General features: G+C 62.7%; 152 protein-coding genes, 3 tRNA genes and 2 riboswitches (1 of these 157 running past the window's edge). Of the genes, 84 read left to right on the top strand and 71 right to left on the bottom strand.

Annotation, left to right across the window (positions count from 1 at the left end):
* From ACRCYW_RS12930 to ACRCYW_RS12910, 5 genes are all read left to right on the top strand, one after another.
* Nucleotides 1-323 (top strand): hypothetical protein (locus ACRCYW_RS12930; RefSeq protein ID WP_438550479.1); only part of this gene is annotated, 323 nt, incomplete at its 5' end.
* 239 nt (nucleotides 324-562) lie between these two features.
* Nucleotides 563-1,012 (top strand): pullulanase, encoded by a 450-nt coding sequence (locus ACRCYW_RS12925; protein WP_438550478.1) that lies wholly within the window; start codon nucleotides 563-565, stop codon nucleotides 1,010-1,012.
* 210 nt (nucleotides 1,013-1,222) lie between these two features.
* A complete protein-coding gene (locus ACRCYW_RS12920; protein WP_438550477.1) occupies nucleotides 1,223-3,370 on the top strand; it encodes an adenosylcobalamin-dependent ribonucleoside-diphosphate reductase in 2,148 nt (715 codons plus the stop codon).
* Between the two features lie 9 nt (nucleotides 3,371-3,379).
* On the top strand, nucleotides 3,380-4,063 hold the full coding sequence (locus ACRCYW_RS12915) for a TSCPD domain-containing protein (protein WP_438550476.1): 684 nt from the start codon (nucleotides 3,380-3,382) through the stop codon (nucleotides 4,061-4,063).
* Nucleotides 4,064-4,285: 222 nt separating this feature from the next.
* On the top strand, nucleotides 4,286-5,656 hold the full coding sequence (locus ACRCYW_RS12910; RefSeq protein ID WP_438550475.1) for a PhoH family protein: 1,371 nt from the start codon (nucleotides 4,286-4,288) through the stop codon (nucleotides 5,654-5,656).
* A gap of 68 nt (nucleotides 5,657-5,724) precedes the next feature.
* Here the strand turns inward: ACRCYW_RS12910 and thiQ are convergent, their stop codons facing one another.
* From thiQ to thiB, 3 genes are all read right to left on the bottom strand, one after another.
* A complete protein-coding gene (gene thiQ, locus ACRCYW_RS12905) occupies nucleotides 5,725-6,432 on the bottom strand; it encodes a thiamine ABC transporter ATP-binding protein (RefSeq protein WP_438550474.1) in 708 nt (235 codons plus the stop codon).
* A gap of 68 nt (nucleotides 6,433-6,500) precedes the next feature.
* The gene (thiP, locus tag ACRCYW_RS12900) at nucleotides 6,501-8,123 is read right to left on the bottom strand and encodes a thiamine/thiamine pyrophosphate ABC transporter permease (RefSeq protein ID WP_438550501.1); all 1,623 of its coding nucleotides are present in this window, start codon (nucleotides 8,121-8,123) and stop codon (nucleotides 6,501-6,503) included.
* Entirely contained in the window at nucleotides 8,120-9,100 is a 981-nt protein-coding gene (gene thiB, locus ACRCYW_RS12895) for a thiamine ABC transporter substrate binding subunit (protein WP_438550473.1), read from the bottom strand. Before thiB ends, thiP begins: the two co-directional genes overlap by 4 nt.
* A gap of 53 nt (nucleotides 9,101-9,153) precedes the next feature.
* A riboswitch (TPP riboswitch) is annotated at nucleotides 9,154-9,244 on the bottom strand.
* Nucleotides 9,245-9,335: 91 nt separating this feature from the next.
* Between thiB and ACRCYW_RS12890 the strand changes: the two genes are divergently transcribed.
* A complete protein-coding gene (locus ACRCYW_RS12890; protein WP_438550472.1) occupies nucleotides 9,336-9,626 on the top strand; it encodes a PilZ domain-containing protein in 291 nt (96 codons plus the stop codon).
* Nucleotides 9,627-9,803: 177 nt separating this feature from the next.
* Here the strand turns inward: ACRCYW_RS12890 and ACRCYW_RS12885 are convergent, their stop codons facing one another.
* The 5 genes from ACRCYW_RS12885 to leuA all read right to left on the bottom strand — a co-directional run bounded on the left by ACRCYW_RS12885 (nucleotide 9,804) and on the right by leuA (nucleotide 15,604).
* Nucleotides 9,804-10,733, bottom strand: coding sequence for a transglutaminase domain-containing protein (locus ACRCYW_RS12885; protein ID WP_438550471.1), 930 nt, complete (start codon nucleotides 10,731-10,733; stop codon nucleotides 9,804-9,806).
* Nucleotides 10,734-10,820: 87 nt separating this feature from the next.
* Nucleotides 10,821-11,420, bottom strand: a complete 600-nt coding sequence (leuD, locus tag ACRCYW_RS12880) for a 3-isopropylmalate dehydratase small subunit (RefSeq protein ID WP_438550470.1) — start codon at nucleotides 11,418-11,420, stop codon at nucleotides 10,821-10,823.
* Nucleotides 11,421-11,436: 16 nt separating this feature from the next.
* On the bottom strand, nucleotides 11,437-12,834 hold the full coding sequence (gene leuC / locus ACRCYW_RS12875) for a 3-isopropylmalate dehydratase large subunit (protein WP_438550469.1): 1,398 nt from the start codon (nucleotides 12,832-12,834) through the stop codon (nucleotides 11,437-11,439).
* A 28-nt stretch (nucleotides 12,835-12,862) separates the two neighbouring features.
* Entirely contained in the window at nucleotides 12,863-13,948 is a 1,086-nt protein-coding gene (leuB, locus tag ACRCYW_RS12870; RefSeq protein ID WP_438550468.1) for a 3-isopropylmalate dehydrogenase, read from the bottom strand.
* Between the two features lie 93 nt (nucleotides 13,949-14,041).
* Nucleotides 14,042-15,604, bottom strand: coding sequence for a 2-isopropylmalate synthase (gene leuA, locus ACRCYW_RS12865; protein ID WP_438550467.1), 1,563 nt, complete (start codon nucleotides 15,602-15,604; stop codon nucleotides 14,042-14,044).
* Between the two features lie 406 nt (nucleotides 15,605-16,010).
* Here leuA and ACRCYW_RS12860 point away from each other — a divergent pair, with 406 nt between their 5' ends.
* The 6 genes from ACRCYW_RS12860 to ilvN all read left to right on the top strand — a co-directional run bounded on the left by ACRCYW_RS12860 (nucleotide 16,011) and on the right by ilvN (nucleotide 21,180).
* Nucleotides 16,011-16,634, top strand: a complete 624-nt coding sequence (locus ACRCYW_RS12860) for a TetR/AcrR family transcriptional regulator (RefSeq protein ID WP_434665844.1) — start codon at nucleotides 16,011-16,013, stop codon at nucleotides 16,632-16,634.
* Nucleotides 16,635-16,779: 145 nt separating this feature from the next.
* On the top strand, nucleotides 16,780-17,283 hold the full coding sequence (locus ACRCYW_RS12855; RefSeq protein ID WP_438550500.1) for a phosphatase PAP2 family protein: 504 nt from the start codon (nucleotides 16,780-16,782) through the stop codon (nucleotides 17,281-17,283).
* A complete protein-coding gene (locus ACRCYW_RS12850) occupies nucleotides 17,280-18,389 on the top strand; it encodes an MJ1255/VC2487 family glycosyltransferase (RefSeq protein WP_438550466.1) in 1,110 nt (369 codons plus the stop codon). Before ACRCYW_RS12855 ends, ACRCYW_RS12850 begins: the two co-directional genes overlap by 4 nt.
* A gap of 35 nt (nucleotides 18,390-18,424) precedes the next feature.
* Entirely contained in the window at nucleotides 18,425-18,577 is a 153-nt protein-coding gene (locus tag ACRCYW_RS12845; protein ID WP_100858117.1) for a hypothetical protein, read from the top strand.
* A gap of 390 nt (nucleotides 18,578-18,967) precedes the next feature.
* Nucleotides 18,968-20,686 carry an acetolactate synthase 3 large subunit gene (locus ACRCYW_RS12840; RefSeq protein WP_438550465.1) on the top strand — a complete coding sequence of 573 codons (1,719 nt, stop codon included), beginning with the start codon at nucleotides 18,968-18,970 and terminating at the stop codon, nucleotides 20,684-20,686.
* The gene (ilvN, locus tag ACRCYW_RS12835) at nucleotides 20,686-21,180 is read left to right on the top strand and encodes an acetolactate synthase small subunit (RefSeq protein ID WP_349921137.1); all 495 of its coding nucleotides are present in this window, start codon (nucleotides 20,686-20,688) and stop codon (nucleotides 21,178-21,180) included. Before ACRCYW_RS12840 ends, ilvN begins: the two co-directional genes overlap by 1 nt.
* Before the next feature lie 404 nt (nucleotides 21,181-21,584).
* Here the strand turns inward: ilvN and pta are convergent, their stop codons facing one another.
* Together pta and ACRCYW_RS12825 are read right to left on the bottom strand one after the other, a co-directional pair.
* Nucleotides 21,585-23,738, bottom strand: coding sequence for a phosphate acetyltransferase (pta, locus tag ACRCYW_RS12830; protein WP_438550464.1), 2,154 nt, complete (start codon nucleotides 23,736-23,738; stop codon nucleotides 21,585-21,587).
* 69 nt (nucleotides 23,739-23,807) lie between these two features.
* The gene (locus tag ACRCYW_RS12825; RefSeq protein ID WP_438550463.1) at nucleotides 23,808-25,010 is read right to left on the bottom strand and encodes an acetate kinase; all 1,203 of its coding nucleotides are present in this window, start codon (nucleotides 25,008-25,010) and stop codon (nucleotides 23,808-23,810) included.
* Between the two features lie 304 nt (nucleotides 25,011-25,314).
* Here ACRCYW_RS12825 and yfbV point away from each other — a divergent pair, with 304 nt between their 5' ends.
* Nucleotides 25,315-25,755, top strand: a complete 441-nt coding sequence (gene yfbV, locus ACRCYW_RS12820) for a terminus macrodomain insulation protein YfbV (protein WP_438550462.1) — start codon at nucleotides 25,315-25,317, stop codon at nucleotides 25,753-25,755.
* Between the two features lie 95 nt (nucleotides 25,756-25,850).
* Here yfbV and ACRCYW_RS12815 read toward each other — a convergent pair whose 3' ends face one another.
* From ACRCYW_RS12815 to ACRCYW_RS12805, 3 genes are all read right to left on the bottom strand, one after another.
* Nucleotides 25,851-26,351, bottom strand: coding sequence for a YfbU family protein (locus tag ACRCYW_RS12815; RefSeq protein ID WP_438550461.1), 501 nt, complete (start codon nucleotides 26,349-26,351; stop codon nucleotides 25,851-25,853).
* 405 nt (nucleotides 26,352-26,756) lie between these two features.
* Nucleotides 26,757-27,236 carry a thioredoxin-dependent thiol peroxidase gene (gene bcp / locus ACRCYW_RS12810; RefSeq protein ID WP_438550460.1) on the bottom strand — a complete coding sequence of 160 codons (480 nt, stop codon included), beginning with the start codon at nucleotides 27,234-27,236 and terminating at the stop codon, nucleotides 26,757-26,759.
* Between the two features lie 23 nt (nucleotides 27,237-27,259).
* Nucleotides 27,260-27,793, bottom strand: coding sequence for a glycine cleavage system protein R (locus ACRCYW_RS12805; protein WP_438550459.1), 534 nt, complete (start codon nucleotides 27,791-27,793; stop codon nucleotides 27,260-27,262).
* A 197-nt stretch (nucleotides 27,794-27,990) separates the two neighbouring features.
* Between ACRCYW_RS12805 and dapA the strand changes: the two genes are divergently transcribed.
* The 3 genes from dapA to ACRCYW_RS12790 all read left to right on the top strand — a co-directional run bounded on the left by dapA (nucleotide 27,991) and on the right by ACRCYW_RS12790 (nucleotide 31,209).
* Complete coding sequence (gene dapA, locus ACRCYW_RS12800; protein WP_438550458.1) at nucleotides 27,991-28,878, top strand: 4-hydroxy-tetrahydrodipicolinate synthase; 888 nt, start codon at nucleotides 27,991-27,993, stop codon at nucleotides 28,876-28,878.
* Entirely contained in the window at nucleotides 28,871-30,004 is a 1,134-nt protein-coding gene (gene bamC, locus ACRCYW_RS12795) for an outer membrane protein assembly factor BamC (protein WP_438550457.1), read from the top strand. Before dapA ends, bamC begins: the two co-directional genes overlap by 8 nt.
* 101 nt (nucleotides 30,005-30,105) lie before the next feature.
* The gene (locus ACRCYW_RS12790) at nucleotides 30,106-31,209 is read left to right on the top strand and encodes a phosphoribosylaminoimidazolesuccinocarboxamide synthase (RefSeq protein WP_438550456.1); all 1,104 of its coding nucleotides are present in this window, start codon (nucleotides 30,106-30,108) and stop codon (nucleotides 31,207-31,209) included.
* Between the two features lie 126 nt (nucleotides 31,210-31,335).
* On the opposite strand, the gene ACRCYW_RS12785 is transcribed toward ACRCYW_RS12790, so the two are convergent.
* Nucleotides 31,336-31,938, bottom strand: a complete 603-nt coding sequence (locus ACRCYW_RS12785) for a short chain dehydrogenase (protein WP_438550455.1) — start codon at nucleotides 31,936-31,938, stop codon at nucleotides 31,336-31,338.
* A 99-nt stretch (nucleotides 31,939-32,037) separates the two neighbouring features.
* On the opposite strand from ACRCYW_RS12785, the gene ACRCYW_RS12780 reads away from it, so the two are divergent.
* The 4 genes from ACRCYW_RS12780 (at nucleotide 32,038) to ACRCYW_RS12765 (ending at nucleotide 34,974) form a co-directional block, all read left to right on the top strand.
* Entirely contained in the window at nucleotides 32,038-32,940 is a 903-nt protein-coding gene (locus tag ACRCYW_RS12780) for a LysR family transcriptional regulator (protein WP_438550454.1), read from the top strand.
* 78 nt (nucleotides 32,941-33,018) lie between these two features.
* The gene (locus ACRCYW_RS12775; RefSeq protein ID WP_438550453.1) at nucleotides 33,019-33,651 is read left to right on the top strand and encodes a DUF2057 domain-containing protein; all 633 of its coding nucleotides are present in this window, start codon (nucleotides 33,019-33,021) and stop codon (nucleotides 33,649-33,651) included.
* A gap of 61 nt (nucleotides 33,652-33,712) precedes the next feature.
* Complete coding sequence (locus ACRCYW_RS12770; protein WP_438550452.1) at nucleotides 33,713-34,144, top strand: HIT domain-containing protein; 432 nt, start codon at nucleotides 33,713-33,715, stop codon at nucleotides 34,142-34,144.
* Between the two features lie 134 nt (nucleotides 34,145-34,278).
* Nucleotides 34,279-34,974, top strand: coding sequence for a DUF3334 family protein (locus ACRCYW_RS12765; RefSeq protein ID WP_438550451.1), 696 nt, complete (start codon nucleotides 34,279-34,281; stop codon nucleotides 34,972-34,974).
* A 61-nt stretch (nucleotides 34,975-35,035) separates the two neighbouring features.
* On the opposite strand, the gene ACRCYW_RS12760 is transcribed toward ACRCYW_RS12765, so the two are convergent.
* On the bottom strand, nucleotides 35,036-36,034 hold the full coding sequence (locus ACRCYW_RS12760; protein WP_438550450.1) for a DUF2860 family protein: 999 nt from the start codon (nucleotides 36,032-36,034) through the stop codon (nucleotides 35,036-35,038).
* Between the two features lie 242 nt (nucleotides 36,035-36,276).
* Here ACRCYW_RS12760 and arcB point away from each other — a divergent pair, with 242 nt between their 5' ends.
* The 6 genes from arcB to ACRCYW_RS12730 all read left to right on the top strand — a co-directional run bounded on the left by arcB (nucleotide 36,277) and on the right by ACRCYW_RS12730 (nucleotide 48,116).
* Entirely contained in the window at nucleotides 36,277-38,589 is a 2,313-nt protein-coding gene (gene arcB / locus ACRCYW_RS12755) for an aerobic respiration two-component sensor histidine kinase ArcB (protein WP_438550449.1), read from the top strand.
* Between the two features lie 40 nt (nucleotides 38,590-38,629).
* Complete coding sequence (gene dgt / locus ACRCYW_RS12750) at nucleotides 38,630-39,994, top strand: dGTPase (RefSeq protein ID WP_438550448.1); 1,365 nt, start codon at nucleotides 38,630-38,632, stop codon at nucleotides 39,992-39,994.
* Between the two features lie 278 nt (nucleotides 39,995-40,272).
* The gene (locus ACRCYW_RS12745) at nucleotides 40,273-40,476 is read left to right on the top strand and encodes a hypothetical protein (RefSeq protein ID WP_438550447.1); all 204 of its coding nucleotides are present in this window, start codon (nucleotides 40,273-40,275) and stop codon (nucleotides 40,474-40,476) included.
* Between the two features lie 149 nt (nucleotides 40,477-40,625).
* Nucleotides 40,626-44,900 (top strand): ATP-binding protein, encoded by a 4,275-nt coding sequence (locus ACRCYW_RS12740; RefSeq protein ID WP_438550446.1) that lies wholly within the window; start codon nucleotides 40,626-40,628, stop codon nucleotides 44,898-44,900.
* On the top strand, nucleotides 44,893-46,104 hold the full coding sequence (locus ACRCYW_RS12735; RefSeq protein WP_438550445.1) for an EAL domain-containing response regulator: 1,212 nt from the start codon (nucleotides 44,893-44,895) through the stop codon (nucleotides 46,102-46,104). The genes ACRCYW_RS12740 and ACRCYW_RS12735 overlap by 8 nt, the downstream gene beginning before the upstream one ends.
* A gap of 38 nt (nucleotides 46,105-46,142) precedes the next feature.
* Nucleotides 46,143-48,116, top strand: coding sequence for a methyl-accepting chemotaxis protein (locus ACRCYW_RS12730; protein ID WP_438550444.1), 1,974 nt, complete (start codon nucleotides 46,143-46,145; stop codon nucleotides 48,114-48,116).
* 78 nt (nucleotides 48,117-48,194) lie between these two features.
* Here the strand turns inward: ACRCYW_RS12730 and rfaH are convergent, their stop codons facing one another.
* The 6 genes from rfaH to queG form a co-directional block, all read right to left on the bottom strand.
* Entirely contained in the window at nucleotides 48,195-48,695 is a 501-nt protein-coding gene (gene rfaH / locus ACRCYW_RS12725) for a transcription/translation regulatory transformer protein RfaH (RefSeq protein ID WP_438550443.1), read from the bottom strand.
* Nucleotides 48,696-48,793: 98 nt separating this feature from the next.
* Entirely contained in the window at nucleotides 48,794-49,594 is an 801-nt protein-coding gene (metQ, locus tag ACRCYW_RS12720) for a methionine ABC transporter substrate-binding lipoprotein MetQ (protein ID WP_438550442.1), read from the bottom strand.
* A 26-nt stretch (nucleotides 49,595-49,620) separates the two neighbouring features.
* Nucleotides 49,621-50,274: a methionine ABC transporter permease gene (locus ACRCYW_RS12715; RefSeq protein ID WP_438550441.1), complete on the bottom strand. Its 654-nt coding sequence runs from the start codon at nucleotides 50,272-50,274 to the stop codon at nucleotides 49,621-49,623.
* 58 nt (nucleotides 50,275-50,332) lie between these two features.
* Entirely contained in the window at nucleotides 50,333-51,376 is a 1,044-nt protein-coding gene (gene metN / locus ACRCYW_RS12710; protein WP_438550440.1) for a methionine ABC transporter ATP-binding protein MetN, read from the bottom strand.
* 710 nt (nucleotides 51,377-52,086) lie between these two features.
* Nucleotides 52,087-52,830, bottom strand: a complete 744-nt coding sequence (ppgK, locus tag ACRCYW_RS12705) for a polyphosphate--glucose phosphotransferase (RefSeq protein WP_438550439.1) — start codon at nucleotides 52,828-52,830, stop codon at nucleotides 52,087-52,089.
* Nucleotides 52,831-52,912: 82 nt separating this feature from the next.
* A complete protein-coding gene (queG, locus tag ACRCYW_RS12700) occupies nucleotides 52,913-54,076 on the bottom strand; it encodes a tRNA epoxyqueuosine(34) reductase QueG (protein WP_438550438.1) in 1,164 nt (387 codons plus the stop codon).
* A 123-nt stretch (nucleotides 54,077-54,199) separates the two neighbouring features.
* Between queG and ACRCYW_RS12695 the strand changes: the two genes are divergently transcribed.
* The 10 genes from ACRCYW_RS12695 (at nucleotide 54,200) to ACRCYW_RS12650 (ending at nucleotide 64,850) form a co-directional block, all read left to right on the top strand.
* On the top strand, nucleotides 54,200-55,699 hold the full coding sequence (locus ACRCYW_RS12695; RefSeq protein WP_438550437.1) for an NAD(P)H-hydrate dehydratase: 1,500 nt from the start codon (nucleotides 54,200-54,202) through the stop codon (nucleotides 55,697-55,699).
* 17 nt (nucleotides 55,700-55,716) lie between these two features.
* Nucleotides 55,717-56,190, top strand: coding sequence for a tRNA (adenosine(37)-N6)-threonylcarbamoyltransferase complex ATPase subunit type 1 TsaE (gene tsaE / locus ACRCYW_RS12690; RefSeq protein ID WP_438550436.1), 474 nt, complete (start codon nucleotides 55,717-55,719; stop codon nucleotides 56,188-56,190).
* On the top strand, nucleotides 56,181-57,707 hold the full coding sequence (locus tag ACRCYW_RS12685; protein WP_438550435.1) for an N-acetylmuramoyl-L-alanine amidase: 1,527 nt from the start codon (nucleotides 56,181-56,183) through the stop codon (nucleotides 57,705-57,707). Before tsaE ends, ACRCYW_RS12685 begins: the two co-directional genes overlap by 10 nt.
* A 176-nt stretch (nucleotides 57,708-57,883) precedes the next feature.
* The gene (mutL, locus tag ACRCYW_RS12680) at nucleotides 57,884-59,767 is read left to right on the top strand and encodes a DNA mismatch repair endonuclease MutL (RefSeq protein ID WP_438550434.1); all 1,884 of its coding nucleotides are present in this window, start codon (nucleotides 57,884-57,886) and stop codon (nucleotides 59,765-59,767) included.
* A gap of 45 nt (nucleotides 59,768-59,812) precedes the next feature.
* Nucleotides 59,813-60,748 (top strand): tRNA (adenosine(37)-N6)-dimethylallyltransferase MiaA, encoded by a 936-nt coding sequence (gene miaA, locus ACRCYW_RS12675; RefSeq protein ID WP_438550433.1) that lies wholly within the window; start codon nucleotides 59,813-59,815, stop codon nucleotides 60,746-60,748.
* Nucleotides 60,749-60,821: 73 nt separating this feature from the next.
* Nucleotides 60,822-61,085: an RNA chaperone Hfq gene (gene hfq / locus ACRCYW_RS12670; RefSeq protein ID WP_011704864.1), complete on the top strand. Its 264-nt coding sequence runs from the start codon at nucleotides 60,822-60,824 to the stop codon at nucleotides 61,083-61,085.
* Between the two features lie 63 nt (nucleotides 61,086-61,148).
* Entirely contained in the window at nucleotides 61,149-62,435 is a 1,287-nt protein-coding gene (gene hflX / locus ACRCYW_RS12665; protein ID WP_438550432.1) for a ribosome rescue GTPase HflX, read from the top strand.
* 91 nt (nucleotides 62,436-62,526) lie between these two features.
* Complete coding sequence (gene hflK / locus ACRCYW_RS12660; protein WP_438550431.1) at nucleotides 62,527-63,678, top strand: FtsH protease activity modulator HflK; 1,152 nt, start codon at nucleotides 62,527-62,529, stop codon at nucleotides 63,676-63,678.
* Between the two features lie 3 nt (nucleotides 63,679-63,681).
* A complete protein-coding gene (hflC, locus tag ACRCYW_RS12655) occupies nucleotides 63,682-64,566 on the top strand; it encodes a protease modulator HflC (RefSeq protein ID WP_438550430.1) in 885 nt (294 codons plus the stop codon).
* Between the two features lie 95 nt (nucleotides 64,567-64,661).
* The gene (locus tag ACRCYW_RS12650) at nucleotides 64,662-64,850 is read left to right on the top strand and encodes a DUF2065 domain-containing protein (protein WP_438550429.1); all 189 of its coding nucleotides are present in this window, start codon (nucleotides 64,662-64,664) and stop codon (nucleotides 64,848-64,850) included.
* Between the two features lie 89 nt (nucleotides 64,851-64,939).
* On the opposite strand, the gene ispB is transcribed toward ACRCYW_RS12650, so the two are convergent.
* Nucleotides 64,940-65,911 carry an octaprenyl diphosphate synthase gene (gene ispB, locus ACRCYW_RS12645; RefSeq protein WP_438550428.1) on the bottom strand — a complete coding sequence of 324 codons (972 nt, stop codon included), beginning with the start codon at nucleotides 65,909-65,911 and terminating at the stop codon, nucleotides 64,940-64,942.
* A 242-nt stretch (nucleotides 65,912-66,153) separates the two neighbouring features.
* On the opposite strand from ispB, the gene rplU reads away from it, so the two are divergent.
* From rplU to ACRCYW_RS12625, 4 genes are all read left to right on the top strand, one after another.
* The gene (gene rplU, locus ACRCYW_RS12640; protein WP_005304210.1) at nucleotides 66,154-66,465 is read left to right on the top strand and encodes a 50S ribosomal protein L21; all 312 of its coding nucleotides are present in this window, start codon (nucleotides 66,154-66,156) and stop codon (nucleotides 66,463-66,465) included.
* A 17-nt stretch (nucleotides 66,466-66,482) separates the two neighbouring features.
* On the top strand, nucleotides 66,483-66,740 hold the full coding sequence (gene rpmA / locus ACRCYW_RS12635; RefSeq protein WP_005911261.1) for a 50S ribosomal protein L27: 258 nt from the start codon (nucleotides 66,483-66,485) through the stop codon (nucleotides 66,738-66,740).
* A gap of 189 nt (nucleotides 66,741-66,929) precedes the next feature.
* Nucleotides 66,930-68,135 (top strand): Obg family GTPase CgtA, encoded by a 1,206-nt coding sequence (gene cgtA, locus ACRCYW_RS12630; RefSeq protein WP_434665914.1) that lies wholly within the window; start codon nucleotides 66,930-66,932, stop codon nucleotides 68,133-68,135.
* A gap of 372 nt (nucleotides 68,136-68,507) precedes the next feature.
* Nucleotides 68,508-69,878 (top strand): YjiH family protein, encoded by a 1,371-nt coding sequence (locus tag ACRCYW_RS12625; RefSeq protein WP_438550427.1) that lies wholly within the window; start codon nucleotides 68,508-68,510, stop codon nucleotides 69,876-69,878.
* Nucleotides 69,879-70,002: 124 nt separating this feature from the next.
* On the opposite strand, the gene ACRCYW_RS12620 is transcribed toward ACRCYW_RS12625, so the two are convergent.
* Both ACRCYW_RS12620 and ACRCYW_RS12615 read right to left on the bottom strand, forming a co-directional pair.
* Entirely contained in the window at nucleotides 70,003-72,927 is a 2,925-nt protein-coding gene (locus ACRCYW_RS12620) for an HD domain-containing phosphohydrolase (protein ID WP_438550426.1), read from the bottom strand.
* Nucleotides 72,928-73,057: 130 nt separating this feature from the next.
* Entirely contained in the window at nucleotides 73,058-73,498 is a 441-nt protein-coding gene (locus ACRCYW_RS12615) for a DUF1842 domain-containing protein (protein ID WP_438550425.1), read from the bottom strand.
* 307 nt (nucleotides 73,499-73,805) lie between these two features.
* On the opposite strand from ACRCYW_RS12615, the gene ACRCYW_RS12610 reads away from it, so the two are divergent.
* Both ACRCYW_RS12610 and ACRCYW_RS12605 read left to right on the top strand, forming a co-directional pair.
* Entirely contained in the window at nucleotides 73,806-74,795 is a 990-nt protein-coding gene (locus ACRCYW_RS12610) for a luciferase-like monooxygenase (protein ID WP_438550424.1), read from the top strand.
* 129 nt (nucleotides 74,796-74,924) lie between these two features.
* Nucleotides 74,925-75,410, top strand: coding sequence for a 2TM domain-containing protein (locus ACRCYW_RS12605; protein WP_438550423.1), 486 nt, complete (start codon nucleotides 74,925-74,927; stop codon nucleotides 75,408-75,410).
* 71 nt (nucleotides 75,411-75,481) lie between these two features.
* Here the strand turns inward: ACRCYW_RS12605 and ACRCYW_RS12600 are convergent, their stop codons facing one another.
* Genes ACRCYW_RS12600 through lptD form a run of 6 tightly spaced genes read right to left on the bottom strand, consistent with a single transcriptional unit; the run spans nucleotide 75,482 to nucleotide 82,283 of the window.
* On the bottom strand, nucleotides 75,482-76,303 hold the full coding sequence (locus ACRCYW_RS12600; RefSeq protein WP_438550422.1) for a symmetrical bis(5'-nucleosyl)-tetraphosphatase: 822 nt from the start codon (nucleotides 76,301-76,303) through the stop codon (nucleotides 75,482-75,484).
* A gap of 6 nt (nucleotides 76,304-76,309) precedes the next feature.
* A complete protein-coding gene (gene apaG / locus ACRCYW_RS12595; protein ID WP_438550421.1) occupies nucleotides 76,310-76,672 on the bottom strand; it encodes a Co2+/Mg2+ efflux protein ApaG in 363 nt (120 codons plus the stop codon).
* A 4-nt stretch (nucleotides 76,673-76,676) separates the two neighbouring features.
* Nucleotides 76,677-77,489 carry a 16S rRNA (adenine(1518)-N(6)/adenine(1519)-N(6))-dimethyltransferase RsmA gene (rsmA, locus tag ACRCYW_RS12590; protein ID WP_438550420.1) on the bottom strand — a complete coding sequence of 271 codons (813 nt, stop codon included), beginning with the start codon at nucleotides 77,487-77,489 and terminating at the stop codon, nucleotides 76,677-76,679.
* A gap of 1 nt (nucleotide 77,490) precedes the next feature.
* Nucleotides 77,491-78,510: a 4-hydroxythreonine-4-phosphate dehydrogenase PdxA gene (gene pdxA / locus ACRCYW_RS12585; protein ID WP_438550419.1), complete on the bottom strand. Its 1,020-nt coding sequence runs from the start codon at nucleotides 78,508-78,510 to the stop codon at nucleotides 77,491-77,493.
* Nucleotides 78,511-78,524: 14 nt separating this feature from the next.
* The gene (surA, locus tag ACRCYW_RS12580; protein ID WP_438550418.1) at nucleotides 78,525-79,817 is read right to left on the bottom strand and encodes a peptidylprolyl isomerase SurA; all 1,293 of its coding nucleotides are present in this window, start codon (nucleotides 79,815-79,817) and stop codon (nucleotides 78,525-78,527) included.
* A gap of 30 nt (nucleotides 79,818-79,847) precedes the next feature.
* The gene (gene lptD / locus ACRCYW_RS12575) at nucleotides 79,848-82,283 is read right to left on the bottom strand and encodes an LPS assembly protein LptD (RefSeq protein ID WP_438550417.1); all 2,436 of its coding nucleotides are present in this window, start codon (nucleotides 82,281-82,283) and stop codon (nucleotides 79,848-79,850) included.
* A gap of 174 nt (nucleotides 82,284-82,457) precedes the next feature.
* On the opposite strand from lptD, the gene ACRCYW_RS12570 reads away from it, so the two are divergent.
* The 3 genes from ACRCYW_RS12570 to djlA are packed head-to-tail and all read left to right on the top strand — an operon-like array spanning nucleotide 82,458 to nucleotide 84,970.
* A complete protein-coding gene (locus ACRCYW_RS12570; RefSeq protein ID WP_438550416.1) occupies nucleotides 82,458-83,465 on the top strand; it encodes an aminoglycoside phosphotransferase family protein in 1,008 nt (335 codons plus the stop codon).
* Entirely contained in the window at nucleotides 83,462-84,148 is a 687-nt protein-coding gene (gene murU / locus ACRCYW_RS12565; RefSeq protein ID WP_438550415.1) for an N-acetylmuramate alpha-1-phosphate uridylyltransferase MurU, read from the top strand. Before ACRCYW_RS12570 ends, murU begins: the two co-directional genes overlap by 4 nt.
* Nucleotides 84,149-84,151: 3 nt before the next feature.
* A complete protein-coding gene (djlA, locus tag ACRCYW_RS12560) occupies nucleotides 84,152-84,970 on the top strand; it encodes a co-chaperone DjlA (protein ID WP_438550414.1) in 819 nt (272 codons plus the stop codon).
* Between the two features lie 74 nt (nucleotides 84,971-85,044).
* Here the strand turns inward: djlA and ACRCYW_RS12555 are convergent, their stop codons facing one another.
* From ACRCYW_RS12555 to ACRCYW_RS12545, 3 genes are all read right to left on the bottom strand, one after another.
* Nucleotides 85,045-86,400: an NCS2 family permease gene (locus ACRCYW_RS12555; RefSeq protein ID WP_438550413.1), complete on the bottom strand. Its 1,356-nt coding sequence runs from the start codon at nucleotides 86,398-86,400 to the stop codon at nucleotides 85,045-85,047.
* Between the two features lie 255 nt (nucleotides 86,401-86,655).
* Complete coding sequence (locus ACRCYW_RS12550) at nucleotides 86,656-86,991, bottom strand: hypothetical protein (RefSeq protein WP_438550412.1); 336 nt, start codon at nucleotides 86,989-86,991, stop codon at nucleotides 86,656-86,658.
* A 133-nt stretch (nucleotides 86,992-87,124) separates the two neighbouring features.
* Nucleotides 87,125-87,514 carry a nuclear transport factor 2 family protein gene (locus ACRCYW_RS12545; protein ID WP_438550411.1) on the bottom strand — a complete coding sequence of 130 codons (390 nt, stop codon included), beginning with the start codon at nucleotides 87,512-87,514 and terminating at the stop codon, nucleotides 87,125-87,127.
* Nucleotides 87,515-87,614: 100 nt separating this feature from the next.
* On the opposite strand from ACRCYW_RS12545, the gene ACRCYW_RS12540 reads away from it, so the two are divergent.
* Complete coding sequence (locus ACRCYW_RS12540; RefSeq protein WP_438550410.1) at nucleotides 87,615-88,355, top strand: AraC family transcriptional regulator; 741 nt, start codon at nucleotides 87,615-87,617, stop codon at nucleotides 88,353-88,355.
* Between the two features lie 264 nt (nucleotides 88,356-88,619).
* Here ACRCYW_RS12540 and ettA read toward each other — a convergent pair whose 3' ends face one another.
* Together ettA and ACRCYW_RS12530 are read right to left on the bottom strand one after the other, a co-directional pair.
* The gene (gene ettA / locus ACRCYW_RS12535; protein ID WP_438550409.1) at nucleotides 88,620-90,287 is read right to left on the bottom strand and encodes an energy-dependent translational throttle protein EttA; all 1,668 of its coding nucleotides are present in this window, start codon (nucleotides 90,285-90,287) and stop codon (nucleotides 88,620-88,622) included.
* A 304-nt stretch (nucleotides 90,288-90,591) separates the two neighbouring features.
* Nucleotides 90,592-91,440: a lytic transglycosylase domain-containing protein gene (locus tag ACRCYW_RS12530; RefSeq protein ID WP_438550408.1), complete on the bottom strand. Its 849-nt coding sequence runs from the start codon at nucleotides 91,438-91,440 to the stop codon at nucleotides 90,592-90,594.
* A 341-nt stretch (nucleotides 91,441-91,781) separates the two neighbouring features.
* On the opposite strand from ACRCYW_RS12530, the gene ACRCYW_RS12525 reads away from it, so the two are divergent.
* Genes ACRCYW_RS12525 through ACRCYW_RS12515 form a run of 3 tightly spaced genes read left to right on the top strand, consistent with a single transcriptional unit; the run spans nucleotide 91,782 to nucleotide 94,562 of the window.
* On the top strand, nucleotides 91,782-92,522 hold the full coding sequence (locus ACRCYW_RS12525; RefSeq protein WP_438550407.1) for a glycosyltransferase family 2 protein: 741 nt from the start codon (nucleotides 91,782-91,784) through the stop codon (nucleotides 92,520-92,522).
* Nucleotides 92,519-92,884, top strand: a complete 366-nt coding sequence (locus ACRCYW_RS12520; RefSeq protein WP_438550406.1) for a lipid-A-disaccharide synthase N-terminal domain-containing protein — start codon at nucleotides 92,519-92,521, stop codon at nucleotides 92,882-92,884. Before ACRCYW_RS12525 ends, ACRCYW_RS12520 begins: the two co-directional genes overlap by 4 nt.
* Nucleotides 92,874-94,562 (top strand): ArnT family glycosyltransferase, encoded by a 1,689-nt coding sequence (locus ACRCYW_RS12515; protein ID WP_438550405.1) that lies wholly within the window; start codon nucleotides 92,874-92,876, stop codon nucleotides 94,560-94,562. The genes ACRCYW_RS12520 and ACRCYW_RS12515 overlap by 11 nt, the downstream gene beginning before the upstream one ends.
* A 68-nt stretch (nucleotides 94,563-94,630) precedes the next feature.
* On the opposite strand, the gene ACRCYW_RS12510 is transcribed toward ACRCYW_RS12515, so the two are convergent.
* Both ACRCYW_RS12510 and ACRCYW_RS12505 read right to left on the bottom strand, forming a co-directional pair.
* The gene (locus tag ACRCYW_RS12510) at nucleotides 94,631-95,629 is read right to left on the bottom strand and encodes an NAD-dependent epimerase (protein WP_438550404.1); all 999 of its coding nucleotides are present in this window, start codon (nucleotides 95,627-95,629) and stop codon (nucleotides 94,631-94,633) included.
* A complete protein-coding gene (locus ACRCYW_RS12505) occupies nucleotides 95,626-97,023 on the bottom strand; it encodes a UDP-glucose dehydrogenase family protein (protein ID WP_438550403.1) in 1,398 nt (465 codons plus the stop codon). Before ACRCYW_RS12505 ends, ACRCYW_RS12510 begins: the two co-directional genes overlap by 4 nt.
* A 292-nt stretch (nucleotides 97,024-97,315) precedes the next feature.
* Between ACRCYW_RS12505 and ACRCYW_RS12500 the strand changes: the two genes are divergently transcribed.
* Nucleotides 97,316-97,924 carry a YitT family protein gene (locus ACRCYW_RS12500; RefSeq protein WP_438550402.1) on the top strand — a complete coding sequence of 203 codons (609 nt, stop codon included), beginning with the start codon at nucleotides 97,316-97,318 and terminating at the stop codon, nucleotides 97,922-97,924.
* A 248-nt stretch (nucleotides 97,925-98,172) separates the two neighbouring features.
* On the opposite strand, the gene ACRCYW_RS12495 is transcribed toward ACRCYW_RS12500, so the two are convergent.
* The 3 genes from ACRCYW_RS12495 to ACRCYW_RS12485 are packed head-to-tail and all read right to left on the bottom strand — an operon-like array spanning nucleotide 98,173 to nucleotide 100,859.
* Complete coding sequence (locus tag ACRCYW_RS12495; protein ID WP_438550401.1) at nucleotides 98,173-98,967, bottom strand: heme ABC transporter ATP-binding protein; 795 nt, start codon at nucleotides 98,965-98,967, stop codon at nucleotides 98,173-98,175.
* 15 nt (nucleotides 98,968-98,982) lie between these two features.
* Nucleotides 98,983-100,014 (bottom strand): FecCD family ABC transporter permease, encoded by a 1,032-nt coding sequence (locus tag ACRCYW_RS12490; RefSeq protein ID WP_438550400.1) that lies wholly within the window; start codon nucleotides 100,012-100,014, stop codon nucleotides 98,983-98,985.
* Nucleotides 100,011-100,859: a heme/hemin ABC transporter substrate-binding protein gene (locus ACRCYW_RS12485; protein ID WP_438550399.1), complete on the bottom strand. Its 849-nt coding sequence runs from the start codon at nucleotides 100,857-100,859 to the stop codon at nucleotides 100,011-100,013. Before ACRCYW_RS12485 ends, ACRCYW_RS12490 begins: the two co-directional genes overlap by 4 nt.
* 164 nt (nucleotides 100,860-101,023) lie before the next feature.
* Between ACRCYW_RS12485 and hutX the strand changes: the two genes are divergently transcribed.
* Together hutX and hutZ are read left to right on the top strand one after the other, a co-directional pair.
* Nucleotides 101,024-101,536, top strand: coding sequence for a heme utilization cystosolic carrier protein HutX (hutX, locus tag ACRCYW_RS12480; RefSeq protein ID WP_438550398.1), 513 nt, complete (start codon nucleotides 101,024-101,026; stop codon nucleotides 101,534-101,536).
* On the top strand, nucleotides 101,533-102,090 hold the full coding sequence (hutZ, locus tag ACRCYW_RS12475; RefSeq protein WP_438550397.1) for a heme utilization protein HutZ: 558 nt from the start codon (nucleotides 101,533-101,535) through the stop codon (nucleotides 102,088-102,090). The genes hutX and hutZ overlap by 4 nt, the downstream gene beginning before the upstream one ends.
* A 78-nt stretch (nucleotides 102,091-102,168) precedes the next feature.
* Here hutZ and ACRCYW_RS12470 read toward each other — a convergent pair whose 3' ends face one another.
* From ACRCYW_RS12470 to ACRCYW_RS12460, 3 genes are all read right to left on the bottom strand, one after another.
* Complete coding sequence (locus ACRCYW_RS12470; protein ID WP_438550396.1) at nucleotides 102,169-102,576, bottom strand: hypothetical protein; 408 nt, start codon at nucleotides 102,574-102,576, stop codon at nucleotides 102,169-102,171.
* Nucleotides 102,577-102,616: 40 nt separating this feature from the next.
* On the bottom strand, nucleotides 102,617-103,165 hold the full coding sequence (locus tag ACRCYW_RS12465; protein WP_438550395.1) for a cysteine hydrolase family protein: 549 nt from the start codon (nucleotides 103,163-103,165) through the stop codon (nucleotides 102,617-102,619).
* A 158-nt stretch (nucleotides 103,166-103,323) separates the two neighbouring features.
* Nucleotides 103,324-104,289, bottom strand: a complete 966-nt coding sequence (locus ACRCYW_RS12460; protein ID WP_438550394.1) for a ChaN family lipoprotein — start codon at nucleotides 104,287-104,289, stop codon at nucleotides 103,324-103,326.
* Nucleotides 104,290-104,478: 189 nt separating this feature from the next.
* On the opposite strand from ACRCYW_RS12460, the gene ACRCYW_RS12455 reads away from it, so the two are divergent.
* Entirely contained in the window at nucleotides 104,479-106,572 is a 2,094-nt protein-coding gene (locus ACRCYW_RS12455) for a TonB-dependent hemoglobin/transferrin/lactoferrin family receptor (RefSeq protein ID WP_438550393.1), read from the top strand.
* Nucleotides 106,573-106,713: 141 nt separating this feature from the next.
* Here ACRCYW_RS12455 and ACRCYW_RS12450 read toward each other — a convergent pair whose 3' ends face one another.
* The 3 genes from ACRCYW_RS12450 to ACRCYW_RS12440 all read right to left on the bottom strand — a co-directional run bounded on the left by ACRCYW_RS12450 (nucleotide 106,714) and on the right by ACRCYW_RS12440 (nucleotide 110,544).
* Complete coding sequence (locus tag ACRCYW_RS12450; protein WP_438550392.1) at nucleotides 106,714-107,709, bottom strand: aldo/keto reductase; 996 nt, start codon at nucleotides 107,707-107,709, stop codon at nucleotides 106,714-106,716.
* A gap of 89 nt (nucleotides 107,710-107,798) precedes the next feature.
* Nucleotides 107,799-109,274, bottom strand: coding sequence for an MFS transporter (locus ACRCYW_RS12445; RefSeq protein ID WP_438550391.1), 1,476 nt, complete (start codon nucleotides 109,272-109,274; stop codon nucleotides 107,799-107,801).
* 121 nt (nucleotides 109,275-109,395) lie between these two features.
* Nucleotides 109,396-110,544: an iron-containing alcohol dehydrogenase gene (locus tag ACRCYW_RS12440; RefSeq protein ID WP_438550390.1), complete on the bottom strand. Its 1,149-nt coding sequence runs from the start codon at nucleotides 110,542-110,544 to the stop codon at nucleotides 109,396-109,398.
* A gap of 134 nt (nucleotides 110,545-110,678) precedes the next feature.
* On the opposite strand from ACRCYW_RS12440, the gene ACRCYW_RS12435 reads away from it, so the two are divergent.
* The 5 genes from ACRCYW_RS12435 to ACRCYW_RS12415 all read left to right on the top strand — a co-directional run bounded on the left by ACRCYW_RS12435 (nucleotide 110,679) and on the right by ACRCYW_RS12415 (nucleotide 122,229).
* A complete protein-coding gene (locus ACRCYW_RS12435) occupies nucleotides 110,679-111,641 on the top strand; it encodes a LysR family transcriptional regulator (protein ID WP_438550389.1) in 963 nt (320 codons plus the stop codon).
* Between the two features lie 172 nt (nucleotides 111,642-111,813).
* Complete coding sequence (locus tag ACRCYW_RS12430) at nucleotides 111,814-112,959, top strand: 3-phenylpropionate MFS transporter (RefSeq protein WP_438550388.1); 1,146 nt, start codon at nucleotides 111,814-111,816, stop codon at nucleotides 112,957-112,959.
* 66 nt (nucleotides 112,960-113,025) lie between these two features.
* Complete coding sequence (locus tag ACRCYW_RS12425; RefSeq protein WP_438550387.1) at nucleotides 113,026-116,505, top strand: hybrid sensor histidine kinase/response regulator; 3,480 nt, start codon at nucleotides 113,026-113,028, stop codon at nucleotides 116,503-116,505.
* Between the two features lie 203 nt (nucleotides 116,506-116,708).
* Nucleotides 116,709-116,795, top strand: a riboswitch (cyclic di-GMP riboswitch).
* 112 nt (nucleotides 116,796-116,907) lie between these two features.
* The gene (locus ACRCYW_RS12420; protein WP_438550386.1) at nucleotides 116,908-119,508 is read left to right on the top strand and encodes a glycosyl hydrolase family 18 protein; all 2,601 of its coding nucleotides are present in this window, start codon (nucleotides 116,908-116,910) and stop codon (nucleotides 119,506-119,508) included.
* 348 nt (nucleotides 119,509-119,856) lie between these two features.
* Nucleotides 119,857-122,229: a M66 family metalloprotease gene (locus ACRCYW_RS12415; protein WP_438550385.1), complete on the top strand. Its 2,373-nt coding sequence runs from the start codon at nucleotides 119,857-119,859 to the stop codon at nucleotides 122,227-122,229.
* Nucleotides 122,230-122,338: 109 nt separating this feature from the next.
* Here ACRCYW_RS12415 and ACRCYW_RS12410 read toward each other — a convergent pair whose 3' ends face one another.
* Together ACRCYW_RS12410 and crp are read right to left on the bottom strand one after the other, a co-directional pair.
* On the bottom strand, nucleotides 122,339-123,139 hold the full coding sequence (locus tag ACRCYW_RS12410) for a putative RNA methyltransferase (protein ID WP_438550384.1): 801 nt from the start codon (nucleotides 123,137-123,139) through the stop codon (nucleotides 122,339-122,341).
* A 117-nt stretch (nucleotides 123,140-123,256) separates the two neighbouring features.
* Nucleotides 123,257-123,895, bottom strand: a complete 639-nt coding sequence (gene crp / locus ACRCYW_RS12405; RefSeq protein ID WP_025328082.1) for a cAMP-activated global transcriptional regulator CRP — start codon at nucleotides 123,893-123,895, stop codon at nucleotides 123,257-123,259.
* 314 nt (nucleotides 123,896-124,209) lie between these two features.
* Here crp and ACRCYW_RS12400 point away from each other — a divergent pair, with 314 nt between their 5' ends.
* Together ACRCYW_RS12400 and ACRCYW_RS12395 are read left to right on the top strand one after the other, a co-directional pair.
* Entirely contained in the window at nucleotides 124,210-124,614 is a 405-nt protein-coding gene (locus ACRCYW_RS12400; protein ID WP_349921210.1) for an OsmC family protein, read from the top strand.
* Nucleotides 124,615-124,662: 48 nt separating this feature from the next.
* Nucleotides 124,663-124,962 carry a hypothetical protein gene (locus ACRCYW_RS12395; RefSeq protein ID WP_438550383.1) on the top strand — a complete coding sequence of 100 codons (300 nt, stop codon included), beginning with the start codon at nucleotides 124,663-124,665 and terminating at the stop codon, nucleotides 124,960-124,962.
* Nucleotides 124,963-125,023: 61 nt separating this feature from the next.
* Here ACRCYW_RS12395 and ACRCYW_RS12390 read toward each other — a convergent pair whose 3' ends face one another.
* The 3 genes from ACRCYW_RS12390 to ACRCYW_RS12380 form a co-directional block, all read right to left on the bottom strand.
* Complete coding sequence (locus tag ACRCYW_RS12390) at nucleotides 125,024-125,554, bottom strand: DUF4136 domain-containing protein (RefSeq protein WP_438550382.1); 531 nt, start codon at nucleotides 125,552-125,554, stop codon at nucleotides 125,024-125,026.
* A gap of 15 nt (nucleotides 125,555-125,569) precedes the next feature.
* On the bottom strand, nucleotides 125,570-126,439 hold the full coding sequence (locus ACRCYW_RS12385) for a phosphoribulokinase (protein WP_438550381.1): 870 nt from the start codon (nucleotides 126,437-126,439) through the stop codon (nucleotides 125,570-125,572).
* Between the two features lie 198 nt (nucleotides 126,440-126,637).
* Complete coding sequence (locus ACRCYW_RS12380; protein ID WP_438550499.1) at nucleotides 126,638-126,880, bottom strand: YheU family protein; 243 nt, start codon at nucleotides 126,878-126,880, stop codon at nucleotides 126,638-126,640.
* Between the two features lie 83 nt (nucleotides 126,881-126,963).
* On the opposite strand from ACRCYW_RS12380, the gene ACRCYW_RS12375 reads away from it, so the two are divergent.
* A complete protein-coding gene (locus ACRCYW_RS12375; RefSeq protein ID WP_438550380.1) occupies nucleotides 126,964-128,115 on the top strand; it encodes a membrane-associated sensor domain-containing protein in 1,152 nt (383 codons plus the stop codon).
* On the opposite strand, the gene ACRCYW_RS12370 is transcribed toward ACRCYW_RS12375, so the two are convergent.
* The 3 genes from ACRCYW_RS12370 to ACRCYW_RS12360 all read right to left on the bottom strand — a co-directional run bounded on the left by ACRCYW_RS12370 (nucleotide 128,100) and on the right by ACRCYW_RS12360 (nucleotide 130,840).
* Complete coding sequence (locus tag ACRCYW_RS12370) at nucleotides 128,100-129,080, bottom strand: hydrolase (RefSeq protein ID WP_438550379.1); 981 nt, start codon at nucleotides 129,078-129,080, stop codon at nucleotides 128,100-128,102. The two genes, ACRCYW_RS12375 and ACRCYW_RS12370, sit on opposite strands and share 16 nt — an antisense overlap.
* A 64-nt stretch (nucleotides 129,081-129,144) precedes the next feature.
* Complete coding sequence (locus ACRCYW_RS12365; RefSeq protein WP_438550378.1) at nucleotides 129,145-130,044, bottom strand: chemotaxis protein; 900 nt, start codon at nucleotides 130,042-130,044, stop codon at nucleotides 129,145-129,147.
* Between the two features lie 136 nt (nucleotides 130,045-130,180).
* On the bottom strand, nucleotides 130,181-130,840 hold the full coding sequence (locus ACRCYW_RS12360) for a hypothetical protein (protein WP_438550377.1): 660 nt from the start codon (nucleotides 130,838-130,840) through the stop codon (nucleotides 130,181-130,183).
* A 39-nt stretch (nucleotides 130,841-130,879) separates the two neighbouring features.
* Between ACRCYW_RS12360 and ACRCYW_RS12355 the strand changes: the two genes are divergently transcribed.
* Both ACRCYW_RS12355 and ACRCYW_RS12350 read left to right on the top strand, forming a co-directional pair.
* On the top strand, nucleotides 130,880-131,086 hold the full coding sequence (locus ACRCYW_RS12355) for a YheV family putative zinc ribbon protein (protein ID WP_033130616.1): 207 nt from the start codon (nucleotides 130,880-130,882) through the stop codon (nucleotides 131,084-131,086).
* A 230-nt stretch (nucleotides 131,087-131,316) separates the two neighbouring features.
* The gene (locus tag ACRCYW_RS12350) at nucleotides 131,317-131,967 is read left to right on the top strand and encodes an FKBP-type peptidyl-prolyl cis-trans isomerase (RefSeq protein WP_438550376.1); all 651 of its coding nucleotides are present in this window, start codon (nucleotides 131,317-131,319) and stop codon (nucleotides 131,965-131,967) included.
* Between the two features lie 68 nt (nucleotides 131,968-132,035).
* On the opposite strand, the gene ACRCYW_RS12345 is transcribed toward ACRCYW_RS12350, so the two are convergent.
* Both ACRCYW_RS12345 and ACRCYW_RS12340 read right to left on the bottom strand, forming a co-directional pair.
* Nucleotides 132,036-132,251 (bottom strand): SlyX family protein, encoded by a 216-nt coding sequence (locus ACRCYW_RS12345; RefSeq protein WP_349921220.1) that lies wholly within the window; start codon nucleotides 132,249-132,251, stop codon nucleotides 132,036-132,038.
* Nucleotides 132,252-132,265: 14 nt separating this feature from the next.
* Entirely contained in the window at nucleotides 132,266-133,234 is a 969-nt protein-coding gene (locus ACRCYW_RS12340; RefSeq protein WP_438550375.1) for a WD40 repeat domain-containing protein, read from the bottom strand.
* Nucleotides 133,235-133,353: 119 nt separating this feature from the next.
* On the opposite strand from ACRCYW_RS12340, the gene fkpA reads away from it, so the two are divergent.
* Both fkpA and ACRCYW_RS12330 read left to right on the top strand, forming a co-directional pair.
* Nucleotides 133,354-134,160, top strand: a complete 807-nt coding sequence (gene fkpA / locus ACRCYW_RS12335; RefSeq protein WP_438550374.1) for an FKBP-type peptidyl-prolyl cis-trans isomerase — start codon at nucleotides 133,354-133,356, stop codon at nucleotides 134,158-134,160.
* 149 nt (nucleotides 134,161-134,309) lie between these two features.
* Entirely contained in the window at nucleotides 134,310-135,713 is a 1,404-nt protein-coding gene (locus ACRCYW_RS12330) for a sigma-54-dependent transcriptional regulator (RefSeq protein ID WP_438550373.1), read from the top strand.
* Nucleotides 135,714-135,882: 169 nt separating this feature from the next.
* On the opposite strand, the gene ACRCYW_RS12325 is transcribed toward ACRCYW_RS12330, so the two are convergent.
* From ACRCYW_RS12325 to ACRCYW_RS12315, 3 genes are all read right to left on the bottom strand, one after another.
* Nucleotides 135,883-136,749, bottom strand: a complete 867-nt coding sequence (locus tag ACRCYW_RS12325) for a tetratricopeptide repeat protein (protein WP_438550372.1) — start codon at nucleotides 136,747-136,749, stop codon at nucleotides 135,883-135,885.
* 114 nt (nucleotides 136,750-136,863) lie between these two features.
* Nucleotides 136,864-137,199 (bottom strand): hypothetical protein, encoded by a 336-nt coding sequence (locus ACRCYW_RS12320; RefSeq protein WP_438550371.1) that lies wholly within the window; start codon nucleotides 137,197-137,199, stop codon nucleotides 136,864-136,866.
* A gap of 113 nt (nucleotides 137,200-137,312) precedes the next feature.
* Nucleotides 137,313-137,654 (bottom strand): DUF2956 domain-containing protein, encoded by a 342-nt coding sequence (locus ACRCYW_RS12315; protein ID WP_438550370.1) that lies wholly within the window; start codon nucleotides 137,652-137,654, stop codon nucleotides 137,313-137,315.
* Between the two features lie 259 nt (nucleotides 137,655-137,913).
* On the opposite strand from ACRCYW_RS12315, the gene ushA reads away from it, so the two are divergent.
* Nucleotides 137,914-139,644: a bifunctional UDP-sugar hydrolase/5'-nucleotidase UshA gene (ushA, locus tag ACRCYW_RS12310; RefSeq protein ID WP_438550369.1), complete on the top strand. Its 1,731-nt coding sequence runs from the start codon at nucleotides 137,914-137,916 to the stop codon at nucleotides 139,642-139,644.
* Nucleotides 139,645-139,928: 284 nt separating this feature from the next.
* On the opposite strand, the gene ACRCYW_RS12305 is transcribed toward ushA, so the two are convergent.
* Entirely contained in the window at nucleotides 139,929-140,780 is an 852-nt protein-coding gene (locus tag ACRCYW_RS12305; protein ID WP_438550368.1) for a Tim44 domain-containing protein, read from the bottom strand.
* Nucleotides 140,781-141,233: 453 nt separating this feature from the next.
* Between ACRCYW_RS12305 and dnaB the strand changes: the two genes are divergently transcribed.
* Together dnaB and alr are read left to right on the top strand one after the other, a co-directional pair.
* Complete coding sequence (gene dnaB, locus ACRCYW_RS12300; RefSeq protein ID WP_349921229.1) at nucleotides 141,234-142,628, top strand: replicative DNA helicase; 1,395 nt, start codon at nucleotides 141,234-141,236, stop codon at nucleotides 142,626-142,628.
* Between the two features lie 143 nt (nucleotides 142,629-142,771).
* Nucleotides 142,772-143,845, top strand: coding sequence for an alanine racemase (alr, locus tag ACRCYW_RS12295; protein ID WP_438550367.1), 1,074 nt, complete (start codon nucleotides 142,772-142,774; stop codon nucleotides 143,843-143,845).
* Between the two features lie 153 nt (nucleotides 143,846-143,998).
* Here alr and putA read toward each other — a convergent pair whose 3' ends face one another.
* Nucleotides 143,999-147,940 (bottom strand): trifunctional transcriptional regulator/proline dehydrogenase/L-glutamate gamma-semialdehyde dehydrogenase, encoded by a 3,942-nt coding sequence (gene putA / locus ACRCYW_RS12290; RefSeq protein ID WP_438550366.1) that lies wholly within the window; start codon nucleotides 147,938-147,940, stop codon nucleotides 143,999-144,001.
* A gap of 409 nt (nucleotides 147,941-148,349) precedes the next feature.
* Here putA and ACRCYW_RS12285 point away from each other — a divergent pair, with 409 nt between their 5' ends.
* Nucleotides 148,350-148,787 (top strand): VOC family protein, encoded by a 438-nt coding sequence (locus ACRCYW_RS12285; RefSeq protein ID WP_438550365.1) that lies wholly within the window; start codon nucleotides 148,350-148,352, stop codon nucleotides 148,785-148,787.
* A gap of 61 nt (nucleotides 148,788-148,848) precedes the next feature.
* Here the strand turns inward: ACRCYW_RS12285 and fumC are convergent, their stop codons facing one another.
* Complete coding sequence (gene fumC, locus ACRCYW_RS12280; protein WP_438550364.1) at nucleotides 148,849-150,240, bottom strand: class II fumarate hydratase; 1,392 nt, start codon at nucleotides 150,238-150,240, stop codon at nucleotides 148,849-148,851.
* A gap of 123 nt (nucleotides 150,241-150,363) precedes the next feature.
* Here fumC and ACRCYW_RS12275 point away from each other — a divergent pair, with 123 nt between their 5' ends.
* Genes ACRCYW_RS12275 through ACRCYW_RS12265 form a run of 3 tightly spaced genes read left to right on the top strand, consistent with a single transcriptional unit; the run spans nucleotide 150,364 to nucleotide 153,439 of the window.
* Entirely contained in the window at nucleotides 150,364-150,792 is a 429-nt protein-coding gene (locus tag ACRCYW_RS12275) for a MarR family winged helix-turn-helix transcriptional regulator (protein ID WP_438550363.1), read from the top strand.
* A gap of 36 nt (nucleotides 150,793-150,828) precedes the next feature.
* Nucleotides 150,829-151,890 carry an HlyD family secretion protein gene (locus ACRCYW_RS12270; protein WP_438550362.1) on the top strand — a complete coding sequence of 354 codons (1,062 nt, stop codon included), beginning with the start codon at nucleotides 150,829-150,831 and terminating at the stop codon, nucleotides 151,888-151,890.
* Between the two features lie 7 nt (nucleotides 151,891-151,897).
* Nucleotides 151,898-153,439: a DHA2 family efflux MFS transporter permease subunit gene (locus tag ACRCYW_RS12265; protein ID WP_438550361.1), complete on the top strand. Its 1,542-nt coding sequence runs from the start codon at nucleotides 151,898-151,900 to the stop codon at nucleotides 153,437-153,439.
* A 143-nt stretch (nucleotides 153,440-153,582) separates the two neighbouring features.
* On the opposite strand, the gene pepE is transcribed toward ACRCYW_RS12265, so the two are convergent.
* The 3 genes from pepE to ACRCYW_RS12250 all read right to left on the bottom strand — a co-directional run bounded on the left by pepE (nucleotide 153,583) and on the right by ACRCYW_RS12250 (nucleotide 156,968).
* Nucleotides 153,583-154,311 carry a dipeptidase PepE gene (gene pepE, locus ACRCYW_RS12260; RefSeq protein WP_438550360.1) on the bottom strand — a complete coding sequence of 243 codons (729 nt, stop codon included), beginning with the start codon at nucleotides 154,309-154,311 and terminating at the stop codon, nucleotides 153,583-153,585.
* 154 nt (nucleotides 154,312-154,465) lie between these two features.
* Nucleotides 154,466-155,077: a response regulator transcription factor gene (locus ACRCYW_RS12255; protein ID WP_438550359.1), complete on the bottom strand. Its 612-nt coding sequence runs from the start codon at nucleotides 155,075-155,077 to the stop codon at nucleotides 154,466-154,468.
* Between the two features lies 1 nt (nucleotide 155,078).
* On the bottom strand, nucleotides 155,079-156,968 hold the full coding sequence (locus tag ACRCYW_RS12250) for a sensor histidine kinase (protein WP_438550358.1): 1,890 nt from the start codon (nucleotides 156,966-156,968) through the stop codon (nucleotides 155,079-155,081).
* A gap of 229 nt (nucleotides 156,969-157,197) precedes the next feature.
* Between ACRCYW_RS12250 and dsrO the strand changes: the two genes are divergently transcribed.
* From dsrO to ACRCYW_RS12235, 3 genes are read left to right on the top strand one after another with little or no spacing between them, the layout of a single operon-like run.
* Nucleotides 157,198-157,974, top strand: coding sequence for a sulfate reduction electron transfer complex DsrMKJOP subunit DsrO (gene dsrO, locus ACRCYW_RS12245; RefSeq protein ID WP_438550357.1), 777 nt, complete (start codon nucleotides 157,198-157,200; stop codon nucleotides 157,972-157,974).
* A complete protein-coding gene (gene nrfD / locus ACRCYW_RS12240) occupies nucleotides 157,964-159,091 on the top strand; it encodes an NrfD/PsrC family molybdoenzyme membrane anchor subunit (RefSeq protein ID WP_438550356.1) in 1,128 nt (375 codons plus the stop codon). Before dsrO ends, nrfD begins: the two co-directional genes overlap by 11 nt.
* Entirely contained in the window at nucleotides 159,092-162,199 is a 3,108-nt protein-coding gene (locus tag ACRCYW_RS12235) for a tetrathionate reductase subunit A (RefSeq protein ID WP_438550355.1), read from the top strand.
* Nucleotides 162,200-162,258: 59 nt separating this feature from the next.
* On the opposite strand, the gene ACRCYW_RS12230 is transcribed toward ACRCYW_RS12235, so the two are convergent.
* Nucleotides 162,259-163,632, bottom strand: a complete 1,374-nt coding sequence (locus tag ACRCYW_RS12230; protein WP_438550354.1) for an endonuclease/exonuclease/phosphatase family protein — start codon at nucleotides 163,630-163,632, stop codon at nucleotides 162,259-162,261.
* A 197-nt stretch (nucleotides 163,633-163,829) separates the two neighbouring features.
* Between ACRCYW_RS12230 and ACRCYW_RS12225 the strand changes: the two genes are divergently transcribed.
* Complete coding sequence (locus ACRCYW_RS12225) at nucleotides 163,830-164,678, top strand: patatin-like phospholipase family protein (RefSeq protein WP_438550353.1); 849 nt, start codon at nucleotides 163,830-163,832, stop codon at nucleotides 164,676-164,678.
* Between the two features lie 30 nt (nucleotides 164,679-164,708).
* Here the strand turns inward: ACRCYW_RS12225 and ACRCYW_RS12220 are convergent, their stop codons facing one another.
* The 5 genes from ACRCYW_RS12220 to ACRCYW_RS12200 form a co-directional block, all read right to left on the bottom strand.
* Nucleotides 164,709-164,996 (bottom strand): hypothetical protein, encoded by a 288-nt coding sequence (locus ACRCYW_RS12220; RefSeq protein WP_438550352.1) that lies wholly within the window; start codon nucleotides 164,994-164,996, stop codon nucleotides 164,709-164,711.
* Nucleotides 164,997-165,143: 147 nt separating this feature from the next.
* Nucleotides 165,144-165,228, bottom strand: a tRNA-Tyr gene (locus ACRCYW_RS12215).
* Nucleotides 165,229-165,266: 38 nt separating this feature from the next.
* Nucleotides 165,267-165,351: transfer RNA gene (locus ACRCYW_RS12210), tRNA-Tyr, on the bottom strand.
* Nucleotides 165,352-165,383: 32 nt separating this feature from the next.
* Nucleotides 165,384-165,468: transfer RNA gene (locus tag ACRCYW_RS12205), tRNA-Tyr, on the bottom strand.
* Nucleotides 165,469-165,776: 308 nt separating this feature from the next.
* On the bottom strand, nucleotides 165,777-166,865 hold the full coding sequence (locus ACRCYW_RS12200; protein ID WP_438550351.1) for a ketoacyl-ACP synthase III: 1,089 nt from the start codon (nucleotides 166,863-166,865) through the stop codon (nucleotides 165,777-165,779).
* Nucleotides 166,866-167,082: 217 nt separating this feature from the next.
* Here ACRCYW_RS12200 and ACRCYW_RS12195 point away from each other — a divergent pair, with 217 nt between their 5' ends.
* The 8 genes from ACRCYW_RS12195 to ACRCYW_RS12160 all read left to right on the top strand — a co-directional run.
* The gene (locus ACRCYW_RS12195; RefSeq protein ID WP_438550350.1) at nucleotides 167,083-168,027 is read left to right on the top strand and encodes a LysR family transcriptional regulator; all 945 of its coding nucleotides are present in this window, start codon (nucleotides 167,083-167,085) and stop codon (nucleotides 168,025-168,027) included.
* A gap of 160 nt (nucleotides 168,028-168,187) precedes the next feature.
* Entirely contained in the window at nucleotides 168,188-168,796 is a 609-nt protein-coding gene (locus tag ACRCYW_RS12190; protein WP_438550349.1) for a LysE family translocator, read from the top strand.
* Between the two features lie 177 nt (nucleotides 168,797-168,973).
* Nucleotides 168,974-170,848: a peptidase U32 family protein gene (locus ACRCYW_RS12185; RefSeq protein ID WP_438550498.1), complete on the top strand. Its 1,875-nt coding sequence runs from the start codon at nucleotides 168,974-168,976 to the stop codon at nucleotides 170,846-170,848.
* Between the two features lie 497 nt (nucleotides 170,849-171,345).
* Nucleotides 171,346-173,583, top strand: coding sequence for a di-heme-cytochrome C peroxidase (locus ACRCYW_RS12180; protein ID WP_438550348.1), 2,238 nt, complete (start codon nucleotides 171,346-171,348; stop codon nucleotides 173,581-173,583).
* An 11-nt stretch (nucleotides 173,584-173,594) separates the two neighbouring features.
* A complete protein-coding gene (locus ACRCYW_RS12175) occupies nucleotides 173,595-174,962 on the top strand; it encodes a cytochrome P450 (RefSeq protein WP_438550347.1) in 1,368 nt (455 codons plus the stop codon).
* Nucleotides 174,963-175,109: 147 nt separating this feature from the next.
* Nucleotides 175,110-175,919 (top strand): alpha/beta fold hydrolase, encoded by an 810-nt coding sequence (locus ACRCYW_RS12170; RefSeq protein ID WP_438550346.1) that lies wholly within the window; start codon nucleotides 175,110-175,112, stop codon nucleotides 175,917-175,919.
* Nucleotides 175,920-175,999: 80 nt separating this feature from the next.
* The gene (locus tag ACRCYW_RS12165; RefSeq protein WP_438550345.1) at nucleotides 176,000-176,329 is read left to right on the top strand and encodes a DHCW motif cupin fold protein; all 330 of its coding nucleotides are present in this window, start codon (nucleotides 176,000-176,002) and stop codon (nucleotides 176,327-176,329) included.
* A gap of 37 nt (nucleotides 176,330-176,366) precedes the next feature.
* Nucleotides 176,367-176,568 carry the 5' portion of a DUF1272 domain-containing protein gene (locus ACRCYW_RS12160; RefSeq protein WP_438550344.1) on the top strand. It continues 47 nt past the right edge of the window, so the window shows 202 of its 249 coding nt (coding positions 1-202); it begins with the start codon at nucleotides 176,367-176,369; its stop codon lies off the right edge, out of view.

Raw genomic sequence — 176,568 nt, 5'->3', positions numbered from 1 at the left:
GCTCATCTGAGCGGGCTTCTTTATTGGTTGGGATTCGGCATTTGGCAGATATTTTGTCCATCTATAGACTGTTTATCAGACAACTGCATCGTAAAACCACTTTCACTCAGTCAAATAAACCGCCTTCTGCGCCTCCGATTACCTATCTCCTTGCTCTTCTCCGCTCCAAACTACCGGATCACTGGGCTATCGCATTACCACATCGACCCACTTCTACTGTCTGCATAGAGGGCGGCTATGCCCTGCATGATCATCATGATTGCTCAAAATGGGTGTGGCCAATCAGGTTATCAGCGTTATCTAAAACCGGCGTGGTCAGGTAGGTAATCACTCTTGCTCGAAGTAGGCGCGCACAGGTAGATGCTACCAAATCCCTCTGACTCGGAGTCCTTCTCTTGACCACTGTATTCCACCGCTGGTCATTTCTCCGTTCACCCTTGTTTTGAATATAAAAAGTACAGAATGTGATACCCCTACCTTTCTTGCCTGGCCCGCTCTGCTTTAATGCCTCTGCCCACATTCGATTGGGCCAAGGAATCACAATAATCTGAGGAATGGACACATGTTCAAGAGAATAGTAACGATGATGCTGGCGGCGGGAACCCTGGTATTAGGCGGTTGCGCATCTAGTGGTGGCGCTGAACAAGGGGCGGACAACAGCGATTTTGGCGGCAAGTCCATCTACCTGCGTGGGGAGATGAACGACTGGATGGCCAACGATGAGACCAAGGTGGTCAAGGTGGCCGACAAGCTCTACATGGCCAAGGGCACACTCAAAAAGGAGTGGGCACCCTACAAGTTCAAGTTCGGTGACTCCGGCTGGAGCTGCGGTACCAACTTCGGCTACAAGAGCCCGAGCGATGGCGTGGCCGTGCTGGGCGGTGAGCCGGTGCCGGTCAACCCCTGCTCCAAATACGAGGACATGAAGTTCTCGCCGGAGACGGATGGGGTGTATGAGTTCTATCTGAACCTGGCCGGTGAGACCCCGACCGTCTACGTCAAGAAGCCCTGATCCTGCTCCCTTGGGAGCCCATCCCCGGGAGATGAAACGGTGACATGCCCTGGCCCAGAGACCTTCTGGCCGGGGCATTTTTTTGGGCAGGCACTATGCTTCATCATAGGGCGGGTACTATATATAGTGTTTTTGTATTTCACATTCACCTATTGGTTGTGTTTTGATCCCTGCCATGACGCTGATGCATTCACATAAGGTGGCTTGAAAATGGCTAAATCCAATCCGGTGCTGGAGACAGATCTCGACACCGATCTCATTCCCCTGCAGGAAACCTCTCTCGAGATCTGGGACAGCAAGTATCGGCTCAAGCGCAAGGACGGCGCCCCCATCGACGGCTCGGTTGACGAGACCTATCAACGGGTGGCCCGTGCCCTGGCCGCACAGGAGCGCGAGCCTGATGCCTGGTATGAGCCCTTCCTGTGGGCGCTGCGAAACGGGGCCATCCCGGCGGGGCGCATCACCTCCAATGCGGGGGCCTTCGAGCACAAGCCCGCCACCTCCACCATCAACTGCACCGTCTCCGGCACCATCGAAGATTCCATGGACGACATCCTCGGCAAGGTGCACGAGGCGGGGCTGACCCTGAAGGCGGGTTGCGGCATCGGCTATGACTTCTCTACCCTGCGCCCCCGTGGCGCCTTCGTCTCCGGCGCTGGTGCCTACACCTCTGGGCCTCTCTCCTTCATGGATATCTACGACAAGATGTGTTTCACCGTCTCGTCCGCCGGCGGTCGCCGCGGCGCCCAGATGGGGACCATGGATATCCGCCACCCGGACGTGGTCGAGTTCATCCAGGCCAAGCGTGAAGATGGTCGCCTGCGCCAGTTCAACCTCTCCCTGCTCATCACCGAGGAGTTCGTCAACGCGGTGAAGGAGGATGTCCCCTGGACGCTCATCTTCCCCTACACGGCGAAAGAGGTGGAGCAGGACGGGATCGCGCTGGACGACCCCGAGCAGGTGATCTGGGCCGACTGGCCGAACAAGGAGGGGGTGGTCATCAATGCTCTGGGCCAGGTGGCCTGCAAGCGCTACAAGACGCTCCCTGCCCAGAAGCTCTGGAACGTCATCATGAGTTCCACCTACGACTACGCTGAGCCCGGTTTCATCCTGATCGACAAGGTCAATCAGATGAACAACAACTGGTTCTGCGAGGAGATCCGCGCCACCAACCCCTGCGGCGAGCAGCCGTTGCCCCCCTATGGCGCCTGCCTGCTGGGCTCGGTCAACCTGACCAAGTTTGTGCGCAACCCCTTCACCGAGCAGGCGAGCTTCGACTGGCCCACGTTTCGCAAGGTGGTGGCTATCTTCACCCGCATGCTGGACAACGTGGTGGAGATCAACCAGCTGCCTTTGCCCAGGCAGCGCGAAGAGATCATCAGCAAGCGTCGCCACGGCATGGGCTTCCTCGGCCTCGGCTCGACCCTCACCATGCTGCGGATCAAATATGGCTCCGCCACCTCGGTTGCCTTCACCGAGGAGGTCTCCCAGGAGCTGGCCATGACCGGTTGGCGCGAGTCTCTGGCCCTGGCGAAGGAGAAGGGCCCGGCTCCCATCATGGAGCAGGAGTTCGAGGTGACCGGCAAGATGTTGCGTCTGCGCCCGGAGATGGCGGCCGATGGCATCAAGCTCGGCGACAAGGTGAAGGGCCGGGTGCTGCACGCCCGTTACAGCCGCTACATGCAGCAGGTGGCCGAGGTGGATCCCGCTCTCGTGGCCGAGCTGGCCGAAGTGGGGGGCCGTTTCACCCACCACAGCAGCATAGCACCGACCGGTACTATCTCTCTGTCGCTCGCCAACAACGCCAGCAACGGTATAGAGCCGAGCTTTGCCCATCACTACTGCCGCAACGTCATCAAGCCCGGCAAGAAGAGCAAGGAGAGCGTGGACGTCTACTCCTTCGAGCTGCTGGCCTACCGCGCGCTGGTCAACCCGCTCGCCATGCCCTATGGGGAGGAAGACGAGACCCGGCTGCCTGACTACTTCATCACAGCCGACGACATCAGCCCGACCGAGCACGTGGACATCCAGGCCGCCGCCCAGCGCTGGATAGATTCGTCCATCTCCAAGACGGCGAACATCCCCACCGACTTCCCGTTCGATCGCTTCAAGGACATCTACCTCTATGCCTCGGATTCCGGGCTCAAGGGTTGCACCACCTTCCGCTTCAACCCCGAGGCCTTCCAGGGGGTGCTGGTGAAGGAGAAGGATCTGGAGAACACCAGCTACGAGTTCACCCTGGAGGATGGCTCCGTCATCACGGCCAGGGGCAACGAAGAGATCGAATACGATGGGGAGCTGCACACCGCCGCCAACCTATACGACGCCTTGAAAGAAGGCTATTACGGTAAATTCTGAGGACGACACATGGTCAAGAAGATCGACAGGAAAATCGTCGCTTACAAGGTGCAAACCCGGGACGAGCCACAAGAAGCGCCGGCGCCGCAGGATGACGTGGTGCAGATGCACGAGACGGTGCTGCGCCCGGAGAGGCTGATGGGCACCACCTACAAGTTGAAGACGCCGGAGCACGTCTCCGAGCACTCGCTGTTCATCACCATCAACGACATCATTCTCAACGAGGGCACGGTGCACGAGAGTCGCCGCCCGTTCGAGATCTTCATCAACTCCAAGAGCCTGGAGCACTACCAGTGGATAGTGGCGCTGACCCGCATCATCTCGGCGGTATTTCGCAAAGGCGGAGATGTCACCTTCCTAGTGGAGGAGCTGAGGTCGGTGTTTGATCCCAAGGGGGGTTACTGGAACAAGGGCAAGTACGTACCGTCGCTTATCGCCGAGATTGGCAACGTGATCGAGACCCATCTCACCGAGATCGGCATGCTCAAGGCCCCCGGGCTGGATGAGCATCAGCAGGCCTTCCTGGCGGAGAAGAAGGCCCAGTTGCAGAGCGAGCAGGAGGCGGTAGCACCTGCCGCGGATAACGGCTTCCCCGCCAATGCGGCGCTCTGCTACAAGTGCCACACCAAGGCGTTGGTGATGAAGGATGGTTGCATGACCTGCCTCAACTGCGGTGATTCCAAGTGTGGCTAACGGGTGTGGTTGAGGGGGTAAGGCAGTGAAAAAGACCGGCCAGCGTGCCGGTCTTTTTATCGGCTATTTTTTGTTCGCTCGAATGGGGGAGTCAAAGGGATGTGTTGCGCACTGGTTAAATCGGGCGTAGCGTTGGGAGGTAATAAAACTGTCACGGCCGTGTGGTTTCAATGACATCTGAGATTCACACACGTGGCACCTTCAGTGCCAAGGAGGATGCTTATGGACAATGCTGACCGAAAGCTGTTTATCCTGGATACCAACGTTCTGCTTCACGAACCCCTCGCCATCTACTCCTTCAAAGAGCACGACGTGCTCATCCCCATGACGGTGCTGGAAGAGCTCGACAACATCAAGGATCGCCAGAAAGACGTGAGCCGGGATGCGCGGGTCGCCATCCGTGCGCTGGAAGACGTGTTTCGTGAGTCTACCCCGGAGCAGATAGTGCAGGGGGTGCCCCTGGCCGGTGAGGCGAGCGGTCATATCTCCATCTTCAGCGACCACCACCTGCCCCAGGATGCCGAGGTATTCACCGACAAGGAGGCGGACAACCGCATCATCAACGCCGCCCTCTACCTGCAAAAGCATGAGATGAAGCGCCAGGTGGTGCTGGTGACCAAAGACATCAACATGCGCCTCAAGGCCAAGGGCGCCGGTCTCGCTCACGTCGAGGATTATCGCAGTGACCAGCTGATCGACGATATTCGCCTCTTGGCCAAGGGCTTCCAGGTGGTGCCCGGCAGCTTCTGGGAGCGGGTCGGCGAGTGCGACAGCGAGACCCACGGCCGGGATACCGTCCATGTGATCGACTCGAGCCTGCTGGAAGGGGTCCACGTCAACCAGTACCTGCTGGACGAGGAGAACTTCTTTGCAGCGAGGGTACTGAGCCACGATGGCAACAAGATCCGCCTGAAAGATCTGGGCCGGGAGCGACTGATGTCCCGTAAGGCCTGGGGTGTGCATCCCAAGAACATCTATCAGGGCATGGCCCTGGATGCCCTGCTGGATCCGCACATCGATCTGGTGATCCTGACCGGCCCGGCGGGTTGCGGCAAGACCCTGCTGGCCATGGCGGCGGCGCTGGAGCTGGTGATCGAGAAGGGGATCTACGAGAAGGTGATCGTCACCCGCAACACCCCGGAGATCGCCGAGAGTATCGGCTTCCTGCCCGGCACCGAAGAAGAGAAGATGATGCCCTGGCTGGCGGCGGTGACCGACACCCTGGAGGTGCTGCACAAGCAGGACGAGAACATGAGCGGGTCCCTGAGCTACATCATGGAGAAGGCCAACATCCAGTTCAAATCCGTCAACTTCATGCGCGGGCGCAGCATCCAGAACACCTTCGTGTTGCTGGACGAGTGCCAGAACCTGACCGCGTCCCAGATCAAGACCATCATCACCCGCTGCGGCGAGGGCACCAAGATCGTCTGCTCCGGCAACCTGGCGCAGATCGACTCCAACTACCTGAGTCCGGTCACCTCGGGCCTGACCTATATCGTCGAGCGCTTCAAGGACTTCGACGGCAGTGCCAACATCTTCCTGAACGGGGTGGTGCGCAGCAAGCTCGCCTCCTTCGCCGAGGAAAACCTCTGATTCAACGCAATATCTTCATATAAAAAGGGAGGCCATTGGCCTCCCTTTTTTGATCCCGATATCCTGCTTCAGGAAGTGTGGGAGTGACCCAGGTAGCGCTGCAGGCCCGGGTGATCGCTGTTTTGCAGGATGTCCGGCGTGCCCTGCAGGGCGATGCGCCCCTCATCCACGTACAGCACCCGATCGGCGATGAGCTGGGCGTCTTCCGGGTTATGAGACACCATCAGCACCGTGATGCCCTGCTCGCAGGCGAGCCGCGCGACCTCCGCCAGCATCTCCCGGCGCAGGGCGGGATCGAGCGCCGAGAAGGGCTCGTCCAGCAGCAGCAGCGGCTTGCCGCGTACCAGGGCACGGGCCAGGCCGACCCGCTGCTGCTGACCACCGGAGAGCTGCTCCGGCAGCCGATCCTGCATGTCGCCCAAGCCGACCCGGGTCGCCGCCTCCTTCACCTGGGCGCGCTGGGCCGGGTTCAGGCGCAGGCCCGGATGCAGGCCGATGGCGATGTTGTCGAACACCGACAGGTGCAGGAAGAGGTTGTGATCCTGGAACAGGGTGGTGACGGGGCGCTCGGCGGGGCCGAGCGGTAATAGATCTATGCCATCGAAGCTGAGACGGCCGGATTCCACCGGCACGAAGCCCGCTATCATGCCGAGCAGGGTCGATTTACCGGCGCCGCTCGGACCTATCAGCGCCGTGATCTCCCCCTTGGGCAGGGAGGCGTTGAAGCTGACGCTCCAATCAGGATAACTGGTTGTCAGGTCATCAATTAACAGCATCTTTGACTCCTGTGATATGGCTGGGTACGCAGACCGCATGTGAAACTGAGCCATGGCAGCAAACTCGACTATCCGGCATCCAGATTTTTTCCCCCCAGACCCCGCTCCACCAACCAGAACAGGGAGAAGCAGAGGGTGAGCAGCAGCAGGGCGGTGGCCGCCGCCTCGGTCAGCCGATAGCTGCCGAGCTGCTGATAGAGCAGCCAGGGCAGGGTGGTGAGGGCCTGACTGCCGAACATGGCGATGGCGCCGAGATCCCCTAAAGACAAGATCATGGAGAGCGCCATGGCCAGCGCCAGGGGCCGGCGCAGCAGGGGCCACTCCACCAGCCGCAGGCGTTGCAGGCCGTGTACCCCCAGGCTGTCCGCCAGCCTGTCGTACTGGCGTACCACCAACTGCATGGGGGCACTCAGGGTGCGCATCACATAGGGCAGCGCCATCAGGGCGTTGACCAGCACCACCAGCCAGGGGCCGAGGGCAAACACGTCGGTGAAGGGCATAAACAGGATGAAGAGGCCCGTGCTCAGCACCACGGCCGGGATCATCAGGATCATGGAGCCGCTGGCTTCCCACAGGGCCGCCGCTCGCCGCTTGCGATCCCGTACCCGCAAGTGGCGGCTGGTGAGCAGCAGGCCGGCGCCGAGCAGGGTGGCGAGGCTCCCCGCCGCCAGCGCGATGCCGAGGGACTGCGCCCCCGCCTGCCACAGCAGGGATGATCCCAATGCAGTCAGCAGGCCGGGATTGAAGCCCGCGACGACTATGGCCAGCAGGGGCGGCAGGAAGATGGCTAGGCCGAGGGTGAGGGCTGTCATGTCCATCAGCCGGGTGCCCGGCTGCTGCCTGTCCGGGCGCAGACAGGGGCGGCGGCTGGTGAGGCGGCTGGACGGGCTGGTCTGCAACTTGTGCTGCAGCAGCAACAGGCCTGCGGTCAGCAGCAGTTGCACCAGCGCCAGGCCGCCGGCGGTGGCGAGATCGAAGTCAAAGCGCAGGGCCTGATAGACCGCCACTTCCAAGGTGGTGGACTTGGGACCACCGCCGAGCGCCAGCACAGTGGTGAAGCTGGTGAAGCAGAGCATGAAGATGAGGCTCGCCAATCCCGGCAGCAGGCTACGTATGATGGGCCACTCCAGCAGCCGGAAGATGTGGGTGGAACGCATGCCGAGCTGGCTGGCGAGGCGCCAGGAGGACTCGGGGATGCTCTCTATGCCTTGCAGTATGAGGCGCGCCGCCAGGGGCATGTTGAAGAAGACGTGGGCCAACAGGATGCCGAACAGGCCATACAGGTAGTTGCCGGGATCCAGCCCCAGGCTGCGCAGGGCCTGGGGCAGCCAGCCTTGGGAGCCGTGCACCGCGACGATGCCGAAGATGGCGATGATGACCGGCAGCACTAGGGAGAGACCGAACAACTTGAGCAGCAGCCTTCGACCGCGAAAGCGGCGCCGCGCCAGGGCCCGCGCCACCGGGATAGCCAGCCCCAGGCTCAGCAGGGTGGAGAGCAGGGCCTGCCCCAGGCTGAAGCCCAGCACGTGGCGCAGGTAGGGGTCTGCCAGCAGGGTGCTCGGGAGCCCCCCTGCCTGCCACAAGAGGGCGGCGAGTGGCCCCAGGGAGAGCAGCAGGATAACGGCGGTGGCTGCGCTACCCGGCAGCCACCAGAGAGGACGAGACTGGGGTTTCACGAAGTGATGACTCACTGGGTGACGGCTTGCAGCCACTCCCGGATCCAGCCCTTGCGATTGGCAGCCACTTCGTCAGAGGTGAAGCTGAGCGGCTTGGCGACGGTGATCATCTGCTCGAAGCCCTTGGGCAACGGGGTGTCGATCACCGGATACATCCAGTTGCCGCCCGGGATCGCCTGCTGGAAGGCGGGGCTGACCATGAACTGCAGGAAGCGGTCGGCGAGCTTGTCTTGCGTCGCGCTCGCCAGCTTGGCGGCCACCTCCACCTGACGATAATGACCCTCCTCGAAGGCGGCGGCCTGGTACTGGGCCTTGTTCTCGGCGATCAGGTGATAGGCCGGGGAGGTGGTGTAGGAGAGCACCATGTCCGCCTCCCCATCGAGGAACATGCCATAGGCCTCGGACCAGCCCTTGGTGACGGTGACCGTTTTCTTGGCGAGCTGAGCCCAGGCGGCGGGGGCCTGGTCGCCATAGACGGACTTCATCCACAGCATCAGCCCCTGGCCCGGGGTGGAGGTACGGGGATCCTGATAGATCACCTTGAGATCCGGGCGCTCCACCAGCTCCTTCAGACTCTTGGGGGGAGTCTTGAGTTTGTCCTTGTTGTAGACGAAGGCGAAGTAGCCGTAGTCATAGGGAACGAAGGTATCGTCCTGCCAGCCACCCGGCACCTTGAGGGCGGCCAGATCCACATGATGGGGGGCGAACAGACCGCTCTGTTTGGCCTCGCTCACCAGGGCGTCGTCCAGTCCCAGCACCATGTCGGCCTTGCTGTGTTTGCCTTCCAGTCGCAGCCGGTTGAGGATGGCGACCCCGTCTTCCAGCGCCACCAGCTTGAGGGTGCAGCCGCACTCTTTCTCGAAGGCCTGCTTGATCTTGGGGCCCGGACCCCATTCGCTGGCGAAGGAGCCGTAGGTGTAGACGGTGAGGGTATCGGCGGCGAAGGCCTGGGCACTGAGCAGGCTGGTGGCGACCAGCAGTAGGGTTTTCATCGATGGCACTCCCTGTGGGTTGCGAGCTGCCAGCGGATGAGGGCGCAAAAAACGAGCGCCATGCCTCAAATTCCTCCGCCAGCATTATCTGGATCAGGTTCACGGGTATAATCTCAGCGGTAAACCGCACCCCGTTTGAGAAACGATTCGCATTGTATTGACCTTCTCCGGGGGAGGCCAGCACTATGTTCAGCGGGCCGCATCCTGCGCGCCCAACCCATGGAGGAAGCCCCGAGTGATCACCAGCACCAAGGAAAGACGCGCCTTTCAACGCATGGTCATCAATGCCCCCGTTACCCTGTATCAGCAGCATAGGGTGCTGGAAGGGGTCTGCCGGGATCTCAGCGCCAACGGCATGGGGGTCGAGATAAACCAGCATGACTTCGATGTCGCTCAACCCCTCAGGGTGAGCCTGGCCACCAGCAGCAACCTGTTGCCCCCCTTCGAGGCCCAGGCCCGCATCGTGCGGGTGCTGGAGGAGGATAAGGGCCTGCTGCTGGCGCTGGAGTTCCTGCCCCAAGCCTGATCCGGCGACATATTCCACTGATTCTTAATCGGCCGGCATTTGCTGGCCGATGTTTTTTGATGGCAGGCAGCATAGCTTGCGGCTGTAGTGTCCTCATCTTTCCATTTTCCATGTCCGGTCCATCTGATGGTGATGGATGGGCTGATCTACGCCTCATCTATGCAGCTTTGCCACAACTTATTGGCTGGCCAGCACGGGTTGCACGCTGAGCTGCCTGCTGTCGACCAGCGTCCTGCTGGTGGGGGCCAGCTGGCCCATGGGGAGCTGGGCCGGGCCGGTCGGCTCCATCAGCAGATAGGTCTGCCCTTCCCAGGTCAGCACGGCATCCCCCGATCTGGCGGGCAGGGCCACTCCCAGCAGGGCGTGCCCCGGCACGAACACCATGGCCTGGGGGAGTTCCGGAAAGAGCTGGGCCAGCATGGCCGCCATCAGGGTCACCTTGCTGTCGCAGTCCCCGGCATTCTGCTCCAGCACCTGGCGCGGGGTCAGGAACCCCTTGCCGGCCCGGCCGGACTGGCTGTCCAGCAGGCGGTAGGGGATGGCCTGCACGAAGTCGAGCATGAAGGCCACCGTCTGCTGGCGTGCCTCCACCTCTGTGGTGCCCTGCCGCTTGAGCTGATCCGCGAGCGGTGCCAGCTCGGCCCGGCTCTCCAGTGCGATACGCACGTGATCCTGCTTGATGGCGGGCACCCCGTCGTATGGGGTGAAGCGCTGGAAGTAGTGTTGCTTGAGCCACTCCTGTTCCAGTTTCGCCTGCTCGGGTTTGACCCAGGCCTGGGCCTCCCTCGCCTTGTCGGCGTTGCGGCTCTTGATATTGAGAGCTAGCTCGGGGCGGGAGAGGGAGAACTGCACCTCGGGGAAGTCGATGACGGCCTGTTGCAACAGCTGCTGCAGCATGTCCTCCTGCATCCTCTCCGGGCGATAGGCGATGAGGGGCGGCAACTGGCCCGCCTCCAGCCGGTAGCTGAGCTGCTGGGCCTTGCCGTCCTTGTCCTGCCAGCCGACGTTGAGCTGACCACCGTTGCTGTGAAAATAGCTCTGCCCGGCAGAGGCCGGCAGGGCGAACAGCAGGGCGCAGAGCAGGGGCAGGGAGCTTGCCTTGGTCATCATCCTCTCCAAGTTTGTCGACCGGGAAATAAAACAGGGAGCCTGGGCTCCCTGTGGATTCTACTCGTTTTATTGCCGTCGGGTCGTTTAGATCCAGTTGGGCTGCTTCGCCTCGAAGGCGCCTATGGCCGCCTCGTGTTGCAGGGTCAGGCCGATGGCATCCAGCCCGTTGAGCAGGCAGTAGCGGCGGAACTCGTCGATCTCGAAACCGAAGCTGAGCGTGCCTGCACGCACCTGGTTCGCCTCCAGATCCACCTCGATCTGCTGGCCCGGGTTGGCGGCGACCAGTTGGAACAGGGCCTCCACCTCTTCGTCCTTCAAACGCACCGGCACCAGGCCGTTGTTGATGGCGTTGCCGTAGAAGATGTCGGCGAAGCTCGGGGCGATTATGGTCTTGAAGCCGTAATCCGCCAGTGCCCAGGGGGCGTGCTCGCGGCTCGAGCCGCAGCCGAAGTTCTCCCGCGCCAGTAAGATGCTGGCCCCTGCGTAACGCGGCTGGTTCAGCACGAACTCCGGGTTCGGCTGCTGGCCCGCATCGTCCAGGAAGCGCCAGTCGTGGAACAGGTGCTTGCCAAAGCCGATGCGGTTCACCTTCTGCAGGAACTGCTTGGGAATGATGGCGTCGGTGTCGACGTTGACGCTGTCGAGGGGGACGGCGATCCCTTTATGTTGCTTGAAGCCTGTCATCTCGTTCTCCTCGTAATTACAGCGCACGAATATCGGCAAAGTGACCGGTGACGGCGGCGGCGGCGGCCATGGCCGGGCTCACCAGATGGGTGCGACCGGCACGGCCCTGGCGACCCTCGAAGTTGCGGTTGCTGGTGGAGGCGCAGCGCTCTCCCGGTTGCAGCCGGTCGTTGTTCATGGCCAGGCACATGGAGCAGCCGGGCAGACGCCACTCGAAGCCCGCCTCGATGAAGATCTTGTCCAGCCCCTCGGCCTCGGCCTGGGCCTTCACCTGCTCGGAACCCGGTACCACCAGGGCCTGTACCCCGGCGGCGACCTTGCGGCCACGGGCGATGGCGGCGGCGGCGCGCAGGTCCTCGATGCGGCTGTTGGTGCAGGAGCCGATGAACACCTTGTCGATGGCGACGTCGCTGAGTTTCTGGCCCGGTTGCAGATCCATGTAGGACAGGGCCTTGCGGGCAGACTGCTGCTCCATCAGATCGGCGAAGGATTCAGGCGCCGGGATGGGTTCGTTCACGGCGATCACCTGGCCCGGGTTGGTGCCCCAGGTGACCTGAGGGGCGATGTCGGCGGCGTCCAGCACCACTTCGGCATCGAACCTGGCATCGGCATCGCTCTTGAGGCTCTGCCAGTAGGCGATGGCCTGCTCCAGCGCTTCGCCCTTGGGGGCGAATACCTTGCCCTGGATGTAGTCGATTGTGGTCTGGTCCGGGGCTATCATGCCCGCCTTGGCGCCGAGCTCGATGGCCATGTTGCACACCGTCATGCGCCCTTCCATGGAGAGGCTCGCGATGGCGTCCCCCGCGAACTCCACCACGTAGCCGGTGCCGCCGGCGTGACCGACCTTGCCTATGATGGCGAGCACCACGTCTTTCGCGCTGATGCCGTCGGCCAGCTTGCCGTTGACGCTGATGCGCATGGTCTTGGCCCGGCCCTGTTTCAGGGTCTGGGTCGCCATCACGTGCTCCACCTCCGAGGTGCCGATGCCGAACGCCAGCGATCCGAAGGCGCCGTGGGTGGCGGTGTGGGAGTCGCCGCAGACTATGGTGGTGCCGGGCAAGGTGATGCCGAGTTCGGGGCCCATCACGTGGACTATGCCCTGATACTGGTGGTTCAGGTCATAGAGGCGAACCCCGAACTCCTTGCAGTTGGCGGCCAGAGTCTCCATCTGGATGCGGGCCATCTCGCCGGAGGCGGCGATGTCCTTGGTGGTGGTGGAGACGTTGTGATCCATGGTGGCCCAGGTGAGATCAGGGCGGCGCAGCTGGCGGTTCATAGCGCGCAGGCCGTCGAACGCCTGCGGGCTGGTCACTTCGTGCACCAGGTGGCGATCGATGTAGATGAGGGGGGTCTCCCCCTCCACTTCACGGACCACGTGGGCGTCGAACACTTTCTGATAGAGGGTCTTTGACATTGCTCTCTTCCTTAATTCTTGGATGTCTTCAGATGCGCGCGGCTATCTGATCGCCCATGGCGGCGGTGCTCTGCACCGGATACTGGGCACTCGCCTGATGCAGATCGGCGGTGAAGTAACCCTCGGCCAGGGTCTGGGCCACGGCCTGCTCGATGGCCTTGGCGGCGTCTTCTTGACCTAAGCTGTAGCGCAGCATCAGGGCGGCGGAGAGGATCTGGGCGATGGGGTTTGCAATGCCCTTGCCGGCGATGTCCGGCGCCGAACCACCGGCTGGTTCGAACAGGCCGAAGCCGGATTCGTTCAGACTGGCGGAGGGGAGCAGCCCCATGGAGCCGGTGATCATGGCGCACTCGTCGGAGAGGATGTCGCCGAACAGGTTGGAGCAGAGCAGCACGTCGAACTGGGACGGGTCCTTGATGAGCTGCATGGTGGCGTTGTCGATATACATGTGGTTCAGGGCAACGTCCGGGTAGGACTTGGCAACATGGGTCACCACCTCGCGCCACAGGATGGAGGAGGCGAGCACGTTGGCCTTGTCGATGGAGGTGACCTTGGCCTTGCGCACCCGGGCCGATTCGAACGCTATCTTGGCGATACGCTCGATCTCATAGCGGTGATAGACCTCGGTGTCGAACGCCTTCTCGGTCGGGCCTTCTCCCTCGCGTCCCTTGGGCTGGCCGAAGTAGATGCCGCCGGTCAGCTCCCGCACGCAGGCGATGTCGAAACCCCGATCCGAGATGTCGGCACGCAGGGGGGAGAACTGCTCGAGGCCGGTGTAGATGCGGGCCGGACGCAGGTTGCAGAACAGCTTGAAGTGGGCGCGCAGGGGCAGCAGGGCTCCACGTTCAGGCTGATCGTTCGGCGGCAGATGCTCCCACTTGGGGCCGCCCACCGAGCCGAACAGCACCGCATCGGCCGCTTCGCAGCCCGCTATGGTGCTCTGGGGCAGGGGGGTGCCGTGGTTGTCGATGGCGATGCCGCCCACGTCATGGCGGTCGTAGTCGAGGGAGAAACCAAACCTGGCCTGCACCTTTTCCAGCACCTTGACGGCCTCGGCCATCACTTCCGGGCCAATGCCGTCACCCGGCAATACTGCGATCCGATAACTGCTCATACTGTCTCCGTCCTGATGTTGTGTGTGAGCTCCAGCGGCTCAGTCTTTTTCCGTGTCGATATCGTTTTGGGGTCCATCCGCTCAGCAGTCTGCTCAGACGGTTTCCGTTTTGATGCTGTTTTTCTGCCCCATCTGCTCGGCCACCATGTCGGCGCGCCAGATGCTGTTGATCACGTGGACCAGGGCCTGGGCCGAGGATTCGATGATGTCGGTGGCGAGCCCCATGCCGTGGAACTTGCGGCCCTTGTACTCGGCGACTATGTCCACCTGGCCGAGGGCGTTCTTGCCTTCCCCCTTGCCCTTGAGTTCGTACTTGTCGATGCGGATCTCATAGCCTGTGATGCGGTTGATGCATTGGTAGACCGCATCTACGGGGCCATTGCCGGTGGCTGCCTCGCTGATGATCTCCTGCCCCACCTTCAGCTTCACCGAGGCGGTGGCCAGCACCGAGCTGCCGCTCTGCACCCCGAGGTATTCCAGCTTGAAGTGCTCGGGCTCTTCGTGGATCTGGCTGAAGAAGGCCAGCGCCTCGAGATCGTAATCGAACACCTGGCCCTTCTTGTCCGCCAGGGTGAGGAACTTGCCGTAGAGATCGTCGAGGTTGTAGCTGCTCTCGGCGTAGCCCATGGACTCCATGCGGTGCTTGATGACGTGGCGGCCGGAGCGAGAGGTCATGTTCAGGCTGTTCTGGGTGAGGCCTATGCTCTCCGGGGTGATGATCTCGTAGGTGTTCTTGGCCTTGAGCACGCCGTCCTGGTGGATGCCGGAGCTGTGGGAGAAGGCGTTGGCGCCGACGATAGCCTTGTTCGGCTGCACCGGCATGTTGCAGATCTGGCTCACCAAGGTGCTGGTGCGGTGGATCTCGTTGTGACGGATGTTGGTGTGCACCCCCAGCAGGTCGGCGCGGGTCTTCAGTATCATCGCCACCTCTTCCAGGGAGCAGTTGCCCGCCCGCTCGCCGATGCCGTTGATGGTGCACTCGATCTGGCGGGCCCCCATCTGCACGGCGCCGATGGAGTTCGCCACCGACAGGCCGAGATCGTCGTGGCAGTGCACGGATATGATGGCCTGATCGATGTTCGGCACCCGGTTGAACAGGGTCTGGATGATGCCGGAGAACTCGGTCGGTACCGTGTAGCCGACGGTGTCAGGGATGTTGATGGTGCGGGCGCCGGCCCTGATGGCGGCCTCCACCATCCGGCACAGGTTATCGATGGGGGTGCGGCCCGCGTCCTCGCAGGAGAACTCCACGTCGTCCGTGTAGCGGCGGGCATGCTTGACCGCGCTTATGCCCATCTCCAGCACGTCTTCGAAGCTCTTCTTCAGCTTGCTCTCGACGTGGATGGAGGAGGTGGAGATAAAGGTGTGAATACGGAAGGCTTCGGCGACTTTCAGCGCCTCGCCGGCTGCGTCTATGTCTTTGGGCAGGGCGCGGGCCAGGGCGCAGACCCGGCTGTTCTTGATGTGGCGGGCTATGGTCTGCACCGAGAGGAAATCACCGGGGGAGGAGACGGGGAAGCCCACTTCCATGACGTCGACGCCGAGGCGCTCCAGCGCCTGGGCAACCTGCAGCTTCTCCTTGACCGTCAAACTGGCCGACAGGGCCTGCTCACCATCACGCAAGGTGGTATCGAATATGATGACGCGATCTGACATGTGACTTCCCTCTTCCTAAGTTCGGTGCGTGCATCCCGCGTGGCATAAAAAAACCCGTGCGGGGTGCACGGGTTTTTGTAAATTCCGGCTATGCCTTAGCCCGGCTACAAGGATCCCGCGCGACGAGTCGCGATTAGGGAAAGCAGTAGTAGCTGAGCGGCAAAATGCATGATGACTCAATCCTTCCAGTCGATAACGCTTCTACCAATAACGAGATTTTTATGCTGTGTCAACTCGAACTCACAGGTTCAATTCACTGGGTTATTTAATCGGATTGTAAAGGAGTGCAAATTTCCTTGTCCCATATTCGGTCCATGCCTGATTATCTGGTCATTCCTGCTGTACTCGATCATCCACACGATTCAGATCGACTTATCAGCCTTCGCTGAATTATCTGAGGTATCCCATGGAAAAACGCAGACCTGGCCGTCCGGTTGGACGCTCCGACATTCGTGACAAGCTGCTTGCCGCCGCCCGTGAGCGTTTTCTCAACACTCCCTACAGCAAGGTGACGACCCGCGAGATCGCCGAGCTGGCCGGTTCCAATCTGGCGATGATCCACTACTACTTCGGCAGCAAAGAGGGCCTCTACAAGGCCGTGCTGGGAGATGTGGCGGAGCCGCTGGATCAGGCCTGGCACGACGAGACCAGCAGCCGCAGTCTCAACGATCTGCTCAACACCTACTATCAGGTGATGGCGCCAAACAGCGAGCTGACTTCCGCCATCTCCAGCGCCTTGTCCACCGAAAAGAGTCCTGGACGGGATTTTGTGCTGAGCCGTCTGCTGGAACGCCAGCTGCCCCAGTTCGACGCCCTGCTGGAATCCATGAAGTCCAATGGTCAGCTCGGTGACAACCTGGATCCCGAGATGCTGAAGATCTCCTTCCTCAGCATGATGTGGCAGCCCTTCGTGATGAAGGATCTCTACGAGCAGGTGTTCGGCCTGACCGTGGACGAGCGTTTCATGAGCCGACTGGCCGCCCACAACTGCCAGCTGATGGAAAACGGGCTGCGCGGTGCCCTGAACTGATCGCCGTCGGTTGCACATGAATCACAAGAAAGGGCCGCTCGGCCCTTTTTTCATCGCGTTTTTCACAAATCTGTTATCTGCCCTTCAACGAACTGTCATTGCGCCGCCCTAGCCTCTCTTGAAGACACAAGGGAAAGGGGGCGTGATGAACAAGATCCAGCAATGGGACCTGCAGGTGTGCCGTGTCTGTCTGCTCCATCCCTACAACCGTTCGCAAGCCAGGATCAGCCGGCTTATCTCCCGTACCGGTGACGGTCCGCTTTACGCCGTGCTGGCGGCCCTGCTCTGGTGGCAGGGAGAGGTCGAACGCGAGGCGGTGCTCATGGCACTGCTGGCGTTTGCCCTCGAACTGCCGCTCTATCTGCTGCTCAAGAATGCCCTGAGGCGCCAGCGCCCGGTGGGGCTGCCGGTCTTCATCACCCCGTCCGATCGCTACAGCCTGCCCTCCGGCCATACCGCCGCTGCCTTCCTGATGGCGACTGTGCTGGCCGCGAGCTTCCCGCTCTGGGCCCCCTTGCTGTTCACCTGGGCCATCTTGGTGGGGGCCTCTCGCCTGCTGCTCGGGGTGCATTATCTCAGCGATCTGGTGGCCGGCGCCCTGCTTGGCAGTGGCTGTGCCCTCTGGGCCCTTAACTGGAGTCAGGCATGAAGATACTGTTCGGGGTACAGGGGACCGGCAACGGTCACATCAGTCGCAGCCGCACCCTGGCCCGCGCCTTGGCCGCCCGCGGCATCGAGGTCGATTACCTGTTCAGCGGCCGCCCTGCCGACGGTTACTTCGAGATGGCCGAATTCGGAGACTATCGCACCTTCCCCGGTATCACCTTCGTCAGTCACGGGGGGTGCATCTCGGGCTGGCGGACGCTCAAGGGACTCTCGCCACTGCGCTTTTGGCGGGACATGCGGGCCCTGGACTGCCGGGATTACGATCTGGTGATCAGCGACTTCGAGCCCCTCAGCGCCCATGCCGCCCGCCGCTGGGGCAAACCCAGCCTCACCATCAGCCATCAGGCCAGCTTCGACTGGGCCATCCCGCGCTGGGGGGAGAGCGGCTTCAACCGCCAACTGATGAACCATTTCGCACCGGTCGGCCAGTCTCTGGGGCTCCACTGGTTTCACTTCGGTCAGCCTTTGCTGCCCCCCATCATAGATCCCATCCCGCTGGCTCAAGACAATCAGCAGATACTGGTGTATCTCCCCTTCGAGCTGACCGAGCAGATAGCCGCCTTGCTGTCGCGCTTCAACCAGCAGCGGTTCGTCTGCTTCCACCCGGCTATCCATACTCCCAGCCAGTGGCGCAACATCCAGTTCGAACCCCAGGCGCGGGAGGGTTTCAAGCAGGCGCTGGCCGGCTGTCGCGGCGTCATCACCAACGCCGGTTTCGAGCTGGCGTCCGAGGCGCTCTCCCTTGGCAAGAAGTTGCTGGTCAAACCCCTGGTGGGCCAGTTCGAACAGCTCACCAACGGCAAGACCCTGGAGCTGATGGGGCTGGCCCAGTTGATGGAGACGCTCGATGCCAACGGGGTGCGCAGCTGGCTGGAGGCGCCGTCCCCCGGGGCCATCCGCTATCCGGATGTGGCGGGGGAGCTGGCAGACTGGCTGGCGGCGGGGGCCGGGGAGGGGATCGACTCTCTCTCCCGCAGGCTCTGGGCCAGGACCCTCTTTCCGGAGGAGGTGTGCGATCGGCTGAGCGAGCTGACCGTCGGCCCGGCGCTGCCACGCCCCTGGTTATCGCAACTCAGTGCCTTTGACTAGACTGAGATGATCCCATCACGGAGAGGACGGACAACATGCGCTTTACCAATGAGAACGGCGATACCATGAATCTGGCGGACAATCTCACACTGCACGAACTGCTCGACATGGGGGTCAGTATCTCGGTGTGCGAGGAGACGGATCCGGATCAGCAGATCTGGCTGGTGGAGCCCGAGCAAGACCAGTGAATCTGCGCCAAGTTGACAGGCCCACCCGCTGCGGTGGGCCATTTATTTCTGGATACCGCTTTGTTTTCAGCATGTTCCACTGCCTTTCCCCCCACCATCATCGCTTTCTTCCCATCGCCATGGGCAAGTAACTGAATGTTAATGGCTGTTTGAAATTTATGACTGGTGCGGCCAGACAAAGCCGTGGACAAGCGTTCACAGGCGGGTTAAGTTGTTTTTTCACCCTATTTTCGGGTGGATGATGGAAAAAACCGATTTTTCTACTATCGACGACTCCGTACTCGCCTGGCCCGTATTCAGACAACCATAAACACACGGACCGGCGTTGCCGGGAAGCAGCGGACTGTCGATAGCTTTCGCTTAACGGAGCAAAGCCTGGAGGGCTTTATCATGGAGATGTTATCAGGCGCCCAGATGGTGGTTAGAGCGCTGGAAGATCAGGGGGTTGAACACGTATTCGGCTACCCCGGTGGCTCAGTGCTCGACATCTACGACGCTCTCTTCGAAAACGGCAAGATGGAGCATGTCCTGGTGCGGCACGAGCAAGCTGCCGTGCACATGGCTGACGGTTACGCCCGTTCCACCGGCAAGGTGGGAACCGTGCTGGTGACCTCGGGGCCCGGTGCCACCAACTGCATTACCGGTATCGCCACCGCCTACATGGACTCGATCCCCCTGGTGATCCTGTCCGGCCAGGTGCCGACCAGCATGATCGGGGAAGATGCCTTCCAGGAGACCGACATGATCGGCATCTCCCGTCCTGTGGTGAAGCACAGCTTCCTGTGCAAGAAGGCCAGCGAGATCCCGGAGGCCATCAAGAAGGCCTACTATATCGCCGCCAGTGGCCGCCCGGGGCCCGTGGTGGTGGATCTGCCCAAAGACGTGCAGAACCCGAAAGAGAAATTCCCCTACCAGTATCCGGAGTCCGTCTCCCTGCGCTCCTACAATCCGACCAAGGCCGGACACAAGGGCCAGATCAAGCGGGCCGCCAAGCTGCTGGTGGAGGCCAAGCGCCCCGTCATGTACGTGGGGGGCGGGGCCATCAATGCCAACGCGGATCACCTGGTGACCAAGCTGGCGGAGCTGCTGAACCTGCCGGTGACCACCACCCTGATGGGGCTGGGGGCCTTCCCCGGCACTCACCCGCAGTTCATCGGCATGCTCGGCATGCACGGCACCTTCGAAGCGAACAAGACCATGCACAATGCGGATCTCATCTTCGCCGTGGGTGCCCGCTTCGACGACCGCGTCACCAACAACGTGGCCAAGTTCTGTCCCAACGCGACCGTGGTGCACATCGACATCGATCCCACCTCCATCTCCAAGACGGTGCAGGCCCATGTGCCCATCGTCGGCTCGGTGGAAACCGTGCTGGAGCAGATGCTGGAAGTGATCCGCGAGTGTGGCTTCGACAACGACAAGCAGGAGCTGGCCGAATGGTGGGAGCAGATCGGCCAGTGGCGTTCCCGCCACTGTCTGGCCTACGAGACCTCCCCCAACCTGATCAAGCCCCAGCAGGTCATCGAGGCGCTCTACAGGGTGACCAAGGGGGAGGCCTTCGTCGCCTCCGACGTGGGTCAGCACCAGATGTTTGCGGCCCTCTACTATCCCTTTGCCAAGCCGCGCCAGTGGATCAACTCAGGGGGCCTCGGCACCATGGGCTTCGGCATACCGGCCGCCATGGGTGCCCAGTTTGCCAACCCGGACGCCGTGGTGTGCTGTGTGACCGGTGACGGCTCTGTGCAGATGAATATCCAGGAGCTCTCCACCTGCATGCAGTACGGGGTGCCCATCAAGATCATCTCCATCAACAACCGTGCCCTCGGCATGGTCAAGCAGTGGCAGAAGATGTTCTACGGCGGCCGCCACAGTCACTCCTACATGGAATCCCTGCCGGACTTCGTCAAGCTGGCGGAGGCCTATGGCCACGTCGGCATAGCGGTGAGCGATCCCGCCGAGCTGGAGAGTGCCATGGAGAAGGCGTTTGCCATGAAGGATAGGCTGGTGTTCATGGACATCTCGGTCGACCCGGACGAACACGTCTATCCCATGCAGATAAAGTTCGGTGCCATGGATGAGATGTGGCTGAGCAAAACGGAGAGAACCTGATGAGACACATCATTTCAGTACTGCTGGAGAACGAGTCCGGCGCCCTGAGCCGTGTGGTGGGTCTCTTCTCCCAGCGCGGCTACAACATCGAGACCCTGACGGTGGCCCCCACCGAGGATCCCACCCTGTCCCGCATGACCATCGTCACCATGGGTGACGAGCGGGTGCTTGAGCAGATCCAGAAGCAGCTGCACAAGCTGGTGGACGTGCTCAAGGTGTGCGACCTCAGTGAAGGGGAGCACATCGAGCGGGAGATCGCCCTGGTCAAGGCCCGCGCCGCCGGCGGAGGTCGTGACGAACTGAAACGGCTGGCGGATATCTTCCGTGGCCAGATCGTCGACGTCACCCCCGAGCTCTACACGGTGCAGCTGGTGGGCACCAGCGAGAAGCTGGACGCCTTCATCAAGACCGCGGCCCAGACCAACGAGATCGTCGAAGTGGTGCGCTCCGGTGTCTGCGGCATCTCCCGGGCGGACAAGTCATTGCGCCCCTGATGGTGCGGTGATTTAGATGACTATTGAAAAGGGCTCTTCGGAGCCCTTTTGTCATGCTCGCTCGGGAAGGGAGGGGGCTGACCGGAACTGTCATTTTCTTTCAAATGATCGGTAAACTATCCACAAAAGCTGTGGAAAACTCTGTAGATTAGCGGTGTGTCTGGCGTTAGTTAGCTGATCTTAAAGAGATATTTCAATTTGATCCTGGCTGGATCGCATTTGCACAATCCCCTGGTACGGGTGTGAGCGTTTGCTTATCGCCGGCCCCTTGTCCGCTGAGCCCTGGCGGGCTCAGGCGGGATCCCGGCGGGATCCGGATTTGATCTCGCGGATCAACATGCAGTTGCATGCCCATAAAAAACCCGCCAGCTGGCGGGTTTTTGAGGTCTCAGGGCTGAGATCGATTACTCGGCCTGGGCAGCCTGGATACCGGTCAGGGCGATGGTGTAGACGATGTCGTCCACCAGGGCACCACGGGACAGGTCGTTGACCGGCTTGCGCATGCCTTGCAGCATGGGGCCGATGGAGACCAGATCCGCGGAACGCTGGACCGCCTTGTAGGTGGTGTTGCCGGTGTTCAGGTCCGGGAACACGAACACGGTGGCCTTGCCCGCTACCGGGGAGTTCGGTGCCTTGGACTTGGCCACGTTCTCCATGATGGCCGCATCGTACTGCAGCGGGCCGTCGATGATGAGGTCGGGGCGCTTGGCCTTGGCCAGCTCGGTCGCCTCGCGCACCTTCTCTACGTCGGCACCGGCGCCAGAGGTCCCGGTGGAGTAGGAGATCATGGCCACGCGCGGCTCGATGCCGAAGGCGGCAGCGGAGTCGGCGGACTGGATGGCGATCTCGGCCAGCTGTTCGGCGCTCGGGTCCGGGTTGATGGCGCAGTCGCCATACACCAGCACCTGATCCGGCAGCAGCATAAAGAAGATCGACGAAATCAACGACGAACCCGGGGCAGTCTTGATGATCTGCATCGGCGGACGGATGGTGTTGGCGGTGGTGTGCACGGCGCCGGATACCAGACCGTCGACTTCGTTGCGTTCCAGCATCATGGTGCCCAGCACCACGTTGTCTTCCAGCTGCTCGCGGGCGACCACTTCGGTCATGCCCTTGTTTTTGCGCAGCTCGACCAGACGGGGCACGTAACGCTCGCGTACTTCAACCGGATCGATGATCTCGACGCGATCGGTCAGCACCACACCCTGCTGTTCGGCGACGCGGCGGATCTCTTCCGGGTTGCCCAGCAGTACCGGACGGGCGATGCCACGCTCGGCACAGATGGCGGCAGCCTTGATGGTACGCGGCTCTTCCCCTTCCGGCAGCACGACGCGCTTGTTGGCCTGACGGGCCAGCTCGGTCAGCTGATAACGGAAGGCGGGCGGGCTCAGACGACGGGAACGGGTGGACTTGGCAGTCAGGGACTCGATCCAGTGCTTGTCGATGTGGCCGGCCACGTAGTCCTGCACCAGCTCGATACGCTCGCGGTCATCTTCCGGGATATCGACGTTGAAGTTCTGCAGGCTGACGGCGGTCTGCCAGGTGTTGGTACCGGTGATCATGATCGGCAGGCCGGTGGCCATGGCCTGTTGGCACAGGGCGATGACTTGCGGCTCCGGGTGGTAGTTGCCGGTCAGCAGCAGGGCACCCAGCTTGACGCCGTTCATGGCGGACAGGCAGGCGGAGACGATGACGTCGGAACGGTCGCCTGAGGTCACCAGCAGGCTGCCCGGACGGAAGTGCTCGATCATGTTGTGGATGGAGCGGGCACAGAAAGTCACGGTCTGCAGGCGACGGCTGTCCAGCTCACCCTTGTGCAGGATCTTGGCGGCCAGGTGCTTGGCGAGATCCTTGGCGCGCGGGGCGATCAGCTGGGTGTTCCAGGGGATGCAGCCCAGGATGCGCAGGGGGCTCTTGCCAAATACCTGCAGCACTTCCAGGTTGTGGCCGGTGTCGGCGCCGTGGTGATGGGCTTCGAACATCTCGGTCAGGTCGGGACGGGTCACGCCGTGCTCGTCAACCGGTGCACCCACCTTGTTGATGACGCAGCCCACGATACGGGGGTTGCTGACGCCACCGAAGTTGGAGCAGGCCAGCTCGATGCGCTCTTTCAGCTTCTGGCTGGAGTCGTTGCCCGGATGGGTCACGAACACCATGTCGGCGTCCAGGGCCTTGGCCACGTCGTAGTTCAGCTTGTTGGCAAACGGCTGCTTGTCGGTCGGCACCAGGCCTTCGATCACGACCACTTCGGCGCCGCTGCTCTTCACGTGCTCTTCGAAACGCGCGACTATCTCTTCCAGCAGGATGTCGGTGTTGCTGGAGGTGATCATGTTCTCGGCGTAGGAGAGGGTGAACGGCTCGGGCGGGTTGATGTTGGCAGCGGCGCGGATCACGGCGGTGGAGCGCTCGGCACCGGTTTCACCCGGACGCGGCTGGGCCACCGGTTTGAAGAAGCTGACATTGACACCGTGACGTTCCATGGCGCGAACGACGCCGAGGCTCACGGAGGTTACGCCGACACCAGTGCCGACCGGGATGAGCATAATAGTGCGTGCCACTTATTACCCCTTGTTCATTTTTGGGATCAGGAAAAGGCCGCCCTGGGGCGGCCTTGCTCTACAGCTAAATTATGCGCCGACCAGTTCCAGCGCATCGTGGGCGATGACCCACTCTTCGTTGGTCGGGATGACCAGGGCCTTGGTGGAACCAGCCTTGGTGATCTCGCCACCCTTACCGAAGCGTGCCTTCAGGTTCGCGTCGTGGTCGACGTCGAAGCCCAGCAGGCCCAGCTTGTTCAGGGTGATCTCACGGATCGGGGCGGAGTTCTCGCCGATGCCGCCGGTGAAGACGACGGCGTCCAGGCGACCATCCATGGCTGCGGCGTAAGCGCCGATGTACTTGGCCAGGCGGTAGCAGTAAACGTCCATGGCGCGCTTGGCTTCTTCTTTGCTGTCGTAGTTGTCTTCAACGAAACGGCAGTCGGAGGTGACTTCGGTCAGACCCTGCAGGCCGGATTCCTTGGTCAGCATGGTGTTGATCTCGGCCACGCTCATGCCCAGCTTGTCGTGCAGGAAGAAGATGATGGCCGGATCGATGTCACCGGAACGGGTACCCATCACCAGGCCTTCCAGCGGGGTCAGACCCATGGAGGTGTCGACGGACTGGCCGTTCTTGATGGCGCAGACGGAACCGCCGTTGCCCAGGTGGCAGTTGATGATGTTCAGCTCGGACACCGGCTTGTTCAGCTGCTTGGCGGCTTCCAGGCTGATGTAGTAGTGGCTGGTGCCGTGGGCGCCGTAGCGACGGATGCCGTTCTCTTTGTAGAGCTTGTACGGCAGGGCGTACAGGAAGGCTTCTTCCGGCATGGTCTGGTGGAAGGCGGTGTCGAACACGGCTACGTTCTTCTCGGCCAGCTCCGGGAACACCTTCAGCGCGGCACGGATGCCGATCAGGTGAGCCGGGTTGTGCAGCGGCGCGTACGGAATGGCGGCTTCGATGCCGGCGATCACGTCGTCGGTGATGCGAACGGAAGAGGTGAACTGCTCACCGCCGTGAACCACGCGGTGGCCGATGGCGATCAGGTTCTTGGACAGCTCCGGGTTGAGCGGCAGGATCTTGTGGACGATGAAGTCCAGCGCTTCCTGGTGAGCGGCACCGGCACCCAGATCGGCATTGCCTTTCTCGCCGTTCAGCTTCCACTTGATGCGGGCGTCGTCGAGGTTGAAGCATTCGGCCAGGCCGGACAGCAGGTCATCACCGGTGGTTGCGTCAATGACAGCAAACTTCAGGGACGAGCTGCCACAGTTAAGAACAAGAACCAGCTTACTCATGAATAAATCCTATCGCAGATTGGGTTGGGTTGGAGGATGCGCCGGACGCGGTGCGTCCAAAAACTTTCAACTTATCCTTATGAGGGTTGGCAATCTGTTGCTTGCCCCTTGTATAGTGATACAAGACCCGAGATCCAGACGTCCCTGACAGGCCAGCAATGATAGTGTGCTGGCGTAAAAATTGGGCGTACAAAGGATAACCTGATTGTTGAAAAATAACAAAGTATCCTCAACCTTTGTTATTGCCCCTCAAAAAATGTCGAGGTTTTGCCGTTAATGCGTTCAAAAAGAGCTCGGAGGTAGCATGAGCATGAACATTTTTGGAACTAAATTACAGCAAGGCCGTCATTATATGACTCTTTGGCCGCGCCGTCCCGAGCTTAATTCCATGTTTCCGGAGAACAGGGTGATCAAGGCGACCGAGTTCGCCCTCAAGATCATTCCGGCCCTCGCCGTGCTCAGCGTCATGGTGCAATTCCAGTTCGGCGAGCAGCACTACTGGCCCTCCGTCATGGCGTCCGTGTTCTTCCTGCTCAGCTTGCCCCTGCAAGGCTACTACTGGCTCGGCCAGCGTGCCGGCACCCGGCTGCCACCCTCCCTCGCCAGCTGGTATCGGGAGATCAACGGCAAGATGAACGAGCAGGGGGGACGCCGTCAGCTGGTGGCGCAGCCTCGTTACGAGGAGCTGGCCGATACCCTGAGCGCCGCCTTCAAGCTGCTGGACAAATCCTTCCTCTACGAGTGAGGGCGTTAACCCGGTAAGGGGATAGACCCGGCCTCTGCGAATGAGGTTTCATCATTGCCAAAAGGCGCCCATGGGCGCCTCTGTCGTGTCTGGCCTCAGGCCGCCAGCACCTTGCCGATCTCCTGGATGGAGAGCTTGTACTGACGGGGGCACTGACGCCAGGCCGCCAGCATGCGCTGATATTTGTCGCGCATGGCGATGTCGCTGGAGAGCTCGTCGCAGGGGCAGGGCAGCTCGGGGAAGCGCTTGTCCACTTCCAGCAGGAAGCAGACATAGTCCGCCAGCTCCCGCTCCTGGCTGCGGCTGTAACCGTTGAAGGTCAGCCGGCTGGCGTTGATCTCGGCTTGGGCGGCGGTGTCCAGATTGCCCCAGGAGATGGCCAGGGCGTGATGCATCTCCAGGGTGTCGATCACCTCCTGACAGGTGGCCAGATCCAGGTGGCCGAAGCTCTTCTCCAGCTCGAGGATCTGCAGGCAGTAGCCCCGCTCGACTATGGTACTGGCCCGCTGGTAAAACGCGGCCTTTTCCGGATTGAGTTTGGCCAGGATCTCGTACTGATTGCTCAGGATCAGGCGTTCGGTATGGCTCATGTTCATGGGCTGTCTCACTGGAAAATGAATCTGGGGCCACGTTAACCCATATTCAGGATGAATTTTTTGATCTGGCAGGGGAGGTTGGCGAGAAAAGCGGGACAGAGGGCGCTGGCGTTAACCCGGGTTGGTTAATTAATTGTCGCCGGCACGGCTTGCATTTTGGGGCGGGTCGGCAAAAATGGAAGCGTCATTTGGCCCATGCCAGAGGACCCACCACCAAGGCACCTCACAGGGTGCAAACCATCGAAAATGATCCCGCCGCGGCCTCGGGCCAGCAGGTGAGACGGGGCAGCCATCCGCTCGCCCCCTGTCTGATAAAAGACGGCTTCTCGAAGACGAAGCGCACCAATCAAGAGGGCCTGCATCTGCAGGCCCTCTTTTCATCCGTCTCTACCCTGTGTGAGTGATTCAAGCCTCAGCGGATTGGCCTTTCACCAGGTTGAGCACCACCTGGTGGTGATCGCTGGTCTTGAACTTGTCGAAGCGATGGCTGACCTTGCCCTCCTCATCGATGAGGAAGCTCAGGCGGTGGATGCCGTCATACTCCTTGCCCATGAACTTCTTGGGGCCCCAGACGCCGAACGCATCGGCAACCGCGTGATCCTCGTCCGCCAGCAGGCGGAAGTTCAGGCTGTCGCGCTCCTCGAACTTCTTGAGGCGCTTGGCCGGATCCGGGCTGATGCCGAGCACCTCCACATTGAGGGCGGCCAGTTCGGCGTTGACGTCCCGCAGGCCGCCAGCCTGGGTGGTACAACCCGGGGTCATCGCCTTGGGGTAGAAATAGATGAGGACCTTCTTGCCGCGCAGGGAAGAGAGGCTGACCGGGTTGCCGTCCTGATCGGGCAGTGAAAAGTCGGGGGCCTGGGTACCGGCTTGTAAGGGTTGCATGGGATCTCCTCGGATAAGCGCCCTCAGGCGTATTTGTGGTTGACGAGAAATTCGAAGGACTCGGCCCCGAGCTCACGACAGAAGTCGGCGAAGGCCGTCTTGGAGCCTGCTTCTTCCCCCTGCTTGGCCAGATTCAGCTGAAAGCTCGCCTTGAGCAGGTTGAATGGCTGTTGTTCAAGGGTGATGGTCTGCATGGCCTGGATATCCCAGCCGTGATCGCTGAAGAACTGGGTGCACTGGCTGACGATGCCGGGCTGATCCCGGATCAGCACATCGGCGCTGGCGCTGATGTCGTATTGCAGGGAGTGGTGGCGCTCGGTGCGCTTCATCATGGTGATGAGATCCCACTCCTGGCTGCGCAGCGGCAGGCTGATCTCGAGTTGCATCAGGCTGTTCCAGTCACCGGACAGCAGCATGATGAAGGTAAATTCGTTACCAAAAATGCCAAGACGGCTGTCGACAATGTTGCAACCGCAGCCACTGACGTGGCGGGTAACCTCATTGACGATGCCAGGCCTGTCCGTGCCGATGGCCGTTACGACCAGGTAATGAGTCATAAATCGTCTCTCGTCCATTATTGCGAATGCGGTGGCAGCGAGCGTCCTGGGTGGGCATGGCCGTCGAATCCCTCGCCATGTCCTGCTCTCCTGCATCATTTTTAGGCCGGATGGTAACACGGCTTGTCCCTTGCCTCCCTTGTTTTTCAAAGGGGGCAGCTTTACCATAACGCCCCTGAAAATCGGGAGAAAAATCCATGTTACGCGGTAGTATTGTTGCGCTCGTTACCCCCATGCTGGCCTCGGGTGAAGTCGACTGGTCCAGTCTGGCGGCCCTGGTCGATTACCACGTCGGCGCCGGTACCACGGCCATCGTTGCGGTGGGCACCACGGGGGAATCGGTCACCCTGAGCGAGGCGGAACACATCGCCGTTGTGGAAAAAACCGTGGAATTCGCCGCCGGCCGCATTCCCGTCATCGCCGGTTGCGGCTCCAACAACACGGCCCACGCCATCGCGCTCTCCAAGCGCTTCGCCGACAGTGGCGTGGTGGCGGGTCTCTCGGTTACTCCCTATTACAACAAGCCCACCCAGGAAGGTCTCTATCGTCACTATTGTGCGATCGCCGAGGCTAGTGGTCTGCCCCAAATTCTCTATAATGTGCCCGGTCGCACCTGCTGCGATCTCAAACCGGAGACCGTGGCCAGGCTGGCCAGGGTGCCTGGGATCATCGGCCTGAAAGAGGCCACCGGTGATCTCGGCCGGACCCCGCTGCTGCGTGAACTGTGCGGGCCGGAGTTTGCGCTTTATAGTGGCGATGATGCCAGTGGTTGTGATTTTATGCTGCAAGGGGGCGATGGAGTCATCTCCGTCACTACCAACATTGCGGCGGCCCAGATGGCCGACATGTGTCGTGCTGCGCTGGCCGGTGATGCCGGGCGGGCTCATGACATCAACAATCGATTGATGCCGTTGCATCAGACTCTGTTCTGCGAACCGAGTCCCATCCCGGTGAAGTGGGCCTGTGTCCAGCTGGGATTGATGGCGACGGCGACCTTGCGTCTGCCGCTGACCGACCTCACCCCAGAGGGCGAACAGGCGATGGCGCGAGCACTGACGACTGCGGAGTTGATGGCGAGTGTTTAAAGCAAATGGAAAGGGAAATGCAGCACGTCTGGTGCTGAGTGTGGCGACCGTTGCCGTGTTGGCAGCCTGTAGCTCACCCCAGGATCGCAAGATGGCCAACCGTGGTTTCGAGTATGAAGAGAGCCGCCTCGAAGGGCGTGCCTTCCTCGTGCCTGCCGGTTTGAGTGCCCCCGCCTTTAACAGCAATTTCGACATCCCGGCCCTGCCCGAGAGCAGCCGTGAGGGAGCCATCGGCGCCAAGGTCGACGTGCGCCCGCCGGCCCAGCTGCTGACCGTGGTGCCCGGCAGCCAGATCGTGACTACCGCCAACCCCGGCGAGCCGACCCTGGCCTTCTATGCTCTCAGCACCAGCCAGAGCGTGGAGCGCGATACCTGGGCCTTCCTGATGAACTTCCTGGCGCAGCACAAGGTGACCACCGAGAAGCTGGATCAGCAGGCCGGCGTGCTGCAGACCGGCTGGTTTGACAACACCGCCGCCCTCGATGGCTGGGGCGAAGATGACGATGACTTCAGCATTCGCCAGCGCTACCAGTTCACCCTGCGCAACGACACCCAGCGCCATGCCGTCAACATGTCGGTACGGGTGCTTGATCACGAAGAGACCATAGACGGCGAGACCAGCAAGGAGCTGACCACCGCCGATGCCCAGCGCTACGCGACCCGGGCCCTGAACCAGTTCTCCCTCTACTACGACAAGCAGCTCAAGGCCCGCGAACAGCACAAGAGCAGCGATGGCATGGGCATGGAGCTGGGTCTGGACAACAACGATCTGAGCGCCTGGATCGTGGACGCCTCCTTCGAGCAGGTATGGCGTCGCCTGAACCAGGTGCTGCCGGGCTACGGCTTCACCATCAAGGACACCCAGCAGTCACTTGGCTGGATCGATGTCGAGTATGACGAGCCGGGCGCCGATTTCTGGAAGGCCAAGGGCGCCGAGCCGTTCAAGCTGGAGGAAGACAAGTACCGCTTCCAGCTCGGGGAAATGGCGGGGGGCAAGACCTCCATCACCCTGTTCGACAAGGACAAGAAACCGGTGGCATCCGGGGTCATCTCCCAGATGTACATCAGCCTGTCCGAGGCGTTCGCCAAGGGCCAGGCCGATCAGGCAGCCGCAAAAGCAGATTGAAAACAGGGGCCCAGTGCCCCTGTTTTGTTACATGGATCCCGCTAGTCAAGGGGCCTTGCGCCCCTGTGTTATTACGCCCACAACAGGAAGTGTTACCCATCATGAGTCTTGCAGATCAAGTATTGGCAGTGAACGACGATTTGCCGATCCGCACCGATAAACCCGTCCATTCCGGCAAAGTGCGCAGCGTCTACTGGCTGACCCAGGCCGACAGCGCCCGCCTCATCCGGGAGAAAGGCTATGATGTGCCGGCCGATGCGCCGCTCGCCATCATGGTGATCAGCGACCGCATCTCCGCCTTCGACTGCATCTGGCAAGGTGTGGACGGGCTGAACGGGGTGCCGGGCAAGGGCGCCGCCCTCAACGCCATCTCCAGCCACTGGTTCAAGCTGTTCAAGGAAAAAGGATTAGCCGACAGCCACATCCTGGACATCCCCCATCCCTTCGTCTGGATAGTGCAGAAGGCCCGTCCCGTGATGATCGAGGCCATCGCCCGTCAATACATCACAGGCTCCATGTGGCGTGCCTACCAGGATGGCGAACGCGACTTCTGCGGCATCCGCCTGCCGGAAGGGCTGAAGAAGGATCAGAAGCTGCCAGAGATCCTCATCACCCCCTCCACCAAGGGGATCCTCAAGGGGCTGGACGGGGTGCCGGAAGCCGACGACGTCAACGTCTCCCGCGCCGATCTGGAGCGTCACCATCAGGCCTTCGGTTTCCGCTCCCCGGCGGACATCGACCGCTACGAGGCGCTGCTCAAGGAAGGCTTTGCCGTGATAAGCGAAGCCTTGGCCGAGCGGGATCAGGTCTTCGTCGACACCAAGTTCGAGTTTGGCTACGTCCAGGACGCCGCCGGCAACGAGAAGCTCATCTACATGGATGAGGTGGGTACCCCCGACAGCTCCCGCATCTGGGACGGCGCCGCCCTGCGGGAGGGGCAGATCGTCGAGAAGTCCAAGGAAGGGTTCCGCCAGTGGCTGCTTAACCACTTCCCGGAGCCGGACATACTGCTCAACAAGAATCGCATGCCGGAGCGTTTCGCCCTGGCCCGGGACAACAAGCTGCCCACCGAGGTGATGATGGACATCTCCCACACCTATGTGGGGATCGCCGAGAAGGTCATCGGACACCAGCTGGCACGCAGCGCCAACCCGAAGCAGGAGATCATCGAAGTCCTGCGCGAGCAATACGGTCTGATCGACTGAGCGCTGTTTTCTTTATCGCCAAAAAACAAACGTTTGCCGGCGGCAGGCTGCGGCTCTCGTCCGTGACGCCAACACAAACGGGCCCCATCGCGGGGCCCGTTTTTATTGTCTGGCGCTGCTCTCGAGTCAGCCGTTGACCCTGAACACCTGGCCGCTCTGCACCCCCAGCACGGACTTCTTGTAGGCCTGGGCCACCCGGGCGGCGGGCACGGGCACGAAGCCCGGGAAGAAGTCGGCGTACTTGTCCATGGACTCCTCCAGCACGGTCGGGCTGACCACGTTGATGCGCAAGCCTCTTGGCAGCTCGCAGGCGGCGGCCCGCACGAAGTGCTCGATGGCGCCGTTGATGGTGCTGGCGCTGACCCCCCAGTTGATGGGCTCCTCGCTCAGTATGCCGCTGATGAGGGTGATGGAGCCGCCGTCGTTGAGGTGCGGGATGGCGGCGCGAACCAGCCGGATCTGGCCCATCAGCTTGCTCTCGAGCCCTGTCTGCCACTGTTCGTCCGTCATCTCGGGGAAGGGGGCGAAGGCGACGTTGCCGCTGGCCACCACCAGGGCATCGAACCGTCCTGTGCCCTCAAACAAGGCGGCGATGGAGGCGCCGTCCGTCATGTCGACCAGGGCGTCGCCCTGGCTGTGGCCGACCCGGATCACTTGATGATCCCGGGCGAGCAGTTCGCTGACGGCGGATCCGACGGTGCCGGAGGCACCCACAATTACGATTTTCATCTTGGAGACTCCTGTTTGGGATATTGATGATTCTAGTCGCCACAAACAGAAGAAAAAGCGCTTAATATGAACGTATTGTTTCCATATTGGAGCTAATAAATGGACATCACCCACCTGGCCAGCTTCTATGAGGTGGTCAAGCAGGGCAGCTTCTCCGCCGCTGCCGAGGCGCTCGAGGTGAGCAAGGGAATGCTGAGCCGCCATGTCAGTGCGCTGGAGGCGTCTCTCAACGCCCAACTGTTGCAGCGCACCACCCGCCGTCTCAGCCTGACGGAGGCGGGCAAGACCCTCTATCTGCAGGCGGGTCAGATCTTCGCCCTGGCCCAGCAGGCGGAGCAGGAGATCCAGGCCCTGACCGAGGAGGACAGTGGCCGGCTGCGCTTCACCTGCCCGGTCAGCACCGGCGATCGCATGGTGAGTGAGCTGCTTGCCCGCTTCGCCGCGCTCTGTCCCGGGGTGGAGGTGGAGCTCAACTTCACCAACGTTATGATCGACATGAGCCAGGGGGAGAACGACATCGCCCTGCGGGCCATGAGCCAGGTGCCGGACAACCTGGTGGCCCTGCCCCTCGGCCGCTTGAAGGATGTGGTGGTGGCCAGTCCCGCCCTGCTGGCGCGGGAGGGGGCGCCGGCCAGCCCCTATGAGCTGGTGGGTCGCACCTGCCTGCTGCAGGATCATAATCCCGCCTGGGAGCAGTGGCTGTTTCGCCGGGGCGGGGAGGAGGCGCTGATCCCGGTGCAGGGCAAGGTGCGGGCCAACCACTACAGCACATTGTTGCAGCTGGCCCGTGCCGGCATGGGCTTCGCCAAGTGCCCGCTGATGCTGGTGGAGGCCAGCCTGGCCCGGGGGGAGCTGGTGGCCGTGCTGGACGAGTGGCAGACCGGGTTGCACCCGCTGCACGTGCTGCACGCCCAGCAGCGGCGGGTGCCGCGCAAGATCCGCCTGTTCAAGCAGGTGCTGGCCCAGTGGTTTGCCGAGCGTCCCCACTATCTGCTCCGGTGAGCCGAGGCCGGGCCGTTATTTTTCTGTCATATCTGACTGCTACCCTGCGCCATCATAGCTATTCAAGAGAGGCAGGGAATGAAGCGTCATCAGGTGTGGGTTGGGATCATGCTGCTGTGCGGCGGCGCGGCGCAGGCCGAGGTCAGGGTCGAGGTACCGGAGAATTTCCAGATCCTGGCGGTGAGCGCCGGCAAGGTGCAGGACGAGCGCCGTGCGGTGCTGGCGGACGGCACACAGCAACTGCTGGTGCGTTTTGAGGGGGTGATCCCGAGCCGTACCAGCAGCGACAACGACAAGGTGATCCGCTCCGAGCCCCAGGTCATTCGCTACGAGGCCAGCGGTCAGTCCCTGCGACTGCTGGGCAGCGCCCCCGGGGATGAGGCGGGAATGGAACGCTACGCCAGGGAGCCCCAGGTACGCCTGCAAGGGGGCGATCAGGCCGTCGCCCTGGTGCAGGACCAGCTGGTGGTCAACGGGGTGCAGATCGGCATGGACTGGCCGGCCCGGCTGGCGGAGTACAACCGCGGTGGGGGCAAGGCGGTGCTGGCAAGCACGGTGGCAGCCACGGCCGCGGTGGCCCCGACCCAGACTGCGGCTCAGGCGCCGGCCGTGCCCGCCAGCGAGCTGGAGGGCCAGTTGCAGCGGCTCTTCCTGCAGGCGGACCCCGAGCTTCGCAAGCGTTTCATCGGTTGGGCCGTTCCCCGCCTTTAAGTTTGTCCCCGGTTGCAGTAACGTGGGCGGCTCATCCGATCTGCCCGCTTCGAGGTTCCGAATGTTCGAACTGCATCCCCGCCTGCTGGCGGATACCCAGTCCCTCGGGGATCTGCCCCTCTGCCGCGTCCTGCTCGCCAAAGACAGCCAGTATCCCTGGCTCATCCTGGTGCCGCGCATCGCCAACTTGCGGGAGATCCATCACCTGCCGCCGGCCCAGCAGCAACAGCTGATGCAGGAGTCCTGCGCCGTTGCCGCCTTGATGGAGCAGGCGCTCACTCCCGACAAGATCAACGTGGCGGCGCTCGGCAACCTGGTTCCCCAGTTGCACCTGCATCATGTGGCCCGTTTCGGAACGGATCCCGCCTGGCCTGGCCCCATCTGGGGAGCCCACCCCGCCGTGCCATATAGTGCGCAAGATTTGCAGCGGGAGGCCGATAACTGGCGAGCCCGCTTGGCCACCCTGAGTGGATTCGCTCCGCTTCAAGGCTGATAAACAGCTCAACTGAGAGGCGGCTCGCGATTTTGATGTCGGGATCATCTGATGTGCTAGGGCGATGCTCCGCCCTGTGCTGACATGGGTGATGAGAGCGACAACCCCATTTTTCGATTCAGCAGGAAGGTTCCATGATAGTGACAAGATCCGAGGATGACGCCGTATTGACCACAGAGGATGTGCTGCTGAGCCTGTGCAACTCGGTGACGAGCGTATTGAGTGCGGCGAGCCAGAGCCAGGTGCGCTTCTCCGGCATGGTGCAGCGGATCAGCAAGACCTGCCTCAAGCCCGACATCGGCTGCTTCGTGCTGTTCGATGGCGGCTTCTCCGGGCTGGTGGTGATCAACTTCTCCGCGGCGGCGGCCATGGAGCTGTACCAGAGCTATATGCTGAGCATGGGGCTATCGAAAGAAGATCTCGCCATCTCCCACACGGCCGACGAGGTGAGCAACGTCATGGGCGAGCTGATGAACCAGATCGTCGGTAGCTTCACCGGCAAGGTGGGCCGCGAGTTGCAGACCCACATCACCCAGAACCAGCCCAAGATGCTGGCCTTGAACAAGCAGGTGATGCTGAGTGTGGACACCAACCTCGACAACCCGGAGACCCGTCGGGTCACCTTCTTCACCGCCAGCAACAACATCTTCTATCTGGAGCTGGCCATGGACAAGACTGAGTTTATCCGGATCCATGATGGCGGGGTGCAGGAGGAGGTCGATCCGGACGAGTTGATCGCCCAGGCCAAGCAGGCGGCGGCCAAGCCGGCCCCGGCTGCCGTCCCCGCCAGCAACGATCACGATGATCTGCTGAACTCCCTCGGTCTGTAAGAGACCGGCGAAGACAACAAGGCCACCCTGGGGTGGCCTTGTTTTTAGCGTGGATACAGGCTTAGAAGTTGTAGAGCAGGCCCGTGCTGAGGGCGCTGGTTCGGGTGTCGTAGAAGTCGATGTCGGAGTCTGCCTGGTTGTAGGAGGCGGTGATGACGCCGGTGAGATCCTTGATCCCCAGCAGGCTGTGCCAGAAGAAGGTGCCAGTCAGAACCATCTCGTTGGCATCGGCGCGCTGGCCGAAGAGAGGGTTCACCTCGTCGTAGTCACGCTTGCCCAGATAGCCGTTGCTGACGAAGGACCACTGGGGACCGCGCTTGGCATAGGTCAGCTGCAGGCCGGTGTTCTTGAAGCTCTCGGCGCTGCCATCGAGCTTGGCCTGCTTGTAGAGGATGGCGGGCTCCAGCACCTGGCCATCGCCGAAATGCCACTGGTAGGAGAGCTCCATGTCGTGGATCTTGCCGTTGCGATTTAGCACGGGGGCATAGCTGGTGCCGTGGCGCTGATCGTACTGTTGACCGCTGTGCTCCTCGTCCAGTTCCACCTCGCGGGTGGTGATGCTGCCGTTGAAGTTGCTGCCCCAGATCTTGTCCCAGGCAAAACGCACCCCTTTCGACTTGGCATCGGTGGAGCTGCGATCCACCCCGGTGGCGTACGGGTCGCTCCACAGCTCGACCGGCATGACGTTGAACACCAGGGAGCCGGCCACTATGCCCTTGTCTCCCATCTCCTGACGGATCCCGAACTGCTGGGTGAAGTCGAAGCGCACGGCGTCCTGGATCAGGTTGCCGAGGAAGACCTGGGTACGGGTATCGGCGAAGGTGTAGCGGATGTCGGCATTGATCAGCGGCGCCAGCTCGCTCTCGCTCTCGGGGGAGCCCAGGTTGTCGATGCGGCTCTTGCTGTCTCCGCCGGCGTAGAAGTTGGATTCGTGGCTGCTGGCGGTGACGCCGCCGAGCAGGAAGCCGGACCAGCCGGACTCCTTGGGAATGGCGCCCAGATCGGCGTGCGCGGCATTGGCGACCAGCAGGCCCAGGCCCAGCAGGATGGGATTACGCATCGGTAGACTCCGTGGAATAGATGTAATGCGATGAGTCAGCCCCGTGTGTTAGCTGAACCAGAGCTGACTGAAATCAGGCGGCATGCTACAGCGCTTTGCTGAACTGGAGCTGACTAACTCATGGCCGGCATGCTACCCCAATGAGAGTGTGACGTTAATCAATAATTTAAACTGCGACCGACAAGAGTTCGGTGCGCCGTGCTGGTATCCTGTTTGCGCAATAGCGGGGAGCAAATAACGCGATGAAGCAAATCAAATCCTGGGCGCAATACTATGTCGACCTGATGACCAAGCTGGGGCTGGTCCGTTTCAGCATGTTGCTGGCGGCGGGCATCATAGTGCTGGCGGTCACCATCCAGATGGGGGTGACCCTGTTCCTGCGCGGGGCCGTGGATGTCGTCGACCTGGTGCGCTCCGTCTTCTTCGGCCTGCTGGTGACCCCCTGGGCCGTCTACTTCCTCTCCATCGTCGTGGATCAGCTGGAGGACTCCCGCCAGCGCCTGAGCCGCATGGTGGCGAAATTGCAGGACATGCGGGAGCGGGATCTCGAGCTCAACAGCCAGTTGCAGGAGAACATCCGCCGCCTCAACACCCAGATAGCCGAGACCAAGCGCGCCGAGACCCTGCGTCAGCAGGCGATCGAGGATCTCGAAAATGAGGTGTTCCAGCGGGAGAAGGCCCAGCTGCATCTGGGGGAGCGCACCGCCCTGCTGCGCTCCTTCATCGACTGCTCCCCGGATCTGGTCTACTACCGCAACGAGGAGGAGCAGTTCTCCGGTTGCAATCGCGCCATGGAGGAGCTGACCGGCCGGGTCGAGGCGGATCTCATCGGATTGACTCCCTTCGATGTCTACAAGCAGGACATCGCCAGCAAGGTGGTGGAGACCGACAAGCAGGTCTTCGCCCAGAACGAGCCCCTCACCTACGAGCAGTGGCTGGAGTACCCGGATGGCCGCAAGGCCTACTTCGAGCTGCGCAAGGTGCCCTTCTTCGACCGCTTCGGCAAGCGGCTCGGCCTGCTCGGCTTCGGCCGCGACATCACGGAGCGCAAGCAATATCAGGACAAGCTGGAGAAGGCGAGCCGGGACAAGACCACCTTCATCTCCACTATCAGCCACGAGCTGCGTACCCCCCTCAACGGCATAGTGGGCCTGAGCCGCATGCTGATGGACACGCCCCTGGACGCGAAACAGCACCAGCAGCTCAAGACCATTCACCTGAGCGCCGTGACCCTCGGCAATATCTTCAACGACATCATCGACCTGGACAAACTCGACCGCCGTCGGCTGGAGATAGCGCCGACCCGCATCGACCTGCCCGCCTTCCTCGACGAGCTGGAGACACTGTCACGTATCCAGGCGGAGCAGAAGGGGCTCTACCTGCACTTCGACCGGGACGGCGACATGCCCCAGTTCGTGATGGCGGACGGCACCCGGCTGCGCCAGGTGCTGTGGAATCTGGTGGGCAATGCGGTCAAGTTTACCGACGAGGGCGGGGTGACGGTGCGCTGCCTCTCCCACGCGTCCGACGTGCCGGGCAAGCTGGCGCTGCATTTCGAAGTGGAAGACACAGGCGTCGGCATCCCCCGTGGCCAGCAGGAGAAGATCTTCGCCATGTACTATCAGGTGCAGGGCAAGAAGCACGCCACCGGCACCGGCATCGGCCTCGCGGTTTCCCGCCAGCTGGTGCAGGCCATGGGTGGCCAGCTCTATGTGGACAGCGATCCCGGCGAGGGCTCCTGCTTCACCGCCGAACTGGAGGTGGAGTGCGTGGCGCCCCAGGCCATCGAGCCCGAGCTGGAGCTGCCTTCCCTCGACATCCTGCTGGTGGAGGACGTGGAGCTGAACGTCACAGTCGCCTGCGCCCTGCTCAGCAAGCTCGGCCACGAGGTCAAGGTGGCGCGGGACGGCGCCCAGGCCCTGGCCATGGCGAATCCGGACGACTTCGATCTCATCCTGCTCGACATCCAGCTGCCGGACATGACCGGCTTCGATGTGGCGGCCAAGCTGCTTGAACGCTACGGCGACAGCCTGCCCCCCATGGTGGCGCTCACCGCCAACTCCACCGGCGATCGCCAGTACTACCGGGACCGCGGCATGCAGGACGTGATCAACAAGCCGCTCGGCTCCAGGGCGGTGCGGGAGGTGATCGGCCACCTGTTCGCGGATCTGGCGGACGACGAGGCGGACGAGCTGGAAGATGCGGGTAATCAGGATGAACTGTTGGACTTGCCCTTCCTCACCGATTACGCCAGCACAGTCGGCAAGCCGATACTGCTCTCCAGCGTGGATCTGTTCGAGAAGATGATGCCCGACTACATGGCGGTGCTCGATTCCAACATGATTGCCAAGGATCAGGCCGGGGTGGTGGAGGAGGCGCACAAGATCAAGGGGGCGGCCGGCTCCATCGGCCTGCGCCGCCTGCAGCAGACGGCCCAGTTCATCCAGAGTCCGGATCACCCAGCCTGGTGGGAGAACGTGGAGGACTGGATTGAGACGCTGCGCCGGGAATACCCGGGCGACATAGCCCGCTTGCGCCGCTGGTTGCTCTCCTGAGCCGAACATCGATGCCATCAAAGCCAAGGAGGCAGACCCCATGTATCAGCGCCTGATCCCGTCCCTGCGAATTCACAGCTGGGGATACGAGCCCCTGCTGGAGGCGACCGAGCAGGATCGCGCCCGCATCGTGCAGGCCGCGCCGGTGCGCCGGTTGCAGCAGAAGACCCAGGTCTTCCCGCTGGATGTGAAGGCCTCGGTGCGCAGCCGCCTGACCCACTCCCTGGAGGTGCAGGAGACGGGCCGCCAGATCAGCCGCCGCATCCTGGCCCAGCTACCCACAGGAACCGTGTGCGAGGGGGCCTTCATCAATCTGGTGGAGATGTCCTGCCTGCTGCACGACGTCGGCAACCCGCCGTTCGGCCACTTCGGCGAGCAGGTGATGAGCCAGTGGCTGGCACAGTCGCTGGACGATCTCTTCGCCAGTGCTCACGAGCAGTTGCCAAGCCCCCAGTGGGCCGAGCTGCGCCAGGATCTGCTGGTGTTCGACGGCAATGCCCAGAGCCTGCGGTTGGTGCACAGCCTGCACGAGCTGAACCTGACCCTGGGCCAGCTGGCGGCTCTGTGCAAATACCCGCAGCAGCCAGCCCCCGGGCAGCATTTCGGCCAGCATCACGGCTGGGCCAGCAAGCGCGGCATCTTCTTCAGCGAACAACCCCTCTACCAGTCCCTGAGCCAGCAGCTCGGGCTGGCGCCGGGTTGCCGCCATCCGTTGGTGTACATCATGGAGGCGGCGGACGACATCTCCTACTGCATCGCAGATCTCGAGGACGCGGTGGACAGGCGGATCCTCGGTCTCGGGGATCTGCAGCAGGCGTTGCGCATGGCGGAAGGGGGGGACTACATGGCGACCCTGCTGGCCGAGGCCATGGCATCGGCCAGGGGCTTCTTCCCCCATTTCCGCCAGCAGTTGACCCGGGATCTGGCCACCCTGGCGGCCGAGACCTATATCAGCGAACACAGTGCCATTCTGAGCGGCGCCTATCCTCAGGCGCTGTTGCACGGTCAGGCACCGGCGGCACGGGTGCTGGATGTGCTCAAGCAAGTCGCGAGGGAGCAGGTGTTCATGCGCCCCGAGGTGGAGGCGCTCGAGCTCGAGGGTTATGCCGCCCTGCGCGGGGTACTCTCCACCTATGCCTGCCTGCTGGCGTTGCCGGCCACCCAGTTCGGGAAGCTGCTGGCGGGCAAGGGGGGGAGCGAGCTCTTCTTCGCGCGCAGGCTGTTTCACCGCCTGTCGGCGCGCCACCTCAAGGCGTACCGGCTGGCTGTGGCCACGGCGGATCCCCGCTTCCTGTCGGGGGCGGAGCAGGAGTGGTACTACAGGGTGCGGCTGCTCCTCGACTACGTCAGCGGCATGACGGATACCTATGCGCTGGAGGAGTTCCGGCTGCTGTCCGGGATCTGATGCCCGGTGCCCCCCCATATGGGTGGGTCAGATATTGCACGAAATCCGGTGTTTTTCTAGACTGTGGCACTTGTTCAACTTTCACTCGGTAAGGAGACGACCATGCAACATTCAATGCTCAACGTTGCGTTCGACCGCTGCATCGGCAGCGCGAAGACTCGTGCTCTTTATTTACCGCGTGGAGTGAACAGGTAACACCTGTCTTTTCATCACCCGCGGTTATCCCGCAGGGTGATGTCCTCTCTCCGGGAGAACCGCATGTTCAACTGGAGAATATTATGTCTATCGAACTCGTACTGCTGCGCACCGTCGAATCCCTGGTTCAGAAGCGGATCACCCGGCTGGAGCGTCGCGTCAGTCACCTACACCTCTCTCCCGCCCTGCTCAAAGACATCGGTCTGGAGGGGATGGATGTACAGGTTGCCCACGTGCGTGAGCGGGAGTTTCAAACCGGCTTCCGCCTCGGGAATCGAATAACCTGATGGCAGGGGGCCTGGCCCCCTTCTTGCAGAGAAAATGGCAGGCCCTGGGCCTGCCATTTTTCATTCCCTCCGGGAATGTTACAAATTTATTAGTCGCACATTGAGCCAAAGCCTTTATCATCTCCACCCGGTTTGTAAGGGGTCTCGTCATGCCATCTCGTTGTTACCGCCTCATTTTACTGTGCTGGCTTGCCTGCTGGAGCTGGGCGGCATCGGCCGTTTCCCCCCCGAACCCGCATGAACCAGCCCGCTCTGAGCAGAGCTGGCTGGCTACCCACGATGAGCTGGTGATCGGCATGGTCTCGGTGGATTGGCCCCCCTACATCTACACCAATGGGCGAGGGGGCTTCAGCGGCCCGCTGGATGACTTCGCCGCCCTGGTGGCCGCTCGGGTGGGGATGCCTCTCAAGTACAAGGGTTACCCCGACTATGCCCGTGCCCAGCAGGCCCTGCAGGATGGCGAGGTCGATCTGCTGCTGGGGGTGACCCCGGAGCGTGCCGCCCCCCGGCAGACGCTGGCCACCCTGGACATCATGGGGGTGCCGAGGGGGGTCTTGTTGTCGCGCACGCAGAGCAGTCCGAGCCTGGCGGTGGCCAGGGGGTGGCGTTGGGCGTGCATTCAGGGCTTCGGGGCCTGCGACGAGCTGATCAGGCTCGGGGTGAAGCAGATCGACGAGGCCGAGAGCGTCGACGAGGCCGCCTTCATGGTGAAGCGGGGGCTGGCGGACGCCTATCTGGCGGATCTGCCGACCCTGATCCGGCTGCAGCACCAGCGCCAGCATACCCAGCTGCAGGTGATCACCCCGTCCTGGGTGCCCGATACCCAGCTGGCCATGGTGGTGGCGAGCCGCAACCTGGGGCTGCATTCCCTGCTGCAGCGGGTGCTGGTGGCGATTCCGGAGGCCGAACGCTGGCGTCTGCTGGAGACAGGTGGGGGGATCGATTACGGCCAGATCCAGGGGCCGCGTCAGACCCTCTTCAATCAGGACGAGCTGAACTGGCTGGCCCAGCATCCAACCCTGAGATTCGGGGTGGCCCCCCACTGGCCAGCGGTGAGCGAGACCGACTCGCGCGGCCAGCTGACGGGCTTTGTGGCCGATCTGCTGAAACTCGTCAGCGCTCGCTCCGGCCTGCAGTTTTCCCTGATCCATACCCAGGACTGGGCCGATACCATAGCGCAGTTTGAAGCCGAGAAGCTGGACTTCATTCCCGCCATTACCCCCACCGACGAGCGTCGGGGCAGCATGCTGTTCACCCCGGATTACGCCTTCATCAACCGGGTGATCGCCGCCAGGCAGGGGGTCGACGAACTCTCCAGCCCGGCGCAGCTGAAGGGGCACAGGGTCGGTATGGTGGCCGGCTCGGTGGAGAAGGTGCTGCTGGATCAGGTGGGAGCCAAGATAGTCACCACAGGCAGCGACAGCATGTTGCTGCCGCTGCTCGACAGCGGTGAGGCCGACTATGTGCTGATGAGCATGACGACCCTGGAACTGGCCCTGAAGAAGGGGTTCAGCGATCGCTATCAGGTCGTGCTCTCCGGCAACGAGCTGCGGGTGCCGGTCGCCATGGCGGTGCACAAGCAGGATCCCATGCTGCAGCAGATCTTGACCAAGGCGCTGCTGTCGGTCCGGCCGGAAGAGCTGGCCAGGCTGGAACACAAGTGGATGTCCCTGACCATACAGACGGGCATAGATCCGGCGACCGTGCTGCTCTGGTCCTCCCTCGGTGCCGGTATCTTCCTGTTCTGCGTGCTGCTCTTCGTCGGCTGGAACCGCACCCTGCGCCGCCAGATCCGGCAGCGTCAGCAGGCCGAACGCCAGCTCAGCGAACAGCTGACCTTCGTGCAGACCCTGCTGGACTCCCTGCCCAACATGGTGGTGCTGAGGGACAAGGATCTGCGCATCACCCTGTGCAATCAGGCCTATAAAGATGCCTTCGTGCGCCAGGGGGAGGATGACAGGCTCCACCTCGGCAGCATACCCCCGTCCGAGCGGGATCGGGTGCTGCGGGAGGAGCGGGAGGTCTGGCTGCACGGCGAGATGCTGGAGGGGGCGGGCTACAGCCGCCGTCAGGATGGCTCATCCTTCCACGTGATCTATGCCAAGCAGCCGTATCGTTCGGGAAATGGCGACATGTTGGGGGTCCTGACGGTCCTGACCGATGTGAGCAGCATAAAAGAGGCCGAGGCGCGGGCGCGCAAGGCGGAGCTCCGCCTCACCCAGATCACCGACAGCATGCCGGGCATCGTCTATCAGTACCTCTGGATCGGGCCCGGCAAGGGGCGCTTCCTCTATGTCTCACAGGGGGCCGGCGAGATACTGGGTGTGAGCGACGAGCAGATGCTCATGATGGAGTCCGGTGGCGAGTTGTTCGGCTTCACCGAGGCGGCGCTGCAGGAGTTCGTCGGCAAGGTGGCCCACCATGCCGAGTCCCTGGCCCCTCTGGATCTCGAGGTCAAGGTGGATCGCCAGGAAGGGGCGCGCTATTTGCAGGTGCGCGGCAGCTTCGTGCGCCAGGAGGAGGGGCTGCTCCTCAACGGCGTCATCCACGACATCACGGCCCTCAAGCAGCAGGAGCTGGAGCTCAGGGATGCCAGGGCCGTGGCGGAGCAGGCGATGCAGGCTCGCAGCCGCTTCCTCGCCACCATGAGCCATGAGCTGCGCACCCCCATCTCGGGCATGCACGGCATGCTGGAGCTGCTGCAGATGAGCCAGCTCGACGACGATCAGCGCTATCTGCTGCGCAACATAGCGACCTCGGCCAACAGCCTGCTCTATCTGGTCAACGACATCCTGGACTTCTCCAAGATGGAGGCCGGCCAGTTGCAGCTGCACTATCACCCCTGCCGCCTCACGTCGGTCATCTGCGATGTCATCCGTGGTCATGCCACCCTGGCCCATGGCAAGGGGCTCAAGGTCACACTCGTCTGGGGACGGGAGGTGCCGGATCAGGCCAGCCTGGACGAGATCCGGGTCGGTCAGGTGCTCTCCAACCTGCTCAACAACGCGGTGAAGTTCACCGAGGCGGGGGCCATCGCCATCCGGGTGAGCTATCGGGACAACAGGTTGCAGTTCGTGGTACAGGACACCGGGATCGGTATAGCCGCAGACAAGCAGGCGCATCTGTTCACCCCCTTCAAGCAGGTGGAGTCCGACATCACCCGCCGGTTCGGCGGCACCGGGCTCGGGCTCGCCATTTGCCACCAGCTCAGCCAGAAGATGGGGGGGGATCTGCTGCTGGAGAGCGAGAGCGGGGTGGGGACCCGGGTCACCTTCAACGTGCCGCTGCGAGAGTGCCTGTGGGACACGCCCCCCCTGGCCGAGCAGGATTGGTGGTGGCTCGGGGAGGATGGCTCGCTGCAGGAGGCGATGACCCAGCTCGGCGCCAGATTGCATCCGCTGCCGCCGGACGGGTGGCAACACCTCTCCGGGGGGCGCCTCATTGCAGAGGAACGCCTGCTTGAGCAGACCCTGGGAAGTGACTGGCAGCGGCAATTGCAACAGAGCTCCCTCAAGGGATTGGTGATGTCGACCAAGGAGGCCCTGCGCAGCCGGATGGAGAGCGATGCTTGGTGGCGCCTCGGCCTCTCTCCGCTCTATCCGGATCTCTTGCTGGAAACTTGCCATCAGCTCGCGGGCAAGGAGGCCCCCCGGCCTGCACAGTTCCAACTGGATAAGTTGCAAGGACGGGTGCTGGTGGCCGATGATCACCCTGTCAACCGGGCCCTGCTCGCGCGTCAGCTCGCCGTGCTTGGCATCGAGGCCGAACTGGTTGAGGATGGGGAGAAGGCGCTGCGACTCTGGCAGGGCCAGGGGTTCTCCCTGCTGCTGACCGATTGCCACATGCCGGTGATGGATGGCTACAGCCTGACCCGGGCCCTGCGGGCGGCCGGGGAGTCGGCCCCCATCATAGGGGTCACGGCGGATGCCTCTGAGACGGCCAGCGATCAGATGCTGGCGGCGGGCATGGATGACATGCTGTTCAAGCCCTATAGCCTGGACACCCTGCGCCAGATGCTGTTGCGCTGGCTGCCGAGTGCGATGGCGACGGGGGAACCCAGGGCTGCCGAGCCGGCGTCGCCGGATGACAGGGCTCCGTTGTCGGCCTCCCACTGGATCTCGCTGTTTGGCGATGCAGAGGTCGCTCGGGAGATGGCCTTGGAATACCTAGCCTCCAACCGTCAGGACGGGGAGGAGATGGGGCGGGCACTGGGCCGTCAGGATACTCAGGGGCTGGTGGAGATTGCCCACAGGATCAAGGGGGCCGCCCGCATGGTCGGGCTGTCGACCTTGGCGACGGAGGCGGCCCAGCTGGAGGCGGCGGCCCGTCTGAAGCAGATGGACAGGCTGGCGCAATTGTGCCAGCGAGTAGACACATTGATGAACGGGATCACAGGCGACATTGGATTATGGCTCGATGAATAATACCCAGCATGAGTTGACCATCCTGGTGGTGGAAGATCACAGCTTCCAGCGCAAGGCGCTGATGCATCAGGTGAGCACGCTCTGCCGTGGCCAGGTGCTGGAGGCCGGGGATGGGGAGGCGGCGTTGGCGCTCTGTCAGCGTCATCAGGTCGATATCCTGTTCTGCGATCTGCGCATGCCCGGCATGGACGGCATGGCCCTGCTGCGTCGACTCTCCCTCGGAGGCTTTCGCGGCGGCATCATATTGTGCAGCGCCCTGGAGGACGACGTGGTCGATGCCGTGCTGCGCATGAGCGCCGCCTACGGCCTGCAGGTGCTGGGCCGCATCGGCAAACCCGCCACCCACCAGCAGATCCGGCAACTGATCGACAGCTGGCAACCGCGGGAGGAGCGCAGCCGGGAGGAGGATCACCACAGCCTGACCCTGGATGAGCTGAGCCAGGCGCTGGAGCAGGATCAACTGCTGCCCTGGTATCAGCCCAAGGTGAGTTTTGGCAGCGGTCAGTGGATCGGCATGGAGGCGCTGGCGCGCTGGCAGCACCCGGAGTACGGCCTCATCTCGCCGGCCCGCTTCATCCCGCTGGCGGAGCGGCACGGCCTCATCGATCAGCTGACCGAGGTGATCATCGGCAAGTCTCTGCGGGACGGCCACCTGTGGGAGCGCACCGGGCTCTCCCTCAACCTGTCCATGAACCTCTCCACCACCTCTCTCATCGAGGGGGATCTGTGCAACACCCTGCTCAGCCACTGCCAGCGCTGGAGCATCAACCCCGAACTCATCACCCTGGAGGTGACCGAGAGTGCCTTCGTCAAGGAGTTGGGCAAGTCCCTCGAGGTGTTGACCCGGTTGCGCATGCACGGTTTTGGCCTCTCCATCGATGACTTCGGGACCGGTTACTCCTCCATGCAGCAGTTGGCGCTGCTGCCCTTCACCGAGTTGAAACTGGATCGCTCTTTCGTCGATCGCTGCTATGAGGATCCCTCCCGGCTCGCTATCATCGAATCCAGTATCGAGCTCGCCCGCAAGCTGGGGCTCAAGTCGGTGGCGGAAGGGGTCGAGGATGAACCCACCTGGCAACTGCTGAGCCGGTTGGGGTGCGACGTCTGTCAGGGCTTCTTCTCCGCCCGCCCCATGCCAAGGGAAGAGCTGCTGGCATGGCACCGCACCTGGCTGGAGCGATTGCCGGCATTGATCAAGATGTGAAGTCCGGGCAGGATGCCCGCCGTCGAACAAGGATGTTCATGAAAATATCGAGCAAGCTGCTACTGAGCTTTTGTTTCATCAATCTGCTCATCATTCTCTCCTCCGCCCTGGTCTACCATCAGCTCGGTCGCATCGAGCAGTCGCAGTATGCCCTGCTGGCACAGACCCTGCCTGCCCTGCAGCGGGACGAGGCGAGCCAGAAGGCCCTCATCGCCACCGTCTCCTCCCTGCGCGCCTATCTCATCCTCGGCAAGGATCCGGCCCAGGGGACGCGTCTCAAGGGGGAGTGGGAGTCGGCCTGGCGGCTCATCGAGGGGCAGTCATTCAAGCCTGCACTGGCGCAGTCCCTCAAGGGGTTCAAGGCCAGCCAGGAGAAGGTGTGGGCCCTGGCCCATACGGAGGAGAACCTGCCGGCCCACAGCCTGATGCTGCTGGAGGCGGGGCCGCTCGCCGAGGCGGCGCTCGATCAGTTGCAATCCTTCGCCAATGAGGAGGTGGCGACCCCGCAAGCCGATCTGCCTGGGGATCGCCGTCTGCTGCTCAAGCAGGTGGGGGATGCCTACAACGGCCTCGCCAATGCTCTCTCCGCCCTGCGGGACTTCCTCATCTCGGGGGAGAAGGAGTATCAGGAGAAATACCAGGGTTACTACCAGTTCCACCTGCAACGGGTGGCCGAACTCAAGCAACAGGAGGCCAACTTCAGCGAGGCGCAGAAGGGGCTCTGGGCGCTGTTCGAGCAGATGTCCGCCCCCTTTGCCGAGCTGGTGGGCCAGGTGATCGCCCTGCGCCAGGCGCCGGACTGGGACAGGGCCAATCACCTGATGGCCACCGACGTCGAACCCGTGCTGACCCGCCTCGCCAGCCAGCTGGCCTCCCAGGTGACGCACACCCGGGGGGAGGTCGATGCCATGGCCGACAAGATGGCCAGCGCCAGCCAGACCATACACCGCACCCTGCTGCTGGCCACTACCAGCACCATTTTGCTCGGCACCCTGGTGGCCCTGCTGTTCAGCCGCCGTCTGACCCGGGACATAGCAAGTCTGGTGACCCGTGCCGGGCAGGTGGCGGATGGCCGCCTGCCGGCGGAGCCCTTGCCGGTGCTGCGCCAGGATGAGCTGGGAGGGTTGACCGGCTCCATCAACCGGATGTCGGGCCAGCTGCGTCAGCTGGTGGGCGAGATCCAGGGTGCGGTCGGCCAGGTACAGGGAGCCTGCGGCGAGGTGGGGCGCACCAGCAACACCATAGTGGAGGAGCTGGCGAGCCAGAATCAGCGGGTGGACACGGTCGCCGCCGCCATCGAGCAGATGTCGGTCAGCACCCGGGATGTGGCGGGCAACATCGCCGAGGCTGCCGAGGCGGCTCGTCAGACCGAGCGGCAGGCGAGGCAGGGGGGCGACGCCCTGGTGCGCATGGAGACCACCATGGCGCAGATTGCCGTCATGATTACCGAGGCCAACCAGGCGATGGGGCTGCTCAGCAGCCAGAGCGAGCAGGTGGGGCGCGTCACCGAAGTGATCGCCACCATCGCCGAACAGACCAACCTGCTGGCGCTCAATGCCGCCATCGAGGCGGCTCGTGCCGGCGAGCAGGGGCGGGGCTTTGCGGTGGTGGCCGACGAGGTGCGCCAGCTGGCCAGCCGTACCAGCCAGTCGACGGCGGAGATCAATCAGACCATAGGAAGCATACAGCACCAGACCCGCCAGACCGCCGACACCATAGGCAGCGGCACCCGGCTGGTGGCGCAGGGGCAGGAGGTGGTGACCTCGGTGACCGGGGCGCTGGAAACCATGATGCAGCTTGTGCAGGATCTCTCCAGCCAGCTCGGCACCATAGCCACCGCGACCGATCAGCAATCCAGGGTCGCGCAGGAGGTGGCGGGAACCGTGGAGGAGATCGCCACCCTCAGCCGTCACTCCAGCGAACACAGCCGGCAGGGGGAGGCGATCGTCGAGCGCCTGACCCAGGAGACGGGTCGACTGACCTCCGCCATCAGCCGTTTCGAGCTGAGATGAGTGACGTTGAGATAAGCAAGAGGCGGGCCCATGCCCGCCTCTTGTCTATGTGCCTTGCAAAGACTGCCGGAGCCGCAATCAATCCAGCCGGCGGAAGCTCTCGTTGTCGAAGCTGCTGCTGGTCTCCTGATTGAGTAAGGTGACCAGCAAGATGGCCCGCTTCTCGCCGTCCGGCTCCAGATAGATGGCCTCGAAGCCGGCGAGGGGACCCGATTCGATGAGCACCTTGTCCCCCTGGCTCGGCAGGCGGGCGTAGCAGGCCCTCGCCTCGTCGCTGTCGTCGCGGCTCATCAGGCGGTAGATGATCTGGCTGCTGACGGAGCTCCACTCCTTGCCGAAATGGATGATGCGGCTGATGCCGCGGGTCGACTTCAGGGTGATGGGCGGGATCACCTCGAGATCGACGTAGATGAACAGGTAGTTGGGGAACATGGGTTCACGAACCGGTACCCGCTTGCCGCGGCGCAGCTTCTCGATCTCCACCATGGGGTAATAGGATTCGACGCCCTGGGCTGCCAGATGAGCGCGGGCGCGGGCCTCTTCCTTGGGCTTGCAGTAGGCCAGATACCATTTCTTCATTGTTCTGATTTTTGTCGTGTTGCCGTGCTTGTGGCCTATGATAGCGGGGGTAAAAAAAAAGGCCACGCTTGGCGCGGCCTTTTTTCCAGAGTAAGTGGTTACCAACCTTTCACCAGGCCGCCCTTGAACAGCTCGGTGCCTTTCTTGTAGACCTCGTCGGTCTGGAAGGACTGGACGAACTCCTTGACCTTCTCGTCATCCTTGTTGTTCTCGCGGGCAACGATCAGGTTGACGTAGGGGGACTCCTTGTCTTCCACGAACAGGCCGTTCTCGGTCGGGGTCAGCCCAATCTGACCGGCGAAGGTGTTGTTGATGATGGAGAGATCTACATCTTCCAGGGAGCGGGGCAGCTGAGCGGCTTCCAGCTCGACAATCTTGAAGTTGCGCGGGTTGCTGGCAATGTCCAGTACGGTGGCTTCCAGGCCGGCACCCTCTTTCAGCTTCAGCAGACCTTGCTTCTCCAGCAGGATCAGGGAGCGACCCAGGTTGGTCGGATCGTTCGGCACCGCGATCTGGGCGCCGTCCTTCAGCTCGGAGAGCGCCTTGATCTTCTTGGAGTAACCGGCGATCGGGTAGACGAAGGTGTTGCCAACCGGTACCAGCTTGAAGCCGCGATCACGGATCTGGGCATCCAGATAGGGCTTGTGCTGGAAGGCGTTGACGTCGACGCTGCCGTCGTTCAGTGCCACGTTCGGGGTGACGTAGTCGGAGAAGGTCACCACTTCGACGTTCAGGCCGAACTTCTCTTTCGCGACCTTGGCGGCGGTCTCGACCAACTCGGTCTCGGGACCGGCGATGGCGCCCACCTTCAGGGTCTTGTTCTCTTCCTTCTGGCCACAGCCGACCAGAACCAGGGTTGCCAGCAGTGCAGCCGCAGCGGATTTAATGCCCAATTTCATAAAAACCTCCTGTCAGAAATCGACGATTAACGATGATCACATTGTTGAACCAGGCGCTCACCTGCGCTCTGGATGAGTTGAACCAGCACCACCAGAATGACCACGGTGACCAGCATGACGGTGGGGTCGAAGCGCTGGTAGCCGTAGCGAATACCCACATCGCCGAGACCGCCTCCCCCGATGGCACCGGCCATGGCGGAGTAGTTGACCAGGGTGACTAGGGTGATGATGACGCTGTTGAGGATGCCGGGCAGGGCCTCGGGCAGCAGCACCTTGGTGATGATTTGCAAGGGTTTGGCCCCCATGGCCTTGGCCGCTTCCAGCAAGCCGTCCGGCACCTCCATCAGGGCTCCTTCCACCAGGCGGGCGATGAAGGGCACGGCGCCTATGGTCAGCGGCACTATGGCGGCTATGGTGCCTATGCTGGTGCCGACGATGAAGCGGGTCAGCGGAATGATGGCGACCAGCAGGATGATGAAGGGCACCGAGCGGCCGACGTTGACGATGACGCCCAGGGTCCGGTTCAGCACCGGGTTGGCCAGGGTCTGGCCGGCCTTGGTCACGTGCAGCGCCACGCCGAGCGGCAGGCCGAGCAGGCAGCCGAACAGGGCGGAGGCAAACACCATGATCAGGGTGTCGCCGAGGGCCGAGATCAGCAGATTAATCATTGCTTCGGACATGAGTCATTACCTCCAGCTGGATAAGATGGCAGAGTCGCCGAGGATGGGGCGCAGCAGATTAGTCATTGCTTCGGACATAGCCCATTACCTCCAGCTGAATGTGGTTGTCGATGAAGAACTGTTGGGAGGCCTCGCACTGGGCCTCGTCCCCGAACAGCTCGGCCAGCAGGAAGCCGAACTTGACCCCGCCGGCGTATTCGATGTCCGCACTCAGTATGCTGATATCGATGTTGAAACGGCGGCTCACCTCGGAGATCAGCGGTGAGTCGACGGTCGAACCGGTGAAGCCGAGCTTGACCAGGGGGTAGCTGCCGGGCACTCGCTCCGGGCTCATCCGCTCCTGGTACTCCTGCGGCACCTCCAGATGGATGGTGGAGTGAATGAAGTCACGGGCCAGTTGGGTCTTGGCGTTGCTGAAGAACCAGGCCACTTCCCCCTGCTCGATGAGGCTGCCGTCGCTGATGATGGCGACCTCGTCGCAGATCCCCTTCACCACGTCCATCTCGTGGGTGATGAGCAGGATGGTGAGCCCCAGCTTGACGTTGATCTCTTTGAGCAGGGTCAGGATAGAGCGGGTGGTCTGGGGATCCAGGGCCGAGGTGGCCTCGTCGCACAGCAGCACCTTGGGAGCGGGCGCCAGGGCTCGGGCGATGGCGACGCGCTGCTTCTGACCGCCGGACAGCTCGGACGGATAGGCCTGGGCGCGGGCTTCCAGCCCCACCAGGGACAGCAACTCTTCGACTCTATGTTGGATCTTATCCTTGCTCCAGCCAGCCAGTTCCAGTGGGAAGGCGATGTTCGCGAACACGGTGCGGGAAGAGAGCAGGTTGAAGTGCTGGAAGATCATGCCGATCTGGCGGCGAGCCTGGGTCAGATCCCGCTCGGGCAGGGCCACCAGATCCTGGCCATCGACGATGACCTGACCCTCGGTGGGGCGCTCCAGCAGGTTGACGCAACGAATGAGGGTACTCTTGCCGGCACCGGAGGCGCCGATCACCCCGAAGATCTTGCCTTGGGGCACATGCAGGCTGACATCACGCAGGGCGTGCACGGCATCACTGCCTTTACCGTAGACTTTGTTGAGACCGATCAACTTAATCATGGATTCTTCCGTGCTAACAGCCTTAAAGCACAGGGCGCTACAGGCGGGTGAATTGGGCAGAGGTTTCACTGGGTTGCTCTGTCATTATGGAGGATGATGCTAAGATGTCTGGATGGCCATGTCAACGCGTGTTTCTACGTCTAGACGTCTAAAAAATGGATAAGGATTGCCGCCATCCGGCTATGGCGAAGAGGGTCTGGAGAGTCATGAATATATAATTCGAAATACAAACCAGAGTGCCGTTCATATGACGGTGTGTGAGTCGCAAGCCGTTGTTTCACTGGTTTTAGTCGGGAGCCTGTCTGGCTGTTCCCAATGCCTTGTTCACAAGATGACATGAATATTATTCCCTTGTCTCGATCTCTTTTTTTATCCTCCCGGTGAATTTAGAACAATAAACAGTCAGTTCACGGTGAGCCTGCTTTTTATTCAGGGACTATCCTGTGCTAGGAAGGGGCTGGATGGGGTTCAGGGACGCCGGATCGGGGTGGGCCGTTTGAGTGGTACTTTATCGAGGGACGTGATGTGTGGCAGGGTGTAGGGGATGTGCATGGTGGCCGCCGGTATTACCTTACAGGCAGAGAATCTGTCTTCTCATAAAGAGGGTGTCAGGAGAGGTTGCCCTGCGCCGGGACAACCTGGCGTCTCCCCTGTGCAACACGAGAGAGGCCCGGCATCTGCCGGGCCTCTCCAGTCTCGGGGAGCGGGGATCACTTCCCTTGCTGGGCCTCGGCGTAGAGGGCTGCGCCTATGATGCCCGCCTGGTTGAGGCTGGCCGCCGCCACCAGGGGGGCTCGGGTCTCAATCTTGTCGATGAACTTGTCGAGCTTGGCGGCGCTGCCGCCCCCCAGGATGAAGAGGTCGGGGGAGAACAGGAACTCCAGCCGGGCCAGATACTTGTTGAAGCGCTTGCCCCAGCGGCTCCAGGATAGATCCTCGCGCTTGCGCACCGCATCTGAGCAGTAGTGCTCGGCAATCATGCCTTCCAGCATCAGGTGCCCCAGCTCGGTGTTGGGGAGCAGTTGGCCGTTGACGAAGATGGCGGTGCCTATGCCGGTGCCGACCGTGATGAGGATGACGACCCCCTTGCGATCCCGGCCTGTGCCGAAGCGCATCTCGGCGATGCCCGCGGCGTCGGCGTCGTTGAGCACGTGGCAGGGCAGGCCGGTCACGTCCGAGAACAGGTGAGCGGCATCGGTCTCGACCCAGCTCTTGTCGATGTTGGCGGCGCTCTTGGCGATGCCGTTGTGGATGATGGCGGGGAAGCCGCACCCCACCGGCCCCTTCCACTGGAAGTGCTCGACCAGCGCCTTGAGGGTGTGGGCGATGGCGGCCGGCGTGGCCGGCTGTGGAGTGGCCAGGCGGTGGCGCTCGCCGATGATCTCGCCGGTCTTCGTATCGACCAGGCAGCCCTTGATCCCGGAGCCCCCTATATCTACTCCCAACATCTGCATCAGAATCTTCCTTTTTGTGTGCCGACGATCAAACTCGGCAGAGCATGAAAAAATGGCTGACATCAGGCAAGGGTTTGATCACTCAGGCGTGATCTGGCAATCCTTTTTCGATGCAGCGGATCAGCAACTTCGTCTTGCGGTTCTCATCCTGCCGGCGCCTGGTCAGGGTCGCCAGCGCCCAGTCGATGTGCTCCGCCACCATGGGGTCGGCGCTCTCCAGCGCCTGTTGCAGCGCCGCCTCCACCTCGGGGCTGGCGGGGCCGTTGCCCAGCGCCACCGCCAGGTTGCGGCGCCAGCGCCGATAGCCGATGCGGCGGATGGGACTGCCCTCGGTGTGCTTGAGAAAATCGCTCTCGGCCCAGCGCCACAGCTCGAGCAGGGGAGGGCGATGCAGGTTGGGGCGCGCCTTGAAGTCCTCCTCCGGGCTCGCATCCGCATAGCGATTCCAGGGGCAGATGAGCTGGCAGTCGTCGCAACCATAGATGCGGTTGCCCATGAGGGGCCGAAACTCCTCGGGGATGGGGCCGTCGTTCTCTATGGTGAGATAGGAGATGCAGCGCCGCCCGTCCACCACATAGGGCGCGACTATGGCCCCGGTCGGGCAGATGTTGATGCAGGCCACACACTTGCCGCACTGCTCCTTCTCCACCGGCGCGTCCAAAGGCAGCGGCAGGCTGATGAGCAGCTCCCCGAGGAAGAAGAAGGAACCCGCCGATTCGTTGAGCAGCAGCGAGTGCTTGCCCACCCAGCCGAGCCCCGCCTTGGCGGCGAGGGGCCGCTCAAGCACGGGGGCCGAGTCGACGAAGGGGCGCCAGCCCAGCGTTTCATCGAGCGGCAGGCCTGCGGCCAGGGCGAGTGCCCGGCAGCGCTGCTCGATGCGCTCCCCCAGCTGCTTGAGGCGATTGCGCAGCACCTTGTGGTAGTCGCGCCCGAGGGCGTAACGGCTGATGTAACCCAGGGTGGGATCCCGCAGGGTGCTGGCAAAGCCGGCCTCGAAGGGGAGGTAGTTCATGCGCACCGACAGCACCCGCTGAGTGCCGGGCAGCAGTTCATGGGGGCGGGCGCGCATCATGCCGTGTCGCTCCATGTAGTCCATGCTGCCGTGATAGCCCGCATCCAGCCAGGCCTGCAGTCTGGGCTCCTCGATCCTGAGATCGGTGTCGGTGATCCCGGCCTGGTCAAATCCTAGCTCGCGTGCCCAGAGCTTGATATCTTGGGCCAGCTGATGGAGTTCGGCTGCCGTCATGCTGCGCCGCTTGTCCTCTGCCATGCAGACGAAAGCAGGGGGGACGCACAGGGCGTCGGCCAAGGCCGCGGCATGGGCCCGGTGCAAGGCCGGATTGCTGGATGATGGGGGTGGGGAGCCGTCATGGTGCAGGTTATCGAAGGTGTTATCAGCAAAGATGAAGGCCTCAGTCTAGCACAGCCCCTGTGGCGCACCGAGCAGATCCGTCTGCTGGAACGGCGCTGGGCCGAGACCGAGGGGGGTGATACCTATGAGCTGATGGAGCGGGCCGGTGGCGCCTTGTGCAACTATGCCCGCCACCATTGGCCCCAGAGCCGCCACTGGTGGATCTTCGTCGGCCCGGGCAACAACGGCGGCGATGGCTATGTGCTGGCCCGTCTCGCCCGGCGGGTCGGCCTCGACCCCATAGTCATAGCTGCGCGAGCCCCCGAATGGCTCAAGGGGGACGCGAGGCGAGCCGCCGAGGCCTGGCTGGGGGCCGGTGGTGCCGTGGTGCTGGCCGATGAGGTCGATCCCGGCCTGCTCCCTGCGCCGGATCTGGTGGTGGATGCACTGCTCGGCACCGGTGTCCATATACCGCTGACCCCTTCCATGACAAAGATCGTCGCAACCATCAATGGGTTGTTGGCCCCCGTGCTGGCGGTGGATCTCCCCTCTGGCCTCAACGGCGACACCGGCCGCGCCATGGGGGCCATGGTGCGCGCCACCCGTACCCTCACCTTCATCGGCATCAAGCAGGGGATGCTGACCGGTGATGGGGTGGACGGCGTCGGTCGGCTCGACTGCGACCCCCTGGGGGTCACCCCGCCGGATGAGATCTCCCCCGCCGCCTGGCGCGTCGATTACCCTGTACTCCTTTCCTGCCTGTCACCGCGCCCGCGCTCGGCCCACAAGGGGGATAACGGCCGGGTGCTGCTGGTGGGGGGCAATCTCGGCATGCAGGGTGCCATACTGCTGGCGGGCCAGGCCTGCCTGCGGGCGGGGGCCGGGCTGGTGCGGCTCTGCCAGCACCCGAGCCTGCCTCCCGCCAGCCTGGTGCAACCCGAGCTGATGGGGTCAGGCGGGGACTATGCTGGCTGGGCCGGGGTGCGGGTGCTGGGCCCCGGGCTCGGGCGGGATGAGTGGGCCCGCGCCCAGTTCGAGCGCGAGATGAAGGCCCCCGGCACCCTGGTATTGGATGCCGATGGATTGAATTGGCTGGCGCAGGGGCCCCGTCATCAGGATAATTGGGTGCTTACGCCCCACCCGGGGGAGGCGGCCCGCTTGCTGGGTTGCGCCGTCGCCGAGGTCGAGGCGGATCGCTTCGCCGCCGTCACCCTGCTGCAGCAACGCTATGGCGGTGTGGTGGTGCTCAAGGGGGCGGGGTCACTCATCAGCGATGGGCGGCACATCGTGCTTTGCAGCGAGGGCAACCCCGGTATGGCCAGTGGCGGCATGGGGGATCTGTTATCTGGTATAATCGCCGCCCTCCTGGCCCAGGGCTGGTCCGCCTCCATGGCGACCTGGCTGGGGGTCGCCATCCATGGCGAGGCCGCTGATCTGGCTGCGGCCGACGGGGAGCGAGGCATGCTGGCATCGGATCTGCTGCCCTGGATCCGCCGTCTGGTCAATCCGACACAGTAACAAGTTATAAGAAGAGCATGGCAAAACAGTTGATGATGACACTGCCGGATGAGGCAGCAACGGTGGCACTGGGTGGACGCCTGGCACAGGCGTGCCAGCAGGCGACCACGGTATTTCTGCACGGCGCCCTCGGGGCCGGCAAGACCACCCTGACCCGCGGCTGGGTGCAAGGGCTCGGCCATCAAGGCAAGGTTAAGAGTCCGACCTATACCCTGGTGGAACCCTATGAACTGGCCAACTGGCAGGTCTATCACTTCGATCTCTATCGACTGGCGGATCCGGAAGAGCTGGAGTTCATGGGCATCCGGGACTATTTCGGTGCCGATACCCTCTGCCTGGTGGAGTGGCCGGAAAAAGGGGAGGGCTGGCTGCCCGCACCCGATCTCGAGATTACCCTGACGTATGTAAACGAGCAGCGTGAGGCCCGGATAGTGGCCCGCACTGCTATTGGCGAAGCCATTCTGGAACGGTTGTCATCTCAGTGCGCTTGATCCTTGTCGTAATGCTTTCCCTGCTGGCCCTGCCCTCTTATGCGAATCAGCTCAAGAGTGTGCGGGTATGGCCATCGCCGGACAACACCCGGGTGGTGCTCGACATGAGCAGCGCCCCCAATTTCAACTACTTCACCCTGTCCGGCCCGAGCCGCTTGGTGATCGACCTGAAAGGGGCGAGCAACGCCGCCAATCTGGCGCGCATCGAGAACAACAGCGAGCTGGTGCGCAAGATCCGGGAAAGCACGCCGGTCGACAAGGGCAGCATGCGGCTGGTGCTGGATCTCAGCTCGGCCATCAAGCCGGTGGTGTTCCCGCTGGCCCCGGCCGGCCCCTATGGCCACCGTCTGGTCATCGATCTGCCCTATGAAGAGAAGGGGGCCGCCGCCGCCGCCCAGTCCAGCCCGGTGGGAGGCCACGGCAAGCCCATCGTCATCGCCATCGACCCCGGCCACGGCGGGGAAGACCCGGGATCCATCGGCCCGCGCCGCACCTACGAGAAGAGGGTGACCCTCTCGGTCTCCCAGAAGCTGGCGGCCCTGATCGACCGTGAACCCGGCATGCGTTCCGTGATGACCCGCCGCGGCGACTACTTCGTCGACCTGAACAAGCGCTCCGAGATCGCCCGCAAGGCCAAGGCAGACCTGCTGGTGTCGGTGCATGCGGACAGCTTCCACAACTCCACCCCGCGTGGCGCCTCCGTCTGGGTGCTGTCGACCAACCGCGCGAACCGCGAGATGGGCAGCTGGCTGGAGAAGCAGGAGAAGCAGGGTGAACTGCTGGGGGGCGTCGGCAAGGTGTTGGCCGAATCCGATCCCAACCCCTATCTGGCGCAGACCTTCCTCGACCTCTCCATGGACAAGTCCAGGGCCGAGGGTTACGAGGTGAGCCGCCAGATCCTGCGCTCCATGGGCAAGGTGGCCCGGCTGCACAAGAAGGCCCCGGAGCACGCCAGCCTGGCGGTGCTGAAGGCCCCCGACATCCCCTCCGTGCTGGTGGAAACCGGCTTCATCTCCAACCACGCGGAAGAGAAGCTGCTGGCCACCGCCAGCTATCAGGATCAGCTGGCCCGCGCCATCTTCGAGGGGATCCGCACCTATTACCGCAGCCACCCGACCAAGGGCCCCATGCTGACCGGCAAGGGACAGAAGGCCGTGGTGGCCAGCCAGCCGGTACAGAAACAGGCGGTGGCCGCACCCCAGCAGCAGGTGGTCAACCGCATGCCGGCGACCAGCCGCAGCAGTGACGGCGGGGCCCCGGTCAGCAGCGTGGGCAGCGCCTCGGGCGCCGGAGTGATCAAGCCCTACAAGGTGGCGGCCCAGGAGCCGAGCAGGCCGGTGAGCAGCACCCAGAGCAACGACAAGTCGCAGATGATCCGCCACGTGGTCACCCGCGGCCAGAGCCTCTCCCGCCTCGCCGAGAAACACGGGGTGAGCCAGGCGCGGCTGGTGGAGATCAACAAGCTGAAGTCGCGGGATATCCAGATCGGGCAGGTGCTCTATATCCCCAGATCCTAAGCGTCGGGGATAAGGGCCACCCGCCCAGGGCTGCGGATGGTCGCCCCGCCTCCCGCGGGGCGGCACTGGGGGCCATCCCGTAGTCAAGGTGCGGGGTCGCTGGCCCAGTTCGGGCAAATCCTCCGGCGGGCCAGACCCTCATCCCCAGGCGATACCAAAGAACTCAGGAGTCAGCGATGCCGATCCGTATATTGCCCCCCATACTGGCGAACCAGATCGCCGCCGGCGAGGTGGTGGAACGCCCCTCCTCCGTGGTGAAGGAGCTGGTGGAGAACAGCCTGGACGCGGGGGCGGACCGGATCGAAATAGACATCGACAAGGGGGGCGCCAAGCTCATCCGCATCCGTGACAACGGTAGCGGCGTGGCCAAGGACGAGTTGGTGCTGGCCCTGTCCCGCCACGCCACCTCCAAGGTGGCGACCTTGGACGATCTGGAGGGGATCAACAGCCTCGGCTTTCGCGGGGAGGCGCTCGCCTCCATCAGCTCCGTCTCCCGCCTGACCCTGACCTCCCGCACCGCCGAGCAGAGCGAGGCCTGGCAGGCAGCGGCGGAGGGGCGCGAGATGAACGTCACCATCAAGCCGGCGGCCCATCCGGTGGGCACGACAGTGGAGGTGGTGGATCTCTTCTTCAACACCCCGGCCCGGCGCAAGTTCATGCGCAGCGAGAAGACCGAGTTCGCCCACATCGACGAGCTGGTGCGCCGCATCGCGCTCTCCCGCTTCGATGCCACCCTGATCCTGCGCCACAACGGCAAGGTGGTGCGCCAGTACAAGGCTGCCAATACGGTGCAAGAGCAGGAGCGGCGTCTCGCCGCCGTCTGCGGCACCCCCTTCATGCATCACGCCCTGGCGGTGGAGAGCGAACACAGCGACGTGCGGCTCTGGGGCTGGCTGGCTACCCCGGCCGGTGCCAGACCCCAGAACGACCTGCAATACACCTATGTCAACGGCCGCATGATGCGCGACAAGCTCATCAATCACGCCATCCGCCAGGCCTATGACGAGCTGCTGCCCCCGGATCGCTTCGCCGCCTATGTGCTCTACATCGAGCTGGATCCGCGCCAGGTGGACGTGAACGTACACCCCGCCAAGCACGAGGTACGCTTCCATCAGGCCCGCCTCATTCACGACTTCATCTTCCAGGCCCTGTTCGGTGCGCTGCACCGGGAGGCGGTGGCAGCCGATCCTGTGGATGCCCCCCTTGCCAGCAGTCAGGTCGATCTGCCCTCTGCGCCACCAATAGACTATCCCGGCCAGGCCCCGCGCCCGGAGTGGTACGGTGCCGAGCACAGCTACCGGGCCCCGGCTCCGTCACAGCCAAGATCGGTGAGTGAAGGAGGCGCGGTGAGGGCCGGTGGCTATCAACCCCCCGAGCCGCCTCGCGCTGAGGCCATGCGGGGCATGGGAGCCCTGCTCACCACCTTGCCCATCGCGGCCGAGGAGCCGGCTCCCGCCCAGGGGCAAGGGGGCAAGGCCATGGACACCGGGGGTTATCGCGCCCTGACCCTGGTGGAGCAGGCCTATCTGCTGATGGAGCGTCAGGGTCAGCTGGCCCTGCTCTCCCTGGTGCGGGCGGAGCGCCTGCTGCTGCGCCACTGGTTGCTGGATGCCTGGGGTCAGGGGCTGGCGGCCCAGCCGCTGCTGTTGCCGGTCTCCTTCAAGCTGCCGAAAAACCTGATCGCCCTGGTGGAGCAGCAAGAACGTCTGCTCAAACGGGTGGGGTTGGAGTTGAAAAGCGGCGGGCGCGACACCATGATCCTGACTCGGGTGCCGGCCCTGTTGCGCCAGACCGATCTGGTGCGCCTCTTACCCGAATTGCTGCAGTTGATCGAGAGCGGATCTGACAGTGATGGAGACCAGCAGGCTCAGGTAGTATGCCAATGGCTGGTGGAGCAGGGCATAAGCGCCGAAAAAATATATGATTTTTCAACGGCCAGTCGATTGCTGACGGAACTTGTATCCGATTTCAGTGACCAACTGGCAGACCCTCGCATGGTGCGTCCGCTCTCGCTGGCGACCGTGCTGGCAGAATTTGCACCGGCCGGCCAAGGGCAGTGAACAACCTCGGGGTTGTCCCTTGCGACCTATACCCGGTGCCAGAGGATGATAAACGTGGCTGAGTTGCCGACTGCAATTTTTTTGATGGGGCCGACGGCCTCCGGCAAGACGGATCTCGCCATCGAACTGTGCCAGGCGCTGCCCTGCGACATCATCAGCGTGGACTCCGCGCTCATCTATCGTGGCATGGACATAGGCACCGCCAAGCCGACCCCAGCCGAGCTGGCGCAGGCGCCGCACCGGCTGATCGACATCCTGGATCCGGCCTTGAGCTATTCCGCGGCGGACTTTTGCCGCGATGCCCTGCGGGAGATGAGTGATATCGCCGGGCGGGGTCGTATCCCGCTGCTGGTGGGGGGCACCATGCTCTATTTCAAGGCGCTGCTGGAGGGGCTTTCCCCCCTGCCGCCTGCCGACCCCACCATCCGGGCCGGGATAGAGGAAGAGGCCTCCCGTCTCGGCTGGCAGGCGCTGCACGACGAGCTGGTGCGCATCGACCCGGTGGCGGGAGCCCGCATCCACCCGAACGATCCGCAGCGGCTCAGCCGGGCACTGGAGGTCTATCGCATCAGTGGCAAGACGCTGACCGAGCTGACCCAGGTTCAGGGGGAGGGGCTGCCCTATCGGGTGCACCAGTTTGCCATCGCGCCCTCCGATCGCGCCGTGCTGCACCAGCGTATCGAGCAGCGCTTTGACAAGATGCTGCAGGGCGGGTTCGAGCAAGAGGTCAGGGCGCTCTATGAACGGGGGGATCTCACCCCGGATCTGCCTTCCATCCGCTGCGTTGGCTACCGCCAAATGTGGGACCATCTGGCGGGGGAAGTCGGATATGATGAGATGCGTTATCGTGGCATCGTGGCCACCCGCCAATTGGCCAAGCGTCAGATGACCTGGTTGCGCGGCTGGTCTGATTTGACCTGGTTGGAATCTGGTGAGTCTGGCAATCTGGCAAGGGTCGTCGCCCGTGCTGGTGCGGCTTGACACTCCCTGTATAATCAGGTTGTTATATTGATATCCGGTGTTTTAAAAACAACAAACTATAAGGAAAAGAAAGATGGCTAAGGGGCAATCTCTCCAAGACCCGTTTTTGAATGCGCTGCGCCGTGAGCGGATTCCTGTTTCTATCTATTTGGTCAACGGCATCAAACTGCAGGGTCAGATCGAATCGTTTGACCAGTTTGTCATTTTGCTGAAAAACACCGTGAGCCAGATGGTTTACAAGCACGCCATTTCTACCGTGGTGCCGGCCCGCGCCGTCAACCATCACCAGCACGCCCCGGGCGCCGCCGGTGAAGAGCAGGGTGAAGCCGAGGCGTGATAGCTGGCGGCGAGCAGACTCGCCAACTCGGATTCATCGTGAAAACTGTTAAGGAGCAAGCGCTTGTTTGACCGTTATGAAGCTGGTGAACAGGCCGTTCTGGTACATGTCAACTTCAGTGATGAGGGTGAGCGGGAAGATCTGGAAGAGCTCAAGATGTTGGTGAGCTCTGCTGGCGTCAATGCGCTGGGGGTGATCACCACCAGTCGCAGTGCGCCCAGTGCCAAGTTTTTTGTCGGCAGTGGCAAGGCGGAAGAGATCGCGGATCAGGTGCAGATGCACGGCGCCGACGTGGTCATCTTCAACCATGCCCTGACCCCCGCCCAGGAGCGAAACCTGGAGCGTCTGTTCCAGTGCCGGGTGGTGGACAGGACCGGCCTGATCCTGGATATCTTCGCCCAGCGCGCCCGCACTCACGAAGGCAAGTTGCAGGTCGAACTGGCCCAATTGCGCCATCTTTCTACTCGCCTGGTCCGCGGCTGGACCCACCTTGAACGTCAGAAGGGGGGGATAGGCCTGCGTGGCCCTGGCGAAACCCAGCTTGAAACAGACCGACGCCTGCTGCGGGAACGCATCAAGGCGATTTTGCGTCGGCTCGACAAGGTGGCGAAGCAGCGGGAGCAAGGGCGCCGTGCCCGCAACCGCAACGAAGTGCCGACGGTTTCTCTGGTGGGCTATACGAACGCCGGAAAGTCCACTTTGTTCAACCAACTTACAGATGCCAGCGTGTATGCTGCCGACCAATTGTTCGCAACTCTGGACCCTACCCTGCGTAAATTGGTGATCCAGGATGTGGGTGATGTGATTCTGGCGGATACAGTTGGATTTATTCGACACTTGCCCCATGATCTGGTCGCGGCCTTCAAGGCGACGCTGCAGGAGACCCGCGAAGCGGATCTGTTGCTGCACGTCGTGGACTGCGCCGATGAACAGATGCAGGAGAACGTCGATTCGGTTCAGACCGTTCTGGCCGAGATCGAGGCGGATGACCGTCCCCAGCTGATGATCTGCAACAAGATCGACAAGCTGGCCGACAGGCCCGCCGGTCTGGAGCGGGATGAAGAAGGGCGCCCGGTACGGGTCTGGCTGTCAGCCCAGACCGGGGAGGGCAGTGAATACCTGTTCCAGGCCCTGACCGAATTGCTGGCCGGATCCATGGTCCATCACACCCTGCAGTTACCGCCCTCGGCCGCCAGATTGCGCAGTGCGCTCTATCGGCTCAAGGGCATCGAGCAGGAAGGTTTCAGCGAGGAGGGGGATTTTGTCCTAGAGGTACGCTTGCAAGTGGCCGACTGGAACCGCCTCATGAAACAAGAAGGTGAGAGTTTACAACGCTTTATCAGACATTGATGCGTTCATGAAGATGGGCGCCTAGTGGCCTCGTCGTCGATTGATGTCCGATAGAGATGATATCCATCCGCATGTATTAATGGAGACGCTGATGGCTTGGAATGAGCCTGGTAACAACGGCAAAGACCGTGACCCTTGGGGGAATAACGGCAAGAATCAGGGACCCCCTGATCTGGATGAGATGCTGCGCAAGGTGAGCCGCCGTTTTGGTGGCCTGTTCGGTGGCGGCAAGTCGGGTGGCGGTGATGTGGGCAAATTTGGCCTCTCCATCGCCCTGGTGGTCGCCGTGGTGGTGTGGGTCGTCAGCGGCTTCTACACCATTCGCGAGGCCGAGCGTGGCGTGGTGCTGCGCTTCGGGGAGTATTCCCACAACGTGGATCCCGGTCTGCGCTGGAAGCCGACCTTCATCGACAAGGTGATCCCGGTGGATGTGGAGTCCGTGCGTTCCCTGCCTGCCTCCGGCTTCATGCTGACCCAGGACGAGAACGTGGTCCGGGTCGAGATGGATGTGCAGTATCGCGTGGTTGACCCGGAGCAGTACCTGTTCAGCGTCACCAATGCGGACGAGAGTCTGAGCCAGGCCACCGACAGCGCCCTGCGCTACGTGGTGGGCCACACCAAGATGGACGACGTCCTGACCACGGGTCGTGAGAAGGTGCGTCAGGAGACCTGGCAGGTGATCGATGGCATCATCGAGCCCTACCAGATGGGCCTGCAGATCGTCGACGTCAACTTCCTGCCGGCTCGTCCGCCGGAAGAGGTGAAAGACGCCTTCGATGACGCCATCTCCGCCCAGGAAGATGAGCAGCGCTTCATTCGCGAGGCGGAAGCCTATGCCCGTGAAGTGGAGCCCAAGGCCCGTGGCCAGGTCAAGCGTCTGGAACAGGAAGCCGAAGGCTACAAGTCCCAGATCGTGCTGAAGGCCAAGGGTGAAGTGGCCCGTTTCAACGAGCTGCTGCCCCAGTACCAGGCCGCGCCCGAGTTGACTCGTGATCGTATTTACCTGGAAACCATGGAAGAGCTGTATCAGCAGACCAACAAGGTGCTGGTCGACATGCCTGCTGGCAACAACAGCATGATCTACCTGCCGCTCGACAAGTTGTCTGGCAAGGCGAATGCGGTGCAACCGGCACGTCCGGCGGGTACTCCTGCGGTGGAGCCGGCCCAGCCGTCCAACGAGGGCGCCAACTCTACTCCGACCCCGCTGCGTGGCGGTGACCGTTTCAGCACAGGGAGAAACTAATAGATGAAGAAAATAGCTATTGGTGTCATCGCTGTGGCCGCCATGGTCTGCTTCTCTTCCGTCTTCATCATCGATGAAGGGCAGAAAGGGATAGTGGTGCAGTTCGGCAAGGTGAAGCGCGTCGACTCCGGCGAGCCTCGCCTCTATGAGCCGGGCCTGCACTTCAAGGTGCCGCTCATCGACCAGGTTCGCAAGATGGATGCCCGTATCCAGACTCTGGAAGGCCAGGCGGATCGCTTCGTGACCTCCGAGAAGAAGGACCTCATCATCGACTCCTACGTGAAGTGGAAGATCGAGGACTTCTCCAAGTACTATCTGGCAACCGGTGGTGGCAACAAGATCCAGGCCGAAGACCTGCTCAAACGCAAGATCAACAACGGTCTGCGTTCCGAGATCGGTAATCGCACCATCAAGGACATCGTCTCCGGTGAGCGCAGCACCGTGATGGAAGATGCGTTGATGAAGATGGCGCGCTCCTCCGAGCTTGGCATCAAGGTGGTGGATGTGCGGATCAAGCAGATCAACCTGCCGGTGGAAGTCTCCAGCTCCATCTATCAGCGGATGCGTGCCGAGCGGACTGCCGTTGCCCGTGAGCACCGCTCCCAGGGCCGCGAGCAGGCCGAAATCCTGCGCGCCGACATCGACCGCAAGGTGACCGTCATGATCGCCGACGCCGAGAGTAATGCGCGTCAGCTGCGTGGTGAAGGGGATGCCGAGGCCGCCAAGATCTACGCCGACAGCTACAAGAAGGACCCCGAGTTCTTCAGCTTCGTGCGCAGCATGGAGGCCTATCGCAAGAGCTTCACCGGTGGCAATGACCTCATGGTCCTGAAGCCGGACAGCGAGTTCTTCCGCTACCTCAAGTCGCCCCAAGGTGACAAGCAGTAAGCGGCGAGTAATTCATACAAGGGCCTGATGATTCAGGCCCTTTTTATTTCGGTTGACGAGCCGGTCTTGACGGGGTCGTCCAGAGGGAGAAGGGAATGCTGACATCCGTGTTGATGGGGTTGGGGCTGCTCCTGCTGTTCGAGGGGCTGGGCCCCTTGTTGATGCCGAAGGCCTGGCAGCGGATGCTGAGGCTGTTGAGCGATCAGTCGCCGGAGCAGTTGCGCCGCATCGGCGGCTGCCTGGTGGTGACGGGGGCGGTGATCCTCTGGACGCTGGGCCACTGACCGTGCAACAGTCCGGGCCGAGCCCCGGGCAATGGCAAGACAACAAAAAAGAGGCCCGTGGCCTCTTTTTTATTGAATGTGGACTTCGCTCAGGCGCTGCGCTGCACCGCCATCTCGGCCAGGGCCGCGAGGGCCTGCTTGTGCTCTGAGTCCGGCAGTATGGCCAGCGCTGCGATGGCCTTGTCGGCCTCTTCCCGGGCCTTCTGGCGTGAGTACTCCAGGGCGCCGGTACGATCCAGGATGGCCAGGATCCGATCCAGGTGGTCCATGCCGTTGCGGTGTTCGATGGCATCGCGCACCAGCTGGCGCTCCTCCGGCGAGCCTGCGGCCATTGCCCGCAGCAGCGGCAGGGTGGGCTTGCCCTCGGCCAGATCGTCGCCGACGTTCTTACCCATCTCGTCGCTCTGGGAGCAGTAGTCCATCACATCGTCGATGATCTGGAAGGCGGTACCGAGGTACTTGCCGTAGTCGGTCATGGCCTGCTCGATGGCGGCGGGCTGATGGGTCAGCACGGCGGCGAGGCGGGTGGCGGCCTCGAACAGCTTCGCGGTCTTGCAGTAGATGACCGTCATGTAGCTCTCTTCCGTGGTGTCCGGATCGTTGCAGTTCATCAGCTGCAACACTTCCCCCTCGGCGATGGTGTTGGTGGCATCCGACAGGATCTCCATCACCTTGAGGTTGGAGAGTTCGCTCATCATCTGGAAGGAGCGGCTGTAGAGATAATCGCCCACCAGGACGCTGGCGGCGTTGCCATACAGGGCGTTGGCGGTCTCCCGGCCGCGGCGCAGGTCCGATTCGTCGACCACGTCGTCGTGCAGCAGGGTGGAGGTGTGAATGAACTCTATGATGGCGGCCAGTTTCAGGTGATCTTCACCCTCATAACCCAGGGCGCGGGCGGCCATGACGGTCAGCATGGGGCGCATCCGTTTTCCGCCTGCACTGACAATGTAAAAACCCAGCTGGTTGATCAGGCTGACATCGGACTGGAGCCGGGCCAGGATCAGTTCATTGACCGCCGTCATGTCGGCGGCACAGAGCGCACGGATAGTCTGTTGGTCCATAAGTCTCGTAACGTGACGGCAGCAATTACTGCGTTTTTAGCAATGGCGGGGATTCTACACGATTTCACAATGGGTTACAGTTAAGCGTTTATTCACGGCGAGGGATATGCGCACAAAATAAACTTTTTGCTAAAATGGCCTTGCCTCGGCAAATCGTTCTGCGTAGAATGCCCGCCCATTGTTATAGGTTTTTGCGCGTGTCTGGCCTCGAGCAAAAGACACGCCTTTACGGAGTTAATCAAATGTACGCGGTATTCCAAAGCGGCGGAAAACAACACCGTGTGGCCGAAGGTCAAATCGTTCGTCTGGAAAAGCTGAACGTAGAGACTGGCGCTACCATCGACTTCAACGAAGTGCTGATGGTTGCTGCAGGCGACACTTTTAAAGTAGGTGCTCCTTTCGTTGAAGGTGGCAAGGTTGTAGCTGAAGTTGTGGCTCACGGCCGTGGCGAGAAAGTGACTATCGTCAAGTTCCGTCGTCGTAAGCACCACCGTAAGCAAGCGGGCCACCGTCAGTGGTTCACTGAAGTCAAAATCACTGGCATCAGCGCTTAATTAGAGGAGTCCGATAGATGGCACACAAAAAAGCTGGCGGTTCATCCCGCAACGGTCGCGATTCTGAAGCTAAACGCCTGGGCGTTAAGCGTTTCGGCGGCGAAACAGTTCTGGCAGGCAGCATCATCGTTCGTCAGCGTGGCACCAAGTTCCACCCTGGCACCAACGTTGGCCTGGGCACCGACCACACTCTGTTCGCAACTGCGACCGGTAAAGTGCTGTTCGAAGTTAAAGGTCCGCAGAATCGTAAGTACGTCAGCATCGTTGCTGAGTAATTACGGACCGCAAGGATCCAAAGCCCCGCCAACAGGCGGGGCTTTTGTTTTTCTGATGAGTTTGACGAAAAAACGGCACGCGGCAGTGCTGGCGAAGACGGGCCCCACAGGCCAGATGCGTCTCGCCCGCAGGGGTCTGTACCACTATAATTGCGTATCGGTTTTTCGAATTGAAGGTGACGGTTACCTATGAAGTTTGTTGATGAAGTCCAGATTCGAGTCGATGCCGGTGACGGTGGTAACGGTTGTGTGAGCTTCCGCCGCGAGAAGTACATCCCGAACGGCGGCCCTGACGGTGGTGACGGTGGTGACGGTGGCGATGTCTATCTGATCGCCGACGAGAACCTGAACACCCTGATCGACTACCGCTTCGAGCGTTTCCACGCCGCCGAGCGTGGCGAGAATGGCCAGAGTGCCAACTGTACCGGTCGCCGCGGCAAGGACCGCACCCTGCGCGTGCCGGTGGGCACCCGTGCCAGCGATGAAGACACCGGCGAGCTGCTGGGGGATCTGACTACCCACGGCCAGAAGCTGCTGGTCGCCAAGGGCGGCTTCCACGGCCTTGGCAACACCCGTTTCAAGAGCTCGGTCAACCGCGCCCCTTACCAGAAGAGCAACGGCACCCCGGGTGAAGTGCGGACCCTGAAGCTGGAGCTGCTGCTGCTGGCCGACGTCGGCATGCTGGGTCTGCCCAACGCCGGCAAGTCCACCTTCATTCGCGCCGTCTCCGCGGCTCGCCCCAAGGTTGCCGACTACCCCTTCACCACCCTGGTTCCGAACCTGGGCGTGGTACGGGGTGAAAACTCCCGCTCCTTCGTCATCGCCGACATTCCGGGCCTGATCGAGGGCGCCGCCGAGGGCGCCGGCCTCGGGATCCGTTTCCTCAAGCACCTCGAGCGCTGCCGCGTGTTGCTGCACCTGGTGGACATCTGCCCGGTGGATGGCTCGGATCCTGCCGACAATGCGGTGACCATAGTCCGCGAGCTGGAGAAATACAGCCCGGAGCTTGCGAGCAAACCGCGCTGGCTGGTGTTCAACAAGATGGACCTGATCCTGGAAGAAGAGGCTCAGGAGGTGATGGACAGAGTGAAGGCCGCCCTGAACCACGAAGGGCCCGTCTACGCCATCACCGCCATCACCAAGGAAGGCACCAAGAAGGTGTGCTACGACATCCTGGATCTGCTGGATACCATGCCCCGTCAGCTGGAGGCCGATGCCAAGGCTGCCATCGAGAAGGTGGAGTTCAAGTGGGACGATTACCACAAGAACCAGTTGGCTCAGGCGGAAGCCGAGGCCCTGGCGGCGTCCAAGGCCTTCGACGACGCCCTGGATGACGACGATGACTGGGATGACGAAGACGACGATGGCGTCGAAGTCATCTACGTGCGCGACTGATCCTCACCCCGTCGCGACGAGACCGGAGCCTGGCAACAGGCTCCGGTTTTTTTATGGGAAGCTCGACCGGATCACCTTATAGATATATTTGCCATGCAGCTTATTGCCTGTTGTTTGTGACAATTTATACTGCGCAGCTGAACTTAACCTATTTGAAACAATATGCTAACTAGTTGATGTTGAATCAATATGCATGACTGTTTTGGTTTGTTCTGATGGATGGCTTGCCTGTAAAAATATTTATGCTTGAAATGATCCGTTAAAAGCTTGTTTGTGCATTTATTTGGGTTATTCTTGCGCCCGTTTGTCGGGCGAGGGCATGAATATGCAGGCGGTCTGGCTGAAGGAAAAGTCACAATAAGGCTGTAAATCATGTTGGAAAAGACCCTGCAGGCACCGGCGATCCGTACCCGCCGCAACCTGCTGATGTTCCTCGTCCCGTCCCTCATCGGGATCCTGCTGTTCATGACCCCGGTCATCTATGACGGTAACGTCACCATCCCCGTCGCCGTGCTGGCGAAGCTGGTGCAGACGGTATTTGCCGATCACCTGGTGGCCATGGTCAGCGCCATCATCACCACTACCATGCTGCTGACCCTGGTCGCCTGGCTGTTCAAGCCGGCCATCCTGGTCCGTCGTCCCTTCCTCAACAGCCTGTTCAACGTCTCCCCGTTCTGGGCCTGCGTGCGGGTGTTGGGGGGCGTCTTCGTGCTGCTGACCTTCTTCGAGGTGGGGCCCGAAATGCTGCGCTCCGGGGCGACCGGTGGCCTGGTGCTCAACGATCTGCTGCCGGTGCTGTTCTCTGTATTCATCTTCGCGGGCCTGCTGTTGCCCCTGCTGCTGGACTTCGGTCTGTTGGAGTTCGTCGGCACCATGATGACCCGCATCATGCGGCCCGTGTTCCGCCTGCCGGGCCGCTCGGCGGTGGACTGCTTCGCCTCCTGGCTCGGGGATGGCAGCGTCGGCATCCTGCTCACCAGCAAGCAGTATGAAGGCAAGTTCTACACCCAGCGGGAAGCCGCAGTCATCGGCACCACCTTCTCGGCGGTCTCCATCACCTTCTGCCTGGTGGTGATCTCCCAGGTGAAGCTGGAGCACATGTTCGTGCCCTTCTACCTGACGGTCTGCCTGGCCGGTGTGGTCGCGGCCATCGTCGTGCCGCGCCTGCCGCCGCTCTCCTGGAAGAAGGATGTCTACAGCGACGGCACCCCCCTGTGCCGCAAGCAGGAGACCATCCCCCATCAGCACAGCGTGCTGAGCTATGGCTACCAGCGTGCGTTGACCAAGGCCGACAGCATGACGGACCTCGGCGCCGTGGTGCGGGAAGGGGTGAAGAATGCGCTGGACATGGTGTTTGGCGTGCTGCCCGTTGTGATGGCCATCGGCACCTGCGCCCTGATGCTGGCGGAGCACACCCCTGTGTTCAACTGGCTGGGTGCCCCCTTCGTGCCCTTGCTTGAGCTGCTGCAACTGCCGGAGGCCGAGGCGGCCTCCAAGACCATCATGGTGGGCTTCGCGGACATGTTCATCCCGGCGGTGCTGGCCTCCACCATAGAGAGCGACATCACCCGCTTCGTGATCGCCGCCATGTCGGTCACCCAGCTCATCTACATGTCGGAAGTGGGCGCCCTGCTGCTCGGCAGCAAGATCCCGGTCAAGCTGTGGGAGCTGTTCGTCATCTTCCTGCTGCGCACCCTGGTGACGCTGCCGGTCATCGCCGGCGTGGCCCATCTACTGTTCTAAGGCTCACTGTCGCGATTCAAGACGGTCAACTCGGGTTGGCCGTTTTTTTATGGGCGTCATGCGAGCGGGGCTCTGCTGTGGCGGTTCTGCCTTTATCGCAAGGTTAGTCCTTCACCCGCTTTCCTTATGACGATGCACTCGACAGGTTCGCGGAGCGGCCACTGCCTGCCAGCAGGGTCTGGCACTGCGCCTCGTCCAGCTGGGTGGGGGAGAGGAAGCGCTTCGCATAGTCGCGCCAGACGCCGCTCTCGATGAAGAGGTCGAACAGGGGCGGATCTATGTGTTGCTCCTCCACCATGCGCAGCATGATGGTGAGCGCCTCGGAGACCGTCTTGCCGGACTTGTAGGGGCGATCGCTTGCGGTCAGCGCCTCGAAGATATCGGCGATGGCCATGATGCGGGCGGGGATGCTCATCTGTGAACCCTGCAACTGGCGCGGGTAGCCGGTACCGTCCATCCGCTCGTGATGCCCCCCTGCGATCTCCGGTACCTTGCGAAGGTGTCGGGGGAAGGGGAGGCGCTCCAGCATGCGGATGGTCTGGACTATGTGGTCGTTGATCTTGTAGCGCTCCTCCTCGGTGAGGGTGCCGCGAGTGATGGCGAGGTTGTAACGTTCCCCCCGGTTGTAGAGCTGGGTGGGCACCCTGACCTTGAAGCCCCAGGGATTGTGATCGGTCAGATTCTCTTGTCTGGGCCTGGGAATCAGGTGCACCTGCTTGTCCGCCAGCAAGGGCTCGAGGCAGGGCAGGGCCGGGCCTTCGCCATCGGGGTGGCGCCTGAGCTCCTCCCGGCTGACCCCCAGCCTGTCATCCAGGGTGCGCAGCCAGGTTCGACCGGCTATGGCGTTCAGCCGCGCCAGCTTCTCCGGTGCCATCCACTCGCCCCCCAGGTTGCATTCGGCGACGAAGGCGAACTCTTCATCCAGGGTGGACCAGAGCGGGGCCACAGCGCTCTGGCTCGCCAGCCGCTCCTGGGGCGGTAGACGGGAGGCCAGCTCCTCGATGTAGGCGTCGCGCTTGAGCACCTCGAAGCGGGTGCGAACCTCGTGAATGCGGTCGTAGAGGGTCTCCAGCTTGGTGGCCTTGTCGACCACGAACTCCGGGGTGGTGACCTTGCCACAGTCGTGCAGCCAGCTCGCGATGTGGATGGCTTCCCACTCCTCCTCGCTCAGGTGGAAGGCGGCGAAGGGCCCCTGCTGCTGGGCGCAGGCCGCCTCCGTCAGCATGCGGGTCAGCTCGGGCACGCGCTGGCAATGGCCACCCGTGTAGGGGCTCTTGGCGTCGATGGCGCCGGCGATGAGCTCGATGAAGGCCTCCAGCAGCTGTTTCTGCTCCTCCAGCAGGCGCTGGTTCTCGATGGCGGAGGCGGACATGCCCGCCAGCGCCTCGATCAGGCTGATGCGCGAGGCCAGCTCGGAGTCGGAGCATTGGGGCAGGATCAGCAGCAGGCAGCCGATCAGCTCCTGGCGGTGGTTGTAGAGGGGTTCGGCCAGCAGCTGATGGGGGCCGGGGAAGGGGCCCCAGTCCGCCAGGTATTGCTGCCAGCGCCCCTCATCCAGGGGGTGGCTGAGCCGCTCCGTATGATAGAGCCCGCCGAGCAGTTCTTCTTGCCAATGGACTCGCTCGCAGGGGAGAGGTTGTTGTTGCCAGATGGCCTGCACCGCCGTCATCTGTTTCTCCTGGGCGAGATAGAGGCAGCCCCCTTCGGCCTGCGCCGCCGCCACCGTCTCGTGTAGGATGCGGTTGAGCAGGGAATCGAAGCGGCGCTCGGCCGAGAGCGCCCGTCCCATGTTCATGAAGTTGCCCAGGGTCAGCCGCATCCCCGACATGGTGCGGGCCAGATCGTCTATCTCCCGGATGGGGGAGTCGGGCTCCTTGCGCCCGCTGAAGTCGAAGTGCTGGATCCGCTCCGCCTCCCGGGTCAGCGCCAGCAGGGGGGCTGCGGTGCGTCTGGCTACCAGCCAGATGATGGGCAGCAGGAGCAGCAATCCGGCCAGGGCCCAGATGAGATTCTGCAGCGCCTCCTGCCTGGCCTGCGCCGCCAGCGCCTCCGTGGGGACCAGCAGGGCGATGTAGAAGGGGGAGCCCTCCCCGAGGGGGGAGAGGTTGACCAGCCAGTCGCGTCTCTCCGCCGTGGTCAGGGTGAGGGTCTGCTCGCCCTGTTCGTGCAGCAGGGTGGGGTGGGTGACTATCTGCTGCTGCAATTGGGTCAGCACGGGGTGATTGAGGGCCGACAGCATGGGCAGGCGGCTCAGCTGATCGAAGCTCGGCAGCTGCTTGGGATCCGTTGCCAGCAAGGTCCCCATCTCATCGAACAGCACCAGCTGGCAGTGGCTGGGCAGGGAGAGCCCCCCGATCAGGGCAGAGAGCCCCTCGACCCCAGTATCCAGCCCGATCACCGCCTGGCGATCGTCGCTCTCCACCGCCAGCGTCATGCCGGGTTCTCTGGTGGTGAAGAAGAGGTAGGGGTGGGTCACTATGATGCCGGTCTGCCAGCGGGCCTCCTTGTACCAGTCGCGGCTGCGGGGGTCGAAGCTGTAGTCCGGCATCAGCCGCCGCTCGAGCAGATGGAGCCGCTTGTCGAAGTAGAGGAACTCCCCCTGGCCCTGGCTCAGGCTCTGCACCAGCAGATAGCTGGCGGGCGGAGCCTGCTCCAGCCGCTCCCTGGCGCGTTGGGTCAGCTTGCGCACCAGAAAAAAGTCGCCGTTCGCGTAGCCCGCATAGATGGCGCCATAGCTGGTGCTGTTGGCCAGCACCTCCGCCAGCTGGGGCAGATAGGTGAGGCGCGCCTCCAGATCCGTCATGGCCGCCAGTTGTCCGCTGCGCAGCAGGCTCAGGGACATGCGGGCCGGGCGTTCGTTCAGCTTGAGGGCCAGCGCCAGTTGTTCGCGATATTGCAGGAAGCTCTGGCGCTCGTGCTCCAGCCCCTGCTGCATGGCCTGCCGATATTGCAGCAGGATGAGGGCGCCCCCCAGCACGGTGAACAGCAGAATAAACAGGGTGGCGATATGCACGTAGAAGGGTCGGCAGTTGAGCTTTGATTTTGTCATGGACGCATCCTTGTCCCACGTTCACTTATCGCCTCGGGCGACAATTCAGTGTGTTCGAAGGATGACAAAAAACACAGCAACGGGCAGAAGAATCTTAGAGGGAAAAAGCGGCCCCGCGGGGCCGCCGGGATCAGGCCAGCACGGCGGCGGGCACCAGGGTGACGGGGGCGTCTTTCACCTCGTGCCACTTCTGCTGGTTATCTTGATACTTGTAGTTGGCTGTGCCGGACTTCCAGTCTTCGCTCAGCACCATGCGCAGCTCGAAGTTAGGCAGGATCACGGGGCCTATGCCCGCATGTTGCGGCCACTTGATGATGGGGTAGCCCTGAGCCGTCACCAGGACGTGGCACTGCTTGGGCATGACGCACATATAGGTGTATTGGCCTTTCACGTCGGAGGCTTGATCCAGCGGCGGATTGGTGGCCTGGGTCAGGTGAGCGACACCGCTCAGGGTCTCGCCCGGGGTATAGACGCTGAGGTTGAGGCGCAGCAGGGGGGCGCCCGGTATGGCTTTGCCGATGTCGAAGGTGGCGAGGAAGAGGCCGGTCTTGGTATCAGTAGTCGCATTCATGCCTGTATTCTCCGGTTGGTATCGTTGAGGGTCCTGCCCACGACAGATGACGAGCCAGCAGAGGGTAGTGCCGTGCGAAGCTTGTTGTTAGTGTGGAAAGTGTCACTTGACGACCGCCAGAGACTGGCATAGCGCAGTTGTGAGTGATAAAAAACAAACTATAACAATGAGTTGTGATTCTTCTCATAAATGACGATGGGCCTCGCATGAAATCTTGTCTGGGTTCGGAGCGGCTCGGTATGTGTCATCGAGATATCTCATGCTACATTGCCCGCAGCTTGTTGAACCTGACGCAATGGAGTGTCCCATGTCCGCCATCCCTTATTCCGTCCTCGATCTGGTACTCGTCCCCGAAGGTGCAGTGCCGGCCGAATCATTCCGCCATTCACTGGACCTGGCTCGTCATGCCGAAGGGTGGGGCTACCACCGCTACTGGCTGGCGGAGCACCACAACATGCCGGGCATCGCCAGCGCCGCCACCTCGGTGCTGATCGGCCATCTGGCCGGCGGCACCCGCACGCTGCGGCTGGGGGCCGGGGGCATCATGTTGCCGAACCACTCCCCCCTGGTGATCGCGGAGCAATTTGGCACCCTGGCCTCCCTCTATCCGGATCGCATCGACCTGGGATTGGGGCGTGCGCCCGGCACCGATCAGCGCACCATGCAGGCACTGCGGCGCCAGAAGAGCGGCGAGGTGGATGACTTCCCCGCCGATGTGCGCGAGCTGATGCACTACTTCGGCGATGAGGTGGGGGCCGTGCAGGCCGTCCCCGGCCAGGGGTTGCATGTGCCCATCTGGCTGCTGGGATCCAGCCTCTACAGCGCCCAGCTGGCGGCGGCCATGGGGCTGCCATTCGGATTTGCCTCCCACTTCGCCCCCGGGTTGCTGTTGCAGGCGCTGGAGCTCTATCGCACCCAGTACCGGCCATCGACCCGCTGGCCCAAGCCACACGCCGTGGTGTGCATCAACATGATCGCCGCCGACAGCGACAGGGAGGCCCGCTTCCTGTTCACCACCTTGCAGCAGCAGTTCCTGCGCCTCTATCGCGGCGATGCGGGCAAGCTGCCCCTGCCGGTGCAGGATCTGGGGGAGGAGTGGTCACCCCGTGAGCTGATGGCGATGGAGCAGACCCTGGCCCGCTCCCTGGTGGGCGACAGAGACAAGGTGCGCCACGGCCTGCAGGCGCTGCTGGCCGAGACCCGGGCCGACGAGCTGATGTTCAACGGCCCCATCGTCTCCCATGAGGCCAGGCTGCGCTCGTTCGAGATCGCCGCCGAGCTGATGCAAAGCCTCTGAAACGTGAACGGGGAAGAGTTATAAGACATTGATTTAAAAAGATAGTCAGGTCGATGTCAGGGCTTTGTCGTGTCGCCGCCCCGTCCCCGGCCTTATGCTGACCCTGTCCAAAATCACGAGGAGCCGATGATGATAGTCAGGAAATTGAGATTACAGCGGGGTTGGTCCCAGGAGCAGTTGGCCACCCTCTCCGGTCTGAGTGTGCGCACCATACAGCGGATCGAGCAGGGGCAGCAGCCCGGACTGGAATCCCTCAAGGCCCTGGCCTCCGTCTTTGAGCTCGACGTGACTCAACTACAGGAGAGCGAGATGAAAGGGCATGAGTTCGACGGTCAGGGGGCGGTGCATGTCGCCCGGGACGAGCGGGAGGCGATGAAGTTCGTGGAGGGGCTCAAGGGCTTCTACGGCCACCTCATCAGCTATGTGCTGGTGATAGGGGGGCTGTTCGTCATCAACTACCTGAGCAACCCGGATTATATCTGGGCCTGGTGGCCCATGTTGGGCTGGGGGTTGGGGCTGATGTCCCACGCCATCAACCTGTTCCAGCCGTTCAAGCTGTTCGGTCCCGAGTGGGAGCGGCGCCAGGTGGAGAAACGGCTGGGGCGCAAACTCTAGCCTTTGAAGCCTTGGCAAGAAAACGGGCCCGGCAGTGATGCCGGGCCCGTTTCATTAGGGGGGCGTCCGCCTCACTTGGCGTAGGCGGGGCAGGGGGTCGCAATCAGGGCGTCGTCTTCATAACGCCACAGGGTGAGGCTGTTGCCCCAGACGCAGCCGGTATCTAGCCCCTTGATGTCCTCCTTGCCGGTGACCCCCATCAGGGCTGCCCAGTGGCCGAACACCAGTATGGGATCGTCCACGTGATGCTCCCGCTGTTCGAACCAGGGGCGCAGGCCGGGGGTGGATTCCGTCGGGCCCTTCTTGCACTTGAAGTCGAGCCGACCGTCGAAGTAGCAAAAACGCATGCGGGTGAAGCTGTTGATGATGTAGCGGTAGCGCTCTATCCCCATCAGGCTGTCATCCCAGCTGTCCGGCTGATCCCCGTACATGTTGTGCAGCAGCCACTGGTATTGATCCCCGCGCAGCAGGCTCTCCACCTCGCGGGCACAGTTGCGGGCGGTGCGGGCATCCCAGGCGGGGGAGAGGCCGGCATGGATCATCATGATGGGCAGATCGGGATGTTCCGCCAGCAGGGGGCGCTGGCGCAGCCACTCCAGCAGTTCGTCCCGATCCGGTGCCTCCATCAGGGCCTGCAGCCTGTCCTTCTTCTTGAGGGGCGCGACCCCGTTGGCCACAGCCAGTAGGTGCAGATCGTGGTTGCCGAGCACGGTGACGGCGCGGCTTCCCAGCGACTTGACGAAGCGCAGGGTGTTGAGGGAATCCGGACCACGGGCGACCAGATCGCCGCACAGCCAGAGGGTGTCCTTATCGGAGTCGAATTCGGCAAGATCCAGCAGACGGCGCAGATCGTCGTAGCAGCCCTGAATGTCGCCGACAAAGCAATTCGCCATGAAACCTCAGTTAATGATATTGGGTACGGCCAGGGTGAAGGGAGGGATGGGAGCCTCGAACTGTTGCCCGGACTCATCCTGCAGCAGGTAGCTGCCCTCCATCACGCCAAAGGGAGTGGCGAGGGGAACGCCACTCTGATAGCTGAAGGTCTCGTCGGGGGCTATGAAGGGTTGTTCACCGACCACCCCGGGGCCTTCCACTTCCTGCATCTTGCCATCGGCATCCGTGATGAGCCAGCGTCGATGCAGCAGCTGCACTGTACCCGGCCCCAGATTCTCTATCTCGATGAGGTAGAGAAAATGGTAAGGATCCTGGGTGCCCGCCACATAGCTGGGGTGCGGGCGGATCTGTATCCGGGGCTGTGCCATGGGATCAGGCCTGCTGCTGATCGGCCAGCCAGTTGGCGATCATGACGAACTGCTCGAGGGAGAGGTTCTCCGGGCGCAGGTTGCCATCGATCCCAAGCTCGGTCAGCTGGGCGTCGGTGATGAAGTTGGAGAAGCTGTTGCGAATGGTCTTGCGACGCTGGCCGAAGCCCTCGGTGCAGACCCGGTTCAGGCAGCGAATGTCCTTGGCCACGTGGACAGGATTCTTGTGGGGGATGAGGCGCACCACGGCGGAATCCACCTTGGGGGCGGGCTTGAAGGCCCCAGGGCCGACTTCCAGCACGGGGACGACCTGGCAGTAGTACTGGGTCATCACGCTCAGGCGGCCATAGGCCTTGCTGCCGGGGCCGGCGGCCAGACGCAGCACCACTTCCTTTTGCAGCATGAAGTGCATGTCCTCCACCCGATCGGCAAACTCGCAGAGGTGGAAGATGAGGGGGGTGGAGATGTTGTAGGGCAGGTTGCCGAAGATGCGCAGCGGTCCCTTGCCTTCCCCCATCAGGGTGCCGAAGTCGAAGCGCATGGCATCGGCTTCGATGACGGTCAGCTTGTCTTTCAGCGTCGGATGTTCGCGCAGGCGGGCGGCCAGATCCCTGTCCAGCTCGACCACCGTCATCTTGTCCATCTGGGCGGCGACCGGCTCGGTCAGCGCGGCCAGACCCGGGCCGATTTCCACCAAGTTCTGACCCGGCTGCGGGTTGATGGCGGCCACTATCTGATCGATCACATAGCTGTCATGCAAGAAGTTCTGACCGAAACGCTTACGGGCCGTGTGGCCCATGTGCACCTTACTGCTCATATTATTTTTTCTCTACCATCTGAATGGCGTGGTTAATCGCGGTGACCAGGCTGCCGGGATCGGCCAGGCCCTTGCCTGCCAGATCCAGCGCGGTGCCGTGATCCACCGAAGTGCGGATGAATGGGAGTCCCAGGGTGATATTGACCGAGTTGCCAAAGCCCTTGTACTTGAGCACGGGCAGCCCCTGGTCGTGGTACATGGCGAGTACCGCATCCGCATCCTTGAGGTATTTGTCCTGGAACAGGGTGTCGGCGGGCAGGGGGCCGACCAGATCGATCCCCTCCTGGCGCAAGGCGGCCAGGGCGGGCTCGATCACCTCGATCTCCTCCCGGCCGAGGTGCCCCCCTTCCCCGGCATGGGGATTGAGGCCACAGACGTAGATCCGGGGCTGAGCTATGCCGAATTTCTGCTTGAGATCCGCATCCAGGATGCGGATCACCTTGCCGAGGCGATCCTCGGTAATGGCCTTGGCCACGTAGGCCAGCGGAATGTGGGTGGTGGCGAGCGCCACCCTGAGCCCCTCAGTCGCCAGCAGCATGACAACGTCGGCGGTGCCCGACTGCTGGGCGAAGAACTCGGTATGACCGCTGAACGAGACCCCGGCCTGATTGATGATCCCCTTGTGCACCGGCCCGGTCACCACGGCGGCAAACTCGCCGCTCAGGTTACCGTCACAGGCTCGCTGCAAGGTATTCAGCACATAGGCGCCGTTACCCTCATCGAGCTCGCCGGGTACCGCAGGGGCACCCAGGGGCAGGGGGCAGACGGTGAGCGTCCCCGCCCGCTGGGGGCGGGCAGGGGCGCTGGCGTCATAGGGTTCCAGCTCGATGGACAGCCCCAGCAGGGCGGCCCGTTCGCGCAGCAGGGCGGGATCGGCGATCACCACCAGCTGGTGAGGCCAATCCTGCAGGGCTATCTGCAGCACCAGATCCGGGCCTATGCCCGCCGGTTCACCCGGCGTGATGGCGAGACGACGGCAGTGCGTCTGCGTCTGGACGCGATCTGGATGTTGGCTGTTCATCTGCGCATCGCCCATTAATTGGGTTCGATCTGGATGTAGGCTTCGTCGCGCAGCTCATCCAGCCAGGCCTGGGACTCTTCGGTGAAGCGGCGGTTGAAGATGAGCTGATAGGCGCGCTGCTCCTGGGCCTTGCTGGTGGCATCCTGGCTGCGGCGATCTTCCAGCTGCACTATGTGCCAGCCGTGGCTGGTGCGGAAGGGTTCGCTGATCTGGCCAGGTTGCAGGCGATTGACCATGTCGCGGAATTCCGGCACGTAGACGTTGGGATCGGACCAGCCCAGTTCACCCCCCTGTACCGCGGAGCCCGGATCCTCGGAGTACTTCTCCGCCATGCTGGCGAAGCTGGCCTTGCCGCTCTTGATGTCGTGCAGGATGCCGTCCAGGGTCCCCTTGGCCTTCTCCTCACTCAGGATGATGGAGGGCTTGATCAGGATGTGGCGAGCCTTCACCTCGGTCTGCATCACCTGCTGCTGACCCTTGGTGTCGAAGATCTTGATGATGTGCAGGCCGGCGCCGGAGCGCAGCGGGCCGACGATGTCACCCTTGCCGGCCCCCTGGACCGCTTCGGCCATCAGGGTGGGCATCTCTTGTGGGCTCATCCAGCCCCAGTCTCCCCCTTCCAGAGCCTTGGGACCGTTGCTCTCGGCGATGGCGAGCTTGCGGAAGTCCGCCCCTTCCTTCAGGGAGGCCAGGATGCGCTCGATCTTGGCCTTGGCGGCGTTGAGCTGCTCTGCATTGGGGTTGTCAGGCAGGGCGACCTGGATATGGCCGATGTGATATTCGGTCTGCTGCTGGCCTTGCTTGCTCAGGGCCTCGACCACCTGCTTGACCTCCTGCTCGGAGATGTTGATGCGGCGGCGAACCTGATTGCGGCGCACCTCGTTCATCAGGATCTCGCGGCGCACCTCTTCCCGATACTGGGCATAGGTCAGACCCTCACGCTCCAGTTGGGCACGCAGCTGCTCCAGGGTCATCTTGTTGTCGGCGGCGATGCTCTGGATGGCCTGCTCCAGCTGGGTGTCGCTGATCTTGAGCCCCTGGCGATCCGCCAGTTGCAGCTGCAGGCTCTCCTGGATCAGGCGATCCAGCGCCTGCTTGCGCAGGGTGGCGTCATCGGGCAGGGACTGGCCGCTCTCCTGGGCGGAGGCCTTCACCTTCTGCACCAGGGCTTCCTGCTGGCTGGCCAGTACCACGTCCTTGTTGACCACGGCAAGCACCTTGTCCATCAGCTCGGGGGCGGCGATGGCACCCTGGCTCATGACTCCAAACAGGCCTGCGGTCAGCAGGGAAATCAACGTCTTCTTCATATCCATCTCTCAAGGCGTTTGCCAGACCGGTTATTGGTCTCGCAGGTTAAACGGACGAATGTAAGGCAATGCTTCGGTATCCAGGGAGGTACCCTTCGGACCCGTCCCCACGCTACCCAATCCTTTCATCTCAAATTGAATACCCAGACTGCGCTCGGATGTCGGCCTCATATCCACGTTGTCCGGGGTGTTGACCCACTCCAGGTTGAAGTTGATGCTCCAGCAGCAGGAGTCATATTTCAGACCCACCTTGCGGTCTGACTTCACGTTCTGGTTGAGCTCCTGATAGTAGCCACCATAGAGGTGCCACTGATCATTGAGCGGTGTGGTCAGCAACAGACCGATCTGGTTGAGGTCGGTGACCTGACCCTTGTTGTCGAGGTCGTAGTTGGCGTCCCGCACGAAGCGGTGGTTCAGCTGGCTGATCAGCTTCTCGTGGCGGTACTCCAGCGCGCTGTTGGCGGAGCTGATTTGGCTCTTGTCAAAATCATACTGTGCACCCGCGTGGGCAAACCACTGCTCGTTGATCTTGGCGTCCCCCTCGAACGACAGCGGGGAGCGGTTGTTGGTGCTCGCCACATCGCTGGAGTAGAGCTTGACCCTGGGGGCTACGAAGTCGAAGGCTTGGGCAACGGCCAGTCGGATTCGTTCATCCCCGGCGGGATCATAAATACGGGTAGTGAGGCCGACAGAGAGTCGGTTGGAGTCGCTGATGCGATCCAGGCCGGCGAAGCGGCGATCGCTGAACAGGCTGTAGTAGTCCTGGCGCATGGTGGTGGAGTCATAGACCCCTATGTTGTCCTGATCCTTGTAGGGGACGTAGAGATACTGGAACTCGGGTTCCAGAGTCTGGTTGGCCCCCTCTTTCCCGAACCACTGCTGCTCCCGCTCGAAGGTCATGCCCCCCTTGAGGCGGAACGAGGGCAGTACCCGGGTGATGGTCCCCTCTTCCAGGGTGACTCCTCCACCGTCTTGAGGCGTGAACCTGCTGGTGAAGGTGCTGCTCATGTTGTCCGGTACCGTCTGATCGTAACGGGTGTACATCAGCTTGTACTGGCTGTCGAGGAAGTAGCCGGCCTCATCGATGAGGGGAACGGTCAGGGTGGGAGCGGTGTAGAAGCGGGTGCCGGTATAGGCCTCACCCTGGTTCTGCTCGATGGCCTGATCGTTGTTGTAGCCGAAGTTGGTGAGCTCGGTATTCCAGGCCAGATCGTACCAGCTGCCCTGGTGGTAGTAGTTGTGGTTGATGCGCGGCATCAGCTCGTGGGGCTGTTGGGCGCTGGCCAGCAGGATCTGGTAGGTCCGCACCTCGGCGTTGAGGTTCCAGTTCTGCTGGAAGTAACCCGCCATCAGGGACTGTTGCAACTGGTTGTCGACCTGGGTCCCCACCTTGGGGGAGAAGTCGTTGAAGTAGTTGTAGTCCCGGTCCCGCACCTTGGTGTAGTCCACCGACACCCGCAGGGCGTTGTCCATGAACATGGAGGTGTGACGGGCGTTGAGCAGATAGCGATGGCCGTCCGAGAGGTGATCGTTCAGGCTGTCAGTCTCGTCGTACTGCTTGTCGTTGGCCAGGTTCTCGAAATAGAGGCTGCCCACGTGGGCCGGATCCGGCATGTAGCGGAACTCGACCTGTTCCATCAGGCCCCGTCTGTCCATGAAGCGGGAGGTGATGGTGGCGTCGTAGTTCGGGGCTATGTTCCAGTAGAACGGCTGGGTGATGTCCATGCCGTTCTTGGAGCTCTGGGTGTAACCCGGGTAGAGCAGGCCCGTCTTGCGCTCATCCTTGATGGGGAAGTTGATATAGGGGAAATAGAAGACCGGGTAGTCATAGAGCCAGAGGCTGGCGTTCCAGGCTTCCCCGAATACCTCGCCCTGATCGATGTCGATGCTGCCCGCCTTCAGAGTCCAGGCTTCCTGGCCCGGGGGGCAGGTGGTGTACTGGGCCCCTTCCAGCACTATGTTCTGGTTGTCGTTGGTCATGGTCACCTTCTCGGCGAAGCCGCGCACCGGCGAGCCGTGAACCTGATACTTGCCCTCTTCCAGCTCGGAATCCTTGGTATCCAGGTTGGACTTCAGGGTCTTGTCGCTGGTGACCGTGATCTGACCATCGTTGTAGTAGATGTTGCCGATGGCGATGACATCCCGGCTCTTCTGATCGAGCTGGGCATAGTCGGAGTCGAATTTGCGCACCCCCTGACGAACCTTGACGTCCCCTTCATAGACGGCGGTGCCCCCCTGCTTGGCTTCCAGGCGATCCGCATCCACCTCGACGGGCTGGGCGTTGGCCTCCTCATTGGAGCTCGGCTTTTCTACCTTGGGTACATAGTCATAGCAGAGGCTGTCGAGGATCCCGGTCGCCGGCGGCGCGTTGATTGGCGCAGCCTGCACCGTGATCGGGCTCAGGGCTGGAACAAGGCTGATAGTCAGGGCGATGGGACCAGAAGTGCCCAGTGTCCATTTTGTCATGTGAAAGGCTCGCGCAATCCGTGGTAAAGACGGTTGAATCAGGGCATGCATTTTATGTCAGGATCCATCAAGTTGACATTGCATGTCATTGCTTTATGTTAGCCGGCAATGATAAAGCATTATTGCGGCCAGGGCTAACAGCCAAGAGCTGCTTTCCAATTTGGTCCCCGACTCATGCACGATCGCGATTCCCTGTTATTGCACTGGGCGCGCCGGATTTCCGGTGATGCCAATCTTCAATTGACCCTGATCTCCGGTGACGCCAGTTTTCGCCGCTATTTCCGTGGTGCCGGTCTGGTGTGGGTGGATGCTAATCCGAAAACCGAAAAAAATCATGAATTTGTTCGCAACGCTGCGTCCTTGAAGGCGATGGGCCTGCTGGCTCCCGAGGTGAAGGGGGTGGATTACGAGCAGGGGTTGCTGGCGGTGACGGATCTCGGCGATACCCAGCTCATCGCCTGCCTGAACGCAGAGAATGTGCTGACCTGGTATGACAAGGCCATCGCCCTGTTGCCACGACTCGGCGCTGTCGAACTGGGCCTCGAGCCTTTTGATCCCGCCTTTATGGCGCGCGAGAACAGCATCTTCCCCGAGTGGTTGCTGGGGCATCACCTGCAGCTTGTCCTGAGTGAGGCGGAGCAACAGTTGCTGGATGATACCTTCGCCTGCCTGACCGAGAATAACCTGGCCCAGCCTCAAGGGGTGATGCACAGGGACTTCCACAGCCGCAACCTGATGGTGTGCGGCGGCGATAGCCCAGCTACCAGCACCCTGGCCATCATCGACTTCCAGGACATGGTCATAGGGCCACTGAGTTACGACCTGGTCTCCCTGCTGAAGGACTGCTACGTGCGTTGGCCCGATGAGGTCATCGAGCAGGGCATGCGCCATGGCTTCGACACCTTGAGCGGGGCCGGGTTGCTGGCCGGGATCGACTATGCCGGCTTCCGGCGCCAGGCCGATCTCACCGGCATGCAGCGCCATCTGAAGGCGGCGGGAATCTTCACCCGTCTCTACCACAGGGATGGAAAATCCGGTTATCTGAAGGACATTCCTCGGACCCTGGGCTATGTGGTGGATGTCTGTCGCCTGCACGGGGACACTTACCCTGTATTATCTTGCTTCGGCGACTGGTTGCAGCAAAAGGTGCTGCCAGGATTTGCCGACGAGGCCCTGGCATGAAGGCGATGATCCTGGCCGCCGGTCGCGGCGAGCGGATGCGACCGCTCACCGACAGCCTGCCCAAGCCGCTGCTGGCGGTGGGGGGCAAGCCGCTCATCGTCCACCATATCGAGAAACTCAAGGCCGCCGGTGTGACGAGCCTCGTCATCAACCACGCCTGGCTAGGCCACAAGCTGGTGGAGGCCTTAGGTGACGGTCACCAGTTTGGGGTTCGGATCCAGTGGTCGGCAGAAGATACCGCGCTTGAGACCGCCGGCGGCATAGTGCAGGCACTGCCCCTGCTGGGCCCTGAGCCTTTCCTGGTGATCAATGGCGATACCTGGCTGGATCTGGATTACGCCACGATGGTCGAAACTTCCCTTGGGGAGGATCTGGCCCATCTCTGGCTGGTGCCGAACCCGCCCCAGCACCCAGATGGGGATTTTGCCCTGCAGGCCGGCCGGGTGCTGGATGCGCCGGCCCTGACCTTCAGCGGGGTCGGCCTCTATCGCCCCGAGGCCTTCAGTCATTTATCCGCCGGGGCTCGCAAGCTGGCCCCCCTGCTGAGAGAGTGGATGGCGGCGGACCGGGTCGGGGGCAGCCAGCTCCCTGGCGAGTGGCGAGACATTGGCACGGTCGCGCGCCTGCGGGAGCTGGACGAACAGTTGCAAGGACGCAGCACTCAACACATCACGAGGTCTTGAAACATGCGTATTTGGGGTAAGGTGCTTGGCGCCTTCTTCGGTTTTCTGCTCGGCAACATCTTCGGTGCCCTGCTTGGCCTCTGGATAGGTCATCGTTTCGATCGGGGCATGGGCATGTCGTTCCGCCGTGCCCCCACCCAGCAACAGCAGGCGGTCTTCTTCCACGCCACCTTCGCCGTCATGGGCCACATCGCCAAGGCGAGCGGCCAGGTCACCGAACACGAGATCCGGGTCGCCTCCAACCTGATGGACAGGATGCGCCTCTCCGGCGAGCAGCGGGTGCGGGCCCAGGAGTCCTTCCGTCAGGGCAAGGAGAGCGGCTTCCCCCTGCGGGAGACGCTCGCCGAATTCCGCCAGGCGAGCCAGGGTCAGCGCGACATCCTGCGCTTTTTCCTGGAAGTCCAGCTGCAGGCGGCCTTCGCCGATGGCAGCGTGGAGGCCGATGAGCGCGCCATCCTGCAGACAATTGCCGACGAGCTGGGTTTCAGCCGCATCGAGCTGGCGCGGATCCTGGCCATGGCCGAGGCGCAGATGAACTTCTTCAAGCACGGCCAGTATCAGGGGGGTGGCCAGGGGCAGCAGTATCGCCAGGAGGCGCCCTCAAAGGATCGTCTCAAGGATGCCTATCAGCTGCTCGGGGTGAGCGAGAGCGACAGTGATCAGGAGATCAAGCGCGCCTATCGCAAGGAGATGAGCAAGCACCACCCGGACAAGCTGGCGGCCAAGGGGTTGCCACCGGAGATGATGGAGATGGCCAAGGAGAAGACCCAGGAGATCCAGCAGGCCTGGGAGTGGATCCGCGAGGCCCGCGGCATTCGTTAACCGCACGATTCATCTGCAATCAGCCATAAAAAATGCCCGTCGATGACGGGCATTTTTGTTTGCGGCAACCGCGCTTACTGGCCGTCGACCCAGACGAACTTGATCACGAACAGCAGGGCGACCACCAGCACGCAGGGGTTGATCTCGCGCCAGCGGCCCGTGCCCGCCTTCATCACGCAGTAGGAGATGAAGCCCACGGCGATCCCCTCTGTGATGGAGAAGCTGAACGGCATCATGACGGCGGTCATGAAGGCCGGCACCGCTTCGGTCAAGTCTTCCCACTTCACCCGGGTGAGCTCGGAGCACATCAGCACGCCCACGTAGATAAGGGCGCCAGCGGCGGCATAAGCCGGCACCATGGCGGCGGCGGGGGAGAAGAAGATCGCCAGCAGGAACAAGATACCGACGACGATGGCGGTCAGGCCGGTGCGGCCACCGACGGCCACGCCCGAGCTGCTCTCGATATAGGCAGTGACGGAGGAGGTCCCCATGAAGGCGCCACCGACGGAGCTGACGCTGTCGACCACCAGGGCCTGTTTCATGCGCGGGAAGTGTCCCTTGTCATCGGCCAGCTTGGCGCGGTTGGTGACCCCGATCAGGGTACCGGACGAGTCGAACAGGTTGACCAGCATGAAGGAGAAGATGATCCCCGCTAGGCTGATATCGAGCGAGCCCATCAGATCCAGCTGACCGAACACGGGAGTGATGCTCGGCGGCATGGAGACGAAGCCCTTGAAGCTGACATCCCCGAACAGGAAGCCCAGCCCTGTGGTGACCACCATGGAGATAAGCACGGCGGAGTGCACGCCGCGGGCGGAGAAGATGCAGATCAGGAAGAAGCCGAGCAGACCCAGCAGGCAGGGCAGGGAGGTGAGGTTGCCCACCGTCACCATGGTAGCCGGGCTCGCGACCACTATGCCGGCGTTGTGCAGACCGAGCAGGGCGATGAGCAGGCCGATGCCGGCTGTGATGCCGACCCTCAGGGTGAGGGGGATATTGGCGATGAGCCAGTAGCGCACCCGCAACAGGGTGAGGATCAAGAGCCCCAGAGCGCCCCAGAAGATGGTACCCATGCCAATCTGCCAGGAGTAACCCATGCCGGCCACCACCACGAAGGCGAAGAAGGCGTTCAAGCCCATGGCGGGGGCCAGGGCGATGGGCAGGTTGGCCAGGAGCCCCATCAGAATGCTGCCGATACCGGCGATGAGGCAGGTAGTGACGAACACGGCCTGGGTGTCCATGCCCGCGGCGGAGAGGATCTGCGGGTTGACGAAGACGATGTAGACCATGGTCAGGAAGGTGGTGATCCCGGCGATGACCTCGGTGCGGGCCGTGGTGCCATGACCTTTCAGGGCAAACAGACGATCGAGCAATCCCTGCCCGGCCGCCGGGCTGGTGGCCTGTTCGGTGGCGTTGTGTGGTTGATTCATGTTGGATTCCAATGGGTGACGTGAAATAAGCAGCAGGGATGGCCAGACCCATCCATAGGGAGACTGACCCTGTCATTGGCGATTTCATCGCCAGACTCGTCCTGATACCGTGACAGCGCGCACATTTTTACACAGGCGGGCGCGTTTACAAACCCCGGATCTGCGAGACGGATCAATGAATAGAGCAAAAATTCAAACGTTTGCCATGGCGGTAGAGAAAATGAGTTTCGATAGGCGCTTTCCGGGGGCCGGGGCTCAGAGGGTCTTGAAGTAACGCTCCACCAGCTGGGCCAGCAGGGCATCGCTGCGCTCCTGCAACAGGCTTAAGGTCAGCCCCATGCGCTGCAGCAGCATGCCGGCCTGCTCCTCGCTCAGCTTGCGCCCCTCGACGAAGAACTCCTGCTCCGGCAACTGCTTGTCATGGCGCGGGATCAGCACCCAGCTCACCCGTTCGGGTTCCAGGGTGGCGAAGATCCGGCTGGCGGCCAGGCAGAAGGTATCGATGTGGCTCTTGCCATCCGGCCCGAGACAACCGGGCTCGATGCGGATCTGGATGTTGAGTTTCTTCGCACTGCCTGTGGTCTGCTGCATGGCCTGGTATCGCTGGGGAAAGAGGCTGATTATAGAGGGTTGCCGCCCTCTTGAGAGCCCCACGAATGGCGGGAGAGGCCGAAATAGTGGAGCTCGATGAGAGAGGCTACCCGGAGTCCTGCCCGGGACTGAGTTACTGCACGCTCCCCAGCCGACGGTCTGCCGCGGCGCCGCTCACCATGCGGGTGAGCTCTTCGCAGCACAGGATCCGGCCCTCTTGCACCACGAAGTGGGCGAACACCTCTATCTGGGCGCGAGTGCCATCCGCCTTGGTGACGTCGACCCTGTGGTGGGTCAGCACTTCCTCCTGCTGGCTGGCGATGGCCAGGATGGTGACCTGGATGGCGCTGGTGATCTGCTTGAGCTTCGCCATATGAGCGACGAACCCCGCATAATCCAGGGACTCGCCATCGACCCGCTGTTGGTAGTGTGGCGAGAAGAGGGCCGAAATCCTGGCTTCGTCGTGCAGAGGGGTGCAGACAATCTCGAACAGCGCCTGTTCAACGATAGTGGATGGATTCATGGGCATATTCCGCGGTGGTGGGGTGAGGGAACCAGCATAGGGTCGGATCGCCCTGGTATAGTAACGACAGTCTGACATTCAATACGGAGCAGCGGCCATCGTGACTATTGAGCAGATCGCGAGTCTGATACATCCGCGCAGACATGAAACCCAGTGGCACCGGCATCCGACCTGTCAGCTCTACTGGGTCAGGCGGGGCATGATCATGGTGGAGACCGGGCAGGCACAGTACGCACTGACCCTGGGCAGCGTAGGCTGGTTTCCCCCCGACTGGGGGCACGGCGCCTGGATCTCGGCGGACAGCGAGTGCCATAGCCTGCATCTGGACTCGCTGCTCTGTGCCGGGTTGCCGGCCTCTCCCTGTGTGCGCGCCGCGGATCACTTCCTGTTGCTCCTGCTGGAAAGGGTCCGGCTTGCCCACGAGCAGGCCCCTGGCGAGCCATATCTGGCGCATCTGCTGACGCTCATGATCGACGAGATAGAGCGGGCTGCCGAGCTGCCATTGCAACTGCCTCTCCCCACAGACAGGCGAGCGCGGCAGGTGGCAGAGTGGCTGCTGGCACGGCCAGAGAGCGCCATTCATCAGGACGCGCTGGCGCAGCAGAGTGGCCTGAGCAGCCGCACCCTGAGCCGCCTGTTCAGCCAGCAGACCGGCCTCAGCTTCAGCCAGTGGCGGCAGCAGGCGAGGCTCATTCACGCCCTCGGCCACTTGTTGCAGGGGGAGGCCGTGGCCCAGGTCGCGGGGCGCTGCGGGTACGAGAACGTCAGCGCCTTTATCGCCGCATTCAGATCGCGCTTCGCGCTGACCCCGGGGCAGTTTCAGGCTCGCCAGATGAGATGAGCCTATTCCGGCTATCCGGTCTTCTCGCCGGCAAAGAGTCGGACATTCAAGGGGGCGTGGCGGGACAATAGGGTGAAGAAACGGTTTGGGATGAGGTGTTCTTGCGCCGTCCTTGGATAAGCAGGCATCACCCGTTTTTGCTAATCACAAGGTCGTCGGGGGCGTTGAGACTGTCTTGCCTGTGGCTGCCGGCAATTCGCCTGTCCAACATCGGAATAAAAAAAGGGGAGCCTGTGCTCCCCTTGTGTGTTGTGCTGACTCGCCTTACTTGGCGATGCGCTTGTACTTGGCGCGATGGGGCTGGACGGCCTCGGCGCCATAGGTCTTCTTCTTCCACTCTTCGTATTCGGTGAAGTTGCCCTCGAAGAATTCGATCTTGCCCTCGTCCTGGTAGTCCAGGATGTGGGTGGCGATGCGGTCGAGGAACCAGCGATCGTGGGAGATGACCATGGCGCAACCCGGGAACTCCAGCAGGGCGTTCTCCAGAGCGCGCAGGGTTTCGATGTCCAGATCGTTGGTCGGTTCATCCAGCAGCAGCACGTTGCCGCCGGTCTGCAGCAGCTTGGCCAGGTGCAGACGGCCGCGCTCACCACCGGACAGCTCGCCGACGCGCTTCTGCTGATCCGAGCCCTTGAAGTTGAAGCGGCCGATGTAGGCGCGGCTCGGGAACTCGTAGTTGCCGATGCGCAGGATATCCTGGCCGTCGGCGACCTCTTCGAACACCGTCTTCTTGTCGTTCATGGTGTCGCGGAACTGATCCACCGAGGCCAGCACCACGGTATCGCCCAGGGTGATGGCGCCGGAGTCCGGCTGCTCCTGACCCGACATCATGCGGAACAGGGTGGACTTGCCGGCACCGTTGGGACCTATGATGCCGACGATAGCCCCCTTCGGAATGGAGAAGGATAGGTCGTCGATCAGCAGCCTGTCACCGTAGGATTTGCGCAGGTTCGCCACTTCCACGACCTTGTCGCCGAGGCGGGGTCCGGGCGGAATGAACAGCTCGTTGGTCTCGTTGCGCTTCTGGTAGTCGTTGGTGTTGAGCTCCTCGAAGCGAGCCATACGAGCCTTTGACTTGGCCTGACGGCCCTTGGGGTTCTGACGAACCCACTCCAGCTCCTTCTCGATGGACTTGCGACGGGCGGCTTCCGAGCTCGCTTCCTGGGCCAGACGGGCGTCTTTTTGCTCCAGCCAGGAGGAGTAGTTGCCCTCCCAGGGGATGCCTTCGCCACGGTCCAGCTCCAGGATCCAGCCCGCCACGTTGTCGAGGAAGTAGCGGTCGTGGGTGATGGCGACCACTGTCCCCTCGTAGTCGTGCAGGAAGCGCTCCAGCCAGGCCACGGATTCCGCATCCAGGTGGTTGGTCGGCTCATCCAGCAGCAGCATGTCCGGCTTTTCCAGCAGCAGGCGGCACAGGGCGACCCGGCGGCGTTCCCCCCCGGAGAGGTGCTTGATCTGGGCATCCCAGGCCGGCAGGCGCAGGGCATCGGCCGCACGCTCCAGCTGGTTTTCCATGTTGTGGCCGCCCTGGGAGGCGATGATGGCCTCCAGCTCGCCCTGTTCACGGGCCAGCTTGTCGAAGTCGGCATCTGGATCCGCGTAGGCTGCATAGACCTCGTCCAGACGGGCCATGGCGCGTTTCACGTCGCCGACGGCCTCTTCGACCGCATCGCGCACTGTCTGCTCCGGATCCAGCTTCGGCTCCTGGGGCAGGTAGCCGATCTTGATGCCGGGCTGTGGACGGGCTTCCCCTTCGATCTCGGTGTCTATCCCGGCCATGATGCGCAGCAGGGTGGATTTACCGGCGCCGTTCAGACCCAGCACGCCTATCTTGGCGCCCGGGAAGAAGGAGAGGGAGATGTTCTTGAGAATATGACGCTTGGGCGGCACGACCTTGCCGACCCTGTTCATGGTGTAAATAAATTGAGCCATTGGCTAATTCTCTTCCTTTTCAGCAGCTTAATGTCTTGGCATTAACGAACTGATGGCGTGGTGGGTCCAGGTCGGCCGTGGCCAACCCGGTTCCAAAAAACCCGTCGATTGTAAACCAATGGGAGAGGGGCGGCAAAGCGGGCAGCGGGACCTGCATCCCATCTGTGCATCCCTCTCGGCTCGCAGGGGCCAGGCGCCGTGATGAGCGGGCGCCCCGCCCATCAGAGAGCCTTAAGGAATGCTTAATTCGGGGCTTATAGGCTGTGCTTGGGGCCGGTGTGAACGCGGATCCTCTGATGATACGTCAGCGCGCCGGTGTCCTGGTCTTCTTGGTCTGGTCATGACCCGAGTAGTAGAGCACCCGCTGTACATACTCCTGGGTCTCCTGATAGGGGGGAACGCCCCCATAGCGGACCACGGCCTGCTCGCCGGCGTTGTAGGCGGCGCTGATCCTGATCCAGTCGGGGCCGAACTGCTTCTCCAGCCATTTCAGATAGATCATGGCGCCGCGAATGTTTTGCTCCGCATCGAACGGACGCGTCACCCCGAAGCGCGCCTGGGTCTCGGGGATGAGTTGCATCACCCCCTGCGCCTGTTTGGGAGAGACGGCGAGGCTGTTGAGATTGGACTCGGCGATGGCGATGGCCAGCGCCAGCTGGGGATCGACCCTGTGGCGCTTGGCGGCCTGCTTGATCATGCCGGCGAGCTTCTGCTTGCTCATGGACTGGCGGGCCAGATAGCCCTCCTGATCGAAGGGGACGCCGGGGCGTACCCAGGGGGCGCCCCCCGAGCCGCCCCCCGCACCACAGGTGCCGAGCGGTGCGTTGCCCACCCGCTCGTTGTAGTAGCGGGCGGCCTGCTGGTTGCCCAGACGCATGGCCATGGCGAGATAGGTATTGGCCTGGCGGGTGCTGCGGATCCCCTGAGGCCCGCGGGCCAGCAGGCGGCCGATACGAAAATAGGCTTCCGGATTGCCGAGGCTGGCGGCGATGCAGTAGTGGGCGATGGCCTGCCTCGGGTTGCTGCGCTCCATGGCCGTTCCCTGGCGCAGGGCGCTCATCGCCTTGGGGGCCTGGCGAAAGTTGTCTGCATGGGTCGATGTGGTGGCCAGCAGGAGCAAGAGCCCCCAGCCCCAAGTGCAGAGTCGCTGCATGATGGATACCTCATTTTCGTATCCGCAAGATATAGGTTCTGGATGAGCGGGTTGCCAGCCGGACGTTGGAACATGTGGTTATGTATGGAGCCACCAGAGATGAAAACGGTATGGAACCTTTGGCAGGCAGATAAAATGACGCTGATGGGCTTCAAAAGCAGCCTTTTTGTGAGGTGCCCAGGAGATAATGGTCATTCAATTTCATTGATGTTTTTGTTAATTGATGGGTGCTAGACTGTGGCTGGTGAAGTTCAAGTTATTGTATTTATATGAATTAATGGGGTTTTGGCTCTATTTTCAAGATCGGGTTGATCACAACTTTTTTGGATCGGGAAGGGCATATGGGTTCTTCAATCGCGGTATCTGTGGTGGTGCCTGCCAAGGATGAGCGGGACAATCTGGCTCCCCTCATCGGCGAGATAGAGGCTGCCCTCGGTGGGCAATATGACTACGAGTTGATCTACGTGGATGACGGCAGCGAGGATGACAGCTATGCCGTCCTGTGCGAGTTGAAGGCGCGTTTCCCCTCCCTTCGCGTGGTGCGTCATGCCAGGGCCGTCGGTCAGAGCATGGCGGTGCTGAGCGGGGTGCGCCACGGCCGCGGCGAGTGGCTGGTGGTGCTGGACGGTGACGGCCAGAACGATCCCGCCGACATCCCCCCCATGCTGGAGGAGGCCAGGCGCCGCTTCGCGGCGGATCCGAGCCAGGTGGGCCTTATCGGTCATCGTGTCAACCGCCGTGATGACTGGGTGAAGCGCCTATCCTCCAGACTGGCCAACGGTTTTCGCGATTGGCTGCTGCGAGACGGCATCCCGGATACCGGCTGCGGGCTCAAGGTAGTGCGCCGCGACTGGTATCTGTGCCTGCCCGCCTTCAACCATATGCATCGTTACATTCCGGCCCTGATCCAGGCCCAGGGGGGACACATGTCCCCCTGGCCGGTCAACCACAGACCCAGGCTGGCGGGGGCCTCTAAATACGGGGTCTGGAACCGGCTCTGGGTCGGGCTGGTGGACGTGGTCGGCGTCTGCTGGCTGCAGCGCCGCTCCAAGGTGGTCGAGGTCAGGGAGACATTGGAGTGATCGATGCCTTGCTCTCCCTGCCGCTGACCTGGCTGGACTGGACGGGCCTGTATGTCACGGGCTGGAAGCTTATCGGCTACACGGGGGCGCTGATGTTCGGCGGCCGCTGGCTGGTGCAATTCATCGCCTCCAGACGGGCCGGCAAGCCGGTGATCCCGCGTCTCTTCTGGTACATGAGTGTGCTCGGCAGCCTGATGACCCTGAGCTACTTCGTCTTCTCTCCCAAACAGGACTCCGTCGGCGTGCTGCAGAACCTCTTCCCCACCTTTACCGCCCTCTACAGCCTCTATCTGGATATCCAGCACAGGGGCTGGAAGCGTGACAAGATCCCCCAGGATGACGAGGCCCGCCATGGTCGATGATCGCCCCCTGCTGAGCCAGAGTTCCCTCGGCTGGCTGCTGTTGACGGCGCTGGTGGTGCTGGCCGCCGGCCTCGGCCTGCGGGATCCCTGGCCCGCCGACGAGCCCCGCTTCGCCCTGATCGCCAAGGAGATGGTGGAGAGCGGCCAGTGGCTCTTCCCCATGCGCGGCGGCGAGATCTACCCGGACAAGCCTCCCCTGTTCATGTGGGGGATAGCGATAGGGTATTTGCTGACCGGCTCCATCAAGGTGGCCTTCCTGCTGCCTTCGCTGCTGTCTGGCTTGCTGACCATCTTGCTGGTATGGGACCTGGGGCGTCGGTTATGGAACCCGGCGGTCGGCTTTATGGCCGGGCTGTTGCTGCTGTTCACCGTCCAGTTCACCCTGCAGGCCAAGACGGCCCAGATCGACGGCCTGGTCACCTTCTTCATCACCCTGGGGGTCTACGGCTTCGTCCGCTTCCTGCTCTGCGGTGGCGGCTGGCGCTGGTACTGGCTCGGCTGGTTTGCCGCCGGGCTCGGCATCATCACCAAGGGGGTGGGGCTGCTGGCCCTGCTGATCCTGATCCCGGCACTCTGGACCCACAGGGACAGGATCCGTACCGCGACCCGGGCCGACTGGCTCAGGGGGCTGGCGGGGCCGCTGTGCATGCTGCTGGCCATCAGTCTCTGGCTGGTGCCCATGCTGCTCGCCGTGGCCCAGAGCGGTGATCCCGTTCTGCAGGCGTACCGGGACAACATCTTGTTGCGCCAGACGGTGACCCGCTACGCCAACGCCTGGCATCACGTCAAACCCTTCTGGTATTACCTCACCGCCGTCATACCGCTCTTCTGGTTGCCCCTCTCCCTGCTGCTGCCCTGGCTGGTGGTGGCGTGGCGCAGGGCCATCCTGGGGCAGGACAAGCGCATCATACTGCTGCTCGGCTATCTGGTGCTAGCGGTGCTCTTCTTCTCCCTCTCGCCGGGCAAGCGCGGCGTCTATGTCACACCGGGGACGCCGGCGCTGGCCCTGTTGGCTGCGCCCTTCATCGCGGAGCTGCTGATGCGGCGTTGGCCTGGGCGGCTGCTCGGGGGGGTAGGTTGGCTGCTGGGCATCGTCTGCATCGGGGGGGGGCTGGCGCTGGCCTTCAGCGCCAAACTGGCGACCCGGCTCGGGGATCTGGGGCCTGCGCCCTGGTTGCCCTTGCTGGCGATGGGGGGGGCTCTGCTGCTCATCAACGCCCTGCTGCGCCGGGCGCCCCTCAGCGCCATTCTCTGTTCCTTGGCGGTGGGCTGGCTCATCTATTCCAGCTGGATCACGGTGCGGCTCAACGACATGCGCACGCCCCGTGAGGTGATGACACTGGCGGCCGAGCGGGTGCCTTTGGAAGATGAACTGCTGCTGGCGGGATTCAAGGAGCAGCATCTGCTGTTCAGCCAACAACCACTGAAGCATTACTCTTACCAGATGCCGGATGAACAGCAGGCCCGTGAGGCGGCCGCCTGGATCGCCGCGGCCCCGGGACGCTGGGTGTTGGGGGCCGCCGATCTGATGGAGCGCTGCTTCGAGCCAGATCGCATGGATAACCTCGGCAATCGCCATCGCACCGACTGGCTGCTGGCCCGGGCCTATGCCCTCAAGCCGGTGTGCATGGGGCTGACCCCGACGACAGTGCCGTTCAGTTACACCCCTGGGCCCTGAACCGGGACTATATAAGAGGGGCTGCCAGTGGCAGCCCCTCTTGCATGGCCAGAGCGGGAGTGGGGCGATCAGACCCCATAGTAGTCCCGGTACCAATGGACGAAGCTGGCGACCCCTTCGGCCAGCCCGACCCTGGGTCTGTAATCCGTCACCTCGAACAGGGACTCGGTGTCGGCCCAGGTGGCGACCACATCCCCGGGCTGCATGGGCAGCATATTGCGGATGGCGGACTTGCCCAGTGCAGCTTCGATGGCCTCTACGAAATCCAGCAGCCGCACCGGGCTGCCGTTGCCTATGTTCAGCAGCCGGTAGGGGGCTGAGCTGGTGTCGCTCTGCCCCTGCCAATCCGGGTTCGCCTGGGGAGGGCGATCGGCGACGCGCACTATCCCCTCGACGATGTCGTCGATATGGGTGAAGTCCCGGCTGAGCCGGCCCTGGTTGTAGATGTCGATGGATTCACCCGCGAGGATGGCGCGCACGAACTTGAACAGCGCCATGTCGGGGCGCCCCCAGGGGCCGTAGACGGTGAAGAAGCGCAGGCCCGTGGTGGGCAAGCCGTAGAGGTGGGAGTAGGAGTGGGCCATCAGTTCGTTCGCCTTCTTGCTCGCCGCGTAGAGGGAGACGGGGTGATCGACCCCGTCCGAGGTCTTGAACGGCATCTGCTCGTTGAGGCCATAGACCGAGCTCGACGAGGCGTAGACCAGGTGCTGCACTCCCTGATGGCGACACCCTTCCAGCACGGTGAGGGTGCCGGTGAGGTTGCTGTCGGCATAGGCAAAGGGGTTGTCGAGGGAATAGCGCACACCCGCCTGGGCGCCGAGGTGGATCACCCGATCGAACCGCTCTTGGGCGAACAGCTTTGCCATGGCGTTCCTGTCGGCGAGGTCCATCCGCTCGAAGCGGAAGCCGGGGAGGGGCTGGAGCCGTGCGAGGCGCGCCTCCTTGAGGCTCACCTCGTAGTAATCGTTGAGGTTGTCGATGCCGACCACCCGATGGCCGTCAGCGCAGAGGCGCTGCGCCACATGGAAGCCGATAAAGCCGGCGGCGCCGGTGACCAGGTATTTCATCGTGCTTGCTCCAGTCGGGGTTTGGGTTCCTGGCGTGGCGGTGGGTCCTGGGGAGCCACTGGCTCCAGGCTGTCACCCCGGCCGATGGCGTAGTAGGTGAAGCCGCGCTGGTGCAGGCGTGCCGGGTCGTAGAGGTTGCGACCATCGAAGATGACGGCCTGTTTCAGGGTCCGCAGGATCAGCGCGAAATCGGGGGCGTGGAACTGCTGCCACTCGGTGCAGATGAGCAGGGCATCGGCCCCCTTGAGGGCCGCCTCCTGGGTGCCGCACAAGGTCAGGTCGTCCCGCAGTCCGTAGAGGTGCTGGGCCTCGTTCATGGCCTGGGGATCGAATGCCTGCACCTTGCCGCCGGCGGCCCAGATGGCCTCCATCAGCACCCGGCTCGGCGCCTCTCGCATGTCGTCCGTGTTCGGTTTGAAGGCGAGCCCCCAGAGTGCGAAGGTGTGGCCGCTCAAGTCGGTGCCAAAGTGCTGGAACAGCCGCTCGGCGAGCCTGTGCTTCTGGCGATCGTTGACCTTCTCCACCGAGCGCAGCAGGGGCGCCTCGCAGCCGATCTCGCCGGCGGTGTGGATCAGCGCCTTCACGTCCTTCGGGAAACAGGAGCCACCATAGCCACAGCCCGGGTAGATGAAGTGGTAGCCGATGCGTGGATCCGCCCCTATGCCCTTGCGCACCGCTTCGATGTCGGCCCCCAGCTTCTCGGCCAGATTGGCCATCTCGTTCATGAAGGAGATCTTGGTGGCCAGCATGGCGTTGGCAGCGTACTTGGTCAGCTCGGCGCTGCGCTCATCCATCTGGATGATGCGGTCGTGGTTGCGGTTGAAGGGGGCGTAGAGCTCCTCCAGCAGAGACATGGCGTGGGCCGAGTCGGTGCCTATGATGATGCGATCCGGCCGCAGGCAGTCGGCCACGGCGGCCCCCTCCTTGAGAAACTCCGGGTTGGAGACCACCTCGAGCGGGAGGTGGGCGCCGCGCTCGCGCAGGATGGCGTCGATGTGCTGACGCACCCACTGGGCGGTGCCGACCGGTACGGTGCTCTTGTTGACGACCACCTTGCCAGCCTGCATCAGACGGCCTATGGCGCCGGCCACCGCCAGCACGTGCTGCAGATCGGCGCTGCCATCTTCATCCGGCGGGGTACCCACCGCGATGAAGATGAGCTCGGCAAAGCTCACCCCTTCGGCGACGTCCGTGGTGAAGTGCAGGCGACTGGCCTGATGATTGGCCTGCACCATGGGAGCGAGGCCGGGCTCGAAGATGGGGATGATGCCCTCCTTCAGGCGCTCGACCTTGCCGGCATCCACATCCACGCAGGTCACCTGATGACCCATCTCGGCCAGCACGGCGGCCTGCACCAGACCAACATAACCAATCCCGAATACGGCGACCCTCATCCTTGTGCTCCACAGGCAGTTGCAAGGCACTCATTTTAGAATGATTCCGCGTCGCGAGCAGCGGGAACCGTCCGGTTTTTCAGCCTGCTGTCAGGTTTGACGGGCCCCGTGAGATATTTTGGTGCAAGTGTTGTAACGCATCCCTGACGCGCACCATTTTGGCGCATCCTCTGGCGCTATTGTGATCCGGGTCACTCAAAACGGACACTGTCCCCATAACGAAGCCCGGCGCACCGGGCTCGCGCCCCAAGAGGGCAACTCACACTCTTTTACTTCGCTATGGACTTTGGTTATGGACAACAAACCCCGCTCGGCACATCCGGTCTATGAGGATGTGCTCGCCATGCTGACCGCGTCAGGCTTCATCTCTCTCGGCATCTTCCTGTTTCATCAGGTGGGCCTGCTCACCGGCGGCACCGCAGGCCTCGCGCTCCTGCTGCAACAGGTGACGGGCCTGAGCTTCGGCCTGCTGTTCTTCACCATGAACCTGCCCTTCTACGCCCTGGCCTGGCTCAGGATGGGGCCGCGTTTCACCCTCAACACCTTCGCGTCGGTGGCGACCGTCTCCTTCATGACGGATCACCTCAATGCCGTGCTGCAGATAGGCAAGATAGAGCCCGTCTACGCGGCCCTCATCGGCGGCACCCTGATCGGCATGGGGCTGCTCATCATGTTCCGCCACAAGTCGAGCCTGGGGGGCTTCAACATACTGGCGCTGTTTATCCAGGACAGGTTCGGGATCCGCGCAGGCAAGCTGCAAATGGGGCTGGATTGCACCATAGTCATCGCCTCCTTCTTCGTGGTCTCCCCCTGGCTGCTGGCCCTCTCCGTAGTCGCGGCCATCCTCTGTAACCTGGTGTTGACACTCAACCACAAGCCGGGCCGTTATCAGATAGCCTGATGTGGGTCTGCCAGTCGAAACACACAGAGCGCCTTAGGGCGCTCTGTTGTTATCCGCGTCTTGCTGACGAATTCGCGACTACACCACCATGGGCAGGCCGGTATCCGGGTGATGCAGCACCTGGGCCGGGTAGTCGTATATCGGGAGGGCGACGAGCTAGGCGTTACACCACCATGGGCAGGCCGGTATCGGGATGGTGCAGCACCTGGGCCGGGTAGTCGTATATCGGGAGGGCGACGAGCCCGGCGTTACACCACCATGGGCAAACCGGTATCGGGATGGTGCAGTACCTGGGCCGGGTAGTCGTAGAGCCGGGCGATAAGCTCGGGGGTGAGCACCTCGGCGGGAGTGCCGTCCGCCATCAACCGACCCTGCTCCAGCATCACCAGCCGGTCGGCGTAGCGCGCCGCCAGGTTCAGATCGTGCAACACCACCAGCACGGCCGTGTTGCGGCCGGCGAGGGCGCGGGCCATGGTGAGCAGCTGATGCTGGTACTTGAGATCCAGCGCCGAGGTGGGCTCATCCAGCAGCAGCAACCTGGGTCCCTGCGGCTCCTCCGGCGCTTGCCAGATCTGGGCCAGCACCCTTGCAAACTGCACCCGCTGGCGCTCCCCCCCCGACAGGCCGGGGTAGAGGCGCCCGGCCAGATGCTCGACCCCGGCGTGGGTCATGGCGGCCCTCACTATCTCGTCGCGGCGGCGGCCCGGTTCGCTGTGGGGTAACCGCCCCATGGCCACCACCTCCTCACACAGGAAGGGGAAGTTCAGGGAGGAGCTCTGGGGCAGCACCCCTAGCCTGTGGGCCAGATCCGTGCTGGCCCAGGCTTGGCGATCGCGGCTAAACAGGGCTATCTCGCCGTCATAGTCGAGCTCCCCGGTCAGGCACTTGAGCAGCGAGCTCTTGCCTGCGCCGTTCGGACCGAGCAGGGCGGTCAGGGTGCCCGCCTGCAGAGAGAGGCTGAGTCTGTCGAGGATGAGGCGTCCCCCCCGGCTGAGACTGAGGTTTTTGCAATCCAGGAGGGGAGAAGGGATGGGTCCGGGCAAGATGACGATCTCCTGTTACAGCGTCCGGCGGCTCTTGACCAAGAGCCAGATGAAGAAGGGGGCGCCGAGCAGGGCCGTGATGATGCCCACCGGCAGCTCGGCGGGAGCCAGCAGGGTGCGGGCCAGCATGTCGGCGCCGAGCAGCAGGGCGGCGCCCAAGAGGGCGGAGAGGGGCAGCAGGCGCACGTGGTTCGGGCCGGCCAGCAACCGCACCAGATGAGGGACCACCAGGCCGACGAACCCTATCATGCCCGCCACGGCGACGGCGACCCCGACCCCGGCGGCGGTGAGCAGGATGAGGCGGCGCTTGAGGGATTGCACATTGACCCCCAGATGGCGCGCCTCTCCTTCTCCCAGCAGCAGGGCGTTGAGGGGATTGGCATCGCGCACGAACAGCAGCAGCAGTATGACCAGGGTCGCCAGGGCCAGGGCGACGTCCATGGGCTTGCCGGCGGCCAGGGAGCCCATCTGCCACAGGCTGAGGTTGCGCAGCATCTGGTCGTCGGCCAGATAGGTGAGCAGGCCGATCACGGCGCCAGACAGGGCCGTGATGGCGACCCCCGCCAGCAGCATGATGGTGACCGAGGTCCCCCCTTCCCGGGTGCCCAGCAAATATACAAGCGTGGTGGTCAGGGCGCCGCCGAGGAAGGCGAGCAGGGGCAGTAGGCCGAGGCCGAGCAGGGTCTGCAACTGCTGGCCCAGGGGAGCCAGCAGCACGATGGCGAGCGCCGCCCCCAGGGCCGCGCCGCCGGAGACCCCTATGATGCCGGGGTCGGCGAGAGGATTGCGAAACAGCCCCTGCATCACGGCGCCGCAGAGGCCGAGTATGCCCCCCACGGCGATGCACAGCAGGGTGCGTGGCAGGCGGATCTCTTGCACTATCAGCAGCTTGTGCGCTTCTATCCCGCTCTCTTTGCCGGCAAACAGGGCCTGCAGGCTCTCGCCAAGGGTCAGGGACATGGGGCCGGTCGCGAGGGACCCGATCAGGAGCAGTGCCAGCACACCGCCGGTGAGGGCGAGTAGCCAGGGCAGGGGCAGACGCATCATGAACCCTGCTGGATCCACTGGGCTATCTGGTTGGCCTGTTGCAGGGAGCGCAGGCTGAGACCCCCTTGCAGGGCATGGCCGTCGATGGCGTGGATGGCCTTGTTCTTGCCTGCCGGGGTGGCGGTCAGGGCCGGCACTTGGGCCAGCACGCTGTCGATGTTCTGATACTGCTGCCAGTCACGACCGCTTACCAACACCAGATCCGGCTGCATCTCGATGAGGGCTTCGGTGGAGACGGGCTTGTAGTCGTGCAGCTGAGCCACAGGGTTGACGCCCCCCGCCAGGGTGATCAGGGCGCTGGCGGTGGTGTTGCCGCCGGCGATGCTGGTGGGCTGACCCTTGTGCAGCAGCAGGAAGGCGACCTTGAGGGGCTTGTTCTGCCTGGCCTGGGCCGCCAGCTTGTCGCTTTGGCTGGCGATGTCGGCCTTGAGTTTGGTTCCCGCGGCCGGGGTGCCCAGCAGACCGGCCAGGGTGTCGATGCGCTCGTTGAGGTTCGCGAGCGTCGGGGCCGTGGCCATGACATCGACCTTGACGCCGGCGCGGCGCAGCTGCTCCAAGGTGGCGTTGGGACCCATCTCGTCGCTGCCTACCACCCGAGTGGGGGAGAGGCTCAGGATCCCTTCGGCGGCCAGGGCGCGGTGGTAGCCGACCTTGGGCAGGTTCTTGGGTTCAGGGCTGCTCACATCGGTGGCGATGATGCTCGACTCGCCACCCAGTGCCAGAATGAGTTCAGTGGTGGCCGGACCGACGCTGACGATGCGCTCTTGCGCCACCGCAGGCAGGGCAGACAGGGAAAGAGTGGCGCAGCCGAGCAGGCTGAGCGCGAGGGCAAAACGACGGCCCATGCGAACCTCCGAGGGATCAATGTAGAGTGGAATTGCCGCCGAGAATATCAATCCGGCCATGAAATTGCACTGATAATAATAGCGATTATCAATTGCGTTGCCGGGGCCGCTTTATTACAGTATCCGCCGCTAGACTGAGCGAGACAGCCAGATCAGGAGAACCGATGAGCATCGCACAACGCATTCATGAGCTGCTGGAACAGGATCCCAGCGCCCATCCTTCCAGCATCGCCACCCAGTTGACGGTCAGCGAGTGGGAGGTGGTGCGCCACCTGCCCGCCGAACTGATGACGCAAGTCCCGGCCGAGCAGGCCGAAGCCCTGCTGGCGGACCTGGCCAGCTGGGGTCAAGTGACCACCATCGTCGAATCCGATGGCTCCATCTTCGAGGTGAAGGCTCCCTTCCCGAAAGGCAAGAGCGCCCGCGGCTACTACAACCTGATGGGCCGCGATGGCGAGATGCACGGTCACCTCAAGCTCGACAACGTGGTCGGCATCGCCCTGGTCAGCAAGCTGTTCATGGGCAAGGAGGGGCACTCCTTCCAGTTCTTCGGCCACAGCGGTCGCTGCATTTTCAAGGTCTACCTGGGCCGTGACGAGCAGCGCCAGCTGCTGCCCGAGCAGGTAGAACGTTTCATGGCCCTGCGCCGCCAGTATCAAGAGGAAGTGAAAGCATGAGTGAACGTCAGGAACGTCTGCAGAACCGCCTGCAACCGGAGATCCGCGAGTTTCGTGACGGTTGCCGCACCCTGCAGCTCGCGACCGTGGATGGCGAAGGCAATCCCAACGCCAGCTACGCTCCCTTCGTGCTGCAGGAAGATGGCTACTACGTGCTGATCTCCGAGATCGCCCGCCATGCCCGCAACCTGCAACAGGTGCCCAAGGTCTCCCTGATGCTGATCGAGGACGAGACCGGTGCCCGCGAGCTGTTCGCCCGCAAGCGCCTGACGTTCGATGCAGTCGCCGAAGTGGTGGCCCGGGATGACGTGCGCTGGGAAAAGGCCATCGCCGCCCTGGAAGGACGCTTTGGCGAGATCGTCAAGGGTCTCTCCAACCTCAAGGACTTCGTGCTGTTCCGCCTCAAGCCCGAGCAGGGCCTGTTCGTCAAGGGCTTCGGCCAGGCGTTCCGGGTCTCCGGTGACGAGCTGGTGGACTTCGTTCACCTGGTGGAAGGCCACAAGCGCATCGACAACGGCGCCGAGCTGACCAGCGAGACAGACGCGCCGGTCTGATGGAGCGTCATTGAGATGAAAAACGGGCAGCCTGGGCTGCCCGTTTTGTTATGCGTGTTGTGATGAGTCGCTGCCCGCTCACTCCTGCCAGGAGACCCGGTTGGGGAAGGCGTTGCGATCGGCCTGGGTGGCGGTCTCGTTGCACTCTCCCCGGATCTTCCAGGAGGTCTGGCTCAGCACTATGTAACCACTGCGGCAATATTTGCGCTCTGCCAGGGTCTGGGTCAGCTGCTCGTCCTGCAGGGCCTCGCGCCGCTCCAGCAGGCTGCGTTGATTGCGGCTGAGGCGACCGCCGTCATCATCCTCCAGACGGCTCGGCAGGACGTCGAGGGGGGCGGCCTCGAAGGTGAAGCGCTTGCTCCCCTCCTCGTTGATATGGGTGCGAAACAGGGGGGCCGGACCATCCGGGGTTGAGCCCGGCAGACCGGCACAGGCGGTGAGTGCCGGCAACAGCAGCGTGCAGAGGGCGGCAGTCAATAGACGCACGAAAGACTCCATCAGAGAAGGGGGATAGGGGCGCAGCTTATCACGCCGGCACCGCCTGGGGAGGCGCCAGCAGCTCATCCGTGGTGAGCAGGGTCACGCTTCTGCCCTCTGGCAGGCTGAGGTGACGCCACATCCAGTGGTGGTGCTCGATGATCTGCTCCGCACTGAGATGAGGCCTGTCCGCCGTGGTGTGGGCGTCGGTGAGCACCGTCACCTCGAAGCCCTTGCCGGCGGCGCTGCGCAAGGTGGTATCGACGCAAAAATCGGTGGCGCAGCCGCAGATGAGCAGGCGATCCACCGCCTGCTCCGCCAACAGGAAGCCGAGCTCTGTGCCGAGGAAGCTGTCACAGGCGGTCTTGCGGACCCGGCTCTCCCCCGCTGCCGGACTCAGGTCGGCGTGCAACTGCCAGCCCGCGCTGTGGAGTTCGAGCTCGGATCCCGGTTCCTCATGCTGCACATAGATGACGCGTCCCGCCCGGGCCCGCACATGGTCTGCCAGGCGGTTGATGTTGGCGATGACCTGAGCGTCCTGATGACGGGGCTGCTCGAACAACCCCTGCTGCATGTCGATGATCAGTAACACATCCATATGGGTTCCTCAGAACCCGCCCGCCATGGCGCCATCAAACTGCCACCGAGGCTCGGATATCACCATGAGCCCCTGATTTATCAGCATAAACAGGGGGATTGCACGGCTCATCTGGCCATGGGGTCACCACGGGCGGCGGGCAGGTTCCTGACTGGTTATCAGGGTTGCAGCCACTGGCTGCAGTCACGACTGCGGGATTGATGCAGTGCGCCCATATCTTGCTTCATTTCATCCGCATTTAGCCAGCGTTCCGGCAGCGGCTCCATGCGCACCCTGACATCGGCCACGCGTCCTGCGGGGGCCTTGTCATCGGTCTGCGGCACGATCAGGGCCACCTTGAGGGCCGGGTTGCGGCTGGCGATACGGCTGGCGATGCCGAGCCCGCCTTCCACGTGGAAGTTGCCGGCGATGTGCATGATGCGCTGCCCCGGGTGCTTGCCGAGGTAGTTGACCATGCTCTCGGCCATGGTGTCGTCCCAGCTGGTCTGGGCGGCGAAGCGGCGGGCGTTGCCGTCGGCATCCCCGTGGTGCATGGAGGCCATGAACTTCTGGCGATAGCCATCGTCCCCCAGGGTGAGGGTCTGGGCGAGCTGGCTGCGGCGGCTGGCGGGCAGCTTGTCCAGCCATTGGGGCCCTTCCTGGCCGACGCAGCTTACCAGCGGCTTGGGAGCGTTGGCGGCGATGACCGGTAGGTGCTGCGCCTTGGCAAACTCCACCAGGGGGCGATAGTCGCTCGGGTAGTTGGGCCAGGCGTGGCCTTCCCGGATCAGCGCAGATTCGCCGATGCGACCGGCCAGATAGGCATCCAGGGTGGCCTGATCGGCGCGGGTGAACTGCTCCATGGAGAGGGCCAGGCCTCGTCCATCCTCCCGGGATCGCTCGGCCAGTCCCGCCAGCAGGCGAGCCTGCAGCAGGTGAACGGCCGGGTGGCTGTGCAGCTCACCCACCAGCACTACGTCGGCATCCGCCACCCTGTCCAGCGCCTGGGAGAGGCTGAGGGGCTGTTCGCTTTGCCCTTCGCTGAGCTGATAGTGGTAGAGGGTGTGGGGCACTTGCGTCTGAGGGGGAGTGGCGCAGGCGGCCAGCAGCAGGGGCAGGGCGAGCAGGGGCTGTCGTCGGATCATGGTATCTCTCAATGGAAGAGGCGCTGCACCAGACGATAACCGCATGGCGAGCAAGAGAAAACAGAGGGGCTAGTGTAAAACTGAAATAAGACAAAAGAAAATGAGAATGATTCACTTTATTATTGATCTTTATGATGGGCTGGGTAATATGCCTCCCGCTTGATAATAATTCTCAATAAGGATTTTGCAGTGGCGCACAACAACACCCCATCATTGATTGCCCTCGCCGTGGCGGCTGGTCTCATGTCCCCCGCTTTCGCCGCAGACAAGAAAGCAGATGAAGTCATGGTCGTCAGCGGCTCCCGGATGGAGCAGAAACTGGAAGACGTCTCCGCTCCCATCGCCGTCATCACCTCTGAGCAGATCGAAGAGCAGGTGGTCACCAACGCCGCCGACCTGTTCCGCTACGAGCCGGGCGTGAGCGTGCAGGGCGGTGCGGGGGATGCCCAGACCTTCACCATCCGCGGCATGAGCGAGAACCGGGTCAAGGTCGTGCAAGATGGCGTGCGCCAGAACGACGCCTACAAGAATGGCGGTGTGGGTCAGACCTACTTCGACACCGACATGATCAAGCAGATTGAAGTGGCCAAGGGGCCGGCCTCCGCCGCCTACGGCTCGGACGCCCTGGGTGGCGTCATCGCCATCACCACCAAGGATGCGGGCGACTTCCTCAAGGGCCGCGACAGCTATCTGGACGCGACCACGGGCTACGCCTCCAGCAGCCACCAGAACATGGCCGGCTTCACCGGCGCCCTGCGCACCGGCGACTTCGAGAACCTGCTGCGCTACACCTGGCGCGACGGCGGTGTGACCCAGAACTACGACGGCGACAAGAACGAGTTTGACATCGTCAGCCAGGCCGTGCTGTTCAAGAGCAAGTGGAACTTCAATGACGATCAGTTCCTGAAACTGACCGTCGACTACTTCACCGAAGGCCAGGATCCGGATGCCGTCGATCTGACCAAGGCGGGCTCCGTCTTCAACCAGCCGATCACCGATAAAGACACCGACAACGTCTCCGTGGTGCTGGATCACGGCATCGCCCTGAACGCCGCCTGGGTCGATCGCATCGACAGCAAGGTCTATTACGCCCGCACCAAACAGACCCTGGATCAGTACGCCTCCTCCAAGTACCCGGTCAACCCGCGCAACCCCTATGTGACCAAGAACTCCCTGGATCACAACGGCTTCGAGCAGGAGAGCCTGGGTGCCCAGGTGAAATTCAGCAAGGCCCTGGACAACCAGCGCCTGGCCTGGGGTGTGGAGTATGAGCACACCGACAACGAGCGTACCCGCTTCAAGGCCCCGACCGTCCCCGGTGACTTCGTCGGCTACAGCGAGCTGAGCTTCCCGTCCACCACCAGCGAGCGCAGCGCCATCTGGGCCTTTGACGAGATCAGGTTCGGCGAGCGCTGGGTGCTGACCCCGGGTGCCCGTTACGAATACTACAAGATGACCCCGGACGAAGATCCCGCCTATACCGGCGACAAGCTGCAGAAGGTCTCCGAAGGGGAGCTCTCGCCCAAGCTGGGTCTGGTGTTCAAGGCGCACGAGGCGGCCAACCTGTTCGCCCAGTACAGCCACGGCTTCAAGGCGCCCATGTATGACAACGCCTTCTCCACCCTGAACCACCAGGCGTATGGCTATCGCATCGAGCCGAACCCGAACCTGAAGTCCGAGAGCAGCGATGGTATCGATCTGGGTGTGCGTGGCAGCGCTGGCGGCTTCAGCTACGAAGTGGCCACCTTCTACAACAAGTTTGATGATTTCATCGAGCTGGCTCAGGTCGGTACCGAAGGGCGCACCGCCGTCTACGAGTATCAGAACCTGGACAAGGCCACCACCAAGGGGGTCGAGGCCAAGGCGGATTACTGGCTCAATGATCTGGTCAACGTCTGGGGCAACCTGGCCTACATCGACGGCAAGGACGGGGATGGCAACTACATCAACAGCCTGAGTCCGCTCAACGGCAGCGTCGGTCTGCGTCTGGAACAGCCGAACTGGAACATCAACACCGCCCTGCGCTTCGCCGATGACATGAACAAGGTGCGTCAGGACGCCAAGGGCAACGACTACATCAAGAGCGCCGGCTGGGGTGTGGTGGATCTCTACGCCCAGTTCAAACCGATGCAGGATCTGCAGCTCAACGTCGGCGTGTTCAACCTGTTTGACAAGGAATACGTCAGCTACGAGAGCATCACGGGTCTGGCCGCGTCCAGCAGCACCAGCAACCTGACCGAACCGGGTCGCAACCTGAGCGCCCGCGTCAAGTACGTGTTCTGATAGCGCACGAGTAAAAGCAGAAGGGGCCTGATGGCCCCTTTTTCATGTCCGGCGCCCGGTGCGAGCTTTGGGAATACAGGCTGAGTATCGGGCTTGGACTCAGGGGGGACGGCTTGAGGGACCGGTTATCCCGGAATCGGCTCAGAGCCCGGTCATCTTCAGCGAAGCTTCCGGCAGGCGCTCCCCCTGAAGGGGGATCTCGTCGAGCCGGGTACGGATGCGGGCGAGCTCCTCAGGGCTGAGGGTCAGGGCCAGGGCACCGAGGTTCTCGTCCAGTCGGTGCAGCTTGGTGGTGCCGGGAATAGGCACTATGTCGGGGTGTTGGGCCAGCAGCCAGGCGAGGGCTATCTGGGCCGGAGTCGCCCCCTTGTCGGCAGCCAACTCGGCCAGCAACGTGACCAGTGCCTGGTTGGCCCGCCTTGCCGCCACCGAGAAGCGGGGCACGGCGTTGCGAAAGTCCCCGCTCTCGAAGCGGGTGTCAGCATCTATCTTGCCGGTCAGGAAGCCGGCGCCGAGGGGGCTGAAGGGGACGAAACCAATCCCCATCTCGGTGAGGGTCGGCAGCAGTTCATGCTGTGGTTCTCGCCAGAACAGCGAGAACTCGCTCTGAACCGCGGTGAGTGGCAGCACGGCATGGGCTCGGCGAATGGTTTGCACACTCGCCTCGGAGAGGCCGAAGTGGCGCACCTTGCCCGCTTTCACCAGGTCCTGGACGGCGCGGGCGACCTCTTCGATGGGCACGGCTGGATCGACGCGATGCTGATAGAGCAGGTCGATATGATCGGTGCGCAGGCGGCGCAGACTCCCCTCGACGGCGGTACGGATATGCTCAGGGCGACTGTTGGTGCCGATCCCGCGCCGACCGGTGACAGGGTCGACATCGAAGCCGAACTTGGTGGCGATGATCACCTTGTCACGCACCGGTGCCAGGGCCTCACCCAGTAAACTTTCATTGCTGAAGGGGCCATAGACCTCGGCGGTATCGAACAGGGCCAGGCCCCGCTCGACCGCGCTCTGCAACAGGCGCACCATGGTGCGTCGGTCTGAGGCTGTGCCATACATGGTGCCCGTCATCGTCATGCAGCCGAGGCCGATGGCTGAGACTTGAAGCCCCTGGCCGAGTGTCCGGTATTTCATGATGTTCTCCTTCTGATAGTGGGAGGGCGTCAATGGGTGCCCCAGCATGGTTGGGATGGATGTGCCGCCCCATTGGGTGAGCCCCGGGGTCATTGCCCCTCCCGCTCGTCGGCGAGCCGGTGCGGAGCGCGGAGGTTCTGGGGAGAGGAGGGGACCTCCTCCCTGGTTTTCACTCCGGAAGAGGGGGCGGCATCGAAGCGGATGTAGCGGGCCGAGATCAGCAGGGCGGCCAGTAGGAAGAGTGCGCCCCCCTGCAAGGCGAGGCCGGTGTGTCTGGCTATGCCCGCCACCTCGTGGATTGGAGTCTGGCCACCGGCGTAGATCACCACTAGGATGGCCAGCCCCAGGGAGGCGCCGAGCTGGTGGGCTACGTTCAGCACCCCGGAGGCAGCACCGGCGTTGCGACTCTCCACTCCGGCCACCCCGGCCACCGTGAGGGGAGCCAGTACCCAGCCCTGACCGAGGCCGATGAGCACCATGGGGGGCAGGACGCCGAGGAGGTAGGAAGTCTTGGTGGCGGCGAGGCCGAGCCAGAGCACGCCCAGTGTGCACAGGGCTAGGCCGCAAAGCAGCATGGTGCGTTGGCCGATGCGCCGCGCCATGGCCGGCACAGTCACCGAGGTGGCGAATTGCGGCACCGTCACCGGCACGAAGGCGAGCCCCGCCAGCATGGGGGAGAAGCCGAGCACCCCTTGCAGGTATTGGGCGGTGAAGAACCAGAAGCCGGCCATGCCGCACAGGAACAGCAGGCGGGCGGCGTAGGCGCCGTTGCGCACGGGGTCGGTGAGCAGGGTGAGGGGCAGCAGGGGTTGGCTGGCCTGGGTCTCTGTCCACAGGAAGGCGGTGATCAGCAGCAGGCCGGCGCCGAGACTCCCCCAGGTGAGGGGGGAGGCCCAGCCCGCCTCGGCCGCCTCGACGATGCCAAATACTAGGGCTCCCATGCCGAGGATGGAGGTCAGGGCTCCGGCGAGATCGAAACGCCCGTGGTGGCGATCTGTCTCATGGATGTAGCGCATGCTGCCGGCGATGAGCAGCAGACCGATGGGTAGGTTGATGAGAAAGCCGGCGCGCCAGGAGATGAGATCCGCCAGCAGGCCTCCCAGCACCAGTCCCACGGTGGCGCCAATGCCGGCCGCCGCCGCATACCAGGCGAGGGCCCGGGTGCGCTCCTGCCCTTTGTCGAAGTGAGTGGCTATGAGGGCAAGGGTGGACGGCGCCAGCACGGCGGCACCGAGGCCCTGCACGGCGCGAAAGGCGATCATCCAGGCCGGCGACTGGGCCGCCCCGATGGCGACGGAGGCCAGGGTGAAGATGGCGAGCCCCAGCATGAACATGAGGCGGCGGCCTAGGATGTCACCGGCCCGGGCCCCCAGCAGCAGGAAGCCGCCGAAGCTCAGGGTATAGGCATTCTGGATCCACGACAGCCCGGCCGGGCTGAAGCCGAGCGCGCTCTGGATGCGCGGCAGACCGGTCAGCACGATGGAGATGTCGATGACGATCATCAGGTAGCTGGCCATGATGATGGCGAGCACGGGGCCGCGGCTGGGGTGGCTTGTCTGTGTCATGTGGCTTGGGTCCATGGGCTCAGTGTCAAAGAGGAAGTGCTTGAGCGAGGCGCCGCCGATAACGGGCAGGCCACAGGGGACAGGTTGGCAGGCAACCCGCCCCCAGTCTTAATAAGGGGAATCAGCGCGCCAGCGCCAGGATCTCGGCCAGTACACTCTGGGGGTAGCTCTCGGCGAGGCCGAACCAGCGCGCATTGCTCTGCAGATTGGTGAGCAGGGCGGGCAGATCTCCCTCCGTGATGGCGAGTTGGGAGAGCCGGGTCGGTGTGCCGATGCGGTTGAACCAGGCCTCCAGCGCTGCTATGCCCTGCTCCCCCGTATCCAGTCCGAACACCTCTCTGGCGAAGCGCTGGAACTGGCGCGGGTTGCGCCCCTGATACCACCTCATCCAGGCGGGTATGACCACAGACAGGCCGGCGCCGTGGGGTACGTTGAACAGGGCCGACAGAGAGTGCTCGATCATGTGGTTGGGGTAGCTGAACCCAGCTGTGCCCGCATAAGTGATGCCGTTGAGGGCCAGGGTGGCGGCCCAGGCAAACTCGGCGCGGGCATCGTAGTTCATGGGGTCGGCCAGCAGCGCCTCAGTGGTCTCCATCACCGTCTTGATGACGGATTCCACCAAGCGGGACTGGATGCCGGGCTGCATGCTGGCGGTGAAGTAGCCCTCGATGGAGTGGGCTATGATGTCGGCGGCGGAGTAAACCAGATAGTCCCGGGACACCGTCTGCATCAGCGCCGGGTTGACGATGGAAACCCGGGGGAAGGTGTGCACCGAATTGATCGCAAACTTCTCCTTGGTCACCTCGTTGGTGACGACGGCGCCCGCGTTCATCTCGCTGCCGGTGGCCGCCAGGGTCAGGATGGCGAAGATGGGCAGGGCCGAGGCGATCTCCCCCTTGCCGATGAAGAGATCCCAGACATCCCCCTCGTAACGGGTGCCGGCAGCGATGGCCTTGCTGCTGTCCAGCACGGAGCCTCCCCCGACGCTCAGCACGGCGTCCACCCCCTGTTCACGGGCCAGGATGATGCCCTCGTGCACCCGGGAGAGCAAGGGATTGCTGACGATGCCGCCGCACTCCACCCAGTCGATGCCCTGGGCCCTGAGGCTATGGCTGACGGTGGCGAACAGGCCGTCTCGCTTGATGCGCTCGCTGCCATAGGTCAGCAGCACCTTCTTGATGCCGTGTTCGGCCAGGATGGCGCCAATCTGCTGTTCCTTGTCTTTGCCAAATTCGATGCGGGTCGGGTTGTAGAAGCTGAAGTTGTCCATCTGAGAGTCCTGTTGAGAGTGCACGCAGGCTGTGTGCCGATGGCGTGAACTGTAGGCCCTCGATAGACATCACACTAGACGGTAAACTGTGGAATGAATTACAACCAAACGATGTAAATTTCCGGAGTGAGCCCATGATCAACGAACTGCGCTCCATCACCACCTTCGTGCGCACCGCCGAGCTCGGCAACCTCAGCAAGGCGGCGGAGGCGCTGCAGATCTCCCCCCAGGCCGCCAGCAAGGCGCTCGGCCAGCTGGAGGCCTATCTGGGGGTGCGGCTGTTTCACCGCACCACCCGCAGCATGTCCCTGACCGAGGAGGGACAGCGCTTCCTCGAGGCCAGCCAGCCCTCATTGCTCGGTTTGCAGCAGGCGTTGCAGATGGCCAGACACAGCCGGGAGGAGCACGCCGGCCCCCTTCGCATCGTCGGGCCGCGCACCGTGCTGCAGTCGATCATCGGCCCCCTGCTCGATGAGTTTGGCCGCCTCTACCCCGAGGTGCAGCCGGATATCCAGCTGGACGACAGGCTCGGCAACTGGGTGGCGGATCGGGTGGACGTGGGCTTTCGCCTCGGCAACCCGCCCCAGGAGGGGCTGATCGCCCGCCGCCTGTTTCCGCTGCAACTCATCATCTGCGCCAGCCCCGCCTATCTGCGCAAGCACGGGGTGCCCCGCAGCCTGCACGAGCTGGCTCGGCACCGCTGCAGCGCCTTTCGCCGCAGCCAGGATGGTCGCATCGCCCCCTGGCGGGTGCAGGTCGGGGAGAGCGTGCAGGAGCAGCTGGTCACCCCGGCCTTCTCCACCAATGACGAGGAAGTGGAGCTGCGCGCCGCCCTGGCCGGCAGCATCCTAGGCCAGTTCGCGGGATCGACGGTCGCCCCCCATATCCGGGCCGGGCGCCTGGTGCCGCTGTTGCTGGAGCATGTGAGCGACAGTCTGAGCTTCTACCTCTACTACGGCAGCCGCACGGCGCAGCCCGCCCGGGTGCGCCGCTTCATCGAACTCTGCATCGAGCGGCTGGGGGAGAACCAGGATCACCTGCTGAGTCAGGAGGAACTCAAGGTAGCGCAGGCCCGGGGGCTGGCCGCTCTGGAATAGGCCTGTCGCCTGGCCTGGATAGTGAAACGGGTCACCGGCGCCGGGCTGGATGAGCATGTTGAGACAAAGGCCCCATTTTGTTGATATTGATGAGGTTATCTCTCTTGTCACAGGGGATACCTGGGCCAGGATGGGTTATCCTCAATCCCCCTTGCGCCATTGCCGAGTCTCTATGCCCGCCTTCTCCTGGTTAGCCCTCTTCTTCGGGGCCTTCTATTTCGTCTATGGCGCCTACCTGCCGTTCTGGTCGCTCTGGCTGGAGGGGATAGGGGTGAGTGCCGAGCAGATAGGCCTGCTGCTCGGGGCCGGCATGGCGATACGCTTCGCCGGTAATCTGCTGATCATGGGGCGGATCAAGGGGGCCGGGCACTTGCTGCCGATCACCCGGCTGCTCTGCCTGCTGAGTCTGCTGGCCTTCCTCGGGTTTTACCTGAGCCACCAGATCTGGTGGCTGGTGGCGCTGACCCTGGTGGCGAACTTCATCTACCCGACCCTGATGCCGGTGGGGGAGGCGCTGGCCACCCGCATGGTGGTGCAGACCCACCTAGACTACGGCAAGGTGCGGCTGTGCGGCTCCTTCGCCTTTATCGTCGCTTCCACCCTGGTGGGGGCCCTGGTGGGCAACTTCGGTAGCGACTGGGTGCTGCACACCATGGCAGCGGGCCTCTTGCTGATGCTGGTGCTGAGCCTGCTGCCGCTCAATCCTGCGCCCCAGGAGTTGCAGGGGGAGCGGGCCAGGGCCTCCCTGAGAGAGACCCTGAAGTCCGCCTCGGTGCGGCGTTTCCTGCTCATCACGGCCCTGCTGCAGGGCAGTCACGCCGCCTACTATGGCTTCAGCGCCATCTACTGGAAGGCCGAGGGCTACAGCGGCACCGTCATCGGCTACCTCTGGGCCCTGGGGGTGGTGGCGGAGATCTGCATGTTCGCCGCCGACAAGCGCTTCCTGCAGCGCTTCGGTGCCCAGACCCTATTCCTCATCGGCGCCGTCGGCTGTGTGGTGCGCTGGACCCTGCTCGGCGCCTCCAGCGAGCTCTGGGTGCTGGTGCTCGGCCAGCTGCTCCATGCGGTGACCTTCTGCGTCAGCCATCTGGGGGCCATCCGCTTCATGACCCGCCAACTGCCTGCCGAACAGATGATCCCGGCCCAGGGGCTCTATGCGGCCCTCGGCCTCGGCATGGTGGTGGCGGCCCTGATGACCCTCTGCGGCGTGCTGTTCGAGCCCCTGGGTGGCGGCATCTTCTACCTCATGATAGGGGTGGTGCTGCCGGTCTTCGTGTTGCGCCTGCGCGAGACGGACCATGCCGGGAGCCGCCCATGATCCCCGCTTTGCGGCGCGGCCTCAGGGCGGCGCCTCTCCTCTATCTGGACAAGGGAGTCTGAGCAAATGCACCAAGGATGGTTGCTGATCGGGTTGTCGCTCGCCTATCTGGGCTTGCTGTTCCTCATCGCCTTCGTGGCGGACAAGAACAAGCGCCGCCGTCTCAAGGGGCAGCCCCTGCTCTACAGCCTGTCGCTCGCGGTCTACTGCACCTCCTGGACCTTCTTCGGCACCGTCGGTCAGGCCAGCGAGTCCCCCTGGTCCCCGGTGCCCATCTACCTCGGCCCCATGCTAGTGTTCCTGTTCGGCTGGCGGCTGCTGGCCCGCCTCATCCTGGTGGCCAAGCGCGAACACATCACCTCCATCGCCGATTTCATCGCCGCCCGCTACGGCAAGTCCCAGCGACTGGCCATGGTGATCACCCTGATCGCGGTGATGGGAATACTTCCCTACCTGGTGTTGCAGCTCAAGGCGATCGTCACCGGGCTGGATCTGCTGATGGCGAACTCGGTGCCGGCAGGACCCACCGGCAATACAGCTGAATTGGCCCTGGGGGTCACCCTCATACTGGCTCTGTTCAGCATCCTGTTCGGCACCCGCAACCTGGACGCCACCGAGCACCACAGGGGCATGGTGGTGGCCATCGCCTTCGAATCCCTGGTCAAGCTGCTCGCCTTCATGGCGGTGGGGGGCTTCGCGCTCTGGCTCATCATCGCCAAGCCGAGCGAGGCCCGGTCCCTAGTGGCCAGCGACTTCCTGAGCGCCGTGGTGGATGTTTCCCCCGGCAGCCTGCTGGAGCTGGCTATTTATACCCTGGTGGCCATGTGCGCCGTCATCTGCCTGCCGCGCCAGTTCCACGTGACCGTGGTGGAGAACAACCAGGGCCAGGATCTGCACTGGGCGCGCTGGGTCTTCCCGCTCTATCTGTTCCTGATGGGGCTCTTCATCTGGCCCCTGGCCCTGGCGGGCAAGCAGTGGGTGGGGGCGGATCTGGGGTCGGATACCTATGTCATCAGCCTGCCCATGTCCCTGGGATTCGATGGCATGGCGATGCTGGCCTTCCTCGGGGGGACCTCGGCGGCCACCGGCATGGTGATCGTCTGCACCATAGCCCTGGCCATCATGGTCAGCAACGATCTGGTGTTGCCCGTGCTGCTGCGACGCTTCTGGCAACAAGGGCGGGATGAGCGGCTGATGCGGCTGCTGCTGCAGGTGCGCCGGGGCGTCATCCTGCTGATCCTGTTGGCGGCCTGGACCCTCTATCTCTGGCTCGGGGATCTCACCAGCCTGTCGCGCATCGGTTATCTGTCGTTCGGGGCCGTGGCCCAGTTCGCCCCGGCCCTGTTGCTCGGCCTCTACTGGCGCCATGGCAACCGCAAGGGGGTCTACCTCGGTCTCGGCCTCGGGGTCAGCCTCTGGTTCCTCACCCTGCTGGCGGAGAGCGGCCTGCTGGCGGGCTCCCCCCTGGAGGCCCTGCTGGCGCCGCCGGACTGGCCTGCTTTCCGCGATCTGAGCATCGGGGCCTGGTGCATCTTCATCAGCCTGCTGCTCAACCTGGTGGGCTATGTGGCGGGATCCTTGCTGTCGCGGGCGGCGGTGAGCGAGCGGCTGCAGGCGGCGAACTTCGTCGGCAAGCCGAGTCGGGATCAGGCGACCCTCTATCAGGCGAGGGTCTCGGTCAAGGAGCTGGAGATGCTGGCGGCCCGCTTCGTCGGCTCCAGCCGTGTCAAGCGCGCCTTCGGCCGCTTCGCCGGCGAGCACGGCGGCACCCTGGCGCCCCAGATGCAGGCGTCGGCGGAGCTCATCGCCCACACGGAGCGGCTGCTGGCCGGGGTGTTCGGTACCTCGTCGGCGCGCCTGGTGCTGGCCTCCGCCCTGCAGGGACGCAACATGCAACTCGAGGAGATCGCCACCATAGTGGACGAGGCCTCGGACGTGTTCCGCTTCAACCGCGGCCTGCTGCAGGGGGCCATAGAACACATGGGGCAGGGGATCTCGGTGGTGGACAGGGAGCTCAAGCTGGTGGCCTGGAACCGGCGTTATATCGACCTGTTCCACTATCCTCCCGGCCTCATCCAGGTGGGGCGCTCCATCGAGGAGATCATCCGCTACAACGCCGAGCAGGGGCTGTGCGGCCCGGGGGAGATCGAGGCCCATGTGGCGCGTCGGGTCGCCTTCATGCAGCGGGGCAGCCCCCACGTCTCGGCCCGTGAGCGCCCGGACGGGCGGGTGATAGAGATGCAGGGCAACCCCATGCCGGCGGGGGGCTTCGTCATGACCTTCACCGACATCACCCCCTTCCGGGCGGCGGAGCGGGTGCTGCGAGAGGCGAACGAGCACCTGGAGGCGAGGGTGGCGGAGCGCACCCATGAGCTCTCAGAGCTCAACCGCCAGCTGCTGCTGGTGAACCAGCAGGTGGAGCGGGCCAATCACTCCAAGAGCCGTTTCCTCGCGGCAGTGAGCCACGATCTCACCCAGCCTCTCAACGCGGCCAAGCTGTTCACCTCTTCCCTGCTGGAGATGTTGCCGGGGGAGCAGGGAGCGGAGCAGAGGGCCGAGCAGATCCGCATCGCCCGCCATATCGACGATGCCCTGGGAGCGACCGAGGATCTCATCACGGATCTGCTGGACATCTCCCGGCTGGAGGCGGGCAAGTTCAAGGCGAAGAAGCTCGACTTCGCCCTGAGGGACGTATTTGACAACCTCAAGGCGGAGTTCGGGGTGCTGGCTCAGGCGGGGGGCATCCAGTTCTCCGTGGTGGAGAGCCGGATCGCGGTCCACAGCGACGTGCGCCTGCTGCGCCGGGTGCTGCAGAACTTCCTCACCAATGCGTTTCGCTACAACCCGGGGGGCCGGGTGTTGCTCGGCTGCCGCCGGCTCGGGGACAAGGTACGCATCGAGGTGTGGGACAACGGTCCCGGCATCCCCTTCGACAAGCAGGAGACCATCTTCGACGAGTTCTCTCGCCTGGACCACTCCCGCACCGCCCGCGAGCAGGGGTTGGGGCTGGGGCTCGCCATCGCCCGCGGCATCTCCCTGGTGCTGGGCCATCAGCTCTCATTGCGCAGCTGGCCGGACGTGGGCTCGGTCTTCGCCATCACCTTGAACCTGGCGGCTCGCCCCGTGATGCCGTTGCCGGTGGCGGCGCCCGTGGTGCGGGACAGTCAGCTGGAGGGGGTCAGGATCCTCTGCATCGACAACGAGGAGGATATACTCACCGCCATGGACTCCCTGCTGGGGCGCTGGGGCTGCGAGGTGCGCTGTGCCCAGAGCCTGGAGCAGGCGCAGTCGCTCATCGCGGACGGCTTCCTGCCGCGCCTGGTGCTCTCCGACTATCACCTTGACGACGGCAAGACCGGGCTGCAGGCCCTGCACATGATCCGGCTGGCCCATGGCAACGGTATCGGCGGCATCATCATCAGCGCGGATCGCAAGAGCGAGCTGCAGGCGCAGATCCGCGAGCACGGCTTCGGCTACGTCAGCAAACCGGTCAAGCCCCTCAAGCTGAGGGCCCTGATGAACAGCCTCCTGTTGCCCATAGCGTGACTGCATTCACAGAATTAATCTTTGTCGCTCATGGCTGATAATGGTTCTCATCCGGATGCATCGGCGACGTTGTCGCCGGTTTGCATGCATGATCGCAGCCAACTCTGAATAGTGAGTCCCTCTTACTGTCATTTCTACTAGGTGGCGTGAGGTTTTCTCTCATCTATAGTCATTCGGCGATTATTTTCATCGCAAACCAAGTTGTGCAAAAAAGGCAAACCGGATGAAAGTCCGGGACGCAAAGCCTCCGGTCTAAGGGTCAGAGTACCTAGGATAGCGGGGCCACCACAGGTTGTATCGTCCATGGAGCCAAGCCATGGTAGCGATGTTGTCTGCGTTACCTGTCAGGTTGCGTTGCCTTTTTCGTTGTTCATACAAATAACGAAATAAGGAAGTTCAACTATGTTCAGTCCAAAACATTCCCTGCTGGCGCTCCTGGTCGGGGGGATCTGTTCTACCTCCGCCTTCGCCGCCGCCCCCGGCAAACCCACCATCGGCTGGGGCGAAACCAAGTTCGCCATCATCCAGGTCGATCAGGCCGCCACCTCCTACAACAAGCTGGTCACCGTCCACAAGGATGGCGCCCCGGTCAGCGTGACCTGGAACCTCTGGTCCGGCGACGTGGGCCAGACCGCCAAGGTACTGCTCGATGGCAAGGAGGTCTGGTCCGGCGCCGCCAGTGCGGCGGGCACCGCCAACTTCAAGGTCACCAAGGGTGGCCGCTACCAGATGCAGGTAGCCCTGTGCAACGCCGACGGCTGCACCCTCTCCGACAAGAAGGAGATAGTGGTGGCCGACACCGACGGCAGCCACCTGGCGCCGCTCAATGCACCGCTGCAAGAGAACAACAAGCCTTATGCCAACAAGTCCGGCAAGGTGGTGGGGGCCTACTACGTGGAGTGGGGGGTCTATGGTCGCAAGTTTACCGTGGACAAGATCCCGGCCAAGAACCTGACGCACATCCTCTACGGCTTCACCCCCATCTGTGGCGGTAACGGCATCAACGACAGCCTGAAAGAGATCTCCGGCAGCTTCGAGGCGCTGCAGCGCTCCTGTGCCGGTCGTGAAGACTTCAAGGTCTCCATCCATGATCCCTGGGCCGCTGTCCAGATGGGGCAGGGCAACCTCACCGCCTTCGATGAGCCCTACAAGGGTAACTTCGGCAACCTGATGGCCCTCAAGAAAGCCAATCCAAACCTCAAGATCCTGCCGTCCGTGGGTGGCTGGACCCTCTCCGATCCCTTCTACTTCTTCAGCGACAAGACCAAGCGCGACACCTTCGTCGCCTCCATGAAGGAGTACCTGCAGACCTGGAAATTCTTCGATGGCGTGGACATCGACTGGGAGTTCCCCGGTGGCCAGGGTGCCAACCCCAACCTGGGTGGGCCGAACGATGGCGCTACCTATGTGGCGCTGATGAAAGAGCTGCGCGCCATGCTGGACGAGCTGGAAGCCGAGACCGGCCGCCAGTATGAGCTCACCTCGGCCATCAGCGCCGGCGGCGACAAGATTGCCAAGGTGGACTATCAGGCTGCCCAGCAGTACATGGATTACATCTTCCTGATGAGCTACGACTTCAGCGGCGCCTTCGATCTGAAGAACCTGGCTCACCAGACCAACCTCTACGCATCGAGCTGGGATCCGGCCACCAAGTACACCACCGACAAGGGCGTCAAGGCGCTGCTCGGCCAGGGAGTCACCCCGGGCAAGGTCGTGGTGGGGGCGGCCATGTATGGCCGTGGCTGGACCGGGGTCAATGGCTATCAGGCCGGCAACCCCTTCACCGGCACCGCCACCGGGCCCATCAAGGGCACCTGGGAGAACGGTGTGGTGGATTACCGCGACATCGTCAACAACCGCATGGGCGCAGGTTGGGAGCAGGGCTATGACGAAACGGCGGAAGCGCCTTACGTCTTCAAACCCAGCACCGGGGACCTCATCAGCTTCGACAACGGTCGCTCGGTCAAGGCCAAGGGTCAGTACGTGCTGGCGAACCAGCTCGGCGGCCTCTTCGCTTGGGAGATCGATGCGGACAACGGCGACATCCTGAACGCCATGCACGAGGGGCTCGGCCACGGGGATGGCGGCACCACGCCGCCGGTCAACAAGCCGCCAGTGGCCAACGCCGGCAGCGATCTGAGCGCCACCGGTCCGGCCGAGGTGACTCTTAACGGCGCGGCCTCTCACGACCCGGAGAGCGGCGTGCTGAGCTACAGCTGGAAGCAGGTCTCTGGCCCGCAGGCCTCCCTGCTCGACGCTACCCAGGCCAAGGCCCGTGTGGTGCTGGATGCCGTCAGCGCCGACGTCAACCTGGTGTTCGAGCTGACCGTTACCGACGATCACAACCTCACGGCCAAGGATCAGGTGGTGGTGACCAACAAGGCGCCGCAACCGAACCTGGCCCCCGTGGTGACGGTACCGGCCACCGCCACCGTCGAATCCGGCAAGCTGGTGACCATCCAGGCCACCGCCTCCGATCCGAACGGCGACGCCCTGACCTATCAGTGGAGCCTGCCTGCTGGCCTCACCGCCACCGGTCAGAACAGCGCGACCTTGGTGGTCACTGGCCCGAGCGTTACCAGCGACACCGCCTATGACCTGACCCTGGTGGTGACCGACGGTTCCCTGGACGCCAGCGCCGGTACCCGTCTGACCGTCAAGCCGGTCAGCACGGGCGGTGGCTGCGAGGCGACCGATCCGGATGCCGTCAACCATCCGGCCTGGAGTGCCAGCGCCGTCTACAACACCAATGCCAAGGTGAGCCACAAGCAGCTGGTGTGGCAGGCCAAGTATTGGACTCAGGGCAACGAGCCGAGCCAGACCGCGGATCAGTGGAAGCTGCTGAGCGCGGTGCAGCTCGGCTGGAATGCCGGGGTAGCCTATAACGCCGGCGATCTGACCAACCACAACGGTCGCAAGTGGAAGGCCCAGTACTGGACCAAGGGTGACGAGCCCGGCAAGGCCGCGGTCTGGGTTGATCAGGGGGCAGCCAGCTGCAACTGATCGCCATCAAGGGAGAATGGGGCCTAGGCCCCATTCTTTTTATCGGCAGTTCAATCCGCGCCCAAAAGGTCCATGACGGGCGCGTCATCCAGCAGAGATCCTCGACCGAGAGGGGCGCCTAGTCGCCGGTCTGCTCGGGATCGAAGGAGCATATTTCGCCATCGCCGGGCCCTTGCACCGCGATGGGCCTGATGAATCAACACCCCGCTTGCAAGTTGGCTGACGCCACTTGCGGTCGGGAATGGCTTGCCGGGGCAATCCCGGCCAGGGCGTCGGCCGGTTTTTGGCTGTCAACGCCGGCGCTTCCCAGCAATAGGGCATGTGGACATGCCCATCAAGATGAGAACCATGACAATGAAAACAACGCACATCGCCAGCCTGATCATGGCCACGCTGGCAAGCGGCCCCCTGTTGGCCGCGGTTCAGGCACCCTCTCCCCTGGTGTTCAACGACAGGGCCCCCATCAACGATCTGCAAGGCTCCCTCGCGGCCCAGGTGCAGTTTGCCCAGAGCCAGATCCTGCCGGCTCACCCCCAGGAGGGGGACAATCAGCCGAGGCTGGTGGCCGAGCGCAAGAGCCTGCTGCTGGTGCGTCCCCTGCAGGCCGACACCAGCGTCCCCATGCAGCTGACGGTCAGGGATGGCGATGGCCAGCTCCTGGGCACCCTGACCCTCAATAATCCGGATCAGCTGCCCAAGCCTGCCTATTACCTGGAGGGCTCGCCGGAGGAGGGAGTCGATTTCACCCCGGGCCCCGGCACCAGTACCGTCATCAACAGCAGCGGCGAGCTGGCCAGGCTGAGCGATCCGGCCGCCGTCTTCCTGCAGGGCAAGCTGCAGCCCCACGCCCTGGTGACCATACAGACCGCGGACGGACGCTGGGTGCGGGAGATCCACCTGCCGAGCGGGGCCGAGATGGCCGGCAAGATGGTGCGCCTCGTCTCCAACGCCGGTTACAACTCGACGGTACATTACAGCGGTCGTCAGGCGACGGTCTCCCGCGGTCAGACGCTGCAGTTCAAGTTCGTGGGCGGTCAGTGGATCCGGGACGGAGAGCTTGAGAACAACGGCATCCGCTATGCGACCGACGCCTGGAGCGCCGTGCTGCCCGCCCACTGGATCCGGCCTGGCCTGAGCCTGCAGCTGAGTCAGGGGGCCCTGAGCGGCGAGCTGGCGGATCTGCAGGTCGGCGCCCCGAGCGAGCTGCTCATCCACACCATCGACATCGGCATGCTCACCTCTCCCCGGGATCAGTTCGCCTTCGCCAGGGATCCCGAGGCCCACCGTGAATACTTCCAGACGGTGCCCACCAGCCGGCTCATCGTCAGCCAGTACGCGCCCCTCTCCCTGCCGGAGGTGATGCTGCCGGACGGCACCCTGCTCACGGACTTCGATCCCAGCCAGGGGGGCTGGCACGAGGGCACCATGCGCCAGCGCATCGGCAAGGAGCTGATCTCCCACGGCATCGACAACGCGAACTACGGCATCAACAGCACCGCCGGTGAAGGAGAGAGCAGCCACCCCTATGTGGTGGCCCAGCTGGCGGCCCACAACAGCCGCGGCAAGTACGCCAACGGGGTGCAGGTGCACGGTGGTTCCGGAGGGGGCGGCATCGTCACCCTGGACAGCTCCCTGGGCAACGAGTTCAGCCACGAGGTGGGCCACAACTATGGCCTCGGCCACTATGTGGGAGGCTTCGCCGGCTCGGTGCATCGCAGTGCCGAGGCGCGCAACTCGAGCTGGGGCTGGGACGGGGACAAGAATCGCTTCATTCCCAACTTCGGCCCGGGTCGCAACGGCCAGAGCAGTTGCCTGGATGGTCAGTGCCAGGCCCCCTTCGACGGCCGCCCGTTCGGTTTCGACGCCATGGCGGGGGGCGCCCCCCTCTCCGGCTTCAACCGTTTCACCCTCTATACCCCCAACTCGGCCGCCATCATCCAGCGCTTCCTCGAGAGCAAGGCGGTGTTCGATGCCGACTCGGTGACCGGATTCAGCAAGTGGAACGCCACTACCGCGACCATGGAGCCTTATGAGCACAAGGTCGACGCCCTGGAGCAGGTGAACGCGCCGGTGGCCAGCCTCGGCGAGGCCGCGCTCACGGCCCTGCTGGCCGAGTACGATCTGGTCAGGATCGCCATGTGGGACGGCAACTGGACGCGCAACATCCAGCCGCCCGCCGCCTCGGCCGCCAATGCGGGCCGCATCCTGAACATCGTGCACGATGCCGGCTACAACAGCACCCTCTTCATCAACGGTCAGCAGATCACCGTTTCCCGGGGCTTCAAGAAGAGCTACACCTCCGATGGCAGCCGCTGGCAGGAGGGGGCCCTGGTGGACGCGCGGGCCCCGCGCAAGCCGCAAGGCTTCGGGGTTCCGGTGACCACCCTGGTGGGTTACTACGATCCCCAGGGCCAGCTGCCGAGCTATATCTATCCGGCGCTGCACGGCGCCTATGGCTTCAGCTACGGGGATGACGCCGCGCGCCTCGGGACGGGGGATTGCCAGCTGCAGGTGGAGACCCGCGATGGCACCCTGCACTTCCGGCTGGCCAACCACCGCCTGAGCGCCAACCTGATGAACAAGTTCCACGTCAACGTGCCGGAGGCGAGCGAGCCACGCAGCGCCGCCGTGGTCTGCGGCGGGCGCACCCTGGACGAAGGGGCCCTGCAGGGGGTGAGCGGGACCCTGACGTTTACCGTCAATGGCAGGCCATTGCAGTAGTCATTCGCTCTGCCTGGTTCGGTTGAGATAGATAAATACCCCACCGAAGCAGGTTGAAGCAGCAATAAAAAAAGGCCCTGAGGGGCCTTTTTTTATGGGGATAACGGGGTCAGAGCGGCTTTTGCCACAGGCCGAGCAGCAGATCCTGCTCCAGCTCGTCCGGTCCCTGGTGGGTGAAGGCGTGGCGCTGTTCGCCGCTGGCGCGCCAGCCGAGGCGGCTGGTCTCGAGGATGTGCTCGCGCAGACCCTGATCCAGGGCCGTGGTGAACTGGCAACGCTGCTGGGCGACCGGGGTCAGTCCGGCCAGGCTCGGCCAGCTGAGGGGGTGCTCCATGCTCACCGGGTTGAGGCTGACCCTCAGCTGCCATTGGTGGCGCGGGCCCGGCTGCAGGTAGAGCAGATAGCCACCCGGCGCCAGCCAGTTGACCAGCAGCTCGGTCTTGACCTTGAGGTCGTTGACCAGCAGCACCTGGGCCGTGCCCGCCTGCAACGGGGCGCGGGCGGGGTCGGCGATGATGAACTGGCCGTCTGGCTGGGCCTTGTTGGCGGCGAAGATGGCGTTCTTGGCCAGATCGAAGCCGCCGATGCGCCAGCCCGGCAGCCGCTCCGCCAGGGCGCGGCAGTAGTAGCCTTCCCCGCAGCCGAGGTGAATGAGCTCATGGGCGCCGAGAGGGGCCAGCATGGCCGCCATGGCCTCCACCACGGGCAGCTGGTGGCCCTGTTCCAGATAGCGGCGCTTGGCCCGCAGCAGGGCGCGGCTGTCGCTGTCTTTCGGATTCTTGATGCCGGGGATGAGATCGAGATAGCCTTCCGGGGCCGGATCGAAATGGTGTTTCTTGTCGCAATAGACCCCGCGGGAGGCTTCATGAAGATGCAGGGCACCACGACAGATAGGGCATTGAAGATGCATAGCTACTCGCTTGGTTGAGGCCAGGGAGGGGTTCGATTATAGGGGAGGCGATCAAAAAAGGCTGCCGGGGCAGCCTTTTATCTGACGGCGTTCGCGTGATGGCAAAGGGCTGCGCCCTCAGCGGGTACCGAACACCACTATGGTCTTGCCGTGAGCGGAGATGAGCTCCTGCTCTTCCAGCATCTTGAGGATGCGGCCGACGGTCTCGCGGGAGCAGCCGACGATCTGGCCAATCTCCTGGCGGGTGATCTTGATCTGCATGCCATCCGGGTGGGTCATGGCATCCGGCTGCTTGGCCAGGTTCAGCAGGGTCTGGGCGATACGACCGGTCACATCCAGGAAGGCGAGGTTGCCGACCTTCTGGCTGGTATGCTGCAGGCGCTTGGCCATCTGGCCGGAGAGGCGCAGCAGGATGTCCGGGTTGACCTGGATCAGCTGGCGGAATTTCTTGTAGGAGATCTCGGCGACTTCACAGGCGCCTTTGGCACGCACCCAAGCGGAACGCTCCGGGTTCTCGTTCTCTTCAAACATGCCCATCTCGCCGAGGAAATCACCCTGGTTCAGGTAGGAGAGGATCATCTCCTTGCCTTCATCATCCTTGATCAGGACGGCGACGGTACCCTTGACGATGTAATAGAGGGTTTCTGCCTTCTCGCCGGCGTGGATCAGGGTGCTCTTGGCGGGATACTTATGAATGTGGCAATGCGACAAGAACCACTCAAGGGTGGGATCGCTTTGCGGTTTGCCAATGATCATGAGACTTCCTCTGTAGTGTCATTTTTGTGGACTCGTGCGTCCGGGCAAGGTGCCACGCTTGCCATTCCTTGTATCGGGTCGCAGTAGAATAAGAGCCTTTGCCTGTGCTGACAAGGCTTCGGGGACTTTTGCGAGTCGCCTCTTGCGTCGTTCTGCTGCGCCATTCCGGCCATTCTAGGTAAGAAAGCATCGAAAGATGTTGATTTCGATCTATTTAGGCGGGAAGTTCGCAAGAATATGGGTATGTGCCACACGGCCCCTGCTTGAGGTATGCTATGGGCGTCAGAACCGTCGTCATTGAGAGGAAATGTGAGATGAAAGCCAAGGTCAGCTGGGTGGAAGGCATGAAGTTTGTGGGCGAGAGCGAGTCTGGTCATCAGGTGACCCTGGACGGCGCCAACCCGGGCGAGGGTGCCAGCCCGATGGAGATGATCCTGCTGGCGGTCGGTGGCTGCAGCTCCATCGACGTGGTCTCCATCCTGGAGAAGGCGCGTCAGTCCGTGACCGCCTGCCACGTGGAGCTGCAAGGGGAGCGTGCCGAATCCGTGCCCCGGGTGTTCGAGAAGATCCATCTCAATTTCGTCGTCACCGGCAAGGGGTTGGCCGAGAAGCAGGTGGCCCGTGCGGTGGATCTGTCGATGGAAAAATATTGTTCAGTTTCCCTGATGTTGGAAAAAGCCGTAGAAATTACTCATAGTTATCAAATCCTTGAGGCTTGATACGCGTAGCTGGATCTGCCGATAACACCATGACATAAGGAAATTACAATGAAGAAAATAATGATGTTGCTTCCCCTGTTCGGACTGGCCGCCTGCAGCATGCCGCAGCCGACCCAGTATCAGTACCGCCAGTACCAGTGCGGGGAAGAGCTGCTGGCCATCACCTATGATGCCCAGGCCGACATGGTGCAGTTCCCCTATGCCGGGGTTTATCACAAGCTGGGTCGCATCGAGGCCCCCAAGGGGACGTCCAGCTATTCAGACGGCGTGACCACCTTCTCCCATCAGGACAAGAACGCCACCCTGGTCAAGAACGGCGTGACCCTGCTCACCTGCGAGCTCAAGTAACCGCTCGTCTGTCTGGTGTGTCAAAAGGCCCGCATCGAGCGGGCCTTTGTGTTTCTGGGGATTAGTGGGGCAGGGCACCCAGCAACTGGGTGGCGAGCTGCTGGCTGAGCTGGCGACGGTTATCGTCGTCAATGGGCACGTCGCTGGCGAGCTGGATGGCGCTGCTCCACACCGCCTGCTGGCTCTGGCGGTCGAGCAGCAGTATGGCCAGGGTGCCCTTGCGGGCATCCCCCTTGGCCTGCAGACCCGGGGTCATGCCGAGGCGGGAGAAGATCTCCCCGTCGCTCATGTCCTTGCTGCCCGCCACGCCGATGGCGACCCAGACGTCGGCCTCATCGAGGGGCACGCTCTGCCAGCCGCGGTTGTTGAGATCCTGGCTGACTGCCTGCTGTACCGGCTCTAGCCAGCCGGCAGCGCTGTTGCCCGCATACTGGAACTGTTCGGCCAGGGCGTAGCGCGGGGTGGCGCCGTAGCGCCAGTGGTCCGCCGGGCGCACCACCATGGTGCCGGTCTCCACAGTGGGAGCGGCAGGGCCTGTGGTGCAGCCGCCCAGCAGGGCGGCCAGGGTTAACGAGAGAAGTGCGGCGCGCATCGTGAACTCCTTGGTTCAGGTGATCTTGCCGGTTTCGATCAGCTGCTGGATCAGGGGGCGCAGGATCAGCTCCATCGCGAAGCCCATCTTGCCCCCCGGCACCACTATGGTGTTCATCCTGGACATGAAGGCGCCGTCGATCATCGACAGCAGGTAGGGGAAGTCCACCTGCTTGATGCCTCGAAACCGTATCACCAGCATACTCTCGTCCAGACTCGGTATCACCTTGGCGCTGAAGGGGTTGGAGGTGTCGACGGTGGGCACCCGCTGGAAGTTGATGTGGGTGCGGGAGAACTGGGGGGTAATGAAGTTGATGTAGTCGTCCATGGAGCGGACGATGGAGTCGGTGACCGCCTCCCGGGAGTGGCCGCGCTCCGAGGTGTCGCGAATGAGTTTCTGGATCCACTCCAGGTTGACGATGGGCACCACGCCGATGAGGAAGTCCACGTGGCGTGCCACGTTGTGCTCGTCGGTGACCACGCCGCCGTGCAGCCCCTCGTAGAACAGCAGGTCCGTCTCACCGGGCAGCGCCTGCCAGGGGGTGAAGGTGCCCGGCATCTGGTTGAAGGGCACCGCCTCGTCGAAGCTGTGCAGGTAGCGACGGTATTGGCCGCTGCCGTTCTGGCCATATTCCTGGAAGAAGGACTCCAGCAGGCCGAAGTCATTCGCCTCCGGGCCGAAGTAGCTGATGTGGCGCCCCTGCTCCCGGGCCTTACGAATGGCCACGTCCATTTCGGGTCGGGTATAGCGGTGAAAACTGTCCCCCTCCACCACGGCCGCGTTGTAACCCAGTTGATGGAACATGGATCGGAAGGCGTTGGTGGAGGTGGAGGTGCCGGCACCGGACGAACCGGTAACCGCGATGATGGGATGCTTGGCCGACATAGAATTCTCTCTTCCTTGGGAGTCCCGTTATAAGGGGAGGATCAAAGGGCGGTCAAGTGGGTTCTGTGGCCGACCCCGGTCGTGGGAATCCTGATGGATAGCGAAAAATACTGCCCATATCATCTGTATTTATTATTCATGCTCTTGAAATGCTATTCGTTGGTCATATTCGCTACCCGTGGCAGCGAGATATGTGCCTCATTCAGGCATGTCTGGTGCGGCGAAACGATGTAAGGACTCCAGAGGAACTATATTTATGCTCTCATGGAGCTCGCTGTAGACGATGACGGCACTACCTTGCCGCAGCTGTTTTCTGACATCATCGACCTTGTCAGCCAGGCTGACATCCTGTTCACCGTATTCGGTTCCCTCCTGCAGGACGAAATGTTCTATCAGGTTGTGCAGGGTATCCGGATCCAGTTCTTGCCAGGGGATTATCATGGTTTCATCTTCGGTCATGGGTATGCGGACATTGTCTTTGTCTGGCCACCGAGCGCAAGCAGTTTGTCCCCGTGAGGTCATCCATGCTGTCCGTTGAGCAGCGCCGCCTCGCCAGCCGGTTCGATCACCACCTGCACGATGCCCGTCGCCGGGCCCTGGGCGGGGGGCTGCGCTGGTTCTGGGTCATCAATCTGATCGCCATCCTGTTTCTGATCACCCGCTTCTATGTCTACTGGGATGCGCAGATGATGCCGACCGGGCTCCTGCCCTGGCACTACGAGTGGCAGCTCATCGCCATGCTGGGCATCTGCCTGCTGCTACCCCTCCTGTGGCGCTGGCTCTCCCGCCAGCCGCCCTCCGTGTGGCGACCCTGGCTGTGGGGCTGTGCCCTGTGCTGGGGCGTGGTCTGGGCATCGACGGGCCATACCATCTCCCAGGTCGATCCCAAGGGGGGATTCAGTCTGAGCTTCAACATGGTGAGCCTGCTGCTGCTGACGGCCCTCATCGCCTTCTACAGCGAGGGGCGGCTGTTCTACTGCCTGGCGGTCACTCCCTTGCTGTTTGTGCTGATACGGGCCTGCGGCAGCCCGTCCCCGATCAATATGATCAACGGGCTGTCAGTGGTGGTGCTGCTCACCGTGCTGGAAACCGGACGACGCATGCTCAACGGCTGGTTCGAACTGGCGGTGCTGAGGGAGCACGACAACCTGGTGCTGGCGCGGCGGATGGATGCCATGGCCAACAGCGATCCCCTGACCGGGGTGGCGAACCGCCGCTACTTTGCCACCGTCAGCGAGCAGATCCTGAAGGAGGTGCAGGCCCAGCACGAGAAGCTGGCGCTGATCCTGCTGGACGTGGATTTCTTCAAGCTGTTCAACGATCGCTACGGTCACCAGCAGGGAGACGAGTGCCTGATCGCGGTGGCGGACTGCCTGAGCACCTCCCTGCGCGAACCCACCGATGTGGTGGCCCGCTACGGGGGGGAGGAGTTCGTTATTCTGCTGTACGGGGCCGATGCCGCTGCCGCCGAGACGGTGGCGAAGCGGATCGCGGGCGAGCTCGCCATCTGCGCCATCCCCCATGCCGACTCCAGCGTCGCCGAGCGGGTCACCGCGAGCCAGGGGATAGCGCTCTGGCGGCGCGGTGAGACCATAGAGGCCTTGCTGGCGCGGGCGGACGAGGCGCTCTACCGGGTCAAGGACGGGGGACGAAACGGCTATCAAATAGCCCCTTGAGTCTGCTCCTGCAACCACTGGCTGATGCGCTCCTCCAGCCAGAAGCGGGGACGCCAGGGGGAACCGTGCAGGAAGCCTACGTGCCCACCCCGGCGGCTCAGCTCATAGCGCACTTGGGGGGAGAGCTGTTCGGGGGCGGGGATCACGGCCCCTGTCATGAAGGGATCGTCGGCGGCGTGGATGATGAGGGTCGGGATGGTGATCCGGGCCAGCATGCCGAGCCCGGAACAGCTCCTGTAGTAGTGATCCGCACTGTCGAAACCGTGCAGGGGAGCGGTGACCTGCTCGTCGAAATCCCGCAGGGTGGCGATGCGGGTGACCGCCTCCGGTTGCCAGCGCGCCTGGGCCGCCGCCTGATGGCGGATCTTCTTCTGCAGGTTGTCCCGCATGGTGCGCAGCAGATAGCTCTGATAGACCCGTGAGAAGCCCTGATTGACCCGATCCGCGCAGCTCGCCAGTTGCAACGGCGCCGAGATCACCACGGCGGCGGTCAGTTCCACCGGGCAGGCCCGCGCCAGCAGATTCACCAGCATGTTGCCCCCGAGAGAGTAACCGATGGCCACCATGGGCTTGCCGGGGAAGCGGCGGCCCAGCTCGGCGATCAGCGCCTGGGCATCCTCGATGGCACCGGAGTGATAGGCCCGCAACAGCCGGTTCGGCTCGCCGCTGCAGCCCCGGAAATGCATCAAAACAGCTTCATTGCCCTGCCGCTGCAGATGGGCAAAGAGCCCCTTGGCGTAGTGGGAGTGGATGCTCCCCTCGAGACCGTGGAACAGCACCAGTAGCGGTTTCCCATCCTGGCTGATGGGGCCGCTCCAGGCGAGATCGACGAAATCCCCGTCTGCCAGTTCGAACCGCTCCGGGGTGAAGCGGGCGGGCGCCCGGCGCAGCCACTTCGGCAATATGGTCTGCAGATGGGGGTTGCGGGCCCACCAGGGGGCGTGGAAGTGGCTCTCAATCAACATAAGGGGCTCGCGAGGTGGCAAACGGCGGCGAGGCTGGCTCGCCACCGTCATCAGAGGTCGGGGATCAGGCGGGCAGGCGGTCGTGGTGTTCGGCACCTCGCAGCATGGCCTGGATCAGTTCGTTCGCTTCAAACTTGGTGAGGGCCTCGTGGGCGCCCACCTGATGGGCCCGCTCCACGCTGATCTCGCTGGAGAGGGAGGTGTGCAGGATGATGTAGGCCTCCGCCAGCTTGGCATCGCTCTGCACCTCGAACGCCAGCTCGTAGCCATCCAGCCCCGGCATCTCGATGTCGCTCACCAGGATGTCGATGGGGTTGCCCTGGGCGGCCCGCGCTTGCATCAGGCTGAGGGCATCACGGCCGTTGGTACAGACCTCGTAGGGGATGTTGATGTAGTCCAGCGCCGCCATCAGCTGACGGCGGGCGACGGCGGAGTCATCCACCAGCAGGATCCGCATCGGCTTGAGGCGCTCGCGCTGCACGTCGGTCAGCACCGGATAGAGGTGGCTGGGATCGTCCGGGTAGACCCGGGAGAGGATCAGCTCCACGTCCAGCAGCTGGATCAGCTGATCGCCGACCTTGGTCACCCCGGTGACGAACACGTTGTGGCCGAGGGAGGGGGGAGGCGGCTCTATGTCACGCCAGTTGCACTCGGTGATCTTGTCGATGCCGCGTACCAGGAAGCCCACCAGGGTGCGGCGGCAATCCGTGATGATGATGAAGCACTGGGCCATCTCCTCCCTGGCGATGGGCCTGTAGCCCACCGCCATCGCCATGTCGATCACCGGTATGGTGGTGCCGCGCATGTTGGCGGCCCCGAGCACGGTCGGGTGGGAGTGGGGCAGGGCGGTGAGCTGGGTATAGGGCACTATCTCCTTCACCTTGAGGGTGCCGATGGCGAAGGATTGCCTGGCGGAGAGGTGAAACAGCAACATGCCCTGGGATTGGTTGGCCTTGCTCGTCATGGCGGATGTCCTGTTGATCTAAACGGTGGTGTTCAGCATAGGGGATGCGAAACAGAATGACTCGTCTGTTATTAGCGACCGCTGGCCGCAAAACTGGATCCCTTTCCCCCGGTTTTTTCCGGCCCGAGTCACCGGCTCAGGGCTGTGACAGGGCCGCCAGGGGCTGACCGAGCCAGCGCTGGCAGGCATCCGCCAGGACGGCCTCATCCTGATAACCCAGCTTGTCCATCACCTGTGCCAGCTTGCTGCCGCTTCTCAGCAGGCGAGCGGCCTGCAGCAACTGCCACTGGGCGCGCAGGGATTGCACGTCCAGGCCGGCGGCGACAAACACGGACTCGTCGACGCTGCCCCCTGCCTGCAGGGCCTGCCAGGCCGCCTGCAACGGGGTTGTGGTCTGGGGAAGCAGGGTCGAAGCCATCAGCTCGTCCTGAGCGACCCGCAGGCGATGACCATAGGCCCCCTGCCAGTCGCGCCCCTTGTCCCAACCGGCCAGGTTGTCCAGCAGGGCATCCAGCAGCGGCGTGGCCTGCAGCCAGCCCGCCTGGAGCGGCTGCGCCACTCGCACGGAACAGCTCAGCCGATCGTGCTGACAGCCCGCCAAAGGGGTGAAGGCGGCGAGGGCATCGGTGCAGAGCCAGAAGTGGCTGCCCGCCGTCAACAGCAGCTCCTGGGCGCCGAGTCTCAGCAGCGCCGCTCCCCGGGTGATCCGCAGCAGTTGGCCCAGGGGGCTGCGCTTGCGGGCCCCCATCTGCAGATGAGGAGTGGAAAAATGCTGATATTCGATGGCGTGATGCATGTAAAAACCCTGATATGATGCTGCCTGGAGGTAACAAAAATGGAAACCAGACGTAAAAAGCGCTTCATTGCCGGTGCAGTTTGTCCGGCGTGCGGCAAGATGGACACCATGATGCTGTATATGGAGCATGGAGTCGAGAAGGTGACCTGTGTCGACTGCGGGGATACCCAGGTGCAGACCCAGGCCGAGGTGGACAAGGCGACCCGCGAAGCCGAGCAGGTCATCGGGGTGTTTAGGCCGGAATAACGGGGGAAGTGAACCCCGCCTCGCACCCGGCCCGCCGGGCAAACTGACCCGGGAGGCTGGGTGGGCGGCAGGCCGGCCCCTTTGCTAGGGGCATCCCTGGTTCCTTGGGGCGGCCAGCCCCGTTCCGGGCTGCTGGATTTTTCGGCACGCCCAGGCGGGGCAGATCATATGCTTGGCCACCTTTTTGAGGTATTCTGGCCCCGTTTTTTTCTATCCGCAGGATCCCTGACATGAAAGTAGCTCCCCTGAGCGTGGTTACGCTGGAATACACGGTCACCGACGAACACGGTGAAGTCATCGACACCACTGTCGGTAAAGAGCCTCTGGTGTATCTGCACGGTACCCGTTATCTGGTCTCCGGCCTCGAAGCCGAACTGGAAGGCCGCAGCGTGGGCGAGGCATTCGAGGTTACCCTGACCCCGAGCCAGGCCTACGGCGAGTATGACGAGAACCTGGTGCAAGAAGTGCCGGGCGAGCTGTTCGATGGCATGGAAGTGTCTGAAGGGGATACCTTCGTTGCCGAGACCGACGATGGCCACCGTCCGGTGACCGTGGTCGAGGTCTCCGAAGAGTTCATCAAGGTGGATGGCAACCATCCGCTGGCCGGCGTGACCCTGGGCTTCAAGGTTGAAGTCAAGGAAGTGCGTGCCGCCACTGCTGAAGAGCTGGCCCATGGCCACGTGCACGGCGCCGGTGGCTGCGGTCACGACCATGGCCACGATCACGACCATGATCACGACCATGATCACGATCATGGCCATGGCGGCTGCTGCGGCGGTGGTCATCACGGCCACGACCACGGTCATGATCACGGCGACGACCACGGTCACGGCGGTTGCTGCGGTGGCGGCGGTTGCGGTGGCAAGGGTCACCAGCACTGATCGGCCATTTGGCCCCATAAAAAAACCCGCCTCGTTGCGGGTTTTTTTATGGGCGACGGGCGCTGCGCTCAGTAGTGCGGGGGCGGCGTCTCTTCCGCCATGCTGGCGATCTGGCTCGGTTGCACGCTCTGCAGCTTGTCGATCAACAGCTGGATCTGATGCTTGAGCCGATCGAGCTCACGACCCTGGGTGGTCACCTCGTCGTTGAGTTGCTCCACCGTGTATTCGGCATAGGCGAGACGGCTTTCCAGGGTCTCGAGGCGATCGTTAAGTTGCTGACTCATGGGCCTGTTGGTCCTTACTTGATAGTCCAGATTTCGGCCAGGCCGCTGGAACTGGCGCTGACGAGGTGGCTATTGTCGCGCAAAGCCACGCCATAGACCACTGCGCTCGGTGGTTTCGCCTTGGAATGGGGGGAGACGCGCCAGCTCTGCAGCAGGCTGCCGTCGCTGACTTGCCACAGGAGCAGTTGGCGGGAGGGGGAGCCGGTGATGAGCCATTGGCCGTCATTGGCGAAGCGAGCGCTGGTGTAGACCTCGAAGCGGTGATCGAATTGCAGGCGGCTCAGTCCCTTGCCGGTCTTGAGATCCCAGATGGTGGCCTGATGACTGTCGGCGGTGAAGGCGTAACGTCCGGTTGGCTCCAGCCGTGCCATCACCACCCGGCCACCGTGGTTGAAGCGCCACACCACCTGGCCGGAGCGGGTATCCCACAGGTAGGCGCTGTAGTCGTTGCCACCGGTGAGGGCGTAGCGGCCATTGGCGGAGAGATCCACCGTATTGACCTGCTCGCTGTGACCGAGGAACTGCAACCTGCGACCGGTACGGGTATCCACCACTTCCGCCTTGCCATCCTCGCGCCCGATCAGCACCTGAGTGCCGTCGGCGGACAGCGCCGCGTCCCTCAGGCTGGATTCAGGAAGGGAGTAGTAGCCTTGGGACTGGCCATCTTGCAGCCGCCAGATGGCGAAGGCGTGCTGGGTTGCCGTGATGGCGTGGCTGTCGTCCGGGGAGAAACGGGTGAGGGTCACGAAGTCATTCTGGTCATCGGACTGGCGCCAGCGCCAGCGCTCCTGGCCCTTGGCGAGATCCCACACCACAGTGCCCTGACCCAGGCTGGAGGCGATGGCCAGCTGGCCATCCTGACTCAGATCCGCACTCAGCAAGCCCTGATTGGCGAGGCGGATCTGCTGGTCCGGGGATGAGCTCTGTTCGCAACCCGTCAGCATCAGGCAAATCGCGAGGAGATAAATGGCACTTTTGATCATTTTTCCTGTCTCATGCTTTCGTTACCTGCGATCAGGGCGTTAGTATAAGGCGCTTATCACTATAAACCTCTCATTTCATGAAGGAACCGAGAGCGGTATTTAGAGTTTTGGAGAAACTGATGAACAATTTTCTGAAGGTGTCCCTGCTGGCCGCGGCCGTTACCGTCGGCCTGACTGGTTGCCAAAAAGATGAAAAGCCGGCTGCCAACAATGCAGAGGTGAAGGCAGAGGCCAGCAAGACCGCAGAGGCCCCCAAGGCAGAAGCCAAGAGCTTTGAAGAGCAATCCGGCTACGCGATCGGCCTCTCCATGGGTCGTTACATCGCCAATACCCTGGAGCGCCAGCAAGAGCTCGGCATCAAGCTGGACAACACCGTCATCCTCAAAGGGGTGACCGACGGTCTGGGCAAGGAAGCGAGCATGACCGACGAGGAGATCCAGAAGGTTCTGCAGGAATACGACGCCAAGATCAACGAGTTGACCAAGGCCAAGGCTGACAAGGATGCCGTGGACAACCTGAAGAAGGGTGAAGAGTACCTGGCCGCCAACGCCAAGAAAGAGGGCGTGAAGAGCACCGAATCCGGCCTGCAGTATCTGGTCGAGAAGATGGGTGACGGCGCCAAGCCGAAGGCCACCGACATCGTCAAGGTTCACTACACCGGTACCCTGACCGATGGCACCAAGTTCGACAGCTCCGTCGATCGCGGCGAGCCGGCCACCTTCCCGCTGAACCAGGTGATCCCGGGCTGGACCGAAGGCGTACAGCTGATGCCGGTCGGTTCCAAGTTCAAGTTCTTCCTGCCGTCCAAGCTGGCCTACGGTGAGCACGGTGCAGGTTCCATCCCGGCGAACGCCGTGCTGGTGTTCGACGTCGAGCTGCTCGCCATCGAGAAGCCGGCCGCCGATGCTGCCGACGCGAAGAAATAAGCAGGAAACTGCACAAAAACGGCTCCTCTGGGAGCCGTTTTTACTTTTGTCTGGTAGCCAGAATTGTCAGAAAGCCTGCCTGCATGGCTTGAGTGTGTGGCATATCGCCCGCAGAATAGACAACAAAATCAATCGCAAGGATGGATCCCGTGGCTGAAAGCAAACCTCGCGTCCTGTTGGTGGAAGACACCCGCAGTCTGGCGGTCGTCTATGAACAGTACCTGGCCCAGGATGGCTATGAGGTACTGCTGGCCGATTGTGGCCAGCAGGCGCTGGCGCAGTTGCTGGCGAGCCCGCCTCCCGTGGTGTTGCTGGATCTGGAGCTGCCGGACATGTCCGGCATGGACATACTGCAGCAGATCACCGAGCAGCAGTTGCCCTGCTCCGTGGTGGTGATCACCGCCCACGGCTCTGTGGACGTGGCGGTGGAGGCGATGCGCCACGGGGCCTTCGATTTCCTGACCAAGCCGTTCGACGGCAAGCGGCTGTGCGCCACCGCGCGCAATGCCTTGAAGCATCAGCAGCTCAGCTCCCTGGTGGCCCAGTATAGGGAGAACTTCGAACGCAGCTCCTTCGCCGGTTTCATCGGCGCCTCCATGCCCATGCAGGCGGTCTATCGCATCATAGAGAGCGCGGCGCCGAGCAAGGCGACCGTCTTTATCACGGGGGAGAGTGGTACCGGCAAGGAGGTGTGCGCCGAGGCCATCCATCAGTGCAGCCCGCGCCGGGAGCAGCCCTTCATCGCGCTGAACTGCGCCGCCATCCCCCATGATCTGATGGAGAGCGAGATCTTCGGTCATGTGAAAGGCTCCTTTACCGGCGCCCAAGGGGATCGCAAGGGGGCGGCCAGCCTGGCGGACGGCGGCACCCTGTTTCTGGACGAGATCTGCGAGATGGATCTCGACCTGCAGAGCAAGCTGCTGCGCTTCATCCAGACCGGCACCCTGCAGCGGGTCGGCAGCGGCAAGCTGGAGACGGTGGACGTGCGTTTCGTCTGCGCCACCAACCGGGACCCCCTGGTGGAGGTGAAGGCGGGGCGTTTTCGGGAGGATCTCTACTACCGGCTGCACGTCATCCCCCTGAGCCTGCCCCCCCTGCGGGAGCGTGGCGAGGATATCCTGCTGCTGGCACGGGATCTTCTGCTGCGTTATGCGAAGGAAGAGAACAAACGTTTCAAAGACTTCGATGCCGAGGCGGTGCGGGTGCTGCTGGACTACCCCTGGCCCGGCAACGTGCGCGAACTGCAGAACGTGGTGCGCAACATAGTGGTGCTCAACGACAGGGGGCTGGTGAGCCCGGAGATACTGCCGCCTCCCCTCAATGGCGGCCAGGGTCGCGTGGCTGTGCTGCCTGCGGCAAGCGCCACCGAGGTGGTCGCCCAGGCCCCGAGCCGGGCCCCCATACGGCCGCTCTGGCTGGTGGAGAAGGAGACCATAGAGCAGGCCATCGCCAGTTGTGACGGCAACATCCCCAAGGCGGCGGCCCTGCTGGAGATCAGCCCCTCGACTATCTATCGCAAGAAGCAGGGCTGGGAAGAGGCGAGCCAGGGTTGATGGACGCTCAGCCCACTCTTTTCCAATCCCGCTATCGCAAGAAGCAGGGACGGGAGGAGGCAAGCCTAAGGCTGAGGTCGGTGCCGGGATGGTGGGCGTCATTCGGAGTTGATTGGCTTGTGTGCGGGGCGGCCGAGGGGCCGCCCTGTTGTTTTCTCTCGGTTGTTCGCTAGAGCTTGGCGAGGCGCTTGAGCCTCGCCAGCCGCTCGGCCTCGTTGGCCTGCAGCCAGCCATCCTGAGACAGCAGGAACCAGGCGCGGGCGAAATACTCGGCCGTGGCCGGATCATCCAGCGCCAGCGCATTTTCCCCCAACTCCTCAAACAGATAGCCATCCTCGGGGGTGCTGGCGGAGGGCATGTCGGCCTGCAACTGCTTCAGCTCTCCCATCGCCTGCTCGTGCAAGCCTTGCGCCCGGGTGAGGCGCGCCAGACTCCAGCGGGCGATAAAGGCCTTGGCCTGGTTGTTGTGCTGCTCGTGCCAGGCCACGCATTTCTGCTGACTGGCTCTGGCCTCCGCCAGGCGTCCCAGCTCGAACAGAGTCCAGCCCTGATTGTTGTAAAGGCTTGGCAGCCAGCCCCGGGCCCGCTCGTCCTGGCTGCGCTCGGCCAGGGTCATCGCCAGCTGATGCCAGCGGCTCTGCTCCTCCAGCGGTGCGGTGATGGCCACCATATGGGCAGCATCTATGGCCAGGAACTCCTCCCCTTGCTTGAGCCCAAGCTGCCAGGCCTGTTCAAACAGCGGCTTGGCACTGGCCTTGTCGCCCGCTGAGTTGAAACAGCGGCCACGCTCCAGCAGGGCGCGAAGACGGGCTCGCGGGGTGGCAGTCGTGAGGCGGGGTTCTAGCTCGTCGAGCAGCTGGTGCGCCTCGGCAAACTGGCGTCGCAGGGAGTGGGTGCGGGCTATCTGGGTCAGCAACTCAAGCTCGTACTGCAGATCGGCGGCACGAGCCTCGGGAAGAAGGGCATGGAAGTGCTCAGCGCTGGCGGCGGGATCCTGATAATCCCACAGGGTCATGAAGTCGGGCAGGTTGTGCATCTGGCCTCCTGGCGAGCATTCCTGCCACCCAAGATGCCCGCAGGCCATTGTTTGTACAAGAGGCGCCCGTTACAGAGCGCCTCCTGTTCCGTCACAGGCCGATCACGGCCTGCATCAATACACCATGGCCAGGCTCATCAGCATCAGTCCGAGGGCGGCGAAGGCACCCTCCTTGATGGCGAGTCGGGGCACCAGCGCCTTGGGCAGGGCCGGGAACAGGCTCAGCGCAAAGCCGAGCCCCGGCATTAGCCAGTGAAAGCTGGGGCTGCGCTGGGCAGGATCGGCCGCACCATTGATGACGATCAGCAGGACGAAGAGGGTAAACGCGGGCAGGATAAACCAGCGGGCGCTGCCAGCCGCGACGGCCCGCAGGGGCGAGATGCGATAGAGCACCAGGGTGACGATAAACAGCACCAGGGGGGCCAGCAGATAGAGCGGGGCCGGGTTCATGTGAAAGCTTCTCCAGACGATGGGGGGCGAATTTAATCAGCCAGGGGAGGGGATGACCAGCATCCATGCCCCGGGCTGTGAAGCCGATCCCAGGGCAAAGGTTTGCGAGCGGCTCAGCGCAGCCAGTACCAGCCACAGGCGAAGGCCAGCCAGCTCAGCCCCAGCAGCACCCAGGGCAGGGGATGTTGGCGGCGGATCTCGATGATCTCGACTTCGATCTCTTCCTCATGATGCTCACCCTGTGGTTGCGACTTCGCCTTGGCCTGCAGCTTCTTCTGGCGGCTGGCCTCGCGGGCACGAGCCTTCATCTGCTTCTTGTATTCGTCTATGCCCTTCTGGATGCCCTGGGCTATCAGCTGGGTCTGCTCCTTGGTCTGGCCCGGCCTCTGGTTGGCGCGGGCGAGCTTTATCGCCTCTTGCTGGGTCTCGGGAGAAATCTTGTCGTACTTGGCCATTCACGGCACTCCTTGGCATCGATTGGCAGGAATTATGCCATAACCTGTGCAGCCATGGCTGCCATCCGGCCCGGTGAAATGGCGGTGAATAGGGTGAGAGCGCGGGGAGATATTTCGACAGGAGAACAGGTTGCGCGAAGGATCACATTTAGCGCAATTTGTGAGTCGCCGATGAAAAACCGTCACAGGTTGTTTGTTATATTACCGCCCGACCCAAGGCATGGGTCGTCCAATAACAAAATAACAAGGTGATATGGAAATGAATTATAAATTAGTCAAAGGAAGTGTCGCACTGGCTGTGCTGGCCGCTCTGAGTGGTTGCAATTCCTCCAAGAATGAAAGTGTCGCCCCCTGTACCGAAAATGTCTGCAAACTGACTGTCCTGCACACCAATGATACCCACGGCCGTTTCTGGCACAACGCCGAGGGTGAATATGGTATGGCCGCCCAGAAGACCCTGGTCGAGCGTCTGCGTGCCGAGGCCAAGGCGGCGGGCAGCGAGGTGTTGGTACTCTCCGGTGGTGACGTGAATACAGGTGTACCTGAGTCCGATCTGCAGGATGCCGAACCCGATTTCATCGGCATGAACAGCATTCGCTACGATGCCATGGCCGTGGGCAACCACGAGTTCGACAACCCCTTGAGCGTCCTCGAGAAACAGCGTGGGTGGGCCAAGTTCCCCATGCTGTCTGCCAACATCTATGACAAGGCCAGCGGCAAGCACTACTTCGACCCCTACAAGGTGTTCAAGCTGGACAACGGCCTCAAGGTTGCCGTGCTGGGCCTGACCACGGAAGACACCGCCCAGCTGGTGGATCCGAACAACGTCAAGACCCTGGAGTTCCGGGATCCGACCACGGAGGCGGCCAAGCTGGGCCAGCAGATCCGCAGCAACAAGGAAGCGAACCTGGTCTTCGCCATCACCCACATGGGCCACTACGAGAATGGACTGCACGGCAGCAATGCCCCCGGTGATGTGGAGATGGCTCGTGCGCTGCCGGCCGGCACCCTGGACGCCATCATAGGGGGTCACTCCCAGAACCCGGTCTGCATGGAGCCGGGCACCCCGAACAAGTACGCCAGTTTCAAGCCGGGGGACGACTGTCTGCCGGATCAACAGAACGGCACCTGGATCATGCAGGCCCACGAGTGGGGCAAGTATGTGGGGCGCGCCCAGTTTGACTACCAGAATGGCAAGCTGACCCTGACCAGCTATGAACTCATCCCAGTCAATCTGGTGAAGCGTAATTCCAAGAATGAAGCCATTGATGCACAAGGTAATGTGACCAAAGACATCACCAAGATGCAGCTGTTCCAGGAAGCCATCACCAAAGATGCTGAACTCTACAACACACTGTTGCCTTATCAGGAGAAGGGTCAGCAGGAGCTTGGAGTCGAGATTGCCAGCACCGATGGTCGTCTCAATGGCGATAAGGCGGACGTACGCAGCAAGCAAACTAACTTGGGTCGACTCATTACTACAGCGACGGCTGAAAAGTTGGGGGCAGATTTCGGCATCGTCAACTCAGGTGGCGTTAGGGCATCAATTGATACCGGTACTATCACATATGGTTCGGTACTGACCGTTCATCCGTTTGGCAATACTGTCAACAAGGCGACGATGACGGGCGCTGAATTGGAAGTCTATCTGGCTAAACTTGCGACTAGGGCCGCGACTGGCAGTGATGGTGGCTATCCCCAGTTTGGTGGCATTAATATGCAGGTAGATTGCCAAGCTAAGAGCGTCGCTATTACCTCTGTCGGTGGCAAAGCATTTAACCCCAATACTGCCTACAGCTTCTCTATTCCTAGCTTCAGTGCTGCAGGTGGCGATGGTTACCCGGTTATCAATACCATTAATGCTGGGTTGGTCGATGCGGGAGTGCTGAAAGAATATTTGGAGCTCAAGGGGAATATTCATGCTGCTGACTATGAACCTGCGGGTGAGGTGAGTTTCATTAACAGTGCAGTGACCACGGGTTGTAAATAAACTACCACCTTGTTTAAGCCCTAATCGGGTCATGCTATCAGTTTTCTACAAGGTTCTCTGTTGTAGTTGAAAGATTGATTTGATCACGAAGAATGCACAGTAAAAATGAAAGAGGCGGCCTATTGGTCGCCTCTTTCATTCATGGTGCTTCATGAAATTGATGATGTAGTTATTAATGGGCGTGACCAGGCCGGGCGTCATTGCCACAGTGCAATAGCATTCAGAGCACCGAGATAGAAAAGGCGACCCTGAGGTCGCCTTTTATATTTCCTGAAGGGAGAGCCTTACAGCTGCTCGATCCCGACGATGTGCCAAGGGGCATTGTCCTTGGCGAGGTCACGCTCGAGGTGCCACACCTCCTTGATGTCCTCCTCGACGTTGTCCTGGCGGTCCATGTAGCGGCCGCTGAAGCGCACGCTGACCTGGGCCCAGTCGCTACCGTAGTCGGCACGGACCAGCTGGGTGTCCACATACATCACTTCGGTATGCTGCTCGCCGGTCAGTTCGGCGCGCTCGGCCTTGAGGCTCTCGAATAGTTCCGGGCTCACGTACTCGCGTACCTTCTCCAGATCGTTCTTGTTCCACGCCTCTTGCAGGGTGCGATAGTGATCGCGGGCGCCGGACAGGAAGCCATTCATGTCAAAGCCCGGGGGCAGACGGAAGGGCACGTCGCTGTCGGCGAAGCCGGTCGCCTGCGGGGCGCTGTGGCTCTGCTCAAACTGCTGCGGGGCCTGGGGAGGCTGGTAGCCCGCATAGGCGGCCTGTGGCTGGGCCGTCGCCGCCTTGCTCTTGCGCAGGGCGCGGAACAGGAAGACGCCACCCAGGGCCAGCAGGGCGATCAGCAGCATGTCCATGCCTTGCAGACCTTCGAAGGCGCCGCTGCCCAGCAGGTAGGCGAACAGGCCGCCGGCCAGCAGACCGCCCAGCAGGCCGCCCATCATGCCGCTCTTCTTGGGGGCCGCGGCCAGGGTCGGGTTCTTGCCGTTTACTGGGGCTGCGGCTGGAGCCGGTTGTGCCGGCGCCGTCTTGTAGCTCTTGCCAAAGGATTTGCCGCCGCCAAACTTCTTGGCTTCGGCGATGGGTGCCCCGAGGCCAATGGCCAGGATCACGGCAAACAGGGTCAGCATCTTTTTCATTTTGACTCTTTTCACTCTCATGTGGATGGGGGCATGCTCTGCTTGTGCAAGCTCAGCGAGGCGCATGGCAGGCTGCCTGTCCCTTTTTGTGTTGCAGCTTGCGACTATGATTAACACGTTTGGCATGAATTATTCATGAACGAATTGTCCCCCTCGGGACGGCAACAGGAGAAGCTGGATGAAAAACAGACGACCGAGCCGCAAAGAACGCAGACTGCGCAACAAGGCGAGAGCCAAGGGGCAGGATCAGACCCTGGTGTGGCCCTTTATCGTGTTGTGACGGTGACGGGATAACCCGATTAGTCATCCCGACGGGTGATGATAATCCGCCATGGCTTGACCCGGAGGAGGGGAAAGATAGCCGGGCTCTTTGAATGGCGCGCATTAGCGCTCGCGATGGCGGGGTTTCTTTTGTAAAATTCCCGTCCCCTTCCCGCTGCGGTTTTTATGTGTATGGCAGAGCAAGTGACGGCGAAAAAAGACGCCAAGACACAACAGCTGAAAGTTCCCCCCCACTCCTTTGAGGCCGAACAGTCCGTACTGGGCGGCCTGATGCTGGACAACGAGGCCTGGGATCGGGTGGCCGAGCGGGTGATCGACAAGGATTTCTACAGCCGTCCCCACCGCCTCATCTTCCAGGCCATGACCCGCCTCTCCAACGCGGGCAACCCCATCGATCTCATCACCCTGCAGGAGGAGCTGGAACGCTCCGAGCAACTGGAGGAGTCCGGTGGCTTCGCCTACCTGGTGGAGATCGCGAAGAACACCCCGAGCGCCGCCAACATCAACGCCTACGCCGAGATAGTGCGGGAGCGGGCCGTGGTGCGGGAGATGATCTCGGTCGCCAACGAGATCGTCGAGGCGGGCTACGAGCCCCAGGGGCGCACCTCGGGGGATCTGCTGGATCTCGCCGAGAGCAAGGTGTTCCAGATTGCCGAGCAGCGCTCCAGCGCGAACGAGGGCCCCCAGCCCCTGAACCTCATCCTGGAGCAGACGGTCGACAAGATTGAGGAGCTGTTCAAGACTCCCCACAACGGGGTGACCGGGGTCTCCAGCGGTTACGGGGATTTGGACAAGATGACAGCCGGCCTGCAGCGCTCGGACTTGATTATCGTGGCGGCCCGTCCCTCCATGGGCAAGACGACCTTTGCCATGAACCTGTGCGAGCACGCGGCGCTCACCGCCGACAAGCCGGTGCTGATCTTCTCCCTCGAGATGCCCTCGGAGCAGATCATCATGCGTATGCTCGCCTCGGTCGGGCGCATCGATCAGACCAAGGTGCGGACCGGCCAGCTCGACGACGAGGATTGGGCGCGGCTCTCCTCCACCATGGGGCTCCTGCTCGAGAAGGGCAAGATGTACATCGACGACGCCTCCGGCCTGACCCCGACCGACGTGCGCTCCCGCGCCCGGCGCATCGCCCGTGAGCACGGGGGGCTGTCCATGATCATGATCGACTACCTGCAGCTGATGCGGGTACCGGCTCTCTCCGACAACCGGACCCTGGAGATCGGTGAAATCTCCCGCTCCCTCAAGGCCCTGGCGAAAGAGCTGCAGTGCCCCGTGGTGGCGCTCTCCCAGCTGAACCGAAGCCTGGAACAGCGGGCCGACAAGCGCCCGGTCAACTCGGATCTTCGTGAATCCGGCTCCATCGAGCAGGATGCGGACTTGATCATGTTTATCTACCGCGACGAGGTGTATCACGACGACAGCCCCGACAAGGGCATCGCCGAGATCATCATCGGCAAGCAGCGTAACGGCCCCATAGGTCGGGTGCGGCTCACCTTCCAGGGCCAGTTCTCCCGGTTCGACAACTACGCCGGCCCGGCCTTTGACGACGATTATTAGACGGGAGCGCATCGCACCCCGATGACAAGACACAGTTTTCCCGGTTCGACAATTCTGCCGGTCCGGCCTTAGACGATGACTATTAAGGGCTGGCACCTCTGTGCCTGGCGCCGCGCGCCACATGCCCTCGTAAGGGAAAACAGATGAAAGCGGCTATAGCCCAAATCGATACAGCGGCCCTGCGCCACAACCTCGCCGTGGTCAAACGCCACGCCCCCTCCTGCAAGATCATCGCCGTGGTCAAGGCCAACGCCTATGGCCACGGCCTGTTGCCGGTCGCCCGCACCCTGGTGGATGCGGACGCCTACGCGGTGGCCCGCATCGAGGAGGCGCTGATGCTGCGCTCCTGCGCCGTGGTCAAGCCCATAGTGCTGCTGGAGGGCTTTTTCTCGAGTGCAGACTTGCCCGTGCTGGCGGCCAACAACCTGCAGACAGCCGTGCACACCTGGGAGCAGCTCGAGGCCCTGGAGCAGGCCGAACTGCCGGCCCCCGTGGTGGCCTGGCTCAAGCTCGACACCGGCATGCACCGGCTCGGGGTACGGGCCGACGAGATGCCCGCCTTTATCGAACGCCTCGGCAAGTGCAAGAACGTGGTGCAGCCGTTCAACATCATGACCCACTTCAGCCGCTCCGATGAGCTGGAGCAGGCCACCACCCGCGAGCAGATCGACCTGTTCAGCCGATTGACCGCCCCCCTCAAGGGTGAGCGCGCCATGGCGAACTCGGCAGGCATCCTGGCCTGGCCGGATTCCCACTGCGACTGGGTGCGCCCCGGCGTGATCCTGTATGGCGTCTCCCCCTTCCCGGGGACCGTGGCGGCGGATTATGACCTGAAACCCGTGATGACCCTCAAGACCCAGCTGATTGCGGTGCGGGATCACAAGGCCGGCGAGCCGGTGGGTTATGGCGCGAACTGGGTGTCGGAGCGCGATACCCGGCTCGGGGTCATCGCCATCGGCTACGGCGACGGCTACCCACGCATGGCGCCCAACGGTACCTCCGTGCTGGTCAACGGCCGCATAGTGCCCCTGGTGGGCCGCGTCTCCATGGACATGACGACTGTGGATCTCGGCCCGGGGGCCACCGACAAGGCCGGTGACGAGGCCGTGCTCTGGGGTGAGGGCCTGCCGGTGGAGCGGGTGGCCGAGGAGATTGGCACTATCCCCTACGAGCTGATCACCAAGCTGACGTCTCGTGTGTTTATGGAGTACGTTTAACTCCCCCTCATCCCCAGCCCTTCTCCCGCGAGGGGGAAGGAGAAACAAAAAGGCCGCCCTTATCGGGGCGGCCTTTTTTATGCTCTGGTGTTTGTGGTGTGGATATGAAAAAGCCCCGCGTCAGCGGGGCTTTTGTCTCTGTCGGAGCAGTGATTAACCGATCGTCATCAAGCTGGCGTTGCCGCCGGCGGCGGCTGTGTTGACCGAGAGTGCGTGCTCGATCAGCAGGCGCTCCAGCGGGATGTCGGTCTCGCCGCGGTGCAGGCCGTGCACCCCGACGATGGCGCCAGGGCGGGCGGCGGCGAGCTTGCTTACCTCGCTCAGCTGATCCGAGTCACCGTGGTGCAGCAGGGCATCGAAGGCGGTGTCGCCGTTGGCCCAGTCCGCTACCAGCTGGATGCGGCCCCGCACCTCGGCCGGCAGGCCGGATTGCAGGGTACGGTTCTGGGCATTGTCCTGCCACAGTACTTCGGTTCCGACCGCGAGACAGGCCGCCAGCTGGGCCAGCAGATCCGCCTTATCCTCGGCCAGACAGAGTACCCGCTCCCTGGGCAGCAGGCTGTAGGTGTTGCGCTCACCGGTGGGACCGACCAGCACCTGGGTCAGGCCACTCTGGGCCAGCTCGGCATACTGGTCGCACAGGGTCACCAGAGCTTTCTCCTGCTTGGCTGCCCAGTTGCGCAGCGCCTGCAGGGCCGGCTTACTCGCCTCGCCGCGCTGGGTTGCACCGGATTCCTGGCGCAACTGGTTGGCCACCGCATCCTGCGGGCGGGTCGCCAGCAGGCGGTACATGTAGAGCGGGCCACCCGCCTTGGGGCCGGTGCCGGAGAGGCCCTCACCACCGAAGGGTTGCACCCCGACCACGGCCCCGACGATGTTGCGGTTCACGTAGAGGTTGCCGACCTTGGCGGTGTTGACCACCTGGGCTATGGTCTCGTCGATCCGGGTGTGCACACCCAGGGTCAGGCCGTAGCCGCTGTCATTGATCTGAGTCAGCAGCTCGCCGAGCTTGGCGCGCGGGTAGCGCACCAGGTGCAGCACGGGGCCGAACACCTCGCGGCCGAGCTCATCCAGGCTGTCGAGCTCGATAAGCGTCGGCAGCACGAAGGTGCCGCGGCTGTAATCGGCACCTTGCGCCCGGGCGATCTGATGCACCTTGCGACCCTTGTTGGTCATGGCCTTGATGTGCTGCTCGATGTTGCCCTTGGCCTCGGCGTCGATCACGGGACCGATATCGGTGGAGAGATGCTCGGGGCTCCCGACCTTGTATTCGGCCATGGCCCCCTTGAGCATGCGGATCACCCGATCCGCCACGTCGTCCTGCACGCACAGCACCCGCAGGGCGGAGCAGCGCTGGCCGGCGCTGTCGAACGCGGAGGAGATGACGTCCATCACCACCTGTTCGGTCAGGGCGGAGGAGTCGACGATCATGGCGTTCTGACCGCCGGTCTCGGCGATGAGGGGTATGGTGCGGCCCTGGGCATCGAGGCGACCGGCCAGGTTGCGGGAGATGATGCCCGCCACCTCGGTGGAGCCGGTGAACATGACGCCGCGCACCCGTTCGTCGGCAATCAGCGCCGCGCCCACGGTTTCACCGCGGCCCGGCAGCAGTTGCACCGCGCCAGCGGGCACACCGGCTTCCAGCAGGATGCGTACCGCTTGCGCTGCGATGAGCGGGGTCTGCTCGGCGGGTTTCGCCAGCACCGTATTGCCGGCGGCGAGGGCCGCGCACACCTGGCCGCTGAAGATGGCGAGCGGGAAGTTCCAGGGGCTGATGCAGACCACGGGGCCGAGCGGCCTGTGGCTGTCGTTGGCGAAGTGGTTGCGCGCCTGGGCGGCGTAGTAACGCAGGAAATCCACCGCCTCGCGCACCTCGGCGATGGCGTTGCTGAAGGTCTTGCCGGACTCGCGCACCAGCAGGCCCATCAGGGGCTGCAGCTCGGATTCCATCAGATCGGCGGCGCGCTCCAGCACGGCGGCGCGCTCGGCGGGTGGGGTGGACTGCCAGATCTGGCCACTGGCGAGGGCGCAGGTCAGCGCGCTGTCGACCAGCTCAGGGGTGGCTTCGCTCACCTGACCGACCAGGTCGCGGTGATCCGCCGGGTTGACCACGTTCTGAAACTCGGTCGACGCCGGTACATCAGCGCCCAGCATGGGCACGGCCTGATAGCGGGTATTGGTGCTGGCGAGCAGGGCGGCGGAGAGGGACCCCAAACGGTGTTCGTTCGCGAGATCCAGCCCTTCGGAGTTCGGGCGCGCCTCGCCGTACAGCTCCCGCGGCAGGGGGATGCGCGGGTGCGACAGACCCAGGGTGCCTTCGCGAGCGGCCATCTGCTCGATCTGCTGCACCGGATCCTGCACTAGGTCCGCCAGGGAGATGTTGTTGTCCGCGATGCGGTTGACGAAGGAGGTGTTGGCCCCGTTCTCCAGCAGGCGGCGCACCAGGTAGGCGAGCAGGGTCTCGTGGCTGCCGACCGGCGCATAGATGCGGCAGGGGCGGCCGAGCTTGCCGTCGGCGACCTTGCCGACCACCTGTTCGTACAGCGGCTCACCCATGCCGTGCAGGCACTGGAACTCGTACTGGCCCGGGTAGTAGTTCTGACCGGCGAGTTGATAGATGGCCGACAGGGAGTGCGCGTTGTGGGTGGCGAACTGGGGATAGATGGCCTCAGGCACCGCCAACAGCTTGCGGGCGCAGGCCAGATAGGAGAGGTCGGTATAGGGCTTGCGGGTATAGACGGGGTAGCCTTCCAGGCCATCCTGCTGGGCGCGCTTGATCTCGCTGTCCCAGTAGGCGCCCTTCACCAGCCGGATCATCAGGCGGTGACGGCTGCGCTTGGCCAGGTCGATGACGTAGTCGATGGCATAGGGGCAGCGCTTCTGATAGGCCTGGATGACGAAGCCGATGCCATTCCAGTCGGCGAGGGACGGGTCGAAGCAGAGCTTTTCCAATAGGTCGAGCGAGATCTCCAGGCGATCGGCCTCTTCGGCGTCGATGTTGATGCCGATGTCGTACTGCTTGGCGAGCTGAGTCAGGGAGAGCAATGTGGGGTAGAGCTCCTCCATCACCCGATCATACTGGGCGCGGCTGTAGCGCGGGTGCAGGGCGGAGAGCTTGATGGAGATGCCCGGGCCCTCGTAGATGCCGCGGCCGTGGGAGGCCTTGCCGATGGCGTGGATGGCCTGCTCGTAGGAGGCCAGATAGCGCTTGGCGTCCTCCTCGGTCAGGGCCGCTTCCCCCAGCATGTCGTAGGAGTAACGGAAGCCCTTGGTCTCCATGGCGCCGGCGTTCGCCAGCGCCTCGGCGATGGTCTCGCCGGTGACGAACTGCTCACCCATCAGCCGCATGGCCATGTCGACGCCCTTGCGGATCAGCGGCTCGCCGCCCTTGCCGATCAGCCCCTTGAGGGAGCTGTTCAGACCCGCCTCGTTATGGGTGGCCACCAGCTTGCCGGTGATGAGCAGGCCCCAAGAGGCGGCGTTGACGAACAGGGAGGTGCTGTTGCCCAGATGCTGGCTCCAGTTACCGCCGCTTATCTTGTCGCGGATGAGAGCGTCGCGGGTCGCCTTGTCCGGGATGCGCAGCAGCGCTTCCGCCAGACACATCAGGGCCACCCCTTCCTGGGAGGAGAGGGAGAACTCCTGCAGCAGCCCCTGCACCAGACCCTGGCGGCCGCTGGCACCCTTCTGGTTGCGCAGCTTCTCGGCGATGCTCATGGCGAGCTTCTGGGTCGCCTCGGCCTTGTCTTTGGGCAGGCGCGCCTGCTCCAGCAGCATGGGCACGGCCTCGGTCTCGGGGCGGCGATAGGCGGAGGTAATGGCGGCGCGCAGCACGGACTGCGGCAAGATGCTCTCGGCGAACTCGAGGAAGACCTGGATACCCTGCTCGGTCAGCGCCTCCAGCGGCTCTTCCCCTGCAGCGGCGGCCAGCCCGGACTGCTCTGGCGGGGTCAGGCCGCGATCCAGCTGCTCCAGGTAGGTGAAGATCGCCTGCTTGATCAGCCAGTGGGGGGTGCGATCCAGGGTCTGGGCGGCCTGCTTGAGCCGGTCGCGGGTCGCTTCGTCGAGTTTAACGCCAAGGGTGGTGGTGGCCATGGGACTTCCTGTGTCTAGAAGGTAACAATATTACCGAACGGTTAAATTTTGACGATGATGGTGCAACCAGGTGCAACCTTCAAGTAAGAAATTTTAATGTGCCGGCTACATTGCTGAATTTATCCCTGTCCGTTGACGCTCGAGAGTGCGACCTAAATGTGGCACCTCATCTGTTTTCATAGAAATATTAGTGGCTTGGGAAATACACCTTATCTCCGGGGTGGGGTGCAACCCATGGCATGGTGGGTGACTCTTTTTTGTGGGGGGGCCGCCATGCGCTCTGAGGGGGCGAGTACAACCGCCTCTTGTGGGTTTCGTATGGCCTTGTCAGGCCGTGTCCTGGCGAAGCACGGCTCTTCTATGCTGATAGCTGGCCAAGGGGCCAGCCATCGATGACAAGGAGAAAGCCATGGCGCGTGTCAGTACCTATCTCAACTTTGCCCGGGAGACGGAGGCGGCGTTTTTGTTCTATCGCGAGGTGTTTGGCGGCGACTTCAACGGTCCCATCCATCGCTTCAAGGACTCCCCCGGCTGCCCGGGCCAGCCGGCCCTGTCCGAGGCGGACGGGGAGCTGGTGATGCACGTGGAGCTCGCCATCCTCGGCGGTCACGTGTTGATGGGGACGGATGCCCCCGCCAGCATGGGCTTCACCCTGGTGCAGGGCAACAACAGCTACCTCAACCTGGAGCCGGACAGCCGGGGGGAGACAGACCGGCTGTTCGCGGCCCTGGGAGCGGGAGGCAAGGTGGAGATGGCGCTGCAGGAGATGTTCTGGGGGGACTACTTCGGCTCACTGGTGGACAAGTTCGGTACCCACTGGATGTTCAACTGCCAGAGCAAGACCTGATAGCGGCCTTGCAATGAAAAAGGGCGCCATGGCGCCCTTTTTATTTCTGTGGATTGATGCCTTATTGCTTGCGGCCCACCATATCGGCGGGCACCACCCAGGCATCGAACTGCTGCGCCGTGAGGTGGCCGGAGGCGATGGCCGCATCCCGCAGGCTGAGCCCCTGGTGGTGGGCATGCTTGGCTATCTCGGCCGCCTTGTCGTAGCCGATGTGGGGGTTGAGCGCCGTCACCAGCATCAGGGAGCGGGAGAGCAGCTCGTCGATGCGGTCCCGGTTCGGGCTGATGCCGATGGCGCAGTGCTCGTTGAAGCTCTTCATGCCATCCGCCAGCAGCCGCACGCTCTGCAGGAAGTTGTGGGCGATCATGGGTCTGAACACGTTCAGCTCGAAGTTGCCGCTGGCGCCGCCGATGTTGATGGCAACGTCGTTGCCCATCACCTGGGCGCACAGCATGGTGAGCGCCTCGCTCTGGGTCGGATTGACCTTGCCCGGCATGATGGAGGAGCCGGGCTCGTTCTCGGGGATGAGCAATTCGCCAAGCCCGCTGCGCGGGCCGCTCGCGAGCCAGCGCACGTCGTTGGCGATCTTCATGAGCGATGCCGCCAGAGTTTTGAGGGCGCCGTGGGCATGGACCTGGGCATCGCTCGCCGCCAGCGCCTCGAACTTGTTGGGGGCGCTCACCAGCGGCAGGCCGGTCTGCTCGGCCAGGGTCCTGGCCACCGCCTCGGCGAAGCCGGGGGGGCAGTTCAGGCCGGTACCGACCGCGGTGCCGCCGAGTGCCAGCTCATACAGATGGGGCAGGGCGGCGCGCAGGTGGCGTTCCCCCTGCTCCAACTGGGCGACCCAGCCGGAGAACTCCTGGCCCAGGGTGAGGGGGGTCGCATCCTGCAGGTGGGTGCGGCCTATCTTGACGATGTCGTCGAAGGCGGCGGCCTTGCTCGCCAGGGTCTCCTTGAGGGCGATGAGCGCCGGCAGCAGCTGGCCCGTGATGGCGGTGGCGGCGGCCAGGTTCATGGCGCTCGGGAAGACGTCGTTGCTGGACTGGCTCTTGTTGACCTCGTCGTTGGGGTGGATCAGGCGATCCTCCCCCCGGGCGCCGCCGAGCAGCTCGCTCGCTCGGTTCGCCAGCACCTCGTTGAGATTCATGTTGGTCTGGGTTCCGGAGCCGGTCTGCCACACCATCAGCGGGAACTCGGCCTGGTGCTGGCCGCACAGGATCTCGTCCGCCGCCGCCATGATGGCCTGGGCCTTGCGGGCGGCGAGCAGCCCGAGATCGTGGTTGACCCGGGCGCAGGCAGACTTGATGCGGGCGAGGGCATAGATGATCTCCTGGGGTTGCCGCTCCCCGGAGATGTTGAAGTGATGCAATGAGCGCTGGGTCTGGGCGCCCCAGAGCCTGTCCGCCGGCACGGCGATCTCCCCGAGGCTGTCCCGTTCCATCCTGATATTCATGACATTTCTCCTGCCGATTGGATGCTGGTTCCCTAGCATGGCCATAAACGACGGCCGAGGCCAGTTTGCATAAACCTGTATTTTGCATATAATAAGCAAAGCTTATTATATAGGTTGGCTATCATGTACAAACAACCGGATACCCTGGGATTCCTGATCGGCGACGTGCAGCGCCTGATGCGCCGCCAGTTCCAGCAGCAGCTGGAGGGCAGTTGTCTGACCCTGGCCCAGGCTCGCGTCCTGGTCCATATCGCCCGCAGCGAGGGCATACGCCAGGTGGATCTCGCCGAGCGGTTGGACGTCCAGCCCATCACGCTGGCGCGCCAGCTCGATCAGATGGCCGACAACGGCCTGGTGGAGCGGCGCAACGACCCCAACGACAGGCGTGCCCATCAGCTGTTCCTGACCGAGGGGGCCGAACCCTATCTCGAGAAGATCAAGCAGGCCTCCGCTGTGGTGCATCAGCACGCCATCGGTGAGCTGGGGGAGGAGGGCACCAGCGCCCTCTGCGACGCCCTCAAGACCCTGCGCGACAATCTCTCGAAGTATTGATCCCATCTTTATCAGCATTGAATGTGGAGTGTTTCTATGAATGCCGAATCTTCCCCTCCCCAAACACCGGTGACGAGCCGCCGCCGGACCCGTCTGCTTCTGCTGGTGGTGGTACCGGCCCTGGCCCTGCTGGGCATAGGTGCCATCTACATGCTGGGTGGCCGCTATGTCGAGACCGACAACGCCTATGTGAAGGCGGACAAGGTGCCCATCAGTACAGAGGTGCTGGGCCGGGTGGCCAAGGTCTATGTGAATGAGAACGAGCAGGTCAAGGCCGGTCAGCTGATGTTCGAGCTGGATCCCGAGACCTTCCTGGTGGCGGTAACCAAGGCCGAGGCGGAGCTCGCCAAGGTGCGTACCGATCTGGTGGCACTGCAGACCAGCTATCGCGGTCAGCAGGCGGAGATCGACGTGGCCCGCACCCGCCACGCCTATGCCCTGAAAGAGGAGCACCGTCAGGCGGATCTGGTGGCCAAGCATTTCACCTCCACCGCCAACTATGACGATGCCCGCCAGCTCACCATACAGACTGCCCAGCAGCAGGTGGCGCTGGAGGAGGGGCTCAAGAAGATAGAGGCCTCCCTGAACGGGGACGTCAACCTGCCGGTGGAGCAGCAGCCCGCCTATCAGGAAGCCGCCGCCGAGCTCGCCAAGGCCAAGCTGGATCTCGCCCGCACCAAGATCTACGCCCCCGCCAACGGCATCGCCAGCCAGCTGCCCAAGCCGGGCCAGTACAGCATCGTCGGCATGACCGCCATGATGTTGGTGGAGACTGACAGCCCCTGGATAGAGGCGAACTTCACCGAAACCGAGCTGACCCATGTACAGCCGGGGCAGGAGGTGGAGATCAGCCTGGATACCTACCCGGATGCCCATTGGCACGGGGTGGTGGAGAGCCTGAGCCCGGCCACCGGCTCCGAGTTCTCGGTGATCCCGGCCCAGAATGCCACCGGCAACTGGGTCAAGATCGCCCAGCGAGTCGCGGTGCGCATCAAGCTGGACGAGATGACCTCCGGGCCCACCCTGCGCGCCGGCCTGAGCGCCATCACCAAGATAGACACCGGCCACAAACGCAGCCTGCTGGGCTGGTCATTCTGAGGTTGATATGACGACGCAAAGCCATCAGGGGGTGGATCAGATCTCCCGACGTGGCTTCATCACCCTATCGGTGATGTTGGCCACCATCATGCAGGCGCTGGACACCACCATCGCCAACGTCGCCCTGCCCCATATGCAGGGGGCCATGGGGGCGACCCAGGATCAGATCTCCTGGGTGCTCACCTCCTACATAGTGGCGGCGGCCATCTTCATGCCGCTCACCGGCTTCGTTTCGGCGCGGATAGGTCGCAAGAAACTCTTCATGTGGTCGGTGGCGGGTTTCACCGTCGCCTCCATGCTGTGCGGGGCGGCCCAGAGCCTGGATCAGATAGTGCTGTTCCGCCTGCTGCAGGGGATCTTCGGCGCCAGCCTGGTGCCCCTCTCCCAGGCCGTGCTGTTAGACACCTATCCGCCGGAGAAACATGGCTCCGCCATGGCGCTCTGGGGCATAGGGGTCATGGTGGGCCCCATCCTGGGGCCATCCCTCGGTGGCTGGCTCACCGAGTACTACAACTGGCGCTGGGTGTTCTACATCAACCTGCCGTTCGGCCTGCTGGCCTGGTTCGGCCTCGCCGCCTTCATCGAGGAGACCAGGATAGATGCGAGCCGCCGCTTCGATCTGCTGGGCTTCGCCCTGCTCAGCCTCGGCATAGGGGCGCTGCAGATGGCGCTGGACAGGGGGGAGTCACAGAACTGGTTCGCGAGCCCCGAGATCGTCATCGAGACCATACTGATGGTGATGGCGTTTTACCTGTTCGTTGTGCACATCTTCACCCACAAGCACCCCTACATAGAGCCGGCCCTGTTCAAGGATCGCAACTTCAGCGTCGGGCTGGTGTTCATCTTCATCGTCGGCATCATCTTGCTGGCGACCATGACCCTGCTGCCCCCCTTCATGCAGGGACTGATGGGCTATCCGGTCATCGACGTGGGCTATCTGCTGGCACCGCGGGGGGTGGGTACCATGTTCGCCATGATGTTGGTGGGCCGGTTGTCCGGCCGGGTGGATGTTCGCATCCTCATCCTGCTGGGGCTGCTGCTCACCAGCTTCTCCATGTGGGAGATGACCCTGTTCAACACGGACATCAGCAGTTGGGACATAGTGCGCACCGGGATAGTGCAGGGGCTGGGGCTCGGCTTCATCTTCGTGCCGCTCTCCACCATCACCTTCGCGACCCTGGCGCCGCGTTTTCGCAACGAGGGGACGGCATTGTTCAGCCTGGTGCGCAACATAGGTAGCAGCATCGGCATCTCTGTGGTGATCACCTATCTGGCCCAACGCACCCAGATGAACCACGAGGTGTTCGCCTCCTACATCACCCCCTTCAACACCGGGTTGCAGCAGGGGATGGGGGTGGCGGCGCTGATGGCGCCCAAGGGGCTCGCCATGCTCAACGGCGAGGTGACCCGTCAGGCCAGCCTGCTCGCCTACCTGCAGGACTTCCGCCTGATGATGTGGGTGACCCTGTGCGCCGTGCCGCTGGTGCTGCTGCTCAAGGCCCCCAAGCGCGGGGCCGGCAACAAGGAGGAGATGGCTATTCTGGAATAAGGGCCTGCCCTTATCCGCAGCACCTTGTGCTCAGCCCTGGCGCCGACAGAGGTGGCACGAGGGAGAACACAGGGGATAAAAAAGAGGGATGGCTCAGGCCATCCCTCTTTTCATTTGCGCATTAAGCTGACGGCGCAGCCTCTTCACACCTTGGGGGTGAAGGGGGTCAGCCCGGCAAGGGGCGCGGCATCCATAAATTCTTGGGGCGCCTCACCGTGTTTGAAGATCTTGAAGTCCTGGCCGCGGGCGCTCCAGTACTCTATGGCTTCGCCACTCACCTGTAACAGGCTGGCTTCGCGCAGGGCGACCACGTGCTCGCTCGGGTTGACGGCGCAGAACTCGGCGAGGCGCTCGTCCCGGGTCTCGCCCATGTGGCCGCTGATGCTGGCATCCAGGTAGTGAGGGTTGATCTGCAGCGGGAACAGGCCGAGGGCGGGCAATACGGCTGCGTTGCACACCGGCATGTCGTTGGTGGTGCGAATGCTCGGGGTCGCCACGTTGCAACCTGCGCTCCAGCCCACATAGGGCACGCCACGCTCGCGCACGGCGCGCTGGATTGGCACGATCAGGCTGTATTCGTGCAGCAGCTGGTTCAGGCGCCAGGTGTTGCCGCCGCTGATGAAGATGGCATCGGCCTGGTTGATGGCCGCCACAGGATCGTCGAAGTGGTGGATGCTGATGGCTTCCACTCCCAGGCTCTCGGTGAGCTCATTGGCGCGGGCATCCCAGTCGCTGCGGATCACCGCATAGGGGATGAGCAGGATGCGCTTGACCTGTTTGCGGGCGAGCACGCTCTGAACCCGCTCACGGGCCCAGCCGAGCAGGCCAGGGAATTCGGTGGCTTTACCATTGCTCAGAAGAAGCAGTTCCATAGTGACTCCTCGATAGCTGAAAGGCGCAGGGCCGAGGGCCCTGAGTAAGGCAGACAGGCACTCTACCCCCATCGGGGCAAAAAGTGTGTGATCTCATCCCACTTTGTGCCCGGCTATTGATTGCATGGTCAGTTTTTGGCCGCCACCACCTGCCTCAATTTGGGTGCCGGGTGACATCCGCATAGAGCAGCATCAGCTCGGCCATGGACTCCACCTCGAGCCGCTTCATCAGGCTGGCGCGACTTACTTCGACGGTGCGCACCGAGATGCAGAGTGTGTTCGCGATCTGCTGGTTCTTGTGGCCCTGGGCGATGAGCTGCAACAGCTGATGCTCGCGGGGGGGCAGGCGGCAGTAGGCGCGCTGGTGCGCGAGGCGTGTCGCGGCGACCCGGGTCTCCTGCCAGGCCCGTTCGATGGCACCGAGCAGGGGGGCGAGCTGTACCGGTTTTTGCAGGAAGTCGACCGCCCCCTGTTTCAAGGATTCCACCGCCAGGGGCACATCCCCGTGGCCGGTGAGAAACAGGATGGCGACGGGGCTCTGGGCCTCTTTCAGCCTCTGCTGCAGCTCCGGGCCGGACAGCCCCGGCATACGGCAATCCAGGATCAGGCAGGCGGGTTGCTCCAAGTCCACCTCGGCGAGGAAGCGCTCGCCATCGTCGAAGCAGTCAAGGGTCAGATCGCTGCTCTCCAGCATAAAGCGCAGGGCGTCGAGCACGGCCCTGTCGTCGTCGACCAGATAGAGGGGGAGCTGGGAGGGGCTCGGCATATCAGTTCCTCGGGCTGGGAGGAGCGTTTGGCACCTCCATGGGGGCGGGGATCAGCACCAGGGCGAAGCAACCCCGGGGGCTGGCGTTGGTGAGGCTGAAGTTGCCGCGATGGCACTCCACGACATCCCGGCAGATGGCGAGGCCGAGCCCCATGCCCTCTGGCTTGCTGCTGTAAAACGGCTGTTGCCACTGGGCCTCCGGCAGTCCTGGGCCATTGTCCCGTACCTCCAGCCGCAACCTCTCTTCCTCGAAGGCGATCAGCAGCTCGACCCTGGGCTCGGCATCCGCTGATTGGGCACCAGCCTGCGCCGCACTCTCGGCGCCATTTCGGATCAGGTTCACCAGCAGCTGCTCCATGCCGGTAGCGTCCAGCAACAGCAGCCTGGGCTGGCCTTGCCAGCTCAGGTGAAGGGAGACTCCGAGGGACGTCAGCAGTTGCTCCAGCAAGGGGATCAGCTGCGTGACCAGGGCCTGCAGATCCGTGGGCTCTGGCTGGCGCGGCCGCTTCTGCCAGCGGGATCTCAGCCGGCCTATGGTCTGGCTGATGCGATCTACTTGCTGGCCAATCTGCTCCAGGGCCTGTCTCAGGGCCGGATCCGGCGAGCCCTGCCCTTGCCGCGTGAGGCGCAGCAGGGCTCCCTGGCTGTAGCCTGCGATGGCGGTCAGGGGCTGGTTTATTTCGTGGGCCACGGTGGCACCGAGCTCGCCGAGCCTGGCCAGGTGCTGGGCCTGCTCGAGCTGGCGCACCTTGTCATCGAGCTGACGGGCCTGCTCGTCGATCCGCTGGCGGGCACGGCTCAAGCGGCGCTGGCTGCGGTTGAACAGCTGTTGCAGCAGCAGGTGGTGGCCTGCGAGCAGCCCGATCAGCAGCAGCGCCCCCCAGCCCCACTGCCGATGCTGGCGCAACCAGTGCCAGGCCTCCTGCCACCAGGGGCTCTGCAGGGGGTGGCGATCCAGCTCCTTGAGCAGGCGATCGATGGCGAGCGGGCTGGCGGGTACTGTCCAGCCCGCCGAGTCGGCGGCGACGGCGGCCGCGCTGTCCGGGGGCAGGGCGAACAGGGCGCGGGTGACCGCCAGCGCGAGTTCGGGGGCGACTCGCTGCGTGCTCGCCATGGACCAGTTCGGATAGAGCCGGGTCGAGCTCTGGCAGCCAAGGCCCGTCGTTGCCTGCTGGTCCAGCACCCGAAATGCCCCCTCCGCGACCTTGCCCTCCCGCTCCATGCGCTCCAGCTGGCAGACCGGCACTATGGCGGCGGCCACCGCCTCGCTCTGCAGCTGGGAGATCAGTCTATCCAGTGGAAATCCGGTGAAGTCTATCGCCGAGAAGAAGTCATCTATCCGCACACCCTGCTGATGGGCCTCGAAACGGTAGGCGAGATAACCCCCGAAGGCCTCTTTTGATACGGCGGCCACCCTCTCGCCCTTGAGCTCCCGCCAGTGGCGGTAGGGGGCGTCGGCCCGCACCACCAGGGCGGCGCCTATGACCAGGTTGTTCCCGCCATCCGGGCTCTTGAGGGTGGCGAGCCAGGAGAGGGGATACTGGCGCGACAGGCTGACCAGTTGGCCCGGGTTGGTGATGACAAAGTCGATCCGTTCATCGGCGACGGCCTCGGCCAAGCCGTCGAGCGCCAACGGCACCAGCTCGAAGCCCTGGCCCGGCACGGATTGGGTGAGCCAATCCAGCAGCGGCTGCCACTGCCGGCGAGCGGGATCCTGGCCGCGAGTCGCCAGCACGCCGACCCTCACCGGCACGGCGGCCTGAGTTGGCGTGACAGGTGCGGTGGCTGCCAGGGCCTGTGTCGTCAGGGCCAGCATGGCCATCAGCCAAAGCAGACCCATCAGGATGCGCTTCTGGCCGTGGGGGATAAGGGAGTGTGGGGAGTCAGGCATGGGTGGCAGTCTATCATCGCGAGTATCGCCTGGGGCCGCTCAACCGCCTTGCCGGGCGCGCAATGGGGGGCCCGTCACAGTTCGGCCAGAGGCCAGCCGCTTTTCTTGCGCTGGATCAAGGGGGACCTCGCTATGTGGAAAACCACAATAGAGACGGATTTTTCTGCCGGGGACAATGGCCTCATCCCCATGCTTGCCTCGTTTGGCAAGCCAGCAGAAGGAAGCGTCCATGGAGCCCAGCAAGCGCCGATTGTTATCCGGCATCGCCGCCATCACAGCCGGTGCGGCCCTGATCCCCGTCACCCAGGTTCATGCCCAGAGCCAGGGGGCCCGCCCGGCCATAGGTCGCGGCGATCCCGGCAAGCGTTACGGCATGCTGATCGACTTGCGCCGCTGCGTAGGCTGTCAGGCCTGCACCGTGGCCTGCACCATCGAAAACCAACCCCCTCTCGGCCAGTTTCGCACTACCGTCAGCCAGTACGAGGTGAGCGATGTGGCGGCTCTCGAGGCCCCTGCGTCCCTCTTCATGTTGCCTCGTTTATGTAACCACTGCGCCGAGCCCGCCTGCCTCGATGTCTGTCCTACCGGCGCCACCTTCCAGCGTGACGACGGCATCGTCGTGGTCAACAACGACTGGTGCGTCGCCTGCGGCTACTGCGTGCAGGCCTGCCCCTACGATGCCCGCTTCATCAACCACGAGACCCACGCCGCCGACAAGTGCACCTTCTGCGCCCACCGGCTGGAGGCGGGGCTCCTGCCCGCCTGCGTGGAGAGCTGCGTCGGCGAGGCGCGCATCATAGGCGACTTGAACGATCCCAAGAGCCAGATAAGCCGCCTGCTGCGCGAGCACGAGTCTGCCCTCAAGGTGCTCAAGCCCGAGGCTCAAACCCAGCCGCGGGTCTTCTATCTCGGCATGGATGAGGCCTTCGTCAGCAAGGTAGACGGCAACCCGGCCCTGCGCACCCTGCTGACCGACGATGGCAAGGAGATAGCCCATGACCATTAACGAACTGCTGGCCCCGGATCAGCCCATCACCTGGCTGCCCTGGGCGGTGCAATATTTCTTCCTCATTGGCCTCGCCTACGGCGCCCTCTGGCTCGGCGCGTTTGATCTGTGGCGCAAGGCGCCGGACCGGCGGCTGCAGACCCTGGCGGCCGTGCTGATGATGGGGGCGGGGCTGGTGGCCCCTATCGCCCTGACCGCGGACCTGCACCAGCCCGCCCGGGCCTGGCACTTCTACGCCCAGACCCGCTTCACTTCCATCATGTGGTACGGCGCCTATCTGCTGCCCCTGTTCAGCCTGCTCAGCATGCTGCTGGGCTGGTTATTGTTAAGGCCAGCCTTCGCCCGGCGTGGCGCGGGGGATGACGCCATAGCCCGCCTCGCCCGGCTGCTCTGTCTGGGCGCATGGTCGGGCGAACGTTGGCTCAAGCCCCTCTCCCTACTCGCAGCCCTGAGTGGCCTCAGCATCGCCCTCTACACCGGTCTCGAGACCATGGCGGTCGAGGCTCGCCCGCTCTGGCATAGCCCCTGGCTGCCCTGGCTGCTGATCATCAGCGCCCTGCTGGGAGCCCAGGGCGCCCTGCTGCTGCTCAACCGGTTGCTGGCGGGCTGGAGCGGGCAGACCGAGGCGGCCCTGCTGCGCCAAAGCCGCTGGACCCTGGTCCTGCTCGCCCTCTCCCTGCTCGGCTGGGCCCTGTTTGGCGACGGCTCGGCGGCGGAGGCTGCGGCCCTCTACCGGCTCGATCCCAGTTGGCGGCTGGCGGCCCGCTGGCTGCTGCTGACCCTGGCGCTGCTCGGTGCCCTGATGCTGGTGGGAAGGGGATCCCGCCGAGTGCAGCCCTGGCGGCTGTGGGGGCTGGCGCTGCTTGCCCTGCACCTGGTCTGGGGGCTGCGCTGGCTGGTGCTGATCCAGGGGCAGCTCGCCCCCAAATACGGGGCCGGCGTCTACCTCTACCAGATAGCCTGGGGTCCAGAGGGTGTGCTCGGCATCCTAGGCACCTTAGGCCTCTTGCTGGCCCTGCAGGTGGCGCTTAGCGAACTGGTGCGCCCCTCTCCTTCATCCACTCCCGATTCCACCACCCAGGCATCCGCCCCCCAATCTGCACGCGAGGCAAACTAGATGGATCACAGCAAACGCAAGTTTCTCAAGGGCGCCGCCATCGCCGGGGGCACAGGGCTCTTCGTGGCCGGATACAGCGACACTCTCCAGCAGGTGGCGAGCGGGGTGGCCACCGGCAGCGCCGGCAAGCCGACCCGGGATCCCATCCACGGCAACTCTCTTCCCGTGGAGTTTCGGGTCGATGCACAGGGGGAACTGCATCCCAACCCGGCCCAGCGCCTCGCCAACACCATGTGCCTCGGCTGCTGGACCCTGTGCGGGGTGCGGGCTCGCATCGACAACGAGAGCGACAAGATAGTGCGCATCCTCGGCAACCCCTATCACCCGCTCTCAGCCCGCCACCACATCGACTTCAAGACGCCAGTCAAACAGGCGCTGCTTGGCACCAGCGGCTACCAGGAGGAGGGGCTGGACGGTCGCTCCACCGCCTGCGCCCGGGGCAACGCCATGCTGGAGCAGCTCGACAGCCCGCACAGGGTCACCCGCTGCCTCAAGCGGGTGGGTCCTCGCGGCAGTGGCCGCTGGCAGAGCATTCCCTTCGAGCAGTTGGTGACCGAGGTGGTGGAGGGGGGCGATCTGTTCGGCGAGGGCCATGTTGAGGGGCTCAGAACTATCCGCCAGCTGGATGTGCCGCTGGATCCCGCCAACCCGGAATACGGTCCCAGGGCCAACCAGCTGCTGGTGAGCAACGCCTCGGATGAGGGGCGGGATCATTTCATCAAGCGCTTCACCTTCAACAGTTTTGGCACCCGCAACTTCGCGAACCACGGCGCTTACTGCGGCCTGTCGTTCCGGGTGGGGGCCGGCGCCCTGCTCGACGATCTGGAGAAAAACGCCCACCTCAAGCCCGATTGGGACGAGAGCGACTTCCTGCTGTTTATGGGCACCTCACCACAGCAGTCCGGCAACCCCTTCAAGCGCCAGTCCCGCCAGCTGGCGGCGAACCGGGCGCGAGAGGGCAAGCCGTTTTCCTACGTGGTGGTGGCCCCCAGTCTGCCGAACACGGTGAACATGCCCTCCGCCCCCGCCAACCGCTGGCTGCCCATCAGGCCTGCCACCGACTCGGCGCTGGCCCTGGCCATGCTGCGCTGGATCATCGACAACGACCGCTACGCCGAACCCTTCCTGGCGTCCCCCAATGCCGAGGCGGCCGAGCGGGCCGGTTATCGCGGCTTCAGCAACGCCAGCCATCTGGTGCTCTGCGACGAGGGGCATCCACGCTTCGGCCAGATGTTGCGTTCAAGCGATCTCGGGCTGCCCTTTGAGGGGGAAGCCTATGGGGAAGGGGACGCAATGCTGGTGGCCGATGCGGGCAGCGGTGCCCTGCTGCCTGCGGGCCGGTGCGAGCGGGCCAGCCTCTGGGTGGATCGCCGCATTGCGGTTCCGGGCGGCGAGCTGGCTGTCAAGAGCAGTTTCCAGCTGCTGGCCGAGTCGTGCCGGGAGATGAGCCTCGAGCAGTACAGCGCCGAGTGCGCCGTGCCGGTGAACGACATCGTCGAGCTGGTGCGGGAGTTCACCAGCCATGGCACCCGGGCGGCGGTGGTCTCCCACGGCGGCACCATGAGCGCCAACGGCTTCTACTCGGCCTGGGCCATCATGATGCTCAACGCCATGATAGGAAACGTGAACGCCAGGGGCGGCGCAGTGGCGAGTGGCGGCAAGTTCGATCCCTTCGGGGCAGGGCCCCGCTACGATCTGACGAGCTTCCCGGGCATGGTGAAACCCGCAGGGGTCTTCCTGTCCCGCTCCAAGTTCCCCTACGAGAAGACCTCCGAATATCGCCGCAAGCGGGAGGCGGGGCAGAACCCCTATCCGGCGCGTGAACCCTGGTTCCCCATCTCGGGCCCCTTGCTCGGCGAGCACCTGACTGCGGCGGTGAACGGCTATCCCTACCGGCTCAAGGCCTGGATCAACCATATGGGCAACCCCCTCTACGGTCAGGCCGGGCTCGCCAAGGCCATAGGGGAGCCGCTCAAGGACCCCAGGGTGCTGCCGCTCTTTATCAGCATCGACAGCTTCATCAACGAATCCTCGGCGCTCTCTGATTACATAGTGCCGGACACCCTCACCTACGAGTCCTGGGGCTGGGCCAGTGCCTGGCACGGGGTCATGACCAAGGTTTCCACCGGCCGCTGGCCCGTGGTGGAGCCCCGCGTCGTCAAGACCGCCGAGGGGGATCCGGTCTGCATGGAGTCCTTCCTGATCGCAGTGGCCAAACGTTTGGAGTTGCCGGGCTTTGGTGAGGGGGTGGTCAAGGGGGCGGATGGCAAGCTGCATGGCCTCAATCGGGCGGCAGACTTCTCCCTCTACGGGGCGGCGAACGTCGCCTACCTGGGTCAGCCGGTGCCAGCCATAGGTCTCGAGGATCTCGCCTGGTCCGGGGTGGAGCGCATCATGCCGGTGCTGAATGCCACCCTGAGCCCGGAGGAGGCGGGCCGCGCCGCCTACCTCTTCGCCCGGGGCGGGCGCTTCGAACCCGTCGCCAAGGGACGCGATGAATCGGGTCAGCCGAGCAAGCGCTGGCCCAAGCCGCTGATGTTGTGGAACCCCGAGGTGGGCAGCCGTCGCCATAGTCAGAGCGGCCAGTTCCTGAGCGGCACCCCGCGCTTCTTCCGCACCCAGCTGGCGGATGGCACGCCGCTTGGCGAGGCATTCAAACCGGCTCAGTGGCCCCTGCTGCTCACCAGTTACAAGTCTCACACCATGAGCTCCATGAGCATCGGCTCGGATCGCCTGCGCCAGGTAAACCCCAGCAACCGGGTGCGGCTCAACGAGCAGACGGCGGCACGCCTCGGCATCGAGAGCGGGGACAGGGTGCGGGTCAGCACCCCGGATGGCAGCGTGATCGGAGTGGCCGAGTGCGTGGCCGGGGTGCAGGCCGATGCCATCGCCATCGAACACGGCTTCGGCCACAAGGAGCTGGGCGCGCGATCGCACTGGGTCGACGGCCAGGAGGTGGCCGCCAGCCCCCTGCGCGGGGCCGGGGTCAACCTCAACGATCTGGCGGTGCTGGATCCGAGTCGCCACGGCCGCTACCCCCTGGTGGACTGGGCCATCGGCTCTTCGGCCCGCCAAGGGCTGCCGGCCCGGGTCGACAAGCTGGTGTAGCGCCAGCTGCAAAAAAAGCGGGGCCATCATGGCCCCGCTTTTCATTGCGCCTCTGAACATCAGTTATCCAGTTCGAAGTCCACCCACACCAGGCGGTGATCCGAGCTCACCCCCTTGGCGATGCCGAGCTTGGCGTCATACACCAGGTGGTAGCCGGGCTCGAAGCTGGCGGGCCAGAACACCCCCGAGGCCACCGCATTGAGGTTGGCGGAGGGGATCAGGTGATCGAGCTGCAGGCCGCTGCTGCTGGTGATGCGCTCCGGCGTGGTTCTGTTGTTGTTGCGGGTGCACAGCTTGGATTGGCTGGCGAGGCACTCGGGGCCCCCCTGGCTCACCGGGATCAGGGCGCCGTTGGTGACGGCCTGATTGACCAGCACATGGTTGTGCAGATCCTGGATGGCACTCAGATCCCCGTCACCGAGCTGGGGATCGGCGTTGAGATCCCCGGCGATGACGAAGCGGGCACCTTCGGCCAAGCCACCCACCTTGCCCGCGTCATCCACCATGTAGCTGGCGGCCTCCACATAGTCTTGCCAGAAGGCGACCTCGGCTCTGTTGTGTTTGACGTTGTGGCGCGCAGCATTGCCGAAGATGGGCGGGGTCGGGTGGGAGATGAGGAAGTGGATGACCTGCTCCCCCTTGGCGGTCTTGACCCGCACCGGCACGTCTGCGTGGTTCTTGGAGGAGAGGGGGAACTGATCCCAGGCGGCTGCATCATACCAGGCATCGCCGCACTGGCGGCCGGCCGGGATCGGCGCCTTGGGGTTGTTGCAGTCGTCGATGATGGGGTTGGTTTCGCCCGGCATGTCCTTCCACTTGAAGTGCTGGAAGGTGCGGATCCCCTTGGTGTCGATGGGATACTTCGACATCACGGCGAAGGCGTACTGGCCGTGATAGTTGCCAAAGCCCCAGGCGTCGTCCGGCCCGCTGCTGACCTTGCCGTCCAGGTTGAGATCCTGGCCGCTCATCAGGCCTGTGTTGGTGGCGAAGTTCTGCATCACCGGGTAGCTGATGGCCTGCACCTCGGCGTGCTGCGGATGGGCCAGGTAGTTGGTGTTGAACGCCTGCAGATCGGCGCTGCTCTCCCCCTTGCCGTCGTTGTCGAACTCGTTGAGCAGGAAGACGTCCGGGCGGGTACGCTGGATGATTTCGGCGATATTGCGGATCTGCTGCACGTCCTTGGCGCGGGTGATCTCGGCCTGGCTGAGGCTGCCGTCGCCGCTCTGATAGCGAGTCAGCAGGGCATCTTGGGCGGCTCTGTCCAGCGCCAGCTCGGCGCTCAGCATGCCGGCCGCGGTGCGATCGAAGGAGAGGTTGAAGGTGGCGAAGCGAACCATGGTGTCCGGGGCCTCTGAGTCATTTTGGCTGTTACAGCCTGCCAGCATTCCGAGGGAAATGGCAGCGGCGAGCAGGGTCTTGTTGGTTTTTTTCATTGTAATATTCCGTAGCATCAAGATGTTATGCCTCAGTAGGGTCACTTGAGGCGCGGCCATTATAGAGATCCAGCCCGGAGACAGGGCTCTGAATGAGCCAAAGTGTGCCTTTATTCACAAAGTGGCTGATTTCTTGGTTCTGAATGGGACAGAATGGTCCGGGTTCATGGTGTTTGAGCGGCAGAGGGAGGGAAGCGATGAGTCGGCAGCAAACGGCCCTGGTGGTCGAGGGGGGCGCCATGCGCGGTATCTTCGCCGCCGGGGTGCTGGATGCCTTCCTGGCGAAGGGCGGGGCAAGCTTCGATCACTGCGTCGGGGTCTCGGCGGGGGCGGTCAACCTGGCGGCCTATCTGGCGGGCCAGCAGGGGCGCAATCACAGGGTCATCACGGATTATTCCTGTCGCCCCGAGTTCATCAGCCTGGCCAAGTTCCTGCGGGGCGGCCACTGGCTCGATCTCGACTGGCTGTGGGAGACCACCATCCGCGAGATCAGGCTGGATCTGGCCCACTTTGCCGAGAGCTCTGTGCCCCTGACCGTGGTCACTACCCGGGTATCGGACGGTCAGGCCGCCTACCTCGAGGCCAGTGCGGATGAGCTGGAGCAGCAGATCAAGGCCTCCTGCTCGGTGCCGCTCGCCTATCGGGACTTCGTGCGTATCGGGGGGGAGGCCATGACGGACGGCGGGGTGGCGGACTCCATCCCGGTACGCCACGCCTACGAGCAGGGGGCCCGGGACATCACTGTGGTGCTCTCCCGACCGCTGGGCTATCGCAAGCGGGCGCCGCGCCTGCCCGCCCTGCACCGCTATCTGCTGCGCCAGACCCCGGCCCTGGCGGAGGCGAGCCTCAGGCGCCATCAGAGCTACAACGATGCCATCGACTTTATCCGGGAGCCGCCAGGAGATTGCCGGGTGCGGGTCATAGTACCGCCCGCGGGTTTTCGGGTCGGCCGCACGACCACGGACAAGGACAGGCTGGAGCAGGGTTATCAGATGGGTTGGCAGGCGGGGTTGGCCTATCTGGCCGAGAACGGATCTATGGGCTAGAAACGCCGGGCCCTGACGGTGCTGGCGGCCCTAGTTGGCCGCCTGGGGGAGGGCATTTTTCAGCGGATGCATGCTGTTATCAGGGACAGGCACCATATGGATGGCCTGGCCGAGCCAGCCCCAATCTAGCGGCGGATTGCCGGCCTTGAAACGCTGATAGGCTTGCCCCTGTCGAACGGTCAAAAACAGGGTGGCGGGCAGGCCGAGGCGGTTGAGATAGCGCACCATGACCTCTCCCTGATAGGTGGAGAGGCGTTGCTGTAGCTGGAGCAGGCTCAATCCATGCTCCTGTCCCGTTTCATCCCAGATTGCAAACATGCGAAGCGGCTCCTTGCCATGAATGTCCCACTGTTTAGAAAATAATCGCATATGGCAATTGTCAGATCTGACAGTGCCATATGACAGCGACTGATGGTGAGGGAGCAGAAAAGCGAAAACCCGGCCTGAGCCGGGTTTTCTGAAGGATGGTGGAGGGAGAAGGATTCGAACCTTCGAAGGCAGAGCCGTCAGATTTACAGTCTGATCCCTTTGGCCGCTCGGGAACCCCTCCACGGGGTATTGCTATTTTTTGGCCTGCTATCAGGAAGATGGTGGAGGGAGAAGGATTCGAACCTTCGAAGGCAGAGCCGTCAGATTTACAGTCTGATCCCTTTGGCCGCTCGGGAACCCCTCCACGGGGTATTTTCCTGATTGTTCGCACTTGAATGGTGGAGGGAGAAGGATTCGAACCTTCGAAGGCAGAGCCGTCAGATTTACAGTCTGATCCCTTTGGCCGCTCGGGAACCCCTCCCCAAGTACGAGGCCGCATACTATCAGATCCGGCCCTGTTGTGAACCCCCAAGGCTCATTCTGACGAGAAAAAAGTACTGTTTGCTCATTTTTTGATATCTCTCGCTCAAAATTCACGCTTTTCAAGGGCTTTTATATCCCTGGCGAGAGCTTTCATTTCTCCTGGGCGATGGAAGCCGGCCAAGGAAAAATGAAAGCGCAGGGCCGAGACGTGACATAAGAAGGGAGCAGGAGAGGCGAATTCCGGGAGAGGAGTGCACAAACGACGAAGGAGCCCTGAGGCTCCTTCGTGCTGGGACCTGACTGGACTCAGGCTTCCCGGGCCCGGGCCTGCTGGCAGCCCTCGACCGCCTGGGCGATGAGCTCAAGGGCGCTCTGCTCGCAGGGGGGCAGTTCCTCATCGCACCGGCCGATGGGGGCGACGCGATCCCCCCACTTGATGAGGGCGGCACCCCAGGTCAGGCCGGCCCCGAAGGCGGCGCTCAGCAGGTAGCTGTTCGGCTTGACCCGGCCCTGCTCCAGCGCCTCGCAGAGGGCGATGGGTACGGTGGCGGCGGAGGTGTTGCCGTACTGCTCTATGTTGACCATCACCTTCTCCATGGGGGCGTCCATGCGCTTGGCCAGGGTCTCGATGATGCGCACGTTCGCCTGGTGCGGGACGATGAGATCCACCTGTTCCGGGGCTATGCCCGCCTGGGCCAGCACGGCCCCCGTGGCTTCCCCCATGCCGCGCACGGCGCGCTTGAAGATCTCCTGCCCCTCGAAATTGAAGGTGAACAGACCGTCGATGTCGGCAAAACGCACCCGATCGGTGCCGAAGTTTGGCACGTGCAGGATCTCGCGGGCCTCGCCGTCGCAGCCGATCTTGTTGGCAATGAGGCCAGACTCCACTTCGCTCGCCTCGATCACCACGGCCCCTGCGCCGTCACCGAACAGCACGGCGGTGTCGCGCTTGGCCCAGTCCAGCAACTGGGTGAGGCGCTCTGCGCCTATCACCAGCACCTTGTTCATCATGCCGGTCTGCACCAGGGAGGTGGCGACCGAGAGGGCATAGACGAAGCCGGTACAGGCGGCGTTGAGATCGAACACCGCCGCCTTGTGAGCGCCGAGGGCCTGCTGTACGGCTGAGGCGCCGTTCGGGATCAGGGTGCCCGGGGTGGCGGTGGCGAGAATGATGCCGTCGAGATCGATACCATCGAGCCCGGCGCAGGCCAGGGCGCGGCGGCCCGCCAGGGTGGCGAGGGCCTGGGTGCTGACGTGGGAGACCCGGCGCGCCTTGATGCCGGTGCGGGGATAGATCCACTCATCCGAGGTGTCCATGATGGTGCTGAGCGCGTCGTTGGTTAGCACTGAGGGAGGCAGGCATTTGCCCCAGCCGGTGATATTGGCGTATTTCATCTTGTGGTCGCTTGTCGTGGAGGGCCCGCAGGCGGAGATGACGAAATTATGCCGCACGGGCCGAACAGTGTCATCTGGCTGTCATCCTGCGGTGTTCGGTGTCGTGGGATGAGACGGGCAAGAGGATGATTTTTCTTAAATTATCCGCCAGCCTTGCCGTAAGATGGCATTTTCGGCCCAAGGCTCCAGGCCCGCGCCCTGCTTCGAGGTGATCCCAGTGCACAAAGCGAATCTCAACCTGCTGCCCACTCTCAAGGTGTTGCTGGAGACCCGCAACATCAGCCGGGCGGCGGAGCTGCTGCACCTGAGCCAGCCCTCCATCAGCAAGCAGCTGACCCAGCTGCGCGCCGAATTTGGCGATGAGCTGCTGGTGCGCGAAGGCCAGCGCTGGCTGCTGACTCCGCGGGCGGAGGGGCTGGCGGCGGCCCTTGCGGATTCCCTCGGTGCGCTGGACCGACTCTACGAGGCCCCCCGCTTCGAACCCGGGCAGTGCGAGCGGGTGTTCCGCCTCGCGTCATCGGACTACGTGGCCCAGCACATCCTGCCGGATATCTGCGCGGCCCTGGCCAGAGCCGCGCCGCTGGCCTCCCTCGAATACAGCCTCTGGGACAAGCGCCAGTTGCCGCAGCTGTGGCAATCCGAGCTGGATCTGGTCTCCACCATCACGGATCTGGTGCCGGATCAGATCCGGGGCCTGCATCAGGGGGAGGATCGGCTGGTGATGCTGATGGGGCGCCAGCATCCACTCTCGGGCACGGCGCCGACCCTGGATGACTACCTCGCCTGGCCCCACCTGCAGGTGAGCGGGGGCGGTGACAAGGACAGCCCGGTGGAGCGGGTGCTATCCTCCCAGGGGCTGGCCCGGCGCTGGTTTGCCCGGGTGCCCTTCTTCCAGGCTGCGGTGGAGGTGTTGCTGCGCACCGACTGCCTGATGACCACACCGGCCCACATCGCCTGGCAGCTCGCCCGGGAGCATGAGCTGAGCTTCTGCGATCTCCCCTTTGCCACCCGTCCCCAGCAATATCATCTGCTGTGGCACCAGCGCCACCATCAGGATCCGGCCCACCGCTGGTTCCGGGAGCTGGCCTATCCCTTCCTGCGGGATCATCTGCAACACACGGTCGGCGAGAGCCGCAAGACCCTGGGCAGGGGCCGCTTCTGAGCATGGCAGCGGTTTATCCTTTCCTGTTCACCTGAATGGTGACTCGTGCTGCATCATAGCCATTGGCTATGAGATCTATTCATAACTTTCACTTCTTGCATGATCTCGTCCCCCTTACCCTGAGGGTCGGTATTCATCTTCATTCGAGATAGAGGCAGGTATGGAATTCACGAGTTGGTTGGCGCTGGCGGCGGTCTGTTTCATGGGGGCCATCAGTCCGGGCCCCAGCCTGGCGCTGATCATCCACAATACGGTGCAGGGCGGGCAGGGACACGGGGTGGCGACGGCCCTCGGCCACGGGCTCGGGGTCGGCATCTATGCCCTGATCACGGCCCTCGGCCTCTCGGTGCTGATCACCCAGACCCCTGCGCTGTTTGACATCATTCGCTACGTCGGCGCCGCCTTCCTCGCCTGGCTCGGCATCAAGGCGCTGCTCGCCAAGCCTGCCAGCGGCGCCGTGGAAGAGGAAGCCCACGGCCTGCGCGGTCGTCAGGGGGCCTTCGAGGGCTTTATGGTGGCCTTCCTGAACCCCCAGCTCGCCATCTTCTTCATCGCCCTGTTCAGCCAGTTCGTGCACGCGGACACCGGCTGGCGGGAGGGGGGCATCATGATGCTCACCGCCGGCGGTATCGATGCGCTCTGGTACGTGCTGGTGGCCCTGGTGCTGTCCCGCGGCCCCGTACTCGCTTGGCTCAAGGCGAAATCCTTCGTCATCGACAAGGTAAGCGGCCTGGTGCTGCTGGGGCTGGCCTTGAAAGTCGTTATCTAAAGGAAGATCTGACTGTCTGCTCCCTTCTCCCCTCGCGGGAGAAGGGCTGGGGATGAGGGGCACTGACACAGGGCTGATCCAATCCTGTATCTTGCGGTGATCTTAAGCGGGATCAAGGCAGAGGCTGGCGAGTCTCGCTAGAGTGGCGGCCATTTGCTGCCCTTAGAACCGGACGCCATGCACGATCAGACCCATCACAACCGCCTGGAGCTGCTGGCCCCGGCCAAGAACCTCGCCTATGGCATCGAGGCCATCAACCATGGTGCCGATGCCGTCTACATGGGGGGCCCTGCCTTCGGCGCCCGCAGCGCCGCCGGCAATTCCCTGGGCGACATAGAGGCGCTGGCACGCCACGCCCACCGTTTCGGTGCCCAGGTGTTCGTCGCCTTCAATACCCTGCTGCACGACCACGAGCTGGAGCAGGCCAGGCGTCTCACCCACCAGATCTACGAAGCCGGTGCCGATGCGCTCATCGTGCAGGACATGGGGCTGCTGGCGCTGGATCTCCCTCCCATCGCCCTGCACGCCAGCACCCAGACCGACAACCGCACCCCGGAGAAGGTGAAGTTTCTGCAGGACGTCGGCTTCTCTCAGGTGGTGCTGGCCCGCGAGTTGTCGCTGGAGCAGATCCGCGCCATCAGTGCGCAGACCTCGGTGCAGCTGGAGTTCTTCATCCACGGCGCGCTCTGCGTCTCCTACAGCGGCCAGTGCAACATCAGCCACGCCCGTACCGGTCGCAGCGCGAACCGGGGGGAGTGCGCCCAGCTCTGCCGGTTGCCCTGCACCCTGCAAAAGCCGGACGGGGAGGTGCTGGTGGCAGACAGTCATCTGCTCTCCCTCAAGGACATGGATCAGAGCGCGAATCTGGAGGCGCTGATCGAGGCGGGGATCCGCTCTTTCAAGATTGAGGGGCGCCTCAAGGGGCTGGATTACGTCAAGAACGTCACCGCCTGGTATCGCCAGAAGCTGGACGCCATCCTGGATCGGCGCCCGGATCTGGTGGCGAGCTCCGCCGGGCGTTGCACCTATGGCTTCACTCCGGATCCGAAGAAGAGCTTCAACCGGGGTTCTACCGACTACTTCCTCCACGGCCGCCAGCCAGACATAGACTCCCCCCGCAGCCCGAAGTACCTGGGGGAGCCCCTGGGCCGGGTCACTCGCGTCAGCAAAGAAGGGATAGAGTTAGACGGGCGCCCGCTGGAGAGCCAGGGGATCACCCTGAACAACGGCGATGGCCTCGGCTTCTTCAAGTCGGGGGGGGAATTGGTGGGGATGCGCCTCAACAGGGTCGAAACAAAAGGGGGGAGTAAGCAGTTGCTCCTCTCCGAGTCCATGCCTGGCCTCAAGGTTGGGGCCGAGATCTACCGCAACCACGATCAAGCCTTCAGCAAGCAGCTGGAAAAGCCGAGCAGCGATCGCCGCATCCGGGTGGATATGCGCCTGTCCGAGTGCGAGCAAGGGGTGAGGCTCGATCTCGTGGACGAGCAGGGCACTGCGGCCAGCGTGACGCTCATTTGCGACAAGCAGATTGCCGATAACCCGGAGCGGGCGCAGCAACAGGCGCGGGATCAGCTCGCCAAGCTCGGCAACACCCTGTTCGTGGCGCGCAAGCTGGAGTTGGCGTTCACCAACCCCCTGTTCCTTGCCGCGTCCATGCTCAACGGCCTGCGCCGGGACGGCATAGCAGCCCTGGAGGCGGCGCGCCTCGCCGCCTACAAGCGTCCCGAGCGACGCGTCCCGTTGCGGGACGTCACCTATCCCCAGCATCGGCTATCCTACCTCGGCAACGTGCTGAACGGGGCCGCCGAGCAGTTCTTCCGCGAGCACGGGGTGGATCGCATCGCCCCCGCCTACGAGGCAAACCAGGAGGAGGGGGAAGTGGTGCTGATGGTCACCAAGCACTGCATCCGCTACAGCCAGAACCTCTGTCCCAAGGAGGTGCCGGGCCTCAAACCCGAGCCGCTGGAGCTCAAGATGGGCAAGGACAGTTTCCGGCTGCGCTTTGACTGCAAACGCTGCGAGATGCAGGTGATGGGAAGCCTGAAACGCTGAGTCGCGGCTCAGGGGGATTGTCTGCAAGCAAGGTATCAGCCAAAGAAGAGCGGCAGCACCTGGGAGTGCAAGGCATGGCCGATTAAGGCAGTGCCGCCGACGCTGGCCATTCAGATGAGACCTCAAGCCCCGAGTGACAGTGACACTCGGGGCTTTTTAACAGGGAAACCCTAGGGCATATAACCCCCATCCCCCCGTGTCGATGGCTGCACGCGAGCGGCCCATCGAGTCATGCCTTGAGGGGGGATTGCCTTGTGCCTCCAGTTGCCAGCATCAAACTTGCTATTGTCTAATTTGTCATTAAAGATGAGTTATCAACATGGCGATTCAAATGGAGATTTCTTCCATAGGGTATAGATAGGATGTCATCCCTGCTTGAACAGGCCCGTATGCCACCTAGCCAAGTTGCCATTGCCCACTTCGATACACGACCAGTCAGCTCCCTGCTCTGAGCGGTTATTGAGTTCGGATGGCCGATATAAACAAGGATGTTAAAAATGACTCAGGATAACCGGGCTTATATCAATCTATTGCGTGAGATAGTTGAAAATTTCAATTATGGAGAAAGTCAGGCTTCGCAGATAAAAGCAAAACTTCGTAAAGCATTGAAATGGGTAATTATTGGTGCGGTTATTTTTTTAATTGGTTCATTGTTATGGGTGGCCGCGATTAAAACCTATGAGGGGTGGGATGATCAGCCTGATCGTGGTGCCGTTGCGTTGCCGCAAGGCTGGCTCGATGAGAATTATGCGCAGCCACTCTATATAGAACAAGGTTGGGATGCTGCCGACAGCTTGTGGTTTTACAACACCACGCAAGGATCAGGCCTGATGCCATATGACTTCTTTGTCTCATTGGAGCAGTCGGACACTCAATCGCTCATTACCGATAACGGCTTTATCGATCGCCATCGTTATTTGCCACAGCAGGCCTCTCGCTTTAATCCTGATGCGCTTCCCGTCGGTTTTGTCAAAGACAGTTATCAAGGCCGCGATTATTTTGGGTTTACCTGCGCCGCCTGTCATACCAGTCAGCTCAATTATGGCCAGCAAGCTATTCGCATCGATGGCGGCCCCAGCATGGCAGATATGGACCGCTTCCTGCACGATTTGCAGGCTGCCATGCAGGCCACACTGGATGACAATGCCAAGCTGCAACGCTTTATTGCGCGGGTTCAGGCGCGCAAAAATGACTATGACAAGCCAGATGTGATCCGCCAGGATCTGCAAAAATGGACCTCTGTCATCGCTGTCTATAACACCGTTAACCACGTCAAACCGGCCAGCAGTTATGGTTACGCCAGGTTGGATGCCTTTGGGCGGATCTACAACCGGGTTTTACAGCATGTGATCAACAGAGAACAGGCCGCGACCATATTGCGTTCAGTGGCGACGCCAGTGGGCCGGCCACTGCTGACCGAGAGCCAGATCACGCTGGTATTGGCAGGCATGAATGACACCATTATGGGGGACGTTCAGTTTTCTCAGGTGTTGGAGCGGTTGCAATCGAAAGAGGCAGGCTACCCCAATCTTGGGATGAAAGAGCTGCTTTATATCCGCGATGCATTCTTTAATCCGCCAGATGCACCGGTCAGTTACCCCTTCTTGTGGGACATCGCCCAGTCTGACTATGTGCAATGGAACGGGCTCGCCAGCAATGGCGGACTCGGCCCGATAGGTCGCAATGCAGGCGAGGTCATCGGAGTCTTTGGCATTCTGGATTGGCGGGAAAACAACCCCAGCATGTTCAGCCTCGATGCATTGGGGGCCAGGCTCAGCGGCCAAGAGCGTAAGCAAAAGCAGATGACTTTCGACTCCTCCATCGATTTATACAATCTCGGTCGACTGGAGTCGCATCTGAAAAGTCTGAAATCCCCACGTTGGATTGATGCCAGTGCGGCGCTCAAGCAGCAAGGGTTGGATATCAATGAGTGGCAAATCGACGAGAAAAAAGTCAAACAGGGGGCACTGCTTTATCAGCAATATTGCAGTTCCTGCCATGAGCTGACGGACCGCAACAACTGGGATCGCATTGTTGTCGCCCGTATGAGCAGTTTGGACAACATCAATACCGATGGGAAGATGGCGCAGAACAGCGTCAACTATCAGGGATATTCCGGTAATTTTGCCAACACCTACCAAAAGGTTGATGTGGGCACTGTGGTGATTGGTCAAAAAGCCCCAGTGGTGCAGATTTTGACATCGGCAACCACCGGCGTGGTGGCCACCCCGGATCCGGACAAGAACTTCCTGATGCGCTTCCTCGACTGGGTATACACCCTGATCAGTTCATTGACGGAAAATACGATTAAAAGCTCGGTGAAAGTCGGTAATTACAGCCCGGACACCACGGCGCAGCCTTATGCATCCTTATTGTCCTATAAAGCCCGTTCTCTCAATGGTATCTGGGCTACCGCCCCCTACTTGCACAATGGGTCGGTGCCGACGCTGTACGATCTCTTGTTGCCGGCCCAACGCGCGGGAGATCCGGAAGGGGCAGAGCTGGAATATCGACCGACGACATTCATGGTCGGTAAACGCGAGTTTGATCCGAAAAAGGTGGGCTTCAAATACCAAGGCTATCAGGGCTTCAATTTTGATACCCGTTTACCGGGTAACAGCAACGGGGGGCATGAATATGCATCCGGTCGCACCGCTCAGCCAGATGGTTCGATATTGCCTGCGATGGATAAAGAGCAGCGCAACGCATTGCTTGAATTCCTGAAAACCTTGTAAGGAGAGAGATCATGATGAACACCAATCTGGCAGAGAATGAAAGCAAACGTGACTATCTGGCCGAATATGATGCCGCTGACGAAAAGGATAAATATCCCTTGGTGCAGCAATGGATGAAAACCGAGCCCTTGCCATTTTTTGCTCAGTTGCGGGTTGCACGACCGATCCTGGTGACACCAGAATGCACATTGATTGCTTGCTATAAGGACGTCGTCGACATGCTGTCGATGCCAAAAGTATTTACTGTGGCACTCTATAAATCCAAGATGGGGGTGACTGAGCAAGATGAAGGTTATTTGATGGCTCACGATGATGATGCACTTCATTATCGGGAGAAATCGATCATGCAGGGGTTTTTAAATCGTGATGACCTGCCCACCATTCGTCAGTTGGTGGGGAAACATTGTCAGCAGATCATTGAAAAAAGTGACGGTAAATTGGAAGTCGTCAATCACTATTGCCGTCAGGTTCCTGCATTATTGGTACAGGAGTATTTTGGCCTGGACGGCGTCGATACCAGCGCCCTGTTGCGCTGGTCGTTTTGGAATCAGTATGATGCCTTCCACAACCAGCCTTTCGATCTGAATTCGGCAGAGTTGAACCAGACCATTCTGAAAGAGCACAACAAGGTGTCTGCAGAGTTGTCGAAATATATAGCTGAGTTGTTAGTGAGGAAAACAATATCTATTGAACTGGAGAGTCTTAAAAACCGTGCATTTAAATTATTTTACTATGTGCGGTTAGCCTGGGAGTACCTCCGTCGAGGCAAACCAGATTTGCCCCGCGATGATATGACCAGCCGTATCTTGAAGAGCCACTTTGCCGATGAGGTGAGTTTCGGCTTCACCCGTAAAGGGGTCAATGTCGGCGGTCTGTTGATCGGCTCTATTGAGACTACCTCGCAAGCCGTTTCCCAGACATTGGAATTTTTTATCAACCAGCCTGATAAATTAAAACAACTGCGCAGTGCGGCCAGCGAGGAGGACACTTATCTGTTCGATGCCATGGTGTGGGAGGCACTGCGTTTTGTTCCCATATCACCTTATCTGTTCAGGCAGGCATCCATGACCTGTCGGGTTGCCAAAGGTACTTATTATGAAACCGAGATCACGAAAGGCACCAATGTATTGCTGTTGACGCAATCGGCCATGTTTGACAGTTTCGCCCATGACAACCCGAATGAGTTTCAGCCCAACCGGAACTGGTATCATCACTTCAACTTTGGGTTTGGTGCTCACGAATGCCTGGGGAAATATGTCGGTATGGTCATGATCCCCGAAATGATCAAACAGTTGATCAAGCAGCCAAATTTGAGAGCCAATGCTCCAATCAACTACAAGGGTGGTCCTTTCCCGGAGGAGTATTATCTGAACTGGTAGTTGATGGTGCCAGGTGAGCGGGTTAGCCCTTGCACCAAACGGCGGGAGAGGGCATGTTGGGGGCTGCCGATGAGGGTGAGCGGCTGGCGCAGGGAGCGCTGGCAGCCACTCGCCCTCCTCACCTCATCTCGAATCAGGATATTCGATATGGAAGTCGAAGAAAGCGCGGCGCTGAGCGTCGCGGACTGCTTTGTCAGCGTCCCGGGTGGACGCCTCTTCGTACGCCAATGGCGCCCCGTCCGTGCCGACAAGGCCCCCCTGATCCTGCTGCACGACTCCCTCGGCTCCGTGGCCCAGTGGCGGGACTTTCCCGCTGCCCTGGCAGCCTGCCTCCAGCGCCCCGTCATTGCCTACGATCGCCTCGGTTTCGGTCAATCCTCGCGGCAGCACGAGCCTGCCAAGACGAGCTTTATCGACGACGAGGCCAGTCTCTATCTACCCACCCTCATCAAAGCTCTCGGTCTGAGCCGCTACCTGCTGTTTGGCCACAGCGTGGGGGGCGCCATGGCGCTGGTTGAGGCTTCCCAACCCGGCAGCGGTTGCCTTGCTGTGATCAGCGAGTCGGCGCAGGCCTTCGTGGAGGAACGCACCCTCGACGGGATCCGGGCGGCCAAACGAGGGTTCGAAGACGGGGCGCAGTTCGGGCGACTCACAAGATGGCACGGTGAGCGGGTCCGCTGGGTGCTGGATGCCTGGACCCAGACCTGGCTCAGCCCGGTGTTTCGCCACTGGTCCCTCATACCCCGATTCGCCGATGTCCACTGCCCCGTGCTAGTCATCCACGGCGAGGAGGACGAATTTGGCTCGCCTGCCTTCCCCCAAGCCATTGCCGGCGGGGTGAGCGGGGCGGCGCAGATGGCGCTGCTGCCAGCCTGCGGTCATCTGCCCCACCGGGAGCGAGAGGCCGAGGTGCTGGCCCTGGTGAAGGCGTTTTTAAGCAGGCATCCCATCGACTGACCACGCTTACTCGGGTGCCGGGTGGCGCCTTTATTCTCTCGACTACTTTCTCGATTGTTTTCTAGACAATGGACCTTGCCATGGAAATCACTAACCTGCCGTTTTGCACCACGAATTGGGCCGAGATCCCGCCTACCGAATACAAGGGGGAGCACGGCTTTGCCCGCTGGCACACCCAGCACTTTGGCCCCATGCGGGTGCGAATGGTGGAGTATTCCCCCGGCTATCTGGCGGATCACTGGTGCAGCAAGGGCCACGTCCTGCTGTGCCTTGAGGGGGAGCTGCACACCGAGCTGGAGGATGGCCGCGTCTTCACTCTGACGGCGGGGATGAGCTATCAGGTGGCGGACAACGCCGAGCCCCACCGATCCTTCACCGAGCTGGGCGCCCGCCTCTTTATCGTCGACTGACCCTAATCCCTTTTTTCATTTGATCGAGAGGTTGCCCATGATGGAACTCAGGCCCAACTGCGAGTGTTGTGATAAGGACTTGCCCCCTGGCAGCGACGAGGCATTGATTTGCTCCTTCGAGTGCACCTTCTGCTGCGATTGCAACGAACGTTATCTGCACCAGATCTGCCCGAACTGCGGCGGCGAACTGGTGAGGCGTCCCCGCCGCCCCGCCGGGAAACTCGCGGCCAACCCCCCTT

It is taken from the genome of Aeromonas sp. (assembly GCF_051657805.1).
GTDB lineage: Bacteria > Pseudomonadota > Gammaproteobacteria > Enterobacterales > Aeromonadaceae > Aeromonas.
Note: the sequence above shows the minus strand (reverse complement) of the source record. Positions and strands in the feature narration are given on the sequence as shown.

Excerpts from the sequence above, each read along its gene's own strand:
- ACRCYW_RS12925 (WP_438550478.1), top strand. The coding sequence starts at position 563 with ATGTTCAAGAGAATAGTAACGATGATGCTGGCGGCGGGAACCCTGGTA.
- ACRCYW_RS12920 (WP_438550477.1), top strand. The coding sequence starts at position 1,223 with ATGGCTAAATCCAATCCGGTGCTGGAGACAGATCTCGACACCGATCTC.
- ACRCYW_RS12915 (WP_438550476.1), top strand. The coding sequence starts at position 3,380 with ATGGTCAAGAAGATCGACAGGAAAATCGTCGCTTACAAGGTGCAAACC.
- ACRCYW_RS12910 (WP_438550475.1), top strand. The coding sequence starts at position 4,286 with ATGGACAATGCTGACCGAAAGCTGTTTATCCTGGATACCAACGTTCTG.
- thiQ (WP_438550474.1), bottom strand. The coding sequence starts at position 6,432 with ATGCTGTTAATTGATGACCTGACAACCAGTTATCCTGATTGGAGCGTC.
- thiB (WP_438550473.1), bottom strand. The coding sequence starts at position 9,100 with ATGAAAACCCTACTGCTGGTCGCCACCAGCCTGCTCAGTGCCCAGGCC.
- ACRCYW_RS12885 (WP_438550471.1), bottom strand. The coding sequence starts at position 10,733 with ATGACCAAGGCAAGCTCCCTGCCCCTGCTCTGCGCCCTGCTGTTCGCC.
- leuD (WP_438550470.1), bottom strand. The coding sequence starts at position 11,420 with ATGACAGGCTTCAAGCAACATAAAGGGATCGCCGTCCCCCTCGACAGC.
- leuC (WP_438550469.1), bottom strand. The coding sequence starts at position 12,834 with ATGTCAAAGACCCTCTATCAGAAAGTGTTCGACGCCCACGTGGTCCGT.
- leuB (WP_438550468.1), bottom strand. The coding sequence starts at position 13,948 with ATGAGCAGTTATCGGATCGCAGTATTGCCGGGTGACGGCATTGGCCCG.
- leuA (WP_438550467.1), bottom strand. The coding sequence starts at position 15,604 with ATGTCAGATCGCGTCATCATATTCGATACCACCTTGCGTGATGGTGAG.
- ACRCYW_RS12860 (WP_434665844.1), top strand. The coding sequence starts at position 16,011 with ATGGAAAAACGCAGACCTGGCCGTCCGGTTGGACGCTCCGACATTCGT.
- ACRCYW_RS12855 (WP_438550500.1), top strand. The coding sequence starts at position 16,780 with ATGAACAAGATCCAGCAATGGGACCTGCAGGTGTGCCGTGTCTGTCTG.
- ACRCYW_RS12850 (WP_438550466.1), top strand. The coding sequence starts at position 17,280 with ATGAAGATACTGTTCGGGGTACAGGGGACCGGCAACGGTCACATCAGT.
- ACRCYW_RS12845 (WP_100858117.1), top strand. The coding sequence starts at position 18,425 with ATGCGCTTTACCAATGAGAACGGCGATACCATGAATCTGGCGGACAAT.
- ACRCYW_RS12840 (WP_438550465.1), top strand. The coding sequence starts at position 18,968 with ATGGAGATGTTATCAGGCGCCCAGATGGTGGTTAGAGCGCTGGAAGAT.
- ilvN (WP_349921137.1), top strand. The coding sequence starts at position 20,686 with ATGAGACACATCATTTCAGTACTGCTGGAGAACGAGTCCGGCGCCCTG.
- ACRCYW_RS12825 (WP_438550463.1), bottom strand. The coding sequence starts at position 25,010 with ATGAGTAAGCTGGTTCTTGTTCTTAACTGTGGCAGCTCGTCCCTGAAG.
- yfbV (WP_438550462.1), top strand. The coding sequence starts at position 25,315 with ATGAGCATGAACATTTTTGGAACTAAATTACAGCAAGGCCGTCATTAT.
- ACRCYW_RS12815 (WP_438550461.1), bottom strand. The coding sequence starts at position 26,351 with ATGAACATGAGCCATACCGAACGCCTGATCCTGAGCAATCAGTACGAG.
- bcp (WP_438550460.1), bottom strand. The coding sequence starts at position 27,236 with ATGCAACCCTTACAAGCCGGTACCCAGGCCCCCGACTTTTCACTGCCC.
- ACRCYW_RS12805 (WP_438550459.1), bottom strand. The coding sequence starts at position 27,793 with ATGACTCATTACCTGGTCGTAACGGCCATCGGCACGGACAGGCCTGGC.
- dapA (WP_438550458.1), top strand. The coding sequence starts at position 27,991 with ATGTTACGCGGTAGTATTGTTGCGCTCGTTACCCCCATGCTGGCCTCG.
- ACRCYW_RS12790 (WP_438550456.1), top strand. The coding sequence starts at position 30,106 with ATGAGTCTTGCAGATCAAGTATTGGCAGTGAACGACGATTTGCCGATC.
- ACRCYW_RS12785 (WP_438550455.1), bottom strand. The coding sequence starts at position 31,938 with ATGAAAATCGTAATTGTGGGTGCCTCCGGCACCGTCGGATCCGCCGTC.
- ACRCYW_RS12780 (WP_438550454.1), top strand. The coding sequence starts at position 32,038 with ATGGACATCACCCACCTGGCCAGCTTCTATGAGGTGGTCAAGCAGGGC.
- ACRCYW_RS12775 (WP_438550453.1), top strand. The coding sequence starts at position 33,019 with ATGAAGCGTCATCAGGTGTGGGTTGGGATCATGCTGCTGTGCGGCGGC.
- ACRCYW_RS12770 (WP_438550452.1), top strand. The coding sequence starts at position 33,713 with ATGTTCGAACTGCATCCCCGCCTGCTGGCGGATACCCAGTCCCTCGGG.
- ACRCYW_RS12765 (WP_438550451.1), top strand. The coding sequence starts at position 34,279 with ATGATAGTGACAAGATCCGAGGATGACGCCGTATTGACCACAGAGGAT.
- ACRCYW_RS12760 (WP_438550450.1), bottom strand. The coding sequence starts at position 36,034 with ATGCGTAATCCCATCCTGCTGGGCCTGGGCCTGCTGGTCGCCAATGCC.
- arcB (WP_438550449.1), top strand. The coding sequence starts at position 36,277 with ATGAAGCAAATCAAATCCTGGGCGCAATACTATGTCGACCTGATGACC.
- dgt (WP_438550448.1), top strand. The coding sequence starts at position 38,630 with ATGTATCAGCGCCTGATCCCGTCCCTGCGAATTCACAGCTGGGGATAC.
- ACRCYW_RS12745 (WP_438550447.1), top strand. The coding sequence starts at position 40,273 with ATGTCTATCGAACTCGTACTGCTGCGCACCGTCGAATCCCTGGTTCAG.
- ACRCYW_RS12740 (WP_438550446.1), top strand. The coding sequence starts at position 40,626 with ATGCCATCTCGTTGTTACCGCCTCATTTTACTGTGCTGGCTTGCCTGC.
- ACRCYW_RS12735 (WP_438550445.1), top strand. The coding sequence starts at position 44,893 with ATGAATAATACCCAGCATGAGTTGACCATCCTGGTGGTGGAAGATCAC.
- ACRCYW_RS12730 (WP_438550444.1), top strand. The coding sequence starts at position 46,143 with ATGAAAATATCGAGCAAGCTGCTACTGAGCTTTTGTTTCATCAATCTG.
- rfaH (WP_438550443.1), bottom strand. The coding sequence starts at position 48,695 with ATGAAGAAATGGTATCTGGCCTACTGCAAGCCCAAGGAAGAGGCCCGC.
- metQ (WP_438550442.1), bottom strand. The coding sequence starts at position 49,594 with ATGAAATTGGGCATTAAATCCGCTGCGGCTGCACTGCTGGCAACCCTG.
- ACRCYW_RS12715 (WP_438550441.1), bottom strand. The coding sequence starts at position 50,274 with ATGTCCGAAGCAATGATTAATCTGCTGATCTCGGCCCTCGGCGACACC.
- metN (WP_438550440.1), bottom strand. The coding sequence starts at position 51,376 with ATGATTAAGTTGATCGGTCTCAACAAAGTCTACGGTAAAGGCAGTGAT.
- ppgK (WP_438550439.1), bottom strand. The coding sequence starts at position 52,830 with ATGCAGATGTTGGGAGTAGATATAGGGGGCTCCGGGATCAAGGGCTGC.
- queG (WP_438550438.1), bottom strand. The coding sequence starts at position 54,076 with ATGACGGCAGCCGAACTCCATCAGCTGGCCCAAGATATCAAGCTCTGG.
- ACRCYW_RS12695 (WP_438550437.1), top strand. The coding sequence starts at position 54,200 with ATGGTGCAGGTTATCGAAGGTGTTATCAGCAAAGATGAAGGCCTCAGT.
- tsaE (WP_438550436.1), top strand. The coding sequence starts at position 55,717 with ATGGCAAAACAGTTGATGATGACACTGCCGGATGAGGCAGCAACGGTG.
- mutL (WP_438550434.1), top strand. The coding sequence starts at position 57,884 with ATGCCGATCCGTATATTGCCCCCCATACTGGCGAACCAGATCGCCGCC.
- miaA (WP_438550433.1), top strand. The coding sequence starts at position 59,813 with ATGATAAACGTGGCTGAGTTGCCGACTGCAATTTTTTTGATGGGGCCG.
- hfq (WP_011704864.1), top strand. The coding sequence starts at position 60,822 with ATGGCTAAGGGGCAATCTCTCCAAGACCCGTTTTTGAATGCGCTGCGC.
- hflK (WP_438550431.1), top strand. The coding sequence starts at position 62,527 with ATGGCTTGGAATGAGCCTGGTAACAACGGCAAAGACCGTGACCCTTGG.
- hflC (WP_438550430.1), top strand. The coding sequence starts at position 63,682 with ATGAAGAAAATAGCTATTGGTGTCATCGCTGTGGCCGCCATGGTCTGC.
- ACRCYW_RS12650 (WP_438550429.1), top strand. The coding sequence starts at position 64,662 with ATGCTGACATCCGTGTTGATGGGGTTGGGGCTGCTCCTGCTGTTCGAG.
- ispB (WP_438550428.1), bottom strand. The coding sequence starts at position 65,911 with ATGGACCAACAGACTATCCGTGCGCTCTGTGCCGCCGACATGACGGCG.
- rplU (WP_005304210.1), top strand. The coding sequence starts at position 66,154 with ATGTACGCGGTATTCCAAAGCGGCGGAAAACAACACCGTGTGGCCGAA.
- rpmA (WP_005911261.1), top strand. The coding sequence starts at position 66,483 with ATGGCACACAAAAAAGCTGGCGGTTCATCCCGCAACGGTCGCGATTCT.
- cgtA (WP_434665914.1), top strand. The coding sequence starts at position 66,930 with ATGAAGTTTGTTGATGAAGTCCAGATTCGAGTCGATGCCGGTGACGGT.
- ACRCYW_RS12625 (WP_438550427.1), top strand. The coding sequence starts at position 68,508 with ATGTTGGAAAAGACCCTGCAGGCACCGGCGATCCGTACCCGCCGCAAC.
- ACRCYW_RS12620 (WP_438550426.1), bottom strand. The coding sequence starts at position 72,927 with ATGACAAAATCAAAGCTCAACTGCCGACCCTTCTACGTGCATATCGCC.
- ACRCYW_RS12615 (WP_438550425.1), bottom strand. The coding sequence starts at position 73,498 with ATGAATGCGACTACTGATACCAAGACCGGCCTCTTCCTCGCCACCTTC.
- ACRCYW_RS12610 (WP_438550424.1), top strand. The coding sequence starts at position 73,806 with ATGTCCGCCATCCCTTATTCCGTCCTCGATCTGGTACTCGTCCCCGAA.
- ACRCYW_RS12605 (WP_438550423.1), top strand. The coding sequence starts at position 74,925 with ATGATAGTCAGGAAATTGAGATTACAGCGGGGTTGGTCCCAGGAGCAG.
- ACRCYW_RS12600 (WP_438550422.1), bottom strand. The coding sequence starts at position 76,303 with ATGGCGAATTGCTTTGTCGGCGACATTCAGGGCTGCTACGACGATCTG.
- apaG (WP_438550421.1), bottom strand. The coding sequence starts at position 76,672 with ATGGCACAGCCCCGGATACAGATCCGCCCGCACCCCAGCTATGTGGCG.
- rsmA (WP_438550420.1), bottom strand. The coding sequence starts at position 77,489 with ATGAGCAGTAAGGTGCACATGGGCCACACGGCCCGTAAGCGTTTCGGT.
- pdxA (WP_438550419.1), bottom strand. The coding sequence starts at position 78,510 with ATGAACAGCCAACATCCAGATCGCGTCCAGACGCAGACGCACTGCCGT.
- surA (WP_438550418.1), bottom strand. The coding sequence starts at position 79,817 with ATGAAGAAGACGTTGATTTCCCTGCTGACCGCAGGCCTGTTTGGAGTC.
- lptD (WP_438550417.1), bottom strand. The coding sequence starts at position 82,283 with ATGACAAAATGGACACTGGGCACTTCTGGTCCCATCGCCCTGACTATC.
- ACRCYW_RS12570 (WP_438550416.1), top strand. The coding sequence starts at position 82,458 with ATGCACGATCGCGATTCCCTGTTATTGCACTGGGCGCGCCGGATTTCC.
- murU (WP_438550415.1), top strand. The coding sequence starts at position 83,462 with ATGAAGGCGATGATCCTGGCCGCCGGTCGCGGCGAGCGGATGCGACCG.
- djlA (WP_438550414.1), top strand. The coding sequence starts at position 84,152 with ATGCGTATTTGGGGTAAGGTGCTTGGCGCCTTCTTCGGTTTTCTGCTC.
- ACRCYW_RS12555 (WP_438550413.1), bottom strand. The coding sequence starts at position 86,400 with ATGAATCAACCACACAACGCCACCGAACAGGCCACCAGCCCGGCGGCC.
- ACRCYW_RS12550 (WP_438550412.1), bottom strand. The coding sequence starts at position 86,991 with ATGCAGCAGACCACAGGCAGTGCGAAGAAACTCAACATCCAGATCCGC.
- ACRCYW_RS12545 (WP_438550411.1), bottom strand. The coding sequence starts at position 87,514 with ATGAATCCATCCACTATCGTTGAACAGGCGCTGTTCGAGATTGTCTGC.
- ettA (WP_438550409.1), bottom strand. The coding sequence starts at position 90,287 with ATGGCTCAATTTATTTACACCATGAACAGGGTCGGCAAGGTCGTGCCG.
- ACRCYW_RS12530 (WP_438550408.1), bottom strand. The coding sequence starts at position 91,440 with ATGCAGCGACTCTGCACTTGGGGCTGGGGGCTCTTGCTCCTGCTGGCC.
- ACRCYW_RS12525 (WP_438550407.1), top strand. The coding sequence starts at position 91,782 with ATGGGTTCTTCAATCGCGGTATCTGTGGTGGTGCCTGCCAAGGATGAG.
- ACRCYW_RS12515 (WP_438550405.1), top strand. The coding sequence starts at position 92,874 with ATGGTCGATGATCGCCCCCTGCTGAGCCAGAGTTCCCTCGGCTGGCTG.
- ACRCYW_RS12510 (WP_438550404.1), bottom strand. The coding sequence starts at position 95,629 with ATGAAATACCTGGTCACCGGCGCCGCCGGCTTTATCGGCTTCCATGTG.
- ACRCYW_RS12505 (WP_438550403.1), bottom strand. The coding sequence starts at position 97,023 with ATGAGGGTCGCCGTATTCGGGATTGGTTATGTTGGTCTGGTGCAGGCC.
- ACRCYW_RS12500 (WP_438550402.1), top strand. The coding sequence starts at position 97,316 with ATGGACAACAAACCCCGCTCGGCACATCCGGTCTATGAGGATGTGCTC.
- ACRCYW_RS12490 (WP_438550400.1), bottom strand. The coding sequence starts at position 100,014 with ATGATGCGTCTGCCCCTGCCCTGGCTACTCGCCCTCACCGGCGGTGTG.
- ACRCYW_RS12485 (WP_438550399.1), bottom strand. The coding sequence starts at position 100,859 with ATGGGCCGTCGTTTTGCCCTCGCGCTCAGCCTGCTCGGCTGCGCCACT.
- hutX (WP_438550398.1), top strand. The coding sequence starts at position 101,024 with ATGAGCATCGCACAACGCATTCATGAGCTGCTGGAACAGGATCCCAGC.
- hutZ (WP_438550397.1), top strand. The coding sequence starts at position 101,533 with ATGAGTGAACGTCAGGAACGTCTGCAGAACCGCCTGCAACCGGAGATC.
- ACRCYW_RS12465 (WP_438550395.1), bottom strand. The coding sequence starts at position 103,165 with ATGGATGTGTTACTGATCATCGACATGCAGCAGGGGTTGTTCGAGCAG.
- ACRCYW_RS12460 (WP_438550394.1), bottom strand. The coding sequence starts at position 104,289 with ATGATCCGACGACAGCCCCTGCTCGCCCTGCCCCTGCTGCTGGCCGCC.
- ACRCYW_RS12450 (WP_438550392.1), bottom strand. The coding sequence starts at position 107,709 with ATGAAATACCGGACACTCGGCCAGGGGCTTCAAGTCTCAGCCATCGGC.
- ACRCYW_RS12445 (WP_438550391.1), bottom strand. The coding sequence starts at position 109,274 with ATGACACAGACAAGCCACCCCAGCCGCGGCCCCGTGCTCGCCATCATC.
- ACRCYW_RS12440 (WP_438550390.1), bottom strand. The coding sequence starts at position 110,544 with ATGGACAACTTCAGCTTCTACAACCCGACCCGCATCGAATTTGGCAAA.
- ACRCYW_RS12435 (WP_438550389.1), top strand. The coding sequence starts at position 110,679 with ATGATCAACGAACTGCGCTCCATCACCACCTTCGTGCGCACCGCCGAG.
- ACRCYW_RS12430 (WP_438550388.1), top strand. The coding sequence starts at position 111,814 with ATGCCCGCCTTCTCCTGGTTAGCCCTCTTCTTCGGGGCCTTCTATTTC.
- ACRCYW_RS12425 (WP_438550387.1), top strand. The coding sequence starts at position 113,026 with ATGCACCAAGGATGGTTGCTGATCGGGTTGTCGCTCGCCTATCTGGGC.
- ACRCYW_RS12420 (WP_438550386.1), top strand. The coding sequence starts at position 116,908 with ATGTTCAGTCCAAAACATTCCCTGCTGGCGCTCCTGGTCGGGGGGATC.
- ACRCYW_RS12415 (WP_438550385.1), top strand. The coding sequence starts at position 119,857 with ATGACAATGAAAACAACGCACATCGCCAGCCTGATCATGGCCACGCTG.
- ACRCYW_RS12410 (WP_438550384.1), bottom strand. The coding sequence starts at position 123,139 with ATGCATCTTCAATGCCCTATCTGTCGTGGTGCCCTGCATCTTCATGAA.
- crp (WP_025328082.1), bottom strand. The coding sequence starts at position 123,895 with ATGATCATTGGCAAACCGCAAAGCGATCCCACCCTTGAGTGGTTCTTG.
- ACRCYW_RS12400 (WP_349921210.1), top strand. The coding sequence starts at position 124,210 with ATGAAAGCCAAGGTCAGCTGGGTGGAAGGCATGAAGTTTGTGGGCGAG.
- ACRCYW_RS12395 (WP_438550383.1), top strand. The coding sequence starts at position 124,663 with ATGAAGAAAATAATGATGTTGCTTCCCCTGTTCGGACTGGCCGCCTGC.
- ACRCYW_RS12390 (WP_438550382.1), bottom strand. The coding sequence starts at position 125,554 with ATGCGCGCCGCACTTCTCTCGTTAACCCTGGCCGCCCTGCTGGGCGGC.
- ACRCYW_RS12385 (WP_438550381.1), bottom strand. The coding sequence starts at position 126,439 with ATGTCGGCCAAGCATCCCATCATCGCGGTTACCGGTTCGTCCGGTGCC.
- ACRCYW_RS12380 (WP_438550499.1), bottom strand. The coding sequence starts at position 126,880 with ATGATAATCCCCTGGCAAGAACTGGATCCGGATACCCTGCACAACCTG.
- ACRCYW_RS12375 (WP_438550380.1), top strand. The coding sequence starts at position 126,964 with ATGCTGTCCGTTGAGCAGCGCCGCCTCGCCAGCCGGTTCGATCACCAC.
- ACRCYW_RS12370 (WP_438550379.1), bottom strand. The coding sequence starts at position 129,080 with ATGTTGATTGAGAGCCACTTCCACGCCCCCTGGTGGGCCCGCAACCCC.
- ACRCYW_RS12365 (WP_438550378.1), bottom strand. The coding sequence starts at position 130,044 with ATGACGAGCAAGGCCAACCAATCCCAGGGCATGTTGCTGTTTCACCTC.
- ACRCYW_RS12360 (WP_438550377.1), bottom strand. The coding sequence starts at position 130,840 with ATGCATCACGCCATCGAATATCAGCATTTTTCCACTCCTCATCTGCAG.
- ACRCYW_RS12355 (WP_033130616.1), top strand. The coding sequence starts at position 130,880 with ATGGAAACCAGACGTAAAAAGCGCTTCATTGCCGGTGCAGTTTGTCCG.
- ACRCYW_RS12350 (WP_438550376.1), top strand. The coding sequence starts at position 131,317 with ATGAAAGTAGCTCCCCTGAGCGTGGTTACGCTGGAATACACGGTCACC.
- ACRCYW_RS12345 (WP_349921220.1), bottom strand. The coding sequence starts at position 132,251 with ATGAGTCAGCAACTTAACGATCGCCTCGAGACCCTGGAAAGCCGTCTC.
- ACRCYW_RS12340 (WP_438550375.1), bottom strand. The coding sequence starts at position 133,234 with ATGATCAAAAGTGCCATTTATCTCCTCGCGATTTGCCTGATGCTGACG.
- fkpA (WP_438550374.1), top strand. The coding sequence starts at position 133,354 with ATGAACAATTTTCTGAAGGTGTCCCTGCTGGCCGCGGCCGTTACCGTC.
- ACRCYW_RS12325 (WP_438550372.1), bottom strand. The coding sequence starts at position 136,749 with ATGCACAACCTGCCCGACTTCATGACCCTGTGGGATTATCAGGATCCC.
- ACRCYW_RS12320 (WP_438550371.1), bottom strand. The coding sequence starts at position 137,199 with ATGAACCCGGCCCCGCTCTATCTGCTGGCCCCCCTGGTGCTGTTTATC.
- ACRCYW_RS12315 (WP_438550370.1), bottom strand. The coding sequence starts at position 137,654 with ATGGCCAAGTACGACAAGATTTCTCCCGAGACCCAGCAAGAGGCGATA.
- ushA (WP_438550369.1), top strand. The coding sequence starts at position 137,914 with ATGAATTATAAATTAGTCAAAGGAAGTGTCGCACTGGCTGTGCTGGCC.
- ACRCYW_RS12305 (WP_438550368.1), bottom strand. The coding sequence starts at position 140,780 with ATGAAAAAGATGCTGACCCTGTTTGCCGTGATCCTGGCCATTGGCCTC.
- dnaB (WP_349921229.1), top strand. The coding sequence starts at position 141,234 with ATGGCAGAGCAAGTGACGGCGAAAAAAGACGCCAAGACACAACAGCTG.
- alr (WP_438550367.1), top strand. The coding sequence starts at position 142,772 with ATGAAAGCGGCTATAGCCCAAATCGATACAGCGGCCCTGCGCCACAAC.
- putA (WP_438550366.1), bottom strand. The coding sequence starts at position 147,940 with ATGGCCACCACCACCCTTGGCGTTAAACTCGACGAAGCGACCCGCGAC.
- ACRCYW_RS12285 (WP_438550365.1), top strand. The coding sequence starts at position 148,350 with ATGGCGCGTGTCAGTACCTATCTCAACTTTGCCCGGGAGACGGAGGCG.
- fumC (WP_438550364.1), bottom strand. The coding sequence starts at position 150,240 with ATGAATATCAGGATGGAACGGGACAGCCTCGGGGAGATCGCCGTGCCG.
- ACRCYW_RS12275 (WP_438550363.1), top strand. The coding sequence starts at position 150,364 with ATGTACAAACAACCGGATACCCTGGGATTCCTGATCGGCGACGTGCAG.
- ACRCYW_RS12270 (WP_438550362.1), top strand. The coding sequence starts at position 150,829 with ATGAATGCCGAATCTTCCCCTCCCCAAACACCGGTGACGAGCCGCCGC.
- ACRCYW_RS12265 (WP_438550361.1), top strand. The coding sequence starts at position 151,898 with ATGACGACGCAAAGCCATCAGGGGGTGGATCAGATCTCCCGACGTGGC.
- pepE (WP_438550360.1), bottom strand. The coding sequence starts at position 154,311 with ATGGAACTGCTTCTTCTGAGCAATGGTAAAGCCACCGAATTCCCTGGC.
- ACRCYW_RS12255 (WP_438550359.1), bottom strand. The coding sequence starts at position 155,077 with ATGCCGAGCCCCTCCCAGCTCCCCCTCTATCTGGTCGACGACGACAGG.
- ACRCYW_RS12250 (WP_438550358.1), bottom strand. The coding sequence starts at position 156,968 with ATGCCTGACTCCCCACACTCCCTTATCCCCCACGGCCAGAAGCGCATC.
- dsrO (WP_438550357.1), top strand. The coding sequence starts at position 157,198 with ATGGAGCCCAGCAAGCGCCGATTGTTATCCGGCATCGCCGCCATCACA.
- nrfD (WP_438550356.1), top strand. The coding sequence starts at position 157,964 with ATGACCATTAACGAACTGCTGGCCCCGGATCAGCCCATCACCTGGCTG.
- ACRCYW_RS12235 (WP_438550355.1), top strand. The coding sequence starts at position 159,092 with ATGGATCACAGCAAACGCAAGTTTCTCAAGGGCGCCGCCATCGCCGGG.
- ACRCYW_RS12230 (WP_438550354.1), bottom strand. The coding sequence starts at position 163,632 with ATGAAAAAAACCAACAAGACCCTGCTCGCCGCTGCCATTTCCCTCGGA.
- ACRCYW_RS12225 (WP_438550353.1), top strand. The coding sequence starts at position 163,830 with ATGAGTCGGCAGCAAACGGCCCTGGTGGTCGAGGGGGGCGCCATGCGC.
- ACRCYW_RS12220 (WP_438550352.1), bottom strand. The coding sequence starts at position 164,996 with ATGTTTGCAATCTGGGATGAAACGGGACAGGAGCATGGATTGAGCCTG.
- ACRCYW_RS12200 (WP_438550351.1), bottom strand. The coding sequence starts at position 166,865 with ATGAAATACGCCAATATCACCGGCTGGGGCAAATGCCTGCCTCCCTCA.
- ACRCYW_RS12190 (WP_438550349.1), top strand. The coding sequence starts at position 168,188 with ATGGAATTCACGAGTTGGTTGGCGCTGGCGGCGGTCTGTTTCATGGGG.
- ACRCYW_RS12185 (WP_438550498.1), top strand. The coding sequence starts at position 168,974 with ATGCACGATCAGACCCATCACAACCGCCTGGAGCTGCTGGCCCCGGCC.
- ACRCYW_RS12180 (WP_438550348.1), top strand. The coding sequence starts at position 171,346 with ATGACTCAGGATAACCGGGCTTATATCAATCTATTGCGTGAGATAGTT.
- ACRCYW_RS12175 (WP_438550347.1), top strand. The coding sequence starts at position 173,595 with ATGATGAACACCAATCTGGCAGAGAATGAAAGCAAACGTGACTATCTG.
- ACRCYW_RS12170 (WP_438550346.1), top strand. The coding sequence starts at position 175,110 with ATGGAAGTCGAAGAAAGCGCGGCGCTGAGCGTCGCGGACTGCTTTGTC.
- ACRCYW_RS12165 (WP_438550345.1), top strand. The coding sequence starts at position 176,000 with ATGGAAATCACTAACCTGCCGTTTTGCACCACGAATTGGGCCGAGATC.